Origin of the sequence: Streptomyces noursei (genome assembly GCF_016917755.1) — a bacterium.
GTDB classification, from domain to species: domain Bacteria; phylum Actinomycetota; class Actinomycetes; order Streptomycetales; family Streptomycetaceae; genus Streptomyces; species Streptomyces yunnanensis.
The window spans coordinates 7,886,223-8,116,908 of sequence record NZ_CP070326.1 but is presented as its reverse complement, the minus strand read 5'-3'; the positions used below and the strand labels follow the sequence as shown (position 1 = coordinate 8,116,908).

Below are 230,686 nucleotides of genomic sequence, written 5' to 3'. Positions count from 1 at the left end.
AGCGACTGCACCGCCAAGGGGTCCGCGCCATGGAACCGGACCACGCGATCGGCGCGCTCCAGCAGATGCTGGAGGACGACGACACCACCCTCGCCGTGACCCTCATGGACTGGGAGACGTTCGCACCGAGCTTCACCGCGACCCGACCCAGCGCCCTGTTCAGCACGGTGCCCGAAGCCGTCCGCGCGGTGACCGGCGACCCGGGCGCCACGGCCGGCGACGACGCGGACTCCGCGACCCCGCCGCTCCGCCGCCACCTGGAGGAGCTGTCCGCCGCCGAGCGCGGCCGGGCCCTCGTCGAGGCGGTCCGCGCCGAGGCGTCCGCGACCCTCGGCCACGACACCCCCGACGCCGTCCCCGCCGGCCGCGCCTTCCGCGACGTCGGCTTCGACTCGGTCACCGCCGTCGAACTGCGCAACCGGCTGCGCACCGCCCTCGGCCTGCCGCTGCCGGCCGCGCTCGTCTTCGACCACCCCACCCCCACGGCCCTCGCCGGCCACCTCGGCGCGCTGCTCTTCGGCACCGCCCCCGAGGACCCCGGCGCCGGCCGCCCCGACGACCCCGACGCCCGCATCCGCGAGGCGCTCGCCACCGTCCCCATCGGACGGCTGCGCAAGGCGGGCCTCCTCGACATGGTGCTGAAACTCGCCGACTCCGACGCGACCGACGACCCCGCCCCCGAGGCCGACGCCCCCTCGGAATCCCTCGACGACATGGACGCCGAAGCCCTGCTGCGGCTGGCCACCGAGAACTCGGCGAACTGAAAGAGAGCTGGAGCCCACCATGAGCACGAACCCCGACAAGTACGTCGAGGCACTCCGGTCGTCCCTGAAGGAGATCGAGCGGCTGCGCCGGCAGAACGAACAGCTGGTGGCGGCGGCGGTCGAGCCCGTCGCGGTCGTCGGCATCGGCTGCCGCTTCCCCGGCGGCGTCACCTCCCCCGAGGACCTGTGGGAGCTGGTCGCCGAGGGGCGCGACGTCATCGGGCCGTTCCCGCAGGACCGCGGCTGGGACCTGGAGAAGCTGGCCGGCGGCGGCGAGGGCGGCAGCCTCGCGCAGGTCGGCGGCTTCGTCGAGGACGCCGCCGGCTTCGACCCCGGCTTCTTCGGCATCTCCCCCCGCGAAGCGGTCGCCATGGACCCGCAGCAGCGCATCCTGCTGGAGATCACCTGGGAAGCCCTGGAACGCGCCGGCATCGACCCGTCCACCCTGCGTGGCACCCCCACCGGCGTCTTCGTCGGCACCACCGGTCAGGACTACGGCGAGGTCATCAAGGCGTCCGCCGAGGACGTCGAGGTCTACTCGACCACCGGCCACGCCGCCAGCGTCATCTCCGGCCGACTCTCCTACACCCTCGGCGCCGAGGGCCCGGCCGTCACCGTCGACACCGGCTGCTCCTCGTCCCTGGTCGCCCTGCACTGGGCCGTCCAGGCGCTGCGCGGCGGCGAGTGCTCCATGGCCCTGGCCGGCGGCGCGTCCATCATGGCCACCCCGGGCCCGTTCGTCGCCTTCACCGCGCAGAGCGGCCTGGCCGCCGACGGCCGCTGCAAGCCCTTCTCCGACCGGGCCGACGGCACCGGCTGGGGCGAGGGCGCCGGCATGCTGGTCCTGATGCGGCTCTCCGACGCCCAGCGCGAGGGCCGCCCGGTCCTCGCCGTGCTGCGCGGCTCCGCCATCAACCAGGACGGCGCCTCCAACGGCCTGACCGCCCCCAACGGCCCCTCACAACAGCGCGTCATCCGCGCCGCGCTGGACAGCGCCCACCTCACCGCCGCCGACATCGACGCGGTCGAGGCCCACGGCACCGGCACCACCCTCGGCGACCCGATCGAGGCCCAGGCGCTCCTGGCGACCTACGGACAGGACCGGCCGCGGCCCCTGTGGCTCGGCTCGGTCAAGTCCAACATCGGCCACACCCAGGCCGCCTCCGGTGCCGCCGGCGTGATCAAAATGATCATGGCGTTGCAGCGCGGCGTGCTGCCGCGCAGCCTGCACGCCACCGAACCCACCACGGACGTCGACTGGACCGCCGGCTCCGTCGACCTCCTCCACGAGCCGGTCGCCTGGCCCGAGACCGGACGCGCCCGCCGCGCCGGCGTCTCCTCCTTCGGCATCAGCGGCACCAACGCGCACGTCATCCTCGAACAGGCCCCCACCGCCCGCGAAGAGCCCACCACCGAACCCACCGTCCGCCCCGCCGTCGTCCCGTGGGCGCTCTCCGCCCGCACCGCCGCGGCCCTCGACGCCCAGCGCGCCCGCCTCACCGGCCACCTCGCCGACACCCCCGACGCCGACCCCCTCGACGTCGGCTACGCGCTCGCCGACGGACGCGCCACCTTCGAACACCGCACCGTCCTGCTCCCCGACGGCACCGAACTCGCCCACGGAACCGCCGGCGAGGGCCTGTCCGCGGTCCTCTTCTCCGGCCAGGGCTCCCAGCGCCCGGGCATGGGACGCGAACTCCACGCCCGCTTCCCGGTGTTCGCCGCGGCCTTCGACGAGATCGCCGCCCTCCTCGACACCCACCTCGACCGCCCGCTGCGCGAGGTCGTCTGGGGCACCGACGCCGACCTGCTGAACGACACCGGCTGGGCCCAACCCGCGCTGTTCGCCGTCGAGGTCGCCCTCTACCGCCTGGTCGCGTCCCTCGGCGTCACCCCCGACTTCGTCGGCGGCCACTCCATCGGCGAACTCGCCGCCGCGCACGTCGCCGGGGTCCTCTCCCTCGAAGACGCCTGCACCCTCGTCGCCGCCCGTGCCCGCCTCATGCAGGCCCTGCCGCGCGGCGGCGCGATGCTCGCGATCCGCGCCACCGAGGACGAGGTCACCCCCCACCTCACCGACGACGTCTCGATCGCCGCCGTCAACGGGCCCACCTCCGTCGTCGTCGCCGGCACCGAGGACGCCGTCGCCGCGATCGGGGCGCACTTCACCGCACAGGACCGCAAGACCACCCGGCTGCGGGTCAGCCACGCCTTCCACTCGCCGCTCATGGACCCGATGCTGGCGGAATTCCGCGCCGTCGCCGCGGGCCTGACCTACCACGAGCCGCGCATCCCGGTCGTCTCCAACCTCACCGGCGCCGTCGCCGCCGTCGCCGACCTGTGCTCCGCCGACTACTGGGTCCGCCACGTCCGCGAGGCGGTCCGCTTCGCCGACGGCGTCACCGCCCTCACCGACCGCGGCGTGACCACCCTCGTCGAACTCGGCCCGGACGGCGTGCTGTCCGCCATGGCCCAGGAATCCCTGCCGGACGGCGCCGCCGCCGTGCCGCTGCTGCGCAAGGACCGCCCCGAGGAGCTCTCCGCCGTCACCGGCCTGGCCCGCGCCCACGTCCGCGGCGTCACCGTCCGCTGGACCGGCCTTTTCGACGGCACCGGCGCGCGCCGCGCCGACCTGCCCACCTACCCCTTCCAACACCAGCGGTTCTGGCCGACCGCGGCCCGCGCCGCCCAGGACGTCACCGCCGCGGGACTGGGCGCCGCCGATCACCCGCTGCTCGGCGCCACCGTCGAACTCGCCGACGGGGCCGGCTACTTGTTCACCAGCCGGCTCTCCGTCCGGACCCACCCCTGGCTCGCCGACCACGGGGTCCAGGGCCGGGCCCTGCTGCCCGGCACCGCCTTCGTCGAACTGGCCGTCCGCGCCGGCGACGAGGCCGGCTGCGACCGCGTCGAGGAACTGACCCTGGCCGCACCCCTGGTGCTGCCCGAGCGCGGCGGCGTCCAACTCCAGGTCCGCGTCGGCGCCCCCGACGCCGCCGGCCGCCGCACCCTCGGCATCTTCTCCCGCGTCGAGGACGGCTTCGACCTGCCCTGGTCGCAACACGCCACCGGCGTCCTGACCGCCGGCGCCGGCGCCCCCGACCCCGCCTTCGACGCCACCGTCTGGCCCCCCACCGGCGCCGAACCCGTCGACCTCACCGGCGCGTACGAGCGCCTGGCCGCCCTCGGCTTCCAGTACGGCCCCGCCTTCCAGGGCCTGCGCGCCGCCTGGCGCCGCGATACCGAGGTCTACGCCGAAGTGGCCCTGCCCGACGGCGCGGACACCGACCCCGCCGCCTTCGGACTGCACCCGGCCCTGCTGGACGCCGCACAACACGCCGCCGCCTACGCCGACCTCGGCGCCATCAGCCGTGGCGGCCTGCCGTTCGCCTGGGAAGGCGTCTCGCTCGCCGCAGCCGGCGCCACCACCGTCCGCGCCCGGATCGCCCCGGCCGGCGGCGAGGACACCGTCACCATCGCCGTCTACGACGCCGCCGGCGGCACCGTGCTGTCCGTCGACTCCCTGGTCTCCCGCGAGGTCCCCGCCGACGCACCCGGCGCCGCCGGCACCGTCCACCGCGACTCCCTCTTCCACGTCGAGTGGACCCCGCTCCAGGGCCGCCCCGGCCCCGCCCCGGCCACCGTCGCCGTCCTCGGCCCCGACCCGGACGCCCTGGCCGACACCCTCCGCGCCACCGGCATCCGGACCACCGCCCCCCGCGACCTGGCCGCCCTCGCCGACGCCGAAGGGCCCGTCCCCGACCTGGTCGTCACCACCCTCACCACCACCCCGGGCGCCCCCGTCCCCGACGCCGCGCACGCCACCACCGCCGCCGTCCTCGACCTCGCCCAACAATGGCTCGCCGACGACCGCTTCGCCGACTCCCGCCTGGTCCTCGTCACCCGCGGCGCCACCGACGGCACCGACCCCGCCGCCGCGGCCGCCGGCGGCCTGATCCGCACCGCCCGCACCGAGAACCCCGGCCGGTTCGCCCTCCTCGACCTCGCCCCCGACGCCGACCGGCCCGCCCCCGAGACCCTGGCCACCGCCCTGGCCGCCACCCACGACGAGCCCGACCTCGCCGTCCGCGGCACCGACGTGCACGCCGCCCGCCTGGCCCGTGTCCCGCTCGCCACCGAACCCACCACCTGGAACCCGGACGGCACCGTCCTGATCACCGGCGGCACCGGCGGCCTGGGCGCGGTCCTCGCCCGCCACCTGGTCACCACCCACGGCGTCCGCCACCTGCTGCTCGCCAGCCGCCGCGGCCCGGCCGCCGACGGCGCCGACGACCTGACGGCCGCACTGACCGGGCTCGGCGCCACCGTCCACATCGCCGCCTGCGACGTCGCCGACCCGGCCGCCCTCGCCGACCTGCTCGGCACCGTCCCGGCCGGGCACCCGCTCACCGCCGTCGTCCACACCGCCGGCGTCGTCGACGACGGCGTCCTCGGCTCCCTGACCCCGCAGCGCCTGGACACCGTCCTGCGGCCCAAGGCCGACGCCGCCTGGCACCTGCACGAGGCGACCCGCCACCTCGAACTGGACGCCTTCGTCCTCTTCTCGTCTGTCGCCGCCACCCTCGGCAGTCCCGGACAGGCCAACTACGCCGCCGGCAACGCCTTCCTGGACGCCCTCGCCGCCCGGCGCGCCGCCACCGGCCTGCCCGCCACCTCCCTCGCCTGGGGCCCGTGGACCCAGAGCGTCGGCATGACCAGGAGCCTGTCCGACCTCGACGTCGAGCGCATCGCCCGCTCCGGCATGCCCCCGCTGACCCTGGAACAGGGCACCGCCCTCTTCGACGCGGCCCTGGCCGCCGGGCCCGCCGCCCTCGCCCCGGTCCGCCTCGACCTGCCCGTCCTGCGCACCCAGGGCGACATCGCCCCGCTGCTGCGCGGCCTGATCCGCACCCCCGTGCGGCGCACCGCCGCCCAGCTCCCGCAGACCGCCGACGGCCTCGCCCAGCGGCTCGCCGGCCTCGACGCCGCCGCCCGCAGGGAAGCCCTCCTGGAGCTCGTCCGCACCCAGATCGCCCAGGTCCTCGGCCACGCGGACGCCACCGAGGTGGAGACCGGCCGCCAGTTCCAGGACCTCGGCTTCGACTCCCTCACCGCCGTCGAACTCCGCAACGCCCTGAACACCGCCACCGGCCTGCGGCTGCCCGCCACCATGGTGTTCGACTACCCGACACCGCACGCCCTCGCCGACCACCTGCGCGACGAACTCCTGGGCACCGACGCAGAGTTGACCCCCGCCGTCCCCGCGCCGACCCGCGCCGCCGGCACCGACGACCCGATCGTCATCGTCGGCATGGCCTGCCGCTACCCCGGCGGCATCGCCTCACCCGAGGACCTCTGGCGCCTGGTCAGCCAGGGAGCCGACGCCACCGGCCCGTTCCCCACCAACCGCGGCTGGGACCTGGACAACCTCTACGACCCCGACCCCGACCGCCCGGGCCGCACCCACGTCCGCGCCGGCGGCTTCCTGCACGACGCCGGCTCCTTCGACGCCGACTTCTTCGGGATGAGCCCGCGCGAGGCGATGGCCACCGACTCCCAGCAGCGCCTGCTGCTCGAACTCTCCTGGGAAGCCGTCGAACGCGCCGGCATCGACCCCGCCTCACTGCGCGACTCCGGCACCGGCGTCTTCGCCGGTGTCATGTACAACGACTACGGCACCACCCTCACCGGCGACGAGTACGAGGCGTTCCGCGGCAACGGCAGCGCCCCGAGCGTCGCCTCCGGCCGCGTCTCCTACACCCTCGGCCTCGAAGGCCCCGCCGTCACGGTCGACACCGCGTGTTCCTCCTCCCTGGTCGCCCTGCACTGGGCGGCGCAGGCGTTGCGGGCGGGGGAGTGCTCGTTGGCGTTGGCCGGTGGTGTGACGGTGATGTCGACGCCGAGCACGTTCGTGGAGTTCTCGCGGCAGCGGGGTCTGGCGCCCGATGGTCGTTCGAAGGCGTTCGCCGAGGCCGCTGACGGCGTGGCCTGGTCCGAGGGCGTCGGCATGCTGGTCCTGGAACGTCAGTCGGACGCGCTGCGCAACGGTCATCAGATCCTGGCCGTGGTGCGGGGCTCGGCGGTCAACCAGGATGGTGCGTCCAATGGTCTGACGGCGCCGAACGGCCCGTCCCAGCAGCGGGTGATCCGCCAGGCGTTGGCCAGCGGCGGCCTGTCCACGGCCGATGTCGATGTGGTCGAGGCGCATGGCACGGGTACGACGCTCGGTGATCCGATCGAGGCCCAGGCGCTCCTGGCCACCTACGGCCGCGACCGCGACCCCGAGAACCCGTTGCTGCTCGGCTCGATCAAGTCCAACATCGGTCACACCCAGGCGGCGGCCGGTGTCGCCGGTGTCATCAAGATGGTGATGGCGATGCGGCACGGTGTGCTGCCGCAGACCCTGCACGTCGACGCCCCGTCCTCGCACGTCGATTGGAGCGCCGGCGCCGTCGAACTGCTCACCGCGCAGACCGCCTGGCCCGAGACGAACCGCGTCCGTCGGGCCGGTGTCTCCTCCTTCGGCATCAGCGGCACCAACGCCCACGTCGTCATCGAGCAGCCCCCGACCACCGTCCCCGCCACGCCCGCGTCCGTCGACCGGTCCGTCGAGGAACCGCCGGCCGTCCCCTGGGCCCTGTCCGGCAAGACCCCCGAGGCCCTGCGCGACCAGGCCGCCCGCCTCCTCGCCCACGTCGAGGCCCACCCCGCACTGCGCCCCGTCGACATCAGCTACTCCCTGATCGCCACCCGCACCGCCTTCGACCACCGCGCCGTCGTCCTCGGCACCGACCGTGCCGAGGCCCTGCGCGCCCTCACCGCGCTCGCCGCCGGCGAGACCGACCCGGCCGCCCTCACCGGCACCGTCCGCACCGGCCGCACCGCCTTCCTCTTCTCCGGTCAGGGCTCCCAACGGCTCGGCATGGGCCGCGTCCTCTACGAGCGGTTCCCCGCCTTCGCCGAAGCCCTCGACACCGTCCTCACCGCCCTCGACGCGGAACTCGGCCACCCCCTCCGCGACATCATCTGGGGCGAGGACGCCCAACTCGTCGACCGGACCGGCTACACCCAACCCGCCCTGTTCGCCATCGAGGTGGCACTCTTCCGCCTCCTGGAAGCCTGGGGCATCACACCGGACTTCGTGGCCGGCCACTCCATCGGCGAGATCGCCGCCGCGCACATCGCCGGCGTGCTCTCCCTCGGCGACGCCTGCCGCCTCGTCGTGGCCCGCGCCGTGCTGATGCAGTCGCTGCCCGAAGGCGGCGCGATGATCGCCGTCCAGGCCACCGAGGACGAGGTCCTGCCGCTCCTCACCGACGACGTCTCGATCGCCGCCATCAACGGCCCGACCTCCGTCGTCGTGTCCGGCCACGAGAACGCCGCCCGCGCCGTCGCCCGGCACTTCGCCGACCAGGGCCGCCGCACCACCCGGCTGCGCGTCAGCCACGCCTTCCACTCGCCGCTGATGGCACCGATGCTCGACGACTTCCGCGCCGTCGTCGAGAGCCTCACCTTCACCGCCCCCACGACCCCCGTCGTCTCCAACCTGACCGGTGAACTGGCCCCGGCCGAGGCGCTCTGCTCGGCCGACTACTGGGTCCGGCACGTCCGCGACGCCGTCCGCTTCGCCGACGGCATCCGCACCCTCGCCGACCGCGGCGTCACCACCTTCGTCGAACTCGGCCCCGACAGCGTGCTGTCCGCCATGGCCCAGGAGTCCGCCCCCGAAGGCGCCAGCACCGTCCCGCTCCTGCGCCGCGACCGGCCCGAGGAACAGGCCGTCCTGGCCGCCCTCGGCCACCTCCAGGTGCTCGGCGTCGAGGCCGACTGGTCCGCCACCTTCCGCGGCCTCGACCCCGTCCGCGTCGACTTGCCGACCTACGCCTTCCAGCACCGCTGGTTCTGGCCCGCCGCCCGGCCCGCCCGCCCCGACGACGTCCGCGCCGCCGGCCTGGGCGCCACCGAACACCCCCTCCTCGGCGCCGCCGTGCAACTCCCCGACGACGACGGCGCACTCTTCACCGGCCGCCTCTCCCTGCGCACCCACCCGTGGCTGGCCGACCACACCGTCCTGGGCACCGCACTGCTCCCGGGCACCGCACTGGTCGAACTCGCCGTCCGCGCGGGCGACGAGACCGGCAGCGGCCACCTCGAAGAACTCACCCTCGCCGCGCCCCTGACCCTCCCCGAGGACGGCGCCACCCTCCTGCAGGTCCGGGTCGGAGCCGCCGACGACACCGGCCGCCGCACCGTCACCGTCCACGCCCGCCCCGACGACACCGCCGACCGCACCTGGACGCTGCACGCCACCGGTGTGCTCGCCACCACGCCACCGGCCGCCGCGGCGTTCGACATCACGGTCTGGCCGCCCGCCGACGCCGAACCCCTCACCACCGACGACTGCTACACACACTTCACCACCCACGGCTTCTCCTACGGCCCCGCCTTCCAGGGCCTGCGGGCCGCCTGGCGCGCCGGCGACGTGCTGTACGCCGAGGTCGCCCTGCCGGAGTCCGCCACCGACGACGCGGCCGCCTTCGGCCTGCACCCGGCGCTCCTGGACGCCGGCCTGCACGTCGCGCTCCTCGCCGACGACCGCGACACCGGACTCCCGTTCTCCTGGGAAGGCGTCACCCTGCACGCCTCCGGCGCCACCGCGCTGCGCGTCCGGCTCGCCCCGAACGGCCCCAACGGCCTGTCCGTCACCGCCGTCGACCCGGCCGGCAACCCCGTCGCCACCGTCACCCGCCTGCTCGCCCGCCCCCTGGACGCCGAGCAGTTGACCACCCACAGCGCCCTGACCCGCGACGCCCTCTTCCACCTGGACTGGACCCCGGTCCCGCTCCCCGACACCGTCAACCCCGCGCCACCGGTCCTCCTCGGCCCGGACACCGCCGCGCTCGCCGAAGCCCTCGGCGACCAGGCCGTCGCACGCCACGCAACCCTCGACGACCTCCTGGCCGGGGACACCACCCCGCCCGCCACGGTCCTCGTCCCCCTCGGCGCCCCCCTCGACGGCGACACCGCGCAGCACGCGCACGCCCTCACCCGCAGCGCGCTGACCCTCGTCCAGCAGTGGCTCGCCACCGACCGCCTCGCCGAATCCCGCCTGGTCTTCGTCACCCACGGAGCCGTCGCCACCGACGACGCGCCCGCCACCGATCTGGCCGCCGCCGCGGTCTGGGGCCTGATCCGCTCCGCACAGACCGAGAACCCCGGCACCTTCACCCTCCTCGACCTCGACACCGAGCCCGACTCGACCACCGCACTCGGCCGCGCCCTCACCCTCGACGAACCACAGCTCGTCCTCCGCGCCGGCCGCGCCCGCGCCGCCCGCCTCACCCGCACCCCCGCCCCCACCACCACCCACACGCCGTGGTCCGCGGACGGAACGGTGTTGGTGACGGGTGGTACCGGTGGTCTGGGTGGGGTGGTGGCTCGGCATCTGGTGCGGTCGTGTGGGGTGCGGCGTTTGTTGTTGACCAGTCGTTCGGGTTTGGGTGCGGCGGGTGCGGTGGAGTTGGTTGCGGAGTTGGAGTCGTTGGGCGCGCGGGTTGTGGTTGCGGCGTGTGATGTGGGTGATGGCTCGGCTGTTGCGGAGTTGGTTGGGGGTGTTTCGGAGTCGTGTCCGTTGTCTGCGGTTGTGCATGTGGCTGGTGTGTTGGATGACGGTGTGGTGGGTTCGTTGACGCCGGAGCGGTTGGCTGCGGTGTTGCGTCCGAAGGTGGATGGTGCGTGGAACCTGCATGTGGCGACGCGTGGTCTGGATCTGGACGCGTTTGTGGTCTTCTCTTCTGTTGCGGGTGTGTTCGGGGGTGCGGGTCAGGCGAACTATGCGGCGGGTAATGCGTTTTTGGATGCGTTGGCGGTTCATCGGGTGGCGGGTGGGTTGCCTGGTGTGTCGTTGGCGTGGGGTGCCTGGGATCAGGGTGTGGGGATGACGGCGGGGTTGACGGAGCGGGATATCCGTCGTGCTGCTGAGTCGGGTATGCCGTTGTTGACGGTTGATCAGGGTGTGGGGCTGTTCGATGCGGCGTTGGCGACGGGGAGTGCCGCGTTGGTCCCGGTCCGCCTGGACCTGTCCGCACTGCGCACCCGGGGCGACACCGCACCGCTCCTCCGCGGCCTCGTCCGCGCACCCCTGCGCCGCACCGCGGCCACCGGCCTCGCCACCGGCGCGGACACCGGACTCGTCCAACGGCTCGGCCGACTCGACCACGCCCAGCGCCACGAGGCACTGCTCGACATGGTCCGCAGCAGCGCCGCGCTCGTCCTCGGCCACGCCGACGGCAACGCCATCGACGCCGAACGCGCCTTCCGCGACCTCGGCTTCGACTCGCTCACCGCGGTCGAACTCCGCAACCGTCTGCGCACCGCCACCGGCCTGCACCTGTCGGCCACGATGGTCTTCGATCACCCCACCCTGTCCGCCCTCGCGGAGCACCTGCGGGGCGAGTTGTTCGGCGTGGTCGAGAGCGAGGCGCGGGTGCCGGTCCAGGCACTGCCGTCGACCGCGGACGATCCCATCGTGGTGGTGGGCATGGCCTGCCGTTTCCCGGGTGGTGTGACCTCGCCGGAGGACCTGTGGCGCCTGGTCGACGCCGGCACCGACGCCATCACCGACTTCCCGACCAACCGCGGCTGGGACCTGGACAACCTCTACGACCCGGACCCCGAGCACTTGGGCACGTCGTACACCCGCTCTGGTGGTTTCCTGCATGAGGCGGGGGAGTTCGACCCGGCGTTCTTCGGGATGAGCCCGCGTGAGGCGCTGGCGACCGACTCCCAACAGCGGTTGTTGTTGGAGTCGTCGTGGGAGGCGATCGAGCGGGCCGGCATCGACCCGTTGACCCTGCGCGGCAGCGCCACCGGCGTCTTCGCCGGCGTGATGTACAGCGACTACGGGAGCATCCTCGGCGGCAAGGAGTTCGAGGGCTTCCAGGGCCAGGGGAGCGCGGGCAGCGTGGCCTCGGGCCGCGTCTCCTACACTCTCGGCTTTGAAGGCCCCGCCGTCACGGTCGACACCGCGTGTTCCTCCTCCCTGGTCGCCCTGCACCTGGCGGCGCAGGCCCTTCGGGCCGGTGAGTGCACGCTCGCGCTCGCCGGCGGTGTGACCGTGATGTCCACGCCAGGCACGTTCGTGGAGTTCTCGCGGCAGCGGGGTCTGGCGCCCGATGGTCGTTCGAAGGCGTTCGCCGAGGCCGCTGACGGCGTGGCCTGGTCCGAGGGCGTCGGCATCCTCGTCCTGGAGCGCCAGTCGGACGCCGTGCGCAACGGCCACGAGATCCTGGCCGTGGTGCGGGGCTCGGCCGTCAACCAGGATGGTGCGTCCAATGGTCTGACGGCGCCGAACGGCCCGTCCCAGCAGCGGGTGATCCGCCAGGCGTTGGCCAGCGGCGGCCTGTCCACGGCCGATGTCGATGTGGTCGAGGCGCATGGCACGGGTACGACGCTCGGTGATCCGATCGAGGCCCAGGCGCTCCTGGCCACCTACGGCCGTGACCGCGACCCCGAGAACCCCCTGTGGCTGGGCTCCCTGAAGTCCAACATCGGTCACACCCAGGCGGCGGCCGGTGTTGCCGGTGTCATCAAGATGGTGATGGCGATGCGGCACGGTGTGCTGCCGCAGACCCTGCACGTCGACGCCCCGTCCTCGCACGTCGATTGGAGCGCCGGCGCCGTCGAGCTGCTCACCGCGCAGACCGCCTGGCCCGAGACGAACCGCGTCCGTCGGGCCGGTGTCTCCTCCTTCGGCATCAGCGGCACCAACGCCCACGTCATCCTGGAACAGCCGGCGCTCGTCGAGAGCCCGGCCGCGGAGCCGAGCGGACGCGAACCCGCCGTCGTTCCGCTGCCGCTGTCCGGAAAGTCCCCCGAGGCCCTGCGCGACCAGGCCGCACGCCTGCTGGCCGGGTTGGCGGAGCGGCCCGCGCTGCGCCCGCTCGACCTCGGCTACTCGCTGGCGACGACCCGTTCGGCGTTCGACCACCGGGCGGTGGTGCTCGCCACCGACCGCGCCGATGCGGTCCGGGCGCTGACGGCGCTCGCCGCCGAAGACGCGGATCTCTCCGCCGTCGTGGGCGATACCCGCACGGGTCGCCACGCGGTGCTGTTCTCGGGTCAGGGTTCGCAACGCCTGGGCATGGGGCGTGAGTTGTACGGCCGTTTCCCGGTCTTCGCCGAGGCCCTCGATGCTGTGGTCGACCACTTGGACGCCGCCTTGGCTGCCGAGGATGGTTTGCGTGAGGTGATGTGGGGTGACGATGCGGAGCTGCTGAACGAGACCGGTTGGACCCAGCCTGCTCTCTTCGCTGTCGAGGTGGCGCTGTTCCGGCTGGTGGAGAGTTGGGGTGTCCGTCCGGACTTCGTGGCCGGCCATTCGATCGGTGAGATCGTGGCGGCGCACGTCGCCGGGGTGCTGACGCTGGAGGACGCCTGCCGTCTGGTAGCCGCTCGGGCGATGCTGATGCAGGCGTTGCCGGCCGGGGGCGCGATGATCGCGGTCCAGGCAACGGAGGACGAAGTCACCCCGCACCTGACCGAAGAGGTGGCGATCGCCGCCGTCAACAGCCCGACCTCCGTGGTCGTCTCCGGGGCCGAGAGCGCCGCCCGCACGGTGGCCGAGCGGCTCGCGGAGAACGGCCGCAAGACGACCCGGCTGCGGGTCTCGCATGCGTTCCACTCGCCGTTGATGGATCCGATGCTGGCGGAGTTCCGTGCGGTGGCGGAGGGCCTGTCCTACGCCGCCCCGACCCTCCCCGTCGTATCGAACCTGACGGGCCAGCTGGCCACGGTCGACGAACTCTGCTCGGCCGAGTACTGGGTGCGCCACGTCCGCGAGGCGGTCCGCTTCGCGGACGGCGTCAGTACCCTGGAGAACGAAGGCGTCACCACCTTCCTGGAACTGGGGCCGGACGGCGTGCTGTCCGCCATGGCCCAGCAGTCGCTCACCGTCGACGCCGCCACCGTCCCGGCCCTCCGCAAGGACCGCGACGAGGAGACGTCCGCGCTCACCGCGCTCGCCCACCTCCACACGGCAGGTCTCCGCGTCGACTGGGCGGCGTTCTTCGCCGGCACCGGCGCCACCCGCGTGGACCTGCCGACCTACGCCTTCCAGCACGCCACCTACTGGCCCACCGGCACCCTGCCCACCGCGCACGCCGCGGCCGTCGGCCTCACCGCCGCCGAGCACCCGCTGCTGAACGGCTCGGTCGAACTCGCCGAAGGTGAAGGGGTGTTGTTCACCGGACGGCTGTCGCTGCAGTCGCATCCGTGGCTGGCCGACCACGCCGTCATGGGACAGGTCCTGCTGCCCGGCACCGCACTCCTGGAACTGGCGTTCCGGGCCGGCGACGAGGCCGGTTGCGACCGCGTCGAGGAACTGACGCTCGCCGCACCGCTCGTCCTGCCCGAGCGCGGCGCGGTACAGACCCAGGTCCGGGTCGGCGTCGCCGACGACACCGGCCGGCGCATCGTCACCGTCCACTCCCGGCCCGAGCACGCGACCGACGTGTCGTGGACCCAGCACGCCACCGGCACCCTGACCGCGGGCGCAGCCCCGGCCGACACCGGTTTCGACGCCACTGCCTGGCCGCCCGCCGACGCCGAACCCCTCGCCACCGACGACTGCTACGCGCGCTTCACCGAGCTCGGCTTCGCCTACGGCCCGGTCTTCCAGGGCCTGCGGGCCGCCTGGCGCGCCGGCGACGTGCTGTACGCCGAGGTCGCCCTGGCGGAGTCCACCGGCGACGAGGCGATCGGCTTCGGTCTGCACCCCGCACTGCTCGACGCCGCCCTGCACGCCTCCCTCGTCGCCCACGAGGGCGAGGAGAGCAACGGCGGACTCCCGTTCTCCTGGGAGGGCGCGACCCTCTACGCGACCGGCGCCACCGCACTGCGCGTCCGGCTGACCCCGACAGGCACCGACGGCCGGTCGGTGGCCATCGCCGTGGCCGACACCGCCGGCCGTCCGGTCGCCGCCATCGACAACCTCGTCTCGCGCCTGGTCTCCGGCGACCAGTTGACCGGCGCCGCGGGACTCGCCCGCGACGCCCTGTTCATCCTGGACTGGAACCCCGTACCGGAGAAGTCCGTACCGGAGAAGTCCGTACCGGAGAAGTCCGGAAGGGAGCAGACGCAGGGCCAGGACGGCCGGTCCGCCGTGGCCGCCGTCGCGGTGGTCGGTGCGGACGGCACCGCAATCGCCGCCGACCTGACAGCCGCCGGCATCCACACCACCCTCCACCCCGACCTCACCACCCTTGCCACGACCGACGCCGACGTGCCGAAGACGGTCCTTGTGCCCCTCACCGGAACCGGCACAGGCATCGGGACCGAGTCGACGGCCGGAATCGGGACGGGGGCCGCCGCGCCGGACGCGTCCGCCCCCTGCCCGGCCGAGGTCGCCCACACCCTGACCACCGCCGCACTCGCCCTCGTCCAGGAATGGACCGCACAGGAGCGCTTCGCCGGCTCCCGCCTGGCGTTCGTCACGACCGGGGCGACGGCCGCCGGCGGTACCGACGTCATCGACGTGGCCGCCGCCGCGGTCTGGGGCCTGGTCCGCTCCGCCCAGTCCGAAGCCCCGGACACCTTCGTTCTGATCGACCGTGACCCCGGCCCGGCCGGCACACACGACAGCACAGCCGCCGCCGACCGGGGCCAACTGCTCCTACAGGCACTGCACACCGGCGAACCGCAGCTCGCCCTGCGCGACGGCGGAGTGCTCGCCGCCCGCCTGGCCCGCTTCGACACCGCGGCTGCGCTCACCCCGCCGGCCGACCGGGCCTGGCGGCTCGACAGCACGGCCAAGGGCAGCCTCAACGGCCTCGCCCTGACCCCGTATCCGGCGGCACTGGCGCCGCTCACCGGTCACGAGGTGCGGGTCGAGGTGCGTGCCGCGGGCCTGAACTTCCGTGACGTGTTGAATGCGTTGGGGATGTATCCGGGTGATGCGGGGCTGTTCGGTTCGGAGGCGGCCGGTGTGGTCGTGGAGGTCGGGCCGGACGTCACCGGCCTGGCACCCGGCGACCGGGTCATGGGCATGATCACCGGCAGCTTCGGCTCGCTCGCCGTGGACGACGCGCGACGCCTCACCCGCCTGCCCGAGGGCTGGTCCTGGGAGACGGGTGCCTCCGTTCCGTTGGTGTTCCTGACCGCGTACTACGCCCTGAAGGAGTTGGGTGGTCTGCGGGCGGGGGAGAAGGTGCTGGTGCATGCCGGTGCCGGTGGTGTCGGTATGGCGGCGATCCAGATCGCCCGGCATGTCGGTGCCGAGGTGTTCGCCACGGCCAGTGAGGGCAAGTGGGACGTGCTGCGCTCGCTGGGCGTGGCCGACGACCACATCGCCTCCTCCCGCACCCTCGACTTCGAGGCGGCATTCGCCGAGGTCGCCGGTGACGGCGGCCTGGACGTCGTCCTCAACTCCCTCGCCGGCGACTTCGTCGATGCCTCGATGCGGCTGCTGGGCGACGGCGGCCGGTTCCTGGAGATGGGCAAGACCGACATCCGCGCCGCGGACTCCGTCCCCGACGGCCTCACCTACCACTCCTTCGACCTCGCCTGGGTGGTGCCGGAGACCATCGGCACCATGCTGGCCGAGCTGATGGACCTCTTCCGCACCGGCGCACTGCGGCCACTCCCGGTCCGTACCTGGGACGTCCGGCACGCCAAGGACGCGTTCCGGTTCATGAGCATGGCCAAGCACATCGGCAAGATCGTGCTCACTCTGCCCCGCTCCTGGCAGCCCGAGGGAACGGTGTTGGTGACGGGTGGTACCGGTGGTCTGGGTGGGGTGGTGGCTCGGCATCTGGTGCGGTCGTGTGGGGTGCGGCGTTTGTTGTTGACCAGTCGTTCGGGTTTGGGTGCGGCGGGTGCGGTGGAGTTGGTTGCGGAGTTGGAGTCGTTGGGCGCGCGGGTTGTGGTTGCGGCGTGTGATGTGGGTGATGGCTCGGCTGTTGCGGAGTTGGTTGGGGGTGTTTCGGAGTCGTGTCCGTTGTCTGCGGTTGTGCATGTGGCTGGTGTGTTGGATGACGGTGTGGTGGGTTCGTTGACGCCGGAGCGGTTGGCTGCGGTGTTGCGTCCGAAGGTGGATGGTGCGTGGAACCTGCATGTGGCGACGCGTGGTCTGGATCTGGACGCGTTTGTGGTCTTCTCTTCTGTTGCGGGTGTGTTCGGGGGTGCGGGTCAGGCGAACTATGCGGCGGGTAATGCGTTTTTGGATGCGTTGGCGGTTCATCGGGTGGCGGGTGGGTTGCCTGGTGTGTCGTTGGCGTGGGGTGCCTGGGATCAGGGTGTGGGGATGACGGCGGGGTTGACGGAGCGGGATATCCGTCGTGCTGCTGAGTCGGGTATGCCGTTGTTGACGGTTGATCAGGGTGTGGGGCTGTTCGATGCGGCGTTGGCGACGGGGAGTGCCGCGTTGGTCCCGGTCCGCCTGGACCTGTCCGCACTGCGCACCCGGGGCGACACCGCACCGCTCCTCCGCGGTCTGGTCAAGGCGCCCATCCGCCGCACAGCCGCCACCACCCCCGGCGACACCGGACTTGCCGAGCAGCTCACCCGGCTCCAGCGCGCCGAGCGACGGGACGCCCTCCTCGCACTCGTCCGCGACCAGGCCGCGATGGTCCTCGGCCACACCTCGGGCGACGGCGTCGACCCGTCCCGCGCCTTCCGGGACCTCGGCTTCGACTCGCTCACCGCGGTTGAACTCCGCAACCGCATCGGCGCGGCCACCGGCCTGCGGCTACCGGCCACGGCCGTCTTCGACTACCCCACCGCCGACGCCCTCGCCGCCCACCTGCTCACCGAACTCCTCGGCCCCGACGCCGAGTCGGACCCCGACGAGCCCGGCGAACCCACCGCGGGACCGACCGACGACCCCATCGTCGTCATCGGCATGAGCTGCCGCTTCCCCGGCGACATCACCTCGCCGGAGGACCTGTGGCGTCTGCTCGGCGACGGCGCCGACGTCGTCACCGACTTCCCGACCAACCGCGGCTGGGACCTGGACAACCTCTACGACCCCGACCCCGCGCACTCCGGCACCTCGTACGCCCGCGCCGGCGGCTTCCTGCACGACGCCGCCGACTTCGACGCCGACTTCTTCGGCATGAGCCCCCGCGAGGCCATGGCCACGGACTCCCAGCAGCGCCTGCTCCTGGAGTCCTCGTGGGAGGCGATCGAGCGGGCCGGCATCGACCCGCTGACCCTGCGCGACAGCCGCACCGGCGTCTTCGCCGGCGTCATGTACAGCGGCTACGGCACCCGCCTCGACGGCGCCGAGTTCGAAGGCTTCCAGGGGCAGGGCAGTGCACTGAGCGTGGCCTCCGGCCGGGTCTCCTACACCTTCGGTTTCGAAGGCCCGGCCATGACGGTCGACACAGCCTGCTCCTCCTCGCTGGTCGCCCTGCACCTCGCCGCACAGGCACTCCGCGGCGGCGAGTGCACCCTCGCCCTTGCCGGCGGCGTCACCGTGATGTCCATCCCGGACACCTTCATCGAGTTCTCCCGACAGCGCGGACTGGCCCCCGACGGCCGCTCCAAGCCGTTCTCCGAGTCCGCTGACGGCGTCGGCTGGTCCGAGGGCGTCGGCATGCTGCTGCTGGAGCGCCAGTCGGACGCCGTGCGCAACGGTCACCAGATCCTGGCCGTGGTGCGCGGCTCGGCGGTCAACCAGGACGGTGCGTCCAACGGCCTGACCGCGCCCAACGGCCCGTCCCAGCAGCGCGTCATCCGCCAGGCACTGGCCAGCGGCGGCCTCTCCACGACCGACGTCGACGCGGTCGAGGCACACGGCACCGGCACCACACTGGGCGACCCGATCGAGGCACAGGCACTCCTCGCCACCTACGGCCAGGACCGCGAGCACGACCGCCCGCTGTTCCTCGGCTCGATCAAGTCCAACCTCGGCCACACCCAGGCCGCCGCCGGTGTCGCCGGCGTCATCAAGATGGTCATGGCGATGCGGCACGGCGTGCTGCCCCGCAGCCTGAACATCACCGAACCGTCCTCGCACGTCGACTGGGGCGTCGGTGCCGTCGAACTGCTCACCGAGCAGACCGCCTGGCCGGAGACCGGCCGGGCCCGCCGCGCCGGTGTCTCCTCCTTCGGCATCAGCGGCACCAACGCCCACGTCATCCTGGAACAGCCGGAGGCCGCGCGGCACTCGGCGCCGGACGAAGCCGACACGGTGGAGGCAGCCGCCCAGGCACCGGCCGCCACCGCGGACCTGCCCGTGCTGCCATGGGCGCTGTCCGGCAAGACGCCGGAGGCCCTGCGCGCCCAGGCCGCACGCCTCCTCGCCCACCTCCAGCAGCACCCCGAACTCGCACCCGCCGACATCGCCCTGTCCCTCGCCACCCAGCGCTCCCAGTTCGCCCACCGGGCAGTCGTCCTGAGCACCGACCGTGACGAGGCGACCCGCGCGCTGTCCGCCCTCGCCACCACGGCCGCGTCCGACCCCTCGGCCCTCACCGGCACGGTCACCATGGGACGGTGCGCGGTGCTGTTCTCGGGTCAGGGTGCGCAACGCCTGGGCATGGGGCGTGAGTTGTACGGCCGTTTCCCGGTCTTCGCCGAGGCCCTCGATGCTGTGGTCGACCACTTGGACGCCGCCTTGGCTGCCGAGGCCGGTTTGCGTGAGGTGATGTGGGGTGACGATGCGGAGCTGCTGAACGAGACCGGTTGGACCCAGCCTGCTCTCTTCGCTGTCGAGGTGGCGCTGTTCCGGTTGGTGGAGAGTTGGGGTGTCCGTCCGGACTTCGTGGCCGGCCATTCGATCGGTGAGATCGCGGCGGCGCACGTCGCCGGGGTGCTGACGCTGGAGGACGCCTGCCGTCTGGTAGCCGCTCGGGCGATGCTGATGCAGGCGTTGCCGGTCGGGGGCGCGATGATCGCGGTCCAGGCAACGGAGGGCGAAGTCACCCCGCACCTGACCGACGAGGTGGCGATCGCCGCCGTCAACGGCCCGACCTCCGTGGTCATCTCGGGCGCAGAAGAGGTCACGCAGACCGTGGCACAACACTTCGCCGACCAGGGACGCCGGACGACCCGACTCCACGTCTCGCATGCGTTCCACTCGCCGCTGATGGATCCGATGCTGGCGGAGTTCCGTGCGGTGGCGGAGGGCCTGTCCTACGCCGCCCCGACGCTCCCCGTCGTATCGAACCTGACGGGCCAGGTAGCCACGGCCGACGAACTCTGCTCGGCCGAGTACTGGGTGCGCCACGTCCGCGAGGCGGTCCGCTTCGCCGACGGTGTGACGGCCCTCGAAGCCGAGGGCGTGCGGACCTTCCTGGAACTCGGCCCGGACGGCGTCCTCGCCGCCATGGCCAGGGAAACCGTCGCCGACGGCACGGTCACCGCCCCCGTCCTCCGCAGGAACATGACCGAGGAACGGGCCCTGCTCACCGCACTCGGCCGACTGCACACCACCGGAACACCGATCGACTGGACCGCCCTCCTGGCCCCGACCGGTGCCCGCCCGGTGGACCTGCCGACATACGCGTTCCAACACCGTCCCTTCTGGCCCTCCGGCCCCCGCGACACCGCGGATGCCGCCGCCGTCGGCATCGCCGGCGCGAGCCACCCGCTCCTCAACGGCATCGTCGAACTCGCCGACGAAGAGGGCCTGTTGTTCACCGGACGGCTGTCGCTGCAGTCGCATCCGTGGCTGGCCGACCACGCCGTCATGGGACAGGTCCTGCTGCCCGGCACCGCACTCCTGGAACTCGCCCTGCGCGCCGGCGACGAGGCCGACTGTGACCACGTCGAGGAACTGACGCTCGCCGCACCGCTCGTCCTGCCCGAGCGCGGCGCGGTACAGACCCAGGTCAGGGTCGGCGTCGCCGACGACACCGGCCGCCGCACCGTCACCATCCACTCGCGTCCGGCACGCGCCACGAACACCGACAGTGACACCCGCACAGACACCGACACCCCGTGGACCCAACACGCCACCGGCGTCCTCGTCACCGGCCTGCCGGCGAAGGCAACCGTCCCGTTCGATGCCACCGTGTGGCCGCCGGCACACGCCGAACCCGTTGACCTGGCGGACTTCTACGCGTCCCGGGCCGGCGAAGGATTCGGCTACGGGCCCGCTTTCCAGGGCCTGCGAGCGGCCTGGCGGCGCGACGGCGAGGTGTTCGCCGAAGTTGCTCTGCCGGAGGCCGGCCGTACCGAAGCAGAGGCGTACGGGCTGCATCCGGCGCTGCTCGACGCCGGACTGCACGCAGCCTGGCTCGTCGCCCCGGACGGGGAGCCCACACGGACGGGCAGCGTGCCCTTCTCGTGGCACGGCGTCTCCCTGGCCGCCTCCGGTGCCTCCTCGGTCCGCGTCCGACTCGGCCGCGACACCGACGGAACGCTGAGCCTGGCCATCGCCGACACCACCGGTGCACCGGTCGCGTCCGTACAGGCCCTCGCCATGCGCACCGTCTCGGCGAAGGCCCTGAGCGCCACCGCGACCCTCGCCCGCGACGCGCTGTTCCGCCTGGACTGGGCCCCGGCCCCGGCGCCCCGGCCGGACGACACGGTTACCGTGACCCCGGCGGTGACGGTCGTCGGTGCGGAAACCGTCGAGCTCACCTCCGAGCTCACCGCGGCCCTGCGTGCGGCGGGCGCCGACGTCGACGTCCGCACCACCCTGTCGACCGATGAACCCGCGCCCGCGCTGATCGCGCTGCCGCTCATCGCCTCCGACCAGGCCGGCGCCGCGGACGCGGACTCCGTCCCGGCGGCCGTGCACGACCTCACCCACCGAGCCCTGGCCCTCGTACAGACTCGCCTGCAGGAACAGCACTTCGCGGACACGAAGTTCGTCTTCGTGACCCGTGGTGCGACGGTCGGGCGTGATATGGGTGCTGCTGCGGTGTGGGGTCTGGTGCGTTCGGCGCAGTCGGAGAATCCGGGTTGTTTTGGTCTGCTTGATCTGGATCCGGATGGTGCGGTGGGTGCGGAGGTGCTGGTCGCTGCGTTGGCCGGTGATGAGCCGCAGGTTGCGGTGCAGGGTGATGTGTTGCGGGTCGCGCGTCTGGTGCGGCGGTCGTTCACCGAGGGTGGTGAGGGCGTCGCTGGTGTCGTTGGCGGTCGGGGTGGCTCGGGCTCTGGTGTGTTGTTCTCGGGTGGGGGTGCGGTTCTGGTCACTGGTGGTACGGGTGGTCTGGGTGCGGTGTTGGCGCGTCATCTGGTGGCCGAGTACGGGGTGCGGGATCTGCTGTTGGTCAGTCGCAGTGGTGAACGTGCGGTGGGTGTTGGGGAGTTGGTGGCGGAGCTTGCGGGTGTGGGTGCGCGGGTGCGGGTGGTTGCGTGTGATGTGAGCGATCGTGCCGCGGTGGTGGAGTTGGTTGGCGGGCATTGCGTGTCTGCGGTGGTTCATGCGGCGGGTGTGCTGGATGACGGCATGGTGGGTGCGTTGACCGGGGAGCGGTTGTCCGCGGTCCTGCGGCCGAAGGTGGATGCCGCCTGGCATCTGCACGAGGCGACCCGTGGCCTGGACCTGGAGGCGTTCGTCGTCTTCTCCTCCCTGGCCGGTGTCTTCGGCAGTCCGGGCCAGGCCAACTACGCGGCGGCGAATGCCTTCCTGGACGCGCTGATGGTGCAACGCCGGGCGGAAGGACTGCCCGGCCTGTCACTGGCCTGGGGCCCGTGGTCGCTCACCGGTGGCACAGCGGGCATGCTCGCGGATGCCGAGGCCGATCGCCTGACCCGTTCGGGAGTGCCACCGCTGACCGCGGAGCAAGGACTGGCACTGTTCGACGCGGCCTTGGCGACCGGTGATGCCACCTGTGTCCCGGTGCGCCTGGACCTGTCGGCACTGCGCGCCCAGGGTGAGGTGCCGCCGCTGCTGCGGTCCCTGATCCGAGGCCGCTCGCGCCGCGCCGCCGCCGCTGAATCGGCAACCGCAACCGGGCTGCGGGAACAGCTCGTCGGCCTGAGCCCGGTCGAGCGGCAGGAAGTCCTCCTGGACCTCGTGCGCGGGCAGGTGGCCCTGGTCCTCGGCCACGCCGACGCCAACGACGTCCATCCGGCACGTGCCTTCCGGGAGTTGGGCTTCGACTCCCTCACCTCGGTGGAACTGCGCAACCGCCTCAACACCGTCACCGGTCTGCGGCTCCCCGCGACCATGGTGTTCGACTATCCGACCGTCGAGGTGCTGGTCTCCTACGTCCTGGACGAGTTGCTGGGCGCGGATGCCGAGGTGGCGACCGTGCAGCGGGCCGCGGTGGCGGTGGCGGACGACCCGATCGTCATCGTGGGCATGGCCTGCCGCTACCCCGGCGGGGTCACGTCCCCGGACGACCTGTGGAGGCTCGTCACGGACGGCATCGACGCGGTGTCCCCGTTCCCGACCAACCGTGGTTGGGACGTCGAATCGCTCTACCACCCGGACCCCGACCATCTCGGTACTTCCTACACCCGCTCGGGTGGGTTCCTGCATGAGGCGGGGGAGTTCGATCCGGGGTTCTTCGGGATGAGTCCGCGTGAGGCGTTGGCGACCGATTCTCAGCAGCGGTTGTTGTTGGAGTCGTCGTGGGAGGCGATTGAGCGGGCCGGTATTGATCCGGTGAGTTTGCGGGGCAGTCGGACGGGTGTGTTCGCGGGGGTGATGTACAGCGATTACAGCGCGATGTTGGCCGGTCCGGAGTTCGAGGGTTTCCAGGGCAGTGGGAGTTCGCCGAGTTTGGCGTCGGGTCGGGTGGCCTACACGTTGGGGTTGGAAGGCCCTGCGGTGACGGTGGATACGGCGTGTTCGTCGTCGTTGGTGGCGATGCACTGGGCGATGCAGGCGTTGCGCAGTGGTGAGTGTGGGTTGGCGTTGGCCGGTGGCGTGACGGTGATGTCGACGCCTGCGGTGTTTGTGGACTTTGCTCGGCAGCGGGGTCTGTCGCCGGATGGTCGGTGCAAGGCGTTCGCGGATGCGGCTGATGGCGTGGGCTGGTCCGAGGGCGTGGGTGTGCTGGTGTTGGAACGTCAGTCGGATGCGGTGCGCAACGGTCACGAGATTTTGGCCGTGGTGCGGGGTTCGGCGGTCAACCAGGACGGTGCGTCCAATGGTTTGACGGCGCCGAACGGTCCGTCGCAGCAGCGCGTCATCCGCCAGGCACTGGCCAGTGGTGGTCTGTCGACGGTTGATGTGGATGTGGTGGAGGCGCACGGTACGGGGACGACGTTGGGTGACCCGATCGAGGCGCAGGCGCTGATCGCTACGTATGGGCGTGATCGTGAACCTGGACGGCCGTTGTTGTTGGGTTCGGTGAAGTCGAATCTGGGGCATACGCAGGCGGCTGCGGGTGTGGCGGGCGTGATCAAGATGGTGCTGGCGATGCGGCATGGTGTGGTGCCGCGGACGCTGCATGTGGATGCGCCTTCCTCGCATGTGGACTGGTCCGAGGGTGCGGTGGAGCTGCTGAGTGAGCAGGCTGCCTGGCCGGAGACCGGTCGGGCCCGTCGCGCCGGTGTCTCCTCCTTCGGCATCAGCGGCACCAACGCGCACGTGATCCTGGAGCGTCCGGAGGCCGTGCGGCGTCCGGTGATGGAGACGAACACCGTGGAGCCGTCCACGGTGCCGTGGGTGCTGTCCGGCAAGACACCGGAGGCCGTGCGCGCCCAGGCGGCGAAGCTGTTGTCGTCGATCGAGGAACGCCCGGAGCTTCGCCTCGTCGACGTGGGCATGTCCCTGGTCACCGACCGCTCGACCTTTGAACACCGTGCGGTGGTACTCGCCGGCGACCGTGCCGATGCCGTCCGCGCATTGTCGGCGATTGCAGCCGACGAGGCCGATGCTGCCACCGCCGTCGGCCGCGTCGGCACGGGTCGCCACGCGGTGCTGTTCTCGGGCCAGGGTGCGCAACGCTTGGGCATGGGGCGTGAGTTGTACGAGCGTTTCCCGGTCTTCGCTGAGGCCCTCGATGTCGTGGCCGATCACCTGGACGCTGTTTTGCCTTCCGAGGCTGGTTTGCGTGTGGTGATGTGGGGTGACGATGCGGAGTTGCTGAACGAGACGGGTTGGGCGCAGCCGGCCCTGTTCGCTGTCGAGGTGGCGCTGTTCCGGTTGGTGGAGAGTTGGGGTGTCCGTCCGGACTTCGTGGCCGGCCATTCGATCGGTGAGATCGTGGCGGCGCACGTCGCCGGGGTGCTGACGCTGGAGGAAGCCTGCCGTCTGGTGGCCGCTCGGGCGGCGTTGATGCAGGCGTTGCCGGCCGGGGGCGCGATGATCGCGGTCCAGGCAACGGAGGACGAAGTCACCCCGCACCTGACCGACGACGTAGCGATCGCCGCCATCAACGGGCCGAATGCGCTGGTCGTATCGGGTGTGGAGGATGCCGCCGTCGAGATCGGGGCGCGGTTCGCGGCCGAGGGGCGTCGTACGACCCGGCTGCGGGTCTCGCATGCGTTCCACTCGCCGTTGATGGATCCGATGCTGGCGGAGTTCCGTGTGGTGGCGGAGGGCCTGTCCTACGCCGCCCCGACGCTCCCCGTCGTATCGAACCTGACGGGCCAGGTAGCCACGGCCGACGAACTCTGCTCGGCCGAGTACTGGGTGCGCCACGTCCGCGAGGCGGTCCGCTTCGCCGACGGTGTGACGGCCCTCGAAGCCGAGGGCGTGCGGACCTTCCTGGAACTCGGCCCGGACGGCGTCCTCGCCGCCATGGCGGGAGCATCGCTCACCGAATCCTCCCTCGCGGTCCCGCTGCTCCGTAAGGACCGGCCGGAGGAACCGGCGGCGCTCGCCGCCCTGGCCCAGTTGCACATCGCCGGCGCGCGCGTCGACTGGCCCGTGCTCTTCGCTGGTGTGGGTGCGCGGCGGGTGGAGTTGCCGACGTATGCGTTCCAGCGTGGGTGGTTTTGGCCGGTGGGTCGGGTTGGTGTTGGTGGTGATGTGGGTGCTGTGGGGCTTGGGTCTGCGGGGCATCCGTTGTTGGGTGCTGCGGTGGAGTTGGCTGCGGGTGCGGGGGTGGTGTTGACGGGTCGTCTGTCGTTGTCGTCGCATGGGTGGTTGGCTGATCATGCGGTGATGGGGCGGGTGTTTGTTCCTGGTGCGGCGTTGTTGGAGATGGTGATGCGTGCGGGTGATGAGGTGGGGTGTGGTCGTGTTGAGGAGCTGACGTTGGCGGCGCCGTTGGTGTTGCCTGAGCGTGGTGCGGTGCGGGTTCAGGTTGCTGTGGATGCTCCTGATGCTGTGGGTCGTCGTGGTGTGGGGGTGTATTCGTGTCCTGATGGTGTGGGTCGGGCGGTGTGGTCGCAGCACGCTGTCGGTGTGCTGGCTTCTGGTGCGGTTGACCGGGTCGGTGGGTTGGGCGACGGTGTTGTGTGGCCTCCGCAGGGTGCTGTGTCGGTGGATGTTGAGGGTTGCTACGAGTTGTTTGCGGATGCTGGGTTTGGTTATGGCCCGGTGTTTCAGGGGCTGCGTGCGGTGTGGCGTCGCGGTGAGGAACTCTTCGCGGAGGTCGCCCTGTCGGAAGAGGTTGCTGAGAGCGTCGATGCGGTGACCGGTTTTGGGTTGCACCCGGCGTTGCTGGACGCCTCGCTCCATGCCTCGCTTCTCGCTTCCCTTGAAGGTCAATCCGTGGATGGTGGGCCTGCGTTGCCGTTCGCGTGGGAGGGTGTTTCTCTCTTCGCCTCGGGTGCGACGGCCTTGCGCGTGCGGCTGGCTCCGGCGGGTGAGCATGCGGTGTCGGTGACCGCGGTGGATCCGGCCGGTGCGCCGGTCATCTCCATCGATGCGCTGCGCACTCGCCGCCTCACTCCCGATGAGGTCAACGCATCCCGCACCCACCTGAGTGACGCGCTCTTCGGCGTCCAATGGACCACGGTCCCGACCGCCCCGACCGCCCTGACCGCCCCGACCGCAGGCCACCCATCGGTAGCCATCATCGGAACCGACCGACTGGGGCTCGCCGAAGCGCTCAGCAGTTCCTCTGCTGGCTCGACCACGACCACGACCACGACCACGACCACGACCGTGTACGAGAGCGTTGATGCGCTGATCGCGGCGGGGTCCGAAGTGCCCGTCCCTGACGTCACACTCATCGGTCTCACCATCGAGGACGCAGCCGCCCAGCACATGAACGACCACGACGCCACCGGGGCCAGCCAAGGCGCCGTCGGAGCCGGCGCGGCGGTCGTAGAGGCGGCTCACCGTCTCACCGCCGAGGCCCTGCGCACGATCCAGGCATGGTTGGCCGACGAACGTCTGGCGGCCGGGCGCCTGGTATTCGTGACCCGCGGCGCGGCCGACGGGCAGGATGTCGCCGCGGCGGCTGTCCAGGGCCTGGTGCGCTCCGCCCAGACCGAGAACCCGGGCATCTTCGGGCTCCTCGACCTCGACGGGGCCGAGGCGTCGGCCGCAGCCCTCGGCGAGGCTCTCACCTCTGACGAACCGCAACTGCTCCTGCGCGACGGGCACCTGCACGCCGCCAGGCTGACCCGCCTGGCGCCGCCCGCCGAGGCGGTCGCGCCCACGGAGTGGAAAGCTGACGGCACGGTGCTGATCACCGGTGGCACCGGCGGGCTCGGGGCGCAGTTCGCACGGCACCTCGTCGACAGGTACGGCGTCCGCAATCTCCTGCTCGTCAGCCGGCGCGGCCCCGATGCCCCGGGAACCACGGAGTTGGTCGCCGACCTCGAAGCGCTCGGTGCCGTGGTGGCCGTTCGGGCGTGTGATGTGGCCGATGGCGATGCGGTGGCGGCGTTGGTCGCCGGCGTGTCGGACGAGTACCCGCTGAGGGCGGTCGTCCACACGGCCGGTGTGTTGGACGATGGGGTGATCGGCTCGCTCACCGAGGAGCGGCTCGCCACCGTCCTGCGGCCCAAGGCCGACGCCGCCTGGCATCTGCACGAGGCGACCCGCGGCCTGGACCTGGACGCGTTCGTCGTCTTCTCCTCCGTCGCGGGGGTCTTCGGCGGCGCCGGACAGGCCAACTACGCCGCGGGCAACGCCTTCCTGGACGCGCTGATGGCACAGCGCCGGGCAGCGGGCCTGCCCGGACTCTCGTTGGCCTGGGGGCCGTGGGAGCAGACCGGCGGAATGACCGGCATGCTGTCGGACGCCGAGGCCGACCGCCTGGCCCGCTCAGGCATCCCGCCGCTCTCCGCCGAGCAGGGCCTCGCCCTCTTCGACGCGGCACTCGCCCTTGCCGGTACCAGCACGCCAGACAAGGCAGCCGGCAGCGCCGCCGCCAGCACATCTGGAACCGACGACCCGATCGCCATCCCGGCCGTGGCCCTCGTCGCACCGGTCCGGCTCGACCTAGCGGCGCTGGCCGTGCAGAGTGAGGTCCCCGCGATCCTGCGCGGACTGGTGCGGGCCCGCATCCGCCGTACGGCGGCCGGCGGTTCCGCCACCGTCGCCGGACTCGTCAACCGCCTGTCCGGGCTCACCGCCGACGAGCGGCGCCAGGAACTCCTCGAACTGGTCCGCACTCAGGCAGCCCTCGTCCTCGGGCACGCCGATCCGGCGTCCGTGGACACCACCGCACAGTTCCGTGACCTCGGCTTCGACTCGCTGACCGCCGTCGAGCTGCGCAACCGGCTGAGCACGGCCACCGGACTGCGCCTGACCGCAACCCTGGTCTTCGACTACCCGAACACCGATGCCCTTGCGGAGCACCTGCGGGGCGAGTTGTTCGGCGTGGTCGAGAGCGAGGCGCGGGTGCCGGTCCAGGCACTGCCGTCGACCGCGGACGATCCCATCGTGGTGGTGGGCATGGCCTGCCGTTTCCCGGGTGGTGTGACCTCGCCGGAGGACCTGTGGCGCCTGGTCGACGCCGGCACCGACGCCATCACCGACTTCCCGACCAACCGCGGCTGGGACCTGGACAACCTCTACGACCCGGACCCCGAGCACTTGGGCACGTCGTACACCCGCTCTGGTGGTTTCCTGCATGAGGCGGGGGAGTTCGACCCGGCGTTCTTCGGGATGAGCCCGCGTGAGGCGCTGGCGACCGACTCCCAACAGCGGTTGTTGTTGGAGTCGTCGTGGGAGGCGATCGAGCGGGCCGGCATCGACCCGTTGACCCTGCGCGGCAGCGCCACCGGCGTCTTCGCCGGCGTGATGTACAGCGACTACGGGAGCATCCTCGGCGGCAAGGAGTTCGAGGGCTTCCAGGGCCAGGGGAGCGCGGGCAGCGTGGCCTCGGGCCGCGTCTCCTACACTCTCGGCTTTGAAGGCCCCGCCGTCACGGTCGACACCGCGTGTTCCTCCTCCCTGGTCGCCCTGCACCTGGCGGCGCAGGCCCTTCGGGCCGGTGAGTGCACGCTCGCGCTCGCCGGCGGTGTGACCGTGATGTCCACGCCAGGCACGTTCGTGGAGTTCTCGCGGCAGCGGGGTCTGGCGCCCGATGGTCGTTCGAAGGCGTTCGCCGAGGCCGCTGACGGCGTGGCCTGGTCCGAGGGCGTCGGCATCCTCGTCCTGGAGCGCCAGTCGGACGCCGTGCGCAACGGCCACGAGATCCTGGCCGTGGTGCGGGGCTCGGCCGTCAACCAGGATGGTGCGTCCAATGGTCTGACGGCGCCGAACGGCCCGTCCCAGCAGCGGGTGATCCGCCAGGCGTTGGCCAGCGGCGGCCTGTCCACGGCCGATGTCGATGTGGTCGAGGCGCATGGCACGGGTACGACGCTCGGTGATCCGATCGAGGCCCAGGCGCTCCTGGCCACCTACGGCCGTGACCGCGACCCCGAGAACCCCCTGTGGCTGGGCTCCCTGAAGTCCAACATCGGTCACACCCAGGCGGCGGCCGGTGTTGCCGGTGTCATCAAGATGGTGATGGCGATGCGGCACGGTGTGCTGCCGCAGACCCTGCACGTCGACGCCCCGTCCTCGCACGTCGATTGGAGCGCCGGCGCCGTCGAGCTGCTCACCGCGCAGACCGCCTGGCCCGAGACGAACCGCGTCCGTCGGGCCGGTGTCTCCTCCTTCGGCATCAGCGGCACCAACGCCCACGTCATCCTGGAACAGCCGGCGGCTGCGCAGCGCCTGGCACCGGGAGCAGCAGAGGCCGTGGAGCCGGTCGCCATCAAGCCGTCGGCGGAGCCGTCCTTGGTGCCGTGGGCGCTGTCCGGAAAGTCGCCCGAGGCTCTGCGCGCCCAGGCCGCACGCCTCCGTGACTTCCTGGCGGAGCGGCCCGAACCGCGCCCGATCGACGTCGGCCACGCACTGGCCGTCACACGCTCGCAGTTCGACCACCGCGCGATCGTGCTGGTCGACGATGCGAAGGACCCGGCAGACAGCCTGGCCGCCCTCGCGGCCCTGGCCTCCGGTGCGGCCGATCCCGCCGTCGTCTCCGACTTGGTATCGACTGCTGGTTCGGCAGTGCTGTTCACGGGTCAGGGTGCGCAACGCCTGGGCATGGGGCGTGAGTTGTACGAGCGTTTCCCGGTCTTCGCTGAGGCCCTCGATGTCGTGGCCGATCACCTGGACGCTGTTTTGCCTTCCGAGGCTGGTTTGCGTGTGGTGATGTGGGGTGACGATGCGGAGTTGCTGAACGAGACGGGTTGGGCACAGCCGGCCCTGTTCGCTGTCGAGGTGGCGCTGTTCCGGTTGGTGGAGAGTTGGGGTGTCCGTCCGGACTTCGTGGCCGGCCATTCGATCGGTGAGATCGTGGCGGCGCACGTCGCCGGGGTGCTGACGCTGGAGGATGCCTGCCGTCTGGTGGCCGCTCGGGCGATGCTGATGCAGGCGTTGCCGGTCGGGGGCGCGATGATCGCGGTCCAGGCAACGGAGGACGAAGTCACCCCGCACCTGACCGACGAGGTGGCGATCGCGGCCGTCAACGGCCCGACCTCCGTGGTCATCTCGGGCGCAGAAGAGGCCACGCAGTCCGTGGCACAACACTTCGCCGACCAGGGACGCCGGACGACCCGACTCCACGTCTCGCATGCGTTCCACTCGCCGCTGATGGATCCGATGCTGGCGGAGTTCCGTGCGGTGGCGGAGGGCCTGTCCTACGCCGCCCCGACGCTCCCCGTCGTATCGAACCTGACGGGCCAGGTAGCCACGGCCGACGAACTCTGCTCGGCCGAGTACTGGGTGCGCCACGTCCGTGAGGCGGTCCGCTTCGCCGACGGCATCACCACCCTCGAAGCCGAGGGCGTAGGGACCTTCCTGGAACTCGGCCCGGACGGCATCCTGTCCGCGCTGGCTCAGCAGTCCCTCGCCGGCGAAGCCGTCACCGTGCCGGTTCTGCGTAAGGACCGCGGTGAGGAGTCCACGGCCATGACGGCCCGAGCACGTCTCCACACCCGCGGACTGATCGAAGACTGGCAGGACTTCTTCGCTGGTGTGGGTGCGCGGCGGGTGGAGTTGCCGACGTATGCGTTCCAGCGTGGGTGGTTTTGGCCGGTGGGTCGGGTTGGTGTTGGTGTTGGTGGTGTTGGTGGTGATGTGGGTGCTGTGGGGCTTGGGTCTGCGGGGCATCCGTTGTTGGGTGCTGCGGTGGAGTTGGCTGCGGGTGCGGGGGTGGTGTTGACGGGTCGTCTGTCGTTGTCGTCGCATGGGTGGTTGGCTGATCATGCGGTGATGGGGCGGGTGTTTGTTCCTGGTGCGGCGTTGTTGGAGATGGTGATGCGTGCGGGTGATGAGGTGGGGTGTGGTCGTGTTGAGGAGCTGACGTTGGCGGCGCCGTTGGTGTTGCCTGAGCGTGGTGCGGTGCGGGTTCAGGTTGCTGTGGATGCTCCTGATGCTGTGGGTCGTCGTGGTGTGGGGGTGTATTCGTGTCCTGATGGTGTGGGTCGGGCGGTGTGGTCGCAGCACGCTGTCGGTGTGCTGGCTTCTGGTGCGGTTGACCGGGTCGGTGGGTTGGGCGACGGTGTTGTGTGGCCTCCGCAGGGTGCTGTGTCGGTGGATGTTGAGGGTTGCTACGAGTTGTTTGCGGATGCTGGGTTTGGTTATGGCCCGGTGTTTCAGGGGCTGCGTGCGGTGTGGCGTCGCGGTGAGGAACTCTTCGCGGAGGTCGCCCTGTCGGAAGAGGTTGCTGAGAGCGTCGATGCGGTGACCGGTTTTGGGTTGCACCCGGCGTTGCTGGACGCCTCGCTCCATGCCTCGCTTCTCGCTTCCCTTGAAGGTCAATCCGTGGATGGTGGGCCTGCGTTGCCGTTCGCGTGGGAGGGTGTTTCTCTCTTCGCCTCGGGTGCGACGGCCTTGCGCGTGCGGCTGGCTCCGGCGGGTGAGCATGCGGTGTCGGTGACCGCGGTGGATCCGGCCGGTGCGCCGGTCATCTCCATCGATGCGCTGCGCACTCGCCGCCTCACTCCCGATGAGGTCAACGCATCCCGCACCCACCTGAGTGACGCGCTCTTCGGCGTCCAATGGACCACGGTCCCGACCGCCCCGACCGCCCCGACCGCAGGCCACCCATCGGTAGCCATCATCGGAACCGACCTCTTCGGCCTCGCAGACGGCCTGACGGACGCCTTGACCCTGGTCGAGGAGCGCGGCGACCTCGCGGCACTCGCCGCGTCGGAGCATCCGGTACCGGACCTCGTCCTCGTCCCGGTCATGGGCACCCAGCCGACGGGCGCACCCACGAACGCGGACGCAGACGCGGAGGCACACGAAGAAGTACATGCAGGAGGACACCCCGACGCCGGGACACCCGACGACAGGCCGTCCGACGACAGCTCGTCCGACATGCTCCGCGCCGTGCGTGAGACCACCGCACAGGTACTGGAGCAGATCCAGCAGTGGCTGGCGGACGACCGGTTCGCGGCGGCGCGGCTGGTGTTCGTGACGCGCGGTGCGGTGTCCGTGGACGACGGCGGCATCACCGACCTGGCGGCCTCGGCCGTCTGGGGTCTCGTGCGGTCGGCGCAGTCGGAGAATCCGGGCTGCTTCGGTCTTCTCGACCTCGACCTCGACCTCGACCTGGACCTCGCCCCCGCCTTCGCCCCCGCCCCCGACGTCGACCGCTACCGTGATCCGGCCGGTGTGACCGTGCCGTCCACGCTCGCCGCGGCCCTGCACGCGACCGCCGACGAGCCGCAGTTGGCGCTCCGCGGCGGGGCCGTGCAGGCCGCCCGACTGACCCGAATCCCCGCGCCGAAGACCGACCTTCCGAAGGCCGACCTTCCGAAGACTGACCGTCTGGCGACCGACCTTCCGGAGACCGCCCGTTCCGAGACCGCCGGCAGCGGTTCGGCCAATGACGGGAACACGGTCCCGGACGATCCGGCCCGGCGGCCCGGCACGGTGCTCATCACCGGTGGTACCGGTGGCCTCGGTGGGTTGCTCGCCCGACACCTCGTCGCCGAGCGGGGCGTACGGAGCCTGGTGCTCGCCAGCCGTAGCGGTCTCGCGGCCGAGGGAGCAGAGAAGCTGGTCGCCGACCTCGAAGCGCTCGGTGCCGTGGTGGCCGTTGAGGCGTGTGATGTGGCCGATGGCGATGCGGTGGCGGCGTTGGTCGCCGGCGTGTCGGACGAGTACCCGCTGAGGGCGGTCGTCCACACGGCCGGTGTGTTGGACGACGGGGTGATCGGCTCGCTCACCGAGGAGCGGCTCGCCACCGTCCTGCGGCCCAAGGCCGACGCCGCCTGGCATCTGCACGAGGCGACCCGCGGCCTGGACCTGGACGCGTTCGTCGTCTTCTCCTCCCTCGCCGGCGTCCTCGGCGGCGCCGGACAGGCCAACTACGCGGCGGCGAACACGTTCCTGGACGCCTTGATGGCGCAGCGTCGCGCAGCCGGGTTGCCGGGTGTGTCGCTGGCGTGGGGTCCGTGGGACCGGGCCGGTGGCATGACGGGGACCCTGTCGGACGCCGAGGCCGACCGCCTCGCCCGCTCCGGTATTCCGCCGATCTCGGCGGAGCAGGGCCTTGCGCTGTACGACGCGGCGACCGCCGGTGAGCGACCGCTGGTGGTGCCGGTGCGGCTGGACCTCGCCGCGCTCCGCGGGCTCGGTGATGTCCCGGCGCTGCTGCGCGGTCTGGTCCGGACGTCCGCGCGGCGGACCGCGGCGGCCGGTGCGGCGCCGTCGGCCGATGCGCTCACCCGGCAGTTGGCCGGGCTCGGCGGGGCGGAGCAGGAGGAGGTCCTGCTGAGGCTGGTGCGTGGTCAGGCCGCGGTGGTGCTCGGGCACGCCGACGGCTCGGCGATCGGTGCGGGTCGGCAGTTCCAGGAGTTGGGCTTCGACTCGCTGACGGCGGTGGAGTTCCGCAACCGGCTCAACGCGGCCACCGGACTGCGGCTGCCGGCCACCCTGCTGTTCGACTACCCGACGCCGGCCGACGTCGTCGGGCACCTGCGCGGCCGGCTCGGCACCGGGGAGGCGTCGGGTGCGGGCTCGGTGCTGGCGGCGCTGGACAACCTGGAGGCGGTGATCGCCGGGCTGTCCCTCGACGACGCGGGGGAGCACCAGTTGGTGGCCGGCCGGCTGGAGGTCCTCAGGGCGAAGTGGGCGGACATGCGCAGCGCGGAGGGATCCGCGGACGGCGGCGCGGACGTCGACATCGAGGAGGCGTCGGACGACGACATGTTCGCGCTGCTGGATGACGAGCTGGGACTGAACTGAGCCGTTCCGCACGAGCAGTTCTGCAGTGACCTGTTCGGCAGTGACATGTCCCGCAGTGGTTCCGTAGTGAGCGGTTCCGTTTCAGTGGGAATCCGGGGCCCTGGTGGTCGGACGCTTGATTCCGGCCACCGGGAGCGTCAAACCGGCCTCTTCTAAAGAAAGGGCAAGAACTAGGGAAACACCCACAGCCCGATCATGTGCAATGAATTCCGTGGCTCGGAAAACCGTTCGCGGGCCATGGAGTTACGGTGTGATCACGTGTCCGTACGGCAGTGACGGCGTGCACGGGATGTCACGGCAGGTCCCCGGCCGAGGCGTCTCTCCGCTGCTGCCCGGCGGTGCGTGCCGCTTGGTTCGTCCCTAGGAGGTCCCCCCATGACCACGTCCACCGAGGAGAGCCTGTGGGCCCGGTGCTTCCATCCAGCACCGGCCGCCCCCGTCCGGCTCTTCTGTTTTCCACACGCGGGCGGCTCGGCCTCCTTCTACTTCCCGGTGTCGGCCCAACTGTCCTCGGTTGCCGAGGTGTTCGCGATCCAGTACCCGGGGCGCCAGGACCGGCGCAAGGAAGCCGGTGTCAGCGACCTCGCGACTTTGGCCGATCAGGTCTACGACGCGCTGCGCCCCCTGCTGAAGGAGCGGCCGAGCACGTTCTTCGGGCACAGTATGGGCGCGACCCTGGCCTTCGAGGTGGCCCGGCGCTTCGAGGCCGATGGCGGTGACCTGGTCCGGCTGTTCGCCTCCGGGCGCCGGGCCCCCTCCCGGGTGCGTGACGAGGCCGTGCACCGGCGGTCCGACGACGGCATCGTCGAGGAGCTCAAGCTGCTCGCCGGCACCAACACCGCGCTGCTCGGCGACGAGGAGATCCTGCGGATGATCCTGCCCGCGATCCGCAGCGACTACCAGGCCATCGAGACCTACCGCTGCCCGCCCGACGTCACCGTCCGGGCGCCGCTGACCGTCCTCACCGGCGACCGCGACCCGAAGACCTCCCTGGACGAGGCCGAGGCGTGGCGCGGCCACACCACCGGGGACTTCGACCTCAAGGTGCTTCCCGGCGGGCACTTCTTCGTCAGCTCCGAGGCCCCGGCGATCATCGAACTGCTCCGGGCGCACCTCTCCGCCAACGGCTAGCGGGCGCACCGCGGCAGGCCGGAGGTGCCGGTCTGCCGCACGCCCCCGCGCCGTCTGAGGCGGCACCACGCCATCCGGCGACGCGCGTTGCGTGCGCCCGCGGAGCACCGTCCCGCGTGCGTGCGCGGGGGTGCGGACGACTTGACCGGCCGGTCGGATGTCCCGGAGGGGGCCATTCGGAAAACGACAAATGTCTGACAGGTACTGCCCATTTACTCCAGCCCGCACTATATGATCTTGTGATGGGGCATGTACGGAGCGTGCCACTCGTTCGCTCCTGGTGTATCCATCCTGACCGTCCGGTTTTGCGTGCGTCGGACGGCCGTGGTCCTGGTACGCGTCGGCGCGAGGTCGGCTCCTGTTCTCACCCCACGTGGAGGAACGCGTGATGCGGAAGCAGTCGGGTTCTTCCAGCTTACTGACCACGCTGGTGGGACGCGACGACGAACTGCGCACCCTCGCCCGGCACGCCGCGGCCGCCCGCGACGGGCGGGCGGGCCTGGTCCTGCTGCACGGGCCCGCCGGCATGGGTAAGACCAGTCTGCTGCGGTCCTTCACGGCGAGCGATGTCTGCCGCGGCATGACGGTGCTGTACGGCACCTGCGGCGAGACCGTCGCCGGCGCCGGGTACGGCGGTGTGCGCGAACTCCTCGGCGGGCTCGGCCTGAGCGGCGGCGACGCCCGGCGCTCGCCCCTCCTGGAGGGCCTGGCGGCCCGCGCGCTGCCCGCACTCACCGCAGACCCCGCCGGCCCCGACGCAGCCACGGCCGCCTACCCGGTGCTGCACGGCCTGTACTGGCTCGCCGCCCGCCTCATGGCCCAACGGCCGCTCGTCCTCGTCCTCGACGACGTCCACTGGTGCGACGAACGCTCCCTGGCCTGGATCGACTTCCTGCTGCGACGCGCCGAGGACCTGCCGCTGCTGGTCGTCCTGGCCTGGCGCAGCGAGGCCGAACCGGTCGCGCCCGCGGTGCTCGCCGACATCGCCGCCCAGCGCCGCCCCACCGTGCTCGCCCTGCACCCGCTCGGCCCCGACGACATAGGCGAAATGGTGCGTCGCGTCTTCCGGACCACGGCCGCACCGCCGTTCGTCAGCCGGGTCGCCGCCGTGTCCGGCGGCAATCCGCTGGCCCTCGCCCGCCTCCTCGACGAACTCCGCGCCGAGGGCGTCCGACCGGACGCCGCCGGGGAGCGCCGGGCCGCCGAGGTCGGCAGCCACGTCCTCGCCCGCTCGGTGCGCTGTCTGTTGGAGCGCCGACCGCCCTGGGTGCGCGGCGTGGCCCGTGCCATCGCCGTACTCGGCCCGGAGTGCACCGAGTTGCTGGCGGCGCTCGCCGGCGTCCCGGCCGCCACCGTCGACGAGGCCCTGTTGGTGCTGCGCAGGGCCGGCATCCTGGCCGCCGACCGCGTGGACTTCGTCCATGACGTCGTCCGCTCCGCGGTGCTCGACGACGTCGCCCCGCCCACCCTGGCCGAACTGCGCACCAACGCCGCGCTGTTGCTGAGCGACGCCGGCCGCCCCTCCGAGGAGCTCGCCGGACAGCTCATGCTGCTGCCGGTGCTCGACCAGCCGTGGATGGCCGCGGTGCTGCGCGACGCCGCCGCCCAGGCGGAGAGCCGCGGTGCCCCCGAGGCCGGTGTGCGCTGTCTCTACCGGGTGTTGGAGGTGGAGCCGGACAACGTTGCCGTCCGCATCCAGATGGCCCGCGCCCTCGCCGAGATCAACCCGCCCGAGGCGATGCGCCTCCTCAAGGAAGCACTCTCCCTCGCCGAGGACGTCCGCACCCGCGCCCAGGTCGCCGTCCAGTACGGCTTCACCTGCCTCGCCGTGCAGGAATCCCCGTCCGGGGTGCGGATGCTGGAGGGCGCGCTCGCCGAGCTGACCGCCGAACTGGGCCCCGAACCAGGCCCCGTCGACCGGGAGTTGCGGACCCTCGTGGAATCCGTGCTGCTCATCATCGGGGCCGACGAGAAGGTGACGATCGGCGCGGTCCGCGACCGGGCGGCCCGGCTCACCATGCCGCCCGGCGACACACCGGCCCAGCGGCAGATGCTGGCCATGACCACCGTGCTGACCGCGATGGACGGCCAGGACGCCCGATCGGCCGTCGATCAGGCCCGCCGCGCCCTGCGCGCACCCGGTGTCGAACTGGAACCCTGGTCGCTGCTGTCCGCCTCCTTCGCGCTCTCCCTGGCCGACGAGGTCGCCGACGCGCAGTACGCACTGGACCTCATGCTCCAGTACGGCCAGGACAACGCGGCCGTGTGGACGTACGTCCTGGCGCTCTCCACGCGCGCCCTGCTCCACCACGGGGTGGGGGCCTTCCCCGAGGCCCTGGCCGACGCCCAGACCGCCGTCGAGATCCTCGGCGAGGAGCGCTGGGCGGACAGCGCCGTGCTGCCCCGCGTCGCGCTGGCCACCGCCCTCGTCGACCGCGGCGAGCCCGAGCGCGCCGAACACGTCCTCGACGGCATCACCCGCCCCCGCCTCGAACGCTTCGTCATCGAATACCACTGGTACCTCCAGGCCCGCGCCTACGCCCGCTGGGTCCGCGGGGACTTCCAAGGGGCCCTGGACCTCCTGCTCGCCTGCGGCCGGTCCCTGGAGGAGTCGCGCTTCAGCAACCCGGCGTTCGTGCCGTGGTGGGCCGATGGTGCGGTGCTCCTGGCGGCCCTGGACCGCCACGATCAGGCACGCGAACTCGCCGACTACGGAAGTGAGTTGGCCGAGCGCTGGGGAACGGAGCGCGGCCTCGGACTGGCCTTCATGGCCCAGGGTGTCGCCGCACCCGGCCGCGCCGGTATCGACCATCTCACCGAGGCGGTCTCGCTGCTCGCGGACTCCCCGGCCCGGGCCATGGAGGCCCGGGCCGAACTACTCCTCGGACACGCCCACCTGAAGCGCGACGACCTGCGCGCCGCCCGGGAACACCTGCGCGCCGCCGCCGACCTCGCCCAGCGCTGCGGCGCCGTGAAGCTCGGCGTCGACGCCAGAAAACTGCTGGTCACCGCGGGTGGTCGGGTACGCAGGATGACCGCCTCGCCACTCGACATGCTGACCGGGATGGAACGCACGGTGGCGGACCTCGCGGTGACCGGCGCGAGCAACCGGGCCATCGCGGAAGCCCTCTTCGTGACTGTAAGGACCATCGAAACCCATCTCACGAGCGTCTACCGGAAGCTCGGGGTCGGCGGACGCGCGGATCTCTCCGCCGTCCTGGAGACCAGGACCGCCACCTCCGGTCGGCAGCCGCCGGCCTGGGTCTCCCAGGCACGCGGACGCGCTTGAGACGAACAGGACGAGAGGTAGCGGTGCCCCGGAGCAAGGCGCGGAACCATCCGACCACCTGCACGCCGCAGTGCGCACCCGACGCCCACGGCGACCCCACCATGCTCCTCGAATGCGGCCGGGAACAGCGGCTCATCGGCGACCTCCTGCACCGTCTCGGCCAGGGCCGGCCGTCGGTGCTCAGCCTGACCGGCCGGCCCGGGCACGCCCAGAACGCCCTGGTCCGCTGGGGCGCGTGCCGGGCCAGGCACGACGGGCTGCGCGTCCTACGAGCCCAGGCGACGCCCGCGGAACGGGAACTCCGTTACGGCGCCGTCCTCCAACTGCTGGCCGCCCTCGACGGCCCGCACGGCAGCACCCTGGACGCCGTGATAGGCCACGACGGTCCCCCACCACTGCCCGCGCCCGGCATCGAGGAGGTGCTGCGGCGCGCCGGCACGGCACCCACCCTGGTCGTGGTCGAAGACGTCCAGTGGTTGGACCCGGCCTCGCTGACGTGGTTGCAGATCCTGCTGCGCCATCTCGGGCCGGACACCCCGCTCGCCGTCCTGGCCAGCAGCTGCGGTGACACCATGGCCTTCGACACCGACCCGAACGCCCCCACCGTCCCAGGGCCGCGGGACACCGTGCCCGTCCGGTGCTTCGTGGTGCCCGCGCTCACCGACCGCGGCGTCGCCGCCACCGTCCGCGCCGTCTGCGGCACCCCCGGCGACGAGGAGTTCATCGCCGCGCTCACCTCCGCCACCGCCGGCAACCCCGCCATCCTGCGGGACGCCCTGCGCGCCTTCGTCGACCACGGCCTCCCTGCCGACGCCGACCACCTCCCGGAGCTGCACGCCCTCACCGCGGGCGTCGTCGGCGACCACACCGTGCGCGCCCTGGACGGCCTGCCCGCCGAAGTCAACGCCGTCCTGCGGGCCCTGGCCGTCTGCGGCGACCTGCTCGACTTCCGCCGCGTCCGGGCCCTCGCCGGCGCGCACTCCCTGTCCGAGGACCGGATCCGCACCCTGTTGGCGAGCCTCGGCCTGACCGTGTCCGTCGGCGACAAGGTGCACATCCGCTTCCCCGCCTCCAAGGCACGCGTCATCGAGGACATGCCCGCCGCGGAGCGCGCCGACCTGTACCTCCGCGCGGCCGAACTCACCCACAGCTGCGGCGTCAACGACGAGGACGTCGCCCATCTGCTGCTGCGCTCGTTGCCGCTCGGCGCACCCTGGGTCGTGCCCCTGCTCCGCCGCGGATTCGCCGCCGCGCTGCGCCGGGAGGACCACCACCGGGCCTGTGCCTGCCTCTCCCGCGCCCTGCAGGAACCCCTCGACGCCCGGGAACGCAGCCTGCTGACGTTGGAACTGGCCGCGGCCGAAGCCGTCGCCCGGCCGGAAGCGGGCGATCGACGCCTCGGGGAACTCGTCCGCAGCACCGTCGCGGACCCCGACCCCTCGTCGTCCGGCAGGGGGTTGGGGGTCCGCGCCATCGACCTGGGGTTCGCCCGGGGCAACAGCGAATGGGCCCGCCGCACCGCGGGCGAGGCCCTGCCGTACGCCGGGCCGGCCGACCGGGAGGAACTGGTCGCGCTGTTCTGGTTGGCCGCCGTGCGGGACGACGACGCGCCGATGATCCCCGTGGTGCCCCGGTTGCCCGACCGGCCGGTGCCGCCGGCCCAGGCCGGCGCCCGTGCCTGGCAGCTGGCCACGGCGGGGGAGGACGCGGACAAGGCCAGGAAGCTCGCCCGGATCGCCCTCACCGGCGGGGCGAACGAGAGCCTGATGATGCCCAAACTGGCGGCCTGCGCCGCGCTGTTCGCCACCGACGACAACGACGAGGCGGTGCACGGCCTGGACACCATGCTCACCGCCGCCCGCAGCGCCCACCTGCGCAGCATGGCCGCCCGCATCTTCAACCTACGGGCCCGGATGCACCTGTGCGCGGCCCGGCTGGAGGCCGCCGAACGCGACCTGGACAGCGCCGAGCGCGCCCTGCCGCCGGCGAGTTGGCACCCCCGGGCGCTGCCCAACCTGATCGCCACCCGCATCCTCGTCAGCATGGAGACGGGCCGCCCGGACCGGGCCCGCCAACTCGCCGAGGCCCCGGTACCCGCCGGCGGCGAGGAGGGCGTGTGGTGGCCCGCCCTGCTGCTCGCCCGCGCCCGGGTGGCCGCCGACGACGGTGACTGGGAGGAGGCCCTGCGGCTGTCGCGGGAGTGCGGGCGCTGGCTGCTGCGCCGGCACTGGGCCAACCCGGCCCTGCTCAGTTGGCGCCCGCTGGCCGCCGAGGCGTGTCTGAAGCTCGGCGACGTGACGGAGGCGCGCCGGCTGCGGGACGAGGAGCTGTTCTTCGCCGACCGCTGGGGCACCGCGAGTGCCCGTGGGATCGCCCGCCTGACGACGCGGCGCCTCTTCGACGACGACGGCGACCGGGCCGTCCGACGGATCCGCGAGGCCGCCGCCCTGTTGAGCGACTCGCCCGCCCGCCTGGCCTACCTGTGGAGCCGGCTGAGCCAGGCCGGCGCCGAGACGGCCCACGGCGACACCGCCGCGGCCGCACGCTCCTGGCAGGAGGTCGCCCGGATGACCGCCGCCCATCCCACCAGCCGCCTCGCCACCGCAGCCCGCACCCTGACCGTCCCGTCCGTTCCGGTCGCCACCGCGCCGCCCACCGCCGTCGTCCCACCCGGATGGCGCGACCTGTCCGAGGCGGAGAAGGACACCGTGCTGCTCGCCGCCCGCGGCCACGGCAACCGCCAGATCGCCGAACAACTCGCCGTCAGCAGACGCACCGTGGAACTCCGGCTGAGCAACGCCTACCGCAAGCTGCGGATCGGCGGTCGCAAGGAGCTGTACCTGCTCCTGGAGGCGCTGGAAGGGCCGGTCGCGGATGCTTCTTGAGCGGGAGAACGAACTGGCCCGGATCCGGGCCGCCCTGGACGCCGCGGAAGCGGGCGACTCCTCGCTCCTCCTCATCACCGGCCCCCTCGGCAGCGGGCGCTCGGCGCTGCTGCGCCGGATACCGGAGCTGGCCGGCGACGGCACCCGTGTCCTGCGGGCCAGCGCCGCCTGGCGGGAACGCGACTTCCCCTTCGGGATCGCCCGCCAACTCTTCGACCACCTGCTGTCCGGGGCGGGCGGCGCCGGGCCGGCCGAACGCACCGCCGGGGCAGAGCACTTCAGCCGCCTCATGGACGCCGGCGACCGCCGCACCGGGACCGGCTCCGCTCTGGAGGTCTCCCAGGCAGTCCTCCAGGGCGCCCAGGCGCTGCTCGCCGACGCCTCCGCGGAGCGGCGCCTGCTGATCCTGGTCGACGACCTCCAGTGGGCCGACGGCCCGTCCCTGCGCTGGCTGGCCCACCTCACCCGGCGGCTGTACGGCCTGCGCGCGCTGCTGGTGTGCACGCTGGCCGGCGGCGACCACCGGGGCAGGTACCCCCTGGTACGGGAGGTCGCCGGCGCCGCGCGCACCGTCCTGCGCCTGGCGCCGCTGTCCCAGGACGCCACCCGCGTCCTGCTCGCCGGGCCCCAGGGCCGGCCGCCGCAGGACGCACTGGTGCGCGCCGTGTACGAGGCGTCCAGGGGCAACCCGCTGTTCCTGACCGCCTTCCGGAGCGCCCTGCGCGCCACCGGAAGGCCGCCCGGCGGCGACCACTTCGGTGCCGTCCGGGAGCTGAGCCCGACGGTGCTGCGCGATCGGCTCGCGGGCCATCTGCGGATCCAGCCGCAGCCGGTGCGCGAGGTCGCGGTGGCGGTGGCCGCGCTGGGCGACCACAGCGATCCGGTGCTGCTCGCCCAGCTTGCCGGGGTCGATGAAATCGGTTTCTCCGGTGCCCGCCGCGCCCTGGTCGACGCCGGCCTGTTGGCCCGGGGACGGGACATCCGCTTCGTCCACGGCGTCGTCCGCGATGCGGTGGACTCCCTGCTCACCCTCGACGAGCGCGAACGCTCGCACGACGACGCCGCCGATCTGCTGTACCGCTGCGGGCGGCCGGCCGAGCAGGTCGCCGGCCATCTGCTGGCCGTGGTCCACCCGGGTCGGCCCTGGTCGGAGGCGGTCCTGCGCTCCGCGGCCCACAACGCGCTGCGCGCCGGCCGGCCCGCCGACGCGGCCCGGTACCTGCGCCGCGCCCTGCTGCACCACCGCACCCAGGACGGCTGCCGCGCCCGCATCCTGATCGATCTGGCCACCGCCGAGCGCGCCCTCGACCCCGATGCCTGTGTACGCCACGTCAGCCAGGCGGTCGCGCTGCTGGACACCCCGCGGGACCGGGCCGCCGCCGTGTTGCGCGTCCCGCCGTCCCTGCTCGCTGCCCCCAGCCCGTCCGCCGTCGAGCTGGTGCGGCAGGCCGCCGCCGGGCTCGACGGCCCGGGGCAGCGGGACGAGGAGGGAGCCGACGAACTCGCCCTGCGCCTGGAGGCGTGGCTGCGGCACTCCGGCCACGAGAACCCCGTCGAGCTGGCGTCCTCGGTGGCGCGGCTGCGCCGCATGGGAGCACGGCCGCCGGTGGACAGCGTCGCCGAACGCGAGTTGGTCGCCGTGCTGTTGTGCGCGGGCGCGCTGAGCGGCCGGCTCAGCGCCGCGGAGATCGCCGACACCGGCAACCGCATCCTCGAACGCGAGCCGGCCACCGCCGCCCACGCCCACACCCCGTTGCCGCTGGTGATGCTCGCGCTGTTCGTCGCCGAGTCCGTGCAGGGCGTGGCCTCCTGGCTGGCCAGCGAACAGCACACCCGGCGCCGGTACGCGACCGGCGCGGACGATGTGCTGCTGACCGCCGAGCGGGCCTTCGTCCTGGTGACGCAGGGCCGCCCGGCCGCCGCGCGGGAGCACGTCGAACGCGCCCTGGTCATGGAGGCCGGCGATTGGTCGGAACCCGCCGTCATGATGTTCGCCGCGGTCGCCTTCGAACTGCGCGACCCGGCCTTGAGCGAACGCGTCCTGGAACGGGTCCGCGACCGCCGGCCGACCGGACTGGCGCTCACCGCCACCGGTCAGATGCTCCAGGCCGCCGTCGACGTGCAGTTCGGCCGGGGGCGGGACGCCCTGGACACGCTGCTGGCCTGTGGCCGACGCCTGGAGACCGCGGGATGGCGCAATTCCGCGCTGCTGCCCTGGCGTCCGTATGCAATCGGGCTGCACCAGCGGCTCGGCGAGACCGATGCCGCGCTGCAACTCGCCGAGGACGAGTTGAGGTGGGCCCGGGAGTGGGGTGCGACGACGAACCTGGGCCGGGCCCTGCGCCTGAAGGGCTGGCTGTTGCAGGACGAGGGACTGGATCTGCTGCGTGAGAGCGTCGAGACCCTCCGCGCCTCGTCCTACGCGACGGAACTGGCCCGCACCCTCGTCGTCCTCGGGCGTCGGCTGCCGGGTGGGCCGGAGGCCGAGGCGGTGTTGCGGGAGGCCGCGGGTATCGCTGCCGCCTGTGGTGTGCCCTGGCTCGCCGAACGGGCCGAACACGGTCTGGGCAGTGCCATCGTGCCGCCGGTCGCCACCCTGACCCCCAGCGAGCGGCGGGTGGCGTCGCTGGTGAGCCGGGGCCTGACCAACCAGGCCATCGCGACCGAACTCGGTGTGAGCTCCCGGGCGGTGGAGAAGCACCTCACCAGCGCCTATCGCAAGCTCGGCGTCTCCGGCCGCCGCGAGTTGGTGAACGCGCTCCCGGGGCGTTGACGCCCGCGGCCGTCCCGTTCCGGACGATCACAATCCTCTGTGCCTGTCAGTCCTGTGGGTGAGGTGCTGTTGTCGCACGCCCGTCCGGTCATGACAGCGACCCTCAACAAAAGCTCAAACGGAAGCGAGGGCAGGTACATCCACGCCGTCACCAATGTCTCCTATGTTACTTTTGGCCCACCGTAGTTGTGACTCTGCGGACCGTACCTCGTCAAGTACGGACCACGGATTTAGGGGTGCGCAGATGTGTCGCGTTGACGTGCCGAGTTGGGGCTAACTACGCTCCGTTTCACGGAAATCGAAACTCTTCGGCGTGAATCGCGGCGAACTTCGATCGAATTCTGGATTCCGTTTCTCAGAACGCTAAAAAACGACGGGGGTTATCCGAAAGGATGGCGGTCTCGTGACTATCACTCACCTCACTGACTCGCATCACCGTACGACCGGCGGGGTGATATCCGCTCAGACCGCACCGGCCGGGGAGTCCGTCGGCCCCGGGCTGATGGCGTCCCTCGACCGTGACCTCACCATCAAGCACGCCAACCAGGAGTTCCGCCGCCGCTTCGACAATTCCGCCGGTGACGTCTGCGGCCGCAGCTTCCGGGACCTGATGCACCCGAGCGTGCAGCAGCCGCTGATGCGCCAGTTCTCCCGGCTGATCGAGGGCAAGCGGCACCGCTTCGCCTCGCACGTGGTCGCCGTGGGCGCCCGGGACGCGGCCTTCGCGGGCACCCTCACCGCCTCCGCGGTCACCGGCAAAACCCCGGACATCGCCGGGATCCTGGTGCTCATGGACTCGTCCGATGCCGCCGACGCGGCCGATGCCGGCGTCGTGACCAGCCAGAAAAAGTTCCTGACCGAGATCGATGCGCGCATCCTCGAAGGCATCGCGGCCGGGCTGTCGACCATTCCGCTCGCCTCGCGGCTCTACCTCAGCCGCCAGGGCGTGGAGTACCACGTCACCGGGCTGCTGCGGAAGTTGCGGGTGCCCAACCGCGCCGCGCTCGTCTCGCGCGCCTACTCCATGGGCATCCTGAACGTCGGCACCTGGCCCCCGAAGGTCGTGGACGAATTCGTCAAGTGACGCCCGGCCGGCCCGCCCTGTACCGGCCGGCCACCGTCGGGGCCGCTGTCCCGCACGCCCGTGTCGCCGACGCTCGCCCCTCACGGGGCGATGCCCGGCGGCACGGGCGTTTCGTGCCCTGGCCGGCGTTTATCCATTCCCACGTTACGAACCCGCAATATTCATGCACGCGATTCCGGCCACTTTTCGTTCCGCCGTAACCAAACTGCCCGCCATATCGTTTCTGCTGACCGTTTCCGTGGTCCGCGGTGTGCCTCCGGGGCCCTGCTCCGACGCACCCGTGACGGGCCGCGAGCGGCCTCCGAATACTCACGGTAACCCCCGTTCCGCCTGGTGGAGTTCACCGCGCGTCACATTCCCCCGTGCCTCGTGCGGCACGGCTCGCCCGCTTTCCCCGCCGCCGCGACAACCATTGTGACAACGGAACGACAGGGCGGGGACGGTCGACCCGTCCGCGTTGCGACGCGGTCAAGCGGAACCTCTGCTCGATGTTCGTGCCACCCCGAAGTCTGTGTTCTTGGTGACCGTTTTCATCAATGCCCCGCCCGTTCGGTGGCGGATCCGCCGCCCGTTCCTGGCCACAACGGATCGCTTCGGCCGCCCACCACGGCCGGCGCAGCCGAGGCTTGTTGGAATCACCCCCACCCAGTCGGGGCGCCGTTGTGGCCCGGACGCGCAGGAGGAACACCGTGGATGCTGAGGGCCGCCGCAGGGACATGCTGGAGCTGATCCGGCGCAGCGGATCCGCCGATGTCGTGCGTCTCGCCGAGGAGTTCGCCGTCAGCAAGGAAACGGTCCGCCGGGACCTGAACGTCCTGGAGGGCCACGGGCTGATACGGCGGCGGCACGGTGGTGCGTATCCCATGGTGCGACCGGGCTCCGAGGCCATCCTCGTCTCCCGGAGCGCACCGCGGGTCCCGGAGGAGTCCCGGATCGCCGCCGCGGCCGCCGAACTCCTCAGCGAGGCCGAGACCGTCTTCATCGACGAGGGCTTCACCCCGCAACTCATCGCCGACGCCCTGCCGCGCGACCGGCCGCTGACCATCGTCACCGCCTCGCTCCCGGTGGTCAGCGCCTTCGCGACGAGCCCCCAGGCCAATGTGCTGCTCCTGGGCGGCCGGGTCCGCCGGGGCACGACGGCCACCGTCGACCACTGGGCCGTCCACATGCTGTCCGGCTTCGTCATCGACCTGGCCTTCCTCAGCGCCGAGGGGATCTCGCGCACGTACGGTCTGACCACCCCCGACCCGGCGGTCGCCGAGGTCAAGGCCCAGGCCATCCGCGTCGCGCGCCGCCGGGTCCTCGCCGGGGTGCACACCAAGTTCGGCACGGCGAGCTTCTGCCGGTTCGGAGAGGTGGGCGACCTGGAGACGATCGTCACCGGCGCCGGCCTGCCCGTCGCCGAGGCCCACCGCTACCACCTCATGGGCCCCAAGGTCTTACGGGTGTGACGCCGCCGGTTCCCGCCAGAGCGCGAGCGGTGTCACCCCGACCCGGTAGCCCTCCTCGTCGAGGAGATGGCCGCCGTGCTTCATGTGCCAGAGGGCGACCGCGCGTTCGGTGACGGTCAGGTCCGCGGCCCGTTCGGCGAGGCGGACCTCGAAGCGCTGGGCGTCGTCGAGGGAGCGCACCCAGGCCACGAGGTGCAGGTTGTGCCGGCTGATGACGCTCGCGCACAGGCGGACCTCGCGCATCCCGGTGACCCGGCGGGTCACCTCGCGCAGCCTCGCGGCCGGGACCTGCCCCCAGAAGCTCACCGTGACCGGCCACTCGGACAGCGGGCGGGCGACCTCGCACCGGGCGTGCAGCATGTCCGCGGCGAAGAGCCGTTGGACGCGACGGCGCACGGTGTCGGGGCCGGCGCCGCACTGCTCGGCCAGTGCACGGTAGGTGGCCCGGCCGTCCACGGACAGCGCGGTGACCAGCCGTTGGTCGAGCTCGTCGAGGACGAAGGCGGGGGTGTCCGTGCGGTGTCTGGACGCATCGGCGGCGAGCCGGGCGACCTGGTGCCGACCGAGGGCCCGCAGGCGCCACCGGCTGCCCTCGGTGTGCACCGGGCCGGCCAGGTGCGTCCGGGCGGCCCGGACGCCGTCCAACGCGGCGAGGTCGTGGGTCACCCAACGGGAGAGCATGGCCGGATCGCGGGCCATGACGTTGAGTTGGAGGTCGCGGTCCCCGGTGACGTGGGAGAGCGCCACCACGTGCGGCGCGGCGGCCAACGCCCGGGCGACGTCGAGCAGTCGGCCGGGAGCACAGTCGATCTCGACGAACGCCAGGCACCCCTGGCCCGACGCGGCCAGCACCGGGGCCGGATGGCAGCTGATCCAGGCGGCGCCGGTCTCGACCAGGCGGTTCCAGCGCCTGGCCACCGTCACGGCGTCCAGTCCGAGGACGGCACCGATCCGGGTCCAGCTGGCCCGCGGTGTGATCTGCAGCGCGTGCACCAGGGCCTGATCCACATGATCCAGGGACCGGGGGGTCGGCCCGGAATCCTGCGCCACGGCCCACCTCCTTGCGTATTTCCGGCGGATTCGGGCCGCCGGTCGGCTCAACCTTCAGCCTGGACTCGGGTACGGCCGGACCGTACCAGGCAACCCCCGGAGCAACAGGAGTGGGATTCGGCATGTCGGCAGTGGAACGAGCCAAGGAACTGCAACCCGAGTTGGAGCGGCTGCGCCGGTCTCTGCACCGGGAGCCGGAGTTGGGCCTTGCGCTGCCGCGCACCCAGGAGAAGGTGCTCGCGGCGCTCGACGGGCTGCCGTTGGAGATCACCCTGGGCACCGGCCTCACCTCGGTGACCGCGGTCCTGCGCGGCGGGCGGCCCGGCGGCGCGGTGCTGCTGCGCGGCGACATGGACGCGCTGCCGGTCACCGAGGAGAGCGGCGTGCCGTACGCCTCCGAGATCCCCGGCCGGATGCACGCCTGCGGACACGACCTGCACACCGCCGGACTCGTCGGCGCGGCCAGGCTGTTGGCCGAACGCCGGGAACGCCTGCACGGCGACGTGGTGTTCATGTTCCAGCCCGGCGAGGAGGGCCACAACGGGGCCGGCGCGATGATCGAGGAGGGCGTGCTGGACGCGGCGGGCAAGCCGCTCGACGCGGCGTACGCGCTGCACGTGGCGTCCAACCAGGTGCCCGGCGGCGTGGTCATCACCCGCTCCGGCACCATCACCTCGGCCTCTGACCTGCTGACGGTGACGGTGCGGGGCGAGGGCGGCCACGGCTCGACGCCGGCCACGGCCAAGGACCCGGTCCCGGCGGCCTGTGAGATGGTCACCGCGGTGCAGAACTGGGTGACCCGCGCCTTCGACATCTTCGACCCGGTCGTGGTCACCGTCGGCACCTTCCACGCCGGGACGAAGGCGAGTGTCATCCCCGACACCGCTGAGTTCCAGGCCACGGTGCGCAGCTATTCCGAATCCGCCCGGGACCGGCTCGCCGAGGGACTGCCCCGTCTGGTGCGGGCCATCGCGGCCGCCCACGACCTGGAAGCGGAGGTCGACTACCTCCGGCACTATCCGGTCACCGTCAACGACACGGACGAGACCGCCTTCGCCGTGGCCACCGCCCGCGACCTGTTCGCGCCCGGCGAGGTGTGGGAGTCGCCGGTACCCACCAACGGCTCCGAGGACTTCGCGTACGTCCTCCGGCGCGTCCCCGGCGCGATGCTGCTGGTCGGCGCCGCCCCCGAGGGGAGCGACTGGCAGCACGCGCCGATGAACCACTCGCCGCGCGCGGTCTTCGACGACCGGGTGCTGTACCGGCAGGCGGCGCTGCTGACCGAACTCGCCGAGCGCCGGCTCGCGGCCACCGCGCCGGCCGAGCCCGCCGTGGCGGGATGACACCGCCGCCGCACGCGTGGGGCCCGCACGCGTGCGGCGTACGGGCCCGGGCCGGTCTCCTTCCCGGCTACTTGCGCGCGGGGCACTCCTTCCACGCGAAGTGGTAGAGGGTGTTGATGCTGCCGTCGGTGGAGTCCATGGCCATGTAGCTGGTGGCCTTGGGGTCCGCCCCGCTGCCGTCCAACCTCAGTTCGGTGTTGATGTTGAAATAGCGCTCCTCGCCGCAGGGTGCGTAGACCAGCTGGTCCACGTCCGTTTCGTCCGAGGTCTGCCAGTTGGTGTCGTAGGGGCCGGCGAAGCTGTGGCTCTTGCGGGCCGTCTCCGGCTGGCCCTGGAAGTAGTAGTTCGCCTGTTCCAGGCCCTTGGCGCCCGGCGCCAGCGAGGCGTAACCGCGGTAGTCGGCCCGCGCGATGGCGTAGGTGAACCCCTGTGGGACATGCACGTTCAGGGCGATCTGGCAGTTCTTGCGGGCGTCGGTCGGCTTGCTGCTGCCGCCCGCTTGGGCGAGGTATTCGCTGTAGGTGACGGTGAAGGCGGTGTTGTCGGGGGCGACGGCCACGGCGGCGCTGCCGGGTCTGCAACCCGAACCGTTGACCGTGGCGACGGTTATGGTGATCTGCCCGGTCGGCGGATCGTCGCCGAACCGTGCCGGTGTGGTGGGGGATGCCGATCCGAGGAGCAAGGATGCCACTGCGGCACCAGCACTGAGCGTGCTGAGCATGGGCTCGTCCTTCCGGTCGTCCTGGACCCGCGGTGCGGGCACACCAGGGGTGGGGGTGGCGAGTGCATGCCAGCACGGGGATCTCGGCTTGAACAGCTCTGCACCCGAGGATTGGGGCGAACCTACGCCTTGATTCGGACGCCCGGGGCACGGGCCGAACGCCTCCCGGGCCCGCCCCTCAGGCGAAGTCCGCGGCGTGCTCGGCCACCCACTCCCGGTACGTACGCGCCGGCGCGCCCGTCACGGCCTCGACGGTGCCGGTGACCGTGGGGCGCGGCGCCGTCATCATCTGCGCGTAGCCGTCGAGCAGTGGGTCCACGAACGTGTCGGGAAAGCCGTCGTCGGCGAGGAGTTGTCGGCGTGCGGCGTCCCGGGACAACTCCTCCCAGCGGAGCGGGCGGCCCAGCACCTCACCGATGATGCGCACCTGCTGGGCCTGGGTCAGCACCTCCGGCCCGGTCAGGGCGTACGCGGCCCCGGCGTGGCCGCCCTCGGTCAGCGCCCGCACCGCGACGTCCGCGATGTCCGCCTCGTGCAGCAGGAGCGTCGGCAGTGCGCCGTAGGCTCCCCGCACCGCGTCGCCGGCCCGGACCTGCCCGGCCCACCACCGGGTGTTGGCGGCGAAGGCGCTGGGCCGCAGGTGGGTCCATGCCGGTACGGACTCCTCGATCCGCCGCTCGACGGCCCGGTGCCACCGGCCCACCGGAGTCGACTGCGCATCGGGTTCGACGCCGTCCTGTACGGATCCGGACGACAGGAAGACCACCCGATCCGCGTGCCGGCCGATCGCCGCCACGACCGCGTCGGCCGGCTCGGCACTGTGGAACGGCCACATCAGGAAGACCGCGTCGACCCCCTCCGACGCCGCCGCCAGACCGGCCGCGTCGGACAGGTCGCCCCGCCTCACCTCCACCACCGGTGGCAGCCCGGCCGTCTCCGGGCACCGGGTCAGCGCCCGGACCTCGTACGCCCCCGCCGCCACGAGCCCCGCAGTCACCTGGCGCCCCACGTTCCCCGTCGCCCCCGTGACCAGAATCCTGCGCACCGCACGCATCGACATCCACGCTTCCCGCGCCCCGACGCCACCGGTCCCTCCGGTGCGTTGGGCACGCGCACACCCTCGCGCCGCGGCTCGGGACACCACAGCCAGACCCGCACCGATGACGAATACCGTCAAAGGGGCGGTGGATCCTGACGAGGACCGGCGCGGCGGGGCGCCCGCGCCGCGTGGTCCGGTCACCCGCTCAGGAGTGCTGCCTTGCGCGCGCGTTGGGCGAGGACGGCTTCGCGGCGGCCTTCCATCTGCCGCAGCGCGTCCTTGCGGTCCCGCTTGGCGAGCCGGTCGAGATAGGTGTGGCCGAAGAGGTGGTCGGTCTCGTGTTGCAGACACCGGGCGAAGTAGCCGGTGCCCTCGATCACCAGGGGCCTGCCGTTCTTGTCGAAGCCTCGGGCGACGGCCCGGTCGGTGCGGGGGACCGTCATGGTCGCGCCGGGGACGGACAGGCACCCCTCGACATCGTCGATCAGCCGGCGGTGTCCCGGATCGGGCAGTTCGAGAACGGGGTTGACGAGGTGGCCGACGTGCCTGATCCCGTGGTCGTCCGGGCAGTCGTAGACGAACAGCCGCAGATCCACCCCGACTTGGTTCGCGGCGAGGCCGGCGCCGTCGGCGATGTGCATGGTCAGGAACATGTCGTCGATCAGCGCGGAGAGTTCGGGGGAGCCGAACTCGGTCACCTCGCGGCACGGACGGCCGAGGACCTCCTCGCCCACCACGGTGATCCGGCGTTCCGACCCCCGTTCGGCCTCCGGCGGCAGAGCGGGGTAGGAGTCGACCGGTTCGCCCTGGCCCCGGACGCGCCGGTCGTCGGGACCGGGCCGATCGGTGTGACGTGACATTGTGCTTCCCCCTCGTCCCGGGCCGCCCGCCGGTCGTGCCGGGCGGTGCGGTGCTGTCGGTCATCGGACTTGCGTGGAGCTTTGCAAAGTAGCAGACTTTGCAAAGTGACTGAAGACGACCTCACCACCGCGCCCGGCCGGACCGCGCGGACCGATGGGGAACTGCCCGCGCACGAGGTCCGCACCGCCCTGCTCGCCCTGCTCGCCGAAGTCGGCACCGTCACGGCCACCGAGGCCGCCGCGCGACTGGGCCACAGCTCCGGGCTCTGCTCGTTCCACCTGCGGCAGCTCGCGCGCCACGGCCACATCGAAGAGGCCCCGCACAGTGGTGGCCGCGCGCGTCCCTGGCGCCTGCGACGGTCGACCCCCGTGGCCGGCCCGTCCGCGGAGGACTTCGGCGACCTCGCCCGTGGCCTGGAGGACGAGAGTTGGCAGCGCTGGCTGGAGCAGCGCGGCCAGGTGCCGGCCGACTGGCGCCGCGACGAAGCCTTCAGCGCCGTGGCCTATCTGACACCGGAGGAGATGAGCCGGGTCGCCGCCGCGATCCGCAAGGCACTCGCCCCCTACGGCGACCGCGAGCAACGCCCGCTGGCACGGCCCGAAGGCGCCCGGCCGGTGGCGCTCATCACCCGGTTGTTCCCGCTGCTTACCGACGCGCAGCCGGACCCCGCCGCCGACGCGACGGACGACGGCACCGAGGGTCGGGACTGAGAGACTGAGGCGGGCGCACGGGCGCGGGGCCGTCCATGGCGCCAACGGGCCTGCCCTGCTGACGGCACGGGTCCCGCTGATCGGGATTGTCCGGTACCGCTCCTGCCCGGCGAGGGTCTCCAGTTGGCGCGATCCCGCGCTTTTTCGTACCGGCGCCGGATCCGGCCAACGGGGCACTGGTGTGCGGGAGCGCGACGCGCTTCACTCCTGTCCCATGAGACGTGTGTTTCTCACTCTGTGCGCCGCCGTCACCGGCCTGGTGCTGGGAGTGGCCCCGGCCACCGCCGCGGAGCCGCCCACCGAGTTCGGCACCCACTGGCACGACCCGGTCACCGCGGGTCCACCGGTCTCCGTCCCGGACACCCCGTCCTGCCAAGTGACGGTCGCCGACACCGAATTCCGCGACTACACGCCCTACAAGGGCACCTACTCCCCACCCACCACGTGCGGACACCGCTGGAACAAGGTCGTCCTGCGGCTCGAAGGGTCCGTCGCCGGGCGGCAGTTCGACCGCCTGGGCTATCTGCACATCGGCGGCGTGGAGGTCCTGCGCACCTCGACGCCCGAGCCCTCTCCCGAGGGCATCACCTGGAAGGTGGAGAAGGACGTCACGCGGTACGCCCCCACGCTGCGCGTCGGTCAGCCCGTCGAGATGCTCATCGGCAACACCGTGGACGGCACCTACACCGGCGTCATCAAGGTCAAGGCGACGCTGACCTTCTACACCGCGCGGGGCCCGGTGAAGGAGGCCGCCACCCCCGACAAGGTCCTCACCCTGCAGGGCGCCCGCACCGAGGGCGCGGTGTACGAGGGCCGACTGACCACGCCGCGCAACAGCGAACGCATCGTCGCGGAGGTGTACGCCACCGGATCGGGCGGCGGCTGCGAGGAGTTCTGGTACCTGACGGTGCCGGACCCGGCGTCGTACTCCTGCAAGGCCAAGGACGGCCCGTACCGCGAGGTGCAGGTGACGGTGGACGGCGAGCTCGCCGGCATCGCGACGCCCTACCCGACCGTGTGGACGGGCGGCTGGTCCAACCCGTTCCTGTGGTACGTGATACCCAGCCCCCGCGCCTTCGACGTCCACCCGGTCGAGTACGACCTCACGCCCTTCGCCGCCCGGTTGAACGACGGACGTCCGCACCAGATCGCCGTCTCGGTCGTCGGATTGCCCGCCGGGCAGGACGGCTGGAGCACCCCCACCAACATCCTGGTCTGGCAGGACGCCAAGGCGGCGCGGGTAACCGGCCGGCTCCTCACCCGCCGGGAGAGCGACCCCGTCAACAGGACGGCGTACGAGCCGGGCGACGAGCGCCGGCTCACCGCCGAGGGACGGCACTCCCTCACGGTCGCCGGATACCTCGACACCTCGCACGGCCGGGTCACCACGACCGTCGACCGCAGCCTCGCCGCCGACTTCGTGCACCGCTGGAACGCCGACGAGTCCACCGACGCGCTCCGGGCACGCTGGCACGACGACGAGACGGTCACCGTGCGCGGCTTTGGCCCCGCGACCACCACCGCGACCCGGCGCGCCTACACCATGGACGGCGCGACGACCGTCGGCACCGGCGACCGCCTGCGCACCACCATGACCATGGGCGACCGCGCGGACCACGCCACCCTGCGGGGCGGCCGGGCGACCGACTGGGCACGGTCGGACGACACCTACACCGGCGACGCCGCGTACCACCAGAACGTGCCCCGCGAGCAGCGGCACGCCACCGGCGTCTCCCGCGAGCGCTACCGCCTTCACGGTCCGGGTACCTGCTACGACCGGACACTTGCCACGGTTCAGGGGGAGTTGACGGAGGACCGCTCCGGCTGCTGAACTGGGCGGTCGCCGGGCACGCTGCGCCGTGCACGGCGACCGCTGCCGGCCGTGCCCCGTCAGCGCACGCGCAGGTACGCGTCGAGCAGCGCGGCCGCGCCGAGCATGGCCAGGCCCCGCGCGGTGAGCTTCCGCTGCCAGTCGTCCAGGGCATCGGCCAGGGTGTCGGTGCCGCCGGCGGTGCGGATCTGCTGGACCACGGTGGAGATGTGGTCCAGCGGATAGCCCCCGCGCCGGAGCAGGTGGGCGAGCTCCGCGTCGCGGATGTCGCCCGCGCGAAAGAGGCGGTATCCGGTGACGCGGTCCCGTGCTGGTACGAGGATGCCGGCACCTTCCCACTTGCGCAGGGTCGCGGGCGTGACACCGAGCCGGTGCGCGAGTTCGCCGATGGTCCGGGCCTCGGCGGATGCCGCGGGAACTCCGGCGGGTGCTTGCGCGGCGTCGGACTCCGCGGTCAGATGGTCCACCGCCTTGCGCACCGCGTCCAGCGTCTCCCGGTCCCGGAGCAATTGGTGATGACCCCGGTCGATGAGCGTCAGGGCGTCGTCGAGCGCGTCCCGGTGCAGTGCGTGCATGATCTGGCCGCCGGTCGCATGGCCGTAGGCCGGGACGAGCGCGAGGAAGGCGCGGAGCGCTGCCGCGTGCACCGCGGTGTAGATCCGGTAGCCGCTTCGGGTGCGCTCGGCGGGTGGCAGGAAACCGTCCCGCTCGTAGTTGCGGACCGCCTGGGCGGAGATGCCGTGCTCGCGCGCGAGGTCAGTGGGTCGCAAGGTGATCACCGTGCGGAGACTTTACCGCAGGGCGGCTTTGGCGAGGCCGCCGAACCTCGCCACCCGATGACGTGCGCACCGTGCGCTCCGTCTACCGTGTGGACGCCCCGCGCCCGGGGCGCCGCTCCTGTTCACCCCTGTATCCCGGCCGGCCGACCGCCGTAGTGTGGTCCACCGCGGCAGCCGCACGAACGCCGGAACCATCGAACCCCCGACCTGGCGCTTTCACCCGTGCCCCGCACCTGCCGGGCCCAGCATGACGCACACCGTCCGTCCCCGTCAGGGCGTCCCGGTCACCTGCCCCGTCTCAGTTCTGGGCCGTGGGGCGGACGACGATGTCTCCCACGTCGACGCCGTCCGGCTGCTCGACGGCGAAGGCGATGGCGCGGGCCACCGCGTCGGGCGAGAGGCCGGCCTGGTCCAACCGGTCGAGGATCTGGGCCCTCACCTGCGGATCGATGTGATCCGCGAAGTCCGTGCGGACGAGGCCCGGTGAGACGACGGTGACCCGCAGGCTGTCTCCGGCTTCCTGGCGCAGGCCCTCGGAGACGGTGCGGACGGCGTTCTTCGTGGCGGCGTACACGGACTGGAGCGGCACGATGCGCAGCCCTGCGGTGGACACGGTGTTGACGAAGTGTCCGAAGCCCTGTTCCCGGAAGACGGGCAGGGCGGCGGCGATTCCGTACAGCACCCCTTTGAAGTTGACGTCGATCATCTGCTCCCAGTCCTCCACGCGCAGGTCGTCCAGGGCGGAGATCGGGCCGACCCCGGCGTTGCTGACGAGGACGTCGAGCCGGCCGTAGCGGTCCCGGGCCAGCTCGACGAGTTGGTCCAGGTCCGCACGGCGCGTCACGTCCGTGCAGGTCCAGGCGGCTTCGCCGCCGGATGCTCCGATGCGGGCGGCCAGGGCCGCCAGGCGCTCCGCGCGGCGTGCCCCGAGGACGACCCGTGCGCCGCGCTCGGCGAGCAGCAGCGCCGTCGCCTCGCCGATGCCGCTGCTGGCGCCGGTGATCGCCACGACCTTGCCTTGGATTCCCGACATGATGAACAGCCCTTCCGAAGGAGGAGAGCGGGCAGGGCGGACCGTGCCCATGGCCTAGAGTGAAAGTGGAGGCTCCGCCACTTCGCCCGAACGCTAAGCGGGGGCGCCTCCATTTGGCAACCGTCGAAGAGAAGGAGCGACCGATGGCACGAGCCGCAGAACGCCCGCTGCGGGCCGATGCCCAGCGCAACCGGGAGAAGATCCTGGCCGCGGCGGTGCGGGTGTTCACCGAGGACGGACTGGACGCGCACCTCGAACGCATCGCCAGGGAAGCGGGCGTGGGAAGCGGCACGCTGTACCGGAACTTCCCGACCCGGGAGGCCCTGATCGAAGCGGCCTACCGCAACGAGGTCGCCCGACTGTGCGACGCCGTCCCCGGCCTCCTGGCGACCATGCCGCCCGATCAGGCACTGCGCGCCTGGACGCGACGCTTCATCGACTACGCCACCGCCAAGCTCGGCATGGCCGACGCCCTGCGCGCCGTCATCGCCGCCGGGGTCAATCCCTACGCCGACAGCCGCGAGATGATCCAGGGCGCCCTGTGCTCCCTGATGGACGCCGGAACGGCAGCCGGCGTGATCCGCACCGACATCCGCCCGACCGATATGTTCGCCGCCCTCGCCGGCATCGCCCTCACCTCGGCGCAGCCCGACCAACGGGACCAGGCCGAACGCCTCCTCGACCTCACCCTGGACGGGCTGAGGCCCGTCGCGGGGCGGGGCGCGGGCGGTAGTTGACGACGACGGCGGGGCCGAACTGCCCGGCGAGCGGAGGCCGTTGCTCGCCTGCCCGCGTCTCCGGTCAGGTCGTGAGGCCGGCGTCGCGGGCCAGCAGGGCCGCCTGCACGCGGTTGGTGACCTCCAACGCGGCCAGGATGCGGCTGACGTGGGCCTTGACGGTGCTTTCGCGCATGCCCAGACGGGCGGCGATGTCGGCGTTGGTACCGCCCTCGGCGAGCAGGGCCAGCACATCGTGTTCGCGCGGGGTCAGCCGGCCGACGCGGGCCCGGGCGGCGGTCGCCTGCGGCCGGCCGGTGGCGTGGAAGCGGTCGATCACCCGACGCGCCGCGGCGGGATGGAGCATGGCGGAGCCGCCGGCCACGAGGTGCACGGCGCGCAGGATCTCGGCCGGTTCGGTGTCCTTGAGGAGGAAGCCGTCGGCGCCGGCGGCGAGGGCGTCGTAGACGTGGTCGTCGAGGTCGAAGGTGGTCAGGGTGATCACCTTCGGGGGGTGGGGGAGGGCGCGCAGCCGGGCGGTGGCGGCGATGCCGTCCATGCGCGGCATACGCACGTCGACCAGGGCGACGTCGACGCGGTGGGCGGTGGCCTGCTCGATGGCGTGCAGGCCGTCGGACGCCTGGGCGACCACCTCGATGCCGGCGTCGCCGTCGAGGAGGTCGGCCAGACCCAGGCGGACCAGGGCATCGTCATCGACGATCATGGCGCGGATCATGTGCGGGTGCCGTTCTGCTCGTTGCCGGACGGATGGGGAATGCGGGCGGCCAGCCGCCAGGCACCGCTGTCGACGGGCCCGGCGTGCAGTTCGCCGCCGAGCGCCGTGACGCGCTCGCGCAGGCCGACGAGCCCGAACCCGGAGGCGACAGCATCGGGGCTCTGGGAGCCCGGGGCGTTGACGACCTCCACGGTGGTGGCGGGTGGCCGGTAGGCGATGCGGAGGGTCACCGGGGCGCCGTCGGCGTGCTTGCGGACGTTGGTCAGCGCTTCCTGGACCAGGCGGTGGACGGCCAGCCGGTGGGTGGCGGGCGCCTGTTCGGGACGGCCGTCGAGGTGCACCGCGATCTGTTGCCCGGCGGCGCGGGCCTGTTCGACCAGCGCGTCCACCCCGCGCAGGACGGGCGCCGGGGCGGTGGCGGCCCGGGCGGAATCCGGGTCGCGGAGGACACCGAGCACATCGCGCAGGTCCGCCAGCGCCTCGGTGGAGGCGGTCCGCAACAGCGCGAGCCGCTGGCCGACCTGCGCGGGCAACGCGTCGTTCCTGGTCGTCAGGACGCCGGAGTGCAGGGCGATCAGGCTCAGGCGGTGGGCCAGCACATCGTGCATCTCCGCGGCGATCCGGGCACGTTCGGCCGCGCGGGCCGCCTCCTCGCGCAACTCCCGCTCGATCCGCAGGTGTTCGACCTGCGCGTTGAGCGCCCGCACCAGGCGGCGCCGGTGGCCCGCCCACAACCCGCCGACCACGGCCAGCAGCAGGAACAGCGTGCCGCCGTACTGCTGCGGATTCCACAGCGAGAACTCCGGGCTCCGGACGAAGTTGACGCCGAGCGCGGTGACGGAGCAGCCCACCGCCACCCAGGCGCGCCTCTGCGCGGCCAGGTCGAACAGGGCGACGAGCAGCAGCGGCATGATCGGCGCGCCCCACCAGGCCACCGCAGCGGTGGTCACCAGGGGCGCGGTCGGCCAGGGCAACCCCCGTACCAGTACGACCAGTCCGCACAGCACCCCGGCGGCCGGGCACAGGGCCAGATACCGCCCGCCGGCGGCCAGGGCACCGTGGTGCACCGAGTTGAACGTCAGCAGCAGCACGAGAGCGGACCGCCCGTAGGCGATCCACCGTGGGGCCCCGCTCCCTCCCGACCCCGGGTGCTCTCTCCGGCTCATTCCGAAATCCTAAGTGGCCGGCGGCGCCCGCCACTTGCGACGATCCGCCGTCGAGACCCCCTACTTTCGTCGATGCCGCCGTCGCACGACGGCGGGTCCGTCGGCCGCGGAGGCTCCCTAGCGTCGCCGTCATGGAATCCCGTATCTCCTCGTCCGCCCGTGTCCCTTCGCCGGATCGCTCGGCCGACCGCTCGCCCGACCGCATCCCGGCCCGACGCTTCGCCGAGAGCGGGGTGTTCCTGCTCGAAGCCGTCCGCGACATGCGCACCACCGGCGCCGTGGCCCCCAGCGGCAAGGCCCTGGCCCGCACGCTGACCGCGCCGGTGCGCGCCCGGGCGCCGCAACCACTGACCGTCCTGGAGGCGGGGGCCGGTACCGGAGCGGTCACCCGCGCCGTGATCGCCCATCTGCCAGCGGGCAGTCACCTGGACGTCGTCGAGGCCAACCCCCGCTTCGCCGCCCGCCTGAGGCACCTCGTCACCACCGCTCCCCGGCTCGCCGACGCACCCGCACGGGTCCACGTCCACCACACCGGCGTCGAGCACCTGGACGTCACCCGGCGCTACGACGTCATCGTCTCCGGCCTGCCCCTGACCAACTTCGCTCCCGATCAGGTGGAGACGATCATGAACCGGTATCTGGAGCTGCTCCGCCCCGGAGGCACCCTCACCTACTTGGCCTACCGTGGCACCCGTAAGGCCCGCGCCGTACTGGCCGCACCGCCCCAGGCCCGCCGGCACCGAGCCGTCGACGAGGTCATGGACGCCTACCAGCGCCGCTACGCCACGGACTGCCGCACGATCTGGACCAACCTGCCCCCGGCGAGGGTCTGGCAACTCCGACGCCCCCTGCCCGCCCTCCCGGCGCCGAGGCCGGCACGGGGTACGCGGCCGCGCCGGTGCTCCGGCGCGCGGTGACCTACGGCGGCCCGGCGCTCGCAGTGACCGCGCTCGCCTGCGCGGGGGCGGGAGCGGCATGGCTGGCGGTGCGTCGTCGCGGCGGGACGCGGAGCGGAACGAGTCGGGTCGGCAGGGGTGCGGTGGGCGCCACAGCCGCGACGGCCTGCCGGGGACCGATCCCCGACAGGCCGTCGATGTCGCCCTGGAGCACCCGGTCAGAGCACCCGGTCGACCCGCGGTAGCCGGCGGACCACATAGGCCACGGCCCAGCACAGCGGCAGTGCGACCACGGCGACGATGGCGAACTTGGCGATGGCCGGCGCGTGCAGCCAGCTGAAGGCATGCCCCAGTCCGACCAGCACCAGCGCGTGCAGGACGTAGACCCCGAAGGCGTGGCGGGAGAGGAACGCGGCCTTCGGCCCCTGGCGGTTGAGGCGTTCGCGGAAGAGCACGGTCAGGCCCAGGACCATGCCGATCGCGAACGTCGACTCCCAGGCGGCCGCGGCCAGCGACTGCCATGTGCCGTGTCCGTCGGTCGCCCCGCTCTTCGCCGTGACGATGACCGGGAGGTAGGCGAGGGTGGCGACGGTCGCGACGGCGAAGCCCACCCGTCCCGTACGGCGGGAGAGGGTCCCCGGCCAGCCGCGGCGGTGCGCGAGGACGCCCACCACGAAGAAGCTCGCGTACTGCATGAGATAGCTGGGGGTGGGCAGCCCGAGGACCGGGACGTAGACGCCGGCCGGCACGAGGATGCGCCATCCGTAGGTGGCCAGGGCGAGGGCCACGGTGAAGAGCACGATCGCGCGCGGTCGCAGCGGCCGCGGTGCCGGCCGACCGGGCGCCGCCGCGTCGGCCGTGACCTGGGCGCGGCGCGCGGCCCGACGCCGGACGAGGGCGTAGAGCACGGCGAACACCAGCAGCACTTCCGCGAACCACAGTGGGCCCGGGTCCCAACTCACCAGGTAGTAGAACCAGTAGGGGAGGGACTCACCGTGCTCGGCGAGGGCCGTCTTGAGCTGGAAGTACCCGTCGAGGCCCGTCAGGGGACGTATCAGGAGCAGGAAGGCGAGCAGCGGGATGCCGAGCCGCTTGAGGCGGTCCCGGAGGAAGGGGCGTGCCCCCTTGCGGTCGAAGGACGCCGGTGTGAAGTACCCGGCGATCATGAAGAAGAAGCCCATGAAGAACGCCTGGTTGAGCACGACGAAGGCGTCCAGGATCAGCCCGGTCCCGTCCTTGGCGGGCTCGGTGTAGTACCAGACCGGGATGTTGCCGTAGGTGACGGCGATGTGGTGCAGCACCACCAGGGCCGTCAGGGCGATGCGCAGATTGTCGATGTAGTACAGGCGCGGGCGCGGGGGGCCCGCGGTGTGGGCGGGCGCCACCGTGCGCCCGAGGTCATGTGCCATGGAACTTTCCCCCGTTCGGTGTGGTTCAGGAATCGGCCCGACCCTCGGCCCTGGTGGCGTGCCAGAACAGGTCGGTGAGTTCGCGGGCGTGCGCCGCGAGGTCGTGGTCGGGGTGGACGCTCCAGTACGCGAACATGTCGTCGATCGCGGCCTGGAGGCTGACGGCCATCACCCGGACGTCGAACGCGCGCAGTTCCCCGCGCTGTTGGCCCGCCCGGAAGACCTCTTCCAGGTGGGCGAAGAGCGACTCGCTGGAGGCGATGCCGTAGCGGAGCTCACCGTTCTCGGTGCGGAACTGCGTGAAGATCTCGCCGAGGGCGATGAGTTGGGTCCGGTGGTCGGCCATGTGCTCCGCGAGCGACCCGATGTAGATGCGCAACCACGCGGCGGTGCCGGTCTCGCCCTCTGCGGCGAGGCGGGACGCGACGAAGGTGCCGAGACGGTCGTAGATCTGCTCGACGGTCCGCTCGATCAACTCGTTCTTGCCGGCGAAGTGATACGAGATCACGCCCTTGCTGACGCCGGCCCGCTCGGCGATCTGTGCCATCGACGCCTTCGCGAACCCCCGTACCGCGATGACGTCGATGGCTGCCTCGATGATCTGGGCCCGTCGCACCTTCTCGATGAGCGAGCGTTCCGGCTCCGTCGATGTGCTCTCCCCGTTGCCGGGCTGGCCACTTGGATCAATTTCTGACCGCATGGCCAAAAATTTAGCCGACCGGTCAAACGCTGTCCAGTGGGGCCCGTGGCCGACGACGTCCGACGCCGAAACGGAGCCGTTGCCGGGCAACAGGCGTCGTGTCGAACGAGGTTGTGGCACGATGCCGCGATGACCTCCAGCGCGCCCCCACCGACCGGCCCTCCGACCACCTCGCCGGGCGCCATACCGGCGGTCGTCCCCGCAGGTCGGATGGCCGCGACCGCTCAGCCGGTGCTCGACCTGCCGAACGGTTGGCAGCTGCGTCCCTGGCACCGTTCGGACGCCGAAGCCCTGGCGGCCGCCGGCCGGGATCCGGCGATCCGGCAGTGGAACCGCCTGCTGGTGGACACGCCGGATGAGGCCCGCCAACGGATCGAGCGCATGCACGACCGCTGGCGGGCCGAGCAGAGCGCCATCTGGGCCCTCGCCCGACCGGGCGGCGAGGCCATGGGGCTGATCGGCTGGGGCGACATCGACCTGGCGGGCGGCAGCGCCGAGATCCTCTACTGGATCCTGCCCGCGGCCCGCGGCGGCGGTGTCATGGTGGAGGCCACCCGACGCGTGAGCCGGTGGGCACTCGACGACCTGGGGCTGCACCGACTGCGCCTGTGCCACTCGGTGGCCAACCAGGCGTCCTGCCGGGTCGCGACCAAGGCCGGGTACTCCCTCGAAGGCACCATGCGCAGCGCCCTGTTGCACGCGGACGGATGGCACGACGAGCATCTGCACGCGCTCGTGCAGGGCGACATCTGACCCGTACCGGAACGGCGGTGGCGCGCTCGCGCCGCAGCCCGCCGGCCACCGCGCCCGAGGGGACGCCGTGGCCGGCGGGGGACGGGACCTACCTGCGGCGGATCGCGTTCACCAGCCCGGCCACCAGGTGCGCCCGCTCGGCCATGGCGTCGATGACCAGGTACTCGTGGTCGGCGTGGGCGCCGCCCCCGACCGCCCCCAGGCCGTCGAGAGTGGGCACGCCCAGGGCGGCCGTGAAGTTGCCGTCGCTCCCGCCGCCGACCGCGGCGCCTTCGAGGCCCGGGAGCAACTGCTGTGCCACGGCGAAGAGTTCGGCCGATGCCGACTCGGGCATCGGGGGGCGGCCGACGGCTCCGCGAACCGTGATCTCCGCCCCGTCGAGATGCGGGGTCAGCGCCGCGAAGGCGGATTCGACCCGCTCCTTCTCGTCGGCCGACTCGACCCGGACGTCGACGACGACGGTCGCCTCGGCGGGGACGACGTTGTCCAGGGTGCCCGCGGAGGCGACGGTCGGGGTGACCGTCGTTCCGATCTCGGGACGGCCCAGTGCCGCGATCTGCAGGACCTGGTGTGCCGCTTCGACCAGGGCGTTGACCCCCGCCTCGGGCTCCAGTCCGGCGTGCGAGGCCCGGCCCCTGATGGCGACCTGGAACGTGCCGCAGCCCTTGCGGCCGGTCTTCACGGCCCCGCCCTCGGCCGCGCCCTCGAAGACCAGCACGGCGCCGCACGCCCGGGCGCGTTCTTCGATGAGGGCCCGTGAGGAGTGGGAGCCGACCTCCTCGTCGGCGGTCACCAGGATCTCGACGCCGGACAGGTCGTCGAGCGAGGCCAGGCCGTGCAGGGCCTGCACCAGACCGCCCAACATGTCGAAGACCCCGGGGCCGGTCGCCCGGCCGCCGTCGACCCTGAACGGGCGTCGTGCCAGCGTGCCGAGCGGAAAGACCGTGTCGTGGTGGCCGAGGATCAACACCCGGGGATCGCCACCGCCCGACCAGCGCACATGTGGCCCGGCCGCGCTCTCGACGAGGTCGGCCCGCCCGCCCAGGCGGCTCTCGACGACGCCGGCGACGGCCTTGGCCGATGCCGTCAGGGCGTCGACATCGCGGGAGGGGGACTCGACCTCGACGAGCGTCCTGAGGTCGTCGAGCATCGCGTCGATGCTCACGCGGGCGGTCTTGTGCGTCGTCATGCTGCGAGGGTAGTCGGCCCGGGCCGCGCCGTCCGGTCGCCGCCGGAGCCGTGACCGACCTCGGCCGACCGCGGCGGCCCGCCGGCGAAGACGCCCACCGGCTCACCTCGGCATGGCCGCCTTCACCGTGCGGGGCAAGGGCTTCGCCTCGGTGACGAAGGACGGTCAGGAGGTGCGCATTCTGACCGAGGCGCTGCACGCGCGCGGACTCGCCCTGCGGGATTGAGCGCCTTTCGGCCTTTCCCGCGGATTGCGGCGGAGACGGCACTGTCGGCATCCGCACCGCTGAACCCCCGCCGCGATCCGCCGTCTACCACCGGCGCAACCCGAGAATTACCAGAAGGACTTGGTGACGCGTATGCGTTCCGCATCGAAATGGCGGGTGGTGAGCTACGTCACCAGAAACAAAGGAACCGGTTCGGCGTGCGGGGCATCCAGGGCGATTGTGATTGGCAAAAAATCCGTTTGCGAGAGCTTCGATTGTCAGCCGTTGCTGCGCTCATGACATAGCATCATCGGTCGAAGCGCTCAGTGCAGAGAGTTTTCGCAGGGACAGCCCTGACCGGGTTTCCCCGAAGCCTCTGCCGCCGCCCCCTGCCCGGAACTGGTGCCGCACACCCCGCGGTACCGGTTCTTCTGAATGCGAAAAACAGGAAAGCAATGCCCGTTCAACAATTAACGGATCTCATACGCTTCGTGCGTCACAACTCGCCCTTCTACCGGGATCTCTACGCGGATCTTCCGGAGCACGTGGACGAGCTGACCGCCATACCGGTGGTCCCGCACGACACATTCTGGCAAGCCAACACCCCACGCCGGAACCGCCTTTTGACCGGACCGATCGACGAGGCGGTGATTTTCAAGAGCGGCGGCACGACCGGCGCCCCGAAGTTCTCCGTCTATACCCGTGAAGAATGGCGGGAATTCACCTCCGCGTTCGGCAGTGGCCTGGTCGAGGCCGGACTCCGTCCTGGTCACCGGGTCGCCGACCTCTTCTACGCCGGCGAGCTCTACGCCAGCTTCACCTTCATCCTGGATTCCCTCCACCGGGCACCCGTCGCCAACGTCCGACTGCCGATCGGTGGCGGCGCGCCACTGGCGTCGACCGTGCACACGCTGGAGGAATTCGACGTCGACGTCGTCGCCGGCACCACGACCACGCTCTGCGGCCTCGCGGACCATCTCGTGCGCGAAGGGCGACAACTGCCCGCCGTACAGATCCTGTTCTTCGGCGGCGAGGGACTGTACGAGGACCAACTGCCCCTGCTGCGCAAGGCGTTCCCGCAGGCACAGGCCCGCTCCATCGGCTACGCCGGCGTCGACTCCGGGCTCCTCGGACAGGCCGTACCGGGGGCCGACCCCCGCGTCCACCGCGCGTTCACGCCGTACACCGTCGTCGAGATCCTCGACGAGAACACCGGTGAGCCCCTGACCCGCGAAGGCGTCGCCGGCCGCATCGTCGTCACGGACCTGCGCCGGCGGCTGATGCCGATCATCCGGTACCCCGTCGGCGACCGGGCGGAGTGGACCGATGTCGCCGCCGGGCACTTCCGCATCCTCGGCCGGGCCGAAGAAGGCGTGCGCATCGGCGCGGTTTCCCTCTACACCCAGGACGTGCACGAGCTGGTGCGCGCCGCCGACCCCACCGGTCGGGTGAGCGGCATGCAACTCGTGGTGCGCCGCTGGGACGGTCGGGACGGGCTGGTCCTGCGGCTGGCCGTGGACGGAGAACCGGTCCCCGGCTGCCATGTGCCCACCGAGGTGAGCCCCGTCGGCGAGGCGAACCCGACCGGGCTCCGGCACCTCGCCGCCGCCGTCGCCAAGGAGATCCTCGCGGCGCGGCCGATGTACGCCGCGGAAGCCGACGCCGGACGCATCCACCCGATCGCCGTCGAGTGGGTCCGCCACGGCGAGCTGTCCGTCAACGCCCGTACCGGCAAGCTGCTGCGGGTCATCGACGAACGGCCGCACTCATGACCCCGACCTCGACCCCGGCCCGACTCCCCGTCGTCCTGCGCAACCGGGCCTTCGGCGCCGTCTGGGCCGCCCAGGTGCTCACCCAGGCCGCGGGCCGGATGTTCCAGGTGGGTGTGGTGTGGTGGCTGGTCGGCCACGCCATCGCGGCCGACGGCGACCGCGGCCTCGCCTCGGGCGCGTTCCTCGCGGTGAGCACCCTGCCCGCGGTGGCGCTCGCCCCGCTGGTGGCCACCGTCATCGCCCGCTGCCCGCACCGCACGGTGCTGGGGGCCAGCTCCGCGCTCGCGGGCCTGGTCGCCGCCGCCACCGCCGGATGGACGTACCTCGCCCCGCCGCCCACCCTCGTGGCCTACGGAGCCGCCCTGTTGCTGGCGGGCTGCCAGGCACTCTTCGACCCCTGCCTGACCACCTCCGTCCCCGAACTCGTCGACGACGCGGACATCGAGGCCGCGACCGGGTTCGAACTCGCCACGCAGTCCCTGGCCGGCCTGGCCGGCGGACTCCTCGGCCCGCTCGTCGTGGACGCGTGGGACCTGACCGGCATCGTCTCCGGCTGCGCCGGCGCGTACCTCGTCGCCGCCGCGCTGGTGTTCCTGACCCGCTTCCCCCGGAACGCCGCGGCACCGGAGCCCGCCACCGCGTCGGCGGACCCGGCACTGGCACCCCGGCGGACGCTGCGTCAGATCCTCAAGGACCACCCCTTCATCCGGCGGGTGCTGCTCTGCTTCGCCGCGGTGAACCTCTTCACCACCGCCCTCTACGTCGTCATGCCCCTGTACACACGGGCGGTACTGCACGCACAGGGCTCCACGGTGGCCGCCCTGGAGGCGGCCCTGGGCATCGGCACCCTGCTCGGGTCGTTCACCGGTGCCCGGCTGCCGGGATCGCCCACGGCCGTCGGCGGGGCCTGCCTGGGACTGATGGCCGCGGCCCTGGCGACGCCGGGCCTGCTCGCCGACGGGGCCGCGATCGTCGGGGCACTGATCGTCGCCGGCTGGTGCGTCGGAGCCATCGGGGTGCGGTTCGTCGCGCTGTTCCAACGACTGGTCCCGGCGGCGGACAAGCCCGGCTTCTTCGCCATGATGCAGGCCCTGCTCGGCGCGACCTTCCCGCTGTCCTCGCTCCTCTTCGGCGCGCTCGGCGACCATCTGTCGCCGCGCACCCTGTGCATCCTCCAAGCCGTCGGACTGGTCCCGCTCGCCGTGGCGCTGTGGTGGACCGGACGACGCGCCGACGCGCCCCGGGACCCGGCCGGTGGCACCGCCCCGGTCGCCTCCGGCGCCGACGCGCCCGCCGCCTCGCCCGCCGGCACCCTGCCACTGGAAGAGGCCCGATGACCGCCCTCATCCGCCCGGCCACCCCTCAGGACATCGCCGAACTACGGCAGTTGTACTTCGAGGTGTACGGCCACGGCTATCCGGTCGCCCTGGGCAGTGACCCGACCGAGATGCGCCGGTTGATCACCGATCCGCACAGCCACTGGCTCACCGCACGCCGCACCGACACCGGTGAACTCGCCGGTTCCGTCGTCGTACAGACCGACCCGGGCAACCGCGTCGGCAAGCTCGTCGGCCTCGCGGTCCACCCGCACCACCGGCAAGGCGGGCTGGCCGGCCGGCTGACCGGCGCGGTCACCGCCGACGCCTTCGCCACCGGCGCCCTGGACTCCATCCACACCACCGTCCGGATGGTCACCCAGGCACCGCAACGCGTCGTCGCCCGCAACGGATACCGACCGCTGGGCCTGCTGCCCAACGCCGCCGACGTGTCCGGCTGCGAGACCCTGGCCCTGTTCGCCTGCTACGCCGAGGGCGTCCTCGAACGCCGCGAGCCGGTGACCGACGTCCCCCAGGCACTGTTGCCCCTCCTGGGCGCCGCCGAGGAGGCCACCGGCATCCGCTACCCCGGGACCCTCGCCCTGCCCTTCCTGGAGCCGGAGCCGCTCCTGCCGCCGTCGGGCGGGAGCGGCGTCATCACGGCGAACGCGACGCCCCCCGGCACGCTGCTGACGGCCCCCGCGACCGCCCCGGTCACCACCCGCACCCCCATCGAGGTGATCACCGCCCCCGGCTTCGTCCGCCGGCGCTTCCGCGACCTCTTCCCCGACCCCGCGGGCGCCTACTCCCCGCTGCGCACCCCGAACACGCTGCTGACGTCGCCGGACGGCGAGTTCGAGATCTACGCGGACCTCGACCCGGCGGCCGCCAGCTGCGCCCTCGTCGCGGTGCACCCGTACCCGTCGGCCGCCAACCGGGCCCTCGACTCGCTCATGACCGCGCTCACCCGGGCCGGCGCCGACTACGTCGAGACACTGGTGCCGCTCTCCGACACCGCGGCGCTGCACGCCTTCCTCTCCTCCGGTTTCGTCCCCAGCGCCGGCTACCCGGCCATGCGCCGGGTCGGCGACCGCTTCCACGACTATGTCGTCCTCTCCCGCACCAACCGTCAGATCGACTTCCGGACCACGGCCGTCAGCCCGCTGGTCCAGCCCTACCTGAGCGCGTACCTGACCGCCTGGGCGTCGATCTACCTGCCCCCGCACGAGGTTGTCCGATGAACCCGCATCTCGCCCCCGTCGAGGTCCCCGACCCGGCGGCCCTCACCCATGTCCAACGCCTCTGCGACATCCCGTCGCCCTACACCTCCGGACCCGAGGCCGACGCCCTGTTCGAGGCCGCGATGGCCGAGTCCAACGCCTGGCACGCGCAGCACTCCCCGCTCTTCCGCGCCCTCCTCGACGACACTCCGGAGGCCCCGGCCCCCACCGTCGGCGCGCACACCCGCACCCCGCTCCTGCACGCCAACTTCTTCAAGCGGCACGAGGTCCTCTCCATCCCCCGCGACGAGGTCTTCCTGCACCTGACCTCCTCCGGCACCACCGGGCAGAAGTCGCAGATGTTCTACGACCGGTGGACCATCCGCTCCGCGCAGCGCATGGTCGCCCGCATCTTCGACCACTACGGGTGGATCACCCCCGAACAGCCCGTCAACTACCTGCTCTACAGCTACGAGCCCGCCCCGCAACTCCGCCTGGGCACCTCCTTCACCGACAACTACCTGTGCGACTTCGCGCCCGCACACCACACCACCCACGCCCTGCGGCACACCGGAAGCGGCCACGCCTTCGACGTGCACGGCTGCATCGACGCCCTCCGCCGCTACGCCGAGGACGACCGCCCGGTCCGCATCCTGGGCTTCCCGGCCTTCCTGCACTTCACCCTGGAACGCATGCGCGCCGCCGGCATCCCGCCGCTCGAACTCCCGCCGGGCTCCCTGGTGGTCCTCGGCGGCGGCTGGAAGGGCCACGCCGACCGGCAGATCGCCAAGGCGGACTTCTACGACGAGGTGACCCGGCAACTCGGCATCCCCCCGGAGCGCATCCGGGACACCTACGGCTCCGTCGAGCACTGCGTGCCGTACGTCGAGTGCACCCACCACCGGCTGCACGTCCCGGTCTGGTCCCGTGCCGCCATACGTGACACCCGCACCCTGCAACCGCTGCCGTACGGCCGGCCCGGCTACCTCCACCTGGTCTCCCCGTACATCACCTCGGTCCCGGCGCACAGCGTCGTCATGGGCGACCTGGCCTCGCTGCACCCCGGGGACGACTGCCCCTGCGACCTGACCACACCGTGGTTCACCCTCCACGGCCGCGCCGGGGTGAGCCGCAACCGCAGCTGCGCGGTGGCCGCCGCCGAACTCCTGAAGGGAATGTCATGACCCAGCAACTCCACTTCTGGCAGGGCGAGTTCATTGGCGACGCCGAGGTGGCCGACCGGCTCGCGGAACTGCCGGCCCGCGTCGAACGCGCCCTGGCGGAGCCACTCTCCAGCGAAACGGTCCTGGTCGCCTGCGACACCCTCAGCCGCGCCCTGCGCCAGCCGCACGGCGACGTCCACGCCCGTCTGATGGACGAGCTGGCCGGCGCCGCGGACGGGCCCGCGAACGCCCGCTCGGCCACCGGCCGCGAGGAGGCCGCCGCCCTCCTCGCCGAGCTCGCCGACGCCCTCGCCCGCCCGGCCCTGGAACGCAAGCTCCGGCGCGAACTCGGCGGACCGCGCCCGGAACGCCTCACCCGGCCCGACGCGCGCGAGACGACCTACGAGGCATGGGCCCCGGTGGGCCTGCTCGTCCACATCGCCCCCGGCAACGCCGCGGCGGTCGCCCCCCTGAGCGTCGTCGAGGGGCTCCTCGCGGGCAACGTCAATGTGCTCAAGACCAGCAGCAGCGACACCGCGCTCGCCCAGCACCTGCTCGCCGAGCTCGCCGCCGCCGACCCCACCGGGGCGGTCGGCCGCCGGATCGTCGCGCTGCGCTTCCCCTCCAGCCGCCAGGACCTGATGCGGTTGATGTGCGCGTCCGCCGACGCCGTGGCCGTATGGGGCGGCGAGGACGCCGTGCAGGGGGCCGCCGGCCTGATCCCGCCGGGGTGCCGGATGATCGAATGGGGTCACAAGATCTCGTTCGCCTATCTGACCCGAGAGGCCCGGACGGACCGGGACGCCCTCGTCGCGCTCGCCGCCGACGTCTGCCGCATGGAGCAGCAGGCGTGCTCCAGCCCCCAGGTCGTCTACCTCGACATCGACACCGACATCGACGCCGACACGGACACCGACACCGGCACCGGTACCGGCACGGGTGCCGAAGCCGACGCCGAAGGTGGCACTCCGACCCCCGCCGCCCGCGACGAACTCTTCGCCTTCGCCGAGCAGTTCGCCGCCGTGCTGGACGAGGTGTCCGCGAAGTTCCCCGTCCCGACGTGCGGCGCGGCCGAGCTGGCGGACGCCGCCGAGCAGGCCGAGATCACCACCACCGAGCTGGTCACCCGGGCCGAGCAGCACCTCGGCCTGACCAAGGTCATCGCGGCGGACGACGGAAGCTGGCGGGTCTTCGCCGACACCCGCCCGGCCCTCACCGCGTCGCCCCTCCACCGCACCGTCTGGATCAAACCCCTGCCCCGCCGCGAGATCGTCGCGACCCTGCGACCGATGCGCCGCTACCTCCAGACCGCCTCGGTGGCCGGCAGCCGCGCCGACCTCGCCGAGCTCTCCCGCAGCCTCCTCACCGCAGGCGTCCTGCGGATCACCCCGGTCGGCGCCATGCTCGACAGCTACGCCGGCGAGCCGCACGACGGCGTCTACGCCCTCCAGCGCTACAGCCGACGGGTCAGCGTGCAGGCCCCCGAAGCCGACTTCGCCACCGTCCCGTGCCTGGACGACCTGATCGCCCCCGCCGCGTCGCCCGTCCCGCCCACCGGACCGCTGATGGACAAGGCGGCCGCCCAGGACCAGCTGCGCTCCCTGGCGCCCCACAACGCCCAGCTGTACTTCCGCAGCGGCGGAACCACCGGCACCCCGGCCCTGTCCGTCTTCACCTGCGACGACTACGACACCCAGATGCGCGCCGCGGCACACGGCCTGCTCGCCGCGGGCTTCGACCCGGCCCACGACCGCGCCGCCAACCTCTTCTACTGCGGAGAGATGTACGGCAGCTTCATCAGCTTCTTCTCCATCCTCGAACGCCTGGGCGCCACCCAGATCCCCATGGCCGCCGGCCCCGACCACGAGGCGATAGCCGAGGCACTGGTCGCCTACCGCGTGGACACCCTCTTCGGGATGCCGTCCTTCCTGTGGCAGCTGCTCCACAGCCAAGCCGATCGCCTGCGCTCCTACGGCGGCATCCGCAAGGTGTTCTACGGCGGCGAGCACTTCACGACCGAGCAACGCCGCATCCTCACCGAGAACTTCGGCGTGGAGGTGATCCGCTCCGCCGCCTACGGAAGCACCGACCTGGGCCCGCTGGGCTACCAGTGCGCCCACGCCCACGGCACGGTGCACCACGTCCTCACCGACCTGCACACCCTGGAGATCCTCGACCCGAAGGAGGACCGCGCGGTTCCCGAGGGGCAGCCGGGCAGGCTGGTCTTCACCACCCGCACCAGGGCCGGACAGCACCTGGAGCGCTACGAGATCGGGGACCTGGGCCGGGCCGTCGACGGGGTGTGCCCCTGCGGCAGCCACACGCCGCGCATCGAGCTCCTCGGGCGGTACGGCGATGTGTTCCGCATGGGCACGTACCACTTCAACTACCGCCGCTTCACCCAGATCGCCGAGGAACACCTCGACTACCGCGGTGAGTTGCAACTCCTCCTGACCAGCACGGCCGACCGGGAGCACCTCACCGTCCGCCTCGACAGCGCCTACGCACCGGACCCGGACACCGCTCGCGAGGCGTTCCTCGCCCACCTTCCCGAGCTCGGTTCGGCGGTCGGCCCGGAGGCCCTGCTGACCTGCACCGCAGAGACCGTCGCGGGGCACGCCTTCGAGCGCACCCCCACCAGCGGCAAACTCCGCACCGTCATCGACCGGCGCACGACGGCGGCCTGACGCAACGTCCTCCCGCGGACCGTCGACGGGGGCTGCGGCTCGATGCCGCAGCCCCCGTCGCACGCTTCCGTTCTTCGTTAGGTCAGCGCGCCCAGGAGCGCGGGAACGTCGGCGAAACCGGCGTCGGCCGGCTGCCCGCACACCTTGCCCGCGGTCTCACCGGCGAAGCTGAACACACCGGCCAGCTCCGGGCCGCGTCGCCCCCAGGTGACCAGGGGGCTGCCACTGTCACCGAAGCACATGGTGGTCCGGCCGCTGGGCACGTCGCGGGCGCAGAAGACCGAGGCGTCGTCCACGACGGCGGGCGTCTGGGCCGCACACTGCGCATGGGTGCGGACGGTGAGGTCGCCGCGGCGCAGCACATCGCCGCGGATCTCCCGATCCGGGTGGGCCGGGTCCGGTGCGGCCGTCGTGCCGTGGCTGAAGAGCGACACGGGGGTGCCGGGGGCCGGCCGGTGCCGGGCGATGGGAAGCGGCCGGACACCGGGCACGGGGGAGCTGAGGCGGATCTCGGCGAGGTCGTAGGCGGCCGAGGACAGCTCGGGTGCCTGGGGGTCGGCGGGGGAGGGCAGCAGCTGGTACTTCGGGTGCAGGGTGACCGCACGGATGTCCCGCACGATGCCCGGGTCCTTCGAGAGCACCGAGGACCCGATGTGCAGCTCCCCCTTGTGGAAGTCCACGCCGTCGAGGCAGTGGGCGGCCGTGAGCACCCGGTCCGGGGCGACGAGCGCCCCGCCGCACGAGGCGCGCTGCAGCAACGGGCCGTCACCCTTGACCACCAAGGTGGCCAGCCACGGCGCCGCCCCCTTCTGCGGTAGCTGCGTGCCACCTGACATGGCCTGTGCCGGGCCGGCCGTGCCCAGTGCCGCGGTCACACCCACCACGGCCGCGCCGAACGCCACCCCCGCACGCGTACGACGGTCGTGCTTGGCCTGCCGCCGCCGTTCCGCGGTGCCCGCCGCGCGCGCCATTTTGTTGATCATGCCGCTCCTGTATCTCTCGTGTGAGGGATCGGTCTCCTCTCAACCACCCAACGTAGTGACGGGAGTTGGCGTTGATCGTCAGACCGTGGTCGCGTCCGCCGTCATCCTGTGGGCTCATTCGCCCCGGCCCACTACGTCAGATTGCTGACGCCGCCCCGGTGCCGGGAGAGCGGAGCGGGAAAGAGGACGCCCCGCCTTGAAGAACCCCCACACTTGCCTAAAGGCATTAGGCATGTGCATAATCTCTTCAGGTAAGTGAAGGGGTAACCGAGAGGAAGGGGCCGGACATGGCAGCGCGGGTAGGGCTGACCGTCGAGCGCCTGACCCGGGCGGCGGCGGAGCTGGCCGACGAGGTCGGCTTCGAGCAGGTGACCGTCTCGGCGTTGGCCAGGCAGTTCGACGTCAAGGTCGCGAGTCTGTACTCGCACCTGAAGAACTCCCAGGACCTCAAGACCCGGATCGCGCTGCTGGCCCTGGAGGAACTCGCCGACCGGGCCGCCGAAGCCCTGGCAGGTCGCGCCGGCAAGGACGCCCTGGCCGCCTTCGCGAACGTCTACCGCGACTACGCCCGGGAGCACCCCGGCCGGTACGCCGCGGCCCGGTTCCGGCTCGATCCGGAGACGGCGGCCGCCAGCGCCGGCGTCCGGCACGCCCAGATGACGCGGGCGATCCTGCGCGGTTACGACCTGGCGGAGCCCGACCAGACCCATGCGGTTCGGCTGCTGGGCAGCGTCTTCCACGGCTACGTCAGCCTGGAAATGGGGGGAGGGTTCAGCCACAGCGCCCCCGACTCGCAGGAGTCCTGGTCACGCATCGTGGACGCCCTCGACGCGCTCCTGCGGAACTGGCCCACGCCCTGAACGCCACGGTCCCGGCCCGGCCGGCCGCGCAGCATCGCGCTGCCGCCACCCCGACCACCCTGAAACCGCGACCTCGATCGACCCACTGAGGCGAGGAACACCATGCACGACTGGATCACCACACCCATCACCGCCGACATCCTGCGCGGCGCCCTCGACCTGGAGCGCACCGAGCGCGGGCTGCTGCCGCACCGGCTGCCGGCCCGGGCCCGCGCCCAGTGCGCCGACGGACAACTCGCCATGGCGGAGTCCCAACCCTCCGGCGTGCGACTGGTGTTCCGTACCCGGGCCACCGCCGTCGAGCTGGACACACTGCCCACCAAGCGGGACTACGTCGGCGTACCGCCCCGACCGGACGGCCGATACGACCTGCTCGTCGACGGCCGCCTGACCGGCCAGGCCAGCGTGACCGGCGGCAACACCCTGACGATCGACATGACCACCGGGACCGCCCAACTCCGGCCCGGGGCGCCAGGCACCCTCCGCTTCACCGACCTGCCCGACGGCGCCAAGACCGTCGAGATCTGGCTGCCGCACAACGAGACCACCGAACTCATCGCCCTGCGCACCGACGCCCCCGTCGAGCCCGCGCCGGACGAGGGCCGCAAGGTCTGGCTGCACCACGGCAGTTCGATCAGCCACGGCTCGGACGCGGCCGGCCCCAGCACCACCTGGCCCGCACTCGCCGCCTCGCTCGGCGGTGTGGAACTGACCAACCTGGGCATGGGCGGCAGCGCCCTGCTCGACCCGTTCACCGCCCGTGCCCTGCGCGACACCCGGGCCGATCTCATCAGCATCAAGATCGGTATCAACCTGGTCAACGTCGACCTGATGCGGCTGCGTGCCTTCACCCCCGCCGTCCACGGCTTCCTGGACACCATCCGCGAGGGCCACCCCACCACACCGCTGCTGGTCGTCTCGCCCATCCTGTGCCCCATCCACGAAGACACCCCGGGCCCCAGCGTTCCGGATCTCACCGCCGGACAGCTGAGGTTCCGCGCCGCGGGCGATCCGGCGGAGCGCGCGAGCGGGAAGCTGACCCTCACCGACATCCGGGACGAACTGCAGCGCATCGTCGAACAGCGAGCAGCCGACGATCCCCACCTGCACTACCTCGACGGCCGAAACCTCTACGGCCAGGCCGACTTCGCCGAACTGCCCCTGCCCGACCAACTCCACCCCGACGCCGCGACCCACCGCCGTATCGGCGAACGCTTCGCCGCGCTCGCCTTCACCGCCAACGGCCCCTTCGGCAAGTAGCCAGGGCGGTTGCCGGTGGGGCGTGGCGGCCACCGGCGACCGCCACCGGGTGTGCTGCGGGCAAGTCTCAGCCCTCGCCGAGCACTTCGCGGATCACATGCCTGGCGTTGTGCGCCATCGCCGGGTTCGTGTCGCGGTAGTAGGGCAGCGCGATCAGGGCCTGGGAGAGCGTCCGGGCCCGGCCGCGCCGCCAGGTCGAGTCGTCCACGGTGAGCCCCTCACGGAAGACCTCCCGGGCGTGGGCGGGCAGCAGATTCCACGCCGGGAACAGGTCGCAGGCCGGATCGCCCACCCCCATGCACCCGAAGTCGATCACCGAGGTCAGCCTGCCACCGTCCACCAGCAGATTGCCCGGCATCAGATCGGCATGCAACCACACCGGTGGCCCCGCCCACTCCGGGGCTCGCAGCGCGTCCTCCCACACGGCCGCCACGGCATCGCAGTCGATGCCCTCCTGCGGGAGCCCGCGCAGCGCGTCGATCGCCGCCCGGGTCGCCGCGTCCAGCGAGGCGATCGCCCCTCCGCGGTGCGCGGCCGGCGCCCCGGGCAGGGTGAGGCTCCGCATCGCCGCCACGAACCCGGCCAGGTCCTCGGCCAACCCCACCGGCTCGCTCAACGCCCCTGCCCGAGGGTTCTCCCCCGCCAGCCACCGCAACACCGACCACCGCCACGGATACCCCTCGGCGGGCCGCCCGGCCCCGAGCACCTCGGGGACGGCCCAGGGCAGCCCGGGCGCGAGCCGCGGCAGCCACTCCTGCTCCAGGGCGACGTCCTCGGCCCCGCCCTCCACGAACGGCAGCCGCACGACCATGTCGTCGCCCAGTCGGTACATGGCATTGACCGTGCCGCCGGACCGGATCCGCGCCACCGACAGCCCCGCCCACCGCGGAAACTGACGTTCAATCAGCCGTCGCACGAGGTCTCCATCGACGGGATGCATGCCCGGATGCATGGCGGATTGCCTGCCCGGATGCCCGTCCCGATGCCTGTCGGGATGCGTCTCCGCCCGCTCGCCGGGACGTCTCTGCCCTGTACTCATGGTGCGCCATCCGATCGCCGGACGCCGACCGGTGAGCTGCCCCGAGTTTCGTAGCGGCCGGTTTGCGTGTTTTCAGGCGGCGTTGGGGTTCGCCTGGGATCGGTAGTAGTGGGCCTCGAATTCCTCGGGTGGAAGGTAATCGAGGGCGGAGTGAAGGCGCTCGGTGTTGTACCAGCCGACCCACTGGACGACAGCGCGTTCGACCTGGCCAGCGTCGTGCCAGGGCCCTTGGTGTTCGATCAGTTCGGCCTTGAAGGTGCCGTTGAGGGCCTCGGCCATGGCGTTGTCATAGCTGTCGGCGACGGAGCCGACGGACGCGGTCGCGCCGGCCTCGATGAGCCGTTCGCCGTAGCGGATGGACACGTATTGCGAACCGCGGTCGCTGTGATGAATGAGACCCGAGCCCTTCTTGATCCCGCGCCGCCACAGGGCCATCTCCAGGGCGTCCAGTGGAAGATCGGTGCGCATGTGGGTGGCAAGCTGCCATCCGACGATCATCCGCGAGTACACGTCCAGGACGAAGGCGACGTAGACCCAGCCCGACCAGGTGCGGATGTAGGTGAGGTCGGCGACCCAGAGCTGGTTGGGGCGGTGGGCGGTGAAGTGCCGGTTGACCAGGTCCGGCGGTCTGGGAGCGGACGGCTCGGGGATGGTGGTGCGGCGCCGCTGCCCGCGGATCACGCCTTCCAGGCCGTCCTCGCGCATCAGCCGCTCGATGGTGCAGCGGGCCGCGGCGATGCCCTCGCGCCCCAGCTGGCGGTGGATGCGTCTGGCTCCGTAAGTCTCGCCGGAAGCAGCGTGGATACGGCGGATGCGTTCGGTGAGGTGTGCGTCGCGCTGGCGCCGGGCGGACATCGGGCGCTTGCGGCGGGCGTTGTATGCCGAGACCGACAGGTCCAGTTCCCGGCATACGGGCTCGACCCCGAAGTCGTCGCGGAGGTGGTTGATCACCGCGTCGGCCTCGTGCGGGGCTGGTCGAGCTCCTTCGCGAAAAACACGCTGGCGGCCTTCAGGATCTCGTTCGCCCGTCGCAACTCGGCTATCTCTTTGCGGAGTTGGGCCAGCTCAGTCCGCTCGGCCGTGGTCAGCAGGTCGGACCGGCTGCCCTGGTCGGCCTCGGCCTGGCGGACCCAGCCACGCAGGGCTTCCTTGTGGATACCGAGGTCACGGGCCACGTGAGCGACCGGACGGCCTGAGGTCTGGACTTCGCGGACGGCTCGCTCGCGCAGCTCGTCGGGGTACTTCCGTGGTGCGGGCATCGGACCTGCGTTCTCCCATCTGCCGAGGCGATCATGCCTGGCTTCAGGGCCGCTACAAAATCCGGTTCAGTTCAACCGGCGTCAATCGCTTTTCCCCGACCGCCGGCGCCGGCGCCGGAGCCCGCGCACCGGCTCCGTCCCGGAACCGCCCAACGGTTGACCAGCGCGGCGAGGTGACGGTTCAGGTGGCCGTTCGGCCGAAGCAGCGTTCCAACTCCTGCACGTCGTAGAAGCGGCTGCCCTTGGCGATGGGCCGGCAGCCCGCCTTGAAGGCGGTCTCCTTCTCGTTGTAGAGCATGCGCACGAGGTAGGTGTCGCCCTTGCGGAACACGTCCCACTGGATGTTCGTGGCCATGGGAGCCACGGACGCGCCGCGCCAGCGGTTGCCGGCGTAGGTGTAGGGCTCCCGGGGTGCGGCAGCCACGGTGCTGCCGGGAAGGCCCATCAGCGCGGCGAGCGGGATGATTTCCTCGGCATGGGTGAAGCGCAGTTCGGCGCCCAGTTTGCCGGTGCCGTCCCGCTTGGCCTCGACCTGCTTGAAGAAGTCGTCGAGCAGGACATCGGCCATCTTGTAGGTGATGTCGCTGTCGGCGAAGCTGGGGCCCTTCTCGTAGAACTCCTCGGCGTCGTTCAGGTACCCGAACCACTCGGCGTCGCGCGGCGCGAGGTACCGGTCCAGGTGCCAGCCGCGGCCGTTCGGGCTCTCCGCGCGCATCGCCGGGGCGATGCCGTAGAGGTTGTAGACGGCCTTCGCGGCGGTGACGTCGTCGCCGACGGAGGGGAACTCCCCGTCCACGATGCGCTGCACGAAGGCCGGCTTGAAGATCTTCTCCAGTACGTGGCGGGCGGCGGCGCGGGTGGCGGGCCGGTCGGTGAGGTCCTTGAGGGTGCTCGCCAGGCGCTGGTCGTCGGCGAGCCACTTGCGGTAGGCGGCGCCGCCGGCCGACTTGTGGAAGTAGAGCAGGTCCTTGTCCGTACGGGCGGGCCCGACCAGCGGCTTCAGCGCCGGATCGGCCTGGGTGAGCGCGTCGGTGAAGACGGTTCCGCTGTCGACGGCGCGCCCTTGCCCGGAGCTGACGACGTCGATCGACTCGCCGTTCTTGACGATCGTGTCGAGCAGTTGCGGCAGCCGTTGCGCCATCCGCACGGCGGTGTCGTGGAGTTCCTGCTTGCCGCGTCCGCTGAGATTGCCGTATCCCACCTTGCCCATGGCGGCGAGCAGGGCGCGCACGTCCGGCCCGAAGTCCTCGCCGAGGCACGTGAGCTGGCCCTCCTCGCGAGCGCGGTCCCACAGCGCGAGGAGGAGGTCGCTGTCGCCGGCGGCCCGGGAACCGTGCCGGGAGACGTTCTCGGTGAACACGGGCACGAAGCCCCTGGGTGCGCGCTGATAGGTCCGCGGATTCTGCCCGGGCTCGTACGACGTCTTGGTGCTGTAGCTGTAGCTGTAGCTGTAGCTGTAGCTGTGGTCGGGGGTGTTGTCGCGGGGGTGACGGGTGTGTTCGTCGACGGTGGGCGCGGCATGGGCGGGCACGGAGCCGACGAGCAACGTCCAGGACGCGACGAGGACGGCGGGGGCGATACGTCTCATGAACCCATGATTTTCGCCTGAGGTGAATGCGGGGTGGACATGGGGTGGCTCGGCGGCACTCGCCGCCAGCGTGCCCAACCGGGATGCTGCGCTGGGGAGTTCCGCCCTCACGTCCGTCGCGCGATGCCGAACGCACCGTCCGGATCGCCGGTCACGGCGTCGCCGTACGGCGAACTGGGCGGTGCGTTCGGCGCTGGTGCACCGTCTCGCGGCTACGCCCTACCGCGGATTGAAGACGACGCTGGAGAAGTGTGTGCCGGACGGCGCGGACTTGCCCGGGGCGAGGCGCGTCACCCGCCCGTCGCAGTGCTTGCCGCTGTAGACGGCGACGGTCTGCTTCGTCGAGTTGCGCGGGGCGCGGGCCTCCTGGTTCATGGTGAGGCACTTGCTGTTCGGCGGGTTCTGGATAAAGTACGGCTGGCCCTTGGGCCCCACCCATCCGAACTTCCCGGTAGCGGCGAGCGCCGTGCCGGCGGGGAGGGCCACGGCCAGGGCGATGCTGCTGAGACCGATGGTAATCGGGTGGAACAGGCGCATCATGTGCCTTTCATGAGCAGAGGTAACGAATGGCACCCGGACCAACGGCTGAGTCGGAGGGAAGGAAACGGCCTGCGTGGACCCGTCGACCTGACGAGGTGTCAGGCAGCCGCCTTGCCGTCCGCGGTCACCCGGAACGTCCGTCGGTAGGCCAGCGGGGCGACGCCGAGGGCGGCATGGAAGTGCTGGCGAAGGGAGGTTCCCGTCGCGAAGCCGACCCGGCCCGCGATGTGGTCGACGGACAGATCGCTCGACTCCAACAGGTGCCTGGCGCGCGTCACCCGCTGGGCGATGAGCCAGCGGCCGGGGCTCGTGCCCACCTCGTTGCTGAACCTGCGGGCGAAGGTGCGCCGACTCATCCTGGCGTGCTCGGCGAGCTCGGCCAACGTCAGCGGCAGATGCAGATTCTCCAGTGCCCACTGCCGGGTCGGCGCCGTGCCCGTCGTGGCGGCGTCGGGCACCGGCTGTTCGATGTACTGCGCCTGACCGCCATCGCGCCAAGGCGGCACCACGCAGCTCCGGGCCACCCGGTTGGCCACCTCGCTGCCGTAGTCCGCCCGCACGACGTGCAGGCAGACATCCACTCCGGAGGCCGCCCCGGCCGAGGTCAGGATGTCCCCGTCGTCGACGAACAGCACCTCCGGATCGAGCGCCACCCGGGGGAACCGCTCGCGGAAGGTCTCGGCCAGCTGCCAATGGGTGGTCGCCGGGCGGCCGTCCAGCAGACCGGCCGCGGCGAGCACGAACGCGCCGGTGCAGATCGACACGATCCGGGTGCCCGGGCGGATCGGTGCCAGCGCGTCGGCGACCTGCCGGGGGAGTGGCGTGGTGCTCAGCGCGAGATCGCAGGGCGGGATCACCACGGTGTCGGCGGTGCGCAACGCCTGTGGGCCGTGTTCGACCGCGATCGTGAAATCGGCGCAGGTCCGCACCGGACCGCCGTCCGCCGAGCAGGTCAGCACCTCGTAGCGGTCCCCGGCATTGCCGAAGATCCGCTTGGGGATGCCGAGTTCGAACGGGTAGACGCCGTCGAGGGCCAGGACCACCACACGATGCATGGCACGATCCTATCGGATATTGGCCATCAGGCCATTTCGTTCGGGGGCGGGCGGCGGCAGCCTGGGATCATGAACTCAGCACCCACCATGCGCGCGATCAGCCAGGACGTCCTGGGCGGACCGGAAGTCCTGCGGGAGGTCGAGCTGCCCCGCCCGGAACCGGGCCCGAGCCAACTCCTCGTCCGCGTCCACGCGGCCGGCATCAACCCGACCGACTGGATCCACCGCTCCCGTCCGCGTCTGTTCCTCCCCGAGCCCCCGTTCGTCCTGGGTTGGGACGTCTCCGGAGTGGTCGAGGCGACCGGACCCGGAGTCACCCTGTTCAAGCCGGGTGACGAGGTGTTCGGCATGCTGCCCTACCCGTACGGCCACGGCTCCTTCGCCACCTACGTCGTCGGGCCGACGCGGGCCTTCGCCCGCAAGCCGGCCGGCATCGACCACGTCCAGGCAGGCGCCCTCCCACTGGCCGCGCTCACCGCGTGGCAGGCGCTCGTGGACACCGCGAACGTCCAGCCCGGCCAACGGGTCCTGATCCATGCCGCCGCGGGCGGAGTCGGCCACCTGGCCGTGCAGATCGCGAAGTCCCGTGGCGCCTACGTCATCGGCACCGCGAGCGAGGGCAAGCACGCCTTCCTGCGTGGCCTCGGCGCCGATGAACTGATCGACTACCGCACGGTGGACTTCGCCGAAGCCGTCCGCGACGTCGACGTCGTACTGGATGCCATGGGCGGCGAATACGGACACCGGTCCCTGGCCACCCTGCGCCCCGGCGGCCTGTTGGTCACCATCAAGTTCAGGGGGCAGGAACTGCATGCCGAGGCGGCCCGGCGCGGGGTACGGGTCGAGGCGCTCCTGGTCGAGGCCGATCACGCGGGCATGACCGCGATCGCCGATCTCGCCGCCACGGGCAAGCTGGTGGCGCACATCGCCGGGACGTTCCCGCTCGCCGAGGCGGCAGCCGCGCACGCACTCGGGGAAACCGGCCGCACCACTGGCAAACTGGTGATCACGATGACCTGATCACCCGCGCGTACGGCGCTGCGCGACCGCGGTACGGCCGCGGTCGACCTGCCCCGACGCCGAGGGTGAACGCCAACAACGACCACCCGGAGGGCGGCGCCGTATGACATACACCGCGCAGGAATGGCAGCTGGGCAGCCGACCGGAGGGGCGCCCGGAGCCTGCGGACTTCCGGCTCGTCGAGCGGGAGTTACCGGCGGCGGACGAGGGCGAGGTGCTCGTCCGCAACAGCTTCCTCTCCGTCGACCCCTACATGCGGGTACTGATGGGAACCGCACAACCCGGCGTACCCGTCTACCCGTTGAACCGGCCGATGACGGGCGGAGCGGTCGGCGTGGTCGTCGCCTCACGGGCGCCCGGGCTGAGCCCCGGCGACCTGGTGCTCAGCGACCTCGGCTGGCGCACCGCCGCAGTCGCCCCGGCCCGACGCTTCACCCGCCTGGAACGCGTGCCCGGCGTGCCCGACTCCGCGTTCCTCGGCGCCTTGGGGATGACCGGGCTCAGCGCCTACGTCGGACTCACCAGGATCGCCCGACTTGAGCCCGATGAGCGGGTGTTCGTCTCCGGTGCGGCCGGCGCGGTGGGCAGCCTTGCCGGTCAGATGGCCCGGCTGCTCGGGGCGAAGGAGGTCATCGGCAGCGCCGGATCCGAGGAGAAGGTGGCGTACCTGACCACCGAACTCGGCTTCAATACCGCCTTCAACTACAAGGCCGGCGACGTGCACGCCCAACTCGCACAGGCCGCCCCGGAGGGCATCGAGGTGTACTTCGACAACGTGGGAGGCGACCACCTGGAAGCCGCCATCGACGCCCTCAACGTGGACGGTCGGGCCGCCCTGTGCGGCGCCATCTCCGGATACCACCTCAGCGAGCCACCGCCCGGGCCGCGCAACATGATCGAGCTGGTGAAGAAACGACTCACCCTCCGCGGCTTCGAGGTCGGCGACCACATGGACCTCCACCCGCGCTTCGCCCGGCAGATGGGCTCCTGGCTGGCGGAAGGGCAGATCACCTTCCGCGAGACCGTCGAACACGGCATCAAGGGCGCGGTCGACGCCTTCCTCGGCCTGCTGGACGGCCGCAACACCGGAAAGGCCGTGGTACAGCTCTGAGTGCGGGCCGCGCTGCGGCCACGCCGTCACCCGAGAGACGTGGCCGCTGCCGTCGGCGCACCCTCCGCTCAGCCGTCTAGCGGGCGGTCACCGTCACGCGCACCGCAGCCCCCGGCCGCGCCCCCGGCAGCAGCAGTCCGGCCCGGCCGGGGCCGCCGGCGCCCACCACCACCGCCGGGCCACCGCCCGTGACGGACACCCGGGCACCGTGGGGAAAGGCCGCCGCGGGGAGCGACAGCACCGTCCAGGCACGCCGAGTGGCGCGGTCCGCGGTCATGGTGAGCGTGTACGTCCGCGTGGTGGGGGCGTAGCTCTCGGAGTCCGGGATGCCGGCCACCGCCGGGGCGTACGGGGCGAAAGCCGGCTCCTTGCCGCGGGCGGGGCCGCCGCTGCGGTCGTAGGCGCAGTAGCCGCCGCCGTTGTCGGCGCGGCAGTCGTACCACAGGGCCCAGCCCGCGGCGAAGCGGTCCATGGAGGCCACTTGACGCTGCATCAGCTGTGCGTTGCCGGGGGTGGTGGCCTGCGGCGGACCCCATTCGCCGACCAGCACCGGCAGCCGGCTGGTGGTGGGGTAGTCGGCTACGGCGGCTTCGTAGCGCTCGATGAAGCGCGAGGACGGGTCCCAGTCGGCGCCCGATTCGACGGCGGTGTCGTAGTAGTGCGGGGCATAGCCGAGCCGGTCCGCCCCGGGCCGTGGGTCGTCGAAGGCGGGCAGGCTGGTGGGGACGCCCTGGCCGATCAGCACGGTGGGTTCGAGGAAGAGCCAGGCATCGCGGTCGCTGGAGCGGACGGCGCGGATCAGCCGCCGGTACATGTCCGCCAGGCGGCCTCGCTCCAAGGCGGCGGAGGCGTCGATCTGGTCCTGGGGGTCGTTCGGATCGCCGGGCACCGGTCCGAACGGTTCGTTGAACAGGTCATAGCCCAGCAGGGAACGGTGCCCGCGCAGCACCTCGGCGACCTTGGCGTAGGCGGCCCCCTGCGCGGCGCGCAGGTCGGCGTCGTCGTACAGGTGGGTGAAGGCGGCCTGAACGGCCGGCTGGAAGTAGTCCGCGAACCAGTCGTGGGGGTTGGGCTCGAAGGGCAGGCCGTCCGTGCGGGTGGCCCAGGCGGGCGTGCCGTTGTGGCCGAACACCGGGCCGTAGACGTCCTGATGCCAGTCGATCAGGACCAGCACCCGGCAGCGGTCGGCCCAGTCCAGGATGTGGTCGAGGTAGCGCAGATAGCCGGTGTCGTAGCGCCCTCGTCGCGGTTCGACCTTCTCCCACTGGATGTTGAGCCGCACCAGGCCGAAACCGTCGCGTGCCAGATCGGCGATGCGCTCCTCGGTCACCGTGTCGGTCTTGCCGAGGTTGAGCCCGCGCAGTCGCAGGACCCGGCCCTGCCGGTCGGTGAAGAGCGTACGGCCGTCGGGCGCGGTGACGGTGCCGGTGGGCACGGGCCAGGCGGCTGCCGCACCGGGCCGGGAGGCCGGCGGTTGCCCAGCCCGGACGGCGGCAGCCGAACGGTGCCCGGCGGTCGCCCCTGCCGCTGGCCCGGCTGCCCCCGCCGCTCCCGCCACTTCCCGCCCCACGGCGGGACTGGAAGCAGAGGCGACGCACACCAGGGCCACGCCGAGGACGACGGTCGTGGCGACGCGGCGTAGACGCATGGCGGCCTCCAATGGCTGTGACTGTGACTGTGGCTTTGGGTGTGGCCGTGACTGTCTGCGGTTTGGTCATCGGGCGGTCGGTGGCGGCGGGTCGGCAGGTCGCTGGGATTCTGCGCCAGGGAAGGCACAGAAGGAAGACCTACGACGGAGGTGTGCTGCGCCGCCCGGTGGAAGGACGGCGCCCGCCCCGGTACGGCCGGATGCCTGCGCCCCGCCGACGCCCGGTGCCCCAGCGGGGCGCGTGAGAATCCGCCGTCCCCGCTGCTCGGGAACGCCGATTCGCCGGCTGCCCGGGTGAAAGAGGACGTTCACGACTCGCGGCGGCCATCGCGGGACCGAGCAGTGATCAAGATGGCGACGTGTTCCACGGCCGGCAGCCCTGGGACGAAGAGCGTCCGCAACCGGTCCGAGCACGGCTCCGCCCGCGAGATCGAAACGGAAGGTTCGCCATGAAGATCGCAGTTCTCGGCACCGGTGGCGGTGGCCGCGCGCACGCCGCCAAACTCGCCGAACTCGGCCACGACGTGTTCGTCGGCACCCGCGACCCGGAGGCCACCCTGGCCCGCACCGAGCCGGACATGATGGGCAACCCGCCCTACAAGCAGTTCCTCGCCGACCACCCCGGCCTCACCCTGCTGCCCTTCGGCGCGGCCGCGGCCGCCGCCGAACTGGTCATCAACGGCATCGACGGACACCACGCCGTCGCCACGCTCACCGCCAGCGCCGACCAACTGACCCGCAAGACCCTCATCGACTACGCCGTGCCGTTCGTCTACCAGCACCGGAGCGAGCATCCCTGGCCCACCCCATGGGGCGTCATGCCGAAGCTCGACCCGTGCGACACCGACAGCCTCGGCGAGCAGATCCAACGCGCCCTGCCGCAGACCAAGGTCGTCAAGTCCTTCGTCACCCAGGAGCAGTCCACCGTGGTCGACCCGCAGGCGATCGGCGGGGGCGACCACACCATGTTCGTCGCCGGTGAGCACGCCGATGCCAAGCAGCAGACCGCCGACCTGCTGAAGTCCTACGGGTGGAACGACATCCTCGACCTCGGCCCCCTGGTCTGCGCCCGCGGCATGGAGATGTACGCCCACATGCACTCCGCCATCGGTTTCGGCCTCGGCCAGAAGTTCGGCGGCCACTTCGGCATCAAGGTCGTCCGCTGAGGCGGCGCGCACGTTCCCGGGGCTCGGACCGCTCCCGGGACGGCCGTGGGCGCGGCCGGCGTACGCGGGGGGAGCGGGAGTTCGGGCCAAGGCTGCGCGTGCGGGGGAATTTAACTGATTTCCCGGTCAGCGTACCGGGGTGGGCTGCAGGATGTGGCTGGCGCCGAGGGGTGGCCAGAAAGGTCGAGGATCATGGCGGAACACGACACTGCTCCAGAGGACCATGCCGCCGGCAGTGCGGCGGGGAGTGAAGAGGCGAGCACCACGCCGTTCCACGCGGCTCGGGCCGCTCGACTCACGACTGCGGTGGCGGCCGCTCACCTCGCCCCGCCCGTCAAGCGGTCTCCCAACAGAGCCGCCAGCGCGAACCCCTGGATCCGGTGAGCAGCGTTCCGCCCCTCGCCACGTACGCGCGAGAGCAGGTCGGCACGTCAGCAGGCCGAGCAGTCAAGGGCCTTGAGGGCCCCGGCGTCAGTCCGGGGCCCGGCTGACAGTGGTCAGTGGCAGAGACCGGGCAACAGGGCATCCAGGGCGAGGTCGAAGCGCGCCTGGTGGTCTGCGGGGGTGCCCAGTCCGGCTTCGACGGCGGCGGCGAGGGTGGGGAAGGTCGCGAGATCGAGTACGTCGTCCGTGACCTGCTCGGGGTGCCCCGGAGTGGTGGCGGCCTCGGCGAGGCAGTGGCCGATCACGAAGGTGGCCACGGAGTTGACGATCCTCAGCGCCTGGAGCGGTGCGATTCCGGCACGTCCGAGTGCGGCGGCGGTGTCCTCGACCGCCTTGAGGGCGGCGGGGGACCGGGCGGGGCGGGTGGCGATCAGCACGATCACGCCGGGGTGCCGCAGCAACTCGTCCCGGAAGGCGACCGCGAAGGCCCGCAGATGCTGCGGCCACTCGCCCGCCGGCCCGTCGAATGACGGTCGAACGGCCGCGACCACTCGCTCCACGAGGCCGTCCAGCAGGGCCGCCTTGTTGGGCAGGTAGTGGTAGAGCGTCATTGCCTCGACGCCGAGTTCGGCGCCCAACCGGCGCATGGACAGCTTCTCGATGCCATCCCGGTCGACGACTTCCAGGGCCGCTTCCAGCACCTTGTCCAGGGTGAGCCCCACCCGCTTGTTGGTCATCGTCGCGCTCCGCTTCCCTTGACTTTCTTACGTCGTAAGGCAAGGGTAGTGCCGCACGGATCCTTACGGTGTAAGAGAGGGTCGGAATGACCATCAGCCAGCACAAGCAGCTCGTCACCGATTTCTTCGCCGCACTCAACGACGCCCGCGTCGCCGAACTCGGCGACTACCTCGCGGCGGACGTGGTGGACCACAACAAGGTCATCCACGGCGAGCCGGACGAACCCGGTGCCGCCTTCGCCGCGATCGCCACCCAACTCGCGGCACTCGCGCCCTACCGGGCCCGGATCGACGAGCTGATCGCCGAGGGCGACAGGGTCGTCGCCCGCATCACCCAGAGCGGTGTCAGCTCCGGTGCGCACCCCCGCATGCCCGTACCGACCGGCCGCAGCTTCGAGAACGAGGCGATCTTCGTCTTCACCGTGGCCGACGGCCGCATCGGTGAGATCCGTGGCGTGTCCGACCGGCTGGGGCTGTTCCTCCAACTCGGTTGGGACTGGCCGACCGTCGGCTGAACGCCCGCCGTGGAGGTGCCTGCCTGCGCACGCCGCCTGCCTGCGCACGAGGGGAGCCGGCTCCTTCCCTTGTTCCTGGTCCGGCACCTCGCCGAAGAAAGTGCTTGCAGGCGCACAGTCACCCGATCTACGGTGTGACGCATGGGTTTCCTGTGATAGTCCCCCCGCCGCCGCGTTGAGCCCGGCTCCGCTGGCGCGCGTTCTCATCCGTGATTGCGCTTCTCCCGCGATGCCGTTCGTCCGGCGTGCCGCGGGACGTCCTGGCGTACACGGATGCGTTCCTCACCCGTTGCGTTCGGCTCGGCCGAGAACAGGGGACTTTCCCATGCCTACTGCACAGCTATCCCTTCAGAACATCACCCGTCGCTACGACGACCATGTCGTGCTGGACGAGGTGTCCTTCACCCTCAAGCCCGGCGAACGGGCCGGTGTCATCGGCGACAACGGCGCCGGAAAACCACCCTCCTGCGACTGATCGCACATCAGGAATAGCCTGACAACGGCGAGTTGACGGTGTGCGCGCCCGGCGGGATCGGCTATCTCGCCCAGTCGATCGCGCTGCCCGGCGGGGCGACCGTCCAGGACGCCGTGGACGTGGCACTTGCCGATCTGCGCGATCTCGAAGCACGGATGCGCCGGGCCTGGCACGGGACAGGAGGCTGAACACACTGTCGGGCGGTGAGCGATCGCGCCTCGCGCTGGCCGCCACGCTGGCGTCCCGGCCGGAACTCCTGCTGCTGGACGAGCCCACCAACGATCTGGACGACCAGGCAGTCGACTGGCTGGAGACCCACCTGCGGGCACACCGCGGCACCGTGCTCGCGGTCACCCACGACCGGGTGTTCCTGGAACGGGCCACCACCACGATCCTGGAGGTCGCCGAGGGCAAGGTGACGCGCTACGGAGACGGCTACGACGGCTACCTCGCCGCCAAGGCCGCCGAACGGCGGCGCAGGCTGCGGGAGTACGAGGACTGGCGCACGGAACTGGCCCGCAACCAGAAGCTGACCGCCACCAACGTGGCGCGACTGGCGGCGATCCCGCGCAAGCTCCCGTTCGCCGTGTTCGGCCACGATGCGTTCCGCTCCCGTAGCCGTGGCCACGGGGCGATGGTGCGTATCCGCAACGCGAAGGAGCGCGCCGAGCGACTGACGGCCAACCCCGTCGCGCCGCCGCCCGACCCGCTGGTGTTCGCCGCCCGCATGACCACCTCCGTCGACCAGCCGTCGCAGGCCGCAGTCGACCGGCCGTCGCGGCCGGCGGCGGAACTCTCCGACATCCGCGTCGGAGAGCGCCTGTACGTGCCCTCGCTGCGGATCGGTGGCGAGGAGCGGATGCTGGTCACCGGACCCAACGGTGCGGGCAAGACGACACTGATGCGGGTACTGGCGGGTGAGGTGCGGCCCGACGAGGGGACCGTGCGCACACGGGGCCGGATCGGGCACCTCCGGCAGGAGGAAACCCCCTGGCCGCCCGGCCTGACGGTCCCGCAGGCATTCGCCCACGGCCGTGGGGGCGACCTCGACGAGCACACCGCGCAGCTGCTCTCGCTCGGCCTGTTCGGCCCCGCCGACCTGCGCTCGACAGTGCACGAGTTGTCCTACGACCAACGACGCCGCATCGAGCTGGCCCGCCTGGTCTGCGAACCCGTCGACCTGCTGTTGCTGGACGAGCCCACCAACCATCTCTCCCCGGCCCTGGTCGAGGAACTGGAGGGAGCGCTGGCCGCATACCGAGGCGCGGTGGTCATCGTCACCCACGACCGCCGCCTGCGCACCCGCTTCTCCGGCACCCGTCTGGAACTGAACACCGGTCGACTCACACGGCGTCAGGAGGCCGCAATACTCTGATCTCCACGGCCAATCACCGTGCCCCGTAGGGGAAATGCGCCGCCGGACGACTTCTGAGTGTCGGAATCCGCCGCGACCGGGCCGGCGAGTGCGGCGCCGGCCACCGGTCGCGGCACAGTCGCGGCACGGTCACGGCACCAACCACCAACAAGGAGCGATCTTGACTCACCGCACGTCACATCGACCCGCTGCCCGGCGTCAGGGCAAGTACGGCGTGGATGCCCCCTACGTACCGACGCTGTACGGGGCCGTGGGCATCGGGCTGTTGGCCTGGGGCGTCGTCACCTTTGCCGTGGACGGTCTGCCCCCCCGCGCCCTGGGCGCTCTTCGTCGGCTGCGCGGCGCTCGTCTGCGCGGGGGTGTACCTGTACACGACCCGCCGCGGCAAGTTCGTGGTCTGGGAGAAGCTCCTCGACCAACTGGCGTTACGCGGGGACGAGCGCGTCCTCGACCTGGGCTGCGGGCGGGGCGCGGTGCTCCTGGCGGCCGCCCGCCGCCTCCCCGACGGCCGGGCGTACGGCGTCGACCTGTGGCGCAGCCAGGACCAGAGTGGCAACGACCCGGCCGCCACCGAGCGCAACGCGCAGGCCGAAGACGTGGCCGACCGGATCGAGCTGCACACCGCCGACATGACGCAACTCCCTTTCGAATCCGATCAGTTCGACGTCGTGGTCAGCAGCCTGGCGCTGCACAACATCTCCGACCCGGCCGGCCGTACCTCGGCGATCGAGGAGGCGGTCCGCGTGCTCCGGCCCGGTGGCCGCCTCGTCGTCGCCGATATCCGCAACACCCGCCAGTACGGTGCTGAATTGGAGCGGCTGGGTATGCGCAGCCTCACCCGTCGTGCTGCGGGAGCCCGGATGTGGTGGAGCGGCCCCTGGGTCCCGACGACGGTGGTGTGCGGCACCAAGCCGAGGTGACCGCCTCCGGGCGGGGCCGGCGGGGCCTACCCGCCGCCGGCCCCGTCGCGGTCGTCAGCTCTTGACCGGGTTGATGGACATCAGTCCGCTGAAGTAGGTGACCGGCACGGTGTCGGTCTTGTTGGTGGTCGTCCCTGTGCTGGTGGACGACGTCTCCGACGAGCTGAGCCCGGCGCCGAACGAGATCACCTTGTCGAAGCTGGCGTTGATCTGCCCCGACACCACCTTCTCCAGTCCCTGCTGACGGATCTGCTGCTCGCTCAGCGTCACCGAGGTGAACTTGACGTCCCGTTGGATCGAGAAGACGTAGCTGCGCTGCCCGGGATCGAGACTGGCGAGCGTCAGCTTGCCGACGAGATGCGTGGTGATCAGAATGCCGGGCGCCGTCCCGACGGTGGCCGGGTTGCCCGCCATGGCCGACGAGTAGATCGAGGGGTAGGCCACCCAGTGGGTGGAGGAGCCGTCGACCACGATGTCCAGCGGTTTGTCCAGGGCGACCTTGCCGTTGAGGATGATGCTGGGCGCCGCCGGCACCACATTGTCCTGGCCGAGGACCGGCTTGCCGTCCTGGAAGATCGCGACGGCGAACCTGCCGCGCTCCCAGTCCGCCTCGCTGGGGCCGAAGCTGACCGGGGCGAAGCTGAACACGAACGACCGGTTGTTGGAGCCGATCGGCACGGGTGGCCGGGGTGTGGGGTGCGGCGCGGGAGCGGGCGGCTTCGGAGCGCTGGGACCGCCGTCGCCGGTGCCGGGTTGCGTACCGGGACCAGGGGTACCCGGGGTGCCGCCCGTGCCGGGGGGTGTTCCGCCGGTGCCCGGGGATGTGGTGCCTCCGGTTCCGGTGCCACCGCCGGGCGTACCGCCGCCCGGGGTACCCGCGCCGCCGGACGGAGCGCCGGGGCCGGTACCCGTTCCGGTGCCGGGAGTGCCGGTACCCGTCCCGCCGCCGGGCGTCGAGCCGGTGCCGGGCGTTCCGGAAGTGCCGGGCGTGCCGGGGCTCTTGCCCGCGAGGCCGGCCGCGTTGCTCGCGAGCGAGGTCAGCAGCGCGGCGATCTCCTTCTGCATCGACTCGTCGCGGAAGATGTCGCCCTTGCCGAGGAGTTGCAGGGCCGCCGCCATCCCCACCGGGTCCGGGGCCTGCGGCGGCTGGACGATGGTCACCGCCGAGGCGGGCAGCCCCGAGGGCGTCGTGGAGACGACCACCTCGCGGCTCGCCGTGGACACCGGGGCGATCTGTGGGGCACTGTCCGGATCCGGCGACTTCTGCCAGTCCCAGAACCGGGTGTTGTCGATGACCTCCGCGGAGTTGCAGTGGCCGAGCTTGGCCTCGGCGAAGATCCCACGGGTGGGCAGGCTGATCAGCTGTTCACTGCGGGCGGGATCCACCTTCGGAAGGTGTACCCGTCCCTCGCCCGAGCCGTCGAACAGGGCGGGATCGAGGGGGAAGGCCGTGGCGTCCCCGAGCACCTCCACGGCGCGGTTCTCGACGGCCTGGAACAGCGGGCGCGTGGTGCCGCCGACGGTGAGACTGCTGCCCGCCAGCTCCGTCCACCGGGCGTTGGGGTCCTCGCCGAGCCGGATCAGCCGGTAGTAGTGTTCGCGGTTTTGCACCAGGTGCCTGCGCAGCCGGATCCGGAGCAGGTTCTCCTCGTCGCCGAGCCGTTGGAACGGGCTCGGCGCCGGCGCCGGCTCCGGTGCCTGACGGACCGCCAGGGCCCAGGTCGTGGACGGCTTCTGGAACAGTTTGCCGCTGGGCTCGTCCACCAGGAGGTGAGTGTTGCCCGCGGTGTCCACGGCCGTGACGACCAGGTGCTCCACGGCGACGTCGTCGTTGCGACCCTCGGTGTACGGCGGCGTGAGGGTCACCGAAATCGTCCGCAGATCACGCCAGTTGACGCGTTCGTCGGAGCGGGGAACACCGGCGAGATCGACCATGGCGTGGGTGTGCTGGAAGTCGCCGGGGTTCTGCAGGTGGGTCGGGTCCGGGTCCCAGTCACTGTGCTGCGGACGGACCAGGTACGTGACCTTCTGACCGCCGTCCGGCGCCCGCTGGGTCAGGGCGACAGTCGTGGGCACCCGGTCCTGGAAATTGGACAGATCACCGATGGTGAAGCGGAACTGGAACAGGATGAACTCGACGCTGCCAGGGTCGGGCGGAACCGGCACCTCGGGCTGCAGTTCCTGCCAGGCGGCGTACTTCTCCACCGCGTCGAATCCGCCGGCCAGCTGCGGGTCGAGCAGCCCGGCCTGGAGGAGACGGCGGTAGCGGACGATGACCAGTTCGTCGTCGAGGTTCGGGGACGCGGCGGGCAGCAGGACGGCCGGCCGCACCGTGCCGCGCTCGACGAGCACCCGGAAGTGCCGCAGTACCTCGTAGTAGAGCAGCGTCATCGCATGCGCGTGATTGTGGTTGCGCACGGTCCTGGTCTGGGCGGTGGAGTGCTCCGCCTGGCGGGACTGCACGACGACCGTGCTGCGCATGTCGCGCACGGAGGTGGAGTGCTGGCGGATCTGGTCGTGCAGGTTCTGCACGGTGTCCGCCGACACGCTACGGTCGCCGGTCGTGGTGGCGTAGCCGCCGCCGATCGCGGCGGAGCCGCCGAACATGCCCACCGACGCCGCCCCGGCCGCGCCGGCCATCACCGACCCACCGCGCTGCCACTCGTTGACGGCGCCCTTGACCACCTCGTCGACCGTCCGGTCGCGGGTGAGTGCGTGCTCCAGGTCATCGGTGAGCGCGATGTCCTCCAGTCGACTGTCCGTCGAGGTGCGCGACCAGTCCACCACCGCGAGCTGTACCTGCTCGCCCGGCGCCAGCGGAAGGCTGTAGGTCACCTGGCCGAGCCCGTGCCCCACCGGAATCCAGGTGACGTCGTAGCTGATCACCAGGGCGATCGGCACCGGAACACCGGTCGAGTCGGTGCCACCGCCGCCGTCGGCCGTGGACGCGTACTGCGCGCCGTAGTCCAGGTTGGCCAGGAGATGCGGGACGGTCACGATCTGGTGCACCTGGTACTGCTGGGTGGCCACATTGGAGGGCAACAGGGTCTCGCAGCCGCCCTGCCCGATGAGTTCGGCCGGTACGTAGGCGAAGGAGCCCGGCGAGAGATACCAGTCCAGGAGGGAGGGCGACTGCATGGCGGGGAAGCCGGTGGCGGAGCCGGTGAAGACTCCGCCCCGGTCCACGCCGAGCCGCAGGACCAGTGCCTGCGCCCGTTCGTCGGCCTCGGCCAGGACGTCCACCGCGCTCTGCAGCGGACCGCCCAGGTACAGCCACACATGGGCGAGCCGGACCTCGGCGGTGGAGCCGTCGGGCCGCTCGGCCAGCTGCAGGGCCTGCCGCCACAGTGGCGCCAGGTCCCACGAGAGGTACCCGGCGTGGTCACTGCCGAGCAGCCCCAACGGGATCCGCACCGGATTCCCGGTACCGGCAGCGATTCCCACGTCGCTGCCCGAACCCCCGTCGGTGACGGTCAATTGGGCTTCGAGGAAGGCCAACGCCCCGGAGACGGGGCCGCCGGTCCTGTTGTCGGAGAGAAACACACAGCAGCGCGCAGGGCTGCCGGTGTCGTCGGTCGGAAGTGCGATGCCCATGGTTCCCCCCATCGACGTCGCGCCTGAGCGGGAGGGCCGTAGCGGCGTCGGTCAGGCGACGAGAGGAAGGTAACGCAAGGAGGCTCGATCAACTCTCGAACTTCTTGTGGAGCATTTGGAGAGGGCGTGCAGTCCGTGACCGGGTTGCGGAGAGGCCCGGCCCGGCCCCGCCTGTGGCACGGTGCGCCGGGCGACGTGTTCTGGATGCCGCCCATGACGCCCATGCCGCCCATGCTGCCTGAGGCCGCGAACTCGTCACCCGCATCCCGCGATGCCGCCGGGACGGTGTCTGACAGAACAGGCACCGCCGGCCCCGACCTCGATCAACGAGGCCACTTCTCGGGGGTGCTGCTGGTCGTGACGTCGCAGACGGCGGGGCGGCCGGGGGCGGGGGACTTGCCCTCGGCGACGACGCGGACATCGTCGAGGAGGATCCGGCACGTCGCGACCGTGTGCCCTTCCGGTTCCACCTCCACCCTGGCCACCTCCCCGGTGTTGACCAGCGCGTGCACACTCCACGGGAGGTGCGTGCGGCCGAGCTGTTCGATGCGGTGGGCCGGCTTGAAGCTGTCCGGATTGAACCGATAGCGGATGGTGAGGGCGCTGCCCTGGCCGCCGACGGCGTCACCCTGGTAGGTCAGGGACCAGGCATTCCCGCCCCGCAGGCGCTTGAACCACGTGGTGTGGTCCTGCGCCCACAGTGCGGCGCCGAACCCAAGGCAGGCGATGACGAGCCCGCACAGCGCGAGGTAGAAGGTGCCACGGGAACGGCGACGAGCCTGCGAGGACATGTACGGCCGGGCCTTCTGTCGTGCGGACTACGGACTACGGAGTATGGATTACCGCTGCCAGTAAGACGCATCTGGTGGCCATCAGGTTGAGGCGACACGCCACACACGCTGCCGGACCGACCGAAGCCAACACTCTGTCGCGCACCATCGACTCTCCGCGCACGCATCGCAGCCGTCACCGACGCGTCTGCGGGTGCGGTGCTGGCGCCGCCGGCTGCGTCCCTCGGCGCCGGCACCGGAACCGGCACCGGAACCGGCACCGGAACCGGCACCGGTAGGATCGACGCCCTCATGCGGGATGCGATGCGGACATCAGGCCATGGCGGCCAGGGACAGAAGTACGCTTTGAGGGCGGACGAGGACGACGAGGTCGACGCCGACTTCTGGGGCTTCGCTCACGAGGCCGAGGGGCTCTTCACGCCGCTTGAGGAAGAGGGCGCACGTCGGGTGTGCTTCGCGGGGTGCGATCCGCGGAGCGGTCTGTTGAAGAGCCTGGACCACGTCGGCGGCCGTCGCGCCGTAGCGGGGAACGCCTGGCTCGACGTGCTCGACATCGACGGTGTCACCATGGGGTCCTACTTCGTCAACGACGTCACCGCCGTTGCCGTGCAGCCCTCCGCCCGGAAAGCCGGCCTCGTCGACCTCACGGTGACGCTGTGGTGTGACCACGCGCTACCGGGAGCGGAGGGGGTCTGGGATCTGATCCGCACGGGTCGCCTGAATCGCAAGGGAATGTGGCGCAGGCTCGACCCCGAACACAGGCACGCCTGGCTGTCCGTCGCGTTGTGGTCGCGGGCGTATCAGCGCCGAGGCAGGCCGGACGAGCCCGCCGGCCGGACATTCACCCTGGACGGCCGCCAGGTCGTCGACGAGGACAGCTTCTACTGCGCGCTGGGTGAGGCCGTCAACGGGCCTGGTGGGTACTTCGGTTGGAACCTTTCTGCCCTCGACGACTGCCTGCGGGGCGGCTGGGGCGCCGCACCTCCTTTCACCGTGGACTGGCAGCACGCGGCCGAGGCCAGGGCACGACTGGCGGAGTCCGTCCCCACCGGCGAGGGCGAGACGACAACCCTGTTCGACCTGCTCCTGGAAATCCTCGAAGGGCGCGGAGTCCAAGTCATCCTGCGATGACCGGCTATGACTGGCGATGGCCTGCCGCGACCGCTTGTCGCAATTCGATGGAAACCGCGTGAAACATTTTCCCCTCCCACCGCATCGAAGGAGTGAGGACAGCAGGACACACGCACGTATACCGGGCCACCGGGGCAAGGGGAGCAGATGAGGCAGGGCCGCGCGGAGGCGTGCGCGGAGTTCGCGGTGGCGCGGGCCGGACACCTGTACCGGGCCGCATGTCTGCTCACGGCGGGCGACACGCATCTCGCGGAGGACCTGGTGCAGGAGACGCTGGGCCGGGTGTACGTCCACTGGGGGCGGGTCAGCCGGGCCGAGAATCCCGCCGCGTACGCACAGACCGTGCTGACCCGGACGTTTCTCGCCCACCAGCGACGGCGCAGCAGCACCGAGCGAACGATGGAGGTGTTGCCCGACCGGGCCGACGCGGCGGGCGGGGACGCAGTCCTGCGGCTCACGCTGCTGGACGCGCTCGGCCAGTTGCCCGCAAAGGACCGGGCCGTGGTCGTCCTGCGCTACTGGGAGGACCGGTCCATTGCGGAGACCGCAGATGTGCTCAACGCCAGTCAGGCCGCCGTACGCACGCGGTGCGTACGCGCCCTCGGACGGCTCCGGGACCTGCTGGGCGAGGACATCGGGGCTTATGCCCACCCCTGACGGCACCCCCGGCGCCCGCCCCACACGCGCAATCACAGTCATCCGCGCCTCCACCCACACAGTCACCCTCACCCTCACCCTCACCCTCACTCCCACTTTCGCTTTCCTTGCCCTTCCCTCTCATCCCTTGCTCTTCAACTCTCTCGACCTCGCGGAAACGGTGGTGCGTCATGCCCGTTGAACAGCAGAGCGATCCCTTCGAGGAGCATCCCTTCGAGGAGCGGCTCTCCACCGCCCTGCACCAGGTCGGCGGGACCTTCCACGGCGACCGCGCCGCGCTCAGTGCCGCCGGGGCGGCCCATGGACGGCGACTGCGGACGCGGCGCCGGGCCGCCTTCGTCTCGGGCGCGGCCGGCGTCGCGCTCGCCGGTGTGGGCGGTGTGCTGGTGGTGCCCTGGGACGGTTCGTCGGCCGCGCGGCCCTCGTCCGTGGCCGCCGCCCCGCACCCGGCCACGTCCTCCCCGTCGACCGCCGCGGTCGGTGAGAAGGAGGTGATCCGCACGCTGGAGCAGCTGCTTCCCAAGGGCACGTTCAGCAACGAGGACGGTCGGGGCGCGGGGCAGGACCCGGATACGCGGCCGTACGCGTCGGTCGTCTACGACGACGGCAAGGGCCCCGCGGCCCTCTCCGTCTCCGTGGACCGGGTCGAACCCGGCGGCCGGCAGGCCCGGGAGCTGACCCAGTGCCCGGACAGAACACTCGTCCCGTACGACGCCTGCGTCATCGACCGACTGCCCGACGGGTCGGCATTCATGGTCCTCCAAGGCTACGAGTACCCCGACCGGCGGGTGGACACCAAGCTGTGGACCGCGAACCTGGTCACGCCGGGTGGGCGGAGCGTCTCCGTGCGGGAGTGGAACGCCGCCGCCGAGAAGGGCGCCCCGGTCAGTCGTGCCGAACCTCCGCTGTCCCCGGCGCAGTTGAAGCACCTGACGACGGCGCAGGAATGGCGCAGGATCGCCGATGCCATCCCCGACAGCCCCCGGAAGCGCGCGGAGCAGCCGTCCGCACCCACGGGCGGCACCGCTGCCGACACCCTGTCCGGTCTGCTCCCCAAGGGCGTCGAGGTCGTCAAGAAGAGCGGCGGCGACGACGCCGAATACGCCTATGTCGTCGTCGACGACGGTCGGGGGCGCAGCCTGGTCCAGGTCAACGTCCAGCCGGACATGCGGGACGTCGCCGATGACCTCTTCCACCCCGGGGACGAGACCCTCGCCGACGGCACCCGCATCGCCGTCCAGCAGGGTCCCGATGAGAAGGGCGTCGACGGCGTGCTGATGTGGACCGTGGACACCATGCGGGCCGACGGCAAGCGCGTGGTCGTCACCGCCTTCAACTCCGCTACCCAGCACAGCGCGGCGACCCGCTCGACGCCCGCCCTGACGATGCAGCAGATGCGGGAGATGGCCCTCAGCCCGAAGTGGTGGCAGGGTGCCTGACGGCCGGCGTCCGGCATGACATGCGGTGGCGCGCGGCGCGGTCAGGCGGTCGAAGCCGGAGACGGCCGAGGCGTGGGGGAGGGCGACGCGGAGACCGTCGGAGCGCGTTCGCGACAGGCCGCCGTGAAAAGCGGCTTGCTTCTCCAACTACTGGAGCGTTGAGAGTCGTTCCCATGAGCGACCCCACCCAGAATGCTGACCGTCGGCCAGCTCGCCCGGACGTCCGCCGACGAGCGGCAGCGGATCGTCGACGACTTCGTCCGCCAGACCTTTAGTGCCGCCCCGCCGCCGTCCCCACACGCGCGGGGGGTTGTTCGCACCTTGCAACTGCCGGTGACCATCGCGCCCACCAACCGCGCGTTACGGTGAGCGGAGCGGCTGACGTCCGGGGAGAAGCGTGAGCGAGAGGCGATACGTCGCCCGAGGCGTACCTGGCGGGTACCGAATCCGACAACAGAGCGCGGAGATGGTGGGGCGGTCTTTGCGAGCTGTGCCCTGACGATCTCCTCGCCGGGCTGGACAGCGGAGCCGCCCCCGAGAAGCTCACTGCCCTGATGAAGCGCTACCGAGCACTGAAGCGGTAAGGCCATCGACCGTGCTGCAGCTGCTGGCCGCAGGTTCCGGCGACGCGGCTTTCGCGGCACGACACCTCGCGGGGAGCTTGGGCCGTCGATTGCCTGCCGCAGACTGCGGGTGATGAGGCGCCCACAGGTCGAAACACCCGGGCCCAGGATCTTGGTGAGGAGCTTCGCGAAGCAGGCCAGGAGGCGCCTTGAGCCGGAGATGCCCGAGTAGCACCGGCGCTCCGCGCGAGTGAGATGACGGCCATCTGGAGGAGGTTCGGGTGGCGGAGGAAGGGGCGGCGAATGATCCTGCCGAAAAGTCGCCTTGATCAGCGGAGGTCCCTCATGAAGCACCTGACCGTTCTCGCGACAGCAGTAGCGGCCTCAGCTCTGATCATCCTTGGAGCTGGCACCGCCAACGCGGACGACGGCTACGAGCGCAATGTCGGAGTCGCTCCTCAGGTCGGAACTAACCAGATCACCGGTGGCCTTGAAAGAGTCGGCTCCTGGCTTCTGGGCGGCCGAGTCCTCTCAGCGACCGGTCAGTGAGTCAGGGCTGGTCGCCTCCAGATCGAAGCCCACCAGCTGGCCCAGATACCAAGCAGGCATCACATCGTCTCGGGACGCGCCGGCTGATGACAGGCGCAGCGGGTTCCGGCTCGGGCACAGGAGCGGCGCCGGAACGGGGCCCGGCCGGAGCGGGCGCCTGTGCGGTCGCGTGCGGGCCTGGAAGATCACCGGCGGAGACAGATCCCGCCGAGATGGCCCTCGCACGGACGCTGACAGGCTACTGCGAGGCGGGATGGCGCGAGAGCGGCGCTCGTCTGCCGGAGCAGCGCGAGGGCCTCCTCGGACGAGGAGCCGGCGGGGGTTGTGCACACGACGAGTGCCTGCTCCGGTGAACGGGCGATCGCCAGTGTCTGCTGTGTCACCGTCACCGTGCCGACGAGGGGATGGTGCAGCTCGTAGGCAGCGGCATCGCACGGCGCCACACGGTGGTCGCCCCACAGCGTGACGAACTGCGGGCTCTTCATCGTCAGTTCGCCGATCAGCTCCGCGAGCAGCGGGTCCTCCGGGTGCCTGCCGCGCTGACGCCCGCCAACTGCGCCAGCTCCTCGCGCCGGAGCCCGGCCACCCGCCTGCGGGGTCCGAGATCGCGCAGGCCGACGTCCTCGGGGCGCAGCCGCGCCCGTCGGGCTTGGAGAAAGGCGCCGAGCGGGCCGGGTCCGTTCATCCCCCCCCGTATTCGGTGCGGGGCCCGACCCCAGCCACACCCTGTGAGGGGTGGGACACCCCGGGAGTGGTGCGCGCCCGTCCGCGTGTCCAGGCTCGGTCTCATTCGGCAACGCACTCCAGACCCGAGGACGGATCGCATGGATCAGAGCCCGGAGCAGATCACTCTCGGCGACGTCACCGTCAGCCGCATCAAGGAGTTCTACGGCTCGTCGGAGATGTCTCCGGGCCAGTTCTTCCCCGACGGCCCCCACGGCTCGTGGGAGGAGCACCGCGACTGGCTGGCACCCGACTTCTTGACCCCGGCAACGTCACGGTCTTCTGCCAGTCTGCGGGCGCGACGCTCACCGGCGCGCTGCTCGCGACACCGGAGGCAGAGGGCCTGTTCCGGCGAGCGATCGTCCAGAGCGGCAACGGCACCGGCGCGTTCACCCCGGAACAAGCACAAAGAGTCACCGCCACGGCGGCCGCCGCGCTGGGCGTCGAGCCGACCGCCGAGGCGTTCGCCCCGATCCCGGACGAGCGCTTCTTGACGATCCTGCCCGCACTGGCCGGCCTCGACCTCCGCACCGGCACCGCCAGGGACCCGCTGGCTGGACTCAGCCCGTTCAGCCTGGTCCTGCCGGTCCAGCCCGCCGACGCTCTCGCCGACGGTCCGGCCGGCGACGTCGACCTGCTCATCGGCACCAACACCGAAGAGGGGCGCCGCTACCTCGTACCGCAGGGCCACCTGGAGTCCACCACGGAAGCCGACGTACTCGCCGTCGCCGCCCGGGTGCATGCAGACCCGCAGACCGCCGTCGTCGCGCATCGTGCGGCACGGCCGGACGAAACACCGGGCGAGCTGCGCTCCGCGGTGCTGGGGCAGGTCCTGTTCGAGTCCGGTACGAGGCGCCTGGCGCAGGCCCACGCGCGGCAGCACGCATATCTACTCCTTCGGCCACCGCTCGACGGCCCTGGACGGGCGCCTCGGCGCCGCCCATACTGTCGAACTGCCCTTCGTGTTCGACATCGCCGACAAACCCTGGCTGCACGGGGACACCTGCCTCCTCGGCCCCGACCCCGCCCCACCAGGACTCGCAGCCCGGGTACACGGCGCCTGGGTCGCGTTCGCCGACACCGGCAACCCTGGCTGGGATCCGTACGCCCCGCAGCGTCCCGCGGTGGAAATCCTCGGCGCATGAAGGAACAGGCGGACCAGCCAGTCTCCGCTCCGCGCCCGATCGGCCGCGGAGCGGCCACCAGCCCTGAGATTCGGCCCGTAAGTGTGAGATCCCACAGCCCCCACGGATCCCACAACAGGCGCATCAGGTCCGCGCGATGTCGACGAACCGACTGCAGTGCCCCTCTGTACAGCAGGATCACGATGTCGGCAGCTGCACGCTGGTGGAGTTGTAGATGCCGGAGACGGCGGTTCCCGCCTTGGTGGCGCTGGCGTTCCCGCTGCCGAACACCTCCTGCCGCGTTCCCCCGGGGGGCCGGGCGTCGTGGGTGTCCGGGGGCTGCCGGCGGCCGTCTACGACGAGGTCGTCGGCCTCCGCGAAGACGTGCGCTGCGTCGTCCAGAACTCCGACAGCGTCCTCGGCAACCCCACCGACCACGAAGACCGGCCCGCGCGCTGGAGCGCTGGAAGTACGCCCTACCCCTGGCCCCGCTCACCGTGCTCGGCACAGCCGCCGCCGCAGTCCTGCGCGCCCTTCCCTCACCCCGTTTACGGAGCCGACACTTATGGAGTCGACATTCATGGAGCCGACGTGCGCGATTTCCTCCGCAACAACCCGGTGATGGTTCGCTCCATCATCGTCGCCGTGCTGTCCCTCCTGGGGACCGCCGTACCCGCCCTGGCCGACATGGCCGTCAACGAAACCGTGATTGGCGCCGGAGTCGCCCTCGCAGCCTTATGGCTCGGCGTTGGCGCTCACCAGCGCGTGACGCCGACACACAAGATCCCTGACCCCGACGACGACACCCAGGTCTGAGCGCTTCAGGCCATCGGTGCATGAGCCCTCTACTGGCTTCCCGCCGGCAGGGGGCTTACGGCTTCGTCCTGGGACTGCCGTCGGAATGGGGTGCCGCGTGGGAGGATCCGGACCGGTCGGCTGTCCTCACCGTGATCGGTCGAGGCGACGCATACGACCTTTACGAAGTGGGCGGTCTCGTCAGCAAGGCCCCGTCGTCGCGACGACCGTCGAACAGGTCACGCCGTTCACGGACGTACTGCTCGACGGTGCGTGGCGGTCGGCCGGTGATCCGTTCCACATCGGTGGTGGAGCGGTTGTAGCGGTCCTCCCGGTGCAGCCTGGTCATGGTCGCGATGTGCTGCTGCACGTGCGGCGTCAGCGGGGAGCCGGCCAGTCGATCGGCCCACTGGTCGTAGGGCAGGCGCTCCGCGGTGATCGGCCGGCCCAGGGCGCGCGTACTGTTCGGCGAGTCCGTCGAGGTCCAGGGTCGCGGGGCCGGTCAGTTCGTACACGGAACCGACGTGGTCGTGCGGTGCGAGAAGTACGGCCACGGTGGGCCTGATGTGCACGCGCGGCACCGCGGACCAGTCGATGACGTGCTCCGCCAGCCAGTGCAGGTGCTGCTGCCGCGACTCCTCCGCACCGGTTCGGCAAGGCAAGGAGTGTGCGTCATGACCGACCATCAGCTGCCCGACCCCGTGGTGCAGATCTCCGGTGCACAGGAGATCGCGCGTGACGTGGTGGTCGTGCCGAACCAGCACGCGGAGCTGGTCCCGAACATCGGCGTCATCGGCGGGAAGCACGCGGTCCTGGTGGTCGACACCGGCCTGGGGCCGGAGAACGCCGAGAGCGTGCTGGCCTTCGCCCGCGACCACGCCAAGGGGCGCAAGCTGTACCTGACCACCACTCACTTCCATCCCGAGCACGCCTTCGGTGCGCAGGTCTTCGCCGGGGAGGCGACGTTCCTGGTGAACCAGGCGCAGGCCGAGGACCTGGCAGACAAGGGGGCCGGATACCTGGAGATGTTCCGGGGGCTCGGCCCGACCGTCGCCCGGCGTCTGGAAGGCGTACGGGTGCCCACGCCGGACGTCGTCTACGAGGAGTCCCACGACCTCGACCTGGGCGGGCGGGTGGTGCGTCTGCGGGCCGTCGGCCGCGCGCACAGCAGGGGCGACCAGGTGATCACGGTGCCCGACGCCGAGGTGCTGTTCACCGGTGACCTGGTCGAGACCGGGCGGTTCGCGGTCTTCCCGTGGTTCCCGCCGCACGACAACGACGTGAGCGGACTGCGCTGGATCGAGGTCCTGGCCCGACTGGTGGCGGCCGCACCACGGATCGTGGTTCCGGGCCACGGCGACGTCGGCGGAACGCAGAGGGTCGAGGCCGTGCTCGACTACCTGCGGGAACTGCGCGACGAGACCTGGGTCCGCCGGGACTCGGCGATGGGCCGGGAGACGATGGTCGAGGAGGTCCGCGCGGTGTTGATGGAGCGGCACCCCGAGTGGAGGGGCCAGGAGTGGGTCGACGCCGGCGTCGCGTGCCTGTGCGCCGAGCACGGTGGGTGAGGGCAAGCGATGGCAGCGGGAGGATCTGCCGGGCGGATCCTCCCGGAGCGGGTCACCGGCGTCGGCGCGGTGGGTCCGACGACCCGCTCAGGCGTCGCCGATCACCACCCGGACGCCGAAGCGGACCAGTTCGGCCAGGGCCGGGTCGTCGTCCAGCACCTGGAGCACCGCGCACAGGCCGGCGGCGCGCAGCTGCTCCAGCGTCGTGGCCAGCTGGTCGACTCCGTCGGTCGCGGCCAATCGGGGCTGCACCGACGGTACGGCGTCCGGGACCGTGACCCCGGCGGGGTCCGGGCCGCCGGACTCCCGCCGGTGGCGGGCCAGTTGCCAGGCGAGCAGGGTGTCGAGCAGACCGGCGGACAGCGCGGTCGCGGCGTCGGGGTGGACCTGGACGGCGACCGTCGCACCGTCGAGCAGGAACGCGAACGCCGGCAGTGCCGCGGCGGGCGAGGCGACCCGGTGGACCGACCAGCGCACATCGGCGGTCGTCAGCAGCTCCACGCACTGGCGGTCCGCGGCGGTCAGTTCGGCCGGTGGCACGGGGGCGGCGTCCCCGGCGGCCTGCACGGGCACGAGCCGGGCCAGCGCGGCCAGCGTGCCGGCCAGCGCCGAACGGTCCAGGTCGGCCTCGGCGGCCATCCCGTGCGCGTACCGGCCGTTCCCGGGGGCCGGCACCGGGCGCGCCCGCTCGGCGACGAGGTCCCAGCCCGGCTCCGGCGCGGGTCGCGGGGTCGCCTGCCGGGCCAGCTCCAGGGCGGTGGCGGCGGCGCGCCGCAGCGCGTCCGCACGGGCACCGTGGGCGGTGTGCGCCGCGCCCAGGACGGCCCGCGGTTCGGTGTGCAGGCCCGGGTCGGCGACCTTCGCCTCGGTGACGAACAGCGGCGACTGGGGATGGTCGCGCTCCCGCACGTCCGGGATCGGGCCCACATGGCGGTCGCAGGCCACCGTGAGTCGCTCCAGGAACAGCGGGTCCGGTACGGGATCGGCGGCACGGAGGAGGCGGACCCGGCGGGCGGGATCCTGCTCGGCTCCGGGCTTCTGCGGTCCGGCGCCGGACGAGTCGGGTGCCGGACCGAGGACGGGGTGGTGGTCGACCTCCAACGTCGTGGTGTCCAGCCGGGCCATCGCGGCCAGGTCCGGCGTGGTCACCCCGGTCAGGTGGCAGTACGCCCGGAACGTGAGCTGGATCGCGGCCAACTCCGCCACCGGGCCGTGGTGGAGCCCGTCGGAGCAGGGGCCGGCGCGCAGTGTCCGGCGCTCGGCCTCCGTGCGGGTGGCCAGCAGTCGCCGCCACGGCGCGTCCCCGTCCCCGTCGGGGGCGGCGGGCGTGCGGACCGGCCAGATCCACACCGCGTCCGCCATCGCCAGGCCCTGGACCAGCGGCCGGCCGAGTCGGGCGCAGAGCCGGGCCACCGCCTCTCGGCTGCCGGCCCCGGGTTGGTCGGCGAGGTGCAGCACGGCGTCGGCCGTACGCAGCAGCGTCTCCCAGTCCGTCGCGTCCGCTCCGTCCGTGGTGCTGGGCGCCGGCACGAACGCCAGCTCGGCCGGCACCTCCGGCAGCGTGGCGGCGAACTGATGGACCGCCAGCATGCCGTCGGGGTCGGGAAGGACGAGGGTCAGGCGGGTGGCGCCGCAGTCGGTCAGCGCGCTCAGGAAGCCGCGGGCCGCATCGGGGCCGCAGATGCAGACCAGGCGGGCGGCGCGGAAATCCTGGAAGCGGCGCGCGGCCGAGTTGGTGAAGGAGTCGATGAACTGGACCGGCCCGGCGTACCGTTCCGCCGCGTCGTCATCGAGGGAGTGCGGCAGGTCGGAGCCGGTGTCGCGGACGAATCCACGCTCCAGCAGCGTGCCGACCAACTTCCGCACCGAGGGGCGCTGGGGCGTGGGCACGGCGGCCAGCAGCTCCGTCAGTGTCGCGGCGCCGGTCAGGGCCGGAGCGAGCGCGGTCAGCAGCCGGTGGACCGAGGCGCCCTTGAGGAACACGCTGCCCCGGGGGCTGCGGACGAAGGCGCCGTCGGGCATCGCGGTGAAGTACACGTCGCCGCGCAGCCGCGGGCGCACCGCATCGGTGGTCTGGACAGTCATGGTTCGTCGTGTTTGACGTTTTTCTTCCATGGCCTCGACGTCGTTTCGGGAAAGTGGGTCGATTCGTCCGTGCCCGTCGGTGGTGACCGTGGCCTGCCGCTCGGCGCGGGCGTGGGCCGCCACCTCGGTCGCCTGTCAGGTGCAGCAACCGGGGCATCGGCGTCAGCGGTAGTCGCCGGGCCCGTTGTCGCCCCTGCGCACCCGGAGTCGGCCGTCGGTGCCGCCGGGCAGTGGTCCGATGGCGGGCATCAAGGCCGAGGAGTACTCGTTGGCCTCGACGACCTCGAAGTCCGCGGCCTCGACCCCTTCGAGATCCAGGCTGAGGACAGCAGTGTGGGACATCGGTCTTCGCCTCCTTGAAAGAGCTTTCTGGTGGGCTCTGACTCCTCCGGTCCGGTCACGGACCGGGAGCCTGGGGGGATGCGGCACCGTTCAGTCAGCCTGCGACGGCGGCCTGGAGGCGGACCCCGGCGCGCAGGGCCGCCACCTTCTCCCGCAGCAGGGGCACCACCGCGTCGCGGAACAGCTCGATCGAGCGGCGCGCCCGCGCCAGCGGCATCGTGCCGATGTCGACCTGCCACAGGATCTGGTCCACCCCGCCGAAGTCGCGCACCAGACGGAGGATGCGCGCGGCGACGGTGGCGGGGGAGCCGACGATCGCCCCGTTGTTGTCCCGGATGTGCTCGGGTCCGATTCCCGCCAGTTTTCGGACGTTGTCGGGGTGCTCGCCGGGCTCGTGCCCGTTCCAGGACTCCATGGCCTCCCGCCACACCTCCAGATGGTGCGCGATGTGCCGGTCGGCCAGGTGCTCCGCCTCCGTGTCGGTGTCGGCGACGACCAGCGGAAGGCTGGTGGCGATCCGCAGGGCGTGCCCCGCGGCGGTCGCGGCGTCGCGGCAGAGGTCCACCAACGGCCGTATGTGCGCCGTCGGTTCGAGCCAGGGGGCGTCAGCAGCCCGGAGCCGTTGCCGTCCAGCCACTGGCAGCCGTCCGGCGTCCGGCTGGCGGCGCCGCCCCACACCGGCGGGTGCGGACGCTGCACGGGGGACGGGCGTCCGGTGACCTGTCGGTAGGAGAAAGATGGCGTCTTCTCGTCGATCCGCTGCTCGGTCCACAGAGGCGGCACCGCCCGGAGGGTGTCCTGATAGCGCGCGGCGGACTCGTCCAGGCACGATCCGAACGCCTCGAACTCCTGGGGCAGGTAGGCTCGGGCGAAACCCACCTCCAGCCGGCCGCCGCTGACCGCATCCACCATGGCGGTCTCGGCGGCGAGCTGCACGGGGTGGTGGAAGGCGGGCAGGAGAGCGTCGGTGATCAGCCGGATCCGCGTGGTGCGGGCAGCGACCGCGCGGAGGAAGGACAGGGGGCTCGGGCAGTAGCCGCCGTAGTCGGTCAGATAGTGCTCGGTCATCTTGACCGAGACGAATCCGGCCGACTCCGCGAGTGCGCAGAGCGCCAACGCGTCGGAGAAGTACTCCGTCGCCGACTTCCACTCTTCGCGGCAGTCAGGGAGGAAGGACACTCCGAACTGCATGACTGCTCCTCGCTATGGAGGCACTCGGTGACGCCCCCTTCTGGTGTGGTGGTTGCATGTCGTCATTCTGTTCGGTTCGCCGTTCCGCCGGCATCTGTCGAACGACCTGCCCACCGACTGGGCCGAGCCGCACCCCGACCCCCGCAAACCCGCCGTGACCAGCGGCTAGTCACCGTCGGTCAGATGCAACCCACCGCTATACGCACCCGTCATACGACGGGGGACCTCAGGGAGAAAGGACACTGTTGGATGCTGGTCGGGAGAGAGCTGGAGCGGGACGAGCTGGGCAGGCTCCTCGACGACGCGCGCAAGGGGAACAGCGGCACGCTGGTGCTGCGCGGACCCGCGGGGATCGGCAAGAGCGCGCTCCTGGCGGACGTGGTGCAACGCGCCGAGCCGGACGTACGGGTGCTCCGCGCGGTGGGCGTGGAAGGTGAGGTGGAGCTGCCGTTCGCCGCACTGCATCAACTGCTGTTACCCCTGATGTCGTACGTGCCGCGGCTGCCCGAGCCCCAGGCCGCCGCGCTGCGCGGCGCGCTCGGCTTGGCCACCGCCTTCGCCGACCCGTTCCTGGTGGCCCTGGCCGTGTTGACCCTGCTCTCCGACGCCTCCGAGGACGTGCCGCTGCTGCTCGTCGTGGACGACGCCCACTGGCTGGACGCGGCGACCGCGGACGCGTTGACCTTCGTCGCCCGGCGGATGGAGCGGGAGAGCGCGGCCCTGGTCTTCGCGGTCCGGGACGGCTCCCGCCCCTTCCCCGCACCCGGCCTGCGCACCCTGCGGGTGGCACCGCTGACCCAGAGGGAGGCGTCGGACCTGCTGGCCCGGCACCTGCCGCAGGCCGCCCCCACCGTCCGCGAACGGCTGCTGCGCGAGGCCGACGGCAACCCGCTGGCCCTCATGGAACTGCCCACCACGCTGCGCCCCGAGCATGTCGACGGCAGCGCCCCGCTGCCCGAACACCTGCCGCTCAGCGAACGGTTGCACCAGATCTTCCGGCACCGCGCGCTGAGCCTGCCGGCCGACCACCACCGGGTGCTGCTGCTCGCCGCGGCGGAGAGCGCGGGCGACCTCGGCACCGTCCTCGGCGCCGCCGGCGACACCGAGGCGGCCATGGAGGTGCTGAGCGCCGCCGCCTCCCAGGGGCTGGTCCACCTCGACCAGCAGCAGGTGCGGTTCCGGCACCCCCTGGTCCGCTCCGCGCTCTACCAGGGCGCCCCGCTCAACGACCGGCGCGCCGCCCACCTGGCGCTGGCCGACGCCGTCGGGCGCCAGGACGACCGGTACGTCTGGCACGCGGCGGCGGCCGCGGTCGGCACCGACGACACCGTCGCCGAGCTGCTGGCCGCACTCGCCGAACGCACCCGGCGCACCGGCGGGGTGGCCACCGCGACCCAGATGCTGTGCCGCGCCGCCGCGCTGGCCTCCGACCGCCGCCGTCGAGCCCGGTGGTTGGTGGACGCGGCCGAGTGCGCGTGGACGGCGGCCCGGACATCCGAGGCCGAGGCGCTGCTGGACCGCGCCGAGACGCTGACGGACGACCCGGCGCTGCGGGCGCGCGCCGCCCGGATGCGCGGCGCCATCACCCACGCCAGCAGCGATCCGGCCGTGGCCTGCCGGATGTTGTTGGACGGCGCCCGACTGGTGGGGGAGACGGACCCGGAGTTAGCGGGGGAGCTGCTGGTGATGGCGGCCCGCTCGGCCTGGGTGGCGGGCGCCCCGGCGCGGCTGACGGAGATCGGCGACCTGATCGGCCGCCTGCACCCCGGGGCGGCCGGCCCCGGTGACGGTGTCACGGCCGGCGACGCGGACGGGCCGGCCCCCGCGAACGACGACCGGGCCGCCACCGCCCACCGGTTCTCCCGCCACTTCCACTACCTGGGCAGCCTCGCCCCCGGCAGCCACGCAACGGCCCACCCGTGCCCCCCGGACGTTCCGGTCGCCCGGATGTCCTGGCTGTCCCCCGCACACCCCAGGCCCTGGATCTGGCCGCCGGTGTTCCTGCCCTACCTGACCGGGACCACCGAGGAGATGTTGCACGCCCACCAGCGCACGGTCGACGAACTGCGCAAGGTCGGCGCCGTCGGTGCGCTGCCGATGTCGCTCGCCCCGCTGGTGGCGCTGCAACTGGTCACCGGCCAGTGGCCCGCGGCGGTGTCCCACGCCGGCGAGGCGCTCACCCTCGCCGACGACACCGGCCAACTCGGCGCCGCCAGCCACCTGCGGGCGATGCTGGCCTGGGCCGCCGCGGCCCGCGGGGACGGTGACCGCTGCCGCGCCCTGGCCGAGGAGTCCCTGACGTTGTCGGTCCCGCGCCGCATCACCTCCGCCATCGCACTGGCCCGATGGGCGCTGGGACTCCAGGCCCTCGCCGAAGGCCAACCGGACCGGGCCGCCCGGCTGCTGGGCGAGGTGGCCGCCCCGGGCGCACCCGCCGAGCACTTCATGGTGGGCTGGCTGGTGCTGCCGGACCTGGTCGAGGCCGCGGTACGGGCCGGGGAGCCGGCGCAGGCCCGGGCGGCGCTGGACCGCTTCGAGGAACGGGCCGCGCCCGCCCACCTCCCGCACCTGCGCGCCATGTGGCTCCGGTGCCGGGCGCTCCTCGCGTCCAGCGACGACGCCGACGACCTGTTCACCGAAGCCTTGGAGGCCCCCCACCCCTCGACCTTCGACACCGGCCGGATGCACCTCCTCTACGGCGAGTGGCTGCGCCGCAACCGCCGCATCAAGTCGGCCCGGGACCACCTGCACCAGGCCGAGACGTATCTGCGCATGCTCGGTGCCCGTCCCTGGGTGGAGTTGGCCCGTCAGGAACTGCGCGCCGCCGGCGACCGCGCCCCGGACCAGCCGGCCCCCGAGCCGTCCGCCGAAGCCGGTCGGCTCACTTCACGGGAGCTGGAGATAGCCCGGCTGGCCGCCCAGGGCATGAGCAACCGGGACATCGCCGCCCGCCTCTTCCTCAGCCCCCGCACCGTCGGCTACCACCTGTACAAACTCTTCCCCAAGCTCGGTATCACCTCCCGCATCCAGCTCCACGGCAAGAGTTTCGGCTGACGGCGGCACCGGTCCCCGGAACGACGTCCCAGTGATGCGGAAGGCAGAAGGTGACCACCTGTCAGGCAAACCTGCCACAATGGCTCACATCTGCGAGGGTGATCGCTGCTTCAGGCTGGCACATGCCGAAGCGGTGCAGTGAACGAGGGTGAGGTGCGTCGTCGTGGGGACCGAACCGCTCCCCCCAGGGCAGCGAAGGGTCAAGGGTTGGCCCGTCTCGCACTACGGTCCGGTCCCCAGGTTTCGTCAGGACGCCTGGAGACTCCAGGTCTTCGGGGCCACAGCGAGCGGCACCACATACGCCTGGACGTTGGACGAGATCGCCGCCCTCCCCTCTCGCATTTGCCGCTCGTGAAGGGCTGTCGTGATCCCTTTTGCCATGCACCGGGCACCGGCCGGCATCTGGGCGTCCGACCCCCTTGCATATCGATAAGTCCAGGTCAGAGCCGCTTCCCTCGCCTGAAATCCCTTCGTGCGAGACCGTACCGAAAGAGCCATGAGGTTGCAGGAATTCGGCTGGCACAAGTGACACGATCGCCGCTGGACGGGAATTCCCCTCCGATACTGTCGACCATCTGTCCGGCACCTGCCGGCCACACAGATGCCCGCCGTTTCGATTCCGATTTTGAGGGGTGCAACCCATGAGCATGTCCATTCGCAACCAGATCCCGGGCACCGTCGCCGCCGTGACGACCGGGGGCACCATGGGCTCGGTCAACTCACCGTCCAGGGCGGTGAGTTGACCGCTGCCATCACCAAGGACGCCGTCGAAGCCCTCGGCCTGACCTCCGGTGTCCCCGTCGTCGCGCTCATCAAGTCGACCGAGGTCTCCCTCGCTGCCGCCTGATCCTCCCCGCGCCACCCTCGGCGTGTTCTCGGCGGGTTCCGCGCCCTCGATGGTGTGCACGGCGTCGGCGGGGTAGGTCGGGAGGACAACGTCTCATACCGGGAGCCGGTGGTGAAGGTCTTCGTCTCGTCCGACATGGAAGGCACCGCGGGGGTCGTGGACTGGTCGCAGTGCCGGCCCGCGGAGCCCGAGTACGCCTACTACCGGGGCCTGCTGCAAGAGGAGGTCAACGCCGCCATCGAGGGGGCGATGGCGGGCGGCGCGACCGAGTTCCTGGTCAACGACTCGCACTCGAAGATGGCGAACCTGCGCCCCGACACCCTTGCGGGCCGGGCGCGTTACCTGTCCGGACGGCACAAGCCCCTGTACATGATGCAGGGCCTGGACGCCTCGTTCGACGGCGTCTTCTTCGTCTCGTACCACGGCTCCATGGCGGGCGCGCCGGCGACCCTCTCGCACACCTACAACCCCCTGGCCATCAGTGAGGTGCTGCTCAACGGCGTCACGGCGGGGGAGAGCGGGATCAACGCGCTGGTGGCGCTGGGGCACGGCGTGCCGGTCGTGTTGATCACCGGGGATGACACGACGGCCGCCGAGATCGAGCCGTTCTGCCCGGGCATCCACAGCGCCGTGGTCAAGTCGTCGGTGAGCCGCTTCGCCGCGGACAGCCTGCACCCCACCACCGCTCGCGAACTGATCCACCAGGCCGCGGAAGAAGCGGTGCGTGCCCTGCCGCGGGCCACACCGCCGCGCATCGCCCTACCGGCCACGCTCACTGTGCGCTTCCGCAACCCCGATCTCGCCGAGATGGCGACGTGGATCAACGGCATCGAACGCGCCGACGCCGTGAGCGTCCGCACGACGGACGAGGACCCGATCCGGCTCTACCGCAGGTTCGTCACCGCCGTCCTGCTCACCCGGGGCATCGCGGAGTGACGCCGTGGAGTGACACCGCGGCGAAGCGAACCGGCCAGTCGCTGGCGGGGAATTGCCGCACTTCCTCCCCGATGTGATCCAGATCATCACCATGTGGCCCGCTATTCGGTGCTGCGTGCCGGTAGCGCATGGCACGATCATGCCGATCATTACCCACGGGTAATCGTCCGGCCGGAGATGTGCTTCCGCCCTACGGCCGCCCCCACATCACGCCCCCTGAGGAACCAACTGTGCGTCATCCCTTGAGGTATGCCGTTCTGCCGGCGCTGACCGCCGCATCCCTGCTCGTCGTCACCGGGTGTGCGGCGGGGCCCTCGTCCGGCACCTCCGCCGCCGGGAAGAGCGGCGCTGACGAATCGATGTCCAACGTCAAGGGCACGGGCGCGGACGCGCCACTCGCCGTCGCCCCGGCGCCCACCGGGGCGGGCACCCCCAGCGCCGTCGCGACGCCGTCCGCGGGACACCGCCCCGCCGCGAAGTCGGCACTGCGGATCGTCGAGTTCGACGGGCGCAGCGGCCGGGCCGTCCTCGCCGGGCCGACCGCCGGCACCCCGTCGAAGGACAAGAACGGCAAGGACGACCACGCGCACAAGGAGGGCCGGACCGACAAGGGCGGCAGCGGCGGCAACGGAGGCCAGGGTCACGACGGGGGCAAGGGCTCAACGGGCAAGCGCCCGGCCGCCGTTGCCGTCGGGGACGTCTTCGCCAGCGCACCCGCTCCGGGCGCGCCGCACGGCACCTTGGCCAAGGTCACCGAAGTCGTCGGCACGACCCCGCGGGGCACCGAGGTGAAGACCGCGCCGGCCACGCTCGGCGCGCTGCTGGGCGGTTCCACGGCCCAAGGGCGGGTGCCCGTCGACCCCGCCACGGTGAAGGTCGAGCCGCTCGCCCCCAAGGTGGCGGTCTCCTGGGCGAAGACCGGCAGCCTGCACTTCGGGCCCGAGGGGGCGCAACTGCCGCTGGGCAGCCTGCGGGTGGACGTCAACGCCGCGCTGCCCACCCTCAAGACGCGGGCCGGTTCCGTCGACGCCTCCGCCTCGGGCTTCGTCCAGCTCGCGCCCCAGGTCGAGTTCTCCTACGACGGCAAGGGCAACACCACCGGCACACCGGGGACCGCGTCGGTGAGCCTGGCGGGCGACTGGTCCTCGCAGTGGGAGCTCAAGGGCCAGGCGGCGGCGTCCACTTCGGACGGCGCGCCGCTGCGGGTGCCGTTCGCCAAGTTGCACGCCGACCCCGTCATCCAGGTCGGCGTGGTGCCGGTCGTGGTCAACCTCGACCTCACCTGCTACCTCCAGGTCGATGCGGACGGAAAGGTCAGCGTCGACGTCAAGCAGGACGTGAAGGGCGACTTCCGGGTCGGCGGCTCGTACAGCCGGGCCAAGGGCTGGACGCCCATAGCCCGCGCCGACCTGAGCGGCACCCCGGTGACCGCCACCGCGACGGCCGCCGGACGCGTCAAGGCCACGCTCGGTGCGGAGGCCAGCGTCGGCCTCTACGGCAGCGTCGGTATCACCGGCACCCTTGCCCCGTACCTGCGCGCCGAGGTCGACGGCACGGCCACCGGCGCCTCGAACGGCACGGGCGCACTCGTCGGCAAGTGGGCTGCGTACGGCGGAGTGGACCTGTCCGGCGCGCTCCGGGCGCACCTCGACATCTTCGGCACGCCCGTCTTCGAGCGGAGCATTCCGCTCGGCCCGCTCAACCATGAGTGGCGGCTCGCCGGCGGAGAGGGCGCGGTGCGCACGCCCGCGAAGCGTCCCTGAGTGACCGCCGTCCCGGGCATCGATCGACCACGGGACGGCACGAGAACCACGAAGTCCCTCGCGTCGCGGGACCGACTCGTCCAGCAGGGCCGTGCCTGTGCCGCCCTGCTGGACAAGCGCGCCGCATCCGGTCCCGTGCCCCGCGTCAGCTCGTGTGGACCGTCAACGCCGCCCGGACCGCGGACTCCAACGCCCCCTCGATCCAGGCGGGTTTGATGGACGTGTGGTCCCCCGCGAAGTGCAACGGCCCTTCGGACGTGGGGACGTCGGGGAAGAGCTCGGTGTGCTGGCCGGGCAGGAGCACCGAAGCCTCACCGTAGGCGTAGTGGTCGCGCATCCACGACTGGGTCTTGCACTTGTTGGTGAAGAACACCTCGCACCGGCGGCCGAAGACGGCCTGCACCCCGGCCAGCGCACGCAGATACCGCTCGTCGTCGGCGAAGGAATCCCACTTGAGGGCGTCGTCGGACCAGCTGTAGGAGGCGAGCACGATCCCGCCGTCGCAGCCCTCCACGGGGTGCGCGTGCTCGAAGTACATGAAGCGGTTGGCGTTGTCGCTGACGTTGCCGCCGCCGCGGACATGCGCGGCGTCCGGATCGCCGCCCGCCACGGGCCGGAAGGCGGCGAAGGACTTCTTGAGCTCGTCGGGGAGCGTCACCCCCAGCTTCTGCACGGACTTGTGCGCGCCGAGGTACGCGCCGTCGCCGACCGCGCCCGCCCGGTACCTGTCGTACAGCTTGTCCTCGATGGAGTTCAGTGCCTCTTTCCACTGCGCCTCGGTGAACTCCCACCAGCGCTGGGAGAACTCCAACAGCACCTTGGTCGCGGCGTCGTAGTGCAGTTCCGTGATCGCTCGGCGCTTTCCGTAGGTGAGCGGAGGCTCGAAGGTCACGTGGCGCAGCCCGGAGAACGGGACGGTGATGATCGCCTCGTCGCCCTCGAACACCTCCGTGACGCCGCCCTTGCCGGTCTGGGAGTCCTCGGAAACGGTGTGCACCGCGACCTTGCCGGCGCGGCGTTCGATGCGTACGGCACGCCGGTCGAGCCGCACCTTCCCCTTCACCGGCTTGTACAGCGCGTCGGCGAGCAGCGCCGTGCCGCCCTTGATCTCCCAGAACGTGGTCTTGGGGTCGATCAGCGCGCTGGACAGGAAGCTGTGCGTGAAGGACAGATGCAGCCGCGAGGTCAGGTTCTGGATGGTGCCGATGAGGTCGATGGTCCTGGTGTCGAGCCCGGCGACCTCCGTCAGATACCGGTACATGGACCAGTGGCCGTACTTCTTGAGGACCTTGGCCCACCCCTTGACCAGGGCCTTCCCCTCCTTGCCCCGGATGAGCCGGTGCGCGGGTTCGAGGGCCTGCGCGAGGATGGCGGCCGCGGTCCTGGTGCGGTTGGGGCCGGTGACCCCGAACGTGTCGTTGATCTTCGCGGGGTTCTTCTCGTAGTCGGCGCGCCGCATGTGGACGCCATTGACGTGGATCCAGGCACGGTTGGCCTGCTTCTTCGGGTCGTCGACCGCCACGTCCACCAGGTAGAACTCCTGGAGCTCAAGGTCGAGCTTCTTGATCAGCGCCATCAGCAGCGGGTGGCTCCCGGGCAGCCGCATGGCCCCGGCCTCGGCGTACTGCCCGGGGTCGGCGAACGGCTGCTCCCCCTCCTCGTGGCCGCCCTTGCGGAACGTCTTGATACGGCCGCCGACGCGGTTGCCGTTGGCCTCGATCACGACGACGTCATGGCCCGCCCGGTTGAGCAGGTCGGCGGCGAGCAGCCCGGCCGGCCCGGCCCCGACGACCAACACCCGCTTCGTCGCCCTGCCCCGGCGGGCGGGCAGGCCGTTCTCGACGGCCTTCAGATAGGTCGGTACGAGCGGTCTGTCGTGCTCGTCGTAGACGGCGATGGCACGGGCGACCGTGGTGTACGCCGTGGGATCGGTGCCGGGCGGCGCCGCGGCGGGCGCCGTCAAGGGCGCGACGGCAGGGCTCAGCGCGGTCGCCGGCGCGACGGAGGCGGCGGTGAGGCCGGCGGCGAGCGCGGAGGCGCCGGTCGCCGTGACCACGGTGCGTCGCGAGAGTTGCGCGCCGGGCGGCCGAGGCGAGGGGGGCTTGGCGGGCGAAGCGTCCGACGCGAGGTGTTCCCCGCTCGATACGCCGGTGTTCTTCGTGCTCGGAGTGGTCACGCTCGGAGTGCTCCCATCGTGTGAATTGATCGCTCATCACACTTGGCTCAGAGGCGACGCGGAGCCACTGTGTTCACACGAACGGGGACGCCAAACCACCCACACGGCTACCTCGTGCGATCGCACGGTCAACGCCCCTACGAACAATGGCCGTTCACCCCGCGGACCGGAAGGGGACCATCTCGGCGCCCCTCCCCGACTGGACCGACAGGGTGGTGGACGCGCTGCCCGAAGCCGCGTACCGCGGGAACCGTGGTGCCTGCTGCTAACTTCGCGAACTGTTCGAGGGCCGGCGGGAACTGCGGCCGAGGCGGCCGAGGCCGGGCCACAGTGGTGAGCGGAGGCAGGATGACTGACGCACTGGAAGGCCCGGACGCACCGACCGGCAGCCGCTTCAGACGCCGGACCTTCCTGGCAACCGCCGCCGCTGCGGCCGCCACGCCCGTCTCCGTCGCGGGGACCGCACAGGCAACCGAACCGCCGGCGGACGGAAGGACACCCACGCCCGGCCGCGGCTCCGTGGGACGCCTGCTCGCCGTCCCGGAGCCGGACCGCGGGGTGCCCTGGATCAGGTCGGCCCTCCAGGTCGCCGTGGCACTCGAACTCGCCACCATTCCCGCCTACTTGTGCGGCTGGTGGTCCGTCAAGGACCGCGACAGCGAGGCCGCCCGGCTGATCCGACGCATCGTCGGCGACGAGATGTACCACCTGGGAGTGGTGTCCAACCTGCTCGTCGCGGTGGGCGGCCGGCCGAGAATCAGCGACGCGGCACCCGTCTACCCCGGCCCGCTGCCCGGCGGGGTGCGCACCGGTGTGACCGTCTACCTGTCAGGGCTGACCAAGTCGTTCGTGCACGACGTGATGATGGCGATCGAGGCCCCCGAAACCCCGCTCGCCCAGGGCCTGGACAACTACCTCAGCATCGGTCTCTTCTACGGCGAACTACAGCGGGCGTTCCGGACCGCGGCACCCGAACTGTCCACGCGGGGGCAACTGTTCCAGTACATCGGCTCGGATGTCTTGAGGCCGGTCGAGAACCTCGACGACGTCGAGCGCGTGATGGAGATCATCAAGGAGCAGGGCGAGGGCACCGCCAGTTCCCCATCCGATACGTTCGAGGACGACCATCCGGCCCACTACTACGCCTTCAGCGAGATCTACCACGGCCGACGGCTGCGCAGGACGGGGGACAGATGGGAGTACACCGGCGAGCCCGTGCCCTTCCCGGAGGCGCGCCCCATGGCCCGGGTACCGGCCGGTGGCTGGCCGAACCCACCGGCGCACGTGCGGGGACTTCTGCAACGCTTCGACGACATCTACTCCACCACGCTCGACTTCCTCGACCGTGCCTGGGACACCGGTGACGACCGCGCCTTGGGAGCGGCCATCCACGCCATGCGGGGCCTGGAGGCTCCCGCCGTGGAACTGATGGAGACCGAGATCCCCGGCGGCGGAGGGACCTACGGCCCCGCCTTCCGCCCCCTCCCCACCCGCCGAGCCACCTGACGCCCGTACCCGCCGCGATCCGTCGGCGGCGCTGTCAATCCGATGCACGCGAAGACTGGCGAAAACCCTGTACTTTTCGACCGTCCCTCCCGGCGTCGTCGCGACCTCTTCCGCGCGAAGCGCAATAGTTGCGCGATCCACAACAGGGTGTTCGGCCTATGTGGATGCGGGAAAATGCCGTCTTCCTCCGGGGATTGCCGGGCGCGGCCACCGTGTGAAATCCCTGACGCTCGCGTGCCGATGATCCTCCTGTGCAGCGGCGGTGCAGTTTCCAGACACTTTTCCTGCCGGGAATTGTCGATCTCGGAAATTGGCCGAGTTCTTTCCCGTGGGAGTGGATGAGTCGGGCGCTTGACCCCAGGGGCGGGGGAGGGGGAGGAGTGCCGGGATGCGCCCGGCCTCGCCATTCGTCAACCTGGCGCGCCACGCATACCACCACGGCCCGCCGCTTCGCATCCCCGACGGCCTCTTGGTGCCTGCCAGTCGGCGGCAGTTGGCGATCTCGCCGGCTACGCTCGACCTCCGGAACGCGCTCCCGACTTCGATGTCGGAGTTGGCCTTGACGCGCACGTCCTCGCGTCGTCGCAGGTCAACTCCCTTCCCTTCGCCGGCGCGACAGCGGCTTGTGCAATCTCTGATTCCGTCGAATCCCCGAGTCGAACGCACATTCTAAATTTCGTACACGAGTGCAGTTGTGTGTTATACGCACTCGGGCCGCAGAAACACCTCGACCCCGCTATGCTCGCTGTCGCGCAGCGAGTTGTGGCGATTACCGCACGTCGTCGCTTGCTGTTGTGGTGCCGCCGAATCGCACAAAGGCTCGGGCGTCCTGGGACCCGGCCTCAGACGTGCGGAACGCCGCCTTGGAACGCGCTACCACCAAGCAATTGGTGAGCGTGCTCCGACGGTCGTCGATCTTGTGCAGGCGGCCTTCTCATGGCGCCCATGAACGCCATGTACATCGCCCTGTCCATACCCTTTAGTGCTCTGAGGATGCCGATGGTTCGTGCTGGTTCGCCCCCCGGAAGTTCGGGGCCCGCTTCCGCCCCGATATGGCTGTTGCCGTCCGTACTGCTGGCCGTGTGCACGGCCGTGGCCGTGGCGCTGACGCCGTCAATGGCTCGCGCCCCGGTCGTCACGATCGGCGTCCTCGCGACGGTGGTGGTGGCTGTCGCAGGCGGGGAGGCGGCACGCCGAGGACGTGTGCTCGACGAACTGCGCAAGCAGTACGCCAAGCGAGAGTCCGTCCTGCTCGGCCACCTTGCCCAGCAGGAAGCCGAAACCGTGCGGATGGCAAAGGAGACCCTGCCCACGGCCATGGCCCAGCTCCAACAGGGCTCCCGTGCCGAGGATGTGCTCCGCAACGTCGTCCATGTCTCCCGCGTCAGCCCCGAGTTCGAGGCCGCCTACCGGGCAGTGCTGCGCTACGTCCTGGAGGCCGTCGAGGCCGAGGAAGACCTGCGCGACTCCGCCCAGCGGGCCTTCGTCAACATCGCTCGGCGCGTCCAGGCCATCGTCCACCAACAGTCCCAGGAACTGCGGGAGATGGAGGACAAGCACGGCCATGACCCCGAAGTCTTCGGTGACTTGCTGCGCCTCGACCACCGCACCGCCCTGGTCGGCCGGCTCGCGGACAGCATCGCCGTGCTCGGTGGAGCTCGGCCCGGCCGCCAGTGGCAGCAGACCATCCCGCTGTTCAACGTGCTCCGCGGCGCGATGTCCCGGATCATCGACTACCAGCGCGTCGACCTGCACTCCGTGGCCGAGGTCGGCATTCTCGGACGCGGTGTCGAACCGCTGATCCACGCCCTGTCCGAACTGCTGGACAACGCCACCCGCTATTCACCGCCCCAGACCCGGGTCCATCTGACCGCGACCGAGATCCAGACCGGTGTGGCCATCGAGATGGAGGACGCCGGGATCGGCCTGACCGATGAGGCCCGCCTGCGCGCCGAGCGCGCCCTGGCGCAGGACTCGCCCACCGGACTCGACCTGGACGACCTGGGCGAGTCACCGCGACTCGGCCTGGCCGTGGTCGGCCGGCTGGCCCGCACGAACAACTTCAAGGTCTCCTTCCGGAGTTCCGCGTACGGCGGCGTGCGCGTGGTCCTGATCGTTCCGCCGGAGATGATCACCGCGACTCCGGTGCCCGGCGGAGCCATGGCCAAGGCCGCTGTGCTGCCGCCGCCCCGGCGCCCCGGTGGTCCGATGCGCCGCGTGGAGGGGCTCGCCGAGGAGCCCGTGCCCGCCGTCTCTCCGCGCAACGCCAACGGGCTGCCGCAACGCAGGCGCCGTACCCGTGCCGTGATTCCGCCCCTGCGGCAGAAGTCCGTGGCCTCGACTCCCACGGAATCCGACACCTCGGTGTCAGCCGCTCCACCCCCGCAGGCCGGGTTGTGGCTGGCCGCCTTCCAGGAGGGTATCTCCGGCGAGTCCCGAGCTGAGTCCCCCGCACCTCGTCCCCACGGCCTGAGCGATAAAGAGTCCGAGCGTAACTGAGTCATTAGGTAAGGATGAGTAAGTAAGTGGTGACACAGCAGCGACTCAATATGAACTGGATGCTCGAGGGCCTGGCGTCGAGTGTTCCGCACACCCGTGACGTCGTGGTGCTGTCCTCGGACGGTTTGTGCATGGCTCAGTACGGTACGGACGAGGACACCGCGGATCGCCTCGCCGCTGCCTGTGCCGGCCTGCAGAGCCTGTCGGCGGCCATCGCCGCCGAATTCCCGCACGGCGACGGGCAGATGAAGCTGGTCGTCATCGAGGTCAACGGCGGCTTCTTCTACCTGATGGCGGCCGGCGCCGGGGCGTACCTGGCGGTACTGGCCGATGACGATGTGGACGCCGGCCTCATGGGACAGGGGATGCGGGACCTGGTCGCCCGGATCGGCCAACATCTCACAAGCCCGCCGCGGGCCGACCGGCAGGTCCCGTGAGCGACTCGAAACCGGAAAAGCACCGGAATTGGGAAGAAGGCGGTCCCGAGCGGCTCTATGTCCTGACGTCCGGCCGGAGCGCGCCATCCGAAGCGGCGCCTCTGGACATGGTCACGCTGATCGTGACCCGGCATCGGCCCACTTCGAGCATGCAGCCGGAGCAGGCCGCCATCCTCCGGATATGCGACTACCCGCTATCGATCGCCGAGATCTCCGCATACGTCCATCTGCCGGTCAGTGTGGTCACGGTATTACTCGCGGATCTGCTGGAGAGCGGCCACGCCGAGGCCCGGGCGCCGATCCCGACGGCCTCGTTGCCCGATGTCGAACTATTGGAGGCGGTGATGCATGGACTGCAAAATCTCTGAGCCCGTCGTCGGCCCCCGGAGCGAGGACACCCTACCGGCCTCGGCCTCCACGGCGGTCAAGGTAGTGATCGTCGGTGGCTTCGGAGTGGGAAAGACCACTCTGGTCGGCTCGGTGAGCGAAATTCGCCCGCTGACCACCGAGGAGACCATGACGCAAGCCGGTGTCGGAGTGGACGACATCGTCGGGGTCGAGCGCAAGACCGAGACCACGGTGGCGATGGACTTCGGCCGGATCAGCCTCAGTAGCGAACTGGTGCTGTATCTCTTCGGCACTCCGGGCCAGCAGCGCTTCTGGTTCCTGTGGAACGGCCTCTTCGAAGGCGCGCTGGGGGCCGTGGTCCTGATCGACACCCGACGCCTGGACGACAGCTTCGACGTGATCGGCCGGCTGGAGGAACGCGGCCTGCCTTTCGTCGTCGCCATCAATGCCTTCCCGGACGCCCCTGCCTACCCGATGTCGGATCTCCGCGCGGCCATGGATCTCCCCGATGACGTTCCCATGGTCGATTGTGACGCCCGTGACCGCGCCTCCAGCCGCGATGCCCTGCTGACCCTCATGCGCTATCTGTACGCCCTCACCACCACAGCCTCGGAGCCCCGTTGACCGCCTCTGACACGAATCAGCCCAGCACGACGTCCGTATCCGGCCCGCCCCCGGAATGTCCCGCGCACGCCCGAGTCTGGGACACCGAAGGACTGGCGCGGCTCTTCGGGCCCGAGGTGGTGAACGATGCAACGGGCTTCTACGAACGACTGCGCGCCAAGCACGGGGCCGTGGCGCCCGTCCTGGTGGACGGCGACCTTCCGGCCTGGCTGGTCCTCGGATATCGGGAGAACCTCGAAGTTCTCCGCACGCCCACCCGCTTCAGCCACGACTCCCGTATCTGGCACTGTTTCAAGGAAAACAAGGTCGCGGCGGACTCACCGTTGATGCCGGCTCTCGCCTGGCAGCCCGTCTGCCTCTTCATGGACGGCTCGGAGCACGAGAGGCTTCGGGTCGCGCTCACCGACAGCATGACGCGATTCGACCGCCGTGGAATCCGTCGCTGCGTCACCCGATCCGCCCATCAACTGATCGACGAATTCATCGGCAATGGACAAGCCGACCTCGTGAGCCAGTTCGCGGAGCAACTGCCGCTGCGCGTGGTGTCGCAGCTCCTCGGTATGCCCGACGAGACCGGTCCGCGGCTGGTCGAGGCCACCCGGGACCTTCTCAGGGGCTCGGAGACGGCCTTCAAGAGCAACGAATACCTCGTGGCGACGCTGGATGAGCTGGTCGCCCGCAAACGCGCAGCTCCTGGTCCCGACATCACCTCGTGGTTGATCGGCCACTCGGCCAACCTCACGGACGAGGAAGTCGCACAGCATCTGCGACTCGTCGCCATCGCGGCGAACGAGAACACCACCAATTTGATCGCGAACACCCTGCGCATGGTGCTCACCGATCCCCGCTTCCGGGCCTCGCTCACGGGCGGCAGCATGACCCTGCCCGACGCCTTGGAGCAGATGCTGTGGGACGAGCCGCCGACCGCGGTCGCGCCGGCCCGGTGGGCCACCGGGGACACGGAACTCGCCGGTCAGTCCATCAAGGCCGGGGACATGCTCCTGCTCGGTCTGGCCGCCGGTAACGCCGATCCCGTTATTCGCCCCGATCTCTCGGTGCCCATGCACGGCAACCGTTCCCACCTCGCCTTCACCGGCGGTCCGCACGAGTGCCCCGGCCAGGACATCGGTCGGGCCGTCGTCGACACGGGAATCGACATCCTGCTGATGCGGTTGCCCGATATCGAGCTGGCCGTTCCCGAGAGCGAGCTGAGGTGGGTGTCCCATTGGATCGCCCGCCATCTGACCTCGCTCCCGGTGAAGTTCACCCCGAGCCGGCGAGAGGGTCTCGCCACGACGACCGGTGTATCGGCGGACGGTGTGGACGACGCTCCCGCCTCCCAGGGGGCCGTCGACGGCGGCCGGGAAGCCGCAGGGGACTCGCTCGCGGCGATCTCCTCGGCCGACCTGCCCAGGGCGCATGTCCCCTGGTGGAGCCGGCTGAAGGGGTGGCTGTCAGGGAAGTAGCGGGGTTACGGGAGCGCACATCGTGCGCCTCTCGAAACCCCCAAGAGGCGCACGCCGGGGCACCGATGTAGGTATCAGTGCCCCGGCGTGCGCCTCTTGGCGCGTGTGTGATGCGGCGGCCCATCAGTGGTGGGAACGGGGGCGGGACTCGGTCAGAGCCGGCTCGGCATGCGCTACGAGCATGCGCGGTAGCGGGACGATTCAAGTGACCAGTCGTAGTTGGCGCGTATCCAGTCCTGCAGATGTGCCGCCTGGTGAACTGCCGCCGAGCGTTCACGTTCTGACAGGTTCTGGATGCCCAGCCACTCTTCGAAGCACTCCTTTCGATGGGTGAACCGCCGAACGCAGTCATCCAGCAGGCCGGCGACCGTGAATTGCGCCGTGCGGCGATCGCAGTGCGCCTCGTCTTGGATGACCGAGATGGCGTTGAACGGCTCCCCGGCCGACTCTTCCTTGCTCGCCGACCACAGGTCGTTGACGAAGATGATCGCGTCTGCGGTGTCGGCCTCCATGCCTTGGAAGTAGGGGTTCTGTGCCACTCTCTCGGGAATCTCGAAGACGCACGCGCACTCGTTGAGGTCGGCCGAAGGCGCGGCGGCGATCGTGTAGCGACGCAGACCGATCAGCTTCTTCAGCGAGATGGGAGCCCCGGCGGTCCGGATCACGATTTCCTTGAGGTTGCCCTGGAAGTATCCGCGCCAGTGATCGGCTGATCGCGCGATCCATTCCGCCGACATGCCTCGCGCACTTCGTCTACGGATATCCCGGAACGCGCTGATGACGGGCGCTTCGTCGGTCTCCGGCGCGGAGTCGGGATCCTCCGCGATACCGGTGACGACCGCGATCAATGCCGATGCCTGGGTGATGTCGCAGGCGAGCGGTCCGCCGTCGAAAAGGTCGTCGAACCGGAAGAACCAGCCCATCGCGTCGGCAGCGATGCGAAGGCCGCGAGCGGTTGCGTCCGGGTAGGCCCGGGCGGCCAGCTCGACCATTTTCCATTCCTTGAAGCTCTCGGCATCGGCGTCATCCGAGATGAGGTGATGCCTCCGAAGCCATTCTTCATGGCCGGTGCGGATCTCTTCCAGGTGTGGATTGATGCGCGAAGGAAAGGGGATGGTGCTGCCGAAATCTTCGAGTTGCATGTGTGTCGCTGCCTTCCTTTCGCGTAGGCGCGGCCGTCACGGTCCCGCTGGATCGCCGACGTCCGGAGGAGTGCGCCTCGGCTGATCAGTGCAGTCGGTGTCAGCGTGAAATCGGGGACACCGGTGGGGAATCGGGGCCCGCGTCGGCCTCGCACGCATGCCGCGGTGCGGGCGGGAGAGGCAATCGCGCAGCCAACCTGAGGGCCACTGGCGGCGGGTGGAGGGAGCGCCAGCGTGACCATCGCCACGGGTCGTGTACGGACGAGGGCGGGTGGGGCCGATCACGAGGCGGTGCGTCCAGCACTTGCGGTAAATGCGCGGTTGGCGGCACGGCAATGCTCCTCAGGGGCCTGGTAGAGCATCGGGCGAACTTGCCTGCGTGTGTCAGCTGTGGGTTCCGGCCACTTCGTCGGTCGGAACAAGAATTGCGCAACGCTGCACGGGTGTACAGGGGGCCTCCTGAATCACTGCCCGTCAGCAGTACGCGCCCTTATCGGGTGCCTGTGCCTGACGTCGCCGGGTGGGGTGGGCGTGGCCCCGTGCGGCTCAGCGGGCCTTTGCCCGGCTCCTGGCCCCTGCATCATGTCTCCGCCCGGATCCCGACTCCGGTCACGATGGGTCATGTGGCTGGAAACCTCCACCAGAAGAGTCAAAAGGGGGCGTCCTGCCTGTCGGCGGCGCGGGGGAGTGCCCCTCAAGAGTCCTCGTGCGCCGTCTCCGAAGGGGCCGGGACGGCAGCCGCCAGGCGGTCACGGAACCAACGATGGCCCGGATCGGCGGAGTTGCGCGGGTGCCAGGCCATTCCGAGGTCGAGGGGTGCCACGTCGAGGGGGAGGGGGAAGGTGCGCAGTCCCAGTGCGGCGATGGCGTCCGGGAGCCAGTCGGCCAGGGTGAGGGCGACGAGGTCGGTGTCCCGGGCGAGAATCATCGCGCTGGTGTGACTGGGGACGACGACCGCGATCCGGCGCTGCAGTCCGAGTTCGGCGAGTGCCTGGTCGATCGGCCCGCGGCGTTTGCCGAGCCGGGAGATCCCGATGTGGCCGGCTTCGGCGAACCGGCGGGCGTCGATCGGCCGGTCGAACAGGGGATGGTCGCTGCGGGCCACGCCGAGCAGCGCGATCTTGGTGAGCGGTCGGGTCCGGATCTCCGGGTCGAGGTGCCCGAGGACGCCCAGTTCGACATCCACCCAGCCCTGCCGCAGGGCGGGGCCGCCCTCCACCGCCTCCGGCAGGAAGACCACGTCCACGTGTGGGGCTTCGGTGTGGATCCGGTCGGTCAGGGTGCCGGCCAGCCCCGCCAGGAGGAGGTCGGTGGCCTGCACGGTGAAGGTCCGTTGCAGCTGTGCGGGATCGAAGCCGGCCCCGGGGCGCAGGACCTTGTCGCAGTTGCGCAGCAACGCGCCGACCTCCTCCCGGAGTTCCAGGGCTCGCGGGGTGGGGGCCATCTGCTGGCCCGCACGGACCAACAGGGGGTCGCCGACCGCACGGCGGAGACGCGCCAGCGTCCGACTGGTCGCCGCGGGGGAGGTGCCCAGTCGCTCCGCGGCACGGGTGACGCTGTTCTCCTGGAGCAGGGCGTCCAGGGCGCGTAGCAGATTGAGGTCCATCGATGCTCCTGAACTGCATTTTTACGCCTGAGGCAATGATGTGATGCCAATCTTTGCATTGCCGCGGAATCTTCCGGCACGGAGAGTGGAGGTGTCCGCGAATCCGCGTGACATGACATCACCTTCGCCACGTTCTAGGAGTACGTTGTGCAACAGTCCCCCCGCGCCGGTCGGGAAGGCGATGTGCTGGCCGTGGTCAGCCAGAGCGGGCCGACGGTGTCGTTCTTCGACGCCGCCTCGGACCGGCACCTCGACACACTGGAAGTCCCCGCCGAGCCGCACGAGCTGTGTTTCGACCCGACGCAGCGGCTGCTGTGGTGCACCACGACGTACCACTCGGGCTACTACCACGACAACAGCGGCCGACGCACCGAGGTGGTCGCCATCGATCCCGACACGCGGAGCGTCGTCGAGGTCGTCGACCTTGCCCCCGAACACGGCCCGCACGGGCTGGCGTTGGACACCGAGCGCCACCGCCTCTACGTCAGCGTGGAGGGCTCCGCGGACCGCCCCGGCGGCGTCGTGGTGATCGACACGCAGACGCGCCGTCCCACGGGCAGGATCGACACCGAAGCGCCCGGCCCGCACTGGTTCGCCATCGACCCGGCGGGAAGGACGGGTTACGCCAGCAACAAGGAGGCGCCGTTCGTCTCGGTCGTCAACCTCGAACGGGGAGTCCTCGCCGCAAAGGTCGAGGTGCCGGGCAGCGAGGGACTGGCCGTGTCCGTCGACGGTGCACACGTCTTCGTGGCCTCGCCCTACGCCGGTCCCTTCTTCAGCGCTGCTGAGGAGCGGACGGCCACGGGAATCCGGGTCATCGACGCCCGCACGGCCTCCGTCGTCGACACGCTGCCCACGGGGAGCGTCGTCCTGCCGCTGCACATGACGTCGACGGGCAAGCTGCTCGCCGGTGAGGCACACATGGCACCCGACCCGAACTCCGGACTCGGGCGCCAGGCACCGGGTCGCCTCAAGGTGTTCTCCGCCGACACCCGCAAGGAACTGGGCGAGGCCGAGGTGGGGCTCCTGCCGCTGACGATCACGTCGTCGCCCGATGGCCGGCTCGCCTATGTGGCAGGCGTCGTCTCCTCCACCGTCGACATCGTCGACCTGGAGACGCTGGAGTGCCTGGCCCGGCTGGACATCGCCAAGCTCGGTGCCCCCGGCGCGCACGGCCTGGCGTACATCCCGCGTCCGGCCTGATCTGTGGGGGGACGCCGCCCCTGCCGGCCACCGGCTCGGCGACGACTACTCTCCGGCCGCCCTGCGGGACCGCAACTCCTCGATGAGGGCGTCGACCTGCCCCCGGTCGTAGCCCCGCCGCACCAGGTCGAACGCCGGCGGCCCGGCCGATGGTGCGGCCTGGGACAGCCGCTCGATGTACGCATCGACCTGTCCGCGGTCGTAGCCCCGCCGCACCAGAGCGAATCCGAAACCGCCGCCCGACTCCCTCGCCTTGCGTGAGAACACCATGCGCACCCCCGTGCTTCTCTCATGTCTGCAACCGACAGAAGGAAAGGTACTCCTGCGCACTGACACTCGGGCACGGCGGTCGGCGCTCACCGCCCCGCGCCACAGTCCGGCGCCTCGAAAGGCCGCCGGACTGTGGCTGTCGGTGGGGTGGCAGTCGGCTACGTGAGGGCCTGCCGGTTCACTGCTTGCTCACGATTCCTGCGTCGACTCGCGCCACCTCACTTGGCGAAGGCCGCGGTGCCGTTCGGGGTGCCGAGGCCGGTCGGGCCGTCGTAGCCGTCGCCGGCGGTGCAGAGGTACGACGGGGAGCAGGAGCCGTTGGCGCCGCTGGTGACGTCGTTCAGCGCGGAGGTGTGGGTGTACGGGTAGGAGGCGGGGGTGTCGCTCGCGCCCGGGGCGCCCGCGAGGGCGTAGACGCCGGCGATGAAGGGGGCCGAGGCGCTGGTGCCGCCGTAGACGTTCCAGCCGCTGGCCTGGTAGGTGTCGTAGACCGCGAGGCCGGTGGCCGGGTCGGCGACCGAGGCGACGTCCGCCACGGTGCGGTTGGCGCACCCGGAGTCCTGCTGCCAGGCAGGTTTGTTGTCGTACTGGGAGCAGCCGGAACCGGCGCCCTCGCCGCCCGCACTGGAGCCCCAGACGGTCTCGCTCCAGCCGCGGGCGCTGCTGTCCTGCTGGAGTGAGGTGCCGCCGACCGCGGTGACGTACTGCGAGGCCGCCGGGTACTCGACGCCGTAGCCGCTGTCGCCGGAGCTGACGGTGATGGCGACGCCCGGGTGGTTGAAGTACTTCTCGTCGGAGGTGGCGTCGGTGGAGTCCTCGCCGCCGCCGTAGCTGTTGGAGACGAACTTGGCGCCCATGGCGACGGCGCGGTTCACCGCCGTCCCCAGGTCGTCCATGCTGGCGCTGTTCGCCTCGACCAGCAGGATGTGGCACTGCGGGCAGGCGGCGCTGACCATGTCGACGTCGAGGGATATCTCACCGGCCCAACCCGAGTCCGGCGCCGGGTAGTTGCTGCCGCCGTTCTGGTCGACCTTCTGGAAGCAGCCGTTGGCGGTGGTGCATTCGGGCAGGCCGTACTGGGAACGGTACGTCGCCAGGTCCTGCTCGGCGTTGGGGTCGTCGTTGGCGTCGATGATCGCCACCGTCTGGCCTGAGCCGCCCGACTGGGGCAGGTTGTACGCGCTCTGCAGGTCGCTGGGGCCGTAGCCGGAGGGGGCGGCGTGCGGCCGGAGGGACAGCTGCTGTGTGACGTCCGTGCGGGCCACCGCGTTGCAGGCCATGTAGCCGGGCTCCGACGGGTGCGCACACAGCCGGTGGGTGTGGACGTGCGCGCGGGCCGCGGATGCGGTGAGGGGCGCGTGGGTTGTGGGCGCCGCCGGTGCGGCGCTGGAGGGGCTGGCGGCGATCATGCCGCCGATGACGAGGGTTGCCGCCGACAGCAGGGCCGGGACGCCGCGGCGCGCCAGCCCTCTCGTGCGATCGGATCTGCCCTTTCGTAGGGAACGCAAGGGATCGACCTCCGTGGGGGAAGGAGCCGGCGGACGGCGCTCCCGGGGCGGCATGCACGTCATGTGCTGCGCATACGCGTGTCCTGTCAAGAGCATGACATTTCACTGGCGGTGCGCGGACGTGATGTCCCGTCAGGGGCCATTGTGCCGGTGATGAGTTGCGCACGTGCACTCAGTCGTGCCACCCCGTTGAGTGGTGGCTCCATTGAAAAGTAGTGAACCCTGCGTCAAGGAGACACCGAGCTACGGCAAAGGCTTTCCCTGGGTCCGCCGTACGGCCTCGCCGGGGCGGCCGTCGCCGGCCGCACTTCCCCCTCGGCCCGTCGCGCCTGCGGCACGGCGCAGGGCGGCGCTCCCCTCCCCGGAGGCGCCGCCTCAAGTCCGCCCCCCGATCGTCCCGTCGGGGCTCAGCTCAGGGCGGAGGCGCAGGTGGTGGGGATGGCGTGTGCCGGGTCGAGCGCGTTGGCGGTCTCGTGGAAGGCGATCCGGTCGATCAGACCGATGCTCGCGTGCATGGAGACGTCCACTGGGCACAGGTGCTGGATCAGAATGTTGTGGACATGGGGGCCGTGCAGGAACTCCGAGCCGAGGGGCGTGACGACCTCGTCGTACTTGGTGGCGATGACGGTGTAGTGGATACCGGGAAGGGTGTCGCCACCGGCGTTCAGGCGACGCAGCAGTGGGGAGCCGGCCTTCTGTTGGATCAGCCCCGGGGTGAGCGTGTGGAGGGTCTGCTTGATCGGGGCGATGTCCACCAGTGCGGCCAGGCCGTGCAGGTCGGTGCCGTGGTTGTCGGGGGCCAGTCCGACCAGCGTGTGCACCTTGTGGCGACCGCCGTGGAACTTCATGTACACCCGCGGCATCATGCCGCCCTGCGACTGGCCGACGATGTCGACCTTCCGCGAGTCCGTCGCGGCCCGCACCCGGTCGACGAACAGGGCGAGTTGCTCGGCCGAGGCGTCGATCGGACCGAGCCCGCCGACGAGGGGGAGACCGGGCAACTGGCCGTACGTCAGGGAGAACACGCAGTACCCGCGGGCCACCAAGTAGGGCGCGAGACCAAGCCAGTTGTCGACGGAGTTGGCGAGGGTGCCGTGGACGAGGACGACCGGGCGAGGGTGCCGGGCGGAGGGCCGGCAGGAGAAGTCGTTCCAGCCGCTGCTGACGGTGGCCGCCCACGGCGTGTGACGTGGGGGGCCCGCGACGGATGACTTGAGGAGGGGCAGCCCCAACGGCCCGCGGGGGGCGGAGGAGAAGGACGTCGGGAGGGGCGACCCGAGTGGTTTGCCGGGAAGCGCGGTGGCAGGCGGGTGGGCGGCGGCGACGGGTGAGGTGGTGAGGCCGGCGGCCAGGGCGACCGCAGGCAGGGTGGTGAGCAGTCGCGACCAACGCAGCTTCATACGGTGCTCCTTGCGGGGTGAGCGGACTCCGAAGTGATCCGTGAGCCGTTCGCCTGGGATTCGGATCGCAAGGGCCAACGTGGTGACTGAGAGATAGGTTACGGCCGGTAATCATCCTGTACCAATGCGGTTACGGCGAACGGAGCCGCTCCCAGGCAGGGGCCTGGCGGATGGGGCAGGGGCCCGCGGCGTCGGATCAGGCTTTCAGGCCGTAGAAGTGGATCGGCGAGTTCGATGTGAACCCGATGCGCGGGTACACGGGGGCCCCGGCGGCGGTCGCGTGCAAGGTGGCGCGGGTCAGTCCGGTGGCCCGGGCGCCCTCGTACAGCGCCTTGCGCGTGACCGCCTCGCCGTAGCCCCGGCGCTGCCACTCCGGGTCCGTTGCGACCAGCGCGACGAACAGGCGGCCTGCTGCTTCGACCGCTCCCGCGCAGGTCACCGGAACGTCGCCGCGCATGCCCAGGTAGGCGTACACCTCGTTCTTCCACAGCGCGGATCCGGCGAGTCCGTCGCGGCCCGTCGCCAAGGGGAACCCGTAGCCGCGCGAATTGAGGTCCGCGTAGACCTGCAACTGCTCATCGGTGGTCACCCGCACGAACGTCAGCTCGGGGTGGACCGGCTCGGGCAGGGGGAGCAGGTCCCCGGCCATGCCCCAACCGGGGAAGGCATGCCGAAGACCTGCCTGCTTCGCCGCGGTCTCCAGCGCGCGGCGAGCCCCGTCGTCGAGGAGGTCCTCGAAGAGCCACAGGAAGCCGGGGCGCTTCTTCGCGCGCATGATGTCCGCTGCCTGGCCCAGGCGTTGCCCGAGGAGCCCTGCGTCCGCGCCCACATCGGTGAGGGTGAGGCAGTTCCAGAAGGGGAATCGACAGTCGGCCCAGCGCACGGCGATGCCCGGAAGGTCCCGCACGTCCGCAGCTGCGTCGCGGTCGAGCACCATGGCGCGCCAGGCCACGGTGAGCTGTTCCATCGATTCGACGGACTCCGCAAGATCGGTCAACGTAACCCCACAGGTCAGTGAGCTTGGAGAAACCCTTCCCCCACTCCTACACGAATCCGGCGACACGGGGCGGTGCGTCCTGCCGTCTCGGGCCTCACGTCGTTGACGTCCGGCCGCATCGGGGGCGGGCGCGAACTCGCGGTACTCGTACCGTCCGTTGGGTTGCCCGGGGCGGGCCGGGCCCTGCGCCCTATCGTTCGCCGTGCGCGCGCCGTTGCGGCCCGTGGTCCGTCGCGGGTGGTGTGCGGGTGACGGCGAGCAGCGCCATGTCGTCGGTGATGCGGCCTGCGGAGTGGCGGTTCACCTCGCTGAGGAGGGCGTCGAGCAGTGCGTCCGGCCCGGGGAACTCGACCCCGGTCAGCCCGGCCGTGGGGTCGAAGAAGTCTCCGGCGCGGTTGCGCGCCTCGTTCAGGCCGTCGGTGTACAGCAGGAGCGTGGCCCCTGAGGGGAAGGGCACGGTGTCGGTCCGGTCCTGGCCGGTGCCCAGTTCCGCCAGTCCCAGGGGAAGGGCCGGTACGGACGGTTCCGCGGTGTGCACCCGGCCGCCGTGCAGTACCAGCGGGGCCGGGTGGCCGCGGTTGAGCAGCCGCAGTTGATCGTGGCCGTGCGGGATCTCGACGAGGACGCCGGTGACGAAACCCTCGATGCGCTCGGGGCCCGTCCGCAGGCACCTTTCCCGGAGCAGGGCCCGCTCCAGCCTGGCCGCGACCCCGGCGAGCGTGGGTTCCTCCTCGGCGGCCTCCCGGAACGCACCCATGGCCACGGCCACCACCTTGACCGCGTCCAGGCCCTTGCCCCGCACATCGCCCACCAGACACCGCACGCCGTACGGAGTGTCCTGGGCGCTGTAGAGGTCGCCGCCGATCTGGGCGTCCTTCACGGCCGCCTGGTAGCGCACCGCGATCTGCAGCGGTCCGATCGAGGCCGGTGGCTGCGGCAGCACCGCGCGCTGCGCGGCGAGGGCGATCCTGCGTGCGGACTGCATGCGCGCGTAGCTGTAGTACATGAGGCGGTTGACGACGATGGCGAGGGCCGAGACGGTCACGACCGCCGCCAGCTCGCTCCACCCACCGGAATCCCCGATCAGACCGAAGTGGGTGAGCAGCGCGACATCGGTGGCACAGGCGCCGATGCCCGCCAGGATGGTCGCGCGGAGCGACAGCAGCGCGGCAGCCGTCATCGGCGCTGCCGTATAGAAGGCTTCCGCACTCACGTGCGGGGAGGTGGCGTAGTCGAAGAGCGCGCCTCCGACGAGCAGGAGGACGGGAAGGAAGTGAAGGTGACGCAGAAACCAGCGCCCGAGCGTGGCGCGCCCCGCGCTCGACGTCCTCACGTCCCCGCTCCCGCTCTGCCGTGCTGCACCACACCTCAAGCATCCTCGGGCCGGATGACGGCTGCCAGTCGTGGAACGACCGTATGGGTGTGGGGTGTGCGGTGTGCGGTGTGGCGACGGGGCGGCTCCAGGGGAAGGCGCGGGTCGTCGTGCCTGGAGTTGCGGCTGTGTGCATACCCCCTCATGCCTGTGCGCGTGCGTGCACTCACCTGGAGTGGTGTGACGGCGCCTCCGGGCAGCGTGGGGAGTTCTCGTCTCGGTGCCTTCCCGCGCCCGCTTCATCGCCATGTCATCGGCATTTCAACGCCCTCCGCGAGAGTGGGGAGGTCGTCTGGCGAACGACCGGTCGTGCAGCGGCGCGGAGTCTCCACCGGCGAAGTTGCGTGTCGCCGATGGTTCGGGCTCGCTGTTGGTCTCAAGGAAAGGTGTGTTCATGGCCAGGCTGATGGTCCTGTTCATCGGCATCGCGGTGGTCTTCTCGGTGATCGCCTTCAAGGGCGGCAATGCGCCGGTGGGCCTCCTGTTCATCGTGGTGGCGGCCGCTCCGGTCCTCTTCCTCGGGTATGCCGTGGTGAACAGGCGCCGGGCCGGCGGGGCCACCGCCCCGGGGCAGCGGCCGCAACAGCGTGGCCGGCGGACGGTGATCCCGCGGGTGATCGCGCTCGTCATGGTCGTGGCGGTGGGCTACGGCGTGTACTGGGTGATGTTCGAGCCGAAGGCCAACGACAAGGCGCTGACCCGGGTCTCCGACTTCGAGACCGGCTGCGGCGCCGGCCTGGCCCGCAAGTACTTCCCGCAGGCGGCCGACCACACCGGCGGCGGCCCACACCCGATCGCGATGTTCACCATCAGCGAGTCCGGCTCTCCCCACCCCGCCTACCCGGCCTCCGGCACGGCGGACTACTGGAGCGGAAACGGCCTCGACCCGCACCGGGTCCAGCTGATCGCCTGCCTGGACTCGCCCGACGAGGGCGAGTTCCTGACCGACTGCACGTTCACGACGGACAGCATCAAGCTGTACCGCGGCGTGTACGACGTGACCGTGTACGAGGCCAGGACGGGCAAGAAGGTCGGCAGTGAGCAACTGAGCGGCTCCCGCAAGCCCGACTGCCCGGGGATGGTCTACCTCAAGCGGGGCACCGACAAGCTCCACACCGAGCCGGAGTTCGCCGACTACCAGGCCGTGCTGCGGAAGTACGTCGACAACTGACGAGGCCGACCACCTCGCAGGACCCGTCCCTGTCAGGTGGTTCGCCCCAGGGCCGGCGCAGGTGGTGCCGGGGCGCGGTCGGCAGTCAGCCCAGGCCGGTCGCCCATGCGCTCAGCGCGGCGAAATCCTCCGTGGTCAGTCCGACGCGGGGGTCTATCCGGTGCAGGAGAGCGGGACCGTGGTGGTGTTCCGCGACCCAGGCCCGGTCTGCGTCGGTGATCTCGTCGTCGACCCAGGCGAAGGCGCGCCCCCTGGCCCACGCGACGACCTCCGGTGTCTTCCAGAACACGCCTCCCACAGGCTCGGGCCGCGGCGAGCGCCAGGGGACGAAGGGCAGCGTGGGCAGCCCCAGGGCCGGGGCTATGAAGTCGTTGGCCTCCTGCTCCCAGGTGGTCGCCCAGACCAGGTCGAAGGGGAGTGCCAGCAGCGCCGGCCCGTGGTGCGGGTTGAGCCAGACACGAAGCGGCTTGATGCGCCCGTCGGCCAGCCCCCAGTCGGTCAGCCGGCGTCGTTGGGCGGCCTCCCAGCGGGGCGTCAGCAGCCGATGCGTCTGATAGCCGGCGGGGCGTCGCTGCGGCTTCGCGGCATAGGGGTTCAGCGGTCCGTCCACGTCCACCAGCAGCACTGGGCGCATCAGTTCGCTCCGATTCCCGCGTCCTGCTGCGCAACGTACCGTTCGGGCAGGTGGCCGCCCAGCGAATTGTTGAGGTGCCGGCCGCCGAGAGCGAGCACCTCGGGCGCGTTGTGCGGGCGGCGGCCGCCCGCTCGTGCCGGCACCCATGCCGGCGACCCTGGGGCAGCGCCGATGTCGGGGTCGTGCGCCCTCGTATGACGCCTCAAGCGGGGGCAAATTTCCGGTCAAGGTGCGGGTGGGGCGGTGGTGACGCCCGTGTCGTCGACTGGGCCGCGCAGCAGCATCAGAGGCCATCTGAACAGGGGGAAAACCGATGTGACCGGGACCGCCCCGTACCCGGTGTTGTCGGACCCGCGCCCTAGACTCGCTGTGCGAGGGCTTGTTCCGGGGAACGGAGTGGGTGTTCATGAGCGGGGAGTGGACGGCAGGGGGGCTGCCGCCGGTGGCGGCGGCGCGTACGGCCGAGGCGCGGCGGCGGGGCACATGGTCCTCGGCGCTGTCGACGGGGGAGTTCACCGCGATCCGGTCCGTCGGCTTCGAGCCGGTCGGGCAGGTGCTGGGCACGGCCGTCTACCACGTGGCAGGTGGCGGGAGTTCCTGGCGCTACTACGACTGCGGCTATGGGAACGCCAGTTGGTCCGGGCGCGGCTCGACGCCCGCGCCGGTCGCCGTCTCCGGTCAGGGGGCCGCCTCCAAGTCGTTGGTCGATGTGCTGCTGGCCGCACGGCATGCGGCGCTCGCGCGGATGACGGCGGAGTGCACGGCACTGGGCGGCGACGGCGTGGTGGCCGCCGACCTCACCATGGCGCCGTTCCCCTCCGCTCCCCACTGCTTCGAATTCCAGGTGACAGGCACCGCCGTGCGGGCACGGGGTGCGGTGCGGCCCCATCGTCCCTTCACCACGCATCTGGACGGCCAGGGCTTCGCCAAGCTGATCGCCGCGGGCTGGGTGCCGGTCGAACTCCTGGTGGGGCTGGCCATCGGTACCCGCCACGATGACTGGACGACCCGGCGGCAGAACTGGTTCGGGGCCGGCAATCAAGAGGTCGCCGGCTGGAGCCAACTGGTCTCGGCGACCCGCCATGACGCGCGGGCGCGGATCGGTGAGCAGGCGTGGCACACCGGAGCGGACGGCGTGGTGCTGGGCGACAGCCGCCTGCGGATCTGGCGCGAGGAGTGCGTCCGGGCGCGCCGCCGCAACAGCGACTCCGACCAGAAGGACCATGTCGCCGAGGCCACCTTGGTCGGCACCGCGGTGGCCGGATTCACCGTGCGCCAGGAGCCGCCGCGCACGCTGACCATGATGTCGCTGGATGCGAACCGCCGCCGTGCGCGTGTCACGTGACGTACCGCCGAACACCACCCGTCGGCTCCGACCCGTCGGCGTCCGTCGGTCCTCGCCCGTCCAGCACCACCAGGCACTTTCACGAGGGGAACCGCTCATGACCGCCACCGACCCGACCACCCAGGGCGTCCCGGCCGATGCGATGCGGCGGTTGGCCGAGCTCCAGCCGGGCAAGCCGGGGTCGATCTTCACCAGTGATCTGTCGGTCAACGAGTTCCTGCTCGTGCGCGAGGCCGGGTTCCGGCCGCTCGGCCTGGTGCTGGGCAGCTCCATCTACCACGTGGGCATCCAGCTGGGCCGCTGGGGGAAGAACCAGGAGCTCACCACCCTGAGCCAGGCCATGTACCACGCCCGGGAGTTGGCCATGACCCGGATGGAGGCCGAGGCGGCGCAGCTGGGCGCCGACGGCATCGTGGGCGTGCGGCTCTCGGTCGAGGCGCGGGATTTTGGCAGTGATATCGCCGAGTTCATCGCCATCGGCACCGCGGTGAAGGCCGACGAGCCCGCGCCCGGCGGCAACGGCAGCTGGCGCAACGCCAAGGGCCAGCCGTTCACTTCGGACCTCAGCGGGCAGGACTTCTGGACGCTGGTCCGCGCCGGGTACGCCCCGCTGGGCATGGTCATGGGCACCTGCGTCTACCACATCGCGCACCAGAAGATCGGCTCGATGTTCTCCAACATCGGCAGGAACGTGGAGATCGAACCGTTCACGCAGGCCCTCTACGACGCGCGGGAGTTGGCGATGGAACGGATGCAGCGCGAGGCCGAGGAACTCCACGCGGAAGGCATCGTCGGCGTGCAGCTCAACTCGCACAACCACCGCTGGGGCGGCCACACCACGGAGTTCTTCGCCATCGGCACCGCCGTGCGGCCGCTGCGCGAGGACCATGTCATCGAGCGTCCGACGATGGTGCTGAGCCTCGACGGCTGAGCACGCGCCCCGTCGCCCCGACCGCAGACCGACACGAAAGGCCGCCGCGCTGATGTCCTCCCACGACCCCGTCCCGTCCGAGTCCGGTGGCGGCGCCGCCACCGTCGACATGCTCGCCGCCGCGCTGCGCCGGGACGCCGCCGACCTGGAGGTGTACGCCCAGGTGCTGACCGGGGCGCTGGCGGACGCGCTGCCGCCCGGTGCGGTGACGGTCGAGCGCAAGCGCGGCATGGCCGACCGGCTGGCCGGCAGGGAGGGGAAGGTGGCCCGGCTGGAGGTCGCGCTCGGCGAGCAGCGCCTGGTGCTCGACCTCTCCGGCAGCCGACCCGGCGGCGAGGTCTGCAAGGAGGTGCGGGGCGTGGTGCTCTCCCGCCGCCCGGTCGAGCTGGACGAGTGGGTGCGGGAACTGGCCGAGGCCGTCGCCGCCCGCGCCGCGTCCGACGCCCGGGCCCGGGCGGCGCTGGAGAGGCTGCTGCTGGGCGGTTGACCCCGGAGTCGACCGGCCCGCGACGCCGGGATCGGCACCGCAAAGGCTCCGACGGCCCAGGCAGCCCAGACACCCGACCGCCCCTGCCGCTCCTACCGCCCCGCCGGTTTTCACCGCCCCGGCCGTCCGGTCACCCCAGCGGCTTGTCCAGCACCGCTTTGGTGTGGCTGAAGGTCTCCATCGAGTACTCGCCGTGGTAGCGCCCCATGCCGCTCTCGCCCACCCCGCCGAACGGCAGGCCCGGCGCGGTGAGATGGGCGACCGGCAGGCCGAAGGCCAGGCCGCCGGAGGAGGTTTCGGTCAGCAGCCGGTGCTTGGTCTCGTCGGAGTCGGTGAACGCGTACAGCGCGAGCGGCTTGTCGCGCTCGTTGATGAACGCGATGGCCGCGTCCAGATCGGGCACCGCCACGATCGGCAGGATCGGGCCGAAGATCTCCTCCTGCATCACCGGGGCGTCGGGGGAGACGTCGGCGAGGACGGTGGGTGCCAGATAGCGGTCGGCGCGGTGGTGGGTGCCGCCGATGACCGTACGGCCGCCGTCGAGGAGAGCGGTGAGCCGGTCGAAGTGCCGCTCGTTGACGATCCGTCCGTACTCGGGGGCGGTTGCCGGATCCGCTCCGTAGACCTCGCGTACGGCCTCGGCGAGGTGCTGTTCGATGTCCTTGGCGGTGTCGCCGACGGCCAGCACGTAGTCGGGGGCGACGCAGGTCTGGCCGGCGTTGAGGAACTTGCCGGCCACCAGGCGCCGGGCGGTCGTGGCCAGGTCCACACCCGGGTCGAGGACGACGGGGCTCTTGCCGCCCAGCTCCAGCGTGACCGGCGTCAGGTGGCGGGCGGCGGCGGCCATCACGATCCGGCCGACGGCGCCGTTGCCGGTGTAGAAGATGTGGTCGAAGCGCTGGGCCAGCAGGGCGGTGGTCTCCGGGACGGCGCCCTCGACGACGGCCACCGCCTCGGCGTCCAGGTAGCGGGGGAGCAGCCGGGCGAGCGCGGCCGAGGTGGCCGGGGCGAGCTCGCTGGGCTTGACGACGGCGCAGTTGCCGGCGGCCAGCGCGCCGACGAGCGGGCTGAGCGCGAGCTGGAGCGGATAGTTCCAGGGCGCGATCACCAGGACGACGCCGAGGGGTTCGCGAACGGTGTGCGCGGTCGCCGGGAGCAGTCGTTCGGGCAGCTCCGCGGGCCGGGGTGCCAGCCACGCGTCGAGGTGGTCGAGGGTGTGGTCGATCTCGTTGAGGGTGAAGCCGATCTCGGTGCGGTAGCCCTCCGCGGGGCCCTTGCCGAGGTCGGTGGCGAGCGCGGCGAGGAGCTCGTCGCGGTGGTCGGTGAGCAGGGTGCGCAGGGCCGTGAGCTGGCTGCGGCGCCAGTCGGTGGCGGCGGTGCGGCGGGTGGCGAAGGTGGTGCGGAGCCGGTCGACGACGGTGGCCGCGTCCAGGTCGGGGGTGGGGGCGAGGGTGGTCATGGCGCCGAGGCTACATGAAACGAAAATTTTTCGTTTCGTAATGCGGGTCGATAGACTCCCGGTGTGGGCGAACGTACCGAGAGCAATCAGACCGCCGCGGCCGGCCGGCGGCCCGCCCGTGGCCGCCCGCGGGACGCCGAACGCGACCGGGCCCTGCTGGAAGCCACCGTCCAGGTCCTCCAGGAGAACGGCTACGGCGGGCTGACCACGGCCGCGGTCGCCAAACGGGCCGGGGTCTCCACCGCGACCCTCTACCGCCGCTGGCGCTCCAAGGAGGACCTCGTCGTCGGTACCGCCGTGCGCTGGGCGAGTGACCTCGGCCCGCAGCCGGACACCGGCAGCGTCGAGGGCGATCTGGCCGCGCTGCTGCGCGACAAGGCCGACACGCTGGAGGGGCCCGGCGGACGGCTGTTGCACGTCCTGATCGGTGAGTCCGCGCACAACGAAGCGCTGGCCCGCGTGCTGGACACCGCGATCATCGAGCCGGTCCGCGACCGGTCCGCCACCGTGGTGCGCCGCGCCGTCGACCGCGGCGACATCCCGCCGCTGGAGAATCCGCAGGTGCTGGCCGACCTCGTCGTGGGCTCGATGGTCAGCCGCCTGTTCCTGACCCCCGACGCGGCGCACCGGAGCGCGACGGACGGCCCCTCGTCCGGCGAGGCGGCGATCCGGGAACTGCTCCCGTTCCTGTTGCGTGCCCTGGGGGTGCAGCGGGGCTGAACGATCTCCGGCCGGCGCCCCGGGCCCTATTCGCCGGGCGTCAGCCGCATCCCGTGCAGGGCCACGGCGAGGTCGGCCACCGCGCGGGGATCGCGCAGCGAGCGCCCCGTCAGCTCCTCCAGCCGGCGCAGCCGGTAGCGGACGGTGTTGCGGTGGCAGTACAGCAGCTCCGCGGCGGCGACCGTCGAACCGGCCGCCGCGAACCAGCACTCCAGGGTCTCCAGCAGGCGGTCCCGCTCGTCGGCCGGTAGCCGCAGTACGCCGTCCAGGGCGGCCCGGGCGATCCGTCCGGCCTCGTCCGGGGCCGCCGCCACCAGCAGGGCGGCCGGGCTGTTGTCGAAGCGCGCGATGCCGGTGGTGGGGCGACCGCGTGCGTCGGTGAGCGCCAGGCGGGCGAGCCGGAGGGCCTTGGGGGTCTCCCGAAGGTCGCGGTAGGCGGGGCTGATGCCCACGTGGGCGGCGAGCGACCGCTCCAGGACGCGCAGCACCGCGTCATCGGCCTCCGGATGCGGAACGGCCACCACGCCGACCTGTAGGTCCGGCAACAGGCGCCAGGCCGACCGCAGTTGTTCGGCGCGCAGGCGGGCCTCGACCCCGGGCAGCGCCTCCCGGCCGGGGACGGGCACCTCGGCGGCGACCACGACATACGGTCCACCGGTCGGCAGGCCGAGCACATCGGCGGCGTCCCACAGGGTCGTACGGTCGGCGAGCAGGCCGGTGAACAGCGCCTCGACCATCGCCGAGCGCTCCCGCTCGCGTTGCAGCACCAGCTCGGAGACCTCCTCGCGATAGGCGTCGCTGGCCGACGCGGCGAGGCCGCCGTTCACCCACCACGCGGCCAGGGCCATGATGCTCTCGGTGGTGAGGCCCTGGGTGGAGCGGGCCTCGGTGGCGATCGCGGACCACAGGATCTCGGACCCGACGCGATAGGCGTGCAGCAGCTCGGCCAACGGGGTTCCTTGGCGCGCCCGTTCGCGGCCGGTCTCGCGCGCCGGCGCCATGTCCCCGTCGCGGCCGTCGACGAGCTGCTGGAGCACCAGCTCGCAGTTGCGTCGACACGATGCGGTCAACTCCGCGAAGGGGATGTGTTCGTCGCCCCGGTAGTAGGGCACCTGGGCGCGGATGTAACGGGCCATCCGTGCGCCCAGCTCCTCGGTGCGGGTCAGCAACGAAGCCGCTATCGGGGCGATTTCGGCGAGTGCGTCGGGCTTGCGGCTCATACCCGCAGGTTACAAAGGTCGCACGCACAAACGGGTGTGGTTGTGCTCTGGGACAACAGAGGCGGGTGTGGTGCTGTGCGTCCGCACATGGCCCCTGTGGCGTCGGGCCGTCACGATACGAGGACGTTACCGGCCGGTATCGGACCGATTTCCGTCGTGCTGCCTTCTCAGGGGGAACCGTGCCCAGAGCCGCATTACCGCGCACCACACACACCCTCGCCACCGCTGACGCCCCGCGCAGCGCCGGCGTCCGGAAGTGCGCGTCCGTACTGACCGGCGCCGCGCTCCTCGCCTCGGCCCTCACCGTGACCACCACCCCGGCCTCCGCGCACGCCGCGGCCCCGGCCGGGACGGGGAAGTACGTGGCCCTCGGCGACTCCTACGCCGCCGGGGCCGGCGTCCCCGCGCAGTCCGCGGGCCTGTGCCTGCGCTCCGACCGCAACTACGGCCATCTCGTCGCCGCGGCCCTCTCCCCGTCCTCCTACGTGGACAAGACCTGCGCCGGCGCCAAAGTCGGCGCGCTCACCACCGCCCAGACCGACCTCGGGATCGTCGTCAACGGCCCCCAGCTCGATGCCGTCACCCCCGACACGTCCCTGGTCACCCTCACCCTCGGGGGCAACAACCTCGGTACCTCCGACGTCGGCTTCGTCGACGTCGTGGTCGCCTGCTCCGCCCTGTCCCTGACCAACCCGTTCGGAGCGCCCTGCCGGAACTTCTACGGCGACACGCTCAGCAAGCGGCTCGACTCGGCGGCGGCGCAGCTGACCGACGGTCTCCGCAAGCTGTCCGCCAAGGCCCCCAAGGCCAAGGTGGTGGTCGTCGGTTACCCGGCGGTGCTCCCCGACGATCCGACGACATGCTTCGGCAAGATGCCCGTCACGACCGGCGACCTCCGCTTCCTGCGCTCCGTCATGGGCGAGCTCAACGAGAAGGTCGCGAGGACCGCCACCGCCGCGGGCGCCACGTACGTCGATACCCTCGCTCCGACCAAGGGCCACGACAGCTGCTCCGCGTCCCGCTGGATCGAGGGGCTGCTGCCGACCTCGCCCGCCGCACCGCTGCACCCCAACGCCAAGGGCGAACGAGCCATGGCCGACGCGGTGTTGAGGGCATTGGGGCGCTGAACCGCACAATCGCCCGAGGCGCCCTCCGCCGCTGCCCGCGGCCGCACCGGCCCTGCGCCGTTGTCGCCGCCACGGGGCGGGCGGAAGCCGACGGACTCCCGTGGTGACGGTCCGCGTCTCTGCCTTTCGGTAGAGCCGCGGATCCCCCGCGAGGTTCACACCGGGCCCGGATTCGGGCGTCGATACCGGTCAGCGTGTCACGCACCAGCCCCTTCCGCCGTCTCGCCGGTCATCGCCCGTCGGCCGGCATTTTCGTCCCGGTCCGCGCGCACGGTGGCGGAGACCGCCGGCGTGGCCCTCGCGGGCCTGGGCGTCTTTGTGACGATCGGACGCCTTGAGCCGTGGCCGCACCAGGGGCTCCAGTTGCTGGCGCTCGCCGTGTCGCCCGGCGTCGGGCCGATCACCGCGGCGACCGCGTACACGGTGGCGCGCCGGACCGCCCGCGCACGGCGGGAGGCCCTGACCAACGTGCACCGGTACGCGACCGCGGCCCGTTCCGCCCGCCCGCCGGATCACCGAGGCGCTGACCCTCGCCCTCGGGCTGGCGGGGGTGTGTGCTGATGGTCATCGCGGTCCTCTTCGTGTACGCCACCCGACCCCGGCACCAGGGGCCGCCCGCTGCCCCGCGTCGGCATGACCCACCAGGAGGTGGTGGGGACGGGCGTACTGGACAACGCGGCGGTCCGGGCCGCGGCCACCGGCCATGAGCCGTCGCGCTCTGGGAGACCCCGTGACCGAGCCCACCCGGCCCATCCGCGTCCTGCTCGCCGACGACGAGACGATGATCCGGCACGGCGTCCGGCTGATCCTGCGGCACGCCGACGGCATCGACGTCGTCGCCGAGGCCCAGGACGGTCGGCAGGCCGTCGAGCTGGCCGCCGTCCACCGCCCCGACGTGGCGCTGGTGGACGTCCGGATGCCGGTGTGCGACGGACTGGCCGCGATCGCGCCGCTGCTCGCCCTCGATCCCGCGCCGCGCGTGGTGATGCTGACGACCTTCGGTGACGAGGCCAACGTCATCCGCGCCTGGAGGACCGACTGCGCACCGCGGTGGGCAACAACCCGCTGCTGACGGTTCAGGACCGGGCTGCACTCGTCCACGAGGCCGCCGGCACCGTCGGCAACCTGCTGACCCTGACCTACGGGCTGCTCGCCCTCGGCCTGGTGATCACCGCGCTGGGCATCGTGAACACGCTGGCCGTGTCGGTGGCGGAGCGCACCCGGGAGATCGGCGTGCTGCGGGCCATCGGCATGGACCGCGCGGGCATCCGGCGCGTGATCCGACCGGAGTCGCTGACCATCGCCGCGTTCGGCACGCTCCTGGGGCTGCTGGGCGGGATGTTCGGCGCCCGGGCGGTCGGCGCACTGGCCGCGGACCGGATCAGACGCACTGGGGGCACAGGCCCCGATAGGTCATCTCGACACCCGAGACGGTGAAGCCGAACCGCTCGGAGGCGGGGAGGTCGGCCAGTGGGTCGCCCTCGGGGTGGACGTCGCGAATCGCGCCGCAGCGCGCGCACACCAAGTGGTGGTGCGGGCGGTGCGCGTTGGGGTCGTAGCGCTTGGCGCGGCCGTTAGTGGTCACCTCGGTCACCTCGCCGAGCGAGACGAGCTCGCCGAGGGTGTTGTAGACGGTCGCGCGGGAGATCTCCGGCAGCCGGTCGGTGGCGCGCGCGAGTACCTCGTCCGCGGTGAGGTGGATGTGCTCGCCGTCGAGAACCTCGGCGACGACCCGGCGTTGTGCGGTCATCCGCCAGCCGCGTCCCCGAAGTCGTTCCAGCAGGTCACTCATGGTCACCAGCCTAACCGTGCAGCATCCGGCGAATGAATTCGTACGGATCTGGTCGCCATATTGACTTGGATCTAGTCCATCGTAGGATCGGTTCTGGCGATAGCCAAGGGACGAGACACCGCAGGGAAAGCACGTGACGGTTCACCACATGGGTCCGCTCACCCCCGAATCCTGTCGCGCCGGTCGTGGACAGCCGCGGCGCAGGCGAGCGTCGGCAGCCCGCGGGCTGTGCCCATCCGTGTGGCGCCGGCGCACGGACGGTGACGACCTCGGCGTCGAGGCGCTCGCCGCCGGTGCGTGCCGTCAGGCATCCCATGTCCCCCCTCGCGTCGCGTACGGGCCGGCCGCACACCCAGTGCGATCGGCCCCGTGTGCCGTAGCGAACCGGCCGACGGCGTCGATGGCTCCGTCGGTCAGGCCCCCTGTCCGACCGCGACCGACGACAACGGCTTCCCGGTCAAAGAGGCCGAGATCGCCCACCTGGGGCCTGTGCCCCGATATGTTCCATTGCCGGCGGTTGTCGATCCACTGCTGGCGGTTGCTGAGTCTGTGATCCGCCTTATCCGGAAGGATTCCCATGTCTGAGAACCATGACGCACAGGCCGTAGAGGGCGAGGGCGGCTGCCCGGTGGTGCACGGGCGGGCCCCGCATCCGACCCAGGGGGGCGGTAACCGGCAGTGGTGGCCGGAGCGACTCAATCTGAAGATCCTCGCCAAGAACCCGGCCGTGGCGAACCCCCTCGGTGAGGAGTTCGACTACGCCGCGGCGTTCAACAGCCTGGACCTCCCGGCCGTGAAGCGGGACATCGCCGAGGTGCTGACCACCTCGCAGGACTGGTGGCCCGCCGACTTCGGCACCTACGGCCCGCTCATGATCCGGATGGCCTGGCACAGCGCCGGCACCTACCGGATCAGCGACGGCCGCGGCGGCGCCGGCGCCGGTCAGCAGCGCTTCGCGCCGCTCAACAGCTGGCCGGACAACGCCAGCCTCGACAAGGCACGCCGCCTGCTGTGGCCGGTCAAGAAGAAGTACGGCCGGAACATCTCCTGGGCCGACCTCATGATCCTCACCGGCAACGTCGCACTGGAGTCGATGGGCTTCAAGACCTTCGGCTACGCCGGCGGCCGCGAGGACGTGTGGGAGCCGGAGGAGGACGTCTACTGGGGCCCCGAGACCGAGTGGCTCGGCGACGCCCGCTACACCGGCGACCGCGAGCTGGAGAACCCGCTCGGCGCGGTCCAGATGGGCCTGATCTACGTCAACCCCGAGGGCCCCAACGGCAACCCGGACCCGCTCGCCGCGGCCCGCGACATCCGCGAGACGTTCCGCCGCATGGCGATGAACGACGAGGAGACCGTCGCGCTGATCGCCGGTGGCCACACCTTCGGCAAGACCCACGGCGCCGGCCCGGCGGACAAGGTCGGCCCGGACCCCGAGGCCGCCCCGATGGAGCAGATGGGCCTCGGCTGGAAGAGCACGCACGGCACCGGCGCGGGCCCCGACGCGATCACCAGCGGCCTGGAGGTCACCTGGACCACCACGCCCACCCAGTGGAGCAACGGGTTCTTCAAGAACCTCTTCGAGTACGAGTACGAGCTGACCAAGAGCCCGGCCGGCGCCAACCAGTGGGTGGCGAAGGACGCCGAGGCGATCGTCCCCGACGCGCACGACCCGTCGAAGAAGCGCCTCCCGACGATGCTCACCACCGACCTCTCGCTGCGCTTCGACCCGATCTACGAGCCGATCTCGCGGCGCTTCTACGAGAACCCGGAGGAGTTCGCGGACGCCTTCGCCCGCGCCTGGTACAAGCTGACGCACCGTGACATGGGCCCGGTCGCACGCTACTTGGGCCCTGAGGTCCCCTCCGAGGTACTGCTGTGGCAGGACCCGCTGCCGGAGCGCACCGGTCAGCTGATCGACGCCGCGGACACCGCCGCCCTCAAGGAGCAGGTCCTCGGCTCCGGGCTCACCGTCGCCCAGCTGGTCTCGACCGCCTGGGCCTCGGCCTCCTCGTTCCGCGGCAGCGACAAGCGCGGCGGGGCCAACGGCGCCCGCATCCGCCTGGAGCCGCAGCGCAACTGGGAGGTCAACAACCCGGACGAGCTGGCGCAGGTGCTGCGCACCCTGGAGGGCATCCAGGAGTCCTTCAACTCCAAGGGCGGCAAGCAGGTCTCGCTGGCCGACCTGATCGTCCTCGCGGGCGGCGCGGCCGTCGAGAAGGCGGCCAAGGACGGCGGCTACGACATCGAGGTGCCCTTCACGCCGGGCCGCGTGGACGCCGTCCAGGAGCAGACGGACGTCGAGTCGTTCGACGCGCTCGAACCGGCCGCCGACGGCTTCCGCAACTACGTCGGCAAGGGCAACCGCCTGCCGGCCGAGTACCTGCTGCTCGACAAGGCCAACCTGCTGACGCTGAGCGCGCCCGAGGCGACCGTGCTCGTCGGCGGTCTGCGGGTCCTGGGCGCCAACCACGGGCAGTCCAAGCACGGCGTCCTCACCGACAAGCCGGGCACGCTGACCAACGACTACTTCGTCAACCTGCTCGACCTGGGCACGACGTGGAAGTCGACGTCCTCGGCGCAGGACGAGTTCGAGGGCCGCGACGCGAGCGGCGCGGTCAAGTGGACCGGCACCCGTGCCGACCTGGTCTTCGGCTCGAACTCCGAGCTGCGTGCCGTCGCCGAGGTGTACGCGGGCGACGACGCCAAGGAGAAGTTCGTGCACGACTTCGTCGCTGCGTGGGACAAGGTCATGAACCTGGACCGGTTCGACCTCGCCTGATAGAGCTGTGACGTCCGGGTCGGCCGGTGCGGGTCGCCCCGGACGTCACCCGTTCCGCCCCCGCTGATCCGGGGGCTTCCGGCGCCCGGCCGAAGAGCCGGCCGGCGAGGTCGACGCCCACGACGGCGCCGGCCTCGTCGCGCGTGAAGTACCCGCGCTGCCCCTTCAGGCCGCCCTCGGTGACGACGTACTCGTCGCCGTCGCCGGGCAGGAAGGCCATGCCGGTCGCCGGGTAGTCCGGGGGCATGTCCGCCTCCGAGGCGGCGCGGATCTCCGGCTTGATCCCGACCGCGAGGGTGAGCCGGGAACCGTCGGTGGCGATGTCGAGGTCCATGGCGTCGCTCTCGTAGCGGCCGACGACCTCGCCCGCCCGCGCCGCGTCGTAGGGGAGCGGCTCGGGGGCGCGTTCCACCACCCCGAGGTAGTGCTCAAGCGCCCAGCGCACGACGGATTGGTTGAACTGGTAGCCGTCCGGCCCCGCGTTGGCCAGGGACACCACCGCGAAGTTCCGCTCGGGCACGATGAGCAGTTCGGCGAACTGGCCGTTGCCCGAGCCGCCGTGGCCGATCGTGTGCACACCGTCCACCTCGCGCAGGAACCAGCAGATGCCGAACGCGTCGCCGAGCGTGCTGGCGCGCAGCGGGACCGTCGGCTCCTGCATGCGGCGCAGCTCCTCGGCGGGCAGCACGCCGTCGCCAGCACCGAGGTGGAAGCGGGCCCAGCGCAGCAGGTCGCTCACCGAGGAGGCGGCACCTCCGCCGGGGTCGTTGCCGCGGGTGCCGGCCCGGAACGCCTTCCAGGGCTGCGCGGCCCGCAGCGTCCCGTCCTCCCCGCGGTTGTACCCCACCGCGAACCGCCGGACCATCACGTCGTCCGGGTCGAAGAAGGTGTTCGCCAACCCCACCGGCTCCAGGACGAGCGAGGCCAGCGCCTTCTCGAAGGACAGGCCGGTGACGTTCTCGATGACCCGGCCGGCCAGGTTGTACCCGGCCTGGCTGTACGACGCCCGGGTGCCGGGCGGCGCGATCACCCGCAGCTCGGCCAGCTTCGCCACGAACGCGGCCAGGGAACCGTCGCCCTCGTCGCCGTCGATCAGGTGCCAGTCGAGCCCTGCGGTGTGGTTGAGCAGGTTCAGCACCGTCATCCGTGCCGCGGCCTCTTCGTCGGCGAGCCGGAGTTCGGGGACGTAGCGACGCACCGGTGCGGTCAGCTCCAGCTTTCCCTCGGCGGCCAGTCGCATCAGGGCCGTCGCCGTGAAGGTCTTGGTCACCGAGGCGATCGGGAAGAGCGTCCGCTCGTGGACGGGCAGCGGATCGTCGATGCTCGTCACTCCGTGCGACGCGAAGAACTCCTGACCGTCCCTCAACACCCCCACCGAGACACCGGGAACGTCGAATTCCTCGGCAGCCGTCCCGATGAACGCGGACAGCGACTGGTCCTGTGACATGGTTTCCCCCTCCGGGCACTTGAACTAAGTGCGAGTAGACCTTAGGGCCGTTCTTGAACTTTGTGCAAGGAGGTGCGTGAACTAAGTTCAAGTAAGCTGGCGGACATGCCACGAGACACCCTGACCGCAGACCAGATCGTCCGTGCCACCATCGCGTTGCTCGACGAGGAGGGCCTGGACGGCCTCAACATGCGCAGCCTGGGAGCCCGCCTCGGCTCGGCCGCCACGGCGATCTACTGGCACATCAAGACCAAGGACGAACTGGTCCGACTGGCCGGCGACGCGATCTGGGCGGAAGTGGAACTGCCCGATCTCGACACCACCGACTGGCGGACGGCCGCCACCGCCATGGCCATCGGGACGCACGCCATGCTCACCCGACACCCCTGGCTCGGCCAGGCATTCGGCAGCCACCTCCTCTACGGACCCGGCAAGGCCCGCTTCGACGAGCACAGCCTCGCCCTCTACGAGAAGGCCGGATTCGCCCCCGCCGACGCGGACCGGGCCGCCGCCACCGTGCTCCTCTTCGTGCTCGGCAGCGCCCTCGGCCCCGCCGCGCAGGTGTCCCTCACCAGGCGGCTGAGCAAGAACGGCAAGGACGCCGAGCAGCAGTTGGCCGACACCATGGCCCGCGCCGCCGAGATCGCCAGGCCGTACCCCCGGCTCCGCGCGCGCCTCGGCACCCCGGCCGCCGCCGACTACTCCGCGGCACCCGACAACACCTTCGCGTTCGGCCTCCAGGCCATCCTCGACGGCATCCGGGCCCGCCTCGCCGACCGCTCCCACGGCGACCGCACCTGACCCTCACCCGCCGTCTCCCGGGGATGCCCGGGAGGCGCCCGTCCGGCGGTCCTCCTCGGAGGCCCGGCCTCAGTGGGACGCCGCGGCCCCGGTGCCCGAGACCTGCTCGATCTCGGCGGCCGGGAACGGCGTCCGCTTGCTCACGGTGAGCCAGCGGCGCTGGAATTCGCCGATGATCACGGCGGCTGGGGAGTGCCGGTCGAGGAGGGCGGCTATCTCGCGCGGGACGCCGGCGGGCCGATTGCCTGCGATCCACTCGCGCAGGAACGCCTGGTGTTCGCCGCCGCCGCGCAGCCCGTCGGGCAGATGGTGGCGGAGCAGATGGCTCACCGCATCGCAGCGGTCGTAGGAGAGATGGTCGGAGAGGAACTCCGCCTCGGTCGACGACAGTTCGAAGCCGGAACTCAGGGCGAGTCCGAAGTCCGCGAAGTACAACGGTCGGCCGTGTCGGTCAAGGGGACCCGCTTGACGAACACCCGCGTCCCGTCGAGGTCCAGCTCGGCCGACCCGCCGCCGACGCCGGAGCCGAGCGGCGCCGCGTCGGCCGCCATCGCGCCGATCCGACGGCCGCTCAGCAGGGACAGACGCGTGGCCACGGCTCCGTAGGCGGCCAGCCGCGCCGCGTACCGCGGATCCGGCTGCCGCATCGACGACTCCTCGGCGCCCTGCACCAGGGCCTCGGCGATCTCGCGGACGCGGCCGAGCCTGTCCACCGGCTGAGCCTCGTGGCGGCGCCGCCCACGGCCCGTGCGGGCTTACGCCGTCTGCGCCGAGGGGAACGCGCCTGCCGCGTACTGCCGGGCTCCGATCAGGTGATTCGGTGCCCCGTCCCGACAACCGCAGGTGCAGGCGGACAGGCATCCACTGTCATGGCCGACGACGAAAGGACTGATCCATGTTCCACCCGTCCCGTATCGCGGCAGCCGCGCTGCTGGCCGCACTTCCCGTTGTGGGGGTCGCCGCAACCGCTGCCCCGGCCCAGGCCGCCTCGCCCGTCCCCCAGCAGCACCAGCCCAAGGACGGCCCGGATGACGGCCCGCTCGGGGACTCGGGGGGCGGTCTCTTCGGAGGTGGCGACGAGGGCGGTGGTCTGGCCGGCCTCGGCTGACGTTCGCGCCGGTCGCTGAGCCAGCATGCCGGGCATTTCACACAAGGGCCGTTCCTCGCACGAGGAACGGCCCGCTTTGTCGGCCCGGGCACCCGAGCAGGCCGCGCTGGCCTGCGCCTCGGGCCGGCTTCACGCCCCAACTTCCGTTTCGGGCAGAAGACTTGCCCGGAATGGAGTTCCGAACGCTGCGGCTGGCCAGCAGCCCGGACAGAATGGATCATGCGGGGATGACCGAAGACCTGATTCCCGCCTCGCCGACCGCGACGCGCCTCGCGCGGTACACGCCGACCGACCAGAACGAAATCCTCGGCGACGGTGCCGACCCCTTCGGCGTCGCGGACGCCGGTTTGACGTGGCTGCCCAAGGAAGACCATTTCGGCATCAGGCTGGAAGGCCGCCTGGTGGCCCACGCCGGCCTGCTGAGGCTGCCCCTGTCGATCGGGGGACGGGACACGGAGGTGGTGGGCGTCGGCGGGGTGGCCGTCGCGTCCGACCTGCGGGGGCGCGGACTCGCACGGCTCGTGGTGGCGGCAGCCGTGGACCACGCACGGACCATGGGTCCCCAGCACGGGCTTCTCTTCTGCCGACCGGCCCTCGTCCCCCTCTACCAGCGGCTCGGCTGGCAGCCGGTGCCGCAGGACGTCCAGGTCGAGCAACCCGAGGGACCCGTGGTGATGCCGTTGCGGACCATGTGGACACCCCTCCGGCCCGGAGTGAACTGGCCGGCCGGAGAGGTGCGTCTGCGGTCGTTTCCGATGTGAGGCTCGGCTGGATGCGCCAACCCCTTATGAGCGGGTCGTCTCGTAGGTGGGGAGGGTGGCCGGGGTACTCCGGTGCGTCTGCCGCAGGGTGTGGACCAGGACGGCCGAGCCGGCGAAGACGACAGCGGCGATGACGCCGGTGAGGTGCAGGCTCGCGGTGAACGCCGCCCGCGCCTGGCGCAGCAGTTCCGCGCCCTGGTCGGCGGGCAGGCGCGGACCGGCGGCGATCGCGCCGGCCAGGGAGTCGGACAGGCCACCCATCCGACTGCGGTAGACCACCGCGGCCACCAGACCGAGCAGCCCGAAGCCGAGAGATCCGCCGAAGTAGTTGCCGGTCTCCGACAGCGACGCCGCCGAGCCGGCACGCTCCGGCGGAACGGACCCGACGACCAACCCGGTGCCCAGTGCGAACAGCGGACCGGTGCCCAGTGCCAGTACGGCGATGCCGATCATCACCAGCGGCAGGGCGCCCGGTCCGTCGACGCCGACCAGCATCAGGCTGCCCAGGGCCGAGGCCACCAGCCCTCCCGCGATCGCGGCCGTCTGCGGCATCCAGCGGGTCAGTGCCGGCGCGGCCATGGTGCCGACCGCCACGCCCAGGCCCATGGGGGCGAACAACACCGCCGACATGACCGGTGAGAAGCCCAGCACGCTCTGCAGGTACTGCGTCACCAGCAGGCCCGTACCGGCCATGGCGACACCGGCGAGGACCAGCGCGACAATCACCGCCGTGAACGGGCGGTTGCGCAACAACCGCAGGTCCAGCAGCGGCGTGCGCAGCCGCAACTGCCGGCGTACGAACAGCGATCCGAGGGCCGCGCCGACGACGAGGGCCACCGCCGGCACGACGGGCACGCTCTCGACGGTCAGTTGCTTGATGCCGTAGACCAGCAGGAGCACCGCAGCGAGCGACAGCCCGACGTCGGCCAGGTCCAGCCGGCCGGCCCGGTCGCTGCGGAACTCCGGGAGCAGGACCGGCCCGGCGAGCAGCAGCAGCGCCATCGCCGGCACGGCGACCAGGAACACCGATCCCCACCAGAAGTGCTGGAGCAGGAATCCGGCGAGTACCGGTCCGAGCGCGCCGCCGGTGAACTGGCAGGTCGCCCAGATCGCGATGGCCCGCCCGCGCTGTCGTTCGTCGCGGAACATATTGGTGATCAAGGCGAGGGTGGACGGCGCCAGGGTCGCGCCGGCGACGCCCAGCAGCGCACGCGTGACGATCAGCATCAGCGGGTCGACCGCGAAGGCGGCCACGACGGACAGCACCGCGAAGGCCGCCCCGCCGATCATCAGCAGTCGCCGGCGACCGATCCGGTCGCCGAGCGTGCCCATCGTGATGACCAGCCCGGCCACCATGAGTCCGTAGCTGTCGCTGATCCACAGCTGCTGGAGGTTGGTGGCCCCCAGGTCGGCGCTCAGCTGCGGCAGCGCGAGGAGCAATGCCGTCATGTCCATCGCGACGAGCAATGTCGGCAACATGAGGACGACCAGTCCCCACCACGCCCGGTTGACTCGCATGTCTGAAGCTTCCTGTTCTCTCGACGTGTCGCCGGAGGGTCGGAGCGGCCGAGCGCTTCTTGACATCGGTGTGCGCGAAAATCCGGGGCGTCTGTCACGGTCCGGACGGGCCGCTCAACGGCCCGTCACGCCCGGGTGGCCGGGCCCGGCACCGGGAGCGGGTCGGCCGCGCAGGTCGTGTCGGTGGGCGGGAGGTTTCCGTCGGCGAGGTAGCCCTCGACCAGGTTGTCGACGCAGGTGTTGTGGTTCTGGAACTGTCCGTGGTCGCCACCGCCGGCGACCGTCACCAGGCGCGAGGTCGGCAGGGCCCGGTGGTCGCGCAGCGCGCCCTCGTAGTAGGTGGCCGGGTCGTGTACGGAGTTCAGCATGAGGATGGGGGGCAGGCCGCGTCCGGTGACGTGGATGCGCGGTGCGGTGGAGCGCGGCCAGGCGGCGCAGACCGCGGAGTAGGTCAACGAGCGGGCGCCCGCCAGCGGATAGTCGCGCGTGGCGCGGTCGCTCTGTGCGATCAAGTAGGCCGAACTGCGGTTCCAGGGCGTGTCGTTGCAGACGACGGAGAAGAAGTCCGCCGCGAAGCCCGCGTCCATGGGATGCGCCAGCGCCTTGGCGAGGGACTGCTCGGCGGCAGGTGGTGCGGTATCGGGGTGCTCCAGGACGGTCAGGGCGGTGGCGAGGTTCGCGAACCCCGGGTCGGCCCGGTAGATGGCGCTGCCGGTGAGGGCGTCCAGATGGTCGGGGGTGATGGTCGTCCCGCCGAGGACGAGGGGGTGTGCGTGGAGCCTGGCGCGCAGGCGTTCGAAGGTTGCCTTGGCCTGTGCGGGAGTGCGCCCTTGGTGGTACACGCCGTCGTTCTTCGCCAGCCAGGGGAGGAAGTCCTCCTCGAACCGGCGTTGGAAGCTGAGCGGCTGGGACTCCATGAACGACTGCCAGGTGCCGGTGTAGTCGACGTTGCTGTCGAGGACCATGCGCGCCACACGGTGGGGGAACTCGGTCGCGTAGGAGGCACCGAGGACGGTGGCGTAGGACGGACCGTAGTAGGAGATCGTGTCGGTCCCGAGGAGGGAGCGGTAGAGGTCCATGTCGTGGACGGCCTGCTCGGTGGTGATGTACGGCAGCAGGTCGTTCGAATGGCGTTGGCAGTCGCGGACGAAGGCGCGCGCTCGGGCGAACGTCTCGCGGATGGCGTCGGCGGAGCGGTCGCGCTTGTCGCCGGAGAAGTAGCCGTCGACGGCCGACTGGTCGGCGCAGGTGACCTTGCTGCTGCTGCCGACGCCGCGCTGGTCGAAGCCGACGATGTCGTACGTGGCGGCGAGACCGGGTGCGTAGTTCGCCAGACCCGCGGGCCGGGTGAGGCCGGAGGCTCCAGGACCGCCGGCGGCCATCATCAGCACACCGCGCCGCCCGGCGGTATCGGTCGCCCGGTGCCGGGAGACCGCCACGGTCAGGCCCCGGCCCCGTTCCGGATGGTGCCAGTCCCGCGGCACGGCCATGGCCGCGCACTCCAGCGCACCGGAGGCACAGGGCCGCCAGTCGAGATGCTGGTTCAGATAGCGCGCCGGGGTGCGTACGGCGCCTGGCCCGGCGGCGTTCGCGGCCAGGGCGCTGTGCGCCCCCGCGATCGGAAGGGCCCCTGCGGTGAGGAGCACGGACGCGGCGACGGCCGCCCAGCGCGTGGACTTCCCGGTTATGGGCATCGGTTCCCCCTTGAGGAATAGCGGTGCCTCGATACTGGGTCGCGCGGAGCCGGCGAACAATGAAGCCACCTTCCGTACCTGGGGTGGTACCAGTGCCACCCTGCGCCTGAGCCCGTCCGAGTCATCGGGTTCGGGGCGGTGTCGTGCTCACCGGTCGGTCCTCGCGGGGCCCGGCACGACTACCCCCGTTCTGCCTGGCCACACCTCCCGCCCGCGGTGACATCGATCATGGTCAACTCCCGCCCGGCCCCGTACGATTGCCCGCCGCTCCGCACGGGGCGCTGGGCAGTCCTCAGAGGAACGGAAACCATGGCAGTACGAGCAAGGCGCAAGCTGGCGATCTTCGGTACCGCGGGGGCGTTGGCCGCCGCGGTGTTCGCGGGCAGTGCCCTGTGGCCGGGCGGCAGTGAGGCCGAGGCCGTCGGGTCGTCGTCGCGGGTGGCATCGGTGGAGTTGAAGCACTGGCCCGCACCGGTGGCCAAGAAGCTCGGCGAGGTCATCACGGAACACGAACACAAGGGCGCGTACGCGGTCTTCGACGCGGACAACACCACGTACCGCAACGACCTGGAAGAGGCCCTGCTGCCCTTCTTGGAGATGAAGGGCGTCCTGACCCGCAAGACCATGGCGCCTTCCTTGAAGGTCATCCCCTTCAAGGACACGGCGACTCACAAGGAGAGCCTCTACAGCTACTACAACCGGCTGTGCGAGGTCGACGACCAGGTCTGCTACCCCTGGGCGGCGCAGATCTTCTCGGGCTTCACCCTGAAGCAGCTCAAGGGGTACGTGGACGAGCTCTTGGCGTACCGCCAGCCGATCCCCGCCGAGTACTACGTGGACGGGAAGCTCACCAGGACCGAGGTGCAGGCCCCCCGCTTCTACCGGGGCATGCAGGAGCTCTACCAGGCACTGCGCAGGCACGGGGTGGAGGTGTACGTGGTCAGTGCGGCCTCCGAGGACCTGGTGCGCATGGTTCTGAGCGATCCCAAGTACGGGTACGACGTGAAGCCCGAGAACGTCATCGGCGTCTCGATGCTCCTCAAGGACCGCACGACGGGCGACGTCACCAGTGCCCGCAAGGAGATCGCGTCCGGCCGCTTCGACCCGAAGAAGCTCGCCGACCGGGAGCTGACGCCGACCCTGTGGGCCCCGTTGACCTGGTACGAGGGCAAGCCGGCGGCGATCAACACCTACATCGACGAGTGGCGGCAGCCCATCCTCGCGGCGGGCGACACCCCCAAGAGCGACGGCCCGATGCTCTTCCATTCCACGGACGTGCAGCACGGCGGCGTCCGGGTGTGGGTGAACCGCAAGGAGAGCTCCATGAAGGAGCTCGACGCGATGAAGCGCGCCAACGCCAAACGCCAGAAGGAGCTGGGGCAGAAGGTCACCGCGGACAAGCAGTGGTTGACGGTGACGCCCCAGCAGATCGACTGAGTTCTGACGAAGCATCAGTCTCCTTGTGAGCAATGCTTGTTGGGCGCGCACTGAGCGTGTGCTGAGCGCGTCAGTGCCTGAGTGCGGGTACTGAGTGCTGCGTACTGGGCGCCGAGCGCTGTGTGTTGCCCGGGTTCGGTTCGTGCCGGAGGAAGTGCGCCCTCCTCCGGCACGGCCTGGGGCAAGTGCGGCTTGCTCCGGTTCGTCCTGGAAGTGGCGGGCGGTCAGGCATGCGCGGCCCGCAGGGCCCACCGGCCGGCGCGCGGCCGCCCCTCTGCTGGAGACCGCCCGGCCGAAAGTGACCGGGGCGACGACGCGGGAGGGGTTTGTGGCAGCGCTGGATCCGGACGACCCGCAGTCCATCGGCGGATACCAGCTGTTGGGACGGCTGGGCGCCGGCGGCATGGGGCGGGTCTTCCTCGGGCGCTCGCCCGGAGGCCGACAGGTTGCGGTCAAGGTGGTGCACGCCGCACTGGTCGATCAGCCGGACTTCCGTTCCCGGTTCCGCCGGGAAGTGCAGGCCGCGCGCGGTGAGCGGGGCGTTCACCGCGCCGGTGATCGACGCCGACCCGGACGCGCCCCAACCCTGGCTGGTGACCAGTTACCTCTCCGGCCCGTCGCTGGAGCACGCGGTCGCCGACTGGGGACCGATGCCCGCGCCGCGCGTGTTCGCCCTGGCCGCCGGGCTCGCCGAGGCGCTGGGGTCGATCCACGGCGCACAGCTCGTCCACCGCGACCTCAAGCCCTCCAACGTGCTGCTCGCCACGGACGGGCCGCGGGTCATCGACTTCGGGATCGCCCGGGTCGCCGAGGGCAGCTCCCTCACCGTGACCGGGATCGCGCTCGGCTCGCCGGGATTCATGTCGCCGGAGCAGGTGAACGGCGAGGAGATCGGTCCGGCCAGCGACGTCTTCTCCCTCGGCACGGTCCTGGCCTTCGCGGCCACCGGCGGCAACCCCTCCGGCCCCGCCAACTCCCGTACCGCACAACCCTGCAACTCCGGCGCCGGGCATCTCCGCAACCCCCGTGCCGAGTGTTCCTCCGACTCCGGTGCCGAGTGTTCTTCAGACTCCGGCGGCGGGCGCGCTGCCGGCACCCATGCCGGCACAGACCGATGCGCAGCTGCGTCCGGCCGGTACCGCGGGCCGGCGTGGTCCCACCCGCCGTACGCTCCTGATCTCGGCCGTCGCCGTCGCGGCGGCCGTCGCGACCTGTACGGGGCGTTATCGGCCGTGTACTGCATGTCGAGAACGGCCCGGTGGGGCGGTGGTTCAGTGGGGCCGGTGGGGCCGATGGGGCCCGTGGGTAACGTCCGGCCCGGTCCACGTTGGCGTCTGAGGATTCCGTCATTAGTGAGGCGTTATCGGCGCGCTAGTGATCCACGGCAGAGTCGTGTGTGTCCAAGGGCGTTGATTGCGGGCTGCTGGAGCCGTACGGCTCCGTCCGCCCGTTGAACGGGGAGCACGTATGCACGAGGTTGAGAATTCCACGGGAAGGGCGGGACCTGCCGCAGCAGCGGCCCTCCGCCATGCCGCGCTCGCTCAAGGCGTGGGCGGCTGACCGACCCTCTCGTAGGGATACGCGACAGCTGCGTTCTCGGGATGTGCGGCGCCCTCGACGGAGGGGCTGGGGGAGCCGACTGGTCCGCGCCGGGGAGGCGCGGAGGAGCCGGCGACGCGGAGGTCCTACGGGGCCGCCGCCTGCGGATCCGGGGCCCGCTCGTCCGCCGTCCCTCCCTTGGCCTTCCGCTGCTCCACCAGTGCCGCACCGTCGACCTTCCGCTGCGCAATTCCCTTTCCCGGGGCCGGAGCGGCGAGCTCGGCATCCACCTCCCCGCCTTTCCGGGCGTCCCAGCCCCACTTCGCTGGGTGCCCCACAAACCAGAACTCCGAACGACTGCAATGGGGATTGTCATGCGTGCACTGAGCCGCCGGGGCGTGTTGGGACTCGGGATGGGAGCAGCGGCCGCGCTCACCGTGGGCGGCTGCTCGCCCTTCGGATCATCGGCCTCCGACACGGTCGCGGCCAATCCGGGAGGCACGGCGCCGGCCAAGCCGATCGGCGACGGCTCGACCGCGTACACCGGAAAGCAGCCCAACCAGCCGCCCGCCCCGCAGAAGTTGGAGCCGGGCCAGAAGCCGCCGCAGTTCGTCGTCTTCTCCTGGGACGGGGCGGGCGAGGTGGGCAACGGCCTCTTCCCGCGGTTCCGCAAGCTGGCCAGGGACCACAACGCCTCGATGACCTTCTTCCTCTCCGGGCTGTATCTGTTGCCCGAGCAGAAGAAGCGCATGTACCGCCCGCCGAACAACCGCGTCGGCGCGTCCGACATCGGCTACCTCACCGACGACCACATCAAGGCGACGTTGAAGAACGTGCGCGCGGCGTGGTTGGAGGGCCACGAGATCGGTACCCACTTCAACGGGCACTTCTGTGGCACCGGCTCGGGCTCCGTGGCGCACTGGACCCCCGCCCAGTGGAACGACGAGATCGAGCAGGCGATGTCCTTCGTCACCAACTGGCGGACCAACACCGGCTTCACCGACCTCGACCCGCTGCCCTTCGACTACACCAAGGAACTGGTCGGCGGCCGTACGCCGTGTCTGCTCGGCCAGGACAACCTGCTGCCCACGGCCCGCAAGCGTGGCTGGCGGTACGACGCCAGCTCCCCGGGCGGCCGCCAGGTCTGGCCGGTCAAGAAGCAGGGCGTGTGGGACTTCCCGCTCCAGCAGATACCTTTCCCCGGGCACTCCTTCGAGGTGCTCTCGATGGACTACAACATCCTGGCCAACCAGTCCAAGAACTCCACCAAGGCGCCGCCGGCCAACTACCCGGGCTGGCGCAAGCAGGCCACCGAGGCGTACATCGCCGGTTTCCATCGAGCCTACGAGACCAACCGGGCACCCTTCTTCATCGGCAACCACTTCGAGAAGTGGAACGGCGGCATCTACATGGACGCCGTCGAAGAGGCGCTCAAGCACATCGCCGACGACGCGCGCAAGGACGTCCGCCTGGTCTCCTTCCGGCAGCTCTGCGACTGGCTGGACGCCCAGGATCCGCAGGTCCTCGCCGACCTGCGCCGCCTCGGGGTGGGTCAGCGGTTCACCGCAGGTGGGTGACGGCTCCGGGAAGGGGCTCCCCGGGACGGGCCCGCGCACGCGTGCCCGGGGCCGCCCATGAGTGGGACAGGATGCGACCTCCAGGTGCCGCGGCACGCCCATGCCGCCGTCGGCTGGAAAAACGGACGAAATTTTCGGCGGCGGATGTCAAGACGACGGCGGCGGCTCCGACCATGGAGACGAAGGGCCCAGCAGGGGCCCGCGCACCACACGGAGGACGACATGAAGTTCCTGATCAGCATGCACATCAACCCGGCCGTGCTGGACGCGCTGACCGACGAGGAGAAGGCGGCGATCGGCGAGGGGCACGGCGCGTTCATCGAGGCGCTGAAGAAGTCCGGCGAGCTGATCACCACGCAGGCGCTGGTCGACCCGTCGCAGGCAGCCGTGGTGTCCGTACGCAACGGCCAGCCGGTGGTGACCGACGGACCCTTCCTGGAGTCCAAGGAGTACCTGGGGGGCTTCTACCTGATCGACTGCGAGAACAAGCAGCGGGCGATCGAGCTGGCGGCGCAGATCCCGGACACCGCGATCGCCGGCCTCGGGGTCGAGGTGCGGCAGGTGATGTTCGCCGAGGGACAATTGGAGGCATGACCGCACCCGTCATCGAGGACCTGCTGCGCGCGCTCACGCCGCAGGTCCTCGGCGCGTTGGTACGTCGGCACGGCCAGTTCGAGGGGTGTGAGGACGCCGTACAGGAGGCCGTCCTCGCGGCCACCGTGCAGTGGCCGGCCGAGGGCGTGCCCGACAACCCCCGCGGCTGGCTGGTGACCGTGGCCTCCCGGCGGTTCATCGACCAGTTGCGCAGCGAGCACGCGCGCCGCGAGCGGGAGTCGGCGGCGGCCGCCGAAGTGGTGCCCGAGGACGTACCGGATACCGACGACACGCTGGTGCTGCTGTTCCTGTGCTGCCACCCGACGCTGACCGCGGCCTCCCAGACCGCGCTGACGCTCCGGGCGGTCGGCGGCCTGACCACCGCCGAGATCGCCCGCGCGTTCCTGGTGCCGGAAGGCACGATGGCGGCCAGGATCAGCCGGGCCAAGCAGCGGATCAAGGCCGCCGGCAGCTCGTTCCGCCTGCCGGTCGGCGCCGAGCGCGAGGAGCGGCTGCGGGTCGTGCTGCACGTGCTCTACCTGATCTTCAACGAGGGTTACACCGCCTCCTCGGGCAGCGAGCTGCACCGCCCCGACCTCGCCCACGAGGCGATCCGACTGGCCAGGATGGTCCGCGCGCAGCTGCCCGAGGACGGCGAGGCGGCCGGGCTGCTCGCACTGATGCTGCTGACCCACGCCCGCCGGGAGGCCCGGACGACGGCGGGCGGTGACCTGGTGCCGCTGGACGAGCAGGACCGTACCCGGTGGGACCGCGCGCTGATCGACGAGGGCACCGAGCTGGTCAAGGCAGCGCTGGCCGGCCCGGCGCTGGGGCCCTACCAACTGCAGGCCGCCATCGCCGCCACCCACGCCGATGCCGCCACCGCCGAGGAGACCAACTGGCCGCAGGTGCACGCCCTTTACCTGATCCTCGAACGCATCGCGCCCAACCCGATGGTCACCCTCAACCGTGCGATCGCACTCGCCGAGACCAAGGGCCCGCAGGCCGGGCTGGCCCTGCTCGGCACGCTGGACGGTGACGCGCGGATGTCCGGCCATCACCGACTGCTGTCCGTACGGGCGCACCTGCTGGAGAAGGCCGGCGACCCGGCCGCCGCGTACGAGCTGTACCGGCGTGCCGCGAAGGCCACCGCCAGCCTCGCCGAGCAGCGCTACCTGGAATCCCGGGCCGGCCGGGTCAGGACATAGGTTCCGCCCCGGCCCCGCGGCTCTTCCCCGGTGGCTCTTCCCTCGTTGCTCGTCGCCCCTCCCGTCGCTACCGAGCGTTGTTCATGGGCTCGGGATGGTGGGCTCCGAGATCGGTGAGCCGATCTCGGAGGGCCAGCCGGGTCGGAACCGTGCCACGAAGGCATCGAAGTCCGCGCACAGGTACCGAGGGTCTGCCGGCTTCAACCGGATCTGCCGGCCGTCGCGATGGGCCCACCAGTGCGGCGCGGGGCGTGCGGCGCGCGGTGAGTGGTGGTGCGGCGGACTCGCACAACGGAAGGTTGTGCCCCGCGATGGATCGGTTGTTTGCTCCGGGCGGCGCTTCTCGCTTTGATGCCGATGGCCGGTGTGCGGGCGTTCGGATCGACGAGAGTTGCGTGAGACATGACAGGTAGGCGGGCCCTGGGCAGGCGATTCGGGTGGCTGTGGGCGGCGTTCGCGGTCAGCTCCTACGGCACGGGCCTCGGGTTCGGTGCGTTCCCCCTGCTCGCGGTCCTGGTGCTGCACTCCGGTCCGACCGAGGTGGCGGCGCTGTCCGCCGCGGGGCGGGCGGTGGGAGCCGTGGTGGCCGTGCCGCTCGGTCCGTGGGTGGAGTTCCGCCGTAAGCGTCCGGTCATGATCGCGATGGATCTGTGCCGGTTCGCGGCATTGCTGACGGTCCCCGTCGCCTTCGCGCTCGGTTGGCTCGGCTTCGCCCAACTCCTCGTCGTCTCCGTCGTCGTCGCCGCGGCCGACATCGCCTTCAAGGCGGCCAGCGGTGCGTATCTGAAAGCGCTCGTGCCGCCGGCGGACCTGCTGGTCGCCAACAGCCGGTTCGAGTCCACGATGTGGACCGCGACCTCGGTCGGACCACCGCTGGGCGGGGCCGCGGTCGGGATGTTCGGCCCGGTGACGACCGTGGTGGCCGACGCGGTCAGCTATCTGCTCTCGGCACTCGGCCTCCGCGCCATCGGCGGGACCGAGCCGCAGCCGCGCACCGGTGGCGCGCGGCTGCGCGCAGCCGATCTGCTCGAAGGGTGGCGTCACATCCTCAGCCACCCCGTGCTGCGCCCGCTGTTCTTCAACGCGATCGTGGTCAACGGCCTGATCATGGCCTCCGAGCCGCTGATCGCCGTACTCCTGCTGGGCCGCCTCGGGTTCGCACCGTGGCAGTACGGCCTGGTCTTCGCGAGCCCGTGCATCGGTGGTCTCCTCGGCTCACGGCTCTCGCGCCGCCTCGTGCCGCGGTTCGGGCAGCGCAGGGTGCTGCTCACCGCCGGCGCGCTGCGTGCCTGCTGGCCCGTCGGATTGGCGTTCGTCGGGCCCGGTGTCCCCGGGATGGTGCTCATCGTCGTCGTCCAACTCGGCCTGGTGACCTGCATCGGCGTGTTCAACCCGGTGCTGGCCACCTACCGGCTCGAACACACCGCCCCCGACCGGATCGCCCGCACCCTGTCCGCATGGTCGATCAGCAGCAGCACCAGCATCGCCGCCGTGACCATGGTGGGGGGTCTGTTCGCCGCCGCCACCAGCCCCCGCATCGCGATCGCCGGCGCCGGAGTCGCCCTCCTGGCCACGCCACTGCTGCTCCCGCGCCGTGCGAAGGCGCCCCAGGGCGCCGCGGAACAGGCCACCGGCCTGACCTGACGGACCCGATGGGGCGCGGTGCGGCACGGTCCCCCGATGCTCGGTCGGGCGCTGTCGAGGCGCGCCGGGCGACCTGGCCGCGGCGGGCACCTACGGGTGGTAGAGCGCGCGGGCGCGCGTCAGGTCGGCAGCCCCGTCCTGGTCGAGGTGGAAGAAGTGGTTCACCTGCCATGCCTGCGTGCTGCGGGCCTGCCGGTTGGTCGTGGTCACCCAGGGCGGATACACGCGGAATCCGCGCTTCCCACCGGAACCGTCGCGGGAGACGATGCCGCGCTCGCACAGCACCTCGACCGGGAACACGAACTGCCCGAAGCCGTCGGCGTCGTGGCTGCTGATGACGAAGAGGTCCACGCCGTCGTCGGCGTCGAAGGGCCGGATCGGCCCCTCCGCAGACCGCTGCCACACGGTGACGAACTGGCCCACCTTCGTCGGGGTGGTCTTGCCCACGCGGAACCGGACCGAGCGGCCGTCGAGCGTGAAACCGCACGCCGCGTACTCGGCGCTCTCCGGTTCGGGCGCCGGCGGCGAGCAGGCGAAACCGCTCGCGTCGTACACCAACGCCTTCGCCGCCAACAGGTCAGCATGAAGCCCCGCCCACGGCGGCTGATTCGTCACCATGCCCTCATCCTGCCATCGCGACCGCGCGACGCCTGAGCGGCTCCCGCCCCGCGCCCCAGGCACCATCCCGAGCCCGGGAACGCCACCTCTCCCGGTCGCCCGCATCCCATCAACCGGTCCCCGTCACACGAGGTCGACAATCCACCGACGCGGGGCCCGGAGCGGGGATACGCTCGCCCCCATGGACGCCCTGTACCCCCGCCTGCTGGTCGAGGACTTCGACGCCGCAGCGGGTTTCTGGACCGAAGCGCTCCGCGATCTGTTGGGCATCGAGCCCGTCAAGGTGCTGCCCGCTGCCGGCTACGCCAACTGGGACCTGGGCGGCGAGGCCGTCCTCGTGCTGTACGCGCGCACGGCCATCGCCCAGGCGATCGGCACCGGCGACCTGCCGTCGGCCGCGCCCGCGCAGGACTCCGCGATGCTCGTCCTGCGCGTCGACGACGTCGACGCCGCCACGCGCTGCCTGAGCGAGCACGGCGCCGCGGTCCTCGCCGAGCCCCAGGACCGCCCCGACTGGGGCCCCAACCTCCGCACCGCGCACATCAGGACGCCGGACGGCACGCTGGTGGAGTTGCAGTCCTACTAGGCCGTGTCGGTGGCACGACGAGGCGATCGCCGGACAGTAGCGTGCCGGCTCTCGTCTTCGGTGCTGAGGTCTACAGGGTCGTCAGTGACGACCGGAGACTCCGCGAATGGCGGGCCGTCGCTCCCGAGCATGGCTTCCTGCTCCGGGGACAGCGCGCCGTGGAGCGCGGCCCAGTAGTGGCCGCGGCCCCATGAACTGGCGGAAAACGCCGGCACCACGAACAACGAACAGACACCGATCGGCAAGGTGGCGACAGACGATTTTGTCGAGGTGATGATCACCAACGCTCTCAGCCCCATGCACGTCATCGAGGCGCTCGAAGACCTGGTGTCTCCCACCGGCCTCATCGGAGCGATGTCGTCCGGGCAGGGCAGCATCACGAACAACACGACCGCAGGCCGCGAGGTCTACCGGGGAAGCAAAGCGGCCTTGAACATGTTCATGCGCAGTTTCGCGGCCCGCCAGGCCGAGACGCAGCGCGGTTTCGCCCTCCTGGCACCGGGCTGGATCCGCACCGTGCTCGGGGGCCGGACGCGCCGTTCACCGTCGAGGAGAGCGTCCCGCTGCTGGTGGACGTTCTGCTGTCCAAACTGGGCACGCCTGGTCTGGCGTATCTGGACCGCTCGGGTCAGGCAGTGCCCTGGTAAGCCCTGCAGGGCGTCTGTTGCGGACGGCCTGACGACCAGCAGGCACCGTCAGCGGTCTCAGCCTGGGGCCGACCCCAGAGTCGGCCCGGTGGGTCAGTCGGACAGTCCCCGGGCCGCCTTATGTCGCTAGTGCCGATGATCTTCGCCGAGTAGGGTGATCCGCCGGATACCGTCCCAGCTCAGGAAGCGAAGAGTGAGCAGACAGATGCAACCGACGTTCGTACTCGTTCATGGAGCCTTCGCGAACTCCTTCTCCTTCGCGCCGCTCCAGGCCGAACTCGGCCTTCTCGGGCACCGGTCGGTCGCCGTCGACCTGCCCGGCCACGGTTTCGGGGCGACCTACTCGCACGCCTACCAGGCACCCCAGGATCTCGAAGGTCTCGGCGCGGCGCCCGGTTCGCTCCAGGGCGTCACGCTCGCCGACAACGCCAGGCATCTGATCGGGATCCTGGAACGGGCCAAGGAGAACGGGCCGGTGATCCTGGTCTCGCACAGTCGCGGCGGTATCACCGCGACCGCTGCGGCCAACGCACGGCCGGACCTGATCGACCGCATCGTCTACGTCTCCGCCTGGTGCCCGGTCGACCTGGATGCCAACGACTACTACGCCGAGCCGGAGATGGCCACCGTCGACGCGGCTTCGCTGGCCCTGGCCTTGGCCGGCAACCCGGCCGAACTCGGCCTGCTCCGCGTCAACTTCCGCACCGCGGACCGCGACGCCCTCGCGGGGTTCAAGGCGGCCTTCCTCGCCGATGGCACCGACGAGGAGCTCCTGACCTTCCTGAACACCTTCCAGCCCGACGAGAATCTGGACGTCGGCACCTCCGCCGACCGGGCGCAGGCCGCGACCTGGGGCCGCATCCCCAAGACCTTCGTGCGCCTGGCCGACGACGCGAGCCTGCCGCTCGCCCTCCAGGACCGGCTGATCCGCGAGGGCAACGCCCTGACGCCGGACAACCCCTACGACGTCCGCACCCTCGAAGGCAGCCACCTGAAGTGGCTGATCGACCCGGCGCCGGCGGCCCGCGTCCTCGGGGAACTCGCCGCGCTCACGGTCGAGTCGGCCCCCTGCTGAGCGGCGCCGGATGAGCGGCGTCGGCGATGCGACGGTGCGGTCACGGTGATGGTGGCGGTGGCGAGGCGCGCGCATCCGCGCCCGTCATGACGGGTCGCCACCGCGCCGTGGACGGTTCAGAGTTCGCCGGCTCTCCACAGGGCTTCCTCGGCGGCCAGTTCGGCCGGGTCCGGCGTCCGCTGGCGGATCGCCTCCAGCCAGGTGGGGACGAGCTCGCCGAGGGCCGTGAGGTGTGCGGTGTCGAGGTGACGGACCTGCCCCAGCAGCGCGAGGAGACCGGCCGCGGCCGGATCGTCCGCGTCGCAGGTGGGACAGAGGGCGGTCTCCTTGAAGCCGGTGACGGCGGCTCCGGCCCGGTTCTCCCAGCAGTGCCGATAGCGGGCGCTCAGGAGCACTGCCGCTCCGCAGCGTTGGCAGGGCGGGAGTGCGGCGGTCCGCACGTCGACGAGGTGCACATGGCCGGTGGTGGAGGTCATGCCAGGCCCGCCCAGGCTTCGGCGCCGAACGTGCCCTTGATGTCGGAGGCGATGGTGGCGGCGTTCACGGTGGCCCGCAGGGCGTAGACGGTGGTCCTTCGAGTGGTGCGGACGCTGAGGTGGACCGGTGTGTCACCGGGGTGTGCGATGAGGATCCGGGTGAGTTCGGCGACGGACCGGGTGGTGATCCGGTGGGCGGGGAGAGCGAGACGGACCGGCGGCCTGCCGCCGTGTTCGGCCGCGGAGACATCGAGCACACCGAGCTCCTTGCCGTGGAGGTTCAGGGCGCCGTCGCGGTCCTCGATCCGGCCCCGGACGGTGATGACGTTGTCCTCGGCCAGTGCGGGCTGGACGAGTTGGTAGACGGCGGGGAAGAGGAGGACGTCGAGGCTGGCGTCGCGGTCGGCGAGGGTGATGATCGCCCAGGGACTGCCCTTCTTGGTCACCTTGTGCTGGAGATTGGCGATCAGGCCGCTCAGCCGCACCTCCCCGGTGGTGCGGCCGGAGGCGAGGAGGTCGGCGACGGAGCAGTCGCGGGCGGCGGCGAGGAGGTGTTCGGCGCCGTCCAGGGGGTGCGCGGAGACGTAGAGGCCCAGCATCTCCCGTTCGGTGGAGAGCAGTTGCCGGCGTGGCCACTCGGTGTCGTCGAGGGGGAGGTCGAGGCCGAAGGCGGGCGGGGCGTCGTCCGCGGTGGCGAGATCGGCGAAGAGGTCGTGCTGGCCGAAGCCGGCGGCCTTCTTCACCGGGATGACCGCGTCGATGGCGGCCTCGTGCGCGGCGGTGAGGCCCTTGCGGGTGTGGCCCAGGGAGTCGAAGGCTCCCGCCTTGATCAGGGATTCGACGGCCCGTTTGTTGAGGGCGGGCAGCTCGACCTTGTGCAGGAAGTCGGCGAACGACGTGAAGCGCCCCTTGTGGCGCCGGGCGTCGACGACGGCCTCGATGACGCTGTCGCCGACATTGCGCACGGAACGCAGCCCGAACCGGACGTCGTCGCCGACGGCGGTGAACTCGGTGGTCGAGGCGTTGACGTCGGGCGGCAGGACGCGGACGCGGTTGCGACGGGCATCGGCAAGGTAGAGAGCGGCCTTGTCCTTGTCGTCGCCGACCGAGGTGAGCAGGGCGGCCATGAACTCGGCCGGGTAGTTGGCCTTGAGGTAGGCGGTCCAGTACGAGACCAGGCCGTAGCCGGCGGTGTGGGACTTGTTGAAGGCGTAGCCGGAGAACGGCAGCATCACGTCCCACAGGGCCTTGATCGCCTCGTCGGAGTAACCGTTGGCCTGCATACCGGTCTGGAACCTCTCCCACTCGGCGGCCAGGACCTCCGGTTTCTTCTTTCCCATCGCGCGGCGCAGCATGTCGGCGCCGCCCAGGGTGTAGCCGGCCAACTGGCGGGCGATGGCCATGATCTGCTCCTGATAGACGAGCAGATGGTGGGTGGAGCCGAGGATCGGGTCCAGCGCCTGCCGGAGTTCCGGGTGGATCGGGGTGGGGTCCTGTTTGCCGTTCTGGCGCAGTGCGTAGTTGGTGTGGGCGTTGGCGGCCATCGGGCCGGGTCGGTACAGGGCGTTGGCCGCGGCGATGTCCTCGAACCGGGTGGGCTCCATCAGCTTGAGCAGGGCGCGCATGCCGCCGCTGTCCAGTTGGAAGACGCCCAGGGTGTTGGCCTCGGCCAGCAGGCGGTAGGTCCTGGCGTCGTCGAGGGGGATGACGACGTCGGACGTGTCCGGCGTGTCGGGGGCCACGGTGGCCAGGCGGATGCCGCGGTTGGCGCGGATGTTCTCGATGGCGTGGTCGATCACGCCCAGGTTGCGCAGCCCGAGGAAGTCCATCTTGATCAGGCCCATCGCCTCGCACGACGGGTAGTCGAATCCGGTGATCCGCGCGCCGTCGGCGGCCCGCATGTGCAGGGGGATGCGGTCGGTGAGCCTGGTCTTGGACAGGATCACCGCGGCGGCGTGCACCCCGGTGCCGCGGGTGAGGCCCTCCACCCCGCGCGCGGTGTCGATCACCCGCTGCACGTCCGGCTCGCGCTCGTACATCTGCCGGATCTCGGCGGCCTCCGCATACCGGGGGTGGGACGGGTCGAAGATCGCGCCGAGCGGGGCGGACTTGCCGTTCTGGTCGGGCGGCAGCGCCTTGGTGATCCGCTCGCCGTGCGCGTACGGGTAGCCCAGGATGCGCGAGGAGTCCTTGATCGCGTTCTTGGCCTTGATCTTGCCGAAGGTGTTCACCAGGGCCGTGTACTCGTCGCCGTACTTCTCGATGACGTAGCGGACCATGCGGTCGCGCTGGCGGTCGTCGAAGTCGAGGTCGACGTCCGGGGGGTTGATGCGTTCGGGGTTGAGGAACCGTTCGAACAGCAGGCCGTGCTCCAACGGGCACAGCTCGGTGATGCGCGTGGCGTAGGCGACGATGGATCCGGTGGCCGAGCCGCGCCCCGGCCCGAGGGGGATCCTGCTGTCGCGGGCGAACCGGCAGATGTCCGCCACCACCAGGAAGTAGGGGCTGAAGCCCATCGGGCCGATGACCGCCATCTCGGTCTCGAAGCGGTCCAGGACGTGCTGCGGGACCGGGGCGCCGTAGCGGGCCGCCAGGCCCTTGAGCACCTCCTTGCGCAACCACGACTCCTGGGTCTCCCCGTCGGGCACGTCCGGATACTGGGGCATCTCGTCGACGTGGTCGAAGACGTCGCCGTACGGCTCGATCCGCTCGGCGATCAACAGCGTGTTGTCACACGCCTGCGGCAGCTCGGCGAAGAGGGCGCGCATCTGCGCGGGCGACTTGAGGTAGTAGCCGGAGCCGTTGAAGCGGAAGCGGCCCGGGGCGTCCTTGTTCTTGCCGACGCCGATGCACAGCAGGTTGTCGTGGGCGTCGGCCTGGTCCTCGGTGACGTAGTGCGCGTCGTTGGTGGCCAGCAGCGGGATGTCCAACTCCCGGGCCAGGCGCAGCAGTCCGTCGCGGACGTCCCGCTCGATGGCCAGGCCGTGGTCCATCAGCTCCAGGAAGTAGTTCTCCCGGCCGAAGATGTCCTGGTAGGCCGCGGCGGCGGCCCTCGCCTCGGCGTACTGCTCCAGCCGCAGCCGGGTCTGGATCTCCCCGGAGGGGCAGCCGGTCGTGGCGATGATGCCCTCCGGCCGCTCGGCGATCAGCTCACGGTCCATCCGCGGCTTGCCCGCCGGGAACTGCCCCTGGTAGCTGGCCTGTGTGCCGAGCCAGAACAGGTTCCGCAGGCCCCGCGCGGTCCGCGCCCACATGGTCATGTGCGTGAAACGTCCGCCGCCGGAGACGTCCTTGGAGCCCTCGCCGTCGTCGCCCACGGCGCGGCGCCCGCCCGGGCCCCAGAACTCCCGCTTGCGGGCGAACCGGGACGAGGGCGCCACATACGCCTCGATCCCGATGATCGGCCTGATGCCGTCGAAGTCCTTCGCGACCTGCGCGAACTCATAGGCCCCGAACATGTTCCCGTGGTCGCTCATGGCGATCGCGGGCATCCCCTGTCGCGCCACTTCCCCGAACATCGGCCGCAGCTTCTGGGCGCCGTCCAGCATCGAGTACTCGGTGTGGTTGTGCAGGTGCACAAAGGAATCGGGCACGGGTGTGCCACCTCCAATGACGGAACTGACAGGGCGGGGGCCCCACCGGGGCGGTGGTGCCGCGAGGGTGGCCTCGCCGAGGGCCGGGGCTGACCCGGTGCGGACGCTGCGGGCCGGCACGGGCCTGCGCCCATGGGGGAGAGCAGCTGTGTGGCCGGGCGCCGGCAAGCAGCTGCCGCACCCGCTCGCGCCTCGGCAAGGACAACCATCCGTTGACCCAGGTCATCTAAGTCAGCTCGAATCAGCGGATCAAACAACCGGAAAGCCGGCGAGCCCCAACCATTCCTTGTACCAGTAGGCTGCTTCGCGTGGACCTCAACGCTGTGCGTACCTTCGTCGCGGTCGCGGACACCGGCCAGTTCCAGAAGACCGCCGCCGACCTCTCACTCACCCAGCAGGCCGTCTCCAAGCGCATCGCCACGCTGGAGCAGGAGCTCGGCGTGCGACTCTTCGACCGCACCGCGCGCGGTGTCGGCCTCACCATCGACGGCCAGGCGTTCCTTCCGCACGCCCGCGCCCTGCTGCGGGCCGAAGAGCGCGCGGCCGCATCCGTGCGCCCGGGAAGCCGGGCCTTGCGCGTCGACGTCATCGGCCGCCGGGTCGGCCCGGCCGGGCTGCTGCGGGAGTTCCACCGCGCGAACCCCGAGCGGGAGCTCGACGTGGTGACCCTCTTCGACGTCGATCGAGCCATCGCGGCCCTCCAGGCAGGCACCATCGACGTCACCTTCCGCGCCGTCACCATGCCGGGCGGCCAGCTTCCCGAGGGCATCGAGAGCGTCCCGGTCTTCGACGAGGCCCTGCAGTTGTGCGTCGGCCCGGCACACCCCCTCGCCAACGCCAGTGCCGTCACCCCCGGCCAACTCGCCGGACAGCGCATCTGGATGCCGGGCAACGTCCCGGGCACCGAATGGGCCGCCTACTACGACGCGTTCGCCGACACCTTCGGCGTCACCATCGACACCATCGGCCCCAACTTCGGCGTCGAGGCACTCCTTGAGGCCATCGCCGCCTCCGACTCGTTGGGCACCTTCTTCGGCGAACGGACTCCGCTTGTCTGGCCCGTCGGCCAGGACCTACGGCGCATTCCCATGCGCGAGCCCACCCCGGTCTATCCGCACTCCCTGCTCTGGCGCACCGACGATCCGCACCCCACGCTCGCCGCCCTCCGCGACTACCTCGCCGCCGTACGCCCCCACAGCCCCGACACACCGACCTGGGTACCGACATGGGCGCAGCACGCCCGTCGCGGCGCTACGACCGGCCACGAGAGCCCGGACACGACCTAGCCGTGTCGCCGCCACCAGCGGGCCCGGCCAAGAGGCGAAGGCCGGGACGCCTCGGATGCCTTCCGCGCATCCGAGGCGTCCCGACCGGAGGGGGTGTTGGGGACTGCCCTAGCTCTTCGGCGTGCCCGGGAGGTCCTTGATGAACACGATCCCGTCGATTCCGGTCAGATGGGACGGGTCAAGCGGGGCGTAGCCGAAGTAGGGGGACACGCGGGGCGCGGGCCGCGGGTCGCCGAGGGCGGCGGCCAGATGGGGGGCGTCGACGATGTAGCGGTCCTCCGGGAGTGCGTACAGGCGCCCTTCGACGGTGTCCGGCGGCGGGGTGTCCACGCCCTGGTGCCGGATGGTGCCGAGGGCCGTGGCGATGAAGGCGTACCCGTCGCCGAGCCGGGCGTTGACCAACGCACCGGCGCTCCACCACTCCACCGGTCCCTGCCACATCTGCATCGAGCTCTTCTCCCGCTGGAGATGGGAGTTGTGGGCGTGGAGGAGTGCCGGGCCCTGTGCGGCGAGGGCCAGGAGGTTGTGGGCCATCATCAGATCCCGCAGCGCGCAGAGCCGGGTCATGCGCATCGGTGAGGTGTCGGCCATCCGGAAGTGGTAGCGCAGCAGACCGGTCGCGGTGCGCCCGTACAGGCACGCGCGGTCCCAGTCGTCCCGCGGGGCCGCCGCGATCAGGTGCGGAGCCTGCTCGTCGAGCAGTGCCACCAGATCGTCGGCGAGCAGCCGCAACTCCCTTGCCTCGGCCGACTGTCCCATCGACTGGGCCGGGTCCATCATCGCCGCGGAATCGGTCCACCGGTCGTCGGCGCCGAGCAGGCGGTCGAGCGTCTCCGCGGTGCAGGGAAGCAGGTCCGCGTCCACCCGGGCCGCGAGGTAGTCGTGCAGTGCGGTGAGGGCCTGTCGGGGGCTCGCGGCGCCGGTGATCTCCAGCGGGCCGTCGAAACCGGCGAAGCGGAGCTGTTCGGACGCGGGCCGGCCGTCGTTGTACGCCCGCATCCACCGCACGAGCTCGCGATTGGCCGCGGACGCGCCGAACCCGTGGCTGAAGCCGCGCTCCATGACGTCGTCGAGGGTGCCCGTGCCCGAGGTGACGTAGTCGTCCACGACCAGGCCCATCAGGCAGTCGCTCTCGATGGCGATCGTCCGGTAGCCCTCCTGCTCGACGAGCTGTCGGAAGAGTTCGTTGCGGATGTCGAGCAGCGTGTCCTCGCCGTGGGTGGGCTCACCGAGGGCGAGCAGCCGCGGTCGGGTCGGGAGCAGCCGCATGACGGCGGCGGCATCGACGGCATGGGTGGTGTCTGTGATGTCGGTAGCCATGCCTTCGACGGTATCGTTGAAACTTCGGTTGAGACTTTTCCCGGAGAGCTACGGCCAGATGGGGGAGAACCTTCAAAAGGGCTCGCGGATCAGGCTGGCGATCCGACGGGCTTGCAGAGATCGGACGACTGGCCGGTGCACTGCCGTGCGTGGGTCGTCGGCGGGGGAGGGGCCTCCCCACCCGCGCCGTCGTCGGCGCACAGTCCCACCCCGTGGCGCTCCGGATCGACCCCGGCTGTCCGCGCCGTGAACGGCTCGCTCTCGCTGACGAGTTGGCCCTTCAGTCGCTGACGAGTCGGCCCTTCAGCGAGAGCGTCACCTGTCCCGAACGCGTCTCGGCCGTGATCACTTCAGCGGTGATCCGTTGGCCCGCTTCGACGACCTCCGAGGGATGGTCGATCCGCGACCACGTCAGGTCCGGCACCCGGACGAAGCCGGTGCACAGGCCGTCGGGCTCGCCATCGAGGTGGACGAAGGCCCCGAAGTCGTGAACACCGGCGACGACCTGGCCTGGTTCCTTCGCGAGGAGGAAGGACCGCAGGGCCGGTATCTCGCAGGCCCTGGCGGAGAGGTGAAGCTCGCCCCCGCCCCACCGCCCGATCTCCTCGGCGTCGATCTCCTGGCCGACCTCGAAGAGTTCCGACGGGTTCGCCACGTGGCGCATCGACACTTCATGGCGAGAGATCCGACCGCACTCGGCATGCTCCTGCGCGACGCCCACGAGCTCCACCAGCACGCCCGCCGCATCGAACCCGATGACCCGCACCCTTCGCACGGGGCCCGGTCGGAGCTGGTCGAGCAGGGACTCCAGGCGCGGGTCACGATCCGGTTCGGGCATGGCGGGGAGCCTCCTCAGGCGTGTCCGGCGGGTCGGCGTTCGGACAGGTCAGGGTTTCCAGGGGAGGCGGAGGGCTTCGAGTCCGGGGGTGCCGAGGAGGGCTTCGATCAACGGGGTGGGGCCTGCGACCTTGGTGCCGTGGAGGTCGTAGTGGGTGTAGGTGGCCCAAGTCCGGTCCACAGGCCAGATGTTGGAAGGGCTGTAGGCCCTCAGGTCGGGATGGTGGTAGAGGGCGTGGGCGTCACCCAGGCGGCCGGTGAGCACCGTGGGGACGTGGTAGTAGAACATGTTCCGGCAGAAGTGGACCAGGCAGCGGGTATCCGGGCCGTCCGGGCTGTACTCGACCAGCGCGTCGATCAGCTGGTGCCAGGTTTCCCAGTCGAGGCTGCCCTCGTTCGACCACAGGATGTTGTCCGGCTTCCATTCCCTCCCAGTGCGGCATGAGTGCAGCTGGTAGCGGTCGGGGTAGGAGCCTTCCTCGACGATCGGGTCGCCGACCCGTTCGGCCAGCTCGGACCAGCGCAGGCGCCGCCAGTGGGGCCTTGGGGAGACGGCCCAGTCCGTTTCGTCTTCGTCGTCCCCGTCACCGGTGCCTGCCGTGCCGGCCGCGGTTTCTGCGTTGGCCGGTGTGGCCGGGTGCCGCAGGTCCTCGTACATGGCGTGCAGGATCCAGGCACTGTCGGGGAGAGCCGGCGGTTCGAAGCCGAGGAGGCCGTCGTCGCCGGACAGCTCGGCCAGCCAGCGCGTCTCGGCCTCGGCGGAAACGCGCGTCCAGTTGGCGAACGCCGTGGCCTCCTCGGGGGTCAGGACCTGCACCGCCCTCGCGGCCTTGTCTTCCGCGAGGATGCCCCGCAGCACGGGGGCACATGGCGTATGTCGGGAAAACCGTAGATGTCTTGCATGTAGCCATTCTTACAAACCCTGAATCCGCTCGGAGACACTGTCGGTGACCCGGACTGTGGGGACCGACGAGGCCGCCAAGCCCGGCACCCCGTCCGGCGGGTCCTCCTCCGAGGACATCCCCCGGGTGAAGCATGCGTGCTCGCGCCGAAGCGCTTGCAGGTGGCCATCGCGGGAATCCAGGCAGAGTTCGTCGCCGGTGCCGACTGGAGCCGTTCCTCCATCACGGTCACCAACACCTCCGACAAGGCGATGGAGCGCGTCCGGCCGGCGCCGTACATCTCCTCGGCCGAGATCGTCGACCGGCCGTACGAGGAGTTGGAGGCGCAGTTCCGCAATCCCGTGAACGGAAAGTGGCTGACCTTCGAAGACGCCACGATCGACAGCGAGTTCACCGGACTCCCGGTGGCCGCGCACAGCACCGTCACACTGCCGCTGGGCATCCGTGCGATCGGCTCGGCCAAGCCCGGTGCCGGTTACGCGATCATCGAGGGATCGTTCCACAACAAGGATGGCTCCTGCGGCGACTCCAACCACGAGGAGTACGACTTCACGATCCTGCCGGCGCACCGTAAGCCCGAGCAGCCAGGCAATCCAGGCAATCCGGGTAAGCCCAGTGAGAGCGCGCAGCCCGGCGGTGGCGCGAGCGGCGGTTCCACGCCGCAGGGCAGCCAGACGCCGCAGGGGAGCGTCAACGAGGCGGCGGTCAAGGGCAATCTGGCCGAGACCGGCTCGTCCTAGGCACTGCCGACGATCGCCATGGTGGGCGGCGTGGCGATGGCCGTCGGAGCCGGCGCGATCATCAGCGTGGGCCGGGTCCCGACGTACGGGGCCCGGCCCCGGCCACCCCAACGGCTCCTAGCCGGCCGGCGCGGCGCTTCAGTCCTGCGGCACCAGCTTGCCCCGTTTGAGATGCAGGACCTCGTCGCAGGCGTTCGCGACCTCCTTGGAGTGGGTCACCACGATCACGCATTTGCCGTCGTCGTGGGCCAGTTTCCGAAAGACCTCGATGATTCCGGCGGCCGTCTCGTGATCCAGGCTGCCGGTCGGCTCGTCCGCGAAGAGGATGTCGACCTCGCACGCCAGCGCGCGGGCGATGGCGACCCGCTGCTGCTGGCCGCCGGAGAGCTGCAGGGTGCGCCGGGTGCGGTCGGCCGGTTCGATGCCGAGCAGATCAAGCAGTTCGTGGGCGCGTTCCCTCCTGCGCACCCCTCGCACGCCGGTGATCTCCATGGCGGAGGTGACGTTCTGGACGGCGTTCATGTAGGTGAGCAGGTTCAGGGACTGGAACACGGTGGCCGCGTGCCGGTTGCGATAGGTGCCGAGGCCCAGCTCCGCGATGTCGCGGCCGTGGAAGCGGACACTGCCGGTGGTGGGCGAGTCCAGTCCGCTCGCCAGGGACAGCAGGGTCGTCTTGCCGGATCCGGAGGGGCCCACGATCGCATACATGCGGCCGGACTCGAAGGCGTACGAAACGGACTTGAGGACGGTGCGGCGACGGTTGCCGCCGCTGTAGGTGCGGGTCAGATCCGTGAGTGCGAGGAGGGGAGTGGTCACGTCAGTCGCCCTTCGTGAGGATGTCGCGCGGGTTCAGGCGCAGTACGCGGGCGCCCGGGATGCAGGTGGCCAGGGCCGCGATGCCCAGTCCGGTGATGCCGACCTTGGCGATGTCGGCGGACCCGAGCCGGACGTCCATCGCGTCGATGGGCTTGGCTTCGAGCTGGTCCTTCTTGGCCATGCCGGTGGGGTCGCTGGGGTCGCGCCTGCCGGCCTCGTTCGCGGCTGCCTGGTTGGCGGTTGAGACCTCGCTCGCGAGGAGCCGGTCGCCGACGGCCTGGGAGAGGAACTGGCTGCACACGCCGGCGAGGCCGATCGCGAGTACCGCGCAGGCGACCACCTCGACCAGGTGCTGGCCGAGCAGCTTGGGTTTCTTCTCGCCGAGCGAGAGCAGGATGCCCAACTCGCCGCGGCGCTCGCGCAGGTTGGAGGCGACGATCAGGGCGAGGATGACGGTGCCGGCGACCGCGACCAGCCATACCGTGACGGTGGCGAAGTCGGCGGTCTTGGTGATGGGGCCGACGAGGGTCTGATACTGCTTGTCGTTGATCGACAGCGGGAAGATCTCCAGATCGGCGCCTGCGGCCTCGGCGTCCTTCTTGAGGCGGTCCAGGTCCTTGGGGTCGTCGAGGGTGAAGGTGGCCTGCTTGAGCACGCCGTCCGCCCCCGCGCCCTTGCCGAGGAGCGTGCTCGCGCCGTCCGGCGTGGCATAGATCTGGTTGGCGGGGTCCACCATCGCGGGAACGTAGCTGCCGGTGTCCGCGGTGCCGCTCCGGTAGATGCCGACGACCTTGAACGCGTGTTCCCGGTCATCGGCCTGCTGGCCGGGTGCCGGCAACTCGCCCACCTTGAGTTTGGCCGTGTCGCCGACCTTGAGGCCGTTCCGCTTGGCCAGGCGTTCCTCGATGACGATCTCGTCGCGTTTGCTGTGCGGGCCGATTCCGTGTCCGGCCACCAATGTGGCATCGCCGTTGCGGAAGGCCGCAACGGCTTTCAGGTCGCGTATGCCGTCCACCTTGAACAGATCCGTGCCGCGCGAGTCCTGGCCGCGCGGTGCCGGGACCGGTTGGTAGAGCTTGGTGGACCCGGTGGGGAATGCACCGCTGTCCGTCGTGTAGTTGCACCGGCGCACCACGGACGACGCACAGATCCTGTTGACCAGCGAGCGACGCAGATCACCGTGCGAACCGATGGTTCCGCCCCGTTGCCCCTCGGGACCGGTGCCGTTGTTCTTGCCTGAATTGATCAGGGCGTTCACATCGAGCTGCATGGTGGCCACGGCCCCCACGCTCTTTTTGGCGCCGTCGGCCGCGCGGGCCGCCGCCGACCGGATCAGAAATCCGGACAGCACCAGGGTGCAGATCACGAAGAACAAGCCGACCAGCATCAATGTCTTGCCCGGATGGCCGGTAAGCCGCCACCACGCCCGTTTGAAGAGATTCATGCCCGGAAGGCTAGGGAGCGCCGGTTGTGAACCGTGTTTGCGGAAATCCGCAGCGCACGAGCCCTCATATACGATTCAAATGCGGCGTCTGATAGACGTGACGGAAACACCGGGAAAGGCAAGGAATCTCGCTCGATACCTACCGCCATTCTCATGGAATTCTCAGAAACTGTGGAAAGGGCCGGCGCATATGCGGGTTTTGGTGGTCGAGGACGAGCAGTACCTGGCGCGCGTCCTGGAGCTCGGGCTGCGCCGCGAGTCCATCGCCGTCGACGTCGTGCACGACGGCGGCACCGCCCTGCAACGGGTCGCCGTCTATGACTACGACGCGGTGGTGCTCGACCGCGATCTTCCCGGCGTCCACGGCGACGAGGTGTGCCGCCGCATCGTCGCCACGGGCCTGGACTGCCGCATCCTGATGCTCACGGCAGCGGGCAGACTGGGCGACAAGGTGGAGGGCCTCGGCCTGGGTGCGGACGACTATCTGGCCAAGCCCTTCGACTTTCCCGAACTGGTCGCCCGTCTGAGGGCGTTGTACCGGCGCAGCCCCATGGCGCACCCACCCGTCCTGACCTTCGCCGACCTCAGCTTCGACACCCATCGCCGTCGTGTGACCCGCGCCGGCGTCGAGATCCGCCTCACGCCCAAGGAACTGGCCGTCCTGGAGCTGCTGATGCGCGCCGAGGGTGGGGTGCTCAGCGCCGACCACCTGTTGGACAAGGCGTGGGACGCCCACACCGACCCGCTCACCAACGCGGTACGCCTCGTGGTGCACACCCTGCGCAAGAAGCTCGGCGAACCCCGGCTCGTCCACACCGCGATCAGCGCGGGCTACTACCTGGGGACCGCATGAGATTCCGCCGAGGCCGCGGTCGGACGCGCACGCTCAGCATCCACGCCAGGCTCTTCCTCGGCTTCGGCGGGGCGCTGGCGGTCTGCTCGGCACTGATGGTCGCCATCATCTACGTCGGCATCCGGTACCTGCCCACCTACGACCTCACCACGCCCGTCGAGGTGCCGTCCCCGTCTTCCACGGCACCCGGCGCGATCCGGCCGACCCCCGACGCCGCACCACCCAAGACCCTCCAGGAGGGCCGGCGGATCGACACGTCCGGGCTGATCCGCAACAAGGAGGACGTCTGGTCGACGGTCCTCCTGGTCTCCGTCAGCGGGGTGCTCGTCGTCCTGGTCGTCGGCCTCGGCGCGGGGTGGGTCCTGTCATGGCGGCTGCTCGCGCCCCTGCACACCATCAATCGGGCCGCGGCCAAGGCCGGCGAGGGGGATCTGTCGTACCGGATCAACGCCCAAGGCCCGGCAGACGAGTTGAAGCAGCTGGCCGACACCTTCGACACCACCCTGGCCCGCCTGGAGGAGTCCTTCGCCGCCCATCAACGGTTCGCCGCGAACGCCTCGCACGAGTTGCTCACCCCGCTCGCCACGACACGGGCGATCCTGCAGATGGCGGCGGCCGACCCGTCGAAGGAGGAGATCGCCGAGCTGGTGCCGATGTTGCGGGAGACCAATGAGCGCAACATCCGCGTGGTGCAGGAGCTGCTCCGGCTCGCGGCGGCTGACCAGGCGATCCACGACACCGAACCGGTCGACCTCGCCGAGCTCGCCGGGCAGACCGTCGACGCCGCGCGCGCCGACCGACCGGCGCAGGCGTCCGGCGTCTCGCTCGCCCTCGCCACCGACACCGCCGCGGCCTGCACCGTCCGTGGCAGCGCGACGCTGCTGCGCCAACTCGTGGTGAATCTCGTCGACAACGCCTGCACCCACAACGTGCCCGGCGGCACCGTGCGGGTGCGGGTCGCCGCGCACGACGACGAGGTCGTCCTGGAGGTCGCCAACACCGGGCCGCCGGTCGACCCGGACGTGGTGGACCGCCTGTTCGAGCCCTTCTACCGGGCGCGTCCCCGCGTGGCCAGCGACCGCAGCGGGCACGGCCTGGGCCTGGCGCTCGTCCGCTCCCTCGTGCACGGCCATCACGGCACGGTGACGGCCCGGGCACAGCCGACCGGTGGGCTCGTCGTCCGCGTCACGCTGCCCGCGTGGCCGGGCGGGCGGGACTGACGGGGCGAGCGCGGGCCTGCGAACGGGGCACACCACCGGATCCAGCAGGCAGGCGAAGGCGAGGGTGGTGGCGGCGATGGCCGGAGCCGGCGGAGGCTGTCCGATCGGCGTACAGGCCCGGAGCGTGCCTGTTACTTTCGGGTGGTGACGGACGATGAGGCTGCCCGGGAACGGGACAAGGGATATCTGCTCGACAACCGACAGGCCGAGGCGGGGGAGCGGTTCGCGGCGCTGTCCCGGTTGTTCGACCCGGTGACGTTCCGACGGCTGGGCGCGCTGGGGGTTGCCGAGGGCTGGAGTTGCTGGGAGGTCGGGGCGGGCGGCCCGAGTGTGCCCGGGTGGCTGGCCGAGCGGGTCGGGGAGAAGGGCCGGGTACTGGCCACCGATCTCGATACGTCGTGGATGCCGCAGGCCGGCGCGCCGTACGAGGTGGTGCGGCACGACGTGGGCGCCGACGAGGCGCCGGAGGGCCCGTTCGACCTGGTGCACGCGCGGCTCGTCCTGGTGCATGTGCCGCGGCGCGAGGCCGCGTTGCGGGCCATGGTGAGGGCGCTGCGGCCCGGCGGGTGGCTGCTGCTGGAGGATGCCGATCCGGCGCTGCAACCGCTGGCCTGCCCCGATGAGTACGGGCCCGAGCAGGAGCTGGCGAACCGGATCCGGCGCGGGTTTCGTGCGCTGCTCGCGGAGCGGGGCGCGCAGCTCGACTTCGGCCGTACGCTGCCCAGGCTGTTGCGTACGGCGGGGTTGGTCGATGTCGAGGCCGATGGGTACTTCCCGATCACGTCTCCGACCGGCAGTGCGCTGGAGGCCGCGACCGTGCGGCAGATCCGGGATCGGCTGATCGAGGGCGGGTTGGCCACGGCCGAGGAGATCGAGGAGCATCTGGCGAACATCGCGTCCGGGAGCCTCGACACCACGACGGCACCGTTGATCTCCGCCTGGGGACGGAAACCGCTGTCCCGGCCCCGTCCCCACGCCGAGACGCGGTAGGGCACGCCACCGCCCGTACACCATCTCCGCGGGCGGTGGCCCTGGGGTCTGTCCGATGGGTCAGGGCCGGGTCCGACCCTGACCCATCGGACAGACCCTAGAGCTCGACGCTCTCGCCGGGGCGGAGCCGCCGGACATCGGCGCCTGCCCGCCCGGCTTCCCTGGCCAGGACGTCGTCCAGGACCTTCAGACCCCACTCGTTGAGCAGCCCGTCGTGGATGGCGTACGCGCGACGCGGCGCCATCCGGCGCAGGTACTCGATCATGGCGGGCACCGTCAGCCACGGTGCCTGGCCGGGCAACAGGAGCGTGGGCGCGTCGACCACCGTCAGGGCGTCGCCCGGGTGGAAGACCTCGCCGTCGACCAGGAATCCGACATTGTCGACCGGCGGCGCGTCCGGGTGGCTGTGGTGATGCTTGTCGCCGGCGACCGACACCTCGAAGCCGGCGACGGAGAAGTGGTCGCCGCCGCGGACCACGTGTACGCGTTCGCCGAACTCGCCCAGCTGCTCGGCGACTCCGGCGCAGGTGTAGACGGGTGCCCGGGATTCTCGCAGGTGTTCGGGGTCGAAGTGGTCGAAGTGCTGGTGCGTGAGGAAGACGGCCTCGGCCCCTGCCGACGCATCGGGCTCAGGGGTCATCACGCCCGGGTCGATGACGACCGCACGGCCGTTCTTCTCCAGCCGTACGCAGGCGTGACCGAACTTGGTGATCTTCATGGCCGGCACTCTGCCAACTGCCCGGCGCGCGGCACCGGTGTTCGCGATCGGCCGAACGCGCGGGACGTGCGTCAGTCCGCGTGCGGCGTGGCGAGCAGCAACTCGGTGTTGAGGTCCGCCGGGGAGCCGAGTCTCTGCTCGGGGTGGGCGAGGCGTACGGGTCGTTGTAGGCGAGCTACCGGTACAGGGCGGCCAGGCCCGCGTCGCTTGCCGCGCGTCGTGGACAAGGCGCCCTCGGGCAACGGGTCCCTGGTGATGTCGTGGACCTCGATCGTCGGACCGGGAGCGGGCGCGATGTGCTGTGCCTTGAGGCCGGTGGCCGGCACCGAACCCCCGGGCGCCACGCGTGCGGCGAGCCACCGCGCGAGGCGGCCGCCAGGCACCGATGCTGTTCGGCGGCGTGGTCGCTGTCGTTGTCGTAGGCGTATCCGGGGGCGAGGGCGCTGGTCATCGGGGTCGCGATTCCTTCGGGTCGGGGCGCGCACGTCGGCACGCATCGTCATGCGCAGTGACCTTCGCGTTGCGGCCCGGGTGCCGGTGACGACCGGCGTGCGTGACGACGGCATCCGGCCGGGCGGTCACCGACCGGGCGCGGGCCCCGGCATCCCCACCAGCCGGGTCATCGTCGTGTCATCGCCATTTCATCGGCCGTGGCTAGCGTCGACGCCGTTCGGTGCAGGCAGATTGCCGAGTGTCGTCGTCCCCTCACCAGGGACCGGCGCACGGGGGGACGCAAAGAAGGTGGCACATGGGAAGGGTCAGGCGGACGTGTCCGCGCGATGTCTGTGCGGACGTTCACCGGAGCCTGGCTGTCGAACGTGCGCACCGCGGTGAACTCCGCCTCGCGCAAGGCGTCCTGAGCGGCGGCGGACGTCGCCGCGCTCCCGTCGGCACCTCCTTGTACACATGAGTCGGCTCGGAAAGGCATCGACACAATGACACCTCCATCGGACGAGCAGGACGCAACGGCCGGCGGGCACTCCCGCCGCAAGCTCCTCAAGCTCGGTCTCGGCGCCGCCGTGGGGGCGGGGGTCATCGGTTCGGGTACCGGGATCGCGCGGGCCGGCGGGCCGAACGACCCGTCCAGCCCGACGATCGCGTACAAGGTGAAGAACCTGAGCGGGCCGGCCGAGACCGGTCCGTTCGCCTCGCCGTGGACCGACCTCGGCATCCCCGTGCTGTGCCCGAACGGCACCATGCTGTTCGTCGGCGGCGACACCTTCAACGGCGACCACGTACCGCAGCCGGGCGAGCCCGCCGACGACTGGCGCGCCCCGGTCGGCCTGCGCTCAGGCAGCGCGGACCTGAACAACCTGCGCATCGACGGCAGCGTCGGCGGCGGGCACGCCAACAGCCTGGTCGACGAGCCGCACAACCCGGTCGGCGACAAGGCCACGACGGCGATCCCCTCCGATGTGTTCGTCGTCGACGGCGTCATGTACATGCACCTCATGCGCGGTGTCATCTACGACACCCACCACACGGACTTCTGGCGCTCCACCGACAACGGCGAGACCTGGGAGTACCTGTGCCAGTGGCCGGGCGACCTGCACGGCGGCCAGTTCCAGCAGAAGACCTACGCCGTGGCCGGTGACGGTTACTGCTACGTCCTGTCCACGGTCTTCAACCGCGAGGTGGACTCGGGCATGCTGCTGCACCGGGTGCGCAAGGAAGACCTCGGCAACCCGGATGCCTACGAGCCGTGGGGCTACGCCGACGGTGACTGGCGGTGGGGCGCACCTCCGACGACGGTCTTCGGCGTCCGCAAGTGGGGCGAGATCTGCTTCCGCGCCATGGACGGCAAGTACGTCCTCACCTGGCTGAACATGAACCCGCTGTCGATCCGGGCGATGGTCTTCCCGCTCCCGACGTCGGACCTGACCAAGACGTTGGAGCAGACGATGATCCTGCCCGGCGCTCCGGGCCAGGAGGTGGGCAACCTCGTCGCCAGTCCGTACGGCGGATTCGTCGTGCCCGGTTCGACGTTCGGCAACTTCCACATCGTCGTCAGCCAGTGGTACGACTCGCGGAACTACCGGTTCATGCAGTACAAGGTCCACATGCTGTCCTGAGCCGGCGCAGTCTGTCGGGCGCCGTCCTCGGCCGGCGCCCGCACACCGTCCCGTCCCTGACCTTGCCCCAGGTCGGGGACGGGATGCGCGCTTCTTCACGCGAGCGCCGCCCCAGAGTATCTCGCCTGGCTGAAGGGGCACTTCGGCCTCACCGCGGCGCCCGACCCCAACGCCCTCGTGGCGGCCGCGGAGGAGGAGTTCGCCGAGCGGTTCGCCAACCGGTTCGGGCGTTTCGTCGATGACGAGGACTTCGTGGACGACTTCATGGACGAGATGGCCGGGAACGGTCAGCAGACAAGGATCCTTGTTGCCACACCCGGCCGCCGCGAACTCCGGCTCCAGTGCGGGGCGTTGGCGCGCCCACGGCGGCGACGTCTTCGCCGCCGTGCCCGAGGGCGGGGACCTCTACCTGCTCAAGAACATCCTGCATGACTGGCCCGACGAGGACTGCCTGCGCATCCTGCGCACCGTGCGCGCCGCAATGACGCCGGGCATCGGGCTGCTCGTGGACGACGCGGTACTGCCCGCCGACGGCACCGCGCATCCGGCCGTCCCTCTGGGCATCGTCATGCTGACGGTCCTCAAGGGGCGCGAACGGACCGCCGCCGAGTTCGAGGACCTGCTCACCCGCTCCGGGTTCCCTCTCGACCGCATCGTGCCGGCGCCGTCCCTGTCCTCGATCGTCGAGGCCCGGGCGGTCTGATCCCGCGAAGGCCGACCATCCCGCCCGCGGCTCTCGGGGCGCGCCCGGAACGTGCAGGCACCGGTGCCGGAATCCGGTCCGCCGGCGGGGCATCCGATCCGGTGACATCGGGACGGCGCGGGGTGGTCGGGGGGCACTCGCACGCCGGATCCAAGTAGGTTAGGTTAGGCAAACCTAAGTTTCCTCTTGCTTGGTCTGGAGAAGTCGGATGCGCTCATCCCGTGCCCGTGCCATCACACCGACCGCTGCCGAGCGCGTCCGCTCGATCCTGACCGTCGCCCACTCCATGACCGTGGTGAGTGACGGGTTGCGCAGTGAAGTCCATCGTCTCGACGGGGCCGGGGCGACGGGTCTCTTTCATCTGCATGCCCCGTGCGAACGCGTCGACGCCCCCTCGGCCGGGCGTGTCCCGGTCCGTTTGGAGCTCACCGACATCGCCCCCACTCCCGTCCGTGACCGGCTGCGGGCCCGGGTCACGGTGGCCGGACTCCTGGCCGCCCCGTACAACTCCGGTTCCGAGAGCAGTACTTGCCTGGAGTTCGGCCAGGCGGTCCTGGAAGACGCGGCAGGGCGTTCCTATGTCACGCTCCAGGAGTTGGAGGTGGCCGAGCTCGACCCGTTGGCGAAGGGCGAGGCCGAGATGCTGACCCACCTCGTCGACGCACACGGCGAATTCGTTCCACTCCTGCTCCGCCTCGTCCGTCCCGTCCCCGAAGCCGGCGTGCTGCGTGCCCTTCCGGTGGCCATGGACCGCTACGGCATCACCCTCCGCCTCGAATACCCCCGTTCCCACCGCGACGTCCGCCTGCCGTTCACCACTCCCGTGACCCGCGTCGAGCAGGCCGGCCCCCAGGTCCAGTCCCTCCTGGCCACGGCCCGTCGCCTCTCCCACACCAGTCACCTCCTCGCGTGAACGCGGGTCGCCGCCGGTCGCCGACGGCGGCAGTGGTGAAGTAGACACTGTCTACGCTCCCTGGTAGACAGTGTCCATGCATAGTGAGAGCTCACTTCGGGAGCGGTTGGTCGATGTGGGGGTGGACCTCGTTCTGAGCGAGGGATCCGCGTCGTTGGGACTTCGTGAGATCGCCCGTCGGGCAGGGGTGTCCCACGGGGCGCCGCGGCGGTACTTCCCCACGCACCACGCCCTGCTCTCCGCGATCGCCCGACGCGGCTTCGCGGACCTCGGCGCCCGGTTCGCGACCGCCCTCGCCGACGCCACGACGGCGCGGGACCAACTACAGGCGGTCGCCCGGGCGTACGTCGGATACGCACTGGAGTGCCGAGGCATGTTCGAGCTGATGTTCCGTCACGAACTGCTCGACAGCGAACAGCACGGGTCGGACCAGCCGCGGCTGCGGGAGTCGACCCTGCCGCTGTTCGAGCACATCGTCGCCCTCGTCGCCCGATGCCGGGCGGAGCAGGGTACCGCGCACCAACCCGGCGGTCCGGACGGGACGGCGACTGAGGCGGCGGTCACGGCCGCCGCCCTGTGGTCGAACCTGCACGGCATCGCCCAGCTGTGGGCGTGGGGCAGTCTGCCGCTCGTGCTCGATGCCCAACTCCCCGACGATGCACCGGGCGTCGACCGACTCGATCAGTTCGTCGCGGCGGTGCTGGACACTCACCTGGGCCCGGTGAGCTCTTGACCGCGCCCCCGCGGCGACACGTCGCGCTCCTGGTCAGCATGGCCGGCGCGATGCTCGTCGCGCTGGACGGCACGGTGCTGCTGGTGGCGCAGCCCGGCCTGCAGCATGATCTCGGCGCGAGCATGGCGCAGGTCCAGTGGACGAGCACCGGCTATCTGCTCGCGGTGGCCTCGCTTCTCGTCATCGCCGGGCGCCTGGGAGACCGGTACGGGCATGCGCGGCTGCTGTTCGGCGGCGTACTCGGATTCGGGGCCGTCTCGGCCGGTATCGCGCTCGCTCCGTCGATCGGCTGGGTGATCGGACTGCGCGCCGCACAGGGCGTGTTCGGCGCGCTGCTCCAGCCGGCGACGCTCGCGCTGTTGCGGCTGACCTATCCGGCGGACCGGCTCGGCACAGCTGTTGCCCTCCGCACGAGCGCCATCGCGGTGGCCTCGGGAGCCGGTCCGGTCCTCGGAGGCGTCCTCGTCGCGCATCTGGGCTGGCGTGCCGTGTTCTGGATCAACGCCCCCATCGCGGTCCTGATCGCCGCACTCACCCTCGTCGTCCGACCGCCGGCACCGCGGCCGCTATCTTCTCAGCGGCTCGACGTCGCCGGCGCGGCCCTGCTGGCGACCGTGCTGGTCGCCCTGGTCCACACCCTGGCCGGAGTGCCGGCGCACGGATGGACCGGGGCGCCGACGCTGCTCGGACTCCTCGTCGTCGTGGGTCTCGCGGCGCTGCTCGCCTGGCACGAACGCCGCATCGCACACCCCGTAGTGCCGCATGCCGTGGCGCGGTCCGTGCCGGTGACGGCGTCGATGGCGCTCCTGCTGGTCACCTCTGCCGGCCTGTTCGGCGCGCTGTTCTCCGCCACCTTCCACCTCCAGGACGTACTGCGCCTCGATCCGCTCGCCAGCGGCCTGCGCGTCCTTCCGCTGACCGTAATGATGGTCCTCGGCGCACCCGTCGCCAGCAGGGCGCTGCGTCGGTACGGCCCGCGCCGCGTCGCGATCGTCGGAACGGCTCTCCTCGCCCTCGGCATCGCCGGGCTGTCCCGGTTCGACGACCCGACCAGCACGTGGGTGGCCATGGGCGCGACGTTCGCCGTGGTCGGTGCGGGGTTCGCCACCGTGATGGTCACCGCCACCGGGACCGTCGTCGGTGACGCGCCGGCCGGATACGCCGGGGTCGTCGGCGGCCTCAAACAGACCGCCATGAACATCGGCCCGACCCTCGGCATCGCCGTCGCCGCCAGCGTGACCGGCGTGTCCACCGGGGGTCCCGCTGTCACCGACGCAACTCCCGCCCCGGGGATGGGCCTCGCCCTGCTGGTCCTGGCCGGCTGCGCGGCCCTCGGCCTCCTGCCGGCCGCACTGCTGCCCCGTGCCCACGCCGCCGGACAAGCCCGGACAGGCCCGGACACGACCGCCGCGACCCACCCCCACTCATCGCGAAAGGCAGACGAGCCCCGGAGGACCCCCACGCACCGCGAGAGGCAGCGGAATTGAACCCCGACCCCACAGCCGACCACAGCGATGAGGACCTCGTCGCGACCACCGCGTACGACACCTCGGAGATGATGCGGCAGGTGTTCCTGCGTGCGCTGTCCGTCCCACCTCCCGCCTGCCGACGCGACGTTGACCCACCCACGGACCCGAGCAGCACATGACGGAGATCGCCAACGCGGGCGGTCCCGGCGAACGAGGACGAGGACGAGGACGTCGGCGTCGGCGTCGGGCGATCTGGTGTTCGGGGCGCGTCACCCGGATGGCCGTCACCTTTGCCGATGTCGGCCGTTGGAGTCTCTGTTGATCTCAGGAACTCCATGAAAGGACAGGTCACGTCCCATGACCGTCGCCGCAGTCGCGGACCGGGTCGCCTCCGGCACGTGGTCCGACTTCGGGTGCGAGGTGAATGCGTTACCACCGGCCGAACTCTTCGACCGATACGAGCGCTCCCGCTTTCTCTACCCGGCCAAACGGGCCAGGCTCGCCCCCTACTGGCCGCTCATCCTGGAGAACTGGCAGCGCGCCCGCCGGGCCGGTGAGCTGCTCCACTGGGTCGCGAGCCACGAGGAGCCCGGCGGCGGCTGGGCCTCGCTCACCTCCTGGCGTTCCACGCACGCGGGCTGGCAGACCCAGCACCTGGTCAGTTCGGGCAGCCTCGTCGGCGGGCGGGCGGTGATGCTGGCGGCGCAGGCGGTCCGGATGGCCGAGCGGCAGGACGTCGCCGCGCAGAACTGGTTCAGCCCCTCCAACCGCTTCGCCGCCCTCGCGTTCGGCACCATCGGGCGAAGCCTCGGTCCCGAGCACTCCCTGGTCGCTCCCGGCGACTACGTGATGGTCCCGCTGGCGCTGGCCCGTGCGCTCCGCCCCGACGGTTCGGCCGGCTCCGTCGCCGAACTGGACGGCGGTGCCTGCCCCGAGCTGGCGGAGCTGGCCCGCCGCTGCCGGGGCGCGGTCTACATGCGGGCCGAGGGGCTGGACCGCGACGACCTGCGCCTCGCCGACGTGGACCGGCTCTACCGCCTCGTCGGGCTGCGCCGCCACCGACGGATCTGGGTCCTGTACGACGCCTCCGGAGCGGTACGGGCAGCGGCGCTCGCCTATCGGGGGCCGCTCGGCTTCAACTTCTCCTTCCTGGAGAATCGTTGCGACGTGCTCATCGCGCCCGACCTCGACGCGACCGAGACCCGACGGGCGACGGACGCCCTGTTGGCGGCGGCCTGCCACGCCTACGCGGACTTCGAGCCCGCCGCCGTCCCGCTCACCACCGCCACCCCGGTCGACCACCTGATCCTGGCCGGGGCCGAACCCGTACGCCCGTACACGCGGGCCCTGTGGCTCGCGGAGGCATACCCCTATCTCTACCGGCACATCGACGAGCTGTACGCCCGGCGGCTGCGCGGCCGGGGCGGCTACCCGAGGAGCAACGCATGACCGTCCCGTACCTGATGGAGGACCGGCGCGAGGCCGGCCGGCTGGTGGCCAAGGTCGACGCCGACGCGTGGGTGCGCACATATCTGGACCCGGTGCTGCCACGTACCCCCGGGGCGCGTGTGCTCGACGTGGGCGCCGGCCCCGGTCACATCGCCGAGGCCGTGCTCCGGGCCCGACCGGCGGCGGAGGTGGTCGCCTTCGACGGCAACCCCGAACGGCTCGCGGCGGGCGGGCCGGCCGGCACCCGCCTGCAGCGGCGCTCCGGCGACGCCCGCGCGCTGCCCCTGGCGGAAGGTTCCTTCGACGTCGTGTACTCGCGGCTGATGCTCCAGTACGTCGCCGAACGGGAGGCGGCCGTCGGCGAGATGGCCCGCGTCACCCGGCCGGGCGGTACGGTCGTGCTCTTCGACCTCGACGGCCAGCTCGTCTGGCACGACCCCGTCGGTCCCGAGCTGCGCGCCCTGCTCGACCCGGTCACGAACGCGCTCGCGGCGGCCGGCTTCGACCCGCACACCGGCCGCCGTCTGTACGGGCTCGCCCGCCGGGCCGGGCTGACCGACCTGGACGTGCGGGTCGATCCGTACCACCTGATCGCCGGGCGGATCGACCCGGTCCAGCGCGGCCAGTGGGAGCTCAAGCTCGATATCGCCCGGCCCCTCATCGCGCGCGCCCTCGGCTCGCCCGCGGCGGGGGAGGAGGCGGTCGCCGCGTTCCTGGCGCACCTGGACAGCGAGGAGACGTTGACCTACTCGGTGGCTTTCACGGTCACCGGCCGCCGCCGCTAGGCCCCAGGGGCCTGGGCCGCGCCGTGAGGGAACGGTGCGGTCGTGGGAGGTATCGGCAGGGCTCAGGTCGACCGGGCGTGGTGCTCTTCGTCGTCCCCGGTTGTTCGTTCGCGGTCCGCGACGGCCGCGGTGAAGGCCGACCAGTCCGCCCCGGCGAGCGGGGCGAGGACGGCGCGCCAACCCTCGGTGGCGGTCGGGCCGGCCTGCTGCAGCGCGGTGTGGAAGAGGGCGCGCTGCCGGGCGTGCAGGGTGCGTTCGAGGGCGGCGCCGCGGTCGGTGAGGTGGAGTTCCTTGCGGCGGCGGTCCTTGGCGCCGGGGGCGACGTGGACCAGGTCCTCGTCGATCAGTCGGCGCAGCGGGGCGTTGATGGCCTGCTTGGTGAGGTCGAGGGTGTCGCAGAGCTCGCCGACGCTCATGCCGGGGGAGTAGGCGAGGAACGTGACACCTGCAACGAACTCGACGCCGGATACGCGGCCGACGGCTACGGCCGGCACGCCCGTGCACCACACCCTCATGGACGGCGAGTACGACCACTTCGGCCGGAGGTTCGCGGAAGTCACCGTGGCCCGGGCCACCCTGACCGCCCAGAACGCACCGGCCGAGATCGACCGGGTGCTCAACGCCCTGCGCCGACACCGCAAGCCGGTCCACCTCAACCTCCCCACCGACATCGTACTGGCCCGCGTCCCCGAACCCGCCGCGCCACTGGCCGCCGCCGACGCCCCGACCGATCCCGCACTGTTGGGCGCGTTCCGCGACGCCGCCGCCCGCATGCTGGCCGGGGCCCGGACCGTGACGGTGCTCGCGGGCCACGAGGCGGACCGGCACGGACTGCGCGCCCAACTCGCCGAACTGCTCGCCGCCGCCCCGGTGCGCGCCGCCGTGTACTCCACCGGGAAGGGCCTGGTGGACGAGGGCGCGCCGGGCTGGAGTTCGCGGACAACGACGGCTACACCGTCGAGCGCGCCATCAACGGTGCCACCGCGCCGTACAACGACATCGCCGCCTGGGACTACACCGCGCTACCGGCCGCGTTCGGCGCCGGCGACCGCTGCGTCACCCGGCGCGTGAGGACCCCCGCGGAACTGACGGACGCGTTCCGCCTGGCCACCGACCCCCCCGGACCGGCTGGTACTGATCGAGGCCGTGCTGCCGCGCGACGACGCGCCCGAGCTGCTCACGGCCCTGGCGGGGAGGTTCGCCGAGCAGAACGGCTACGGCAACTGAGCGGAGCGACGCGGCCCCGCGGACGTGCGGGTCACCGGGGCCGCTCGTTCCGTTCGTACGTAGCCACCCGGCGCCCGCCGGCGTCGTCGGACGACGTGAGCGTGAAGTGATGGGCGAGGGTGGAGAGTTTGGCCAGGTCCTGGGGTGTTTCGGCCTGGGGGGAGGAGCCGCTGTCGCTGACGACGACGAGGCGATTGCGGGTCAGCATGGCGGCCTGGATCTCCGCGGGATCGACCTCGACACCGTAGAGGGTCCCCGAGGCGGTGGGGGACTTGGCCAGCGCGAGGTCGGCGAGGCCGCCGAACGGCGGGGGATCGACGAGCGCCATGTCGCGCCGCTGGGCGGGAAGGAAGACGATGCCGTCGCCCGGGCGGGCCAGCGCGGCGACCTCGCGCGTCGCCGCCCGTACGTCGTCGGTCCGGCTCAGGGGGGTGCGCAGGATCAACTCCAGGGGGAGCAGCGCGAGGAAGGCGACTGCCACCACTGCGCCGAGCAGGGCTTCGGCGCGGGACCGTCCGCGGTGGTGGCGGGGCCGGATGCGCGCGGCGACCGTCCGCGCGGACCAGGCAAGGGCGGGACCGACGAGGAGCGACAACCCGAGGGAAGCGTAGAGCACATAGCGGTCGACGTAGAGCGGCTTGACGAGCCAGGAGGCCAGGAGCAGGCCGAGGTGCGGGACGGCGAGCAGCGGCAGTCCCACCGAGGCCGGCGACAGACGGGTGCGTTGCCGGTCCGGTGCCGGCGGCACCCGGGTGCACGCCAGAGCGACGGTCAACATGGCCGTCACCCCCAGCAGACTGGCGGCCGAGGGAGGCTGGATCCAGGCCACCAACCGTGTCTGACGGCTGCTGGCGACGATGAGCGGCAGCGTCCCGGCCACCACGATCACCGCAGTCACCAACCACCGTGTCAACAAGGGGCGTTGGCCCTCGCGCCTGGTGAGCAGGACGGTGATGCCGTGGGCTGCCAGGGCGAAGAGCGAGAGCCAGTTGAGCAGCGCAGTGGCGAGCATGACCGTCGCGTAGGCGCACCAGCGCCAGAGCCCCGCGGTCCGGTTCCGGTGCTCGTCGCGCCGGGCGGAGGTACCAGTCGGCCCGGCCATGCCCAGCACGCCGGTCAGCAGCCATGTCCCGACCGCCACCCCCGCGGCCACCAGCGCGAAGGAGCGCCCTTCCTGCGTGTAGCGCTGCATCACCGGCAGCAGGGCCAGTGCCAGACCGGCCGCGACGCCCCCCAGGGAGCCGGCGAGCCTGCGTCCCGTCGCCGCGACGACCGCCGCGGCGAGCACGCCACCCAACACCGACGGCAGTCGCAAGGCCGTCAGGTTCGCTCCGAAGACCTCGAAGAGGGCGTGCACCAGCAGGTAGTAGAGGGTATGGACGACGTCCATGTTCCCGATCATGTGCCAGATCTCGGATGCGGACCGCTGGGCAACCTCCCATGTCGCGGCCTCGTCCCGCCATATCGCCCCCTGCCGGTGCAGCCCCCACAGGCCCAGCGCGAGGGCCAGCGAGGCCGGCAAGCCCGGAACCAGCCAGGCCGGCCACCTGTGCGCACCGACGGGCGCCGGGTCGGCTATTCGTCCGGTGGTGGCGGGGGCCAGGGAGGCGGAAGGGACAGACATAACGTGAACTGTACCCGTAATCCCCACAGCGGCTGAGAGAAGTCGCAAGGTTGCGCATTACGGCCGGGATTCCTTACCCGGAACCGCAATTCTCCCGGAGAGTAATGGGACTGCGCCTACGCCTGCGCCTATGCCCATGCCCATGTCGACGTCCGTGCCCACGTGCATGCTCATGCTCATGTCTGGGCCCAGGTCCGGGAAGTCGCCAGGGGCGTGCGGTAGTCAGGTGCGGCAATTTCGCGAATTCCTTCGCTCTCGCATATCCCCCAGCGCCACCGAGCGGACGAAATGATCATTAGCGGTGTTTGCGGCGACTACCGGAATGGGCGCGCCGGGTGAACTCCGGGCGGTCGTGGCCGAGGGCGCATACGAGGAGGTTGAGGATGAGCGGCCGGCCTCAGCGTTCGGCGCCCACCGGCAGGATTTCGCGCGCCCAGTTGGCCAGCAGCCGCAGTGCCGTCTCCGACGGGGTCCCCTCGTCGACGGTGTGGGCGATGAGGGCCTGGTCCGGATCGTCGGGCAGCCGCAGCGTCTCGAAACCCAGGTCCAGCTCGCCCACGACGGGATGACGGTAGACGTACCGGCCGTGCGTCTTGTCCTTGAGCCGGTGCTCCGCCCATGCCACACGGAACTCCGGGCTGCCCGCGGCGAGTTCGTCCAGCAGCTCGGCGGTGTGCGGGTCGTCCGGGTGGCGTCCGGCGTCCAGGCGGAGGTAAGCAGCCACATCCCCGGCCTTGCCGTGCCAGTCGGCGTAGAGGTTGCGCATGCCCTCGTCCAGGAACACCAGCCGGGCCAGATTGCGCTGCCGGGGCGGCAGCGCTCCGAAGTCGGTGATCAGCGCCGCGGCGAGCCGGTTCCAGGCCAGGACGTCGGTGTTCCGGCCGACGATGTACGCCGGGACGTCTGGCGTGGAGTCCAACAGCCGACGCAACCCCGGCCGCACCCGCTGACGTTGGTCCTGCTCGCCTGCGCTGTCGAAGGCTCCCGTCTCCGGCCAGGGGCGGGCCAGGCGGTAGAGGTGCGCGCGCTCCACCGCGTCCAGGCGCAGGGCCCGGGCGACGGCGTCCAGCACCGCTTCCGAGAAGTGCAGAGTACGCCCCTGCTCCAGCCGTACGTAGTGGTCGACGCTCACTCCGGCCAACTGCGCCAGCTCTTCCCGTCGCAGGCCCGGAACCCTGCGGCGTCCCCCGTATGCCGGCAACCCCAGCTCCTCCGGCCGCAGCCGGGCCCGGCGGGAGCGGAGGAACTCACCCAGTTCTGCACGTCGTTCCAATGCCATGCCGAAAGTATCGCCTCTTCGGTGCTCGGTGTCGCGTGCTCAGCCTGGTCATGCCGTGCCCAGGCACCGGCTGCCACTGGGGAATCCGCCGGCGGGCGGCGACAGTTGGTGTGCGCCGCCGGAGATCCTCGGTCCGTCACGGGACGGCCGGACCGGTGCCGGCTCGGTCCGGCCGATGCCGGCCGACCGGGCGGAGTCCGCCGCGGCCTTCATCGGGACGGGCGCCGACATGGGCCCGGACCGGCCCTGACAGTCAACGTTCCCGCACACAGGAGGATCCACGACACCATGTCCCTGACCGTCATCGCCGAATGCCTGGCCGCCCCTGGATACGAGGACCGGCTCCGCACCGCACTGGAAGCCATGATCGAACCGTCGGTGGAGGAGCCCGGCTGCCTGGCCTATCACCCCTACGCCGACCCCAACGAACCGGCCCGCATGGTGGTCGTCGAGGAGTGGGCCGATGCACAGGCCCTCGACGCGCACTTCACCACCGCCCACTTCCACCACGTCCGCCAGGTCCTGGATCGGGTCCTCGCCGAGCCGATGACGATACGGAAACTGGTGGCCGCACCCGGTGACTGAGGCGGGCGACGGGGCTCCTCCGGCCGTCCATGTCACAGGGCGTCGGGCCATCTCGTCTCCAGGGTGTAGCCATTGACGACCACGAGGAGCAACCATGAACGCACGACTGAACCTCATCGCCGACCCGACCGCCGGAAAGGCGTTCAAGCACTTCATGGCGGCGGGCAAGGCGGTGAAGGACTCGCCGCTGCCTGCCTCGACGCAGGAGCTGGTGGCGCTGCGCGTCAGCCAGATCAACGGCTGTGCCTTCTGTATCGACATGCACACCAAGGACGCCGCGGCCGCCGGTGAGTCCTCGGTGCGGCTGAATCTGGTGGTGGCGTGGCGGGAGGCCACGGTCTTCACCGATGCCGAGCGGGCCGCGCTGGCACTGGCGGAGGAAGGGACCCGGGTAGCGGATGCCGGCGAGGGGGTCAGCGACGAGGTGTGGGAGCTGGCCGCCAAGCACTACGACGAGGAGCAGCTCGCCGCCCTGGTGATCCTGGTGTCCTTCATGAACGCGGTGAACCGGCTGAACATCATCAACCAGCAGCCGGCCGGCGACTACGAGGTCGGGCAGTTCCACTGACCGACAGCAGATCGGCGTCGGTATCGACATCGACATCGGCACTGCCGGTGGTCACCACCTCGTTGATGCGGATGTCGTCCGCCGGGGCGGCGTGGGCCGGAGGCGCCAGCACCGTGCCGACGACCAGCGTGGGGCCGGCGACGGCGGAGAGGAAGGCGAGGCGACGGCACCGGCGGGGAGCGCGTACTTCGGGCACGATGTCCGTCCTCCAGGGCGTGGTGACAGGGCGACAAGCGATTTCCGGTGCCTGTCGAACGACTCCTGCGGGCGGGGGTTGGTCCTGTGAACGCCGGCCGAATTGCGGCCCCGATGCCCAGGCGGGTCCGCGCCGTATATAGGCTCATGGCCGAAACGAGCCTGATGGGGGAGAAGCCGAGTGGACAGGCTGCGGCAGGACGATCCTGCGCGGATCGGGGATTTCGTGACGTTGGCCCGTCTCGACGCCGACGGCAGTCGGGGCGTTCCCGAACGTCGCTATCTGGCCCGCAGCGCCGACGGCGGGCACACCGTGGTGGCGTGCCTGCCGCCGCCCGGCGGCGACCCGGCGCGGTGGGCGGCCGAGGCCCAGCAGGCCGCCCGGTTGACCCAGCCCGGGTTCTGGCCGGTCGCCCAGCTCGGTGGGACGGCGGGATTCCCCTGGCACGCCGCGCCCTACCGGCCCGCCCTGCCGCTGCCGGCCGTCCTCGCCGCGCACGGCGGCCCGCTGCCGGAACCGCTCGTCCGCACGCTCGGCGGCACCCTGGCCGAAGCCCTGGCCTCGGCCCACGTCCTGGGCATCGTGCACGGCGGCGTGTGCCCGGCGGGCGTGCTGCTGACCGCCCGCGGCCCGCTCCTGGCATGCTTCGGAGCGACCCGCGCGAACCCGATGACCGAGACCTCGTCCGCCCACCCGACCGGGCCGGACACCGGCTGCCTGGCTCCCGAGCTGGCTGCGGGCGGCCCGGTGGACCGGGCCGCGGACGTCTACGCCCTGGGCGCGGTGCTGGCGTACGCGGCGACCGGGCACACCGTGCCCGAGCGGCAGGAGATCCCCGCCGGCCTGCGGGACATCGTCACCGCGTGCCGCTCGCGCGACCCACAGGGCCGACCCGAACCGGCAAAGGTGCTGGCGGAGTTGCTGCCGGGCGCGGCGTACGGCGGACTGGCCGGCGCCACCGAGCCGCTGTCGCTGCCCGGCCGGGTCGTCGAGGCACTGTCCCGTCAGTCGGCGGAGGTCCTCGCCGCCGCACTTCCCACCCACGAGCGGTGAGGCCGTGATCTCCCCACTTCTGCACGACGACCCGTACACCGTCGGGCCGTTCCGGATCCTCGCCCGTCTCGGCGGAGGCGGCATGGGCACCGTCTACCTGGCCCGTTCGGCGGGCGGCCGCACGGTCGCGGTGAAGACGCTGCACACCCGCCTGGCCGCGGACGCCACACTGCGCACCCGTTTCCGGCTGGAGGCGGACGCGGCTCGCGTCGTCGGATCCGAACACGGTGCCCTGGTCGTCGACGCCGACCCCCAGGCACCGACCCCGTGGATGGCGACCGAGTACGTCCTCGGCCCGCCGCTGGACACCGCCGTCGAGGTCGGCGGACCGCTGCCCGAGCCGGCCGTGCGTGCCCTCGGCGCATCCCTCGCCGCCGGGTTGGAGCAACTGCACCGGTCCGAGGTGGTGCACCGCGACCTGAAGCCGTCCAACGTCCTGGTGACGGCGCAGGGCCCGCGGATCATCGACTTCGGCATCGCCCGGGCCTTCGGCGACGAGCACCTGACGAACGTCGGCAACGCCGTGGGCACGCCCGCGTTCATGTCGCCCGAGCAGGCGGCGGGACTGGAACACGCGGCGGCGGGCGATGTGTTCGCCCTGGCCGGGGTGCTGGTCTTCGCCGCCACCGGCCGCGGCCCGTTCGGCGGCGGGGCCCCCACCGACCTGCTGTACCGCGTCCGGTTCGGCGACCCGGACCTCGGCGGGGTCCCCGAGTCGCTGCTGCCCCTGCTCGCCCGTTGCCTGGCCAAGGACCCCGCGCAGCGCCCGTCCACCACCGAGCTGCGCACCGCGCTGGGCGGGGCCCCGTACGCCCCGGGCGACCGCGGCGGCTTCGCGGACCTGCTGCCCGACGGGGTACTGCGGGAGATCTCCCGGCGCAGCGACGACGTGTGGCACGAGCCGCCGCACCGCCTGCCGCCGCCGGCGCCCGTCGAGGCGCCGCGGGCCGAGACCGCCCTCGCGGCGGGCGTCTCGCGGCGGCGGCTGCTGGCCGTGGCCGGCGGCGCCCTCCTGGGCGGCGGCCTCCTCGGCGGCGGTGGCTGGGCCCTCTTCGGCGGCTCCGACGACACCGGCGGCGGCACCGCCAAGAAGGACGCCGTCGACCGGCCCAAGCCTCCGACGCCGCTGTGGAGCACCCCGCTGTGGTGCCCGGAGTCCGGCGGCGAGGTGATGCGGGTGGGCCGCAACCTGGCCATGCGCGCCGGCATCGTGCTGTGCGGCATCAACGCCGAGTCCGGCCAGTCGACTTGGCAGGCCAACATCGAGGAGATCTGGCGCTCGGCCACCGACGGAAACCGGATGTACGCGCTGCGGGGGTACCAGGAGGCGGCGTCGCTGGCGGTGTGCGAGGTCGCGCAGACGAGCGGAGAACTCGGCAAGCCGCTGGTGGAACTCTCCGCGTTCGCCGGCAAGGAGCAGTACAACCAACTGCTGTGCGTGCTCGATGGCACCGCCTACCTGGTGGCCCGGGCCGCCACCGGCAAGGGTTGGTACCTGGTCGCGGCCGACCTGCGCACCGGCAAGGAACACTGGCGCAGCCCGGTGGACGACCCACCGGCCGAGAACGTCCCGCCGGCGCTGTTCGGCGGCGTGGTGGGATCCCGGGTGGTGCTGTGCGGCAGCCCGGAGAAGGACTCCAAGTTCATCCACCTCTCCGTGCACGACAAGGCCGACGGCCACCAACTGTGGCAGCTCGCCGAGACGTTCGCGGGCACCCCGCCGACCCGGATGGTCGCCGACGACCGCAACCTCTACCTGGGCGCGGAGACCCTCACCGCCCGCCGGCTGTCCGACGGCGGGCTGGAGTGGATGTTCGGCAACGGGCGCGACGTCGGCGACAGCGCGGGCGAGGAACGGCGGTACGGCACGCCCACCGTCCAGGACGGAGTGGTCTACTGCACCGAGGCCGACCGGGGACTGGTCTCCGTGGACGCCCTCTCCGGCACGCTCAACTGGCAGGAACAGGGGCTGTCCGGCCGCAAGAGCAAGCGCGAGGTGGCCCCGGCCGTCGGCAAGAAGTACGCCTACTGCGCCGACGACACGGGCGTCCGCGCCGTCGACCTGCGCACCCGCAAGGCCGTCTGGACCTACCAGTCCGAACCCGTGGTCCTGACCGGCGACCCTGACGGCGGCCGGCTGTACCTCCGCCTGGAGAAGCGGACCATCGCCCTCCCGCTCGCCTGACCACCGCCCCCTTCTCGATCCAGGAGACGACCACCTGTGAAACCCCTCGGCCAGGGAGACCCGCTGCGCCTGGGCCCCTACCGCCTGCACGGCGTCCTCGGCGAGGGCGGCATGGGCAAGGTGTACTTCGGCGCGGACGCCGCCGGACGCCCTGCCGCGGTGAAGGTCCTGCTGCCGGAGCTCGCCCACGACGGGCACCTGGCCGATCGCTTCCTCCGGGAGGCGCGGACCGCGCAGGCGGTGACCAGCGAGGGCGTGGCGCGGGTCCTGGCCGCCGAGTTGGAGGGCGGCAGGCCGTGGATCGCCACGGAGTTCCTGGCCGGTCCGACGCTGGACGACGCCGTCGAGCGCTTCGGGCCGCTCGACGCCGCCACCGTACGGGAACTGGCCCGGTCACTGGCCCGCACGCTCCAGGACGTGCACGCCACAGGGCTGGTCCACCGGGACGTCAAACCCCCCAACGTCGTCCTCACCTCGCGCGGCCCGCGCCTGATCGACTTCGGCATCGCCCGCCCCGAACACGGCCTGACCCTCACCCGCACCGGGCAGATCCCGGTCACCCCCGGCTACGGCGCGCCGGAACAGGTCCTGGGACGGCGCGTCGGACCGGCCGCCGACGTCTTCTCCCTCGGCGCGGTCCTCGCCTTCGCCGCGGGCGGCCGGCCGGTGTACACCGGCGCCGAGATCACGGCCGTCCTGTACGAGGTCGTGCACGGCGAACCCGACCTGGAGGCCGTTCCCGAGGGCCTGCGGTACCTCGTCATGCCCTGCTTCGCCAAGGACCCGGCGGCGCGTCCGCTGCCCAGCCAGGTCGCCGACGCCGCCGCGGCGCCGCGACAGCCCGAACGGCTGTGGAAGGCCGGCCGGTTGGGCGACGAGATCCGGCAACGGGGGGCCGCAGCATGCCGCCTGACGGCCCGTCCGGCCGGCCCCTCGGCCGCCCCCGGGGACGGCACCGCCGGCGGCAACCCCCGCCTCACCCGGCGGCGGCTGCTGCTCGCCGCCGGCGGCGGGGCGCTGCTGGCCGCGGGGGGCGGCGGCACCGCCTGGTGGCTCAGCCGCGGTGACGCCCCGTCCGACCCCTTCGACATCCCGCCGCCGGCGAAGGTGCAGGCGGCGCAGCTCGGCTCCGCGGAAGGCTCCCCGACCCCGCTGTGGGGCCCCGTCGAGAACGTGGCCGACGCCGGGTCACCGGCTCCGCTGCCGATACGCGATGTGGTGGTGTTCGCGGCCTCCGGCGGCGGCATCGCGGCGCGCCGGGTCATCGACGGCCGGGAGCGGTGGCGGGTCGGCGACGCGAAGGCGGAGGCCGGCTACCTCTCGATCGGGGACCGGCTGGTGGCCACCGCCGACGGCGAGGGGACCCTGCGCACCTGGGTGGCAGCCACCGGATCCCCCCGGTGGACGGTGGACGCCCAGGTGGGCGCCCTGCTGGCAGCGGACGCCCACGCCGTCTACCTGCTGACCTCCGACGGTCGGCTGCGCTGCGTGGGGACCGACGGAAAGGTGCGGTGGACCCAGCAGCCGCCGTTGGCGCTGTCCGGCGGTCACCCCGTCGCGGCCCTCGGCGCCGGCCACCTGGTGCTGTGCACGGAGACCGGCGACATGGCCGCGGTCCGCGCGCAGGACGGTTCCCGTGCCTGGGTCCGCAAGGGACAGGCCGAAGGACCGCTGCGGCCCGCCGTCGACGGCGGAATCGCCTACCTCGGCGGCCGCACCCTGACGGCGCTGCGGATCACCGACGGCCACGAGTTGTGGTCCCAGGACCCGACACGACCGCCCAGGCGGGGCACCTACGGTTGGGGCCCGCCCACGGTGGCCGGCGGAGTGGTCTATGCCTTGGACTGCGACGCGCTGCGGTCACTGCACTCCGACGGCAGCCAGGCCGCCGACCCGGTGATGATCGCCGGCGTCACCCCGCCGTGGCGACCACCGGTCGTCCAGGGCAACGGCGTCTGGATCGTGGAAAGCGAGGACACCGGGGTGACCGGCCTGCCGCGCTCCGGAGGCAACCAGCGCCAGACCTACGCCCTCACCGGCGGCCAGTCCCGCTCCATCGCCGCCAGCGGCAACCGCCTCTTCGTCCTCAACCGCACGTCACTGCTGGCGCTGCCGGTGTACTAGGCCGGGGCCGGTGCAGCCCTCCAGGGTTGGCTCAGCGCCGCAGCGCTGTGTCATTCGGCGCTCACCGGTGGCGGTGCACCATGGCGTGCGGTGTGCTGCCAAAGGAAGGATCCGTCCCCGTACCTCTGGAGAGACCGTGACCATCGCCCTCGACAAGCTGACCGAGCCGGCCGTGCGCGCCTTCGTGGGCGCGCTCAACGCCGGCGACCGCGAAGCCTTCACCGCCGCCCTCACGCCCGGGGCCACCATGTCCGACGACGGCTCGGACCGCGACGTCGCCGACTGGACCGAGCGCGAGATCTTCTCCTCGGGCGGCCACATGGACGTCGAGACGCAGACGCACGACGGACTCGGCCTGGTCGCCAACTACCGCAACGACACCTGGGGCGAGATGCGCACCGCATGGCGCTTCACGGTCGACGCCGGAAAGGTCAGCCGGTTCGAAACCGGGCAAGCCTAGCCCGGAGCCCCGATGGTGTTGCTGGGCTGCCTGCTGGTCATGCTGAAGCCGCCGTAGCAGAACCCGCCGTGGGCCCGGGAGAGACGCTCCGCGTCAAGGCGATCTCGACTCCGGTCGAGCCGTGACCAATCTCAGCGGCCGCACCCCTTCACGTCAGCGGCCGCAACTACTCATACCCGTGTGCGTACAGGTCGCGCAGCGACGCGATCTCAGTTCCGTGGGGCATCACCTCGCGATGGATATGAAGGACGACCGTCGTCAGCGGTCGGTCGGTGAACGGGCTCGCGCTCGGTCCGAGCAGGCGGCCGAGCTCGGCCGTCGTTGCCGCACGCATGCCGGGTGACGAGTTGTCGTAGGCCCGGTCGATGTGGTCCAGTGCGGCCGCGGCGGTGCCGGCGTAGACGTAGTCGTCGTAGTCGATCGACGGCCCGCCGAAATACATTTCCGTGCGCTTGGCCAGGACGTGGCCGGTGAGGTGCGCCAGCCGCCAGGCGATCGGGGGCCACAGCAACGTGTCTCATGGTCTTGTCTCTTTGCTGGTGTGTGCCTCGACGTGGTTCAGGTATGTCTCCATGGCGTGCGGGGCGCTTCGGAGAGATACCTGTCCGCCGTCGCGTGACCCACCTTCTGCTGCCTGCCTTGTGGCGTCTGCGGAGGCCGGGGTCGGAGCCGACTTGCTCGTCGGGGTGGTGGGGGAAAGGATCGACGAGCCGTGTCGGCCCGAGCGGCCGTCGACGTACGAGAAGCAGAAGGTGGGGCGGGATGAGCGAGCAGGGCCGGCGGCGGCGTCACCGTACGGTGGACCGGGTCGTGTGGATCCTGGAGGCCGCCGCGCGGGCGCCGGGCGGGGTGACCGTGGCCGAGTTGGCGCGGACGGTCGAGGCGCCGGCGAGTTCGGTGCAGGATCTGGTCAACGGCCTTGTTGCGACCGGCTTTCTGCTGGAACAGCACCGGCGTTTCAGGCTCGGGCCCGCCCCGCACGTCCTCAACCTCATCGCCGGCCGGGTCGTCCCGCGGATCAGTCAGGCCGAACTCGACGAACTGAGCCGTGTCGCGGGTACTCCGGTGCTGCTGACGGTGCGGGTCGGGCTCGACGCCGTGTACCTCGCGCGCGGCGGCGAGGACGAGATTCCCCGCCTCGTGCCGCTCGCTGACCAGCACATGGCCCGGCCGTTGCTGCGTACCGCCGCGGGCCGTCTGCTGCTGGCCTTCACCGATGAGGCGGAGCGTCGTGGGCTGCTCGACGAGCTTTCCCGCAACGACCCCGAGGCGGTCGCCGAGTTCCGCTGCGCTCTTCCGGCGATCCGCGCGTCGCGGATCAGTCGCAGCGAGGGTCTGGCCGACCCCGAGGTCAGTGCACTCGCGATCCCCGTCACTGACGGCGGCGTCGTCACGGGAGCCCTCGCGCTGATGCGCCGGCGCCGCGGCCGCTCGGAGCGGCTGAGGCTGGACCGTGCGGCGGCCCGGCTGCTCGCGCACATCCAGGAGAAGCAGACGTGACGTTCGCATCAACTCACGGATATCCGTGGATGCGGGCGTTCGTGCAGTGCTGGGAACGAGCATCCCGGCATGACTTCGAACACGCTCACCACGACCGAGCCGACGCCGCTGATGCCCACCGGCGAGATCGTCTCCCGGCTGCTGCACACCCTCGGCGACCCCGATCCGGCCCGGGGAGCCGAGGACATCACCGTCGTCGGGGCCGACCCCCTGGTGCCCTCGGTGCACCGCCTCGCCGATGCCATGTCCGCCGCGATCGGTGTCTTCGGACGGCAGACGGCGGCGCTCGGCGAACAGCGCGGCCACCGGCACCAGAAGGTGGAGGTACAGGCCGGAGCCGCGATCGACCAGCTCATGGCGACGTATCACACCACGCTGTCGGGACGCCCGATCGGTGTCCTGCTCGACGATCCGACGCTGCTCGGCAACAACGACTTCTACCGGGCGCGCGACGGCCGGTGGATCTTCATCATCACCACCTATCCGCATCTGCGGGACGCGGTCCACTCCGTGCTGAGGTGCGGGTCCGACAAGGTCGGGATCGCGCAGGCCGCGGCCGACTGGGACGCCTTCGCACTGGAGGAGGCCATTGGCGCACGGGGCGGCGTCGCCTGCGCGGTGCGCAGCCGTGACGAGTGGCTCGCGCACCCCGCGGGGCGGTATGTCGCGCGGCGCCCGGTCGTCGAGATCGAACGCGTCGGTGACGGACCGGTCCGGCCTCTGGAACCGATCGGTGAGGACGATGAGGCACTCGCGGGCGTACGGGTGCTCGATCTCACCCATGTCATCGCGGGTCCCGTATCGACGCGGCTCCTCGCCCAGTTCGGCGCCGACGTGCTGCACCTGACGCGCCCCGACCGCCCCGACCCGATCCCGATGATCGCCATGACCGGTGGCGGCAAGCGCAACGCCTACTGCGACCTGCGCGACGCCCATGATCGTGCGGCCTTCCACGACGCGCTCCAGGACGCGGACGTCTTCGTGCACGCCTACCGGGGACTTGCCCGGCAGGGGGCGTCGACCGAGGAACTCGTCCGGCGCCGCCCCGGACTCATCACCCTCGAATACCACGCCTGGGGCGCCGAAGGGCCCTGGGGCGAACGCGGCGGGTTCGACCAACTCGCCTGCTCGGCAACTGGATTCGCCGTCGAGGAGTGGACCGACCGGCCGTCGCTGCCGCCGACGTACCTGCTCAATGACTACCTCGCCGCCTACCTCGGGGCCGCCGCCGTGGCAACGGTCCTGCGCCGACGTGCGGCGGAGGGCGGCTCCTGGCGGATCCGCGTGACCTTGGCCGGGGTGTGCCACTGGGTGCAGGAACTCGGACTGCTGGCGAGGGAGGACGTACTCGATCTGCCCCGGCCGGGGCGCACGCCGCTCGCCGCGCTCTCGACCACCGCGACCGACTTCGGCCCGATCACCGAACCGGCGACACCGTTCACGTACAGCGGGCGCACGGTCCCCCAACCCGGCCGGCGTTCCCCGCTCGGGTCCGCTGCGCTCCAGTGGCGCTGAGCCATTCTACGAGTGGCGCTAGGCCACTCCCACAGCACCTTCCAGGCCGTCGGCGGTGAGGATCCGAAGCGACGACAACGGCAGCGACCAGCACCGTGGAGACCACCACCCGGATCGGTACTTCCGGCACCGCCGCTGGCGCGAGGGCGGGGGCTGTTCCGCGTGCGCGAGGGTGCGCAGAGACAGGGCGAGAGAGGCGGCCGCCACAGGCGTTCGCCTTCCGCCACCACGGTCGCGCCGCCGGCTCCGGCATCGTGACGCAACTCCCGCACTGAGCCTGACGGGCGGAGCGGCAGCCGGATCGCCGTAGCCGGCAACCGTGCCGTGAAACGCGACAGCCCGCTCCGTGGGACGTGGCCAGGGTGCCGGCGTCAGCTGTCGTGTCCGGCGGTTCGGCGCCGCTCGGCGCGGTGGGCGAGCGCATCGAGGATGCGTTGCCAGGCCGGTGATGCCTCGGAGATCCGGGAAGAGACCAGCTCCCGGGACCCTGCCCGGTGGCTGTCTCGTTCGTGTGTGATCTGCCAGGCGTCCAGGTCGTCGATGAGCCGCTCCAGGCGTGGATCGTGCGGATCCCAGTCGACTGCCTCATCACAGGCGAGGTACAGGCGCGTCGTCTCGGGGTCGTCGAAGGCGGCGTTCTTCTCCCGTATCCGCCGCGGCATGGTGTGCGGGTCCAGTGCCTGCATCAGGATCCACGAGTCGCGCTCAAGCCGTACCCTCAGTTCGCTGACCCCGTAACCGCGCATCCGGTCCAGGATGGCGACCACCTCGGAGGGCAGGAAAAGCCTTTCGCCGGCGGCCAGTTCGGCGATCCTGCGGCGGTACTCGGTGAGCTGGTCGATCTTGCGCTGCAATGCGGCGTCGATGTCGGTGACGGCCGCGTCGAATTCGGCCGGCTGGGCATGCAGCAGCGCGTCGATACGGGCCAGCGGCACCCCCGCATCGGCGAGGGTCCTGATCCGGATGAGATCGACCGCCGCCTGCGCGCTGTAGCGGCGGTAGCCGGAGGCATCGCGCTCGGGCTCGGGCAACAGGCCGACGTGGTGGTAGTGGCGAACGGTGCGCACGGTCACGCCGGCGGTTGCCGCGAGCTGGCCGATCGTGAGCACCGTCCTCCTCGGGTCCTCGTGGAACGTGGTCCGGCCGAGTCTAATCAGGGGCGGGCCCGGGCGACGACGTCGCGGATCGCCTGGACCACGGCATCGGGGCGGTCGAAGCAGAGCCGGTGGTGGCTGGTGTCGGAGACGATGCGTTGTTCCCCGTGCGAGACCGCGCTCACCAGGGCCGCGTCCATTCTCGTGTGACCCTCGTGCATCTCCTGCAGCGTCCGCTCCGACGTCAGCACCTGCTGCGCGGGGTCGGTGCCGACCACGGTGAGCGCAATCACCGGGACGTCGGGCATGTTCGGCCCGGCCCGCAGTTCGGTGGCGAGTTCGGCCAGCTTGGTGCGCTCGGCGATGCCGATGTGGGTCCAGGCGTCACTCACCTTGGCGTCGACCAGCGCTTGCCGCAGGTGCTCCGGGTAGTCCGCGAGCAACTCCGCGAACATCTCGCGCAGGGCCGGACGCAGCTGTTCCAACTGCTCCCGACCAGGCGCCATCTGCTCGACCGCGGCCAGCCGCGCCGCGGGCGGCATGAAGTCGTCCCAGTCGCGGTGGAAGGCGTCCAACCAGACCAGCCCGGCCACGTCCTGCGGGTACAGCTGCGCGAACCGGTGCGCGTAGAAACCGCCGAGGGAGTGCGGCACCAGCACGTAAGGGCCGGCGATGTGCTCGGCGTGCAGCAGGTCGTGCAGTTCCGCGGCGACCGCGGCGGCGGTGCGCGGCAGCGGGAGGGGATCGCTGTAGCCCGTGCCGCCGCGGTCGTACACTACGGCGGTGGTGAACTGCGAAACCTGCTGCTGGACACCGAAATAGTCCAGGCCGACCGCGCTGGCGCCGGGCAGGAACACCACGGCCGGTCCGCCGCTGCCCGACCGCTGCACGAAGACGCGGCGGCCGTCGATCTCCTGGAACCCTCCGATCGGCGGGGCGGGCCGAACCGAGGAAGTGCTGTTGTTCGTCATGCGACCAGGTTCCAACCCTGACGCACGGTCAAGGTCAACTCCTTCTGCTGCGGTTGTCGCCCATTGGCTGACGTCCTTTGGCTGCCGTCCCCTGGCTGTTGTCCGCCGACTGGCGTCCCTTGGCTGGTGTCTCTTGGCTGTCCTCTCTTGGCTGGTGTGCGTCGTGGGTGGACGCGCGGTCGATCAGTAGACGTCGCGGACGTAGCGTTTGTCGGCGGCGAGGCGCCTGACGTAGGCGGTGGCCTCGTCGGCGTCCATGCCGCCGTGCGTGGTGGCGATCTCCTTGAGTGCCTGGTGCACGTCCTTGGCCATGCGGCCGGCGTCGCCACAGACAGCGAAGTGGGCGCCGTCCTGGAGCCACTGCCACAGGCGGGCACCGTTCTCGCGCATCCGGTCCTGGACGTAGATCTTGTTGCGCTGGTCGCGGGAGAAGGCGAGGTCGAGGCGGTCGAGGTGGCCGGATGCCTGGAACCCCGCCAGCTCCTCGCGGTAGTAGAAGTCGGTGGCCTGGCGCTGTTCGCCGAAGAAGAGCCAGTTGGGGCCGGTGTGACCGCGGGCCCGGCGGTCTTCGAGGAAGCCGACGAAGGGGGCCACGCCGGTTCCCGGGCCGACCATGACCATGGGGGCGGCGGGGTCGGCGGGCGGACGGAAATGCGGTGAGCGCTGCACGAAGACCCGCACCGGGCCGTCGTCCGCACAGTCCGCCAGATAGGTCGAGCAGGTGCCCTTGCGGTCCCGGCCGAGGTCGTTGGTGTAGCGGACGACGGAGACGGTGAGCCGCACCTCGCTGGGGTGGGCCAGGGGACTGGAGGAGACGGAGTACAGGCGGGGTTGCAGACGCTTGAGTACGGCGGACCATTCCGGGGCGGACGCGCGGACGGGGAACGCGCCGATGACATCGGCTGCCTGACGACCCCAACTCCACCTTGCCAGGGCGTCCTTGTTGTCGGGCCGCAGCAGCCGCTTCAGGTCCTGGCTGCCGGTGCGCTCCACCACGAACTTGAGCAGGTCGGTGGTGATGCGGGTGATGTCCAGTCGGGTGCGCAGGGCCTCCTCGAAGGGGAGGCGCGCACCGTCGCCGAGCTCGACGGGCTCGTCGGGGTCCGCTCCGGTCAGGGCGAGCCATTCGGCGACGAGGCCGGCACCGTTGACCGGCCACACGCCGAGGGCGTCACCGGCGGCGTAGGCGAGTTCGTGGTCACGGGTGTCGAAGGCGAACCGCCGTACCTCCTTCTGGGAGCCGGGCAGGCTCAACAGCCGGTTGCCGATGAGGAGGGTGCTGAACGGTGATGCCTTGGTGTAGCCGACGGGTTCCGGAGCGGGCGGTGCGGTGGCGGCGGTGGGTGTGGTCGTGGGCGCCGCGGTGACGGCAGGGCCGGGAGCGGGCGCCGCGAGCCCGCCCGCGGCCGTGGAGTGACTGTCGTCGGGGGTGGCCAGGGCGGTGACCACCTGTCCGAGCCACTGCTCGGCGGTCTCCTCGAAGTCGGGCTCGCAGTCGGTACGGCCGACGAGGCGGGTGGCCCCGAGCGCGTCGAGCCGTTCGTCGAGCCGGCGGCCGTGGCCGCAGAAGTCGTCGTAGGTGGAGTCGCCCAGGGCGAGCACCGCGTACCGGATGCCCTCCAGCGGGCCGATGGTGGGGGCGGAGAGCGCCTGCCAGAAGTCGGCACCGTTGTCGGGGGCGTCGCCGTCGCCGAAGGTGCTGGTGATGAGCAACAGGTCGGTGTCGGGGACGAGTTGAGCGGGCGCCATGTCCGTCATGGGCAGCAGCTCTGGGGTGCGGCCCGCCGCCGTGAGGTGGGCCGCGGCGGTGGTGGCGAACTCCTCGGCGTTGCCGGTCTGCGAAGCCCACAGGATGACCAGGCGCCGGGTCGGTACGGCGGCGTCGGCTGCCGATGACGTGGTCCGCGCGGGCCCGAGTTCGGACTCGCGGGTGGCGGGTGCCTGGGCTACGGGCACCGCGGAGCGGGAGAACATGCCGGCGAGGGCGCCGCCGACCCAGAGCGCGGAACCGGGGGAGAGGGGCGCGTCGGACGGCAGCACGGGGACGTCCCCGTCGGGCGGGTTCAGGGCGAGGCCGGCGAGATAGCCGGAGAGGTAGCGGCGCTCCGGCTCGACCAGTGGTGCGGGGGTCAGGTCGGTGATGCCGAACATCCCGGCGAGCGCGTGGACGGCGGCGTTCGACCGGGCTGTCGCGCCACCCTGGTCGGGGACGGGGTGCACGGGCTCGTCTTCGTGCGCGGCGGCGGCCGGCGTGGCCTCGGGGCGGGTGCCCGGGCGGGCCCGCGGGACGGGCGCTGCCGTCTTGGTGAGAGTGACGGCGCAGACTTTGAACTCGGGTTGGAAGGAGATCGGGTCGATGGCGTCGTTGGTGACGGCGTTGATGCTGAGGTACTCGCCGAACAGGTCGTTCCAGTGGAAGGGGGCGAAGCACGTACCGGGTCGCACCCGGTCGGTGACCACGGCGGGAAGCACGGCACGCCCACGGCGGGAGGCGATCTCCACACGGTCGCCCGCCGCGATCCCGAGCGCCCCGGCGTCCTCGGGGTGGACCTCCACGAACGGGCCGGAGTCGAGCTTGGTGAGCTTGGCGACCTTGCCGGTCTTCGTCATGGTGTGCCACTGGTGCTGCAGGCGGCCCGTGGTGAGCATGAACGGGTAGTCGTCATCGGGGAGTTCGGCCGCAGGCAGATGCGGCCGGGCGTAGAACCGGGCGCGTCCGCTCGCGGTGGGGAAGGCCAGCCGGGGGAGCGTGCCGTCCTCGCGTTCCACCAGTGTCTGGCTGACGCCGTCGTTGAGGTAGCGGATCGGGTTGCGGTCCGGGCCGTCCGTGGTCGGCGCCGGCCACTGGACCGGTGTGGTGCGCAGCCGCTCGTAGGTCACCCCGCGCAGGTCCCAGCCGGTCGTGGGATTCCACGCCTGCTTGAGTTCCTCGAACACCTCCTCGGCGGAGGCGTGGCCGAAGCCCTCGCCGAAGCCCATCTCGCGGGCCACCCTGGCGATCAGCTGCCAGTCGGGCAGTGCCTGTCCGGGCGGGTCGACGACGCCTGGCACCAGGGTGAGGTTCCGCTCGGAGTTGACCATGACGCCGTCGGACTCCGCCCACAGCGTCGCGGGCAGGACGACGTCGGCGTACGCGTTGGTCTCGGTCTCGGCGAAGACGTCCTGCGTGATGACGAGTTCGGCGGCCTCCAGACCGGCGATGACGGTCTTGCGGTTGGCGACCGAGGCGACCGGATTGGTGCAGATGATCCAACATGCCTTGATGGCGCCGGCGGCCAGTTCCTGGAACATCTCGACGGTGCCGCGCCCGACGTCGGTACGCAGTGAGCCCTCGGGTATCTGCCACAGGCGCTCGACGAAGGCCCGCTCGGAGTCGACCAGCACGGACCGCTGACCAGGCAGCCCGGGCCCCATGTACCCCATCTCCCGGCCGCCCATCGCGTTGGGTTGGCCGGTCAGCGAGAACGGTCCCGATCCCGGACGGCAGATGGCGCCGGTCGCCAGGTGCAGGTTGACCAGGGCGTTGGTGTTCCAGGTGCCGTGGATGGACTGGTTCAGGCCCATGGTCCAGCAGCTCATCCAGTCACCTGCCTCGCCGATCCACTGCGCGGCCCGGCGGATGTCGTTCTCGGCGAGGCCGGTGAGCTCCGCGACCCGCTCGGGCGGGTAGTCCGCGAGGAAGGCGGGTATCTCCTCCCAGCCCTCGGTGAACTCGGCGATGAACTGCTCGTCGGTGTGGCCGTTCGCCACCAACAGGTGCAACAGGCCGTTCAGCAGGGCGAGGTCGGTGCCCGGCCTGATCTGCAGGAAGAGGTCGGCCTTCTCGGCGGTGGCGTTGCGGCGCGGGTCGACGACGATCAATCTGGCGCCTGCCTTGACCCGGTCCATCATGCGCAGGAAGAGGATCGGGTGGCAGTCGGCCATGTTCGCGCCGATGACGAAGAACACGTCCGCGCGATCGAAGTCCTGATAGGAGCCGGGCGGGCCGTCCGCGCCCAGCGACAGCTTGTATCCGGACCCTGCCGAGGCCATGCACAGCCGCGAGTTCGACTCGATCTGGTTGGTGCGCACGAAGCCCTTGGCCAGCTTGTTCGCCAGATACTGCGCCTCCAGGGACATCTGCCCGGACACATAGAAGGACAACGCGTCCGGCCCGTGCTCGTCCAGGATCGCCCGCAGCCGCCCGGCCACCGACGCGATGGCGTCGTCCACTTCCGTCTCGACGGGCTGGGCGCCGCGCTCGGCACGCACCAGCGCCTTCGTCATGCGCCCCGGCGCGGCCATCATGTCCGCGCTGGTCGCCCCCTTCGTGCACAGGCGGCCGGAGTTGGTGGGATGTGCCCTGTCCCCGGACGCCTTGGCCACCCGGCGCCGGCCGTCGGCGGGGTCCCGCACCACGTCCAGGACGATCCCGCAGCCGACCCCGCAGTACGAGCAGACCGTGCGGACACTGCCGTCCTTCGAGCCAGATGCCACCGAAACCCCACTCCGCGGTGCGTGTGCCTTCCCCAGCCAGGACCGCCCCACCGGCGGCGGGCACGACCTACGACCAGCACCGTAGGGAGGGCGAATTTCCGGCCCGTCACATGACTGGAGCGCCCGAGGTTACGCCTCCCGCACACGCCGCAACCGCACGATGTGAGGCATGGGGTCCCGTTCACGCCGGCGCCCCGCACCGGCACATGCCTGTGCGGCGCCAGACGCGACAGCACCTCCCACGCCTTGACGCCTCCACGCTTCGCGCCACCGCGCCACGGTGCTCGATCACGACGAGCCGGGCCGCCCAACCGCCACGAGCACGACGCGTCCTAGCCCGTCTCGGACTCTTGGAACTCCACCACGGCCCCGCCGTGCTCGTGGGCCCACTGAGTCAGCACGGCGATCGGCTGCACCAGGGTCCGGCCCAAGTCCGTCAGCACGTACTCGACCTTCCCGGCCTCGGCACGGCGGTCGACGAGGCCGTAACCCTGCAACCGCCGCAGCGTCTGAGTCAGCACCTTCCGGGAGATCCCGCCGATCAGATCGACCAACTCGCCGTGCCGGCACGGTTCCCGACTCAATGCGAACAACACGACCACCGCCCACTTGTCGGCGATGATCTCGATCGCCAACCGAGCCGGGCAGTCAGCGAGGAAGACACTGCCGGAGTACTCATGCACGCCCCGATGCTAGCCCGCTGCCAGGTACCTGAAGGTACCTACCGCCTCATTAGCGTCCCCAGCGGAAGCTACCGAATCAGGGGAAACGCATGAGTACAGAGATCGACTGGCCGGGCGGGAAGAAGGTCGCCGCGCTGGTCACAGTTGCGTTGGAACTGTGGTCACCAGGGCACGGTCCCGCCTACGCGCCGATGGCCGCGGCGTGGCCGCTGTCCGGCGTCGACGACACGCACAGCGCATCCTGGGTCGACTACGGCGTCACCACCGGCATCTGGCGGCTGCTCGACACCCTCGGTGACCTGCCCGCCACCGTCGGCGTCAACGGCCTCGTCGCCGAGCGGTACCCCGACACGGTGGCGGCCGTGCACCAGGCGGGGCACGAGATCGCCGGGCACTCCTGGACTTAAGGACGTCGTACCCGCGCTGCTCGACGTGGACACCGAGCGGGACAACATCCGCCGCTGCACCGACGTAATCGAGCGAGTCACCGGCGTTCGCCCACCGGGTGGACGAGCCCGCGCGCCACCGGCTCGAAGCACACCTGCGATCTCCTCACCCAGGCCGGCTACCGCTGGACCGGCGACCACAACGACCACGACCTTCCGCAGGTCCTGCCCACCGCCCACGGCCCCCTGGTCTCCCTCATGCACAGCGACCACTCCGACGTCCGCAGCGCCGCGGCAGGCCCGTACGCCTACCGCGACCTGCACCGTGTGCTGCTGGACCACCTGCGCGCCGCCCCCGGCCCAGGCGTCTTCCACTTGACCGTCCACGCCCACGTCGGACACGTCCTTACCTACCAGGGAGTTACGCGATGACCCACGTCCTCGTCGTGGGCGGCACCGGAGCCATGGGCAGCCACGTGATCCAGCACCTGCTCGCCACCACCGACGCCACCATCACCGTCCCCACCCGACACCCGGAGTCCGCTCATGCCACCGAACTCGCCGCCACCGCGCCCCACCGCCTGCGACTGGTCCGCTTAGACCCAGCGGCCTTCGACGCCCTGATGGGGCAGGCCGACCGCGTGTTCGCCAACACCGACTTCTTCGCGACGGGCAGCGCCGTGGGTGAGTATCGGCAGGGCCTGGAGCTGCTGACCGCCGCGGAGCGGCCGCTACCTTCACCCAGGTCACGGGCACCCCCAGCGGCTACCTCCCGATGTCGCACGACGAACTGCACGCCGCCGTACCTGACTTCGGCCACGACTACGCAGCGATGTTCCGGTTCTTCGCCGACCGTGATCTCTACCGCCGAGACCGGGACATCACCCTTCTCCGACGCCTCCACCCCGACTTGATGACCTTCGACGACTGGCTGCACCACACCGGATGGACGGGATGACCACCCACGTCCGCGCTCGTCGCTCCAACCGGCGCCGTCCCTCTCCTGCGTGACGCCGATCCTCGCTCGCCGGCTTCGTGCCGTATACGTCGCCACCGTTCCACGGACCGCCTGCCTGCCCGCGTGTGTGGACGGGCAGGCAGGCCGACACGCAGGCTTCAGGCGCGAGGCGGGCGGACCTCGATCACGGTGGCCGTGCCGACCGCAGGCCGGCCCTCGTGCATGGTCATCACGTCACCGGGGTTCAGTTGCCGCCACTGCTCGGGGCTCAGGGGAGCGAGCCGGACGTCGGCGGTCTCGCCGGGACCGAGTTCTTGGACGCACTCCACCCAAAGACGTGCGATGCGCACCTCTCGTTGTCCGTCTGCGGCGCGGCCACCGATGTCCCACAGGGGTCTGAGCTGACCATCTCCCGAGAAGGCACTCCGGCGTGCGCCCTCGTCGGCCCCCAACAGGGTCAGCCTCGCGCGGACGGTGCCGGAGTGGCCGAACGGCGTGGTGACTCATCGGCGGAGCGGCTGCGCGAGGCGCGGTGCCGACACCGCCCCGGGTCGGCGGTCCGGCCGGCGGACGAGACCGTGAACGCCGACAGTCAGCGCCCACACCAGGAGGGGGAAGACCGCGACGCGCTCCATGCCTCCCATACCGAGGCCGAGGTAGCGTTCGGTCAGGAACAGCCCGAAGGCCGCGATCGCTGCGCCGCCCAGCAGGCCGGTACCCCAGCGCAGTGGGCCCGCAAGGCGATCCGTCAGGCTGAACGCGGCCAGCAGGAGCCCGATGTTGCCCGTCCCCATGATGAGCAGGGCGCCCAGGACGTGCTGGTTCTCGTTGACGTCAGCGGGGGCCAGCCCGACCAACACGAATCCCACGCCGGCGCCGGCCAGCAACAGCCGGGACCCGGCCGCGAGCGGTCCCCTGCGCCACACCACGCCACCGGCCAGGGCGACGCCGACGACGAGCAGCACTCCCAGGGCGATGAACGAGGCGTTCATCAGGCCGTGTTCGGGAGAGCAGATGTAGCGCGGCTCGGGATCCGGCTGCAGTGCACAGAGCGCGTTGCCCAAGTCGCTGATGTTGTTCCGTGCCCAGCTGTACGGTCTCGCCCAGGCCGACTCGACCACGACGTGAGCGGTGAAGAACTGCCCCACCCCCACGATCCAGGCGCAGTACCCGATCCGACTCTTCACCTGTCCACCTTCCGTCACACGAATCCCGTGCGGCCAGCGCATCATGCTGCGCTGGTCTCCGGCACTCCGACAGGCCCCCTGGAACGGGGTGGGGAAGTCCCTACCTCGGCTGTGGCGCCGCGGAGGGCAATGCGTCGGTAGTCCCAACTGGGCGAGCTCCGACGCGAGTTCGGGCACCAGCTCGGGGGTCGTCCCCGGGGCCGTCCCCGGCACCAGCTCCGGCAGCAGTTCCGGTTACTGGTGGCGGTCGGCGGCGGAGTCCGCCAGCCGGGCGAGTCGCCCGGTGGCCGACAGGCCGCCGAGGGCCGCGCGTGCCTGGGAGGCGCAGGCTCGCGCCTGGCGTGCCGCCTCGGCGATGGCGCCGGTCCGGGCCAGCACGTCGAGCAGGTCACGGTGGGCCGTGGCGAGATCGACGGTGCCATGGAAGATCTCGGTGAGGTGTCGGCGGTCGTGGGCGTCCGCGGACTCGTAGGCGAGCAGGACGGGCAGCGTCGGCTGGCGGTTGGCGACGTCGCTGACGGCGGACTTGCCGGTCAGTGCGTCGTCGGCGGTGTACGGCAACAGGTCGTCGCGGATCTGGAAGGCCATGCCGAGCTGTTCCCCGTAGTGGTGCAGGGCGTCGATCTGCTCCGGTGCCGCGCCGGCCAGGATCGCGCCCGCCCGGCAGGCGGCGCCGGTCAGCGCGGCGGTCTTGCCGCGGATCACCTCCAGTACGGCCGACCGCCCGCAGGTCAGGTCCTCGCGGATCTCGATCTCGCGCATGCTGGCGCGGCACATGGCGTGGACCGCCTCGGCGATCGCCCGGGACGCGGCCAGGACACGATCGGCCGGGCCGCCGCGGAGCATGGCCGCCCACCCTGCGGTGAACAGCCCGTCTCCGGCGAGCAGGGCCTCGGCGATGCCGAACCGTTCGGCGGTCGACGCCCGCCCGCGGCGTACCGGGTCCTGGTCGACGATGTCGTCGTGGACGAGGCTGGCCACGTGCAGGCATTCGATGGCCGCCGCGAAGGACAGCACCGACTCGGCCCGGCCGCCCACCGCCCGTGCCGATTCCACGCACAGCGTGGGGCGCAGCAGTTTGCCGCCGGGGAACAGGGCGTCCAGGCATGCTGTTTCCAACAGGTCTTCGCCACTGCCGACCGAGCGGATCAGCTCGGCTTCGATGAGCGGGATCAGGGGGTCGGTGGGCCGGGAGGCGGTGGCGGTCATACGGGGGCCTTTCGGGTTCAGCAGGGGATGATGGTGCGCCACTGGCGCTGCCACACGTCGAACAGCGCGGAGACGGGCGGGCGTACGGGCCGGTGCAGCAGGTCGGCGCCGGCGGCGCGCACGAGGCCGAGCAGCAGTGTGCAGTGCCGGCCCATGGCGTCGGTCCAGGCACTGGCGGGACTGTCGTCCAAGGCGGTGACCAGGGCGGGGAGGCGGTGCCGGACGCGATCGGCCTCGAAGGCGATGACTCGATCGCGGCGAGAGCCGCCGTGCCATACGCGTCCAGGCGACGCGCCCGCTCCTCGACGGGCCCGGTGTCGGCGCACGCGTCGGCCTTGTACCCGTGGACGACCAGCGCCGCGACATGCGGTCGGAGCGCCGCCGGCGCCGCCCGCAGCGCCCACCAACCGGCCCTCCCCTCATCACACTTGTGGATGTCACGGATGCACACCGTGTAGCACGGGCGCAGGACGGGGGCATGGATCCCCGCCGCGTCGAGCCATCGTCGCAACAGCACCGCAGGGCCCTCCCCTCACCTCGTCTCGTGTCCGCCCGGCGCAGGCCGGGCAGTGTGCTCATCGCGTACCGTGTGCCGGCCGGCGGCGGGTCGGTGTCCGAGGGCGCCGGGTCCTGGGGAAGGCGCTGCGGGTGCGGCGGTGGAACGCCAGCAGGGCCAGCAGCGCGGCACCGGCGAACCACAGCGTCTGGACGGCCAGGCAACTCGCCATCGTGCCGTTCGTGAACCCCGCACCGGTGGCGGCCTGCATGCTCCCGTAGGACGGCAGTAGTCGGACCAGTGGACTGTTGGCGCCGGTGTTGGCGATGGGGTTCTGCAGCGCGACGTCGATGATGCTGGTCATCACCATCGCGAACATGCCCTCGACCTCCCGTCGCAGTACGCACCCGAAGAGGACACCGAGCGCGCCGTAGGTCATGGCGTCGCAGAACAGCGCGGTGGCCAGCAGCGCCGGCTGGCGCGGGATCCAGGCCGCGCAGGTGACGGCGGTGGCGTAGACCGATACGGCAGCGCAGGCGAGTGCCAGTGAGGTGGTCTTGGCCAGGGCGAGGTGGATGCGGGGGTGGCCTGCCATGGCCAGTCGTCGGTCGAAGCGTCCACCGTTGAAGGTGGCGGCGAACATCATGAACCCGGAGATCAGGGTGACGGCGTTGAGGGCGCCGGTGATCTGGGAGAGCTGGTCGCCGGGCGGGGAGAGGAACTCGCCGGTGGAGTTGAGTCGGACGGGTGCGGGTTTGTCGGGCAGTGCCGCGTGGGCGAGGGTCACCCACGCCGGGACGTAGAGGACGACCAGGAACATGGCGAACCGATTGCGGGCGTGCATGACCAGGTCGTACCGGGCAGCCGTCACGAAGAAGGTCAGGTGCCGCCTCATGGTGCCGCCTCCGCCCGCGGGCGCAGCACTCCGCCCTCCAGGTACCACAGCTCGTCGAGGCGGCCGGTGTCGTAGGCGAGGTGGGACACGACCAGCACGGACCGGCCGGCCTCGCGCAGCCCGGCCGCGAGGTCCCAGAACCGCCGGTAGGTGTCCCAGTCGAAGCCCTGGTAGGGCTCGTCCAGCAGCAGCACCTGGGGATCGTGCATCAGGGCGAGGGTGAGGTTCAGCTTCTGGCGGGTGCCGCCGCTGAGCACTCCGGCGCGTTCGTCGGCGTACTCGGAGAACCGCAGCACCTCCATGAGGCCCTCGGCGCGGCACAGATCCGAGAGGCCGAAGGCGGTCATGAAGAACTTCAGGTGCTGTCGGACGGTGAGGGCGTCGTTGAGGACCACGTCCTGTGGGCAGTACCCGAAGCGGCCGCGGTGGACGACGACGCCGCGCTGCGGACGCAGTTCACCGGCGAGGATCTTCAACAGAGTCGACTTGCCCGCGCCGTTCTCGCCCACGATGCCGGCCACCACGCCCCGCCGAAGGCTGATGTCGATCCCGCGCAGCACCACGCGACGCCCATAAGCATGGTGCACACCTTTGACGTCCAACGCACTTCCCGCCCCCACCCCGCAGCGACAGCCCTACATCGACAGCGTCACATGTCCAACGAGTGGCGGCCGCTCGCAGCCCCCTCATGCGGGGGCTCGGCAGCCCAATGTCCGCATCGATACCCGGCAATGAGCAGAAATAATCGGAATTCCGGGAGGGGCGGGCGCGGAGGCGTAGGTGGTTTTCAGGTGGCGTCATATTCTGTTGTGGCTGCTGGGAATTGAGGGAAACGCTCGCCCGTCATTCGTCTTGGACGGGGGTGCCCTGATGGTAAACGATGCGCCACCCGTCGCTCGCCTGCTGCCAGATCGTTGACCTGCGGGTTCTCCGCCCGTTGAGCACCAGGGTGTACGTCAGGAGATACAGATCGGCGGCCAACTCCCGGCAATGGAAGTCGGAGGTCTCCCACTCCTCGACGGGTGGCTCCTGAGAGCGCTCCTCAAGGACATCGAGTACATACGCGCGGCTGTAGCGTTGCCCCGAGGCACCCGTTTCCCAGAAGTCGGGCGCCGTCATGGCCTCGAAATCGGCTCGCGACATCCCGAACTCCGGCCTGTGGAACAGCGGTTCCCTGCCCATGAGTTCGGCGAGCACACCATGTAGCCGTTCATCGGTGACGCGATCGGGTTCCATCCTCGATTGCTAACAGATCACAGTCGGCCCGGCAGGTGTTTTCGGGAAGCGCCCTGCGCGTGTACAGCTCCCAGGTATGTGCCTGGAGCCCTCGTCCTCGTCCCACGTCGAGACACTGTCCGCGAAGACCGGTCACGGCCGCGTACTTGATGTCGCGGATGTAGGCGAGGAAGGGGCCTTGAGTTTCCGAGAGCGTGCCTACGGCCAGGGGGCGTTGATGCGAACAGCTCGAACAGCGCGCAGAGCGCGAACAGCGTCGACCGGGTGAACGGCATCGAAGGCGCCGAAGTCATCGGTGAGTTCACCGGCCCAGTTGCCGGAAGTCGGTGCGGCGCCGAGGCTCAATGCGTGCGGCGGCCGTGGTAGATGAGGCGGTGGGGGGAGAGGTCCGTACCGTATCCGCGGTCGATTCCGACGAGTTCGAAGCCCGCCTGCGCGAGCGCTTCGGCGAGGTTGAGCGCGCTGTGGAAGGCCCAGCGTTCCGTCACCTCGGTCAGTACCCGGCCGGATCGACGGAACTGCTTCTCGATCACCACGTGGTCGGCGTGCAGCCGGTGCCGTTCCCATTCCTCCACCGGGCCGCCGGCTTCGCGACAGGGCTCGGCGAGACCGATCTGCCAGTCGGTCTCCGTCCGCGCGTCGAAACTCTCGCTGACATCGATATGGATGGAGCCCCCAGGCGCCAGGACGCGGGCGGTCTCCGCCAGGGCCCGCTGCCGATCGTGCGGCGTTACCAGCAGTTGGAGCGTCGAGTACGGGATGACGGCGGTGGCGTGGGATCCCCGGAGCGGGAGCCTGCGCATGTCCCCGCAGACCGGGTGCAGCCCCGGCGTCCGGGGCATCCTGGCGAGTCGCTCCCGGCTGAGGTCCACGGCGGTCACCCGGCGTCGCGCGGGGTGCGCCAGGGTGCTCGCCACGCGTCCGGTGCCGGCCCCGAGGACCAGCACGGTGTCGTGCTGCTCGGTCAGGCGGGCCCAATAGGCGGTGTCGTTGCGTTGCCGGCGCAGCCGGTGGGCGTTGTGCCAGTCGTAGAGCAATGCTTCCCACTGCGCGGGTGTCACTGTTCAGGGCTCCTTGTGAGGCGCGTGAGGGAGGGGAAGGAGGGGCCGGTCGCGGGCCGGGCGAACGGATGGTTCCCGACGGCTGGTTGCTCCGCCGTGTCGAGGTGACGGCGGGCGGAATGGGCTGTCGGATGGGGAAGTCCGTGCCATGCTACCCACCGGTCAAATGCGCTACCCGCCGGGCATTGCCGCTCCGGTGCCCGCCGTGGGAAATCGGCCAGCGACGGGACTGTTTTTCCCGGACTCGGCGGTCGATGTTCGAGGAGTCCGGCTGGGCTGCGCCAAGGGCGGCGCGGAATCAGTCGATATTTTCTCGCCCACTCGGGAAGGCGCGATATTTTCGCTCTTTTCGTGAGTGTATGAATAGTCGGTCATGGGTCTGCGTGCGGCTTGTCATGCTGGCCTGATTCGATCGTCCGGGTGCCGAGAAAGAGCGTCGGACGGGCAGTGGGCTTCCGGAGAATGGTGTTCTCGCGGAAGTGTCGGGGTGGCGTCACGCAGTCGTTGTTCGCCGTTCTTCAGGTGGTAATTCAAGGGACCGGGAGGGAGTTCGGAGGGGCGCGGGGTGGGGGTTCGGGGGCATTGTTCCCGGTGTGGCGTCGAGTGGGGGACCAGGCGTGGGTGTTTCGGCCAAAGGCCCAGGTGCGGACCGAGCTTGGTTGACCGCGTCCAAGTGGCCATGCTTGGGTTTCCATGAATCGCTGATTGGAGAATTCCTCCCTGCGGTGAACGATGAAGTGGTGGAGCAGTGAAGCGGCGGAGAAGCCGTGGTGTCGTGGACTGCCCGTCCCCGTTGGTGGCGCGGTGTGAACGCTGCGCGTCGTCGCGGTGAGTCGAAAAGAAATGCGGAATCCGGGGGGTGAGAAGAGTGGGACGGACATCGGTGCAAACCCAGACCCAACCCCAGAGCCAAACCCGTACCCGAGCCGAGATTTGGCAAGGGTTCGGCGCAGCCGAAAGGCGGGAGGTCGGCACGGTAATCGTGTCGACGCTGCAGAGCCAGAGCACCTCCGCACTGCTCCTGCTTCTGCTGTCCCTGCTCGCGCTGCGCGTGACGGGTTCCCCCGCGAGCGCACCCCTGGTCGTGGCGGTCGGCGCATTGCCCGCACTCCTCCTCGTCCGGGCGGTCCGGATCGTCAACCAACGCGTCGACCACCGCTGGGTGATGCTGTTGTCGGACACCGGAGCGTTCGCGGTGGCCGTGACGCTCTGGCTGCTGGTGCGCGGCGGTGGGGTGCACGCCTGGCAGATCTACGCCGGCATGTTCCTCTTCGCCTCCTTCGGGGCCTTCTACCTCCCCGCCATGCGCGATTGGGTCGCCGGCCAGACCACCGGCCTGGAGCAACTGACCTGGCTGAACGCGATGCTGGCCGTCGCCACCCAGGCATCCGTGGTGGTCGGCTGGGCCCTCGGGGGAGTGCTCGCGTCGTCGATCGGCATCCAGGCGTCCTTGGGACTGTGTGCCCTGTCGTACGCGGTCGGCCTGGTGCTGCAGTTCGTGGTGTTCGTGGTGATCAACCGAGCGCCGCTGCGCAAGTCCCCGGTCGCGGCGGGGTCGGCCGGTCCCGGCGCGGCGGAGCCGGACACCAGTGGCGAAGGGCGGCCGTCCGCCGCCGGGGTGTGGCGGGAGGTGTTCTCGCCCCGCCGCCTGGGATTGTTCACCGCCGCACTGCTGCTCATGGAACTCGCCCACACCCTCGGCTTCAGCATGTTCGTGCCGCTGCTGACCGGGGGCGCGTCCGACCGGTCCTGGATCGCGGGCACGGCGAACGCCTGCTTCGCCCTCGCGGCGATGATCAGCGGAGTGCTCGTCTCCGGCGGCACGTTGGGACGGTGGACCCGCGCACGGGTGCCGCAGATCGTCCTCGTCGGCTTCTGTGTCCAGGTCGTGTTCGGCCTGAGCGCCGCGCACCCGGTGTGGGCGATCTGCCTCTACGCCGTGGTGGGCCTGCTCAGCGGGGGCGACGCGGCGCTGCAGAGCGAAGTCCAGGACCGTTGGCGCCCGGCCGGATCGGCGCAGGCGTTCGCCGTCTTCGGCGCGGTGCAGGGGCCTTCGCAACTGGTCGGATCCCTCCTCGTCGCCGCACTGCTGACCTGCCTGTCCGTGGGGACGGTCTACCTCGGCACGATCGTGGTGCTGGGCCTGGGCTCGGGACTGGTGCTGGTACTGGCCAGATCGCGAGCCGCGACCGCCTCACCACGGGCCGAAGCCCCCGTCTGAGATCCCGCTGCCGCCGGTTTCCGTCGCCGGGACCGGCCGTCGATACCCGATGGAACTCACGAAAGGAACACGACGTGGCCAACCTCGCCCTGTACGGTCTCGGCGAAATGGGGGCGGACATCGCGCGGTGCCTGGTGGCGCGCGGAGTCGAACTGCACGCCTACGACCCGGTGGCCGATGTGGCGCCGGAGGCGGACCACTTCCACCGCTGCGCGACAGCCGCGGAGGCCGCCCGCGCCGCCACCGTCCACCTCGTCGTCGTCAAGCGACCGGACGACGTGCGCACCCTGCTCTTCGGCGCCGACGGGCTGTGCGCCGCCGCGCCCCCCGGCTCCCACGTGGTGCTGCACACCACCCTCACCCCGCAGACCGTCCGGGAACTGGCCGACGCGGTGCGGCAACAGGGGCACGTCCTGCTGGACGCCGCGCTCAGCCGCCGTGACGGCCTGGTCCGCGACGGCTCGCTGTCCCTGTTCGTCGGCGCCTCGGCAGCGGAACTCGGCACCGTGCGGCCGGTACTGGAACGCTACGCCGACAACGTCGTGCACGCCGGACCGACCGGCGCCGGGATGACCGTGAAGCTCTGCAACAACTGGCTCCTCTACAGCAACCGGCACGCCGCGCTCCAGGCACTGCGCACCGGACGCGCACTCGGCGTCGACCCCGACGTGCTGCGCGGCGCGTTGGCCGCCTCGACCGGCTCCAGCTGGGCACTCGCGCACTACTCGGACCTCGACGAGGCCATCGTCACCGGGCAGGGCGCACCGGCCGTGGTGCGCGACCGGACGACGTCCGAACTACACATGGCCCGGGAGATGGCGGCCACCAGCGGCCAGGTGCCGACCAGCCTGCAGGAGACCTTCGCACTGCTCGACGCGATGTGAACCACGTCTCGCCGGGCGCCGCTTCAGCCGGCCCCGCCCGTTCGGAAGGGCCCCATGGACAGTGACACCGTTTCCCCCGACGAACTCGCCAAGGTCGTCGCCGGCCTGCCCGTGCAGGTGTGGAACTCGCCGACGGCGGCCGAGCTCTACGGGCACACCCTCAACCTCGTCTGCCGGACCCGCGCCGGGCGCACCGCGGGCGTCTGGGTCGTCCCGCTGGACGACGGCGGCACCGCCGCCCGCCGTCCCTTCCGGCTCCTGCCCTACGCCGCACCATGGAGCGACCCGGGGCTGCATCCTGTGGACCGCCACCGTGCGGTCCACTCGATGACCCAGGCGCTGATGGCCCGCGTGGACTCGGCGGAGCTCCCGATGGATCCGCGCTTCGGCGAGGTGGCCGCCCTGTGCGAAGCCGGCGCCGAACTGCTCTGCCGGCACACCCGCATCCTTGAGCTGCGCGCGGGGTGCGACCCGCGCAGCGCGTACGTGGCCACCGCCCGGAACCACATCCGGGCCGCGGCCCGACGGCACACCGTGCACAGCGCCCCGCTCGACAGCTTCGACTTCTCCCGCGCGGTGGTCGGCCAGCCGGCGCCGGCCGTGGCCGCCCGACGCCGATCCGGACTGCGGATCGGCCGGGAGGAACCGGCGCTGTGCCTCGCCGCGACGGACCCGGACGGGGTCTGCCGGGGCCAGGTGTTCGTACTGCTCTGCGACGGCGCCGCGGTCCTCATGCACTCCTGGTTCGACCGCACGGGTGCGCGCGGGGTGCCGAGCCTGCTGGTCGACGAGGCGATCACCTGGGCGCAACGGCAGCCCGGGACAGAGGTCTTCGACTTCGAGGGCAGTGTGCTGCCCAGCATCGACCGCTTCATGACCGGGTTCGGCGCCCACGCCCGCGGCTATCCGCAACTGAGGTGGATCCGCTCGGGTCGACCCGGCTCGGACGCGGGGGAGTTCGGATGACCGCCACCGGCCGTCCGGCCGAACCCGACCTCGACGCCCGCCGCCCGACCGCGGACCCCGCGGCGCCGCACCCGCTGCCGGGCGGCCGGGCCGTACCGGAACCCGAGCCGGCCCACGGCCTGCGCCTGGTCGACCTCGACGCCCTCCCCGGAGCCCAGGAGGACGCCTGGGCACGCGCATACCGGCGCCACGGCACGCGGCTCCAGCAGTCTCCGGGATACGCCCACGCGGTCCGCGCCGCGGGCCACCGCGTGGTCGTCGCCCTCGCCCCCGACGGCATCGCCGCCTTCACCCGGGACGGGGACGTGCTCACGGCGGTCGGCGACGACGAGCCCCTGCTGACCGAACACGGCCACCCGGAGCGACTCGCCCGCCTGGTGACGTCCGTCCGCCGGGCCACCGGCGCGTCGGTCTACCTCCCCCTGGTGGCCGCGCCCCACGCCGAAGCCTGCGCCCGGGCCGGCTGCACGACCTGGCGGCGACCGCCCAACTCCCTGATCGACTGGTCCCACGACGGCGCCGACCTGTGGGAACGCGCCCTGGAACGGGGCAGCTCCCAACTCCGCCGCAAACGACACCTGGTGGAGCGCGACGGCCTGACCGTACGACCGGGCCGATCCGGTCCGCGCGCCTTCGCAGACGTCCTCGCGGTCGACGACCGCTCGTGGAAGGCCGCACGGGGACAGAGCATGCGGCAGCGCGGCGGCCAGGACGCGCTCTACGGCCGGCTGGTCGACACCGGAGAGATCACGGCCGCGTTCCTCCTCGACGGCGAACGCCCCGTCGCCTTCCGGCTGGACGCCCGGGTGCAGGACCGGCTGATGAGCCTGAAGTGGTCCTACGACGAGACCTACCGACGCTACTCGCCCGGGCTCTACCTGCTGACGGAGGGGCTCCGGCAGGAGTGGGCGGGCCGGGGCGTGCGCACGGTGGATCTCCACGGCAGCCCCGACGCGCTGAAGGACCTGCTCCACACCGAGCGCGTGCCGCGGGCGGACGTGTGGTGTGGTGCGGCCGGGCCGGGAGCGCTCCGAGCCCGGGAGCGCGCGGCGCTGGACGCCCGGGTGGCCGGCGCCCACGAGGCGGGGAAGGGGCTGCGGCATGCCTTCGACTGACCCCGCGGTGGCCGCCGCCGTCCAGGATCTGCTGCACCGTTGGGGCCAGCCCGCCGCGGAATTCTGCGCCTCGGGCGGCACGGCGCTGGAAGCCGCCCTGGAGGTGCTGGAGGTGGGCGCGGGTGCCGAGGTGGTGGTGCCCGACGTCGGCTGCCACTCCGTCGCCGCCGCCGTCGTCCGCTCCGGCGCGGTGCCGGTGTTCGTCGGCGTCGGCGAGGACCTGACCCTGCACCGGGACGACGTGGCCGCGGCCTGCTCCGCACGCACCCGCGCGGTCATCGCGGTGCACCAGTACGGACTGCCGTGCGACGTCACCGGCATCGCCCGGGCACTGCCCTCGGACGTGGCGGTGATCGAGGACGTGGCGCAGACCTGGGGATCGACGACGCGGGGCGTGCTCGCCGGAGCCACCGGCACGCTCACCGTCGCCTCCTTCGGCCCCTCCAAACCGGTGTCGCTCGGTGCCGGGGGAGCGCTCCTCGGCCCGGCCGACCTGGTCTCCGGAGCGGTCGCCCGGGGCGACACGACGGACCGGCACCGGCCGCGCCCCCCGTCGCCCGCGCGCTTCCCCGCCCCCCTGCTGCCCCTGCTCCCGGACGCCATCGCCCGCGCCGACCGGCAACTCGCCCGCCGCAGGGCGGTGGTCGACCGCTTCCGGGACAGTGACCTCGCCCGACACTTCCGCCTTCCGCCCCTGCCGCCCGGATCCAGCGCCGGCTGGACCCGGCTGCCGCTCTACCCGGCGCCGTCCGCCACCGCCCGCCACATCGGGCAACTGGCCGACGACCTCGGCTCCGTGCAGCCGATGCACCCGCAACCACCGTCCGCACTGCCGATGTTCCACCGGTGCGAGAAGCGCGTCCTGACCGGCGGCCGGCGGCCTGTGGAACCCCTTCTCGTCAAGATTGGATGACCCCACATGACGCTGATCAACCCCCATCAGTTCTTCGACCTGTCGCAGGAGGATCCGCAGTCCCTCACCCACTTCCGGGCGACCCTCGCCGACGGCCAGCTCTTCCGCTACGTCGAAGGGGACCGCGAGTCCGCCAACACGCTCATCGAGCGCCACTTCGCCGGCTACTTCCGCAAGGAGGCCGCCACGGCGGTGGCCAACGGCACCGTCGGACTGCGCCTGGCCCTGCGCGCCCTGGGCATCGGTCCCGGTGACCGTGTCCTGGTCAGCGCCTACTCCTTCATCGCGTGCGCGATGGCCGTCTCCGCGGTCGGCGCCGTACCCGTCCCCCTGGACATGGACACCGCCCTCACCCCCGACACCACGGCGCTGGAATCGCCCGACCAGCCCGTCGCCGCGGTGATGATCGTCCATGTGCAGGGGCACGCGGTGCAGGCGGGACGGGTGCGGCAGCTCTGCGACCGGCTCGGGGTCCCGCTGATCGAGGACGTCTGCCAGGGGCTCGGCGCCGCGTCGACGGACGGCCGGGCCGGTGAACTCGCCGACGTCGCCGTCACCAGCTTCCAGCAGTCCAAGCAGATCTCCTCCGGCGAGGGCGGACTGGTCGCCGGCAGTGCCGAGGTGGTCGAGCGGGTCTACCGGATGGCGGACCTGGGCGCCGTCCGGCACGAGCGCGGACTGCCCGACTGGGACGACGAACGGGCACTCGTCGGCGACAACCTCCGGATGACCGAACTCCAGGCGTCGCTGGTGATGGACCAGGCCCTGACGCTGCATCAGACATTGGCCCGGCAGCGGAGCCGGCGCGCCCGGCTACGGGAGCAACTCGGCCCGGACACACCGGTCTTGGACAGCTCCGACCCCGAAGGGGACGCAGCCTCCCACACCCTGTTCGTGGCCCGCAGCACCGCCGACGCCGCGGAGTTCTGCACCGGACTCGCGGCCCGCGGCGTCCTCGCCCGCGTGGTCTGGAAGAAGACCTACCCTGAGTACGGACTGTTCCGGCGCGTGCTGCCGAGCGCGCCACACCCGTGGCCCAAGAAGGCAGAGGCGCTGGCGCCCAGGATCCTGAGCGTTCCGACGTCGAAATACCTCACGGATACGGCCGTCTCACAGGTGGCCGAGGCCGTCGTGGCGCTCCGACAGCATCTGGTACAGGAAAGGTAACCACCCCATGAACCGCATCGCGCTGCTGCTGCGCGGGCTGCCCGGCTCCGGAAAGACCACCACCGCCGCCCTGCTGCGGGACTCCCTGGTCCCCGCCGTACGGATCTCCAACGACTCCGTCCGGTACATGGCCCGGCCCCGGGACTTCAGCGACTTCACCCTCGTGGCATCCGAACTGGGATGCCTGGACCTCGCCCTGTCCTACCTCGACAGCGGCTTCACCCCCGTCATCGACGGCGTGTTCGAGGACGTCGACTTCCTGGCCGCCCAGCAGCTGCGCTTCCAACGCAAGGGGATGCGCCTGGTGACGATCACCCTGGAAGGCACGCTGGCCGATCTGCTGGACCGCAACAACGCCCGCGACCCGCTGGCCCGCATGGACGAGGACCGGGTCCGCGAACTGCACCGGCAGTTCCGCCCCGCCGGCCTGCTCCTCGGCATCCACGACAAGCAACCCGAGGAGGTCGCGGACGACGTCCTGGACCTCCTCGAACTCACCGCGCAGGAAACGGAGACGGAGCCCCCGGCCACCGACGACGTGGACCTGCTCTTCCTCCGGCACGGCGCCCCGGACTACCCTGGCGACACCTACCCCGACCCCTACGCCATGGCACTGTCCCCCCGCGGCCGGGACGAGGCCCGGGCGGCCCGGGCGGCCGTCGAACGGTTCGCCCCGGAGGCGGTCTACACCTCGGACTTCCTGCGCGCCCGAGAGACGGCCGCGCTCGCGACCGCCGGGCTCGACATCGAGGTGCGCGAGGAAGCCGCCCTGCGGGAACGCGTCTTCCACGCCTTCGCCGGCCTCGACCTGAACGAGGTGCGGCGGCACCTCGGACCGGAGGCCGACCGCGTCCTGACGGGCAACAGCGACCTGTGCGACCTCGACGGCGAGGAGAGCTACGAACAGGCCCGCGACCGGGTCCTGGAGTTCTTCGCCGCGCTGACCGCCCGCCACCCCGGCCGGCGAGTGCTGGTGGTGGGCCACGGCGGACCGCACCACTGGCTGCTGGAGCGGGCGCTCGGCGCGCAACTGCGCGGCGTCCGCGCACTGCGCTGGGACACCGGACACCTCTCCCGCTTCCGGATCGGACCCGACGCGGTGGCGGTGGACTTCGTCAACCGATCCCCCGAAGACATCGCCCGCAGCCCGCAACCCGCCAAGGAGGCCCCGTGACCTTACGCCCACCCACCGCCGACCGATACGCCCGGGTGGCGGTGGTGGCCACGCCCTTCGGCTTCGGACCGGCCTCGAAGGCGTACAGCATCGGCCAGGTGCTGGCCCGACACCACGGCCTGGACGTGGCCTACTACGGCACCGACTCCGCCCTCGACTTCTTCACCGCCCAACACGACACCCACGCCGAGCCGTTGGGTCGACGACCCCCGGGACAGGACCCACCGGAGCTGCGCTCCGCCGACGCCGTGGTCAACGTACTGGCCCCGGAGCTCATCGGAACGGGCGAGTTGGCCGCCCGCACGTACTACGTGGACAGCCTCGGCTTCATGTGGGACGCGGCCGACGTGCCACCGGACAGCCCGCTGCGCCGGGTCCGCGCCTACCTCGCGCAGGACCTCTTCGGCAGCGCGGACCACCTGGCCCGGCTCGGCCTGCGCGGTGTGATCCCGGTCTCCGGAATCGTCGCCCCGCCCCCGGCGATCCCGCCCCCGGCACCGCCCGAGGACACCGGCACCCGGACACCGGACCGGACCCGGGTCCTGGTGCAACTCGGCGGCCTGGGCAACCCCGCCGGGCACACCTCCGGGCAGGTCTATCTGGCGCTGGCGGAGCGCCTGCTGACCGAAGTGCGGCACGACGCCGTCGAGATGAACGTGGCCATGAACCACGCGCACGGCGCGTTCAGCCTCCGGGCCGACCTGCCGGCGCGCCAGCTGTCCGCCACGGAATTCCGGACGGCGTTGCGGCACAGCGACGTGGTGCTCAGCTCCCCGGGGATGACCACCCTCGTCGAGGTGTCGCAGGCCGCGCGGCCCTACGTACCACTGCCCCCGCAGAACTGGAGCCAGGTCCTCATCTGCCGGCACCTGGCCGCCGGCTGCGCACACGAGCTCTGGCCCTTCCTCACCGAGCCCTACGACCGCATCGGCGACGCGGCGCCCGAGGCCGAGAAGGCCGTGGCCGTACAGGAGATCAACCGGCGGCTCGGCCGCGACGACACCTACGTGAAGCGATACGCACACCTGGCCCGGCACGCCCTGGGAAATCCCCGGACGCCACACGTGGGCGCCCCCTTCGACGGGGCGCACCAGGTGGCGGCGGTGGTGGCCGCGGACCTGGCCGCTCGCCGCAGCGCGGACGAGCCGACGACGGAGAGAACAGCACCATGACCGAACCCCTCACCGCACCCACCGAATCCGCACTCCTGCGCACACTGCGCTCGATCGCCGGCGAAGTCGACGGGGCACGCACCTGGAGCCGGACCTCCCGTGCCCTGTCGCCGGCACGCGTCGCCACCGTGTTCGGCTCGGCCCGTGCCATACGGGGCGAGCCGGCCTACGAACTGGCCCGGGAACTGGGCGCCGCCCTGGCCGCCCGCCGCTGGACGACCGTGACCGGCGGCGGCCCCGGGATCATGCAGGCGGTCCGGGACGGCAGCGGCGCGACGCTGTCCCGGGCGGTGCGCATCGAGATCCCCGGCGAAGTACCCGACACCGTGCTGGACGAGGACCGCTCCCTCACCGTCGGCACCTTCGCCCTGCGCAAGCTCCTCCTCACCCACGACATCGACGCGCTGTTCGTCTTCCCCGGCGGCGTGGGCACGTTCGACGAACTCTTCGAGGTCCTCGTCCACCACGACACGGCCCGGCTCGACCACTTCCCGGTGGTGCTCGTCCAGCCCGAGGGCACCGGCCTGTGGGAGGCGTTCGTACGGTTCGTCCAGGAGCACCTGGTCGACACCGGACTCGCCAGTCCCTCGGTGGCCAAGGAACTCGTCATCGCGGAGTCGGTCGAGGCGGCCCTGGCCGCAGTGGCGGCCGTTGGAACACCCGCGGCCGCCGCGGCCACGAACCGACCCGCCGACCTCGCTACCGAATGGCGGACGCAGTGAACGAGCACCACACCCCGCCGTCCGCCGCCGACCGCGACCGCCCCGCCAAGGTCAGCGTCCTCATCCCCGCCTACAACGCGTGCGCCACCCTGGAAGCGTGCCTGCTGTCGCTGACCCACCAACGACTCCGGCGCCCCTTCTCGTTCGAGGTCCTCGTCGTCGACGACGGCTCCGACGACGGCACCGGCACCATGGTGGACTCCTTCACCTCCCGGCTCGACCTGCGCTACGCGTACGAGCCCCGCACCCCGGCATCGGGACGGGCCAGGGCACGCAACATCGGCCTCGCCATGGCCACCGGCAGCCTGGTCGTGACGCTCGACGCCGACCAGGTCGTCGGGCCCGACTTCCTCGCGCACCACCTCCGGGCGCACGGCGCGGCCACCGATCTGCTGGTCGTCGGCCGCCGCTGCCAACTGGGGGAGGGGAAGTTCGACCTGGCGCGCCTGGCCCGTGGATTCAGCCTCGATGCGCTGCCCGAGGTGGTGCGCGGCGACGAGCGGGAGCCGGTCTTCGCCGCGCTCTCCTGCCAACTGACCCACATGCGCACGGCCTGGCACTACCTGTGGACCTGCAACGCCTCGGTGCGCCCGGAGCGACTGGCCGCGTCCGGGGGCTTCGACGAGCGGTTCCGCGGCTGGGGTCTGGAGGACGCTGAGTTGGGCTACCGACTCGTCAGGGACGGCGTCCGGATGCGCTACAGCGCCCGGGCCGCCGTCTACCACGAACACCGCTCCCCGGTCTCCGCGTCGATGTACCGCGAATGGCGCGAGAACCTCGGCCACTTCGCCCACAAGCACCCCGACCCGGCGGTGCGGCTCCAGGAGATGTTCGCACCCGCCATCGATCCGGCCGCCCCGGCGGCGGAAGCCTGGGTCGACACCGCCGTGCGGTTCGAGCACGCCGCCCGCGCGCTGGAGAGCGCCCCACAGCCGGCACCCCACCACTGAGGTCGCCCCCCACCTCCCCTTTCTCCGCCGACGTCCTGAGAGGCCGCGTCAGCCACCATGCACACACCATCGGCACCGCGCACCGCGGACGCCCCCCGGCATCCCGTGCGACGGCTCGTGTACATGCCCACCAACCGCCCCTTCGAGGCGGCGTTCCGCTCCGTCGCCGCCGAGGTGGCGGCCCTGCCCGAGGAGGCGCGCCATCAGGTGACGCTCCTGGTGGTGGACGACTGCCCACCACAGGTGTCCCGGGCCAACCGGCAGGTGGTCGAGGACACCGCCGCCGCCAGCGGCGTGCGGGGCCATGTGCTGGACGCGGCCGGATGGGAGCGGCTGGCGCACGACATCCTCGTCGCCGCCGCGCTCCCGCCGGCCGAGCACACCCTGGCCGAGCGCGCCCTGTGCAAGCCCACCGGGTCCTACGGTGCCGGCCCCAACAAGGCCGCGCTGGTGGCCGCGTATGTGGGCGCGCACACCCTGCACCGGCGCGACAGCGACCAGATCACCCATGTGGACCCCGCCTCCGGTGCCTCCCCCTTGAGGATCGAGGCCGAACTGCTGGACGGGGGCGCCGCGGCCGGCAGCAAGGGTGCCCACTGCGTCGGCTCCTCCCTGACCGGCCGGCCCACCCGCGACCGCCGGGACCTGCTGCACTGCTCCGCGGAGTACGTCGACCGCATCGACGCCCTCAGCCGGCTTACCCCGGCCGAGACCCGCGTGGTCCGACCCGCCGCGCCGGCCCGGCCCGAGCAACTCACCGCGCACGGCGGGGTGACGGCCCACCGCGACCACACGGGCACGGTGGAGATGGGCATCGCCGCCGTACGCCGCGTCCACGAGTGGATCCCGGAGATGCCCGCCGTGGGCGTGCTCGGCAGCGACTACTTCCAAAAGGGCCTGCTCTACCAACTCGAACTCCCCGTCTGGCACCACGACATGACCGCCGAACACCACTACGAACCCTGGCGGGCCGAGCAGACCAGTGCCGAACACCTCGGCTGGTACGCCCGCGCCGAACTGCGCTACGCGGTGCTGCGCAAGCACTGGAACGCCTTCAACGAGGCCCTGATGAGCCAGCGGGACCTCCTCCTCCCCGACGGGCAGCACTTCGACTCCCGGGCCTACGCGGAGTTCCTCGTCGACACCCTGGCGCGCGGGGCGGAGCGCGCGGCACCCATCCCGCCCGCGTTCGTCGCGCTCTACCGCGAGGCCGCGGCCACCGCGTCCGGCGACGTCCGGCGCCGCCTCGACATCCGGATCGCGGCCCTGGAGGCGGAGGCGGGCACGACGGAGCAGTACGTGGCCGACGCCATCGGGGAGTTCGCCGCGCTGACCCGCCGGTGGCCGGCGCTGGTCGCCGCGGCGGGCCGGCTCGGCTCGGACCGGGACCTCGGACGGTACGCCTGACCACGAGCGGCCCGCCCGCTCGGCACTCGGCAAGCACTGCGGCCACGAAGAAAGCCGCGCCGACGGACTGACAAGGAGACGACCATGTGCGGTATCGGTGGCCTGCTGCTGAAGCGACACCCCTCCGCCGACCCACGATCCCTGGCCGGGCCGCTCGGCGCGTCGCTGGCCCACCGAGGGCGGGACGGAACGGGCTCGTTCAGCGACCAGTGGATCTCCCTCCACTCGGCCCGGCACGCCGTCATCGCCGTCGACGACGCCCGCCAGCCGATGTTCGACCGCGAACGGGCCCTGGTGATGGTCGGCAACGGAGAGGTGCTCAACTACCGTGAGCTCAGCCGCCGGTTGCCCGACCACCGGCGCCACCGCATGCCCCCCGGCGACCTCCAAGTGGCCCTGGAACTCTGTGCCGAACGCGGCACCCCGGCCTTCGAGGACCTGCGCGGGCCCTTCGCGCTCGCCGTCTGGGACAGCACCGCACACCACCTCACCCTGGTCCGGGACCGGCTCGGAGAACGCCCCCTCTACTACTATGACTCTCCCGAACTCTTCGCCTTCGCCTCGGAGATCCGCTGCCTCACCGCCTGCCTGCGCGGCGAGGACCTCCCCCTCGACCCGGTCAACGCGCTCGCGTTCCTCGGCCTGGGCCGCCTGACGGACAACCGGACCCTGTACCGCGACATCCACTCCGTACCGGCGGGCGGAGTGCTCCGGATCGGTCCCGGCCACGCCGGTCCACGGTTGGCCGCCTCCCTCACCCCGGTGTCCGGCCTGCGGGCAACCCCCGCCGACGAGACCGAGATCGGGCACCTCATCGACCAGGCGCACCGCCGAGCCCTGGTGGCGGACCGGCCGGTCGCCGTCGGCTTCTCCGGCGGCATCGACTCCTCCGCGGTCCTCAAGGCCGCGCTCGCGCACGCCGAACCCGCGGCGGCCGTCACCGTGTTCTCCGCCCGGCACCCCGACGAGGACGAGAACCTGCGGCGGGCCCGCGCGCTGGCCCGCAAGTTCGGCGTGGACCTGCACGAGGTGCCGTTCCGCATCCCCTCGCTCGACGCCACGGTCGACCTGCTGAACAGCACGCTCGACGCGCCCGCCGCCGAGCCGCTGGTCCTCCACAACGACGCCCTGCACCGCGCCGCCCGCGACCACTCCGCCGTACTCCTCGGCGGTCACGGAGCCGACGAGGTGTTCGGCGGCTACGTCCGCTACGCCGCGCTGCGCGCGGACGCCGTGGGCTCCACCACCGAGGAGTGGATGGCCACATCGCTGTGGGAACGCTGGAACCGCACCGCCGGCTGGAGCAAGTTCGTCACGGACTTCGGCTGCGACGCCCTCGCCGCCCGCACCGCCGCACTCGGCGACACCCTGGACCGCCCCTTCCCCTACTCGACGGCCGAACACACCGACCCGGTGCTGTTCGGACAGGCCCTCGACCTGTTCCGGCTCATGACGTACGACAACTTCCGCGCGACGGATGAGAACGGCATCGCACGCGGCGTGGAGGTACGCTCCCCGTTCTTCGACATCGACCTCGTGGCCGGCGTCTTCAGCCTGCCCGCGGAGCGCCGCATCCGGCCCGGCGCTCCCAAGCACCTGCTCCGCGGCGTCTTCAGCGGCACCCCGCTCGCCGAGGAATTCACCGAACCCAAGGTGGGCTTCGACGACCACTTCTCGTACTCGGACTGGATGACGGACAACTGGCCCGACTTCTCCGCCACCATCACCGAAGGCCCCCTGAACGACCTGGGAATCCTGCGCGACGGTGCCTTCACCGACCTGGAGAAGTTCGACTGGCGCCTGCTGTGGCGGCTCTTCAGCCTCGCCACCTGGCTGGATCGCGAAGGCCGTCCCCCGGTCGCCCACGGCTGAAGCGACCGGGTGCGGCGCGCCGTGCGCAGCTCCGGTCAGGGGCGTCCCGCCCGGGCCAGGGCCCTACCGGCCTCGGCGGCCAGGGCGGGGACGAGATCG

The 230,686-nt window shown here is 71.4% G+C and carries 171 protein-coding genes and 10 pseudogenes (2 of these 181 only partly in view); 105 read left to right on the top strand and 76 right to left on the bottom strand.

The genetic code is table 11. From position 1 onward, the window contains the following. The 8 genes from JNO44_RS44025 to JNO44_RS35300 all read left to right on the top strand — a co-directional run. Window positions 1-764, top strand: the 3' end of a protein-coding gene (locus tag JNO44_RS44025) for a type I polyketide synthase (RefSeq protein ID WP_275695781.1). It extends 8,815 nt beyond the left edge of the window; 764 of the gene's 9,579 nt are visible here — the last part of the coding sequence; its start codon lies beyond the left edge, outside the window; the stop codon is at window positions 762-764. 7 nt (window positions 765-771) lie between these two features. Beyond that, complete coding sequence (locus JNO44_RS44020; RefSeq protein ID WP_478219205.1) at window positions 772-34,266, top strand: SDR family NAD(P)-dependent oxidoreductase; 33,495 nt, start codon at window positions 772-774, stop codon at window positions 34,264-34,266. Between the two features lie 375 nt (window positions 34,267-34,641). Next, entirely contained in the window at window positions 34,642-35,397 is a 756-nt protein-coding gene (locus JNO44_RS35325; protein ID WP_205368062.1) for a thioesterase II family protein, read from the top strand. A gap of 388 nt (window positions 35,398-35,785) precedes the next feature. Continuing rightward, a complete protein-coding gene (locus tag JNO44_RS35320; RefSeq protein WP_205368061.1) occupies window positions 35,786-38,686 on the top strand; it encodes a helix-turn-helix transcriptional regulator in 2,901 nt (966 codons plus the stop codon). 23 nt (window positions 38,687-38,709) lie between these two features. Next, window positions 38,710-41,571, top strand: a complete 2,862-nt coding sequence (locus tag JNO44_RS44635; protein ID WP_205368060.1) for a LuxR C-terminal-related transcriptional regulator — start codon at window positions 38,710-38,712, stop codon at window positions 41,569-41,571. Beyond that, a complete protein-coding gene (locus JNO44_RS35310; protein ID WP_205368059.1) occupies window positions 41,561-44,344 on the top strand; it encodes an ATP-binding protein in 2,784 nt (927 codons plus the stop codon). The genes JNO44_RS44635 and JNO44_RS35310 overlap by 11 nt, the downstream gene beginning before the upstream one ends. A 502-nt stretch (window positions 44,345-44,846) precedes the next feature. Further along, a complete protein-coding gene (locus JNO44_RS35305) occupies window positions 44,847-45,428 on the top strand; it encodes a PAS and helix-turn-helix domain-containing protein (protein ID WP_205371084.1) in 582 nt (193 codons plus the stop codon). Between the two features lie 689 nt (window positions 45,429-46,117). Next, window positions 46,118-46,879, top strand: a complete 762-nt coding sequence (locus JNO44_RS35300; protein WP_235095483.1) for a DeoR/GlpR family DNA-binding transcription regulator — start codon at window positions 46,118-46,120, stop codon at window positions 46,877-46,879. Here JNO44_RS35300 and JNO44_RS35295 read toward each other — a convergent pair. Beyond that, window positions 46,868-47,929: an Lrp/AsnC family transcriptional regulator gene (locus tag JNO44_RS35295; protein ID WP_205368057.1), complete on the bottom strand. Its 1,062-nt coding sequence runs from the start codon at window positions 47,927-47,929 to the stop codon at window positions 46,868-46,870. The two genes, JNO44_RS35300 and JNO44_RS35295, sit on opposite strands and share 12 nt — an antisense overlap. Window positions 47,930-48,051: 122 nt before the next feature. On the opposite strand from JNO44_RS35295, the gene JNO44_RS35290 reads away from it, so the two are divergent. Then, window positions 48,052-49,272, top strand: a complete 1,221-nt coding sequence (locus tag JNO44_RS35290) for a M20 metallopeptidase family protein (RefSeq protein WP_205368054.1) — start codon at window positions 48,052-48,054, stop codon at window positions 49,270-49,272. 67 nt (window positions 49,273-49,339) lie between these two features. Here JNO44_RS35290 and JNO44_RS35285 read toward each other — a convergent pair whose 3' ends face one another. The 3 genes from JNO44_RS35285 to def form a co-directional block, all read right to left on the bottom strand. Continuing rightward, complete coding sequence (locus JNO44_RS35285) at window positions 49,340-49,993, bottom strand: DUF4360 domain-containing protein (RefSeq protein ID WP_039629346.1); 654 nt, start codon at window positions 49,991-49,993, stop codon at window positions 49,340-49,342. Window positions 49,994-50,171: 178 nt separating this feature from the next. Continuing rightward, a complete protein-coding gene (locus JNO44_RS35280; protein ID WP_275695818.1) occupies window positions 50,172-51,047 on the bottom strand; it encodes an NAD(P)H-binding protein in 876 nt (291 codons plus the stop codon). Window positions 51,048-51,229: 182 nt separating this feature from the next. Continuing rightward, complete coding sequence (gene def, locus JNO44_RS35275) at window positions 51,230-51,892, bottom strand: peptide deformylase (protein WP_205368050.1); 663 nt, start codon at window positions 51,890-51,892, stop codon at window positions 51,230-51,232. Window positions 51,893-51,997: 105 nt separating this feature from the next. Between def and JNO44_RS35270 the strand changes: the two genes are divergently transcribed. Together JNO44_RS35270 and JNO44_RS35265 are read left to right on the top strand one after the other, a co-directional pair. Then, window positions 51,998-52,603, top strand: a complete 606-nt coding sequence (locus JNO44_RS35270) for a winged helix-turn-helix domain-containing protein (protein WP_205368048.1) — start codon at window positions 51,998-52,000, stop codon at window positions 52,601-52,603. 214 nt (window positions 52,604-52,817) lie between these two features. Continuing rightward, complete coding sequence (locus tag JNO44_RS35265) at window positions 52,818-54,434, top strand: peptide-N4-asparagine amidase (protein WP_205368045.1); 1,617 nt, start codon at window positions 52,818-52,820, stop codon at window positions 54,432-54,434. Window positions 54,435-54,493: 59 nt separating this feature from the next. On the opposite strand, the gene JNO44_RS35260 is transcribed toward JNO44_RS35265, so the two are convergent. Both JNO44_RS35260 and JNO44_RS35255 read right to left on the bottom strand, forming a co-directional pair. Next, a complete protein-coding gene (locus JNO44_RS35260) occupies window positions 54,494-55,213 on the bottom strand; it encodes a TioE family transcriptional regulator (RefSeq protein ID WP_205368044.1) in 720 nt (239 codons plus the stop codon). 298 nt (window positions 55,214-55,511) lie between these two features. Further along, window positions 55,512-56,246 carry an SDR family oxidoreductase gene (locus JNO44_RS35255; RefSeq protein ID WP_205368043.1) on the bottom strand — a complete coding sequence of 245 codons (735 nt, stop codon included), beginning with the start codon at window positions 56,244-56,246 and terminating at the stop codon, window positions 55,512-55,514. 143 nt (window positions 56,247-56,389) lie between these two features. Here JNO44_RS35255 and JNO44_RS35250 point away from each other — a divergent pair, with 143 nt between their 5' ends. Beyond that, window positions 56,390-56,983 carry a TetR/AcrR family transcriptional regulator gene (locus tag JNO44_RS35250; RefSeq protein WP_205368042.1) on the top strand — a complete coding sequence of 198 codons (594 nt, stop codon included), beginning with the start codon at window positions 56,390-56,392 and terminating at the stop codon, window positions 56,981-56,983. 64 nt (window positions 56,984-57,047) lie between these two features. Here the strand turns inward: JNO44_RS35250 and JNO44_RS35245 are convergent, their stop codons facing one another. Continuing rightward, the gene (locus tag JNO44_RS35245) at window positions 57,048-57,698 is read right to left on the bottom strand and encodes a response regulator (protein WP_205368041.1); all 651 of its coding nucleotides are present in this window, start codon (window positions 57,696-57,698) and stop codon (window positions 57,048-57,050) included. Then, window positions 57,695-58,864: a sensor histidine kinase gene (locus tag JNO44_RS35240; protein WP_205368040.1), complete on the bottom strand. Its 1,170-nt coding sequence runs from the start codon at window positions 58,862-58,864 to the stop codon at window positions 57,695-57,697. The genes JNO44_RS35245 and JNO44_RS35240 overlap by 4 nt, the downstream gene beginning before the upstream one ends. A 131-nt stretch (window positions 58,865-58,995) precedes the next feature. On the opposite strand from JNO44_RS35240, the gene JNO44_RS35235 reads away from it, so the two are divergent. After that, window positions 58,996-59,781: a class I SAM-dependent methyltransferase gene (locus JNO44_RS35235; protein WP_205368038.1), complete on the top strand. Its 786-nt coding sequence runs from the start codon at window positions 58,996-58,998 to the stop codon at window positions 59,779-59,781. A 197-nt stretch (window positions 59,782-59,978) separates the two neighbouring features. On the opposite strand, the gene JNO44_RS35230 is transcribed toward JNO44_RS35235, so the two are convergent. Both JNO44_RS35230 and JNO44_RS35225 read right to left on the bottom strand, forming a co-directional pair. After that, entirely contained in the window at window positions 59,979-61,169 is a 1,191-nt protein-coding gene (locus JNO44_RS35230; RefSeq protein WP_205368036.1) for an acyltransferase family protein, read from the bottom strand. Window positions 61,170-61,194: 25 nt separating this feature from the next. Then, complete coding sequence (locus tag JNO44_RS35225; protein WP_205368033.1) at window positions 61,195-61,869, bottom strand: TetR/AcrR family transcriptional regulator; 675 nt, start codon at window positions 61,867-61,869, stop codon at window positions 61,195-61,197. Between the two features lie 129 nt (window positions 61,870-61,998). On the opposite strand from JNO44_RS35225, the gene JNO44_RS35220 reads away from it, so the two are divergent. Then, on the top strand, window positions 61,999-62,622 hold the full coding sequence (locus JNO44_RS35220; protein WP_205368031.1) for a GNAT family N-acetyltransferase: 624 nt from the start codon (window positions 61,999-62,001) through the stop codon (window positions 62,620-62,622). An 88-nt stretch (window positions 62,623-62,710) separates the two neighbouring features. Here JNO44_RS35220 and JNO44_RS35215 read toward each other — a convergent pair whose 3' ends face one another. Next, complete coding sequence (locus tag JNO44_RS35215; protein ID WP_205368029.1) at window positions 62,711-63,811, bottom strand: M20 family metallopeptidase; 1,101 nt, start codon at window positions 63,809-63,811, stop codon at window positions 62,711-62,713. Between the two features lie 660 nt (window positions 63,812-64,471). Here JNO44_RS35215 and JNO44_RS35210 point away from each other — a divergent pair. Genes JNO44_RS35210 through JNO44_RS35190 form a run of 5 tightly spaced genes read left to right on the top strand, consistent with a single transcriptional unit; the run spans window position 64,472 to window position 72,174 of the window. After that, on the top strand, window positions 64,472-65,788 hold the full coding sequence (locus tag JNO44_RS35210; protein ID WP_205368028.1) for a phenylacetate--CoA ligase family protein: 1,317 nt from the start codon (window positions 64,472-64,474) through the stop codon (window positions 65,786-65,788). Further along, window positions 65,785-67,125 carry an MFS transporter gene (locus tag JNO44_RS35205; protein ID WP_205368027.1) on the top strand — a complete coding sequence of 447 codons (1,341 nt, stop codon included), beginning with the start codon at window positions 65,785-65,787 and terminating at the stop codon, window positions 67,123-67,125. Before JNO44_RS35210 ends, JNO44_RS35205 begins: the two co-directional genes overlap by 4 nt. After that, window positions 67,122-68,345 carry a GNAT family N-acetyltransferase gene (locus JNO44_RS35200; RefSeq protein ID WP_205368026.1) on the top strand — a complete coding sequence of 408 codons (1,224 nt, stop codon included), beginning with the start codon at window positions 67,122-67,124 and terminating at the stop codon, window positions 68,343-68,345. Before JNO44_RS35205 ends, JNO44_RS35200 begins: the two co-directional genes overlap by 4 nt. Further along, on the top strand, window positions 68,342-69,508 hold the full coding sequence (locus tag JNO44_RS35195; RefSeq protein WP_205368025.1) for a LuxE/PaaK family acyltransferase: 1,167 nt from the start codon (window positions 68,342-68,344) through the stop codon (window positions 69,506-69,508). The genes JNO44_RS35200 and JNO44_RS35195 overlap by 4 nt, the downstream gene beginning before the upstream one ends. Further along, the gene (locus JNO44_RS35190) at window positions 69,505-72,174 is read left to right on the top strand and encodes an acyl-CoA reductase (protein ID WP_205368024.1); all 2,670 of its coding nucleotides are present in this window, start codon (window positions 69,505-69,507) and stop codon (window positions 72,172-72,174) included. The genes JNO44_RS35195 and JNO44_RS35190 overlap by 4 nt, the downstream gene beginning before the upstream one ends. A 77-nt stretch (window positions 72,175-72,251) precedes the next feature. On the opposite strand, the gene JNO44_RS35185 is transcribed toward JNO44_RS35190, so the two are convergent. After that, window positions 72,252-73,157 carry a S1 family peptidase gene (locus tag JNO44_RS35185; RefSeq protein ID WP_235095502.1) on the bottom strand — a complete coding sequence of 302 codons (906 nt, stop codon included), beginning with the start codon at window positions 73,155-73,157 and terminating at the stop codon, window positions 72,252-72,254. A 287-nt stretch (window positions 73,158-73,444) separates the two neighbouring features. Here JNO44_RS35185 and JNO44_RS35180 point away from each other — a divergent pair, with 287 nt between their 5' ends. Together JNO44_RS35180 and JNO44_RS35175 are read left to right on the top strand one after the other, a co-directional pair. Beyond that, window positions 73,445-74,017: a TetR/AcrR family transcriptional regulator gene (locus JNO44_RS35180; RefSeq protein WP_205368023.1), complete on the top strand. Its 573-nt coding sequence runs from the start codon at window positions 73,445-73,447 to the stop codon at window positions 74,015-74,017. A gap of 102 nt (window positions 74,018-74,119) precedes the next feature. After that, window positions 74,120-75,277 (top strand): GDSL-type esterase/lipase family protein, encoded by a 1,158-nt coding sequence (locus JNO44_RS35175; RefSeq protein WP_205368021.1) that lies wholly within the window; start codon window positions 74,120-74,122, stop codon window positions 75,275-75,277. Between the two features lie 67 nt (window positions 75,278-75,344). Here the strand turns inward: JNO44_RS35175 and JNO44_RS35170 are convergent, their stop codons facing one another. The 5 genes from JNO44_RS35170 to JNO44_RS35150 form a co-directional block, all read right to left on the bottom strand. After that, the gene (locus JNO44_RS35170) at window positions 75,345-76,229 is read right to left on the bottom strand and encodes an aminoglycoside phosphotransferase family protein (RefSeq protein WP_205368020.1); all 885 of its coding nucleotides are present in this window, start codon (window positions 76,227-76,229) and stop codon (window positions 75,345-75,347) included. A 159-nt stretch (window positions 76,230-76,388) separates the two neighbouring features. Next, a protein-coding gene (locus JNO44_RS35165; protein ID WP_420882600.1) for an IS3 family transposase occupies window positions 76,389-77,575 on the bottom strand; the annotation gives its coding sequence in 2 pieces (ribosomal slippage) (window positions 76,389-77,302 and window positions 77,302-77,575; 1,188 coding nt in all). Between the two features lie 181 nt (window positions 77,576-77,756). Further along, on the bottom strand, window positions 77,757-79,163 hold the full coding sequence (locus tag JNO44_RS35160) for a histidine-type phosphatase (protein ID WP_205368019.1): 1,407 nt from the start codon (window positions 79,161-79,163) through the stop codon (window positions 77,757-77,759). Window positions 79,164-79,382: 219 nt separating this feature from the next. Continuing rightward, window positions 79,383-79,703: a peptidase inhibitor family I36 protein gene (locus JNO44_RS35155; protein WP_205368018.1), complete on the bottom strand. Its 321-nt coding sequence runs from the start codon at window positions 79,701-79,703 to the stop codon at window positions 79,383-79,385. 98 nt (window positions 79,704-79,801) lie between these two features. Beyond that, entirely contained in the window at window positions 79,802-80,758 is a 957-nt protein-coding gene (locus tag JNO44_RS35150) for a GlxA family transcriptional regulator (RefSeq protein ID WP_205368017.1), read from the bottom strand. Between the two features lie 69 nt (window positions 80,759-80,827). On the opposite strand from JNO44_RS35150, the gene JNO44_RS35145 reads away from it, so the two are divergent. Both JNO44_RS35145 and JNO44_RS35140 read left to right on the top strand, forming a co-directional pair. Next, the gene (locus JNO44_RS35145; protein ID WP_205368016.1) at window positions 80,828-81,778 is read left to right on the top strand and encodes an NADP-dependent oxidoreductase; all 951 of its coding nucleotides are present in this window, start codon (window positions 80,828-80,830) and stop codon (window positions 81,776-81,778) included. A gap of 103 nt (window positions 81,779-81,881) precedes the next feature. Further along, entirely contained in the window at window positions 81,882-82,889 is a 1,008-nt protein-coding gene (locus tag JNO44_RS35140; RefSeq protein ID WP_205368015.1) for an NADP-dependent oxidoreductase, read from the top strand. Window positions 82,890-82,965: 76 nt separating this feature from the next. On the opposite strand, the gene JNO44_RS35135 is transcribed toward JNO44_RS35140, so the two are convergent. Beyond that, window positions 82,966-84,537: a cellulase family glycosylhydrolase gene (locus JNO44_RS35135; RefSeq protein ID WP_205368014.1), complete on the bottom strand. Its 1,572-nt coding sequence runs from the start codon at window positions 84,535-84,537 to the stop codon at window positions 82,966-82,968. A 449-nt stretch (window positions 84,538-84,986) separates the two neighbouring features. Here JNO44_RS35135 and JNO44_RS35130 point away from each other — a divergent pair, with 449 nt between their 5' ends. Next, window positions 84,987-85,703 carry an NADPH-dependent F420 reductase gene (locus tag JNO44_RS35130; RefSeq protein WP_205368013.1) on the top strand — a complete coding sequence of 239 codons (717 nt, stop codon included), beginning with the start codon at window positions 84,987-84,989 and terminating at the stop codon, window positions 85,701-85,703. Between the two features lie 497 nt (window positions 85,704-86,200). Here the strand turns inward: JNO44_RS35130 and JNO44_RS35125 are convergent, their stop codons facing one another. Continuing rightward, on the bottom strand, window positions 86,201-86,824 hold the full coding sequence (locus tag JNO44_RS35125; RefSeq protein WP_205368012.1) for a TetR/AcrR family transcriptional regulator C-terminal domain-containing protein: 624 nt from the start codon (window positions 86,822-86,824) through the stop codon (window positions 86,201-86,203). Window positions 86,825-86,910: 86 nt separating this feature from the next. On the opposite strand from JNO44_RS35125, the gene JNO44_RS35120 reads away from it, so the two are divergent. The 3 genes and pseudogenes from JNO44_RS35120 to JNO44_RS35110 all read left to right on the top strand — a co-directional run bounded on the left by JNO44_RS35120 (window position 86,911) and on the right by JNO44_RS35110 (window position 90,109). Next, on the top strand, window positions 86,911-87,339 hold the full coding sequence (locus JNO44_RS35120) for an ester cyclase (RefSeq protein WP_205368011.1): 429 nt from the start codon (window positions 86,911-86,913) through the stop codon (window positions 87,337-87,339). Window positions 87,340-87,664: 325 nt separating this feature from the next. Further along, window positions 87,665-89,189, top strand: a pseudogene (abc-f, locus tag JNO44_RS35115) (ribosomal protection-like ABC-F family protein). A gap of 287 nt (window positions 89,190-89,476) precedes the next feature. Then, entirely contained in the window at window positions 89,477-90,109 is a 633-nt protein-coding gene (locus tag JNO44_RS35110; RefSeq protein WP_240167806.1) for a class I SAM-dependent methyltransferase, read from the top strand. Window positions 90,110-90,163: 54 nt separating this feature from the next. Here the strand turns inward: JNO44_RS35110 and JNO44_RS35105 are convergent, their stop codons facing one another. Further along, window positions 90,164-93,703, bottom strand: coding sequence for a hypothetical protein (locus JNO44_RS35105; protein ID WP_205368009.1), 3,540 nt, complete (start codon window positions 93,701-93,703; stop codon window positions 90,164-90,166). A gap of 323 nt (window positions 93,704-94,026) precedes the next feature. Continuing rightward, window positions 94,027-94,494: a hypothetical protein gene (locus tag JNO44_RS35100; RefSeq protein ID WP_205368008.1), complete on the bottom strand. Its 468-nt coding sequence runs from the start codon at window positions 94,492-94,494 to the stop codon at window positions 94,027-94,029. Window positions 94,495-94,839: 345 nt separating this feature from the next. Here JNO44_RS35100 and JNO44_RS35095 point away from each other — a divergent pair, with 345 nt between their 5' ends. The 6 genes and pseudogenes from JNO44_RS35095 to JNO44_RS35075 all read left to right on the top strand — a co-directional run bounded on the left by JNO44_RS35095 (window position 94,840) and on the right by JNO44_RS35075 (window position 98,833). Continuing rightward, on the top strand, window positions 94,840-95,625 hold the full coding sequence (locus JNO44_RS35095; protein WP_240167805.1) for a barstar family protein: 786 nt from the start codon (window positions 94,840-94,842) through the stop codon (window positions 95,623-95,625). 147 nt (window positions 95,626-95,772) lie between these two features. Continuing rightward, a complete protein-coding gene (locus JNO44_RS35090; protein ID WP_205368007.1) occupies window positions 95,773-96,282 on the top strand; it encodes a SigE family RNA polymerase sigma factor in 510 nt (169 codons plus the stop codon). A gap of 170 nt (window positions 96,283-96,452) precedes the next feature. Further along, entirely contained in the window at window positions 96,453-97,721 is a 1,269-nt protein-coding gene (locus JNO44_RS35085) for a hypothetical protein (RefSeq protein ID WP_205368006.1), read from the top strand. 192 nt (window positions 97,722-97,913) lie between these two features. Further along, the gene (locus JNO44_RS35080) at window positions 97,914-98,090 is read left to right on the top strand and encodes a hypothetical protein (RefSeq protein ID WP_205368004.1); all 177 of its coding nucleotides are present in this window, start codon (window positions 97,914-97,916) and stop codon (window positions 98,088-98,090) included. 28 nt (window positions 98,091-98,118) lie between these two features. Beyond that, window positions 98,119-98,305: pseudogene (locus tag JNO44_RS44010) on the top strand (hypothetical protein). Between the two features lie 324 nt (window positions 98,306-98,629). Continuing rightward, window positions 98,630-98,833 (top strand): hypothetical protein, encoded by a 204-nt coding sequence (locus tag JNO44_RS35075; RefSeq protein ID WP_205368002.1) that lies wholly within the window; start codon window positions 98,630-98,632, stop codon window positions 98,831-98,833. A 185-nt stretch (window positions 98,834-99,018) separates the two neighbouring features. Here the strand turns inward: JNO44_RS35075 and JNO44_RS45500 are convergent, their stop codons facing one another. Both JNO44_RS45500 and JNO44_RS45495 read right to left on the bottom strand, forming a co-directional pair. After that, entirely contained in the window at window positions 99,019-99,318 is a 300-nt protein-coding gene (locus JNO44_RS45500; protein WP_240167804.1) for an MmyB family transcriptional regulator, read from the bottom strand. Between the two features lie 47 nt (window positions 99,319-99,365). Beyond that, window positions 99,366-99,518 (bottom strand): annotated as a pseudogene (locus tag JNO44_RS45495) (transcriptional regulator); the annotation flags it as partial. 297 nt (window positions 99,519-99,815) lie between these two features. Between JNO44_RS45495 and JNO44_RS35065 the strand changes: the two are divergent. Then, window positions 99,816-100,701 (top strand): annotated as a pseudogene (locus JNO44_RS35065) (carboxylesterase family protein); the annotation flags it as partial. Window positions 100,702-100,878: 177 nt separating this feature from the next. On the opposite strand, the gene JNO44_RS35060 reads toward JNO44_RS35065, so the two are convergent. Then, on the bottom strand, window positions 100,879-101,118 hold the full coding sequence (locus tag JNO44_RS35060) for a hypothetical protein (RefSeq protein ID WP_205368001.1): 240 nt from the start codon (window positions 101,116-101,118) through the stop codon (window positions 100,879-100,881). A 153-nt stretch (window positions 101,119-101,271) separates the two neighbouring features. On the opposite strand from JNO44_RS35060, the gene JNO44_RS35055 reads away from it, so the two are divergent. After that, window positions 101,272-101,496 carry a hypothetical protein gene (locus JNO44_RS35055; RefSeq protein WP_102924821.1) on the top strand — a complete coding sequence of 75 codons (225 nt, stop codon included), beginning with the start codon at window positions 101,272-101,274 and terminating at the stop codon, window positions 101,494-101,496. Between the two features lie 160 nt (window positions 101,497-101,656). On the opposite strand, the gene JNO44_RS35050 is transcribed toward JNO44_RS35055, so the two are convergent. Beyond that, complete coding sequence (locus JNO44_RS35050) at window positions 101,657-101,824, bottom strand: hypothetical protein (RefSeq protein WP_205368000.1); 168 nt, start codon at window positions 101,822-101,824, stop codon at window positions 101,657-101,659. 325 nt (window positions 101,825-102,149) lie between these two features. On the opposite strand from JNO44_RS35050, the gene JNO44_RS35045 reads away from it, so the two are divergent. Beyond that, window positions 102,150-103,043: an MBL fold metallo-hydrolase gene (locus tag JNO44_RS35045; RefSeq protein WP_205367999.1), complete on the top strand. Its 894-nt coding sequence runs from the start codon at window positions 102,150-102,152 to the stop codon at window positions 103,041-103,043. 87 nt (window positions 103,044-103,130) lie between these two features. Here the strand turns inward: JNO44_RS35045 and JNO44_RS35040 are convergent, their stop codons facing one another. The 4 genes and pseudogenes from JNO44_RS35040 to JNO44_RS45315 all read right to left on the bottom strand — a co-directional run. Further along, window positions 103,131-105,128: a hypothetical protein gene (locus tag JNO44_RS35040; protein WP_205367998.1), complete on the bottom strand. Its 1,998-nt coding sequence runs from the start codon at window positions 105,126-105,128 to the stop codon at window positions 103,131-103,133. A 162-nt stretch (window positions 105,129-105,290) separates the two neighbouring features. Further along, complete coding sequence (locus tag JNO44_RS35035) at window positions 105,291-105,470, bottom strand: hypothetical protein (protein WP_205367997.1); 180 nt, start codon at window positions 105,468-105,470, stop codon at window positions 105,291-105,293. A 94-nt stretch (window positions 105,471-105,564) separates the two neighbouring features. Further along, window positions 105,565-106,035 (bottom strand): LLM class flavin-dependent oxidoreductase, encoded by a 471-nt coding sequence (locus tag JNO44_RS44630; protein WP_205367996.1) that lies wholly within the window; start codon window positions 106,033-106,035, stop codon window positions 105,565-105,567. Window positions 106,036-106,136: 101 nt separating this feature from the next. Then, window positions 106,137-106,661: pseudogene (locus JNO44_RS45315) on the bottom strand (LLM class flavin-dependent oxidoreductase); the annotation flags it as partial. Between the two features lie 249 nt (window positions 106,662-106,910). Here JNO44_RS45315 and JNO44_RS44625 point away from each other — a divergent pair. From JNO44_RS44625 to JNO44_RS35005, 5 genes and pseudogenes are all read left to right on the top strand, one after another. Next, window positions 106,911-109,715, top strand: a complete 2,805-nt coding sequence (locus tag JNO44_RS44625) for a helix-turn-helix transcriptional regulator (protein WP_205367995.1) — start codon at window positions 106,911-106,913, stop codon at window positions 109,713-109,715. 163 nt (window positions 109,716-109,878) lie between these two features. Then, a pseudogene (locus JNO44_RS43980) lies at window positions 109,879-110,049 on the top strand (sulfite oxidase-like oxidoreductase); the annotation flags it as partial. Between the two features lie 313 nt (window positions 110,050-110,362). After that, window positions 110,363-110,562, top strand: a pseudogene (locus JNO44_RS35015) (TOBE domain-containing protein); the annotation flags it as partial. A 111-nt stretch (window positions 110,563-110,673) separates the two neighbouring features. Then, window positions 110,674-111,498: a M55 family metallopeptidase gene (locus JNO44_RS35010; protein ID WP_205367994.1), complete on the top strand. Its 825-nt coding sequence runs from the start codon at window positions 110,674-110,676 to the stop codon at window positions 111,496-111,498. Window positions 111,499-111,857: 359 nt separating this feature from the next. Further along, a complete protein-coding gene (locus JNO44_RS35005; RefSeq protein ID WP_240168022.1) occupies window positions 111,858-113,261 on the top strand; it encodes a hypothetical protein in 1,404 nt (467 codons plus the stop codon). A 145-nt stretch (window positions 113,262-113,406) separates the two neighbouring features. Here the strand turns inward: JNO44_RS35005 and JNO44_RS35000 are convergent, their stop codons facing one another. Then, window positions 113,407-115,317, bottom strand: a complete 1,911-nt coding sequence (locus JNO44_RS35000; RefSeq protein ID WP_420882770.1) for a flavin monoamine oxidase family protein — start codon at window positions 115,315-115,317, stop codon at window positions 113,407-113,409. A 468-nt stretch (window positions 115,318-115,785) separates the two neighbouring features. Here JNO44_RS35000 and JNO44_RS34995 point away from each other — a divergent pair, with 468 nt between their 5' ends. From JNO44_RS34995 to JNO44_RS34970, 6 genes are all read left to right on the top strand, one after another. After that, window positions 115,786-116,943, top strand: a complete 1,158-nt coding sequence (locus JNO44_RS34995; RefSeq protein ID WP_205367991.1) for a ferritin-like domain-containing protein — start codon at window positions 115,786-115,788, stop codon at window positions 116,941-116,943. A gap of 1,116 nt (window positions 116,944-118,059) precedes the next feature. After that, a complete protein-coding gene (locus JNO44_RS34990; RefSeq protein WP_240168021.1) occupies window positions 118,060-119,442 on the top strand; it encodes a sensor histidine kinase in 1,383 nt (460 codons plus the stop codon). Window positions 119,443-119,492: 50 nt separating this feature from the next. Further along, entirely contained in the window at window positions 119,493-119,879 is a 387-nt protein-coding gene (locus JNO44_RS34985) for a roadblock/LC7 domain-containing protein (protein ID WP_039629233.1), read from the top strand. Next, the gene (locus JNO44_RS34980; RefSeq protein ID WP_102924802.1) at window positions 119,876-120,247 is read left to right on the top strand and encodes a DUF742 domain-containing protein; all 372 of its coding nucleotides are present in this window, start codon (window positions 119,876-119,878) and stop codon (window positions 120,245-120,247) included. The genes JNO44_RS34985 and JNO44_RS34980 overlap by 4 nt, the downstream gene beginning before the upstream one ends. Next, window positions 120,228-120,851 (top strand): GTP-binding protein, encoded by a 624-nt coding sequence (locus tag JNO44_RS34975; RefSeq protein ID WP_205367989.1) that lies wholly within the window; start codon window positions 120,228-120,230, stop codon window positions 120,849-120,851. The genes JNO44_RS34980 and JNO44_RS34975 overlap by 20 nt, the downstream gene beginning before the upstream one ends. 116 nt (window positions 120,852-120,967) lie before the next feature. Continuing rightward, window positions 120,968-122,317: a cytochrome P450 gene (locus tag JNO44_RS34970; protein ID WP_205367988.1), complete on the top strand. Its 1,350-nt coding sequence runs from the start codon at window positions 120,968-120,970 to the stop codon at window positions 122,315-122,317. Window positions 122,318-122,490: 173 nt separating this feature from the next. Here JNO44_RS34970 and JNO44_RS34965 read toward each other — a convergent pair whose 3' ends face one another. Continuing rightward, window positions 122,491-123,459 (bottom strand): terpene synthase family protein, encoded by a 969-nt coding sequence (locus JNO44_RS34965; RefSeq protein WP_205367986.1) that lies wholly within the window; start codon window positions 123,457-123,459, stop codon window positions 122,491-122,493. Between the two features lie 694 nt (window positions 123,460-124,153). Then, the gene (locus JNO44_RS34960) at window positions 124,154-125,065 is read right to left on the bottom strand and encodes a LysR family transcriptional regulator (protein WP_205367984.1); all 912 of its coding nucleotides are present in this window, start codon (window positions 125,063-125,065) and stop codon (window positions 124,154-124,156) included. A 147-nt stretch (window positions 125,066-125,212) separates the two neighbouring features. On the opposite strand from JNO44_RS34960, the gene JNO44_RS34955 reads away from it, so the two are divergent. After that, window positions 125,213-126,268, top strand: coding sequence for a YncE family protein (locus tag JNO44_RS34955; protein ID WP_205367982.1), 1,056 nt, complete (start codon window positions 125,213-125,215; stop codon window positions 126,266-126,268). Between the two features lie 45 nt (window positions 126,269-126,313). Here the strand turns inward: JNO44_RS34955 and JNO44_RS34950 are convergent, their stop codons facing one another. From JNO44_RS34950 to JNO44_RS34930, 5 genes are all read right to left on the bottom strand, one after another. Further along, window positions 126,314-126,538 (bottom strand): DivIVA domain-containing protein, encoded by a 225-nt coding sequence (locus JNO44_RS34950; RefSeq protein WP_205367980.1) that lies wholly within the window; start codon window positions 126,536-126,538, stop codon window positions 126,314-126,316. 218 nt (window positions 126,539-126,756) lie between these two features. Continuing rightward, on the bottom strand, window positions 126,757-127,947 hold the full coding sequence (locus tag JNO44_RS34945) for a S53 family peptidase (protein WP_240168019.1): 1,191 nt from the start codon (window positions 127,945-127,947) through the stop codon (window positions 126,757-126,759). A gap of 506 nt (window positions 127,948-128,453) precedes the next feature. Then, window positions 128,454-129,446, bottom strand: coding sequence for an esterase/lipase family protein (locus JNO44_RS34940; RefSeq protein WP_240167802.1), 993 nt, complete (start codon window positions 129,444-129,446; stop codon window positions 128,454-128,456). A 196-nt stretch (window positions 129,447-129,642) separates the two neighbouring features. Beyond that, a complete protein-coding gene (locus JNO44_RS34935; protein WP_205367978.1) occupies window positions 129,643-130,443 on the bottom strand; it encodes a GNAT family N-acetyltransferase in 801 nt (266 codons plus the stop codon). A gap of 190 nt (window positions 130,444-130,633) precedes the next feature. Beyond that, window positions 130,634-131,776, bottom strand: a complete 1,143-nt coding sequence (locus tag JNO44_RS34930; protein ID WP_205367975.1) for a PP2C family protein-serine/threonine phosphatase — start codon at window positions 131,774-131,776, stop codon at window positions 130,634-130,636. Between the two features lie 433 nt (window positions 131,777-132,209). On the opposite strand from JNO44_RS34930, the gene JNO44_RS34925 reads away from it, so the two are divergent. After that, complete coding sequence (locus tag JNO44_RS34925) at window positions 132,210-132,986, top strand: hypothetical protein (RefSeq protein WP_205367973.1); 777 nt, start codon at window positions 132,210-132,212, stop codon at window positions 132,984-132,986. An 85-nt stretch (window positions 132,987-133,071) separates the two neighbouring features. On the opposite strand, the gene JNO44_RS34920 is transcribed toward JNO44_RS34925, so the two are convergent. After that, on the bottom strand, window positions 133,072-133,620 hold the full coding sequence (locus JNO44_RS34920; protein ID WP_205367972.1) for a hypothetical protein: 549 nt from the start codon (window positions 133,618-133,620) through the stop codon (window positions 133,072-133,074). Window positions 133,621-134,026: 406 nt separating this feature from the next. On the opposite strand from JNO44_RS34920, the gene JNO44_RS34915 reads away from it, so the two are divergent. The 3 genes from JNO44_RS34915 (at window position 134,027) to JNO44_RS34905 (ending at window position 136,383) form a co-directional block, all read left to right on the top strand. After that, the gene (locus JNO44_RS34915; RefSeq protein ID WP_205367971.1) at window positions 134,027-134,965 is read left to right on the top strand and encodes a heavy metal-binding domain-containing protein; all 939 of its coding nucleotides are present in this window, start codon (window positions 134,027-134,029) and stop codon (window positions 134,963-134,965) included. A gap of 97 nt (window positions 134,966-135,062) precedes the next feature. Continuing rightward, window positions 135,063-135,896 (top strand): heavy metal-binding domain-containing protein, encoded by an 834-nt coding sequence (locus tag JNO44_RS34910; RefSeq protein WP_205367970.1) that lies wholly within the window; start codon window positions 135,063-135,065, stop codon window positions 135,894-135,896. A gap of 52 nt (window positions 135,897-135,948) precedes the next feature. Continuing rightward, on the top strand, window positions 135,949-136,383 hold the full coding sequence (locus JNO44_RS34905; protein ID WP_052286442.1) for a hypothetical protein: 435 nt from the start codon (window positions 135,949-135,951) through the stop codon (window positions 136,381-136,383). Between the two features lie 130 nt (window positions 136,384-136,513). Here the strand turns inward: JNO44_RS34905 and JNO44_RS34900 are convergent, their stop codons facing one another. Further along, on the bottom strand, window positions 136,514-137,842 hold the full coding sequence (locus JNO44_RS34900) for an aldehyde dehydrogenase family protein (protein WP_205367969.1): 1,329 nt from the start codon (window positions 137,840-137,842) through the stop codon (window positions 136,514-136,516). 63 nt (window positions 137,843-137,905) lie between these two features. On the opposite strand from JNO44_RS34900, the gene JNO44_RS34895 reads away from it, so the two are divergent. After that, window positions 137,906-138,562 carry a TetR/AcrR family transcriptional regulator gene (locus tag JNO44_RS34895; RefSeq protein ID WP_205367968.1) on the top strand — a complete coding sequence of 219 codons (657 nt, stop codon included), beginning with the start codon at window positions 137,906-137,908 and terminating at the stop codon, window positions 138,560-138,562. 26 nt (window positions 138,563-138,588) lie between these two features. Here JNO44_RS34895 and JNO44_RS34890 read toward each other — a convergent pair whose 3' ends face one another. Continuing rightward, window positions 138,589-139,782, bottom strand: coding sequence for a PucR family transcriptional regulator (locus JNO44_RS34890; protein WP_205367967.1), 1,194 nt, complete (start codon window positions 139,780-139,782; stop codon window positions 138,589-138,591). Window positions 139,783-139,961: 179 nt separating this feature from the next. Between JNO44_RS34890 and JNO44_RS34885 the strand changes: the two genes are divergently transcribed. The 3 genes and pseudogenes from JNO44_RS34885 (at window position 139,962) to JNO44_RS34875 (ending at window position 142,346) form a co-directional block, all read left to right on the top strand. Continuing rightward, complete coding sequence (locus JNO44_RS34885) at window positions 139,962-140,909, top strand: SGNH/GDSL hydrolase family protein (RefSeq protein ID WP_205367966.1); 948 nt, start codon at window positions 139,962-139,964, stop codon at window positions 140,907-140,909. 703 nt (window positions 140,910-141,612) lie between these two features. After that, window positions 141,613-141,954 (top strand): annotated as a pseudogene (locus tag JNO44_RS34880) (response regulator); the annotation flags it as partial. A gap of 5 nt (window positions 141,955-141,959) precedes the next feature. Further along, window positions 141,960-142,346, top strand: a complete 387-nt coding sequence (locus tag JNO44_RS34875; RefSeq protein WP_240167801.1) for an FtsX-like permease family protein — start codon at window positions 141,960-141,962, stop codon at window positions 142,344-142,346. Here JNO44_RS34875 and JNO44_RS34870 read toward each other — a convergent pair. Beyond that, window positions 142,291-142,701: a Fur family transcriptional regulator gene (locus tag JNO44_RS34870; protein WP_205367965.1), complete on the bottom strand. Its 411-nt coding sequence runs from the start codon at window positions 142,699-142,701 to the stop codon at window positions 142,291-142,293. The genes JNO44_RS34875 and JNO44_RS34870 overlap by 56 nt on opposite strands. Window positions 142,702-143,278: 577 nt before the next feature. On the opposite strand from JNO44_RS34870, the gene katG reads away from it, so the two are divergent. After that, complete coding sequence (gene katG / locus JNO44_RS34865) at window positions 143,279-145,483, top strand: catalase/peroxidase HPI (RefSeq protein WP_205367963.1); 2,205 nt, start codon at window positions 143,279-143,281, stop codon at window positions 145,481-145,483. On the opposite strand, the gene JNO44_RS34860 is transcribed toward katG, so the two are convergent. Further along, window positions 145,452-146,930, bottom strand: coding sequence for a serine hydrolase domain-containing protein (locus JNO44_RS34860; RefSeq protein ID WP_205367961.1), 1,479 nt, complete (start codon window positions 146,928-146,930; stop codon window positions 145,452-145,454). The two genes, katG and JNO44_RS34860, sit on opposite strands and share 32 nt — an antisense overlap. A 105-nt stretch (window positions 146,931-147,035) precedes the next feature. On the opposite strand from JNO44_RS34860, the gene JNO44_RS34855 reads away from it, so the two are divergent. Continuing rightward, complete coding sequence (locus tag JNO44_RS34855; protein WP_205367960.1) at window positions 147,036-147,731, top strand: TetR/AcrR family transcriptional regulator; 696 nt, start codon at window positions 147,036-147,038, stop codon at window positions 147,729-147,731. 69 nt (window positions 147,732-147,800) lie between these two features. On the opposite strand, the gene JNO44_RS45310 is transcribed toward JNO44_RS34855, so the two are convergent. Beyond that, window positions 147,801-148,166 carry a hypothetical protein gene (locus JNO44_RS45310; RefSeq protein WP_420882712.1) on the bottom strand — a complete coding sequence of 122 codons (366 nt, stop codon included), beginning with the start codon at window positions 148,164-148,166 and terminating at the stop codon, window positions 147,801-147,803. Next, window positions 148,136-148,444 carry a hypothetical protein gene (locus JNO44_RS45305; protein WP_420882711.1) on the bottom strand — a complete coding sequence of 103 codons (309 nt, stop codon included), beginning with the start codon at window positions 148,442-148,444 and terminating at the stop codon, window positions 148,136-148,138. Before JNO44_RS45305 ends, JNO44_RS45310 begins: the two co-directional genes overlap by 31 nt. A gap of 182 nt (window positions 148,445-148,626) precedes the next feature. On the opposite strand from JNO44_RS45305, the gene JNO44_RS34845 reads away from it, so the two are divergent. Next, window positions 148,627-148,839, top strand: a complete 213-nt coding sequence (locus JNO44_RS34845) for a hypothetical protein (protein WP_205367959.1) — start codon at window positions 148,627-148,629, stop codon at window positions 148,837-148,839. A gap of 227 nt (window positions 148,840-149,066) precedes the next feature. Continuing rightward, on the top strand, window positions 149,067-149,600 hold the full coding sequence (locus JNO44_RS34840; RefSeq protein ID WP_205367958.1) for a GNAT family N-acetyltransferase: 534 nt from the start codon (window positions 149,067-149,069) through the stop codon (window positions 149,598-149,600). A gap of 24 nt (window positions 149,601-149,624) precedes the next feature. Here the strand turns inward: JNO44_RS34840 and JNO44_RS34835 are convergent, their stop codons facing one another. Continuing rightward, window positions 149,625-151,118, bottom strand: a complete 1,494-nt coding sequence (locus JNO44_RS34835; protein ID WP_205367957.1) for an MFS transporter — start codon at window positions 151,116-151,118, stop codon at window positions 149,625-149,627. Window positions 151,119-151,243: 125 nt separating this feature from the next. After that, complete coding sequence (locus JNO44_RS34830) at window positions 151,244-152,812, bottom strand: alpha/beta hydrolase (RefSeq protein ID WP_205367956.1); 1,569 nt, start codon at window positions 152,810-152,812, stop codon at window positions 151,244-151,246. Window positions 152,813-153,121: 309 nt separating this feature from the next. Here JNO44_RS34830 and JNO44_RS34825 point away from each other — a divergent pair, with 309 nt between their 5' ends. Together JNO44_RS34825 and JNO44_RS34820 are read left to right on the top strand one after the other, a co-directional pair. Continuing rightward, window positions 153,122-154,249, top strand: a complete 1,128-nt coding sequence (locus JNO44_RS34825; protein WP_240167800.1) for an HAD family hydrolase — start codon at window positions 153,122-153,124, stop codon at window positions 154,247-154,249. Window positions 154,250-154,577: 328 nt separating this feature from the next. Beyond that, window positions 154,578-155,214: pseudogene (locus JNO44_RS34820) on the top strand (serine/threonine-protein kinase); the annotation flags it as partial. Window positions 155,215-155,934: 720 nt separating this feature from the next. Here JNO44_RS34820 and JNO44_RS34815 read toward each other — a convergent pair. Next, the gene (locus tag JNO44_RS34815) at window positions 155,935-156,078 is read right to left on the bottom strand and encodes a hypothetical protein (RefSeq protein WP_205367955.1); all 144 of its coding nucleotides are present in this window, start codon (window positions 156,076-156,078) and stop codon (window positions 155,935-155,937) included. Between the two features lie 84 nt (window positions 156,079-156,162). Here JNO44_RS34815 and JNO44_RS34810 point away from each other — a divergent pair, with 84 nt between their 5' ends. From JNO44_RS34810 to JNO44_RS34795, 4 genes are all read left to right on the top strand, one after another. Further along, window positions 156,163-157,365 (top strand): polysaccharide deacetylase family protein, encoded by a 1,203-nt coding sequence (locus JNO44_RS34810; protein ID WP_205367954.1) that lies wholly within the window; start codon window positions 156,163-156,165, stop codon window positions 157,363-157,365. Between the two features lie 222 nt (window positions 157,366-157,587). Then, a complete protein-coding gene (locus JNO44_RS34805; protein WP_039629176.1) occupies window positions 157,588-157,959 on the top strand; it encodes a YciI family protein in 372 nt (123 codons plus the stop codon). Beyond that, complete coding sequence (locus JNO44_RS34800; protein ID WP_205367953.1) at window positions 157,956-159,167, top strand: RNA polymerase sigma factor; 1,212 nt, start codon at window positions 157,956-157,958, stop codon at window positions 159,165-159,167. Before JNO44_RS34805 ends, JNO44_RS34800 begins: the two co-directional genes overlap by 4 nt. A gap of 402 nt (window positions 159,168-159,569) precedes the next feature. Next, window positions 159,570-160,811 (top strand): MFS transporter, encoded by a 1,242-nt coding sequence (locus JNO44_RS34795; protein ID WP_205367951.1) that lies wholly within the window; start codon window positions 159,570-159,572, stop codon window positions 160,809-160,811. 90 nt (window positions 160,812-160,901) lie between these two features. Here JNO44_RS34795 and JNO44_RS34790 read toward each other — a convergent pair whose 3' ends face one another. Further along, window positions 160,902-161,429 carry a MepB family protein gene (locus tag JNO44_RS34790; protein WP_205367950.1) on the bottom strand — a complete coding sequence of 176 codons (528 nt, stop codon included), beginning with the start codon at window positions 161,427-161,429 and terminating at the stop codon, window positions 160,902-160,904. Between the two features lie 181 nt (window positions 161,430-161,610). On the opposite strand from JNO44_RS34790, the gene JNO44_RS34785 reads away from it, so the two are divergent. Beyond that, complete coding sequence (locus JNO44_RS34785; protein ID WP_205367949.1) at window positions 161,611-162,015, top strand: VOC family protein; 405 nt, start codon at window positions 161,611-161,613, stop codon at window positions 162,013-162,015. Here JNO44_RS34785 and JNO44_RS34780 read toward each other — a convergent pair. Continuing rightward, window positions 162,012-162,299: a hypothetical protein gene (locus tag JNO44_RS34780; protein WP_205371461.1), complete on the bottom strand. Its 288-nt coding sequence runs from the start codon at window positions 162,297-162,299 to the stop codon at window positions 162,012-162,014. The genes JNO44_RS34785 and JNO44_RS34780 overlap by 4 nt on opposite strands. Here JNO44_RS34780 and JNO44_RS34775 point away from each other — a divergent pair. After that, window positions 162,220-162,662 (top strand): annotated as a pseudogene (locus tag JNO44_RS34775) (SDR family oxidoreductase); the annotation flags it as partial. The gene JNO44_RS34780 and the pseudogene JNO44_RS34775 overlap by 80 nt on opposite strands. A 205-nt stretch (window positions 162,663-162,867) precedes the next feature. Further along, a complete protein-coding gene (locus tag JNO44_RS34770; protein WP_205371056.1) occupies window positions 162,868-163,737 on the top strand; it encodes an alpha/beta hydrolase in 870 nt (289 codons plus the stop codon). 116 nt (window positions 163,738-163,853) lie between these two features. Here JNO44_RS34770 and JNO44_RS34765 read toward each other — a convergent pair whose 3' ends face one another. Further along, a complete protein-coding gene (locus JNO44_RS34765; protein WP_205367948.1) occupies window positions 163,854-164,213 on the bottom strand; it encodes a DUF6300 family protein in 360 nt (119 codons plus the stop codon). Continuing rightward, on the bottom strand, window positions 164,210-167,806 hold the full coding sequence (dnaE, locus tag JNO44_RS34760) for a DNA polymerase III subunit alpha (RefSeq protein WP_205367947.1): 3,597 nt from the start codon (window positions 167,804-167,806) through the stop codon (window positions 164,210-164,212). The genes JNO44_RS34765 and dnaE overlap by 4 nt, the downstream gene beginning before the upstream one ends. Before the next feature lie 308 nt (window positions 167,807-168,114). Between dnaE and JNO44_RS34755 the strand changes: the two genes are divergently transcribed. Continuing rightward, the gene (locus JNO44_RS34755) at window positions 168,115-169,092 is read left to right on the top strand and encodes a LysR family transcriptional regulator (protein WP_205367946.1); all 978 of its coding nucleotides are present in this window, start codon (window positions 168,115-168,117) and stop codon (window positions 169,090-169,092) included. A 108-nt stretch (window positions 169,093-169,200) separates the two neighbouring features. Here the strand turns inward: JNO44_RS34755 and JNO44_RS34750 are convergent, their stop codons facing one another. The 3 genes from JNO44_RS34750 to JNO44_RS34740 form a co-directional block, all read right to left on the bottom strand. Beyond that, entirely contained in the window at window positions 169,201-170,412 is a 1,212-nt protein-coding gene (locus tag JNO44_RS34750; RefSeq protein ID WP_205367945.1) for an erythromycin esterase family protein, read from the bottom strand. Between the two features lie 280 nt (window positions 170,413-170,692). Further along, a complete protein-coding gene (locus tag JNO44_RS34745) occupies window positions 170,693-171,250 on the bottom strand; it encodes a S1 RNA-binding domain-containing protein (RefSeq protein ID WP_240167799.1) in 558 nt (185 codons plus the stop codon). A gap of 48 nt (window positions 171,251-171,298) precedes the next feature. Then, the gene (locus JNO44_RS34740; RefSeq protein ID WP_240167798.1) at window positions 171,299-172,108 is read right to left on the bottom strand and encodes a hypothetical protein; all 810 of its coding nucleotides are present in this window, start codon (window positions 172,106-172,108) and stop codon (window positions 171,299-171,301) included. A 180-nt stretch (window positions 172,109-172,288) separates the two neighbouring features. Here JNO44_RS34740 and JNO44_RS34735 point away from each other — a divergent pair, with 180 nt between their 5' ends. Beyond that, window positions 172,289-172,891: a hypothetical protein gene (locus JNO44_RS34735; RefSeq protein ID WP_240167797.1), complete on the top strand. Its 603-nt coding sequence runs from the start codon at window positions 172,289-172,291 to the stop codon at window positions 172,889-172,891. A gap of 138 nt (window positions 172,892-173,029) precedes the next feature. Here JNO44_RS34735 and JNO44_RS34730 read toward each other — a convergent pair whose 3' ends face one another. Together JNO44_RS34730 and JNO44_RS34725 are read right to left on the bottom strand one after the other, a co-directional pair. Next, window positions 173,030-173,707 (bottom strand): ABC transporter ATP-binding protein, encoded by a 678-nt coding sequence (locus JNO44_RS34730; protein ID WP_205367944.1) that lies wholly within the window; start codon window positions 173,705-173,707, stop codon window positions 173,030-173,032. Window position 173,708: 1 nt separating this feature from the next. Then, a complete protein-coding gene (locus JNO44_RS34725; protein WP_205367943.1) occupies window positions 173,709-175,151 on the bottom strand; it encodes an ABC transporter permease in 1,443 nt (480 codons plus the stop codon). Window positions 175,152-175,341: 190 nt separating this feature from the next. On the opposite strand from JNO44_RS34725, the gene JNO44_RS34720 reads away from it, so the two are divergent. From JNO44_RS34720 to JNO44_RS34710, 3 genes are all read left to right on the top strand, one after another. Beyond that, entirely contained in the window at window positions 175,342-176,004 is a 663-nt protein-coding gene (locus JNO44_RS34720) for a response regulator transcription factor (RefSeq protein ID WP_205367942.1), read from the top strand. Beyond that, the gene (locus JNO44_RS34715; RefSeq protein ID WP_205367939.1) at window positions 176,001-177,224 is read left to right on the top strand and encodes a sensor histidine kinase; all 1,224 of its coding nucleotides are present in this window, start codon (window positions 176,001-176,003) and stop codon (window positions 177,222-177,224) included. Before JNO44_RS34720 ends, JNO44_RS34715 begins: the two co-directional genes overlap by 4 nt. 144 nt (window positions 177,225-177,368) lie before the next feature. Further along, window positions 177,369-178,214: a methyltransferase domain-containing protein gene (locus JNO44_RS34710; protein WP_205367936.1), complete on the top strand. Its 846-nt coding sequence runs from the start codon at window positions 177,369-177,371 to the stop codon at window positions 178,212-178,214. Between the two features lie 97 nt (window positions 178,215-178,311). Here JNO44_RS34710 and JNO44_RS34705 read toward each other — a convergent pair whose 3' ends face one another. Together JNO44_RS34705 and JNO44_RS34700 are read right to left on the bottom strand one after the other, a co-directional pair. After that, a complete protein-coding gene (locus tag JNO44_RS34705; RefSeq protein ID WP_205367934.1) occupies window positions 178,312-178,932 on the bottom strand; it encodes an MBL fold metallo-hydrolase in 621 nt (206 codons plus the stop codon). A gap of 71 nt (window positions 178,933-179,003) precedes the next feature. After that, a complete protein-coding gene (locus JNO44_RS34700; protein ID WP_205367932.1) occupies window positions 179,004-179,258 on the bottom strand; it encodes a hypothetical protein in 255 nt (84 codons plus the stop codon). Window positions 179,259-179,867: 609 nt separating this feature from the next. Here JNO44_RS34700 and JNO44_RS34695 point away from each other — a divergent pair. From JNO44_RS34695 to JNO44_RS34665, 7 genes are all read left to right on the top strand, one after another. Beyond that, complete coding sequence (locus tag JNO44_RS34695) at window positions 179,868-181,004, top strand: DUF4185 domain-containing protein (protein WP_205367930.1); 1,137 nt, start codon at window positions 179,868-179,870, stop codon at window positions 181,002-181,004. A 307-nt stretch (window positions 181,005-181,311) separates the two neighbouring features. Further along, window positions 181,312-181,707 (top strand): methyltransferase, encoded by a 396-nt coding sequence (locus tag JNO44_RS34690; protein ID WP_240167796.1) that lies wholly within the window; start codon window positions 181,312-181,314, stop codon window positions 181,705-181,707. Between the two features lie 208 nt (window positions 181,708-181,915). Then, on the top strand, window positions 181,916-182,620 hold the full coding sequence (locus tag JNO44_RS34685; protein WP_205367926.1) for a DUF2470 domain-containing protein: 705 nt from the start codon (window positions 181,916-181,918) through the stop codon (window positions 182,618-182,620). A gap of 76 nt (window positions 182,621-182,696) precedes the next feature. Next, the gene (locus JNO44_RS34680) at window positions 182,697-183,353 is read left to right on the top strand and encodes a TetR/AcrR family transcriptional regulator (RefSeq protein ID WP_205367925.1); all 657 of its coding nucleotides are present in this window, start codon (window positions 182,697-182,699) and stop codon (window positions 183,351-183,353) included. A 50-nt stretch (window positions 183,354-183,403) separates the two neighbouring features. Beyond that, on the top strand, window positions 183,404-184,840 hold the full coding sequence (locus JNO44_RS34675; protein ID WP_205371052.1) for an MFS transporter: 1,437 nt from the start codon (window positions 183,404-183,406) through the stop codon (window positions 184,838-184,840). A gap of 339 nt (window positions 184,841-185,179) precedes the next feature. Beyond that, complete coding sequence (locus tag JNO44_RS34670) at window positions 185,180-186,271, top strand: hypothetical protein (protein ID WP_205367924.1); 1,092 nt, start codon at window positions 185,180-185,182, stop codon at window positions 186,269-186,271. Next, the gene (locus JNO44_RS34665) at window positions 186,268-187,056 is read left to right on the top strand and encodes a methyltransferase domain-containing protein (protein WP_205367923.1); all 789 of its coding nucleotides are present in this window, start codon (window positions 186,268-186,270) and stop codon (window positions 187,054-187,056) included. Before JNO44_RS34670 ends, JNO44_RS34665 begins: the two co-directional genes overlap by 4 nt. Window positions 187,057-187,118: 62 nt before the next feature. Here JNO44_RS34665 and JNO44_RS34660 read toward each other — a convergent pair whose 3' ends face one another. Further along, window positions 187,119-187,550 carry a MarR family winged helix-turn-helix transcriptional regulator gene (locus JNO44_RS34660; RefSeq protein ID WP_205367922.1) on the bottom strand — a complete coding sequence of 144 codons (432 nt, stop codon included), beginning with the start codon at window positions 187,548-187,550 and terminating at the stop codon, window positions 187,119-187,121. Window positions 187,551-187,554: 4 nt separating this feature from the next. On the opposite strand from JNO44_RS34660, the gene JNO44_RS34655 reads away from it, so the two are divergent. Further along, on the top strand, window positions 187,555-188,127 hold the full coding sequence (locus tag JNO44_RS34655) for a hypothetical protein (protein ID WP_205367921.1): 573 nt from the start codon (window positions 187,555-187,557) through the stop codon (window positions 188,125-188,127). Window positions 188,128-188,314: 187 nt separating this feature from the next. Here JNO44_RS34655 and JNO44_RS34650 read toward each other — a convergent pair whose 3' ends face one another. Next, window positions 188,315-189,907 (bottom strand): glycosyltransferase family 39 protein, encoded by a 1,593-nt coding sequence (locus JNO44_RS34650; protein ID WP_240167794.1) that lies wholly within the window; start codon window positions 189,905-189,907, stop codon window positions 188,315-188,317. A 397-nt stretch (window positions 189,908-190,304) separates the two neighbouring features. Continuing rightward, a complete protein-coding gene (locus tag JNO44_RS34645) occupies window positions 190,305-191,186 on the bottom strand; it encodes a helix-turn-helix transcriptional regulator (RefSeq protein ID WP_205367920.1) in 882 nt (293 codons plus the stop codon). A gap of 288 nt (window positions 191,187-191,474) precedes the next feature. On the opposite strand from JNO44_RS34645, the gene JNO44_RS34640 reads away from it, so the two are divergent. Both JNO44_RS34640 and JNO44_RS34635 read left to right on the top strand, forming a co-directional pair. Further along, window positions 191,475-191,771 carry a putative quinol monooxygenase gene (locus tag JNO44_RS34640; protein ID WP_205367919.1) on the top strand — a complete coding sequence of 99 codons (297 nt, stop codon included), beginning with the start codon at window positions 191,475-191,477 and terminating at the stop codon, window positions 191,769-191,771. A gap of 94 nt (window positions 191,772-191,865) precedes the next feature. Continuing rightward, window positions 191,866-192,339: a carboxymuconolactone decarboxylase family protein gene (locus tag JNO44_RS34635; protein ID WP_205367916.1), complete on the top strand. Its 474-nt coding sequence runs from the start codon at window positions 191,866-191,868 to the stop codon at window positions 192,337-192,339. Here the strand turns inward: JNO44_RS34635 and JNO44_RS34630 are convergent. After that, the gene (locus JNO44_RS34630) at window positions 192,293-192,535 is read right to left on the bottom strand and encodes a hypothetical protein (protein WP_205371458.1); all 243 of its coding nucleotides are present in this window, start codon (window positions 192,533-192,535) and stop codon (window positions 192,293-192,295) included. The two genes, JNO44_RS34635 and JNO44_RS34630, sit on opposite strands and share 47 nt — an antisense overlap. Window positions 192,536-192,715: 180 nt before the next feature. Here JNO44_RS34630 and JNO44_RS34625 point away from each other — a divergent pair, with 180 nt between their 5' ends. From JNO44_RS34625 to JNO44_RS34610, 4 genes are all read left to right on the top strand, one after another. Further along, a complete protein-coding gene (locus tag JNO44_RS34625; protein ID WP_205367914.1) occupies window positions 192,716-193,588 on the top strand; it encodes a protein kinase family protein in 873 nt (290 codons plus the stop codon). Window positions 193,589-193,592: 4 nt separating this feature from the next. Beyond that, a complete protein-coding gene (locus JNO44_RS34620; RefSeq protein WP_205367912.1) occupies window positions 193,593-195,773 on the top strand; it encodes a protein kinase domain-containing protein in 2,181 nt (726 codons plus the stop codon). 36 nt (window positions 195,774-195,809) lie between these two features. Beyond that, window positions 195,810-197,897 (top strand): protein kinase domain-containing protein, encoded by a 2,088-nt coding sequence (locus tag JNO44_RS34615; protein WP_205367910.1) that lies wholly within the window; start codon window positions 195,810-195,812, stop codon window positions 197,895-197,897. 136 nt (window positions 197,898-198,033) lie between these two features. Continuing rightward, a complete protein-coding gene (locus tag JNO44_RS34610; RefSeq protein WP_102924749.1) occupies window positions 198,034-198,357 on the top strand; it encodes a hypothetical protein in 324 nt (107 codons plus the stop codon). A 166-nt stretch (window positions 198,358-198,523) separates the two neighbouring features. Here the strand turns inward: JNO44_RS34610 and JNO44_RS34605 are convergent, their stop codons facing one another. Continuing rightward, the gene (locus JNO44_RS34605; protein WP_205367908.1) at window positions 198,524-198,868 is read right to left on the bottom strand and encodes a hypothetical protein; all 345 of its coding nucleotides are present in this window, start codon (window positions 198,866-198,868) and stop codon (window positions 198,524-198,526) included. A 251-nt stretch (window positions 198,869-199,119) separates the two neighbouring features. Here JNO44_RS34605 and JNO44_RS34600 point away from each other — a divergent pair, with 251 nt between their 5' ends. Beyond that, window positions 199,120-199,857, top strand: coding sequence for a helix-turn-helix domain-containing protein (locus JNO44_RS34600; RefSeq protein ID WP_205367906.1), 738 nt, complete (start codon window positions 199,120-199,122; stop codon window positions 199,855-199,857). A gap of 69 nt (window positions 199,858-199,926) precedes the next feature. Next, window positions 199,927-201,372, top strand: coding sequence for a CoA transferase (locus JNO44_RS34595; RefSeq protein WP_205367904.1), 1,446 nt, complete (start codon window positions 199,927-199,929; stop codon window positions 201,370-201,372). A gap of 371 nt (window positions 201,373-201,743) precedes the next feature. On the opposite strand, the gene JNO44_RS34590 is transcribed toward JNO44_RS34595, so the two are convergent. The 4 genes from JNO44_RS34590 to JNO44_RS34575 all read right to left on the bottom strand — a co-directional run bounded on the left by JNO44_RS34590 (window position 201,744) and on the right by JNO44_RS34575 (window position 208,596). Then, on the bottom strand, window positions 201,744-202,481 hold the full coding sequence (locus JNO44_RS34590; protein ID WP_205367902.1) for a MerR family transcriptional regulator: 738 nt from the start codon (window positions 202,479-202,481) through the stop codon (window positions 201,744-201,746). Window positions 202,482-202,525: 44 nt separating this feature from the next. Then, window positions 202,526-203,437, bottom strand: a complete 912-nt coding sequence (locus tag JNO44_RS34585; protein WP_205367900.1) for an alpha/beta fold hydrolase — start codon at window positions 203,435-203,437, stop codon at window positions 202,526-202,528. A gap of 183 nt (window positions 203,438-203,620) precedes the next feature. Then, window positions 203,621-207,913, bottom strand: a complete 4,293-nt coding sequence (locus JNO44_RS34580; protein ID WP_205367898.1) for a bifunctional nitrate reductase/sulfite reductase flavoprotein subunit alpha — start codon at window positions 207,911-207,913, stop codon at window positions 203,621-203,623. Between the two features lie 332 nt (window positions 207,914-208,245). Further along, a complete protein-coding gene (locus tag JNO44_RS34575; RefSeq protein ID WP_205367896.1) occupies window positions 208,246-208,596 on the bottom strand; it encodes a winged helix-turn-helix transcriptional regulator in 351 nt (116 codons plus the stop codon). A gap of 89 nt (window positions 208,597-208,685) precedes the next feature. On the opposite strand from JNO44_RS34575, the gene JNO44_RS43975 reads away from it, so the two are divergent. The 3 genes from JNO44_RS43975 (at window position 208,686) to JNO44_RS34565 (ending at window position 209,896) form a co-directional block, all read left to right on the top strand. Next, entirely contained in the window at window positions 208,686-209,003 is a 318-nt protein-coding gene (locus JNO44_RS43975; protein WP_240167793.1) for a polysaccharide deacetylase family protein, read from the top strand. A gap of 237 nt (window positions 209,004-209,240) precedes the next feature. Further along, on the top strand, window positions 209,241-209,414 hold the full coding sequence (locus JNO44_RS43970; protein ID WP_240167792.1) for a hypothetical protein: 174 nt from the start codon (window positions 209,241-209,243) through the stop codon (window positions 209,412-209,414). Continuing rightward, window positions 209,411-209,896 (top strand): NmrA family NAD(P)-binding protein, encoded by a 486-nt coding sequence (locus JNO44_RS34565; protein WP_240167791.1) that lies wholly within the window; start codon window positions 209,411-209,413, stop codon window positions 209,894-209,896. Before JNO44_RS43970 ends, JNO44_RS34565 begins: the two co-directional genes overlap by 4 nt. 202 nt (window positions 209,897-210,098) lie before the next feature. Here JNO44_RS34565 and JNO44_RS34560 read toward each other — a convergent pair whose 3' ends face one another. The 8 genes from JNO44_RS34560 to JNO44_RS34525 form a co-directional block, all read right to left on the bottom strand. Continuing rightward, window positions 210,099-210,290, bottom strand: coding sequence for a hypothetical protein (locus tag JNO44_RS34560; protein WP_205367895.1), 192 nt, complete (start codon window positions 210,288-210,290; stop codon window positions 210,099-210,101). A gap of 153 nt (window positions 210,291-210,443) precedes the next feature. Continuing rightward, window positions 210,444-211,127: a DUF998 domain-containing protein gene (locus JNO44_RS34555; protein WP_205367894.1), complete on the bottom strand. Its 684-nt coding sequence runs from the start codon at window positions 211,125-211,127 to the stop codon at window positions 210,444-210,446. Between the two features lie 234 nt (window positions 211,128-211,361). Then, window positions 211,362-212,336: a polyprenyl synthetase family protein gene (locus tag JNO44_RS34550; protein ID WP_205367893.1), complete on the bottom strand. Its 975-nt coding sequence runs from the start codon at window positions 212,334-212,336 to the stop codon at window positions 211,362-211,364. Window positions 212,337-212,353: 17 nt separating this feature from the next. Continuing rightward, entirely contained in the window at window positions 212,354-212,527 is a 174-nt protein-coding gene (locus JNO44_RS34545; RefSeq protein WP_205367892.1) for a hypothetical protein, read from the bottom strand. A 384-nt stretch (window positions 212,528-212,911) separates the two neighbouring features. Beyond that, a complete protein-coding gene (locus JNO44_RS34540) occupies window positions 212,912-213,727 on the bottom strand; it encodes an ABC transporter permease (RefSeq protein WP_205367891.1) in 816 nt (271 codons plus the stop codon). Then, on the bottom strand, window positions 213,724-214,329 hold the full coding sequence (locus JNO44_RS34535) for an ATP-binding cassette domain-containing protein (RefSeq protein ID WP_205367890.1): 606 nt from the start codon (window positions 214,327-214,329) through the stop codon (window positions 213,724-213,726). The genes JNO44_RS34540 and JNO44_RS34535 overlap by 4 nt, the downstream gene beginning before the upstream one ends. A 241-nt stretch (window positions 214,330-214,570) precedes the next feature. After that, the gene (locus JNO44_RS34530; RefSeq protein WP_205367889.1) at window positions 214,571-214,963 is read right to left on the bottom strand and encodes a nuclear transport factor 2 family protein; all 393 of its coding nucleotides are present in this window, start codon (window positions 214,961-214,963) and stop codon (window positions 214,571-214,573) included. Window positions 214,964-215,304: 341 nt separating this feature from the next. Further along, window positions 215,305-216,024 carry a class I SAM-dependent methyltransferase gene (locus JNO44_RS34525; protein ID WP_205367887.1) on the bottom strand — a complete coding sequence of 240 codons (720 nt, stop codon included), beginning with the start codon at window positions 216,022-216,024 and terminating at the stop codon, window positions 215,305-215,307. Between the two features lie 982 nt (window positions 216,025-217,006). Between JNO44_RS34525 and JNO44_RS34520 the strand changes: the two genes are divergently transcribed. The 12 genes from JNO44_RS34520 (at window position 217,007) to JNO44_RS34465 (ending at window position 230,587) form a co-directional block, all read left to right on the top strand. Then, entirely contained in the window at window positions 217,007-218,245 is a 1,239-nt protein-coding gene (locus JNO44_RS34520; RefSeq protein WP_205367885.1) for an MFS transporter, read from the top strand. Window positions 218,246-218,319: 74 nt separating this feature from the next. After that, window positions 218,320-219,129, top strand: a complete 810-nt coding sequence (locus JNO44_RS34515; RefSeq protein WP_205367884.1) for an NAD(P)-dependent oxidoreductase — start codon at window positions 218,320-218,322, stop codon at window positions 219,127-219,129. Window positions 219,130-219,183: 54 nt separating this feature from the next. Then, complete coding sequence (locus tag JNO44_RS34510; protein WP_205367883.1) at window positions 219,184-220,095, top strand: hypothetical protein; 912 nt, start codon at window positions 219,184-219,186, stop codon at window positions 220,093-220,095. Then, window positions 220,092-221,210 carry a GNAT family N-acetyltransferase gene (locus JNO44_RS34505; RefSeq protein WP_205367882.1) on the top strand — a complete coding sequence of 373 codons (1,119 nt, stop codon included), beginning with the start codon at window positions 220,092-220,094 and terminating at the stop codon, window positions 221,208-221,210. The genes JNO44_RS34510 and JNO44_RS34505 overlap by 4 nt, the downstream gene beginning before the upstream one ends. Further along, complete coding sequence (locus JNO44_RS34500) at window positions 221,197-222,123, top strand: DegT/DnrJ/EryC1/StrS family aminotransferase (RefSeq protein WP_205367881.1); 927 nt, start codon at window positions 221,197-221,199, stop codon at window positions 222,121-222,123. The genes JNO44_RS34505 and JNO44_RS34500 overlap by 14 nt, the downstream gene beginning before the upstream one ends. Window positions 222,124-222,129: 6 nt before the next feature. Continuing rightward, window positions 222,130-223,290 (top strand): DegT/DnrJ/EryC1/StrS family aminotransferase, encoded by a 1,161-nt coding sequence (locus tag JNO44_RS34495; protein WP_205367880.1) that lies wholly within the window; start codon window positions 222,130-222,132, stop codon window positions 223,288-223,290. A 7-nt stretch (window positions 223,291-223,297) separates the two neighbouring features. After that, entirely contained in the window at window positions 223,298-224,464 is a 1,167-nt protein-coding gene (locus tag JNO44_RS34490) for a histidine phosphatase family protein (protein WP_205367879.1), read from the top strand. Continuing rightward, window positions 224,461-225,636, top strand: a complete 1,176-nt coding sequence (locus JNO44_RS34485; RefSeq protein ID WP_205367878.1) for a hypothetical protein — start codon at window positions 224,461-224,463, stop codon at window positions 225,634-225,636. Before JNO44_RS34490 ends, JNO44_RS34485 begins: the two co-directional genes overlap by 4 nt. Then, window positions 225,633-226,358 (top strand): LOG family protein, encoded by a 726-nt coding sequence (locus JNO44_RS34480; RefSeq protein ID WP_205367877.1) that lies wholly within the window; start codon window positions 225,633-225,635, stop codon window positions 226,356-226,358. The genes JNO44_RS34485 and JNO44_RS34480 overlap by 4 nt, the downstream gene beginning before the upstream one ends. After that, complete coding sequence (locus tag JNO44_RS34475) at window positions 226,355-227,308, top strand: glycosyltransferase family 2 protein (protein WP_205367876.1); 954 nt, start codon at window positions 226,355-226,357, stop codon at window positions 227,306-227,308. The genes JNO44_RS34480 and JNO44_RS34475 overlap by 4 nt, the downstream gene beginning before the upstream one ends. 123 nt (window positions 227,309-227,431) lie before the next feature. Continuing rightward, the gene (locus JNO44_RS34470) at window positions 227,432-228,715 is read left to right on the top strand and encodes a DUF6271 family protein (protein WP_205367874.1); all 1,284 of its coding nucleotides are present in this window, start codon (window positions 227,432-227,434) and stop codon (window positions 228,713-228,715) included. 84 nt (window positions 228,716-228,799) lie between these two features. Beyond that, the gene (locus JNO44_RS34465) at window positions 228,800-230,587 is read left to right on the top strand and encodes an asparagine synthetase B family protein (protein WP_205367872.1); all 1,788 of its coding nucleotides are present in this window, start codon (window positions 228,800-228,802) and stop codon (window positions 230,585-230,587) included. A 35-nt stretch (window positions 230,588-230,622) separates the two neighbouring features. Here JNO44_RS34465 and JNO44_RS34460 read toward each other — a convergent pair whose 3' ends face one another. Next, on the bottom strand, window positions 230,623-230,686 hold the final stretch of the coding sequence (locus JNO44_RS34460; RefSeq protein ID WP_205367870.1) for an NAD(P)H-dependent flavin oxidoreductase. It continues 899 nt past the right edge of the window; the window shows 64 of its 963 coding nt (coding positions 900-963); its start codon lies beyond the right edge, outside the window; it ends in the stop codon at window positions 230,623-230,625.

Bases quoted from the DNA above. Each gene is read 5' to 3' on its own strand.
- JNO44_RS34640 (WP_205367919.1), top strand. From the start codon at position 191,475: ATGTCCCTGACCGTCATCGCCGAATGCCTGGCCGCCCCTGGATACGAG.
- JNO44_RS34855 (WP_205367960.1), top strand. From the start codon at position 147,036: ATGCCACGAGACACCCTGACCGCAGACCAGATCGTCCGTGCCACCATC.
- JNO44_RS34890 (WP_205367967.1), bottom strand. From the start codon at position 139,782: ATGAGCCGCAAGCCCGACGCACTCGCCGAAATCGCCCCGATAGCGGCT.
- JNO44_RS34795 (WP_205367951.1), top strand. From the start codon at position 159,570: ATGACAGGTAGGCGGGCCCTGGGCAGGCGATTCGGGTGGCTGTGGGCG.
- JNO44_RS34870 (WP_205367965.1), bottom strand. From the start codon at position 142,701: ATGAGTGACCTGCTGGAACGACTTCGGGGACGCGGCTGGCGGATGACC.
- JNO44_RS34750 (WP_205367945.1), bottom strand. From the start codon at position 170,412: ATGGCTACCGACATCACAGACACCACCCATGCCGTCGATGCCGCCGCC.
- JNO44_RS35205 (WP_205368027.1), top strand. From the start codon at position 65,785: ATGACCCCGACCTCGACCCCGGCCCGACTCCCCGTCGTCCTGCGCAAC.
- JNO44_RS35210 (WP_205368028.1), top strand. From the start codon at position 64,472: ATGCCCGTTCAACAATTAACGGATCTCATACGCTTCGTGCGTCACAAC.
- JNO44_RS34715 (WP_205367939.1), top strand. From the start codon at position 176,001: ATGAGATTCCGCCGAGGCCGCGGTCGGACGCGCACGCTCAGCATCCAC.
- JNO44_RS35215 (WP_205368029.1), bottom strand. From the start codon at position 63,811: ATGACGACGCACAAGACCGCCCGCGTGAGCATCGACGCGATGCTCGAC.
- JNO44_RS34635 (WP_205367916.1), top strand. From the start codon at position 191,866: ATGAACGCACGACTGAACCTCATCGCCGACCCGACCGCCGGAAAGGCG.
- JNO44_RS35195 (WP_205368025.1), top strand. From the start codon at position 68,342: ATGAACCCGCATCTCGCCCCCGTCGAGGTCCCCGACCCGGCGGCCCTC.
- JNO44_RS35080 (WP_205368004.1), top strand. From the start codon at position 97,914: ATGCTGACCGTCGGCCAGCTCGCCCGGACGTCCGCCGACGAGCGGCAG.
- JNO44_RS34505 (WP_205367882.1), top strand. From the start codon at position 220,092: ATGACCGCCACCGGCCGTCCGGCCGAACCCGACCTCGACGCCCGCCGC.
- JNO44_RS34975 (WP_205367989.1), top strand. From the start codon at position 120,228: ATGGACTGCAAAATCTCTGAGCCCGTCGTCGGCCCCCGGAGCGAGGAC.
- JNO44_RS34910 (WP_205367970.1), top strand. From the start codon at position 135,063: ATGACCGCCACCGACCCGACCACCCAGGGCGTCCCGGCCGATGCGATG.
- JNO44_RS35090 (WP_205368007.1), top strand. From the start codon at position 95,773: ATGAGGCAGGGCCGCGCGGAGGCGTGCGCGGAGTTCGCGGTGGCGCGG.
- katG (WP_205367963.1), top strand. From the start codon at position 143,279: ATGTCTGAGAACCATGACGCACAGGCCGTAGAGGGCGAGGGCGGCTGC.
- JNO44_RS34835 (WP_205367957.1), bottom strand. From the start codon at position 151,118: ATGCGAGTCAACCGGGCGTGGTGGGGACTGGTCGTCCTCATGTTGCCG.
- JNO44_RS35310 (WP_205368059.1), top strand. From the start codon at position 41,561: ATGCTTCTTGAGCGGGAGAACGAACTGGCCCGGATCCGGGCCGCCCTG.
- JNO44_RS34995 (WP_205367991.1), top strand. From the start codon at position 115,786: ATGACTGACGCACTGGAAGGCCCGGACGCACCGACCGGCAGCCGCTTC.
- JNO44_RS34920 (WP_205367972.1), bottom strand. From the start codon at position 133,620: ATGCGCCCAGTGCTGCTGGTGGACGTGGACGGACCGCTGAACCCCTAT.
- JNO44_RS34530 (WP_205367889.1), bottom strand. From the start codon at position 214,963: ATGGAACCCGATCGCGTCACCGATGAACGGCTACATGGTGTGCTCGCC.
- JNO44_RS34845 (WP_205367959.1), top strand. From the start codon at position 148,627: ATGTTCCACCCGTCCCGTATCGCGGCAGCCGCGCTGCTGGCCGCACTT.
- JNO44_RS35280 (WP_275695818.1), bottom strand. From the start codon at position 51,047: ATGCGTGCGGTGCGCAGGATTCTGGTCACGGGGGCGACGGGGAACGTG.
- JNO44_RS35305 (WP_205371084.1), top strand. From the start codon at position 44,847: ATGGCGTCCCTCGACCGTGACCTCACCATCAAGCACGCCAACCAGGAG.
- JNO44_RS34960 (WP_205367984.1), bottom strand. From the start codon at position 125,065: ATGGACCTCAATCTGCTACGCGCCCTGGACGCCCTGCTCCAGGAGAAC.
- JNO44_RS34810 (WP_205367954.1), top strand. From the start codon at position 156,163: ATGCGTGCACTGAGCCGCCGGGGCGTGTTGGGACTCGGGATGGGAGCA.
- JNO44_RS34480 (WP_205367877.1), top strand. From the start codon at position 225,633: ATGACCGAACCCCTCACCGCACCCACCGAATCCGCACTCCTGCGCACA.
- JNO44_RS35255 (WP_205368043.1), bottom strand. From the start codon at position 56,246: ATGTCGGGAATCCAAGGCAAGGTCGTGGCGATCACCGGCGCCAGCAGC.
- JNO44_RS35230 (WP_205368036.1), bottom strand. From the start codon at position 61,169: ATGGCACATGACCTCGGGCGCACGGTGGCGCCCGCCCACACCGCGGGC.
- JNO44_RS35290 (WP_205368054.1), top strand. From the start codon at position 48,052: ATGTCGGCAGTGGAACGAGCCAAGGAACTGCAACCCGAGTTGGAGCGG.
- JNO44_RS34905 (WP_052286442.1), top strand. From the start codon at position 135,949: ATGTCCTCCCACGACCCCGTCCCGTCCGAGTCCGGTGGCGGCGCCGCC.
- JNO44_RS34825 (WP_240167800.1), top strand. From the start codon at position 153,122: ATGGCAGTACGAGCAAGGCGCAAGCTGGCGATCTTCGGTACCGCGGGG.
- JNO44_RS34805 (WP_039629176.1), top strand. From the start codon at position 157,588: ATGAAGTTCCTGATCAGCATGCACATCAACCCGGCCGTGCTGGACGCG.
- JNO44_RS34675 (WP_205371052.1), top strand. From the start codon at position 183,404: ATGCTCGTCGCGCTGGACGGCACGGTGCTGCTGGTGGCGCAGCCCGGC.
- JNO44_RS34745 (WP_240167799.1), bottom strand. From the start codon at position 171,250: ATGCCCGAACCGGATCGTGACCCGCGCCTGGAGTCCCTGCTCGACCAG.
- JNO44_RS35245 (WP_205368041.1), bottom strand. From the start codon at position 57,698: ATGATCCGCGCCATGATCGTCGATGACGATGCCCTGGTCCGCCTGGGT.
- JNO44_RS34670 (WP_205367924.1), top strand. From the start codon at position 185,180: ATGACCGTCGCCGCAGTCGCGGACCGGGTCGCCTCCGGCACGTGGTCC.
- JNO44_RS45500 (WP_240167804.1), bottom strand. From the start codon at position 99,318: ATGAAGAGCCCGCAGTTCGTCACGCTGTGGGGCGACCACCGTGTGGCG.
- JNO44_RS34595 (WP_205367904.1), top strand. From the start codon at position 199,927: ATGACTTCGAACACGCTCACCACGACCGAGCCGACGCCGCTGATGCCC.
- JNO44_RS35325 (WP_205368062.1), top strand. From the start codon at position 34,642: ATGACCACGTCCACCGAGGAGAGCCTGTGGGCCCGGTGCTTCCATCCA.
- JNO44_RS34725 (WP_205367943.1), bottom strand. From the start codon at position 175,151: ATGAATCTCTTCAAACGGGCGTGGTGGCGGCTTACCGGCCATCCGGGC.
- JNO44_RS35235 (WP_205368038.1), top strand. From the start codon at position 58,996: ATGGAATCCCGTATCTCCTCGTCCGCCCGTGTCCCTTCGCCGGATCGC.
- JNO44_RS34585 (WP_205367900.1), bottom strand. From the start codon at position 203,437: ATGACGAACAACAGCACTTCCTCGGTTCGGCCCGCCCCGCCGATCGGA.
- JNO44_RS34830 (WP_205367956.1), bottom strand. From the start codon at position 152,812: ATGCCCATAACCGGGAAGTCCACGCGCTGGGCGGCCGTCGCCGCGTCC.
- JNO44_RS43970 (WP_240167792.1), top strand. From the start codon at position 209,241: ATGCACAGCGACCACTCCGACGTCCGCAGCGCCGCGGCAGGCCCGTAC.
- JNO44_RS34790 (WP_205367950.1), bottom strand. From the start codon at position 161,429: ATGGTGACGAATCAGCCGCCGTGGGCGGGGCTTCATGCTGACCTGTTG.
- JNO44_RS35190 (WP_205368024.1), top strand. From the start codon at position 69,505: ATGACCCAGCAACTCCACTTCTGGCAGGGCGAGTTCATTGGCGACGCC.
- JNO44_RS35185 (WP_235095502.1), bottom strand. From the start codon at position 73,157: ATGATCAACAAAATGGCGCGCGCGGCGGGCACCGCGGAACGGCGGCGG.
- JNO44_RS35135 (WP_205368014.1), bottom strand. From the start codon at position 84,537: ATGCGTCTACGCCGCGTCGCCACGACCGTCGTCCTCGGCGTGGCCCTG.
- JNO44_RS35285 (WP_039629346.1), bottom strand. From the start codon at position 49,993: ATGCTCAGCACGCTCAGTGCTGGTGCCGCAGTGGCATCCTTGCTCCTC.
- JNO44_RS34665 (WP_205367923.1), top strand. From the start codon at position 186,268: ATGACCGTCCCGTACCTGATGGAGGACCGGCGCGAGGCCGGCCGGCTG.
- JNO44_RS35320 (WP_205368061.1), top strand. From the start codon at position 35,786: ATGCGGAAGCAGTCGGGTTCTTCCAGCTTACTGACCACGCTGGTGGGA.
- JNO44_RS35085 (WP_205368006.1), top strand. From the start codon at position 96,453: ATGCCCGTTGAACAGCAGAGCGATCCCTTCGAGGAGCATCCCTTCGAG.
- JNO44_RS35170 (WP_205368020.1), bottom strand. From the start codon at position 76,229: ATGCATCCGGGCATGCATCCCGTCGATGGAGACCTCGTGCGACGGCTG.
- JNO44_RS34685 (WP_205367926.1), top strand. From the start codon at position 181,916: ATGCGCTCATCCCGTGCCCGTGCCATCACACCGACCGCTGCCGAGCGC.
- JNO44_RS35075 (WP_205368002.1), top strand. From the start codon at position 98,630: ATGAAGCACCTGACCGTTCTCGCGACAGCAGTAGCGGCCTCAGCTCTG.
- JNO44_RS35200 (WP_205368026.1), top strand. From the start codon at position 67,122: ATGACCGCCCTCATCCGCCCGGCCACCCCTCAGGACATCGCCGAACTA.
- JNO44_RS34600 (WP_205367906.1), top strand. From the start codon at position 199,120: ATGAGCGAGCAGGGCCGGCGGCGGCGTCACCGTACGGTGGACCGGGTC.
- JNO44_RS44625 (WP_205367995.1), top strand. From the start codon at position 106,911: ATGCTGGTCGGGAGAGAGCTGGAGCGGGACGAGCTGGGCAGGCTCCTC.
- JNO44_RS34490 (WP_205367879.1), top strand. From the start codon at position 223,298: ATGAACCGCATCGCGCTGCTGCTGCGCGGGCTGCCCGGCTCCGGAAAG.
- JNO44_RS35125 (WP_205368012.1), bottom strand. From the start codon at position 86,824: ATGACCAACAAGCGGGTGGGGCTCACCCTGGACAAGGTGCTGGAAGCG.
- JNO44_RS35105 (WP_205368009.1), bottom strand. From the start codon at position 93,703: ATGGGCATCGCACTTCCGACCGACGACACCGGCAGCCCTGCGCGCTGC.
- JNO44_RS35155 (WP_205368018.1), bottom strand. From the start codon at position 79,703: ATGATGCGCCTGTTCCACCCGATTACCATCGGTCTCAGCAGCATCGCC.
- JNO44_RS34990 (WP_240168021.1), top strand. From the start codon at position 118,060: ATGGCTCGCGCCCCGGTCGTCACGATCGGCGTCCTCGCGACGGTGGTG.
- JNO44_RS34925 (WP_205367973.1), top strand. From the start codon at position 132,210: ATGGCCAGGCTGATGGTCCTGTTCATCGGCATCGCGGTGGTCTTCTCG.
- JNO44_RS34840 (WP_205367958.1), top strand. From the start codon at position 149,067: ATGACCGAAGACCTGATTCCCGCCTCGCCGACCGCGACGCGCCTCGCG.
- JNO44_RS34800 (WP_205367953.1), top strand. From the start codon at position 157,956: ATGACCGCACCCGTCATCGAGGACCTGCTGCGCGCGCTCACGCCGCAG.
- JNO44_RS35130 (WP_205368013.1), top strand. From the start codon at position 84,987: ATGAAGATCGCAGTTCTCGGCACCGGTGGCGGTGGCCGCGCGCACGCC.
- JNO44_RS34495 (WP_205367880.1), top strand. From the start codon at position 222,130: ATGACGCTGATCAACCCCCATCAGTTCTTCGACCTGTCGCAGGAGGAT.
- JNO44_RS35250 (WP_205368042.1), top strand. From the start codon at position 56,390: ATGGCACGAGCCGCAGAACGCCCGCTGCGGGCCGATGCCCAGCGCAAC.
- JNO44_RS34645 (WP_205367920.1), bottom strand. From the start codon at position 191,186: ATGGCATTGGAACGACGTGCAGAACTGGGTGAGTTCCTCCGCTCCCGC.
- JNO44_RS35145 (WP_205368016.1), top strand. From the start codon at position 80,828: ATGAACTCAGCACCCACCATGCGCGCGATCAGCCAGGACGTCCTGGGC.
- JNO44_RS35220 (WP_205368031.1), top strand. From the start codon at position 61,999: ATGACCTCCAGCGCGCCCCCACCGACCGGCCCTCCGACCACCTCGCCG.
- JNO44_RS35100 (WP_205368008.1), bottom strand. From the start codon at position 94,494: ATGTCCTCGCAGGCTCGTCGCCGTTCCCGTGGCACCTTCTACCTCGCG.
- JNO44_RS34465 (WP_205367872.1), top strand. From the start codon at position 228,800: ATGTGCGGTATCGGTGGCCTGCTGCTGAAGCGACACCCCTCCGCCGAC.
- JNO44_RS34540 (WP_205367891.1), bottom strand. From the start codon at position 213,727: ATGAGGCGGCACCTGACCTTCTTCGTGACGGCTGCCCGGTACGACCTG.
- JNO44_RS35120 (WP_205368011.1), top strand. From the start codon at position 86,911: ATGACCATCAGCCAGCACAAGCAGCTCGTCACCGATTTCTTCGCCGCA.
- JNO44_RS35005 (WP_240168022.1), top strand. From the start codon at position 111,858: ATGTCCAACGTCAAGGGCACGGGCGCGGACGCGCCACTCGCCGTCGCC.
- JNO44_RS34470 (WP_205367874.1), top strand. From the start codon at position 227,432: ATGCCCACCAACCGCCCCTTCGAGGCGGCGTTCCGCTCCGTCGCCGCC.
- JNO44_RS34720 (WP_205367942.1), top strand. From the start codon at position 175,342: ATGCGGGTTTTGGTGGTCGAGGACGAGCAGTACCTGGCGCGCGTCCTG.
- def (WP_205368050.1), bottom strand. From the start codon at position 51,892: ATGTCACGTCACACCGATCGGCCCGGTCCCGACGACCGGCGCGTCCGG.
- JNO44_RS35140 (WP_205368015.1), top strand. From the start codon at position 81,882: ATGACATACACCGCGCAGGAATGGCAGCTGGGCAGCCGACCGGAGGGG.
- JNO44_RS34915 (WP_205367971.1), top strand. From the start codon at position 134,027: ATGAGCGGGGAGTGGACGGCAGGGGGGCTGCCGCCGGTGGCGGCGGCG.
- JNO44_RS35180 (WP_205368023.1), top strand. From the start codon at position 73,445: ATGGCAGCGCGGGTAGGGCTGACCGTCGAGCGCCTGACCCGGGCGGCG.
- JNO44_RS35045 (WP_205367999.1), top strand. From the start codon at position 102,150: ATGACCGACCATCAGCTGCCCGACCCCGTGGTGCAGATCTCCGGTGCA.
- JNO44_RS35240 (WP_205368040.1), bottom strand. From the start codon at position 58,864: ATGAGCCGGAGAGAGCACCCGGGGTCGGGAGGGAGCGGGGCCCCACGG.
- JNO44_RS35050 (WP_205368000.1), bottom strand. From the start codon at position 101,824: ATGACCAGGCTGCACCGGGAGGACCGCTACAACCGCTCCACCACCGAT.
- JNO44_RS35265 (WP_205368045.1), top strand. From the start codon at position 52,818: ATGAGACGTGTGTTTCTCACTCTGTGCGCCGCCGTCACCGGCCTGGTG.
- JNO44_RS34950 (WP_205367980.1), bottom strand. From the start codon at position 126,538: ATGGTGTTCTCACGCAAGGCGAGGGAGTCGGGCGGCGGTTTCGGATTC.
- JNO44_RS35175 (WP_205368021.1), top strand. From the start codon at position 74,120: ATGCACGACTGGATCACCACACCCATCACCGCCGACATCCTGCGCGGC.
- JNO44_RS34940 (WP_240167802.1), bottom strand. From the start codon at position 129,446: ATGAAGCTGCGTTGGTCGCGACTGCTCACCACCCTGCCTGCGGTCGCC.
- JNO44_RS34695 (WP_205367930.1), top strand. From the start codon at position 179,868: ATGACACCTCCATCGGACGAGCAGGACGCAACGGCCGGCGGGCACTCC.
- JNO44_RS34945 (WP_240168019.1), bottom strand. From the start codon at position 127,947: ATGATCGCCGCCAGCCCCTCCAGCGCCGCACCGGCGGCGCCCACAACC.
- JNO44_RS34765 (WP_205367948.1), bottom strand. From the start codon at position 164,213: ATGACCTCCACCACCGGCCATGTGCACCTCGTCGACGTGCGGACCGCC.
- JNO44_RS34900 (WP_205367969.1), bottom strand. From the start codon at position 137,842: ATGACCACCCTCGCCCCCACCCCCGACCTGGACGCGGCCACCGTCGTC.
- JNO44_RS34500 (WP_205367881.1), top strand. From the start codon at position 221,197: ATGCCTTCGACTGACCCCGCGGTGGCCGCCGCCGTCCAGGATCTGCTG.
- JNO44_RS34680 (WP_205367925.1), top strand. From the start codon at position 182,697: ATGCATAGTGAGAGCTCACTTCGGGAGCGGTTGGTCGATGTGGGGGTG.
- JNO44_RS34785 (WP_205367949.1), top strand. From the start codon at position 161,611: ATGGACGCCCTGTACCCCCGCCTGCTGGTCGAGGACTTCGACGCCGCA.
- JNO44_RS34550 (WP_205367893.1), bottom strand. From the start codon at position 212,336: ATGACCGCCACCGCCTCCCGGCCCACCGACCCCCTGATCCCGCTCATC.
- JNO44_RS34650 (WP_240167794.1), bottom strand. From the start codon at position 189,907: ATGTCTGTCCCTTCCGCCTCCCTGGCCCCCGCCACCACCGGACGAATA.
- JNO44_RS35150 (WP_205368017.1), bottom strand. From the start codon at position 80,758: ATGCATCGTGTGGTGGTCCTGGCCCTCGACGGCGTCTACCCGTTCGAA.
- JNO44_RS35225 (WP_205368033.1), bottom strand. From the start codon at position 61,869: ATGCGGTCAGAAATTGATCCAAGTGGCCAGCCCGGCAACGGGGAGAGC.
- JNO44_RS34770 (WP_205371056.1), top strand. From the start codon at position 162,868: ATGCAACCGACGTTCGTACTCGTTCATGGAGCCTTCGCGAACTCCTTC.
- JNO44_RS43975 (WP_240167793.1), top strand. From the start codon at position 208,686: ATGAGTACAGAGATCGACTGGCCGGGCGGGAAGAAGGTCGCCGCGCTG.
- JNO44_RS34705 (WP_205367934.1), bottom strand. From the start codon at position 178,932: ATGAAGATCACCAAGTTCGGTCACGCCTGCGTACGGCTGGAGAAGAAC.
- JNO44_RS35035 (WP_205367997.1), bottom strand. From the start codon at position 105,470: ATGTCCCACACTGCTGTCCTCAGCCTGGATCTCGAAGGGGTCGAGGCC.
- JNO44_RS34965 (WP_205367986.1), bottom strand. From the start codon at position 123,459: ATGCAACTCGAAGATTTCGGCAGCACCATCCCCTTTCCTTCGCGCATC.
- JNO44_RS34510 (WP_205367883.1), top strand. From the start codon at position 219,184: ATGGACAGTGACACCGTTTCCCCCGACGAACTCGCCAAGGTCGTCGCC.
- JNO44_RS35040 (WP_205367998.1), bottom strand. From the start codon at position 105,128: ATGACTGTCCAGACCACCGATGCGGTGCGCCCGCGGCTGCGCGGCGAC.
- JNO44_RS34860 (WP_205367961.1), bottom strand. From the start codon at position 146,930: ATGTCACAGGACCAGTCGCTGTCCGCGTTCATCGGGACGGCTGCCGAG.
- JNO44_RS34985 (WP_039629233.1), top strand. From the start codon at position 119,493: ATGAACTGGATGCTCGAGGGCCTGGCGTCGAGTGTTCCGCACACCCGT.
- JNO44_RS34565 (WP_240167791.1), top strand. From the start codon at position 209,411: ATGACCCACGTCCTCGTCGTGGGCGGCACCGGAGCCATGGGCAGCCAC.
- JNO44_RS35160 (WP_205368019.1), bottom strand. From the start codon at position 79,163: ATGAGACGTATCGCCCCCGCCGTCCTCGTCGCGTCCTGGACGTTGCTC.